General features: G+C 47.6%; 182 protein-coding genes, 4 tRNA genes, 1 other RNA gene and 1 riboswitch (1 of these 188 only partly in view). Of the genes, 100 read left to right on the top strand and 87 right to left on the bottom strand.

Annotated features, from left to right (window positions below; translation table 11 throughout):
* From NG792_RS00170 to NG792_RS00205, 8 genes are all read left to right on the top strand, one after another.
* The coding region (locus NG792_RS00170) for a C2 family cysteine protease (RefSeq protein WP_261234032.1) at positions 1 to 2760 on the top strand (2760 nt) is incomplete at its 5' end.
* Between the two features lie 50 nt (positions 2761 to 2810).
* The gene (locus tag NG792_RS00175; RefSeq protein WP_261234033.1) at positions 2811 to 3638 is read left to right on the top strand and encodes a peptidylprolyl isomerase; all 828 of its coding nucleotides are present in this window, start codon (positions 2811 to 2813) and stop codon (positions 3636 to 3638) included.
* Positions 3639 to 3899: 261 nt separating this feature from the next.
* Positions 3900 to 4649, top strand: coding sequence for a THxN family PEP-CTERM protein (locus NG792_RS00180; protein ID WP_261234034.1), 750 nt, complete (start codon positions 3900 to 3902; stop codon positions 4647 to 4649).
* Positions 4650 to 4716: 67 nt separating this feature from the next.
* Positions 4717 to 4887: a hypothetical protein gene (locus NG792_RS00185; protein WP_261200652.1), complete on the top strand. Its 171-nt coding sequence runs from the start codon at positions 4717 to 4719 to the stop codon at positions 4885 to 4887.
* Complete coding sequence (locus NG792_RS00190) at positions 4884 to 5117, top strand: hypothetical protein (protein WP_261234036.1); 234 nt, start codon at positions 4884 to 4886, stop codon at positions 5115 to 5117. The genes NG792_RS00185 and NG792_RS00190 overlap by 4 nt, the downstream gene beginning before the upstream one ends.
* Complete coding sequence (locus NG792_RS00195) at positions 5104 to 5325, top strand: hypothetical protein (RefSeq protein WP_261234037.1); 222 nt, start codon at positions 5104 to 5106, stop codon at positions 5323 to 5325. Before NG792_RS00190 ends, NG792_RS00195 begins: the two co-directional genes overlap by 14 nt.
* A gap of 364 nt (positions 5326 to 5689) precedes the next feature.
* Positions 5690 to 7432 carry a zinc metalloprotease gene (locus tag NG792_RS00200; RefSeq protein WP_261234039.1) on the top strand — a complete coding sequence of 581 codons (1743 nt, stop codon included), beginning with the start codon at positions 5690 to 5692 and terminating at the stop codon, positions 7430 to 7432.
* A 33-nt stretch (positions 7433 to 7465) separates the two neighbouring features.
* Positions 7466 to 9046, top strand: a complete 1581-nt coding sequence (locus tag NG792_RS00205; protein ID WP_261200656.1) for an HlyD family efflux transporter periplasmic adaptor subunit — start codon at positions 7466 to 7468, stop codon at positions 9044 to 9046.
* Between the two features lie 186 nt (positions 9047 to 9232).
* On the opposite strand, the gene NG792_RS00210 is transcribed toward NG792_RS00205, so the two are convergent.
* Entirely contained in the window at positions 9233 to 10054 is an 822-nt protein-coding gene (locus NG792_RS00210; protein WP_261234041.1) for a DUF928 domain-containing protein, read from the bottom strand.
* 439 nt (positions 10055 to 10493) lie between these two features.
* Between NG792_RS00210 and NG792_RS00215 the strand changes: the two genes are divergently transcribed.
* The 3 genes from NG792_RS00215 (at position 10494) to NG792_RS00225 (ending at position 13584) form a co-directional block, all read left to right on the top strand.
* Positions 10494 to 12188: a transglutaminase domain-containing protein gene (locus NG792_RS00215; RefSeq protein WP_261200658.1), complete on the top strand. Its 1695-nt coding sequence runs from the start codon at positions 10494 to 10496 to the stop codon at positions 12186 to 12188.
* Between the two features lie 109 nt (positions 12189 to 12297).
* Complete coding sequence (locus NG792_RS00220) at positions 12298 to 12435, top strand: hypothetical protein (RefSeq protein ID WP_261200659.1); 138 nt, start codon at positions 12298 to 12300, stop codon at positions 12433 to 12435.
* A 309-nt stretch (positions 12436 to 12744) separates the two neighbouring features.
* A complete protein-coding gene (locus tag NG792_RS00225) occupies positions 12745 to 13584 on the top strand; it encodes an ion transporter (RefSeq protein ID WP_263012699.1) in 840 nt (279 codons plus the stop codon).
* A gap of 414 nt (positions 13585 to 13998) precedes the next feature.
* Here the strand turns inward: NG792_RS00225 and NG792_RS00230 are convergent, their stop codons facing one another.
* Positions 13999 to 14151 carry a hypothetical protein gene (locus NG792_RS00230; RefSeq protein ID WP_261200661.1) on the bottom strand — a complete coding sequence of 51 codons (153 nt, stop codon included), beginning with the start codon at positions 14149 to 14151 and terminating at the stop codon, positions 13999 to 14001.
* Between the two features lie 51 nt (positions 14152 to 14202).
* Here NG792_RS00230 and NG792_RS00235 point away from each other — a divergent pair, with 51 nt between their 5' ends.
* The 8 genes from NG792_RS00235 (at position 14203) to NG792_RS00270 (ending at position 27082) form a co-directional block, all read left to right on the top strand.
* Positions 14203 to 16698 (top strand): PAS domain-containing sensor histidine kinase, encoded by a 2496-nt coding sequence (locus tag NG792_RS00235; RefSeq protein ID WP_261200662.1) that lies wholly within the window; start codon positions 14203 to 14205, stop codon positions 16696 to 16698.
* Positions 16699 to 17132: 434 nt separating this feature from the next.
* On the top strand, positions 17133 to 20342 hold the full coding sequence (locus NG792_RS00240; protein ID WP_261234043.1) for an EAL domain-containing protein: 3210 nt from the start codon (positions 17133 to 17135) through the stop codon (positions 20340 to 20342).
* A 263-nt stretch (positions 20343 to 20605) separates the two neighbouring features.
* Positions 20606 to 22066: a CHAT domain-containing protein gene (locus NG792_RS00245; RefSeq protein WP_261234045.1), complete on the top strand. Its 1461-nt coding sequence runs from the start codon at positions 20606 to 20608 to the stop codon at positions 22064 to 22066.
* A gap of 505 nt (positions 22067 to 22571) precedes the next feature.
* Positions 22572 to 23648 (top strand): mevalonate kinase family protein, encoded by a 1077-nt coding sequence (locus NG792_RS00250; protein WP_261234047.1) that lies wholly within the window; start codon positions 22572 to 22574, stop codon positions 23646 to 23648.
* 25 nt (positions 23649 to 23673) lie between these two features.
* Positions 23674 to 24567, top strand: a complete 894-nt coding sequence (locus NG792_RS00255; RefSeq protein WP_261234048.1) for a sugar phosphate nucleotidyltransferase — start codon at positions 23674 to 23676, stop codon at positions 24565 to 24567.
* A 79-nt stretch (positions 24568 to 24646) separates the two neighbouring features.
* The gene (locus NG792_RS00260) at positions 24647 to 25324 is read left to right on the top strand and encodes a DUF2834 domain-containing protein (RefSeq protein WP_261200667.1); all 678 of its coding nucleotides are present in this window, start codon (positions 24647 to 24649) and stop codon (positions 25322 to 25324) included.
* A 167-nt stretch (positions 25325 to 25491) separates the two neighbouring features.
* On the top strand, positions 25492 to 26592 hold the full coding sequence (locus NG792_RS00265; RefSeq protein ID WP_261234049.1) for an XRE family transcriptional regulator: 1101 nt from the start codon (positions 25492 to 25494) through the stop codon (positions 26590 to 26592).
* On the top strand, positions 26579 to 27082 hold the full coding sequence (locus tag NG792_RS00270) for a PIN domain-containing protein (RefSeq protein WP_261234050.1): 504 nt from the start codon (positions 26579 to 26581) through the stop codon (positions 27080 to 27082). The genes NG792_RS00265 and NG792_RS00270 overlap by 14 nt, the downstream gene beginning before the upstream one ends.
* Before the next feature lie 108 nt (positions 27083 to 27190).
* On the opposite strand, the gene NG792_RS00275 is transcribed toward NG792_RS00270, so the two are convergent.
* Complete coding sequence (locus NG792_RS00275) at positions 27191 to 28177, bottom strand: DUF1848 domain-containing protein (protein WP_261234051.1); 987 nt, start codon at positions 28175 to 28177, stop codon at positions 27191 to 27193.
* Positions 28178 to 28422: 245 nt separating this feature from the next.
* Between NG792_RS00275 and NG792_RS00280 the strand changes: the two genes are divergently transcribed.
* Positions 28423 to 30051 (top strand): hypothetical protein, encoded by a 1629-nt coding sequence (locus NG792_RS00280; RefSeq protein WP_261234052.1) that lies wholly within the window; start codon positions 28423 to 28425, stop codon positions 30049 to 30051.
* On the top strand, positions 30048 to 31451 hold the full coding sequence (locus NG792_RS00285) for a reverse transcriptase domain-containing protein (RefSeq protein WP_261234053.1): 1404 nt from the start codon (positions 30048 to 30050) through the stop codon (positions 31449 to 31451). Before NG792_RS00280 ends, NG792_RS00285 begins: the two co-directional genes overlap by 4 nt.
* 159 nt (positions 31452 to 31610) lie before the next feature.
* Here the strand turns inward: NG792_RS00285 and NG792_RS00290 are convergent, their stop codons facing one another.
* The 9 genes from NG792_RS00290 to NG792_RS00330 all read right to left on the bottom strand — a co-directional run bounded on the left by NG792_RS00290 (position 31611) and on the right by NG792_RS00330 (position 39347).
* Positions 31611 to 32036, bottom strand: a complete 426-nt coding sequence (locus NG792_RS00290) for a hypothetical protein (protein ID WP_261234054.1) — start codon at positions 32034 to 32036, stop codon at positions 31611 to 31613.
* Positions 32037 to 32069: 33 nt separating this feature from the next.
* On the bottom strand, positions 32070 to 32441 hold the full coding sequence (locus NG792_RS00295; protein ID WP_261234055.1) for a phasin family protein: 372 nt from the start codon (positions 32439 to 32441) through the stop codon (positions 32070 to 32072).
* 91 nt (positions 32442 to 32532) lie between these two features.
* Positions 32533 to 32629, bottom strand: an RNA gene (ffs, locus tag NG792_RS00300) — signal recognition particle sRNA small type.
* 78 nt (positions 32630 to 32707) lie between these two features.
* Positions 32708 to 32974, bottom strand: a complete 267-nt coding sequence (locus NG792_RS00305) for a YciI family protein (RefSeq protein ID WP_261234056.1) — start codon at positions 32972 to 32974, stop codon at positions 32708 to 32710.
* Positions 32975 to 33083: 109 nt separating this feature from the next.
* Positions 33084 to 35762, bottom strand: a complete 2679-nt coding sequence (locus NG792_RS00310) for an AAA-like domain-containing protein (protein WP_261234058.1) — start codon at positions 35760 to 35762, stop codon at positions 33084 to 33086.
* Positions 35763 to 35975: 213 nt separating this feature from the next.
* Positions 35976 to 36911 carry an SPFH domain-containing protein gene (locus NG792_RS00315; protein WP_261234059.1) on the bottom strand — a complete coding sequence of 312 codons (936 nt, stop codon included), beginning with the start codon at positions 36909 to 36911 and terminating at the stop codon, positions 35976 to 35978.
* Positions 36912 to 36966: 55 nt separating this feature from the next.
* A complete protein-coding gene (locus tag NG792_RS00320; RefSeq protein WP_261201923.1) occupies positions 36967 to 37524 on the bottom strand; it encodes an NfeD family protein in 558 nt (185 codons plus the stop codon).
* Between the two features lie 109 nt (positions 37525 to 37633).
* Entirely contained in the window at positions 37634 to 38644 is a 1011-nt protein-coding gene (locus tag NG792_RS00325; RefSeq protein ID WP_261234060.1) for a PstS family phosphate ABC transporter substrate-binding protein, read from the bottom strand.
* A gap of 178 nt (positions 38645 to 38822) precedes the next feature.
* Positions 38823 to 39347, bottom strand: a complete 525-nt coding sequence (locus NG792_RS00330) for a hypothetical protein (RefSeq protein ID WP_261234061.1) — start codon at positions 39345 to 39347, stop codon at positions 38823 to 38825.
* A 159-nt stretch (positions 39348 to 39506) separates the two neighbouring features.
* Here NG792_RS00330 and NG792_RS00335 point away from each other — a divergent pair, with 159 nt between their 5' ends.
* The 3 genes from NG792_RS00335 to NG792_RS00345 all read left to right on the top strand — a co-directional run bounded on the left by NG792_RS00335 (position 39507) and on the right by NG792_RS00345 (position 42279).
* Positions 39507 to 41303, top strand: a complete 1797-nt coding sequence (locus NG792_RS00335; RefSeq protein ID WP_261234062.1) for an AAA-like domain-containing protein — start codon at positions 39507 to 39509, stop codon at positions 41301 to 41303.
* A gap of 75 nt (positions 41304 to 41378) precedes the next feature.
* Positions 41379 to 41795, top strand: a complete 417-nt coding sequence (locus tag NG792_RS00340) for an acyl-CoA thioesterase (RefSeq protein WP_261234227.1) — start codon at positions 41379 to 41381, stop codon at positions 41793 to 41795.
* A 145-nt stretch (positions 41796 to 41940) separates the two neighbouring features.
* A complete protein-coding gene (locus tag NG792_RS00345; RefSeq protein WP_261200212.1) occupies positions 41941 to 42279 on the top strand; it encodes a hypothetical protein in 339 nt (112 codons plus the stop codon).
* 75 nt (positions 42280 to 42354) lie between these two features.
* Here NG792_RS00345 and NG792_RS00350 read toward each other — a convergent pair whose 3' ends face one another.
* The 5 genes from NG792_RS00350 to NG792_RS00370 form a co-directional block, all read right to left on the bottom strand.
* Positions 42355 to 43794 carry a 2-succinylbenzoate--CoA ligase gene (locus NG792_RS00350; protein WP_261234063.1) on the bottom strand — a complete coding sequence of 480 codons (1440 nt, stop codon included), beginning with the start codon at positions 43792 to 43794 and terminating at the stop codon, positions 42355 to 42357.
* Positions 43788 to 44774 (bottom strand): o-succinylbenzoate synthase, encoded by a 987-nt coding sequence (locus tag NG792_RS00355; protein ID WP_261200210.1) that lies wholly within the window; start codon positions 44772 to 44774, stop codon positions 43788 to 43790. The genes NG792_RS00350 and NG792_RS00355 overlap by 7 nt, the downstream gene beginning before the upstream one ends.
* Positions 44775 to 44877: 103 nt before the next feature.
* A complete protein-coding gene (menH, locus tag NG792_RS00360; RefSeq protein WP_261234064.1) occupies positions 44878 to 45687 on the bottom strand; it encodes a 2-succinyl-6-hydroxy-2,4-cyclohexadiene-1-carboxylate synthase in 810 nt (269 codons plus the stop codon).
* A gap of 61 nt (positions 45688 to 45748) precedes the next feature.
* Positions 45749 to 46645: a 2-carboxy-1,4-naphthoquinone phytyltransferase gene (gene menA, locus NG792_RS00365; protein WP_261234065.1), complete on the bottom strand. Its 897-nt coding sequence runs from the start codon at positions 46643 to 46645 to the stop codon at positions 45749 to 45751.
* Positions 46646 to 46837: 192 nt separating this feature from the next.
* Entirely contained in the window at positions 46838 to 48205 is a 1368-nt protein-coding gene (locus NG792_RS00370; protein WP_261234066.1) for a cytochrome P450, read from the bottom strand.
* 197 nt (positions 48206 to 48402) lie between these two features.
* Between NG792_RS00370 and NG792_RS00375 the strand changes: the two genes are divergently transcribed.
* Complete coding sequence (locus tag NG792_RS00375; RefSeq protein ID WP_261200207.1) at positions 48403 to 49827, top strand: isochorismate synthase; 1425 nt, start codon at positions 48403 to 48405, stop codon at positions 49825 to 49827.
* Between the two features lie 42 nt (positions 49828 to 49869).
* On the top strand, positions 49870 to 51630 hold the full coding sequence (gene menD / locus NG792_RS00380) for a 2-succinyl-5-enolpyruvyl-6-hydroxy-3-cyclohexene-1-carboxylic-acid synthase (RefSeq protein WP_261234067.1): 1761 nt from the start codon (positions 49870 to 49872) through the stop codon (positions 51628 to 51630).
* Positions 51631 to 51645: 15 nt separating this feature from the next.
* On the opposite strand, the gene NG792_RS00385 is transcribed toward menD, so the two are convergent.
* The 5 genes from NG792_RS00385 to NG792_RS00405 all read right to left on the bottom strand — a co-directional run bounded on the left by NG792_RS00385 (position 51646) and on the right by NG792_RS00405 (position 54873).
* Positions 51646 to 52833 carry an aminotransferase class V-fold PLP-dependent enzyme gene (locus tag NG792_RS00385; RefSeq protein WP_261234069.1) on the bottom strand — a complete coding sequence of 396 codons (1188 nt, stop codon included), beginning with the start codon at positions 52831 to 52833 and terminating at the stop codon, positions 51646 to 51648.
* An 88-nt stretch (positions 52834 to 52921) separates the two neighbouring features.
* Positions 52922 to 52993: transfer RNA gene (locus tag NG792_RS00390), tRNA-Asn, on the bottom strand.
* Between the two features lie 169 nt (positions 52994 to 53162).
* Positions 53163 to 53708: an NYN domain-containing protein gene (locus tag NG792_RS00395; protein WP_261200204.1), complete on the bottom strand. Its 546-nt coding sequence runs from the start codon at positions 53706 to 53708 to the stop codon at positions 53163 to 53165.
* Positions 53709 to 53899: 191 nt separating this feature from the next.
* On the bottom strand, positions 53900 to 54598 hold the full coding sequence (locus NG792_RS00400; RefSeq protein WP_261200203.1) for an energy-coupling factor ABC transporter ATP-binding protein: 699 nt from the start codon (positions 54596 to 54598) through the stop codon (positions 53900 to 53902).
* Positions 54595 to 54873 (bottom strand): UPF0367 protein family, encoded by a 279-nt coding sequence (locus NG792_RS00405; RefSeq protein WP_261200202.1) that lies wholly within the window; start codon positions 54871 to 54873, stop codon positions 54595 to 54597. Before NG792_RS00405 ends, NG792_RS00400 begins: the two co-directional genes overlap by 4 nt.
* Before the next feature lie 434 nt (positions 54874 to 55307).
* Between NG792_RS00405 and psbD the strand changes: the two genes are divergently transcribed.
* The 3 genes from psbD (at position 55308) to NG792_RS00420 (ending at position 58248) form a co-directional block, all read left to right on the top strand.
* On the top strand, positions 55308 to 56366 hold the full coding sequence (psbD, locus tag NG792_RS00410) for a photosystem II D2 protein (photosystem q(a) protein) (protein ID WP_261200201.1): 1059 nt from the start codon (positions 55308 to 55310) through the stop codon (positions 56364 to 56366).
* Positions 56367 to 56501: 135 nt separating this feature from the next.
* The gene (psbC, locus tag NG792_RS00415; protein ID WP_261201797.1) at positions 56502 to 57863 is read left to right on the top strand and encodes a photosystem II reaction center protein CP43; all 1362 of its coding nucleotides are present in this window, start codon (positions 56502 to 56504) and stop codon (positions 57861 to 57863) included.
* 199 nt (positions 57864 to 58062) lie between these two features.
* On the top strand, positions 58063 to 58248 hold the full coding sequence (locus tag NG792_RS00420; protein ID WP_261207836.1) for a PCP reductase family protein: 186 nt from the start codon (positions 58063 to 58065) through the stop codon (positions 58246 to 58248).
* On the opposite strand, the gene NG792_RS00425 is transcribed toward NG792_RS00420, so the two are convergent.
* Together NG792_RS00425 and NG792_RS00430 are read right to left on the bottom strand one after the other, a co-directional pair.
* Positions 58242 to 61394, bottom strand: coding sequence for an efflux RND transporter permease subunit (locus NG792_RS00425; RefSeq protein ID WP_261234070.1), 3153 nt, complete (start codon positions 61392 to 61394; stop codon positions 58242 to 58244). The genes NG792_RS00420 and NG792_RS00425 overlap by 7 nt on opposite strands.
* An 8-nt stretch (positions 61395 to 61402) precedes the next feature.
* Entirely contained in the window at positions 61403 to 62062 is a 660-nt protein-coding gene (locus NG792_RS00430) for a permuted SH3 domain-containing protein (protein ID WP_261234072.1), read from the bottom strand.
* Between the two features lie 117 nt (positions 62063 to 62179).
* On the opposite strand from NG792_RS00430, the gene rppA reads away from it, so the two are divergent.
* Complete coding sequence (gene rppA, locus NG792_RS00435; protein WP_261234073.1) at positions 62180 to 62881, top strand: two-component system response regulator RppA; 702 nt, start codon at positions 62180 to 62182, stop codon at positions 62879 to 62881.
* A gap of 89 nt (positions 62882 to 62970) precedes the next feature.
* Positions 62971 to 64380 carry a two-component system sensor histidine kinase RppB gene (gene rppB / locus NG792_RS00440; protein WP_261234075.1) on the top strand — a complete coding sequence of 470 codons (1410 nt, stop codon included), beginning with the start codon at positions 62971 to 62973 and terminating at the stop codon, positions 64378 to 64380.
* A 218-nt stretch (positions 64381 to 64598) separates the two neighbouring features.
* Here rppB and NG792_RS00445 read toward each other — a convergent pair whose 3' ends face one another.
* Both NG792_RS00445 and NG792_RS00450 read right to left on the bottom strand, forming a co-directional pair.
* Positions 64599 to 65399, bottom strand: coding sequence for an SWIM zinc finger family protein (locus tag NG792_RS00445; protein ID WP_261234076.1), 801 nt, complete (start codon positions 65397 to 65399; stop codon positions 64599 to 64601).
* 37 nt (positions 65400 to 65436) lie between these two features.
* Entirely contained in the window at positions 65437 to 68658 is a 3222-nt protein-coding gene (locus tag NG792_RS00450; RefSeq protein ID WP_261234081.1) for a sll1366 family intein-prone helicase, read from the bottom strand.
* A 99-nt stretch (positions 68659 to 68757) separates the two neighbouring features.
* Between NG792_RS00450 and NG792_RS00455 the strand changes: the two genes are divergently transcribed.
* Together NG792_RS00455 and NG792_RS00460 are read left to right on the top strand one after the other, a co-directional pair.
* Entirely contained in the window at positions 68758 to 68910 is a 153-nt protein-coding gene (locus tag NG792_RS00455; protein ID WP_261234082.1) for a hypothetical protein, read from the top strand.
* 401 nt (positions 68911 to 69311) lie between these two features.
* Positions 69312 to 71462: a polyribonucleotide nucleotidyltransferase gene (locus tag NG792_RS00460; RefSeq protein WP_261199868.1), complete on the top strand. Its 2151-nt coding sequence runs from the start codon at positions 69312 to 69314 to the stop codon at positions 71460 to 71462.
* Positions 71463 to 71707: 245 nt separating this feature from the next.
* On the opposite strand, the gene NG792_RS00465 is transcribed toward NG792_RS00460, so the two are convergent.
* On the bottom strand, positions 71708 to 71938 hold the full coding sequence (locus NG792_RS00465; RefSeq protein ID WP_261199869.1) for a DUF4327 family protein: 231 nt from the start codon (positions 71936 to 71938) through the stop codon (positions 71708 to 71710).
* 542 nt (positions 71939 to 72480) lie between these two features.
* Here NG792_RS00465 and tpiA point away from each other — a divergent pair.
* Positions 72481 to 73209 (top strand): triose-phosphate isomerase, encoded by a 729-nt coding sequence (gene tpiA, locus NG792_RS00470; protein WP_261234083.1) that lies wholly within the window; start codon positions 72481 to 72483, stop codon positions 73207 to 73209.
* A 421-nt stretch (positions 73210 to 73630) separates the two neighbouring features.
* The gene (folP, locus tag NG792_RS00475) at positions 73631 to 74500 is read left to right on the top strand and encodes a dihydropteroate synthase (protein ID WP_261199872.1); all 870 of its coding nucleotides are present in this window, start codon (positions 73631 to 73633) and stop codon (positions 74498 to 74500) included.
* Here folP and NG792_RS00480 read toward each other — a convergent pair.
* Positions 74497 to 75366, bottom strand: coding sequence for an SPFH domain-containing protein (locus NG792_RS00480; RefSeq protein WP_261199873.1), 870 nt, complete (start codon positions 75364 to 75366; stop codon positions 74497 to 74499). The two genes, folP and NG792_RS00480, sit on opposite strands and share 4 nt — an antisense overlap.
* Positions 75367 to 75602: 236 nt before the next feature.
* Positions 75603 to 77312, bottom strand: coding sequence for an alpha/beta hydrolase (locus NG792_RS00485; protein WP_261234084.1), 1710 nt, complete (start codon positions 77310 to 77312; stop codon positions 75603 to 75605).
* Positions 77313 to 77671: 359 nt separating this feature from the next.
* On the opposite strand from NG792_RS00485, the gene NG792_RS00490 reads away from it, so the two are divergent.
* Positions 77672 to 78469 carry an Rpn family recombination-promoting nuclease/putative transposase gene (locus NG792_RS00490; RefSeq protein ID WP_261234085.1) on the top strand — a complete coding sequence of 266 codons (798 nt, stop codon included), beginning with the start codon at positions 77672 to 77674 and terminating at the stop codon, positions 78467 to 78469.
* Positions 78470 to 78584: 115 nt separating this feature from the next.
* Complete coding sequence (locus NG792_RS00495; protein ID WP_261199876.1) at positions 78585 to 78806, top strand: hypothetical protein; 222 nt, start codon at positions 78585 to 78587, stop codon at positions 78804 to 78806.
* Between the two features lie 76 nt (positions 78807 to 78882).
* Here the strand turns inward: NG792_RS00495 and NG792_RS00500 are convergent, their stop codons facing one another.
* The 4 genes from NG792_RS00500 to NG792_RS00515 all read right to left on the bottom strand — a co-directional run bounded on the left by NG792_RS00500 (position 78883) and on the right by NG792_RS00515 (position 83755).
* Positions 78883 to 81729: a serine/threonine-protein kinase gene (locus NG792_RS00500; protein ID WP_261234086.1), complete on the bottom strand. Its 2847-nt coding sequence runs from the start codon at positions 81727 to 81729 to the stop codon at positions 78883 to 78885.
* 198 nt (positions 81730 to 81927) lie between these two features.
* Entirely contained in the window at positions 81928 to 82407 is a 480-nt protein-coding gene (locus NG792_RS00505; RefSeq protein ID WP_261234087.1) for a hypothetical protein, read from the bottom strand.
* Between the two features lie 253 nt (positions 82408 to 82660).
* Positions 82661 to 82747 (bottom strand) — tRNA-Ser (locus tag NG792_RS00510).
* 75 nt (positions 82748 to 82822) lie between these two features.
* The gene (locus NG792_RS00515) at positions 82823 to 83755 is read right to left on the bottom strand and encodes a TIGR04168 family protein (protein ID WP_261234088.1); all 933 of its coding nucleotides are present in this window, start codon (positions 83753 to 83755) and stop codon (positions 82823 to 82825) included.
* A gap of 546 nt (positions 83756 to 84301) precedes the next feature.
* On the opposite strand from NG792_RS00515, the gene smpB reads away from it, so the two are divergent.
* Positions 84302 to 84769 (top strand): SsrA-binding protein SmpB, encoded by a 468-nt coding sequence (gene smpB, locus NG792_RS00520; protein ID WP_261199880.1) that lies wholly within the window; start codon positions 84302 to 84304, stop codon positions 84767 to 84769.
* Between the two features lie 88 nt (positions 84770 to 84857).
* Here the strand turns inward: smpB and rpsU are convergent, their stop codons facing one another.
* A complete protein-coding gene (gene rpsU, locus NG792_RS00525; RefSeq protein ID WP_015149204.1) occupies positions 84858 to 85040 on the bottom strand; it encodes a 30S ribosomal protein S21 in 183 nt (60 codons plus the stop codon).
* A gap of 243 nt (positions 85041 to 85283) precedes the next feature.
* On the opposite strand from rpsU, the gene NG792_RS00530 reads away from it, so the two are divergent.
* From NG792_RS00530 to NG792_RS00540, 3 genes are all read left to right on the top strand, one after another.
* Positions 85284 to 85415 (top strand): hypothetical protein, encoded by a 132-nt coding sequence (locus tag NG792_RS00530; RefSeq protein ID WP_261234090.1) that lies wholly within the window; start codon positions 85284 to 85286, stop codon positions 85413 to 85415.
* Positions 85416 to 85998: 583 nt separating this feature from the next.
* Positions 85999 to 88686 carry an EAL domain-containing protein gene (locus tag NG792_RS00535; protein WP_261234091.1) on the top strand — a complete coding sequence of 896 codons (2688 nt, stop codon included), beginning with the start codon at positions 85999 to 86001 and terminating at the stop codon, positions 88684 to 88686.
* A gap of 367 nt (positions 88687 to 89053) precedes the next feature.
* Entirely contained in the window at positions 89054 to 90100 is a 1047-nt protein-coding gene (locus NG792_RS00540) for an acyltransferase family protein (RefSeq protein WP_261234093.1), read from the top strand.
* 37 nt (positions 90101 to 90137) lie between these two features.
* Here NG792_RS00540 and NG792_RS00545 read toward each other — a convergent pair whose 3' ends face one another.
* On the bottom strand, positions 90138 to 91286 hold the full coding sequence (locus NG792_RS00545; protein ID WP_261234094.1) for a glycoside hydrolase family 10-like protein: 1149 nt from the start codon (positions 91284 to 91286) through the stop codon (positions 90138 to 90140).
* An 808-nt stretch (positions 91287 to 92094) separates the two neighbouring features.
* Here NG792_RS00545 and NG792_RS00550 point away from each other — a divergent pair.
* Positions 92095 to 92183 (top strand) — tRNA-Ser (locus tag NG792_RS00550).
* 174 nt (positions 92184 to 92357) lie between these two features.
* On the opposite strand, the gene NG792_RS00555 is transcribed toward NG792_RS00550, so the two are convergent.
* The 3 genes from NG792_RS00555 to NG792_RS00565 form a co-directional block, all read right to left on the bottom strand.
* Positions 92358 to 93158, bottom strand: a complete 801-nt coding sequence (locus NG792_RS00555) for a hypothetical protein (RefSeq protein WP_261234096.1) — start codon at positions 93156 to 93158, stop codon at positions 92358 to 92360.
* A gap of 481 nt (positions 93159 to 93639) precedes the next feature.
* Positions 93640 to 94353, bottom strand: coding sequence for a hypothetical protein (locus NG792_RS00560; RefSeq protein ID WP_261234097.1), 714 nt, complete (start codon positions 94351 to 94353; stop codon positions 93640 to 93642).
* Positions 94354 to 94626: 273 nt separating this feature from the next.
* Positions 94627 to 95562: a serine hydrolase gene (locus NG792_RS00565; RefSeq protein WP_261199886.1), complete on the bottom strand. Its 936-nt coding sequence runs from the start codon at positions 95560 to 95562 to the stop codon at positions 94627 to 94629.
* Positions 95563 to 95711: 149 nt separating this feature from the next.
* Here NG792_RS00565 and NG792_RS00570 point away from each other — a divergent pair, with 149 nt between their 5' ends.
* Together NG792_RS00570 and NG792_RS00575 are read left to right on the top strand one after the other, a co-directional pair.
* Positions 95712 to 96437 (top strand): C40 family peptidase, encoded by a 726-nt coding sequence (locus tag NG792_RS00570; protein ID WP_261234099.1) that lies wholly within the window; start codon positions 95712 to 95714, stop codon positions 96435 to 96437.
* Between the two features lie 250 nt (positions 96438 to 96687).
* Positions 96688 to 97950 (top strand): MFS transporter, encoded by a 1263-nt coding sequence (locus NG792_RS00575; RefSeq protein ID WP_261199888.1) that lies wholly within the window; start codon positions 96688 to 96690, stop codon positions 97948 to 97950.
* Between the two features lie 76 nt (positions 97951 to 98026).
* Here NG792_RS00575 and NG792_RS00580 read toward each other — a convergent pair.
* A tRNA-Arg gene (locus tag NG792_RS00580) sits at positions 98027 to 98100 on the bottom strand.
* A 36-nt stretch (positions 98101 to 98136) separates the two neighbouring features.
* Here NG792_RS00580 and moaC point away from each other — a divergent pair.
* The gene (moaC, locus tag NG792_RS00585; RefSeq protein ID WP_261199889.1) at positions 98137 to 98655 is read left to right on the top strand and encodes a cyclic pyranopterin monophosphate synthase MoaC; all 519 of its coding nucleotides are present in this window, start codon (positions 98137 to 98139) and stop codon (positions 98653 to 98655) included.
* Here the strand turns inward: moaC and NG792_RS00590 are convergent.
* Positions 98652 to 99182 (bottom strand): hypothetical protein, encoded by a 531-nt coding sequence (locus NG792_RS00590; RefSeq protein ID WP_261199890.1) that lies wholly within the window; start codon positions 99180 to 99182, stop codon positions 98652 to 98654. The two genes, moaC and NG792_RS00590, sit on opposite strands and share 4 nt — an antisense overlap.
* A gap of 312 nt (positions 99183 to 99494) precedes the next feature.
* Here NG792_RS00590 and NG792_RS00595 point away from each other — a divergent pair, with 312 nt between their 5' ends.
* The 9 genes from NG792_RS00595 to NG792_RS00635 all read left to right on the top strand — a co-directional run bounded on the left by NG792_RS00595 (position 99495) and on the right by NG792_RS00635 (position 106894).
* Positions 99495 to 99746: a 2TM domain-containing protein gene (locus NG792_RS00595; RefSeq protein ID WP_261199891.1), complete on the top strand. Its 252-nt coding sequence runs from the start codon at positions 99495 to 99497 to the stop codon at positions 99744 to 99746.
* Positions 99739 to 100050, top strand: a complete 312-nt coding sequence (locus NG792_RS00600; RefSeq protein ID WP_261199892.1) for a DUF3181 family protein — start codon at positions 99739 to 99741, stop codon at positions 100048 to 100050. Before NG792_RS00595 ends, NG792_RS00600 begins: the two co-directional genes overlap by 8 nt.
* Before the next feature lie 190 nt (positions 100051 to 100240).
* Positions 100241 to 100744: a phosphohistidine phosphatase SixA gene (sixA, locus tag NG792_RS00605; protein ID WP_261199893.1), complete on the top strand. Its 504-nt coding sequence runs from the start codon at positions 100241 to 100243 to the stop codon at positions 100742 to 100744.
* A 250-nt stretch (positions 100745 to 100994) separates the two neighbouring features.
* Complete coding sequence (locus NG792_RS00610; protein WP_261199894.1) at positions 100995 to 102152, top strand: citrate synthase; 1158 nt, start codon at positions 100995 to 100997, stop codon at positions 102150 to 102152.
* Between the two features lie 455 nt (positions 102153 to 102607).
* Complete coding sequence (nuoH, locus tag NG792_RS00615) at positions 102608 to 103726, top strand: NADH-quinone oxidoreductase subunit NuoH (RefSeq protein WP_261234100.1); 1119 nt, start codon at positions 102608 to 102610, stop codon at positions 103724 to 103726.
* A 110-nt stretch (positions 103727 to 103836) separates the two neighbouring features.
* The gene (gene ndhI, locus NG792_RS00620; RefSeq protein WP_015149225.1) at positions 103837 to 104439 is read left to right on the top strand and encodes an NAD(P)H-quinone oxidoreductase subunit I; all 603 of its coding nucleotides are present in this window, start codon (positions 103837 to 103839) and stop codon (positions 104437 to 104439) included.
* Between the two features lie 124 nt (positions 104440 to 104563).
* The gene (locus NG792_RS00625) at positions 104564 to 105190 is read left to right on the top strand and encodes an NADH-quinone oxidoreductase subunit J (RefSeq protein ID WP_261199896.1); all 627 of its coding nucleotides are present in this window, start codon (positions 104564 to 104566) and stop codon (positions 105188 to 105190) included.
* Between the two features lie 124 nt (positions 105191 to 105314).
* Positions 105315 to 105620, top strand: coding sequence for an NADH-quinone oxidoreductase subunit NuoK (nuoK, locus tag NG792_RS00630; RefSeq protein ID WP_198017903.1), 306 nt, complete (start codon positions 105315 to 105317; stop codon positions 105618 to 105620).
* Positions 105621 to 105973: 353 nt separating this feature from the next.
* Positions 105974 to 106894, top strand: a complete 921-nt coding sequence (locus NG792_RS00635; RefSeq protein WP_261234102.1) for an NAD(+) kinase — start codon at positions 105974 to 105976, stop codon at positions 106892 to 106894.
* Between the two features lie 406 nt (positions 106895 to 107300).
* On the opposite strand, the gene NG792_RS00640 is transcribed toward NG792_RS00635, so the two are convergent.
* Entirely contained in the window at positions 107301 to 107492 is a 192-nt protein-coding gene (locus tag NG792_RS00640) for a hypothetical protein (RefSeq protein WP_261199898.1), read from the bottom strand.
* Positions 107493 to 108647: 1155 nt separating this feature from the next.
* Here NG792_RS00640 and NG792_RS00645 point away from each other — a divergent pair.
* On the top strand, positions 108648 to 109229 hold the full coding sequence (locus tag NG792_RS00645) for a slr1658 family protein (RefSeq protein ID WP_261234103.1): 582 nt from the start codon (positions 108648 to 108650) through the stop codon (positions 109227 to 109229).
* Positions 109230 to 109749: 520 nt separating this feature from the next.
* Here NG792_RS00645 and NG792_RS00650 read toward each other — a convergent pair.
* Both NG792_RS00650 and psb27 read right to left on the bottom strand, forming a co-directional pair.
* A complete protein-coding gene (locus tag NG792_RS00650) occupies positions 109750 to 111264 on the bottom strand; it encodes a glycoside hydrolase family protein (protein WP_261234105.1) in 1515 nt (504 codons plus the stop codon).
* 318 nt (positions 111265 to 111582) lie between these two features.
* Positions 111583 to 111987 (bottom strand): photosystem II protein Psb27, encoded by a 405-nt coding sequence (gene psb27 / locus NG792_RS00655; protein WP_261199901.1) that lies wholly within the window; start codon positions 111985 to 111987, stop codon positions 111583 to 111585.
* A 629-nt stretch (positions 111988 to 112616) separates the two neighbouring features.
* Here psb27 and gpmI point away from each other — a divergent pair.
* From gpmI to NG792_RS00675, 4 genes are all read left to right on the top strand, one after another.
* On the top strand, positions 112617 to 114215 hold the full coding sequence (gene gpmI, locus NG792_RS00660; protein ID WP_261234228.1) for a 2,3-bisphosphoglycerate-independent phosphoglycerate mutase: 1599 nt from the start codon (positions 112617 to 112619) through the stop codon (positions 114213 to 114215).
* A 131-nt stretch (positions 114216 to 114346) separates the two neighbouring features.
* Positions 114347 to 114580: a preprotein translocase subunit SecG gene (secG, locus tag NG792_RS00665; RefSeq protein WP_261199903.1), complete on the top strand. Its 234-nt coding sequence runs from the start codon at positions 114347 to 114349 to the stop codon at positions 114578 to 114580.
* A gap of 196 nt (positions 114581 to 114776) precedes the next feature.
* Positions 114777 to 116147 carry an MATE family efflux transporter gene (locus tag NG792_RS00670; RefSeq protein WP_261234107.1) on the top strand — a complete coding sequence of 457 codons (1371 nt, stop codon included), beginning with the start codon at positions 114777 to 114779 and terminating at the stop codon, positions 116145 to 116147.
* 119 nt (positions 116148 to 116266) lie between these two features.
* Positions 116267 to 116737, top strand: a complete 471-nt coding sequence (locus NG792_RS00675) for a tetratricopeptide repeat protein (protein WP_261199905.1) — start codon at positions 116267 to 116269, stop codon at positions 116735 to 116737.
* 304 nt (positions 116738 to 117041) lie between these two features.
* Here NG792_RS00675 and NG792_RS00680 read toward each other — a convergent pair whose 3' ends face one another.
* Complete coding sequence (locus NG792_RS00680; protein WP_261199906.1) at positions 117042 to 117242, bottom strand: hypothetical protein; 201 nt, start codon at positions 117240 to 117242, stop codon at positions 117042 to 117044.
* 312 nt (positions 117243 to 117554) lie between these two features.
* On the opposite strand from NG792_RS00680, the gene NG792_RS00685 reads away from it, so the two are divergent.
* From NG792_RS00685 to NG792_RS00695, 3 genes are all read left to right on the top strand, one after another.
* Positions 117555 to 117701 carry a hypothetical protein gene (locus NG792_RS00685; RefSeq protein ID WP_261234108.1) on the top strand — a complete coding sequence of 49 codons (147 nt, stop codon included), beginning with the start codon at positions 117555 to 117557 and terminating at the stop codon, positions 117699 to 117701.
* 96 nt (positions 117702 to 117797) lie between these two features.
* Positions 117798 to 119522: a glycoside hydrolase family 10-like protein gene (locus NG792_RS00690; RefSeq protein WP_261234109.1), complete on the top strand. Its 1725-nt coding sequence runs from the start codon at positions 117798 to 117800 to the stop codon at positions 119520 to 119522.
* A 196-nt stretch (positions 119523 to 119718) separates the two neighbouring features.
* On the top strand, positions 119719 to 120276 hold the full coding sequence (locus NG792_RS00695) for a Uma2 family endonuclease (RefSeq protein WP_261199909.1): 558 nt from the start codon (positions 119719 to 119721) through the stop codon (positions 120274 to 120276).
* 22 nt (positions 120277 to 120298) lie between these two features.
* Here the strand turns inward: NG792_RS00695 and NG792_RS00700 are convergent, their stop codons facing one another.
* Positions 120299 to 121747, bottom strand: coding sequence for a DUF3370 domain-containing protein (locus NG792_RS00700; RefSeq protein WP_261234111.1), 1449 nt, complete (start codon positions 121745 to 121747; stop codon positions 120299 to 120301).
* A 436-nt stretch (positions 121748 to 122183) separates the two neighbouring features.
* Complete coding sequence (locus NG792_RS00705; RefSeq protein ID WP_261199911.1) at positions 122184 to 122552, bottom strand: hypothetical protein; 369 nt, start codon at positions 122550 to 122552, stop codon at positions 122184 to 122186.
* A 552-nt stretch (positions 122553 to 123104) separates the two neighbouring features.
* On the opposite strand from NG792_RS00705, the gene NG792_RS00710 reads away from it, so the two are divergent.
* The 3 genes from NG792_RS00710 (at position 123105) to ftsZ (ending at position 127974) form a co-directional block, all read left to right on the top strand.
* Positions 123105 to 123725 (top strand): HAD-IA family hydrolase, encoded by a 621-nt coding sequence (locus NG792_RS00710; RefSeq protein WP_317619210.1) that lies wholly within the window; start codon positions 123105 to 123107, stop codon positions 123723 to 123725.
* A 568-nt stretch (positions 123726 to 124293) separates the two neighbouring features.
* Positions 124294 to 126813, top strand: a complete 2520-nt coding sequence (locus tag NG792_RS00715; protein WP_261234114.1) for an AAA-type ATPase lid domain-containing protein — start codon at positions 124294 to 124296, stop codon at positions 126811 to 126813.
* A 60-nt stretch (positions 126814 to 126873) separates the two neighbouring features.
* Positions 126874 to 127974, top strand: coding sequence for a cell division protein FtsZ (gene ftsZ / locus NG792_RS00720; RefSeq protein ID WP_261199940.1), 1101 nt, complete (start codon positions 126874 to 126876; stop codon positions 127972 to 127974).
* 489 nt (positions 127975 to 128463) lie between these two features.
* On the opposite strand, the gene NG792_RS00725 is transcribed toward ftsZ, so the two are convergent.
* From NG792_RS00725 to NG792_RS00750, 6 genes are all read right to left on the bottom strand, one after another.
* On the bottom strand, positions 128464 to 129294 hold the full coding sequence (locus NG792_RS00725; RefSeq protein ID WP_261234118.1) for a nitrate ABC transporter ATP-binding protein: 831 nt from the start codon (positions 129292 to 129294) through the stop codon (positions 128464 to 128466).
* Positions 129295 to 129398: 104 nt separating this feature from the next.
* Positions 129399 to 131432, bottom strand: coding sequence for an ABC transporter ATP-binding/substrate-binding protein (locus NG792_RS00730; RefSeq protein ID WP_261199915.1), 2034 nt, complete (start codon positions 131430 to 131432; stop codon positions 129399 to 129401).
* A gap of 60 nt (positions 131433 to 131492) precedes the next feature.
* The gene (ntrB, locus tag NG792_RS00735; protein WP_261234119.1) at positions 131493 to 132329 is read right to left on the bottom strand and encodes a nitrate ABC transporter permease; all 837 of its coding nucleotides are present in this window, start codon (positions 132327 to 132329) and stop codon (positions 131493 to 131495) included.
* 111 nt (positions 132330 to 132440) lie between these two features.
* The gene (locus NG792_RS00740; RefSeq protein ID WP_261234120.1) at positions 132441 to 133739 is read right to left on the bottom strand and encodes a CmpA/NrtA family ABC transporter substrate-binding protein; all 1299 of its coding nucleotides are present in this window, start codon (positions 133737 to 133739) and stop codon (positions 132441 to 132443) included.
* A gap of 454 nt (positions 133740 to 134193) precedes the next feature.
* Positions 134194 to 134403 (bottom strand): histidine kinase dimerization/phospho-acceptor domain-containing protein, encoded by a 210-nt coding sequence (locus NG792_RS00745; protein WP_261234121.1) that lies wholly within the window; start codon positions 134401 to 134403, stop codon positions 134194 to 134196.
* A gap of 244 nt (positions 134404 to 134647) precedes the next feature.
* Positions 134648 to 135463, bottom strand: coding sequence for a DUF928 domain-containing protein (locus NG792_RS00750; protein ID WP_261234122.1), 816 nt, complete (start codon positions 135461 to 135463; stop codon positions 134648 to 134650).
* A gap of 303 nt (positions 135464 to 135766) precedes the next feature.
* On the opposite strand from NG792_RS00750, the gene NG792_RS00755 reads away from it, so the two are divergent.
* Both NG792_RS00755 and NG792_RS00760 read left to right on the top strand, forming a co-directional pair.
* On the top strand, positions 135767 to 137122 hold the full coding sequence (locus tag NG792_RS00755; protein ID WP_261234123.1) for an efflux RND transporter periplasmic adaptor subunit: 1356 nt from the start codon (positions 135767 to 135769) through the stop codon (positions 137120 to 137122).
* A 304-nt stretch (positions 137123 to 137426) separates the two neighbouring features.
* Positions 137427 to 140669: an efflux RND transporter permease subunit gene (locus tag NG792_RS00760; RefSeq protein WP_261234125.1), complete on the top strand. Its 3243-nt coding sequence runs from the start codon at positions 137427 to 137429 to the stop codon at positions 140667 to 140669.
* A 158-nt stretch (positions 140670 to 140827) separates the two neighbouring features.
* Here the strand turns inward: NG792_RS00760 and NG792_RS00765 are convergent, their stop codons facing one another.
* Positions 140828 to 141526, bottom strand: a complete 699-nt coding sequence (locus NG792_RS00765) for a pirin family protein (protein ID WP_261199922.1) — start codon at positions 141524 to 141526, stop codon at positions 140828 to 140830.
* Between the two features lie 129 nt (positions 141527 to 141655).
* On the opposite strand from NG792_RS00765, the gene NG792_RS00770 reads away from it, so the two are divergent.
* Complete coding sequence (locus NG792_RS00770; RefSeq protein ID WP_261199923.1) at positions 141656 to 141991, top strand: winged helix-turn-helix transcriptional regulator; 336 nt, start codon at positions 141656 to 141658, stop codon at positions 141989 to 141991.
* On the opposite strand, the gene NG792_RS00775 is transcribed toward NG792_RS00770, so the two are convergent.
* On the bottom strand, positions 141992 to 144454 hold the full coding sequence (locus NG792_RS00775; RefSeq protein ID WP_261199924.1) for a diguanylate cyclase domain-containing protein: 2463 nt from the start codon (positions 144452 to 144454) through the stop codon (positions 141992 to 141994).
* A gap of 388 nt (positions 144455 to 144842) precedes the next feature.
* Here NG792_RS00775 and NG792_RS00780 point away from each other — a divergent pair, with 388 nt between their 5' ends.
* The 3 genes from NG792_RS00780 (at position 144843) to NG792_RS00790 (ending at position 148766) form a co-directional block, all read left to right on the top strand.
* The gene (locus tag NG792_RS00780) at positions 144843 to 145760 is read left to right on the top strand and encodes a hypothetical protein (protein ID WP_261199925.1); all 918 of its coding nucleotides are present in this window, start codon (positions 144843 to 144845) and stop codon (positions 145758 to 145760) included.
* An 88-nt stretch (positions 145761 to 145848) separates the two neighbouring features.
* Entirely contained in the window at positions 145849 to 146307 is a 459-nt protein-coding gene (locus NG792_RS00785; protein ID WP_261199926.1) for a hypothetical protein, read from the top strand.
* Positions 146308 to 146543: 236 nt separating this feature from the next.
* On the top strand, positions 146544 to 148766 hold the full coding sequence (locus NG792_RS00790) for an AAA family ATPase (RefSeq protein WP_261234126.1): 2223 nt from the start codon (positions 146544 to 146546) through the stop codon (positions 148764 to 148766).
* A gap of 133 nt (positions 148767 to 148899) precedes the next feature.
* Here the strand turns inward: NG792_RS00790 and NG792_RS00795 are convergent, their stop codons facing one another.
* The 10 genes from NG792_RS00795 to NG792_RS00840 all read right to left on the bottom strand — a co-directional run bounded on the left by NG792_RS00795 (position 148900) and on the right by NG792_RS00840 (position 163724).
* On the bottom strand, positions 148900 to 150405 hold the full coding sequence (locus NG792_RS00795) for a hypothetical protein (RefSeq protein WP_261234128.1): 1506 nt from the start codon (positions 150403 to 150405) through the stop codon (positions 148900 to 148902).
* Positions 150406 to 150424: 19 nt separating this feature from the next.
* Positions 150425 to 151696 carry a lipopolysaccharide biosynthesis protein gene (locus NG792_RS00800; RefSeq protein ID WP_261234130.1) on the bottom strand — a complete coding sequence of 424 codons (1272 nt, stop codon included), beginning with the start codon at positions 151694 to 151696 and terminating at the stop codon, positions 150425 to 150427.
* A gap of 71 nt (positions 151697 to 151767) precedes the next feature.
* Positions 151768 to 152769 carry a glycosyltransferase family 2 protein gene (locus NG792_RS00805; RefSeq protein WP_261234132.1) on the bottom strand — a complete coding sequence of 334 codons (1002 nt, stop codon included), beginning with the start codon at positions 152767 to 152769 and terminating at the stop codon, positions 151768 to 151770.
* Positions 152770 to 152895: 126 nt separating this feature from the next.
* A complete protein-coding gene (locus NG792_RS28915; RefSeq protein WP_261234133.1) occupies positions 152896 to 154323 on the bottom strand; it encodes a glycosyltransferase family 4 protein in 1428 nt (475 codons plus the stop codon).
* A 68-nt stretch (positions 154324 to 154391) separates the two neighbouring features.
* Positions 154392 to 155519, bottom strand: a complete 1128-nt coding sequence (locus NG792_RS00815) for a hypothetical protein (protein WP_261234134.1) — start codon at positions 155517 to 155519, stop codon at positions 154392 to 154394.
* A gap of 257 nt (positions 155520 to 155776) precedes the next feature.
* A complete protein-coding gene (locus NG792_RS00820) occupies positions 155777 to 156742 on the bottom strand; it encodes a glycosyltransferase family 2 protein (protein WP_261199932.1) in 966 nt (321 codons plus the stop codon).
* 12 nt (positions 156743 to 156754) lie between these two features.
* Positions 156755 to 158242, bottom strand: a complete 1488-nt coding sequence (locus NG792_RS00825) for an O-antigen ligase family protein (RefSeq protein WP_261234135.1) — start codon at positions 158240 to 158242, stop codon at positions 156755 to 156757.
* The gene (locus NG792_RS00830; protein ID WP_261234136.1) at positions 158229 to 160427 is read right to left on the bottom strand and encodes a GumC family protein; all 2199 of its coding nucleotides are present in this window, start codon (positions 160425 to 160427) and stop codon (positions 158229 to 158231) included. Before NG792_RS00830 ends, NG792_RS00825 begins: the two co-directional genes overlap by 14 nt.
* Before the next feature lie 615 nt (positions 160428 to 161042).
* Positions 161043 to 162350 (bottom strand): glycosyltransferase family 4 protein, encoded by a 1308-nt coding sequence (locus tag NG792_RS00835; protein ID WP_261234137.1) that lies wholly within the window; start codon positions 162348 to 162350, stop codon positions 161043 to 161045.
* A gap of 147 nt (positions 162351 to 162497) precedes the next feature.
* Positions 162498 to 163724, bottom strand: coding sequence for a glycosyltransferase family 4 protein (locus tag NG792_RS00840; protein WP_261234138.1), 1227 nt, complete (start codon positions 163722 to 163724; stop codon positions 162498 to 162500).
* Between the two features lie 2147 nt (positions 163725 to 165871).
* Between NG792_RS00840 and NG792_RS00845 the strand changes: the two genes are divergently transcribed.
* Positions 165872 to 167437, top strand: a complete 1566-nt coding sequence (locus tag NG792_RS00845) for a metallophosphoesterase family protein (protein WP_261199937.1) — start codon at positions 165872 to 165874, stop codon at positions 167435 to 167437.
* On the opposite strand, the gene NG792_RS00850 is transcribed toward NG792_RS00845, so the two are convergent.
* The 3 genes from NG792_RS00850 to NG792_RS00860 form a co-directional block, all read right to left on the bottom strand.
* The gene (locus NG792_RS00850; RefSeq protein WP_261234139.1) at positions 167434 to 168342 is read right to left on the bottom strand and encodes a DsbA family protein; all 909 of its coding nucleotides are present in this window, start codon (positions 168340 to 168342) and stop codon (positions 167434 to 167436) included. The two genes, NG792_RS00845 and NG792_RS00850, sit on opposite strands and share 4 nt — an antisense overlap.
* A gap of 298 nt (positions 168343 to 168640) precedes the next feature.
* Positions 168641 to 169621, bottom strand: coding sequence for a manganese catalase family protein (locus NG792_RS00855; RefSeq protein WP_261234142.1), 981 nt, complete (start codon positions 169619 to 169621; stop codon positions 168641 to 168643).
* Positions 169622 to 170535: 914 nt separating this feature from the next.
* Positions 170536 to 170703 (bottom strand): hypothetical protein, encoded by a 168-nt coding sequence (locus tag NG792_RS00860; RefSeq protein WP_261200938.1) that lies wholly within the window; start codon positions 170701 to 170703, stop codon positions 170536 to 170538.
* 207 nt (positions 170704 to 170910) lie between these two features.
* Between NG792_RS00860 and NG792_RS00865 the strand changes: the two genes are divergently transcribed.
* Together NG792_RS00865 and NG792_RS00870 are read left to right on the top strand one after the other, a co-directional pair.
* Positions 170911 to 171594: a Crp/Fnr family transcriptional regulator gene (locus tag NG792_RS00865; RefSeq protein ID WP_207087724.1), complete on the top strand. Its 684-nt coding sequence runs from the start codon at positions 170911 to 170913 to the stop codon at positions 171592 to 171594.
* A 174-nt stretch (positions 171595 to 171768) separates the two neighbouring features.
* On the top strand, positions 171769 to 173562 hold the full coding sequence (locus tag NG792_RS00870; RefSeq protein WP_261234144.1) for a M61 family metallopeptidase: 1794 nt from the start codon (positions 171769 to 171771) through the stop codon (positions 173560 to 173562).
* Here NG792_RS00870 and NG792_RS00875 read toward each other — a convergent pair.
* Positions 173530 to 173679 (bottom strand): hypothetical protein, encoded by a 150-nt coding sequence (locus tag NG792_RS00875; protein ID WP_261234145.1) that lies wholly within the window; start codon positions 173677 to 173679, stop codon positions 173530 to 173532. The two genes, NG792_RS00870 and NG792_RS00875, sit on opposite strands and share 33 nt — an antisense overlap.
* Before the next feature lie 27 nt (positions 173680 to 173706).
* On the opposite strand from NG792_RS00875, the gene NG792_RS00880 reads away from it, so the two are divergent.
* A complete protein-coding gene (locus NG792_RS00880; protein WP_261200935.1) occupies positions 173707 to 174192 on the top strand; it encodes a tellurite resistance TerB family protein in 486 nt (161 codons plus the stop codon).
* A 325-nt stretch (positions 174193 to 174517) separates the two neighbouring features.
* Here the strand turns inward: NG792_RS00880 and nadA are convergent, their stop codons facing one another.
* Positions 174518 to 175492: a quinolinate synthase NadA gene (nadA, locus tag NG792_RS00885; protein WP_261200934.1), complete on the bottom strand. Its 975-nt coding sequence runs from the start codon at positions 175490 to 175492 to the stop codon at positions 174518 to 174520.
* 349 nt (positions 175493 to 175841) lie between these two features.
* Complete coding sequence (locus NG792_RS00890; protein WP_261234146.1) at positions 175842 to 176609, bottom strand: hypothetical protein; 768 nt, start codon at positions 176607 to 176609, stop codon at positions 175842 to 175844.
* Between the two features lie 313 nt (positions 176610 to 176922).
* Positions 176923 to 177015, top strand: a riboswitch (Glutamine riboswitch).
* Positions 177016 to 177054: 39 nt separating this feature from the next.
* Here NG792_RS00890 and NG792_RS00895 point away from each other — a divergent pair.
* From NG792_RS00895 to codA, 6 genes are all read left to right on the top strand, one after another.
* Entirely contained in the window at positions 177055 to 177378 is a 324-nt protein-coding gene (locus NG792_RS00895; RefSeq protein WP_261234147.1) for a DUF4278 domain-containing protein, read from the top strand.
* A gap of 240 nt (positions 177379 to 177618) precedes the next feature.
* Positions 177619 to 177768, top strand: coding sequence for a hypothetical protein (locus NG792_RS00900; RefSeq protein WP_261234148.1), 150 nt, complete (start codon positions 177619 to 177621; stop codon positions 177766 to 177768).
* Positions 177769 to 177780: 12 nt separating this feature from the next.
* A complete protein-coding gene (locus NG792_RS00905; protein WP_261234150.1) occupies positions 177781 to 179523 on the top strand; it encodes a tetratricopeptide repeat protein in 1743 nt (580 codons plus the stop codon).
* A gap of 42 nt (positions 179524 to 179565) precedes the next feature.
* The gene (locus NG792_RS00910) at positions 179566 to 180000 is read left to right on the top strand and encodes a pentapeptide repeat-containing protein (protein WP_261200929.1); all 435 of its coding nucleotides are present in this window, start codon (positions 179566 to 179568) and stop codon (positions 179998 to 180000) included.
* Between the two features lie 351 nt (positions 180001 to 180351).
* Positions 180352 to 181344 carry an EamA family transporter gene (locus NG792_RS00915; RefSeq protein ID WP_261234151.1) on the top strand — a complete coding sequence of 331 codons (993 nt, stop codon included), beginning with the start codon at positions 180352 to 180354 and terminating at the stop codon, positions 181342 to 181344.
* Positions 181345 to 181441: 97 nt separating this feature from the next.
* Positions 181442 to 182734 (top strand): cytosine deaminase, encoded by a 1293-nt coding sequence (codA, locus tag NG792_RS00920; RefSeq protein ID WP_261234153.1) that lies wholly within the window; start codon positions 181442 to 181444, stop codon positions 182732 to 182734.
* 128 nt (positions 182735 to 182862) lie between these two features.
* On the opposite strand, the gene NG792_RS00925 is transcribed toward codA, so the two are convergent.
* Together NG792_RS00925 and NG792_RS00930 are read right to left on the bottom strand one after the other, a co-directional pair.
* On the bottom strand, positions 182863 to 184965 hold the full coding sequence (locus NG792_RS00925) for a response regulator (protein ID WP_261234154.1): 2103 nt from the start codon (positions 184963 to 184965) through the stop codon (positions 182863 to 182865).
* Between the two features lie 252 nt (positions 184966 to 185217).
* Complete coding sequence (locus tag NG792_RS00930; protein ID WP_261234155.1) at positions 185218 to 192387, bottom strand: PAS domain S-box protein; 7170 nt, start codon at positions 192385 to 192387, stop codon at positions 185218 to 185220.
* A gap of 369 nt (positions 192388 to 192756) precedes the next feature.
* On the opposite strand from NG792_RS00930, the gene NG792_RS00935 reads away from it, so the two are divergent.
* On the top strand, positions 192757 to 192918 hold the full coding sequence (locus NG792_RS00935) for a hypothetical protein (protein ID WP_261200924.1): 162 nt from the start codon (positions 192757 to 192759) through the stop codon (positions 192916 to 192918).
* A 194-nt stretch (positions 192919 to 193112) separates the two neighbouring features.
* Here NG792_RS00935 and NG792_RS00940 read toward each other — a convergent pair whose 3' ends face one another.
* From NG792_RS00940 to NG792_RS00950, 3 genes are all read right to left on the bottom strand, one after another.
* Positions 193113 to 193754, bottom strand: a complete 642-nt coding sequence (locus tag NG792_RS00940; RefSeq protein WP_261234156.1) for a ThiF family adenylyltransferase — start codon at positions 193752 to 193754, stop codon at positions 193113 to 193115.
* Between the two features lie 37 nt (positions 193755 to 193791).
* The gene (locus NG792_RS00945) at positions 193792 to 194646 is read right to left on the bottom strand and encodes a hypothetical protein (RefSeq protein WP_261234157.1); all 855 of its coding nucleotides are present in this window, start codon (positions 194644 to 194646) and stop codon (positions 193792 to 193794) included.
* A 113-nt stretch (positions 194647 to 194759) separates the two neighbouring features.
* Positions 194760 to 195308, bottom strand: a complete 549-nt coding sequence (locus tag NG792_RS00950) for an RNA 2'-phosphotransferase (RefSeq protein WP_261200921.1) — start codon at positions 195306 to 195308, stop codon at positions 194760 to 194762.
* Between the two features lie 301 nt (positions 195309 to 195609).
* On the opposite strand from NG792_RS00950, the gene NG792_RS00955 reads away from it, so the two are divergent.
* On the top strand, positions 195610 to 196038 hold the full coding sequence (locus tag NG792_RS00955; protein WP_261200920.1) for a hypothetical protein: 429 nt from the start codon (positions 195610 to 195612) through the stop codon (positions 196036 to 196038).
* 104 nt (positions 196039 to 196142) lie between these two features.
* Here the strand turns inward: NG792_RS00955 and NG792_RS00960 are convergent, their stop codons facing one another.
* Entirely contained in the window at positions 196143 to 197369 is a 1227-nt protein-coding gene (locus NG792_RS00960; RefSeq protein WP_261234158.1) for an ATP-binding protein, read from the bottom strand.
* A 242-nt stretch (positions 197370 to 197611) separates the two neighbouring features.
* On the opposite strand from NG792_RS00960, the gene NG792_RS00965 reads away from it, so the two are divergent.
* Positions 197612 to 197851 carry a hypothetical protein gene (locus NG792_RS00965; protein WP_261234160.1) on the top strand — a complete coding sequence of 80 codons (240 nt, stop codon included), beginning with the start codon at positions 197612 to 197614 and terminating at the stop codon, positions 197849 to 197851.
* A gap of 81 nt (positions 197852 to 197932) precedes the next feature.
* On the opposite strand, the gene NG792_RS00970 is transcribed toward NG792_RS00965, so the two are convergent.
* Positions 197933 to 198112 carry a hypothetical protein gene (locus NG792_RS00970; RefSeq protein WP_261234161.1) on the bottom strand — a complete coding sequence of 60 codons (180 nt, stop codon included), beginning with the start codon at positions 198110 to 198112 and terminating at the stop codon, positions 197933 to 197935.
* 116 nt (positions 198113 to 198228) lie between these two features.
* Between NG792_RS00970 and NG792_RS00975 the strand changes: the two genes are divergently transcribed.
* The 4 genes from NG792_RS00975 (at position 198229) to NG792_RS00990 (ending at position 202816) form a co-directional block, all read left to right on the top strand.
* On the top strand, positions 198229 to 199158 hold the full coding sequence (locus tag NG792_RS00975; protein WP_261234162.1) for a hypothetical protein: 930 nt from the start codon (positions 198229 to 198231) through the stop codon (positions 199156 to 199158).
* A 182-nt stretch (positions 199159 to 199340) separates the two neighbouring features.
* Positions 199341 to 200363, top strand: a complete 1023-nt coding sequence (locus NG792_RS00980) for a pentapeptide repeat-containing protein (RefSeq protein WP_261234163.1) — start codon at positions 199341 to 199343, stop codon at positions 200361 to 200363.
* A 1291-nt stretch (positions 200364 to 201654) separates the two neighbouring features.
* A complete protein-coding gene (locus NG792_RS00985; RefSeq protein ID WP_261234165.1) occupies positions 201655 to 202314 on the top strand; it encodes a DUF4157 domain-containing protein in 660 nt (219 codons plus the stop codon).
* Positions 202315 to 202483: 169 nt separating this feature from the next.
* The gene (locus NG792_RS00990) at positions 202484 to 202816 is read left to right on the top strand and encodes a hypothetical protein (protein WP_261234167.1); all 333 of its coding nucleotides are present in this window, start codon (positions 202484 to 202486) and stop codon (positions 202814 to 202816) included.
* A 65-nt stretch (positions 202817 to 202881) separates the two neighbouring features.
* On the opposite strand, the gene NG792_RS00995 is transcribed toward NG792_RS00990, so the two are convergent.
* Entirely contained in the window at positions 202882 to 204285 is a 1404-nt protein-coding gene (locus NG792_RS00995) for a sensor histidine kinase (protein WP_261200912.1), read from the bottom strand.
* A gap of 280 nt (positions 204286 to 204565) precedes the next feature.
* On the opposite strand from NG792_RS00995, the gene NG792_RS01000 reads away from it, so the two are divergent.
* Both NG792_RS01000 and NG792_RS01005 read left to right on the top strand, forming a co-directional pair.
* Entirely contained in the window at positions 204566 to 205711 is a 1146-nt protein-coding gene (locus NG792_RS01000) for an AAA family ATPase (RefSeq protein ID WP_261234169.1), read from the top strand.
* Positions 205708 to 206316 (top strand): DUF4276 family protein, encoded by a 609-nt coding sequence (locus NG792_RS01005; protein ID WP_261234170.1) that lies wholly within the window; start codon positions 205708 to 205710, stop codon positions 206314 to 206316. The genes NG792_RS01000 and NG792_RS01005 overlap by 4 nt, the downstream gene beginning before the upstream one ends.
* Before the next feature lie 137 nt (positions 206317 to 206453).
* On the opposite strand, the gene NG792_RS01010 is transcribed toward NG792_RS01005, so the two are convergent.
* The 3 genes from NG792_RS01010 to NG792_RS01020 all read right to left on the bottom strand — a co-directional run bounded on the left by NG792_RS01010 (position 206454) and on the right by NG792_RS01020 (position 210854).
* The gene (locus NG792_RS01010; RefSeq protein WP_261234172.1) at positions 206454 to 208625 is read right to left on the bottom strand and encodes an amylo-alpha-1,6-glucosidase; all 2172 of its coding nucleotides are present in this window, start codon (positions 208623 to 208625) and stop codon (positions 206454 to 206456) included.
* Between the two features lie 167 nt (positions 208626 to 208792).
* Positions 208793 to 209560, bottom strand: coding sequence for a superoxide dismutase (locus NG792_RS01015; protein ID WP_261234173.1), 768 nt, complete (start codon positions 209558 to 209560; stop codon positions 208793 to 208795).
* Between the two features lie 37 nt (positions 209561 to 209597).
* Positions 209598 to 210854: a PQQ-dependent sugar dehydrogenase gene (locus NG792_RS01020; protein ID WP_261234174.1), complete on the bottom strand. Its 1257-nt coding sequence runs from the start codon at positions 210852 to 210854 to the stop codon at positions 209598 to 209600.
* A 374-nt stretch (positions 210855 to 211228) separates the two neighbouring features.
* On the opposite strand from NG792_RS01020, the gene NG792_RS01025 reads away from it, so the two are divergent.
* The 6 genes from NG792_RS01025 to rbsK all read left to right on the top strand — a co-directional run bounded on the left by NG792_RS01025 (position 211229) and on the right by rbsK (position 218693).
* Entirely contained in the window at positions 211229 to 213907 is a 2679-nt protein-coding gene (locus NG792_RS01025) for a two-partner secretion domain-containing protein (protein ID WP_261234175.1), read from the top strand.
* Between the two features lie 168 nt (positions 213908 to 214075).
* Positions 214076 to 215857 carry an SWIM zinc finger family protein gene (locus NG792_RS01030; RefSeq protein WP_261234177.1) on the top strand — a complete coding sequence of 594 codons (1782 nt, stop codon included), beginning with the start codon at positions 214076 to 214078 and terminating at the stop codon, positions 215855 to 215857.
* 139 nt (positions 215858 to 215996) lie between these two features.
* Positions 215997 to 216458 carry a hypothetical protein gene (locus NG792_RS01035; RefSeq protein ID WP_261234182.1) on the top strand — a complete coding sequence of 154 codons (462 nt, stop codon included), beginning with the start codon at positions 215997 to 215999 and terminating at the stop codon, positions 216456 to 216458.
* Between the two features lie 86 nt (positions 216459 to 216544).
* The gene (locus tag NG792_RS01040) at positions 216545 to 217027 is read left to right on the top strand and encodes a hypothetical protein (RefSeq protein WP_261234183.1); all 483 of its coding nucleotides are present in this window, start codon (positions 216545 to 216547) and stop codon (positions 217025 to 217027) included.
* A 199-nt stretch (positions 217028 to 217226) separates the two neighbouring features.
* Positions 217227 to 217700, top strand: coding sequence for a hypothetical protein (locus NG792_RS01045; protein ID WP_261234185.1), 474 nt, complete (start codon positions 217227 to 217229; stop codon positions 217698 to 217700).
* 60 nt (positions 217701 to 217760) lie between these two features.
* Entirely contained in the window at positions 217761 to 218693 is a 933-nt protein-coding gene (rbsK, locus tag NG792_RS01050) for a ribokinase (RefSeq protein ID WP_261234186.1), read from the top strand.
* Position 218694: 1 nt separating this feature from the next.
* Here the strand turns inward: rbsK and NG792_RS01055 are convergent, their stop codons facing one another.
* Positions 218695 to 219372, bottom strand: coding sequence for a ComF family protein (locus NG792_RS01055; protein ID WP_261200901.1), 678 nt, complete (start codon positions 219370 to 219372; stop codon positions 218695 to 218697).
* A gap of 134 nt (positions 219373 to 219506) precedes the next feature.
* Here NG792_RS01055 and NG792_RS01060 point away from each other — a divergent pair, with 134 nt between their 5' ends.
* Positions 219507 to 221978 carry a putative PEP-binding protein gene (locus NG792_RS01060; protein WP_261200900.1) on the top strand — a complete coding sequence of 824 codons (2472 nt, stop codon included), beginning with the start codon at positions 219507 to 219509 and terminating at the stop codon, positions 221976 to 221978.
* 6 nt (positions 221979 to 221984) lie between these two features.
* On the opposite strand, the gene NG792_RS01065 is transcribed toward NG792_RS01060, so the two are convergent.
* The 5 genes from NG792_RS01065 to NG792_RS01085 all read right to left on the bottom strand — a co-directional run bounded on the left by NG792_RS01065 (position 221985) and on the right by NG792_RS01085 (position 226940).
* Positions 221985 to 222863 carry a DUF1361 domain-containing protein gene (locus tag NG792_RS01065; RefSeq protein WP_261234187.1) on the bottom strand — a complete coding sequence of 293 codons (879 nt, stop codon included), beginning with the start codon at positions 222861 to 222863 and terminating at the stop codon, positions 221985 to 221987.
* Between the two features lie 303 nt (positions 222864 to 223166).
* The gene (locus NG792_RS01070; protein WP_261234188.1) at positions 223167 to 223583 is read right to left on the bottom strand and encodes a type II toxin-antitoxin system VapC family toxin; all 417 of its coding nucleotides are present in this window, start codon (positions 223581 to 223583) and stop codon (positions 223167 to 223169) included.
* Positions 223580 to 223834 (bottom strand): hypothetical protein, encoded by a 255-nt coding sequence (locus NG792_RS01075; protein WP_261234189.1) that lies wholly within the window; start codon positions 223832 to 223834, stop codon positions 223580 to 223582. Before NG792_RS01075 ends, NG792_RS01070 begins: the two co-directional genes overlap by 4 nt.
* A gap of 238 nt (positions 223835 to 224072) precedes the next feature.
* Positions 224073 to 226721 (bottom strand): colicin uptake protein, encoded by a 2649-nt coding sequence (locus tag NG792_RS01080; protein WP_261234190.1) that lies wholly within the window; start codon positions 226719 to 226721, stop codon positions 224073 to 224075.
* Between the two features lie 93 nt (positions 226722 to 226814).
* Positions 226815 to 226940, bottom strand: coding sequence for a hypothetical protein (locus NG792_RS01085; RefSeq protein WP_261200889.1), 126 nt, complete (start codon positions 226938 to 226940; stop codon positions 226815 to 226817).
* A 120-nt stretch (positions 226941 to 227060) separates the two neighbouring features.
* Between NG792_RS01085 and NG792_RS01090 the strand changes: the two genes are divergently transcribed.
* The 3 genes from NG792_RS01090 to ureC form a co-directional block, all read left to right on the top strand.
* Complete coding sequence (locus NG792_RS01090) at positions 227061 to 228110, top strand: hypothetical protein (protein WP_261200888.1); 1050 nt, start codon at positions 227061 to 227063, stop codon at positions 228108 to 228110.
* 30 nt (positions 228111 to 228140) lie between these two features.
* Entirely contained in the window at positions 228141 to 230177 is a 2037-nt protein-coding gene (locus NG792_RS01095; protein WP_261234191.1) for a CHAT domain-containing protein, read from the top strand.
* A gap of 259 nt (positions 230178 to 230436) precedes the next feature.
* Positions 230437 to 230686, top strand: partial view of an urease subunit alpha gene (gene ureC, locus NG792_RS01100; RefSeq protein ID WP_261201605.1) — the beginning only. The gene runs 1484 nt beyond the window's last position; the window shows 250 of its 1734 coding nt (coding positions 1-250); the start codon lies at positions 230437 to 230439; its stop codon lies beyond the right edge, outside the window.

Genomic DNA, 230686 nt, shown 5'->3' on the forward strand with positions numbered 1-230686 from the left:
GCTCCAGTGGTCACCACTTATAACAACACCCTGAACACAGGCACAAGTCTGAGTGCCTCCAACTTCTTCACCGTGTACGACGCTGACGGGGATGCGATGCAGCGCTACTACTTCTACGATGCCAACAGCACCAGCACGAGCGGTTACTTCACCGTCAATGGGGTCAAACAGAATAGCTCCTTCTACGTGGATGCCAGCCAACTGGGTAATGTCCGCTTCGTCGGTGGTAGTCAAGCAGGGACGGATACGGTCTACGTCCAATCCTCTGATGGCAAAACCTGGAGTAATTACCCCTCCGTGACCCTGACAACCCAGCAAGTCAACCGTGCTCCAGTGGTCACCACTTATAACAACACCCTGAACACAGGCACAAGTCTGAGTGCCTCCAACTTCTTCACCGTGTACGACGCTGACGGGGATGCGATGCAGCGGTACTACTTCTACGATGCCAACAGCAACAGCACGAGCGGTTACTTCACCGTCAATGGGGTTAAACAGAATAGCTCCTTCTACGTGGATGCCAGCCAACTGGGTAATGTCCGCTTCGTCGGTGGTAGCCAAGGTGGGACGGATACGGTCTACGTCCAATCCTATGATGGCAAGGCATGGAGTAATTACCCCTCAGTTACGCTGACAACCCAGCAAGTCAACCGTACTCCGGTGGTCACCACTTATAACCGCACCCTGAACACAGGCACAAGTCTGAGTGCCTCCAACTTCTTCACCGTGTACGACGCTGACGGGGATGCGATGCAGCGGTACTACTTCTACGATGCCAACAGCAACAGCACGAGCGGTTACTTCACCGTCAATGGGGTTAAACAGAATAGCTCCTTCTACGTGGATGCCAGCCAACTGGGTAATGTCCGCTTCGTCGGTGGTAGCCAAGGTGGGACGGATACGGTCTACGTCCAATCCTATGATGGCAAGGCATGGAGTAATTACCCCTCAGTTACGCTGACAACCCAGCAAGTCAACCGTACTCCGGTGGTCACCACTTATAATCAAACAGTCAAACGTGCTCAGAGCATCACACCAAGCTTTACCGTAACGGATGCTGATGGTGATACCATTACACAGTATGCAATTTACGATGGCAACACTAATAGTAACAGTGGTTACTTCACGCTGAATGGAGTTAAGCAATCTGCGGGTCAGACTCTTTATCTCAATGCTAATCAGTTGAATGGTCTGAAGTTTGTCGGTGGCTCGACAGCTACCAGCGATAATCTCCAAATCGCTGCCTATGATGGCAAGACCTGGAGTAATTGGTCACAGTACCAGGTGACTACTGAGGCAGGGTCAGCCCCAATAGTGAGCATCCAAAACGCTACTGTGAACGCAAACACTGCCATGTCGCTCAACTTCACGACCAGTGACAAGGATAGTGATAAAGTCACTCGCTATGAGTTCTTCGACAGTAATGCCCAAGCAACCAGTGGTTATTTTACGGTTAATGGTGTCCGGCAGACCGCAGGTCAGAGCTTCTTTGTAGATGCCGATAAGCTCCACACTGTCAAGTTTGTTGGTGGTGGTGCTACTAATACTGATCCCATCTCAGTGCGGGCCACTGATGGGATCGATGGTTGGGGAGCATGGAGCTACGCAAACTTCACGACTCAAGCACCTGTTACTAATGACTGGTTTGATCTGAATATCAAGGACACAACAATTCGCGCTCTTGCACGCAAACATTTTCAAGATGGAATATTTTCTCGCCAGGAGATGATTGAAATCTTTGACTCTGCTAAAGATGGTGGGGTGGTTGATGCGAATGAGTTGGCAGACCTGAAGCTACTCTCCAGTGATGTAACTTACATCAAGATGGCAGATCATGTCCGAGTCTTGAGCCAGAAGATCGCCCACGGCAACAAGGCTAATGAAAAGTATCTTGGTCAATCCTCGGGTAATCTTTATGCGGGAAGCAGTCAGGCTCATCTTCAGAAGCTGATTGATGAACACTTCTTCGGCAAAGATTTGCCTCTTGCAAAGGGTGAATATGCCTATGGAGAAGCGAATCAAGCCACCTATCAATATGTCCAGGGTCAACTATTCCAAAACGGTATCCAATATACCGATGTTCGTCAAGGAGCTTTGGGTGATTGTTACTATCTTGCTGCATTAGCTGGTATTGCTCTAGCGGATCCCAACAAAATCAAGGAAATGTTCATCGACAATTATGATGGAACTTACACAGTTCGCTTCTTCAACAATGGTCGAACAGACTATGTAACAGTCAATCGTTTACTGCCAACGAATCCTGGTGGGACATTATCTTTTGCTAAAGTAGGCAATTCGTGGAATACTTACACTAACTCCAGCAATGAGCTTTGGGTCGCACTAGCCGAGAAAGCCTATGCTCAAATCAATGAGGCGGGTTGGATTGGTCAGGATGGTACAAACAGTTATAAAGGTATTGAAGGCGGTTGGATGCATCATCCAGTAACTCAAGTGTCAAATTGGTCAGGAGGTATTTACTACCTTCAAAGCGCTAGTCAGATTCTTCAGGACTTTAACAATGGAAAAGTAGTGACTTTTGGATCTTATGGCCAAGACTCTACAAAAGGTTCTCCTGTTGCTTCTAGCCATGCTTACACAATGGTGGGTTACAATCAATCTACTGGAAAGTTCAAACTATTTAATCCTTGGGGATCTGAAGGCGGATACGAGTATGGCGACTCTGCTTTTAAACCGGGCATATTAGAAATGACTTGGAACGAGATTAAAACATACTTTAGCCGTTGGACAGTCAATGGCTAGGGTAACTAGAACTACTTCTGACTTCTAGTGAGGTTGCAAGAGACAAGAAAATGTTTTTCCTGTCTCTTGCGGAGATCAATCCAAGCCGCTCCCCTATTTGTTTCTACCAAAAAATAATGTATTTCATGAATAACTTTGACTTTTTGCGTATTGGCGATGATGTTCTATCCATCCAAGAGGTGATGACTTACCTCAAGGATTCGGGGAACTTTGGTCAGTTGATGTCCACTGTATTACGAGAGTACCTCGTAGATCGAGAACTTCAATCCCGTGACTTTCAAGTGTCAGACTCTGAAATCGAGCAATTTATTCTTGATTTTCGCCTACAGAATAATGCTGTAGAGCGTCCGGCATTTGAGCAATGGCTTTCTGAGCATCAGTTAAGTTATGAGAGTTTCCGGGAGAAGGCAATCAAGGGGATTAAGTTTCAAAAACTGCGCGAACAGGTTGCTGGGGTTGAAGTAGACCAGTTTTTTGAAGCGAACCACAGTCTTTTTGACCGTCTTGCTCTTTCCCGGATAGTCGTTCAGGAGGCTGGTCTTGCCCAGAAAGTGAGTGAAACGCTACAGCAGGATCCTGGAGAATTTAATTACTTGGTGGCAGAGTATTCTATATCTGAAGACCGACATTTAGATGGCCGGATGGGTGTGTTTCCCCGTGAGGAAATGCCGCCACAATTGCAAGCAGGTTTTAACGACAAATCTCCCGGAAGTATTATTGGCCCTATTGTTGTCGAAGATCTTCACTGCTTTTTCCGGCTTGATCAGTTAATCGAAGCTAATCTAAATGATAGCCTCCGACGAACAATTGAAGATCGGCTTTTTGAGGAGTGGCTCAGAAGTAAAATGCAAGGGATAAATCTTCAGATTTTGGTTTAGGGCAATGTGCTAAAAATTTTAGTACAAGCTAATCAAGTTTAGTGTTATTAATAGGATAGTTTAGGCCGTCAGAATATTTTTGATTACCCGAAAAATTAAAATTTTCCGCCTAGATGTCCCCACCTTCCCAAAAACCACGCCAGTTTTGGTGCGTTACGCGGTCAACCTAATTCCTTCCAATGTGACGGAATTGAGTCCCCATCTAGCGCACCCTCCGATCGCCAAACTTTTCTTTTTCCTTAAACATACAGGAGCATCAAAATGTTGAAATCTACTGAACTCGTAAAATCCCTAGGAATCATCGGTGCAACCGCAGGAATTGCCCTCACTTCAACCCTTCCGGCTCATGCTGCTTCCTTCACCCTGAGCAACATTACAGGTACTTGGGATAACGTCGAAGGAACTTCTGTATTCAATGGCACTGATACTAATCAAGTGCGTTGGGGAAGTCCCGCCACCCTTGCGGGTCAAAGTGGTTTGAACTTTAACAGTTCTTCTTCGTTAGTTTCTGTTTCTAGTGGGAGCAACTTTGTCCTTGGACAATTGACTCATTTGAACTTCCCGTTGTGGGCAGGAACGGCAGCATCAGGAGCTGATTTAGACCTCTCAATGGCAATCGATGGAGTCCTTCATTCATTTAACTACAGTTTTTTGATTAATGAGACTTCAAATACTGCTGGAACCTGTCCGTTTTTTCAAGTTAGCAACACTCCCTGTGATGATAAGATTGACTTTACCAGTCCGTTTAGCAGCACGACTTTCCAGAAAAATGGCTTTAACTATAGCTTAGAACTGTTAGGGTTTAGCCGCACTCTTGATGGACTCTCTCCCGTTTCCTCATTTATTACGGAGGAGCATAAAGCTTCTTCTGCCTTCCTCGTAGCGCGGGTTGTAAAAGATGGCAATAATGATGTTTCGGTTCCTGAACCGGCATCAGCGTTGGCTGTTGTTTTAATCGGACTGGCAACCACTCGGATGCGACGGAGTAAAAACTATAAATTGGTAAGATAATTATCTCAGCAATTTGTAACAATTACTAAGGCATCTTTTTTAAAGCCTTTGTATCTCAGCAGATATTTTGGCTTTTAACCCGGTTTCTAAGCTCCCAGGGGCGATCGCGCAGCGTCCCGGAGGGAATCGCTTTTTTGGAGGCGATCGCTGTTTAGATGGGCGATCGCTTTTTTTGGGGATGCGATATCCAAGCTATAATGTCCTCAGAGTAATCATCGAAAATTCATCTGAGCCATGAAAGTTATTTCTTTATCAGCATATTTTGATGGTCAGTCTATTCAGCTAGACGAACCCTATCAGCTAGAACCCAACACCAAACTGATTGTGACAGTAATTCCCGAACAACCCTCCGAACGAGAAACGTGGTTATCCTGGTCAAGTCATCAACTGAACAGAGCTTACAATGCGGAAGATGAATACCCACTGGATAGCATCAAAGTAACGAACCCTGATTATGAAAGAAGCTGATGTTGCTCTGACTCCCATTCCCCAAGCAGATGGGACACTAAAAAATCGTCCAGTGGTTCTGCTCAGGGAATTTCCCCCTTATCAAGACTTCTTAGTTTGTGGCATTAGTACCCAACTTCACCAAGAAGTGGTGGATTTTGATGATGTCATTTCTCCAGACGATTCAGACTTTATTGCTAGTGGGTTGAGAGTAAAATCTCTAATTTGATTGGGTTTTCTTGCTGTAGTTCCTCGTAATAGAGTGATTGGTTCTATCGGGTCAGTCTCATCAGCAAGACATGAGCGTTTGCGCACTACCTTGAGTAATTATCTGGTCAGTAATTGATCGGCATCTAGAACATTGATCGTCGATCGCTTTTTACCCAAGCAAAGAAACCGGGTTTCTAAGTCATCTGAGAGGGCGATCGCTCTTTACCAGGACCCAAAAACTTGCCGATCGCCCCCTGTGTTTGTAAAGTTTTGCAACAAAATTGTTCAGGCTGCATAATTCAGGGGGATTACTCCTAATAAAGAAATAGAACCGTAACCCACTGGATGAACCCCTAGACCCTCTCACCCCTGATGCGATCGCTATGAACCCTCAACCCCTTAACTCTCAAAACCACTATGATCACTGGATTTGTCCGAATCTCGGCACTTACTGGCAACTGGCTAAAGTCCGAGATTCGGATAGGGTGGTGCTAAAGTCGCGCCAAGGGGAGGGTCAATTTACGTTTTCCCCGATGGAAGGATTTGTTTTACAGCATTTCACCGGGAAGTTGCCGATCGCCCAAATTCAGCGGCGTTGTCACCAGCAATTTGGCGACTCCCTTTCTCCCTCTTTTGTTTGGGAACTCCTCCAAAAATTGATTGAATTGGGGATTTTAGCGGCTGAGGATGAGACGGCTATGGATTGGATTTGTCCAGATTTAACTCCTTACTGGACTCTATCTCCTCTCCCTGATTCTGACCAAATTCTGCTCAAAGCTATTGAAGGCAATCTCCGGGTAATTTTTTCGGCGGTTGAAGGATATGCTTTAAACTATTTTACGGGTAAATATAGCGCTTTTGAGATTCAAACTCGCTGTGAACAGCAGTTTCCTGGGGAAATTTCTGCTGATTTTATCCCGGATTTGCTACAAAAGTTGATTGATTTACAGATTTTAGCACGGGATGATTCAGGGCAAGAGCAATCTGATGCCGAAAAACCTGCGGGCGATCGCCCTCCAAATTCTCCAGGTCTGAAAGCGTCTGTTCAGTGGATTAACCATCCCGATGGCTATTGGATTCTTCGCAATCCGGAGGATTTTACTTTTTTACAATTGAGTGATTCAGATAAAGTAATTATCGACCAACTGGGACGGCGATCGCCGTCCTCAATTATTGCAGAATTCTGTATTACTCCCCAAGAGTTGAAAAATCTCCTGCGACTGTTGACGACATCCGCAATGTTAGAAGGAACGACGTTGCCAACTCCTCCTCGGGGTAAATTTAACCCGATGCAGTTGCTTTATTTTCGGATTCCTTTATTCAATCCCGACCCTTGGCTGACTCGGCATATTGAGGGAATTCGCTGGATTTGGACGAAGCCATTTGCGGTGATTTTATTCCTGTGTTTATTTGCTGCTGCTGTCTTGGGAATTCGTCAGCGGGAAATTATTTTTTATACGGGACAGAAACTCATGGAAGCCAATGGTCCCGCTTTAATTATTCCTTTTGCTCTGCTGTCAATGCTGGTGGTTGCTTTTCATGAATTGGGTCATGCGTTTACGTTAAAAAACTTTGGGGGTGTGGTTCCAAATATGGGATTGCTGCTGATGATGTTTATGCCTGCGGCTTATACGAATACGACGGATTCTTACTGTTTACCTCGATTTAAACGGGTGTTGGTTGTAGGGGCGGGTTTGTTGGTTCAATTTGCCATTTGGGCCGGTGCTTTGTGGTTTTGGAATTGGACTAATCCCGGTAGTTGGCTACATACGGCGAGTTATTTACTGATGGTGGCGGCTTTAGTCACGGTGGCGATTAATTTTAATCCAATGGCTAAGTTTGATGGCTATTATCTGGCAGTGGCATTGACGGGAATTAATAATCTCAGAACGCGATCGTTTGCTTTATATGGTAATTTCCTGCGCGGGAAACCGTTACGAGAAAAAGCAGGGGATATTTTAATTTTAACCATTTATGCGCCTTTAAGTTTGGCATACATTTATTTTGTTTTCGGATTCTTGTTTGCAAAAATTGCCGATTGGAGTTTAACAAATATTCCAACAACGGCTATTTTACTTTTAATAGTGTGGTTGATTTACTTTTTATATCCAAATAATAGGCATTGATTTGTTAACTTTGTAGTCAGGGCATTTACTGTTATGAGTTCTAATCCGAATCAGCCCCAAAAGTCTCCGCTGAAAGTGGTGCCGCCGAAATCGGTGGTTCAACCACCTATCCCACCTACGATGCCCGCTTCGCCGACTCCTGAAGTGGTTTCCCCGGCAAAAGCACCGGCTGCCTCTCCCTTTTACAAGAAGGGGTTAATGCTGCTATTTTTATTGGGGTGTGGGGTGGCGATCGCCCGAATTCCCATCGCGAATCATGTCACAGGGGCAGGAAAAATTACCTCCCGCAGCTATGAACGTCACCATGTTACGACTTCAGTAGCCGGTACGGTTAATCTGAAAGTTAAGAGTAATGGATTGGTGACAGAAGGGGATATTGTTGCGGAGGTTTATAGTGCCGAAATAGAACAGCAAATTGCTCAGGCACAACAGAGTTTGCAGCAAGCCAATTCAGCACTTGATGATGCCAAAAGTCGGCTAAAAATGGGCGAGATGCAACTATTGAAGGCTAAACAGGATGTGGCGATCGCCCGCAGTCGTGCTGAAAAAGAACAAGGGGAGTTTGAAGCAATTATCGCCGGAAACAACTCACCGCAAATTCGGCAGCTAGAAAAAGAAATTAACAGTATTGAAAGTGAAATAGCTGGGGCTAAAAATAATCAGCTTGGCATTGAAGAGCAAATTACTGGAATTCAGTATGAAATTGCGGGTTTAGAAGGAGATACGACAAATTATCAGAAAAATTTACAAATTTTACAAGCGGAAATCGAACAATATCAAGCAGTTCTTCTGGAAGGGGCATTAGCCCAGAATGAGTTTAATAAATCTCAGAAGGAAGAAAATATCCTGAAAGCTCAGATTAATCAACAAATGAGCCAAATAGATGTGAAGCGCCAGCAAATCCGCCAATATGAAAGCGAAATCCGTCAACGAGAAAATTTGATTGAGCAAAAACAGGGATTAATTGCTGCTAAATATGAACAGATTGCAGAACTTAAAAATAAAGCAGAAGAGTTGCGCGATGAGCGAGCCAATGAGCTGGAGCAACAGTTAGCATTACAGCGTTCTGTGGAAACCGAAGTGGAAGGGGCAGTAATACAGATCCAGAATGAATCGGAAAGGGTGGCTAAGGCAGAAGCGGAACTCGCCCGATTGCGCGATCGCCAACAGGATCTGATTTTAAAGTCTAAAATCACCGGAACAGTCGTGACGGCTGATTTAGACTTAGTAGATCAAGCCCCGGTACAAATGGGTCAAGAACTGATGGAAATTGTTAATTTATCCGAGCTTACTGCAACGGTAGAAGTCTCCCAGGAAGATGGAAATTTGGTCAAACGCAATCAACCCGTAATTTTTAAGGTTCGTGACCCTTATAGTCCGAGTTACCGGGCCACGGTTCAAGAGATTTTACCGAAGATTGCTTCGGATCAATCCGGGACTAATCCGATGTTGACTTTGACTATTTTAATTGAAAATCACGACCAGAGTTTACGCCCTGGAAGTGAAGGATTTGCCCATATTGCAACGGGACAGATGCGAATTTATCAAAAAGCTCAACATGAATTAAATAAGTTGTTTAATTTGGATAAATATTTTGTGGGATTTGATAAATAAATAGGCGAAACTTTATGAGGGACTATAACAGTCCTGGCGTGCTTTTGTGTCGGGGTTCGACCTTTTTTACGCTTGAAAACCCAATTTACGGTGAAATAGGGGTCTATAGAAGAGAGGTTAGGGGCAATCCGATCGCGGGTGGTTGCCCCTAGGGTCTGAGGTTGACCTGAAAGGGTGGGTCCTAAATCATCGCCGATCGCGGGTTGAGGTTTGCTCCGGCTCCAGAGTGAGGAAAGGGGCCTGAGCAACTTCTGAGAGGTTGACGGATTCTAGGAGCGCATTCCATTTTTGCCGTAACAGGGAGTCGTTGGGGTTTTCCTGGAGAAGCTGCGCCAGGGTACCGATCGCATCAAACCACAGCAGTTCCCGCTCGTAGACAGCAATGCGATCGCGGGATGGTAGGGGTTCGAGTTCCTGAGTCAACGTCGGTGAGGGTTCGATCCGTTCTATCCAACCTCCGATGGCTAAAATCGAGGGGTCTGATGCTTTCGGATTGCAAATCAGTGAGAAGTACCAACTATAAAATTGATTGACTTGCAACGGGGGGAGATTCTCATCATCGGGTAGAGTGAGAGCAATGGTTCCCCCTCCTTTAGGTAAAGGCGCTCTATGGTGATAAATTTCTTGGGCGTTTTCGGGGTCCGATTCATCCACCAGGATAAATTCCATCTCAATTTGCCCCGGATTGGCGTCATCAATTTTAGGGACGTAAAACAAAAAGGTAGGGGTATTCGAGAGGGTCAATCCCAGATTATTCTCAGGGACTAGAGCAATCATGCCGGATGCACTCTTCGGACAGGTCCCCCGAGTTCCGCCGCCAATCCGTCGTCCAGGTGCACCTTCGGGGGTCTCAAATACGTTCCAATTTGTGGGCAACTCGTTTTGGGCGATCGCGCCAGAGACAGAAGCAGAGTTCGCGGGGTTGGTAAAAGCGGCACTCCCACCGAATGCCACCGCGAATGCCATCGATAGAGCAATTAAGGAGAAAGAAGACTTTCTTAAAATCATAATAGAGGGGCCTTGTGGTGAATTTAGATAGTAAGAGCACGCGGGATAAATCAAGATGGACCCGTCCTGCCGAGAGTGAAACGCTCTCTCTGAACACATTGAATCCCACTAAAATTGCTAAATTAGCAACCGTGCACCCCAAACCATAGCGATCTCGGGGTTCTTTACCCCCACTCGTGCGGTTTGCCAAGGATTTGCACCCTTCAAGAGACATCACCCTGCTCTTAGATGGGATGGCGATCGCGGATTCACACCGATCACCAGTTTAAACCCTTTGATAAGTGTTTAAATCCATCATAACCGCTCTCCACCCAAGGACAAACTTTCCGTCTCTTGCGGGAGACAAGTTAACGAAGACTTGAGAAAGCCACTGCCATGACTCTACCCCCAGTTATCCGTTGATCTCCTATCCCTTTTAGCACCCTTAGATTAGTTTTCTATGAGCTTTGATTCACCTGTCCTCTCCCATCAAATTAACCCCTGGTTACGCACGATTAGACCTTATGGCGTCTATGAGCTGCACTCTATGGCCTTTGTTGACGATGCACTGATTGCCATTGATTCCGCCCGGGGCTATCTCCTAGAAATTGACTGTACCAACGACAACACAAAAATTCTTAATCCCTATCATGCTTCTGAATTTGTCGATACCACTGGTCTTTGCTTCTGGGAAGATACCCTCTGGCTCACCCGGGAAAACAGTGTTTATTTTTGTGAAAATGCTCGCTCGGGTTTGGAAACCCAAGAACTCAATCCCCAACATTTCGTAACCTTGCCATATCCCGCCAATGGGGTAGCGGTTTGGGGTTCTACGGTTTATGTCAGTTCTCAAAAAACTGGCTATATTTTGATTTTTAATCGCAAAACTGGGGAGGAAATTACCCGATTTTACGCCCCGGGAATTGGGGTAGAAAGTTTGACAGTCCAGGCGGAATATCTCTGGGTTTCCGATTCGGAGGAACAAACGGTTTACTGTCTCGATCGCGCCACGGGTACTCTAGTTTTTAGTGTGCTTACTCCCTTTGAACGTCCCTCCGGTTTGGCCTTCCATCGCCATCCAGAAACTGGGGAAGAAATTCTCTACGTTGCCTATGCTTCGGAAGAAATCTATATTCGGGATGACCCGAATTCCGCCGATCCGCACCAATTGGCCTTTCGCGATCGCACGTTTATTCATCCGTTGCATTTTCATTACCATGAAGATGAATATTTTGCCTTATCCAACGGCTATCTCATGGAAATTTCCTACGTTGAGGAACTCTCTCCCCTGGATGAATTGGATCTGGCTCATTTGGAATGGCGGATTGCCTTTCCCGCTGAAACTCCCCGGCAAAAATTGAAGAAAATTGAGGCGATCGGACTGCCCTTTGAGGAAGAAGTTCTGGATGGACAACGGATTGCCGTCTTTAAGTTCGACAGTCTCAAACCCCACGAGGCGCGGGTCTTTGGTTGGAAAGCGCTTTTAGAGGTCCGCAGTATCAAGTACCGTCTTTCCCCTCGGGATGTGGAAAATCTGCCGGAACTGCCGCCGGAATTTGCCGATCGCTATTTAGTCGATAATGACAATCTGGCAATGGATACGGACATCGTTCAGAAAGCAGCCGTTGAGGCGATCGGGACTGAAACCAATCTCCTCCGAAAGGTCCTAAGTATTCGCGATTATGTTTATGAAAAGCTGGACTACGGCATCAAACCCCACATTGATACCCCAGATATCGTGCTCGAACGCGGTATCGGTTCCTGTGGCGAATATGTGGGTTTAATGCTGGCGCTATTGCGTTTAAATGGGATTGCCTGCCGCACCGTGGGACGTTACAAATGCCCACCCCACCCCGATCGCCAAGGGGTTCCCATGCAACCGGACTACAATCATGTCTGGTTGGAGTTCTACATTCCCGGATTAGGTTGGATCCCCATGGAATCCAATCCCGATGATAATCAAGATAGCGGCCCTAACCCGATGCGGTTTTTTATGGGATTAGCTTGGTATCATGTGGAATTGGGCAAAGGGATCCGGTTTGAAAGTCTCAAACTCAAGGGAGTACCCTTACATAAAAGCGAGATCCGTCTGGGGGATTTGGCAATCAATCACGTCCGATTCACGATTTTAGGTGAACTGCCACCACCTAGCTAAAATAGCCCACCCTCAGCGGTCCTCTGTTCAGGTGACTTCCTCCGAGTGGATGACTGCCGTCCCTTAAACTCTGACTCTGTGAACACTGATTTTTGATTGGGGAGGACTTGTGGAGACGACTATCTATACTGTTCTAGCAACTGGAACCCTAGGATTGATGGTCCTGGTAACGGGAGGAATTATCTATCTCACTGCAGCGGAATGGCGCGATCGCCGCCGTCAGGAAAAGGAAAAACGCTCTCGTTAAGTTCTCAGGAACTAGGGCCTCGGTCCAGCATTTAGATATAAGGGGACTGTTACCGGGTTTTTGGCCCTTGGATCTCATCGGCTACCGATGTTCTAGGGATTCCTCCAGGAGTCATACCAAATCCGGTTGTCAAAAGTCGGTTTTTCTTCAGCCCGCGCTTCTCGGGCTAATTCCGTGTAGACCCACCCTTGAGTCGCGCTTCTTTTTATAGACCTGGAGCCACCGAATTCGGTATCACCCTCTGATTCCGGACTTTAGAAGGAAGCGGGGAATTAAACCCCCCGCCTCCAACTGGAAGTCTCAATACGGTTGAATCTATACTACTTTATCCCTAAAGACTTGGCCGAAAAACTCGCTTTTTATTTAGACGATACCCAAACCCGGGCTGGAAAATGGATTAACCTTATTTTGACCAGTCTGGTTTTATTATCTTCGGCAATATTTGTTATTGAAACCTATGAAATACCGATTCAGGTTGTCTTAATTTTAGATAAACTGAATACTTTGATTTTGCTGGTATTTTTCCTGGAATATGTTTTACGCTTCTGGGCTGCACCCCATAAAATAACTTACTTTTTTAGCCTTTATTCGCTTATAGATTTAATCGTAATTCTCCCCTTATTTATCGGAAATTTCGGCATTAGCTACTTGCGCCTCTTGCGATGGTTTAGAATTTTGCGATTGCTGCGCTTTGTAGAAAGTCAAGTGTTTTTTGACAGTACCGAGGGTGAAGATCAATTAATTATTCGCCGGATTATCTTTACTCTGTTTACCATTGTTTTTGTTTATTCCGGGTTAATTTATCAAGTCGAACATCCCATAAATCCCCAGGCATTTCGCACCTTTATCGATGCGGTCTATTTTTGCGTAGTTACCATGACAACCGTGGGATTTGGGGATGTGACGCCGTTATCTCAGGGCGGGCGATTACTGACAATTTTGATGATTATTTCAGGGATTGCGCTGATTCCAGGACAACTGGGGGCGTTAATTAAAGAATTGGTGAAAAATGCTAACCGGGTGGAAACCCCTTGTGAAGGATGTGGGTTGTCTCGTCACGATCGCGATGCTCAGTTTTGCAAAGTTTGTGGCACTGCGTTAAATTCTTCCCCCTTGAATCCGGCGCGATCGCCAGATGCGGAAAGTTAAAACGGTGGGTGGATAGGTTACTCAGTTGCGGTGAAGAAATGGGGCAATTTTTAGGCACAGCAGGGAGGATTGATGGAACCCCTTTCCGGGCAATTTGCTACGCGAACGACAGCGGCGATCGCAGATAGACTTTATCGCTTCTGATGCCTCACTGATGAGAACATAGTTTGTCTTAATTGTCAAGTTTTTACAAAAGTTAAAATTTAGATGAAAATATGCTACAAATTGTTAAGGATTTTGGCTAAAATGCCAAAAAAATCACGTCGCCAGAAACTACCGCTGAACCAAAATAGACTAACAACTCATCAGGAAGGCTAGAAGGGAGTATCTCGATCTGGAGATCCGAGGGCCATGCTCTCGACTTGCATCTATATCTCAATTTTGAAGGGGTTCGGCGAATGGTCGGGGTTTGCATCACTCTTTCCAGGCGGCACTATCATTCGGATGCGTGGGATCCGAGGACCGCAGTCCAAATCGGTCTTCAGTGCGATCGCGATGCGGAACTTTTGAACCTGGAAGAAGACCAGTCAAAAGCCGGAACTCGGCGATCGCATGAGGGAACTCCACTCCACAACTCCGGAAACCCTATCTGCATTCCATACCAGGAGGATTCCCACCATGCAACAGATTTCCGTTAATCACTCCCTCAAGGTGCAACCCAACCCCAACCTCAATAGCAACAATCCCAAAACCACCCGATCCGCACCCGCAAAAATCCCCACCGCTTTCCAGCAAAGCGAAGGGGTGTTATCCCAATTTGTGGAATATGTTCCGGCAGCGGTGGCAATGGTTGATCGCCAGATGCGCTATTTGGCCTGGTCGCGACGTTGGTACAGTGAATATGGTTCCGGCGATCGAATCTGTGCCATTGGGCGATCGCATTATGAACTCTTTCCCCATCTGGGCGAATCCTGGCAACAGCGCTATCAACATTGTATAGAAACCGGAGAACCCTTGTGCCATGAGGATTGTCTCCTTAAACCCAATGGCAAACAGGAATGGGTTAAATGGGATATTCAACCCTGGCTCGCCGCTGATGGCGAAATTGGTGGGTTGATCATGTCCGCCGAACTCGTCACCGAGTGCAAACAACTCGCCGACGCCTTACAACTCACCCAGTTTGCAATGGATAAAGCGGCAGATGCCGTCCTCTGGATGACCCCAGACGCCCGCTTTAGCTATGTCAATGAAGCCGCCTGTCAGTTACTCGGCTATACCCCAGAAGAGTTACGCACCCTCACGGTTTCTCAAATTGACCCCGCCTTTTCTCCCCCAATTTGGGCCGAACATTGGCGAGCGATCAAACAGTTTCAAACCTTTACCTTTGAATCCCATTTCCTCACCCAACAAAATCACGCCATTCCCGTGGAAGTCCGGGTCAATTATTTAACCTTTAATGGTCAAGAATATCACTGTGCCTTCGTGCGGGATATTAGTGAACGCAAACAAGCAGAAGCTGACTTGCACAATGCCAATGAGCAACTCCAAGCCGTTTTGGATGCGGTTCCCGGTTTAGTATCTTGGGTCAGTTCCGATTTACGCTATTTGGGGGTAAATCGTCATTTAGCCGCCGCCTTCCAAATGCCTGCCGATAGCTTTGCCGATCGCCCAGTGGGGTTTTTGCAAACCAGTCCCAAATTCTCTGAGATGGTTCAGGACTTTTTTGCCCGTCCTGAACTCACCCAATCCACGGAAATTACCCTAGAATCCAAGGGGGGAACCCGCAGCTATTTAGTAGTTTCTCAGAAATATCAAAAAGGGACAAAAGCCGTTTTTATCGGCATTGATATTAGCGATCGCAAACAAATGGAGGTCGCTTTACGCCGGAGTGAAACCCTCTATCGTACCCTGGCAAAAAACTTTCCCAATGGGACAGTTTGCCTCTTCGATCCGGAACTACGTCATACCTTAGCCGAAGGAACCGAACTCCCCAAAGTCGGCTTATCTAAAGAATTAATCGAAGGTAAAACCCTAGCAGAAGCCTTTCCCTCAGACATTGCGGCCCTCTACGAACCCCTCTACCGCGATGCCTTAGCGGGCCAGGAAAGCGTTACTGAAGTTCCCTTTGGAAGTCGTCTCTATCTCACCCATACCTTACCCCTGAAAAATGAACAGGGAGAAGCCATTGCGGGAATGATTATGACCCAAAATATTACCGAACGCAAACAAGCCGAGGATGCCTTGCGCCGTTCGGAAGAACGATTTCGACAAAAAGCTGAAGAACTCAAACAAACCTTACAGGAATTAAAACAAACTCAAACCCAACTGATTCAAACGGAAAAAATGTCCAGTCTCGGTCAACTGGTTGCGGGAGTCGCTCACGAAATTAACAATCCCGTCAGCTTTATTTATGGAAATATCGCTCATGCTCGTCAATATGTTCGAGACCTTTTAGCGCTTCTGGAATTGTATGGAGAAGAATATCCCGAACCCACTCCAAAGATTCAACAGCAGATTGAAGGAATTGGCCTGAATTTTTTAATGGAAGATTTTCCAAAACTGATGTCTTCCATGCAAGTAGGCGCCGATCGCATTCGGGAAGTGGTGCTGTCTTTGCGAAACTTTTCCCGCCTGGATCAAGCTCAGAAAAAGTCGGTGAATATTCATGAAGGGATTGATAGCACCTTACTGATTTTACAAAATCGTCTCAAGGCAAAAGCCGGAATGTCCAGCATTGAGGTGATTAAAGAGTATGGGGAACTTCCTCCCATTGAATGTTATGCGGGACAACTGAATCAGGTGTTTATGAATTTACTGGGCAATGCGATCGATGTTTTAGAGGAAGAGGGGAAAGAACAAATCCAAAAGCGCGGAAAGGGACAGATCCTGAGTGGTAGTTCTACCGGAAACTTTACCCCCAGAATTTGCATTAGGACCGAACGGGTAGGGGACCGCGCAGTGATCCGAATTTCTGATAATGGTCGAGGAATGACAGCCGAGACTAAAAAACATATTTTTGAGCCGTTTTTTACCACCAAAAACCCGGGTAAAGGCACGGGATTAGGTTTATCGATTAGCTATCAAATTGTTGTAGAAAAACACCGGGGCCAAATTGACTGTAAGTCCGGGCCGGGATTGGGAACGGAATTTATTATGACCTTACCCATTCCCTAAGCTCGATGGAGAGATTGGATAGGGCGGCGAAATTGAATCAGTAAGGGACACTGGATTTCCGTGTCCCTACGGTTGACAAGGTATTCTGAGTTGAGTTAATCAATGGAGAAAAGTTTGACAACTGGGGTTTAGCGGGAACAAAAAGGCTCTCCCTGTCACCTTAAGACTGGGGGTTTTTAAATTTCTTTAAATTTTATTAAAAAAAATTAAAGGGGGTCATTCTTCTGATATCTTTTAATCAAACGCTGGCAACAGCGATGATTGAAGGAGTTACAAATATTCACAATAACTCAGAACTACCTCAACCAGAAGTTAGACGAATTTTCGGGAACTTTTGTGTCGGAGCAAACAACGGTTAATCGGAAAGAAGTCCTAAACTATAAACGTGATGGGTGGGGAATGGGGTAAAAATGAAGAGTCAGAGGGGGCAAAGAATGAGCAGGGCAGGAGTGGCCCTGGGATTAGTGGCGATCGCCGTGGCTGTGCTTGGACTGGAGCACCCGGGGGGAGGATGGGCCTGGGAACGTCCACCGGCCCTGACCGGAGGGTCCGACGCAGTGGCGGCGATCGCAGCAACTCCTGCGGGCTTCTCCCCCGTTTCGAGTCATCCTGATTTTTTCCCCAGTCGTTCCAGGAGGGTGGCGGAACAAGCCTTAGAAAAAGTTAGGGATATCCCCTGCGGGGATATCCGGCCCCATCCGGTTCACTTAATAAAAAATCGCTTATGCATCGACCTGGAATTTATCATAAATTTGAGCCAATTTATCCGGCTTCCCCGCTGCTATTTTGTTCCAGAAAATGCCTCACTCCCGGGAAAAATCAGAGCGCCGATCGCCAACTCTAGCACCGCGTTAAAACCTCAGTCTTCTCAAGATGTTTCCAAATCATCCTTCCTGGTGGTACTCAACCCCTGGGAAACGGTCCAAAAGCCCTATCAAATTGCCCTGTTGATCTTCCTAAGTACCACCGGAACCTTCCTGATGCTGCATCATATTAGCCTGAGAATGCAAAACCAGTTCCAAGGGCATCTCACTGAGGAGGAGGAAGCACTGCCTGTCGCCTCAGACGGGTTGTTGAGTCTACTCGATACCAACCCAGCCTTTAACTGTGTCATCAAACCCAATGGCACAGTTTTCTTTATGAATCAAGCCATGTTGGAGCGCGTCGGTTATACTCGTCCGGAAGCAGTGGGGATGAATTATATTCATACATTTATCCCCGAACCTGACCGGCCATTGGTCTGTGCAAGCTTTGAACAACTCACCCAGCACACTCAACCTCAACGAATTCAAAACCGCCTTCTCACAAAAAAGGGAGAAGAAATCTGGGTGGAGTGGTGTGTTCGGGCCGTGTTCAGGGGCGATCGCCAGACCTTAGACTATTGGATCGCGACCGGAATCGAGATTGAAGACCCCAGTCGAGTCGATGCTCACATTCGTCTGTGGGAAAACATGACCCAGGCCGTGAGTGCAGCGCCCGATTTTGAATCTGCTTTAAAAATCGCACTTTGTAGCCTCGGAGAAACCCTGGGATATTCTGCAGGGGAAGTTTGGGTGGCCAACCCCGAGGGAACGGCTTTAGACTGTTCCTCGGTGGGGTACGCGGCACCGGGAACCGCTTACGCCGCCAGGAGCAGTGGCTGGCGGTTAGAACTCAATCAGGGGTTACCCGGACGAGTCCTGGCATCGGCAGAACCGGAATGGATTGAGGATCTCGCCGCCGAACCCGAGAAAGGGTTTTCTAGCCATCACAGGGCGATCGCCTGTGGACTCACCAGTGCCTTGGGGATTCCAATTCTGGCCGATCGCCGGGTCCTGGCGGTGTTGGTCTTTTTTCTGTCAACCCCCGGGAAACTGGATCGGCGAATGCTGCCGCGCATCTCCTCGATGGCGATCCAAGTGGGGTCAGTCTTACATCGGTTACAGACTTTAAAGGCACTCCAGCAAGCAGAAGCTAACTATCGCAGTATTGTGGAGAATGCGGTAGAAGGAATTTTTCAGACTACGCCGGATGGACGGTATATGAGCGCGAATCCAGCTTTGGCGGCGATCTATGGTTATGCTTCCTTGCCAGAATTGATGGCGGCATTGTGCGATCGCTCCCTTCAACTCTATGTTGATCCTCGCTGTCCACAGGAGTTTATTCGCCTGTTACAGGAACAAGATGTGGTTTCAGGATTTGAGGCTCAGGTTTATCGGGCTGATGGTAGTATGATTTGGATTTCTCAAAATGCTCGTGCGGTGCGTGATGTTAGTGATCAATTGATGTATTATGAAGGGTCTGTGGTGAATATTACCGATCGAAAATGGACAGAGGCGCAACTCCGATACAATGCCTCTCACGATGCACTCACGGGGTTATGGAACCGAGGCTTTTTTATGGATCGGTTGGTCAAAGCAGTCTCCCGCGCTCAGAGTGAAGCGGATTATGAATTTGCGGTTTTGTTCATGGATTTGGATGAGTTCAAGTTGGTGAATGATAGTTTAGGTCATTCCGTGGGCGATCGCTTGTTGATGGCGATCGCCGGACGACTGGAACAATGTTTAGGTCCTAATGATACCCTAGCCCGTTTTGGCGGGGATGAATTTACCTTGTTGTTGGAAGATATTCCCCGGGTTGAGGATGCGATCGCCGTCGCGCACCAAGTCCACGAAACCTTGCGTCAGCCTTTTAATGTGGGAAATCACGAGGTGTTTGCCGGGATTAGCATTGGCATCGTTCATAGTACCGCAGGCGATCGGCGTCAGCCCGATTTTCTGCGGGATGCCGATATTGCCATGTATCGCGCCAAGGCTCGGGAAAAAGGCGGATACGTGGTCTTTGATACAACCATGCGTGAGGAAGCCATCCTGCGCTTGGAGTTAGAGACGGATCTGCGCTGGGCGGTCGAACGCGGCGAGTTTCAGATGTTTTATCAGCCCATTGTGAGACTGTCCACGGGAGAAATTAGTGGATTTGAAGCCTTGATCCGATGGTATCATCCCCGCAAAGGGTGGATTTCTCCTAATGTATTTATCCCGGTGGCTGAGGAAACTGGCGCGATCGAACAAATCGGCGAATGGGCGCTGGTTCAATCCTGTAGTCAGTTAAGAAGCTGGAAAAAGCAATTTCCCACCTACCCTTCCCTGAAAATGAGTGTGAATCTTTCCGGGAAGCAATTGACTCAGAATTTGAGCGATCGCGTTGAGGAAATTCTCCAAGAAACCGGGGTTGATGGCTGGGATTTGAAATTAGAAATTACGGAAACGGCCCTAGTGGAAGACCCGGAAGGGGCGATCGCCATCCTGGATCGCCTCAAAGCCCTGGATATTCAGTTATGCATTGATGATTTTGGCACAGGTTACTCGTCTTTGAGTTATCTCCACCGCTTTCCCGTGGATGTATTAAAAATCGACCGCTCTTTTATTAGCCAAATGTCCGCGCTCAATGACGATTCAGAAATTGTAAGAACTATTGTGACCCTGGCGCATACCCTAGGATTGGATGTGATTGCAGAAGGCATTGAAACCCTAGATTCTATGCACGAACTCCAAATCCTCCGCTGTAAATATGGTCAGGGCTACTTCTTTTCCGCACCCGTTAACGGTGAAGCGGCTGCACTCTTATTAAGACGGGGCCAGTTGAGTGACCTAGAGGTAAGTTAAACACCAGGCGGGGGTTTGTACCCTCGCCGGATCTGGCTCCAAGTGCGTTCGCTGTAGCTTCAACCCGATCCCTATCTCTACTTCACAATTCAACTTTTTGCCCTTGAGCTTTTCAGAATTGCGACAAGTCGGAAGTTTTTTCGTTACAATAAAAACCAGCCTTTAGGGGAAATCTACTCAAGCGCGATCGCGCTTTTACTGGGTGACATTCAATTTCATCACCGCCTCAAAAAAAAGCGAATTTAGCGAATAGTAACTTTTCCATGAAATTAACATTTTTCAATTCCAGCTCAAAACTGCCTTTTTTCATTTCTAGCAAACACTTTTGGTATATTCTTCCTTTTTTATGTTCTTTGGGAATCGCCTTATTTCCCTCCCGGACTGCCGCTAGTGATGCTCCGTTTTCTGCGGTTCCCCCCGGCATATCCCTATCTCATCAAATTGCTCAATTACAGGACCGGAAACCTCAGAGCAGCCCAGGTATTGTTTCAGGTGATTTTGCCCCCGCTGTCACGGCAATTGAGGGACAATGGGAAACTGTATTTGAAGATTATTTTGGCCGCAATTTATCGGAAGTTACCCTTCAGGGGGAAGAGATTGGCGAAGCGTTGGCCCTTGTTGAACAAAAAACGGGTCAAAAGTCGGCGGTGATTTACATGATTCCCGGTGAGGACCAACTGGAACTGTTGTTAGTCACTGCTGATGGAGGAGTCACGGGTCGCACGATCGCGGAAACTAATCAGGAGATGCTGAAAGAAACGGCACAACAATTACGGCAGCGCATGACTAGCCCCAGCCGAAGAAGTACCCAATCCTATCTACCTCAAGCCCAACAGCTTTATACTTGGATGATCGCCCCCTTGCGCGATGAATTGCAGTCCCGGGGAATCGAAAATCTGTTGTTATGTGTCGGTCCAGGGTTGCGATCGGTCCCCTTTGCCGCCTTACATGATGGGGAAAAATTTCTGGTGGAAGAATACAGTCTAGCACTGATTCCCGCCTTTAACATGATTGATTTGAACCCCAGTGAACTGGCAAATACAGAAGTTTTAGCAATGGGGGCTTCCCTGTTTAAAACCCTCTCTCCCCTGCCTGCGGTCCCCGTGGAACTCTCTCAAATTGCCCGTTATTTGTGGCCGGGAGAGGTGTTTCTTAATCAAGATTTTACCCAGGAAAACTTGCAGTCGCAATTGCAAGAATCCCGCTATGGAATCGTTCACCTCGCCACTCACGCAGATTTTAAGGAGGGAAACCCGGCTCAATCTTATATTCAATTGTGGGATAGTCAACTCACTTTGGATAATATGCACCAGTTGAAACTCGATGAATCGGCGATCGGATTGTTGGTGTTGAGTGCTTGTAAGACAGCAGTCGGCAGCCAAGATGCAGAAAAGGGATTTGCCGGATTAGCGATTCAAAGCGGTGTTCCCTCTGCCTTAGCGAGTTTATGGTATGTGAGCGACCTCGGGACTCTGGCGCTAATGTCTGAGTTTTACGATATGTTCAAAACCAACGACGACAACTCGCGATCGCTCCTCAAGGCGGAAGCACTGCGCGAGGCACAATTGGCTATGCTACGAGGAGAAGTGCGCCTAGAAGAAGGGAACCTAGTCAGCGATCGCGGGGTAGTTCCTCTCCCGGAAGAATTAGGGGAATTGACTGGGGAAAATTTAGCTCACCCTTACTTTTGGGCAGGGTTTACCCTAATCGGCAGTCCCTGGTAAGAAGTTGTTGCCGCGATCGCTTTTCTGGGTCAGGGTAAAACTCAAGAAAGGCGATCGCTGCATAAGGTTATCTCACTTTTCCGGCAGTAGGTTCCCGAGTTGGCTCACTTACTGTAAAAATTTCTAATAGAACCTATCCAGTTTTATAGCATTGTTTCCGAGTTGTTATTTTAGCAAACCCCCACCCCAGAAATACGGTACAAGTGTTAGAGCGATCGTCAGCTATTTTAAAGGTGGACCGATGGAATTGCTCACTCTAACCCTTGTAAAGTTCCCCTCTCCTATCAGCGATCGTCGTGATTTTATGTGATTACCATAACGCAATCAATCGGCGTTAATGGTATGCTTAGACTGATCCATTGAAAATCATTCACCGGCCCTGACTTAAGTGCGGTTTATTCCATCAGGGTCCGTCCGTTTTCCCGAACCCTATTCCAACATCCTACAATTATCCCAGTGCCGGGGATTTTTATAAATCGGGTTTTCCACCCCATCCCAAAAATCGATGAAAATGTTTGTTCCAGGTCGTCTTTGTTTATTTGGAGAACACAGTGATTGGTCCGGGGGATACCGAAGTATCAATCCTGCTCTCCACAAAGGATACACCCTCAGCGTCGGTACTAATCAAGGGATTTATGCTGAAGTCAAACCCCATCCGACCCACCTGATTCTTCACTCTTGTCTCACCGATGGTACTCGTAAAGAATTGTTACAAATTCCGATGGAACGAGAGGTATTACTGGCCGAAGCAAAAAAGGGTGGTTTTTTTAGTTATGCCGCCGGAGTCGCCTATCAAGCATTGACTCTTTATCACGTCCAAGGGATAGAAATTGATAACTATAAAACTGATTTACCCATTCAGAAAGGGTTAGCCTCCAGTGCAGCTATCTCCGTTCTCGTCGCCCGTGCATTCAATCAGTTGTACGAGTTAAAATTAACCCTTCGTGGTGAAATGGAATTAGCTTATTCCGGTGAAATCACCACTCCATCTCGCTGTGGCCGCCTCGACCAAAGTTGTGCTTACGGCAACCGCCCGGTGATGATGGTGTTTGATGGACAGCATATTAATATTATAGAACTCCACAGTCTAAAAAATTTATTTTTTGTAATTGTTGATTTAGCCGCTTCTAAAAACACCCATGAAATTCTCAGCATTCTCAATCAATGCTATCCCTTTGCCACCAATGAAATTAAGCAAAACGTTCATAAATATTTAGGAGAAATTAGCGCCCGAATTACCCAGGAAGCTGCCACTGCCCTAGAACAGGGGAACGCCGAATCCCTCGGGGCCTTAATGAAGCAAGCCCAAACCGAATTTGACCGCCATTTAATTCGGGCCTGCCCCTCCCAATTAACTGCCCCCGTCCTGCACTCGCTTCTCAAACATCCGCCGCTGCAAAGCTTAATTTTGGGCGGAAAAGGCGTCGGTTCTCAAGGAGACGGTACAGCACAGTTCCTCGTGAAAAATCAGGAGAATCAACAGCGCGTGATTGAACTGATTAAACGAGATTTCCCGCAAATGCAGTGTTTGAAGCTGGTGATTTCCGCCTCTGCGGCTGAAGTCACACCAGAAGAAATCTGATGGCCTTTTTTTTTACATTTTTAATATGAAAAAATCAACTTATCCAATTCGCAAAGCAATTATTCCCGCCGCCGGATTTGGCACGCGCTTGTTTCCCGCCACGAAAGCTGTAAAGAAAGAATTATTACCGATTATTGACGGCCAGGGTCGAGTGAAACCCACGATTTTAGCTATTGTGGAAGAGGCCATCAGTGCCGGAATCGAAGAGGTGGCAATTATCGTCCAACCCAGTGACTGTCACCTGTTTGAAAGTTTCTTAAAAGCCCCGCTAAACCCTCATCATTATAACAAACTTTCCCCGGAAAATAAAGCTTATAGCGAGTATTTACAAGAATTAGGGGAAAAAATTACCCTGTTAATTCAGGAGGTTCAGGAGGGGTATGGTCATGCGGTGTTTTGTGCGAAAGACTGGGTAAGTGATGAACCGTTCCTGCTGTTTTTAGGGGATCATGTTTATTTGTCAGATACGGAACTCTCTTGTGCCAGCCAACTGGTGGAGGTTTATAACCGGGTGGGAAAAAGTACCGTTGCCCTCACGGTAACCCCTGGGGAGGAAATTTATCACTGTGGTTGCGTGACGGGGAATTGGCAAGATAACGACAAAATTTTATCCCTCACCCAAGTCTGCGAAAAGCCGGATTTAGACTATGCCCGAAAACACTTAAAAGTGGAAGGATTAAGGGGCGATCGCTTCTTAACCGTCTTTGGAATTTACGCCCTGACTCCCACAATATTTGACTTTCTCGAAGCCAATATCCGCAATAATCTCCGAGAGAAAGGAGAATTTCAGCTCACCACTTCCCTAGAACAAGTCCGGCAAGCTGAAGGGATGTATGGCTATCAAATCAAAGGACGGTGTTTCGATACAGGAATGCCCGATGCCTATTATCAGACCTTCATCGAGTTTCGCCAGGGGTGAAAATTGGGCTGGCTCCAACTCAGCCGGATTGACATTTGATACCATAGATTAGAAACTTAGCAAAATTGACAAAACTCCGATGAGAAAACTTGGCTTTGGATTGATATGGATTGGACTAATCATTTATGCTTTTGGATTTGCACCCCCGGATAACCCCACCGCCACCTTTAACTTAATTAAAAACCTAGTAACTGGAGAATGGGAGGGAATCAACCCCCTGATTATTGCCCTGTTTAATATCATGGGAGTATGGCCGTTAATCTATAGCGGAGTCCTATTTTTAGATGGAAAAGGTCAAAAAGTTCCGGCATGGCCGTTTGTCACCCTGTCCTTTGGAGTCGGTGCATTTGCCTTGTTACCCTATCTCGCTCTGCGCCAGCCTAATCCCAACTTTTCGGGGGAGAAAAATTGGTTTTTAAAAGCAGTAGACTCGCGAATTTTCGGTGCGATCGCCGCCTTATCAGCCCTCATTTTAGTGGGATATGGCATTACCCAAGGAAATTGGACGGATTACTTCTACCAGTGGCAAACCAGCCGATTTATTCACGTCATGACGTTAGACTTTTGCCTGCTTTGCCTCCTCTTTCCCACCATCCTCGGGGATGACATGGCACGACGCGGGTTAAACAGTCCCGGGATATTTTGGCTAGTCGCCTTAATTCCCCTATTAGGACCGGCATTTTATTTAGCCTTACGTCCCCCCGTCCAAGTTAGCGAGGAAGCAATACAGATGAAAACTGCTGTCACTCAGGAATAGTACAGTAGCGGCAGAAGAAGGGCAAACCCATCATCTGCTGGGTTTGCTCTTTATTTTCAGAAAACTCAGTTTTTGTCAAAATCCTTTGACAAGTTTTCCCTATAATAGCGATAGATTAAAAAATCAACTTTTACAAAAGCTGACCCCCAACCCTGGAGAATCAAACCATGAAGGAGACGATCGCAGGCAACCTAACCCGCTACCGCAAAGCTATAGACTTATCTCAAGAACAACTCGCCAACCTCGTCAGCGTCACTCGCCAAAGCATCAATAACTACGAAAACGCCAAAACCTTACCCGATAGCAAAACCCTCTCAGCCCTTGCCCGCACCTTGGGCGTCACCCTGGATGACTTGCTGCGCCCAGAATCTAGACCAGTCACCCCCTTTCGATTTCGCGCCCATGCGGGCATTGACAAACAACCGCAATTTGCCACGCAAGTGCGACGGATGCTGGAGATTTATCAAGCCTTAGAAGCCGCCGCAGGCATCCCCGCTTATGCCCCAGAAACCCATTCCTGTCACCAATTACCCGGCAACGAAGCACTTATTCAGGCAACAGCCGCCCGGTTTCGCCGGACCTTGGGATTAGGGGAAACGCCCATTCTCAATTTATTTGCCGCAGTAGAGGAATTGGGGTTAAAAGTCCTCCGCCAACCCATTGCAACTAAAGGCTTTTTTGGGTTAAGTGCCTGTAGCTTTGCTCAAGGTGCTTTTGTTTTAATTAATACCCATAATATTTCTATTGAACAGCAAATTTTTACTCTAGCTCAGGAAATTGGTCATTTAATTTTCCATCGAGACGACTATCAAGATAACCTAATAAAACTGGAGAATCAAGGGGAAGAAGGAGCCCGGGAAGCCGTTGCCAATTATTTTGCCCAACATTTACTGGTTCCCCAAACCGAATTTGAGCGGTTTTATCAAATTAGCCCGAACTTGATTCAACTCAAACAGCATTTTAGAGTCAGCTATCAAGTGATTTTAAAGCGGTTATCGGATATGGGTCGCATCGACTATGGGCGTGAAATCGCAAAGATTCGCAAGATTTATAAACAGCGAAATGGCTTATCTTTGAGCAACTGCATCGAGTTACCTCCCACCTTAAAGGCAGAAGATTTTCCAGAAAACGAACGGTATCAACAACTCATCTGGCAAGCCTTAAATCGGGGGAATATCTCAGAACTGAAAGCAGCCGAACTGCTGAATATCACCCTGGAAGAACTGGGGGTTCGTCGTCGAGAGGCGGAGGTCTATGCTATCCCGTAACGGCACGATTCTCGATGCCACTGCCTTGATTGACTTTCGCTATCTTGACGAGTGGGAGTGGCTGCAACGACACTATCAGCCCTTGTACATTGCCCAAGAAGTTTTAGACTCAGATCATCTCGAACAGAGTACGCGAGAGACTGCGAAAAAATACTTAATTCCGCTTCCGTTAGAGACTGAAGAAATGTTTGCTAGTTTTCTGGAGCTTGGCAATAAAGCGCCGCTGCTGAGTGAAGCCGATCGCTCAACTCTAGTTCTTGCTCGTCATCAATTATTATTATGTGCCAGTGATGATAATTTAGTGGTGAAAATCTGCAAAGAATATGGAATCGCTTACATCAGAACTCTGCGTCTCCTGACAGAGATGGTGCAGACGGGACATAAAAGTAAGATTGAAGTCAAGAGGATGGCCGAGTTGTTAATTCAAGAGAGAGGTAAACATATTCGGTCATCCATTTTAACCAATTGGTATAATGAGTTGGGGAAGTAGGACGAATTAAGCAATCTATTTTTCCAGGTTGTAAGATTAATTCCTTTGAGGTCAAATTTCAGGCGATCGCCCCTGGTTTTTGGCGAGAGGCGATCGCTTTGAGGGCTGTTAATCAAATAGGGTAGGTTGAATAAATACAGGCGATGGAGTTACAGGCTTTTTCTGCTTTTTCCCCCCCTCCTTAGTCGCCAAATCAACGCCGCGTAGGGTTTGTGGTCTCCAGAGTACAGTATCTTCAAGATCGTGGTCTTGCGATCGCTTTAAAGCGGTATCACGCCTATTCGTGGCATAGCAATAGGTACAGCCAAACATACAGGTTTCATAAGCCCCGATATCCACAGCTTCTACACAGCCACAATCTTGCCGGGTAGGGGCGGCTTTGAGTCCCAAATCAGAATCAGATCTGAGCATTTTAATAATATCCATATCGATACAGTGAGCTTTCTCCACCCCCATACCGAGTAAAGCATCTTCGCAGCAGGAATACAACTTAATCCCTCGGGGTTCAGCAATATCATGCAGTTGCTGAAGCAGTCTACTTTTTTCCTCTAAAGAAGGGCGCTGAAACTTGATGCCATGAGTTTGGGAAACTTTACCCAGGTTACGTTCAGTTTTGCCGTAAAAATCCACAAAGGAAAAATAACAGCGTCTGGTATAGCCTTCTAGTTGGCGAGTTAGCAAGTCAAACCGTTCCAAATGATAGGAAGCAGGGGTCACATCACTGAGTACAATGGGGTCATACCGCCACTGCACGAGATCGGGAGAAAGACGCCGTGACAGTTTTTGGAAGGTTTCGATAGATACTTCAATCGGAGGATTATGGCTTTCTATCGCTTTCGGATAACCGATAATTGTAAAGTGAAAATAAAAGTAGTAACCCTGCTGTTCCAGGAAATCCAGATGCGGCAGTAGTGGCTTCGGGTTGCGAGTCCAAAAGGCGATCGCCAAGCAGTCCTCTGGTAAAAGCGAGACCCGGTACACCTTGCTGCTGATGGGGTTAAGCCAGTGACAGAACCCAGCCTGGATTCGGTTGAGAAACCACTTGGAATAGAACCCCGGAATATCCGTCCGACGACTGGCGCTAATAATCTTCATAAAGCTGACGGAGTTGAGACATACTGGTATTCTATCAAAAATTGACTAAAAAATCAACTTAAAAATCAACTTTAATCCATAACTGCTGTTTTCTTCCATACTCCTTGTAGTATCCTAAGAATGTGGCAAATTGAGTGCATAAATTTTTCTCTATATGCCCCTGCTGTTCTGGCTGATGGACTTTCTCAACCAGCTATGCTGTTGATCGGGTTACATCAACCGCGTCCTACAACTCGGGGAGCCTGATGACAAACAATTCTCCATTGAACCTTTACTCTTTTCATCCTCACACGGCAGAAGTCTATACGGCTGTCCATAAATGGCTGGCTACCCAAAAAGATGCCGAAAAATACAAGAGTGTTCGTTATCCTGGGGGAGATCAACGTAAACAACAAATGGAGGATTTGCTAAATGAACCTACCCTTAAAATGGCGGCAGCCCAATACAATATTTTCTTTCCTACCCATTATTTTAAGGTGCTTTACACTTTAGAAAATATCGTAACCTTAGAAAAAATTTGTAATTGGTTTACGTGCAATCCTCACCTATATTTTATCGATATTGGATGTGGTGCCGGAGCAGCATCTGCTGCATTTTTGCAAACCACTCTAAGTCTTGTTGAAAATCAAGATATTTGCTTAATTCATCCTTTGTATATTTCCTGCGTGGGGATAGATGTTAATAAAGGTGCATTACCCCTTTATAACCAATTGATGCTTGAATTTCAAAAAAAATTAATCCCTTGGAACATTAATTTAGAATTTACTCTGGGACTAGGAGGAATTAGAGAAAATATTTTAACAATAAGAAACCATTTAATTAAAAAGCGCGAAAAATGGAATCAGCCTTGCTTGTCAAATATTTTAATGTTCCAATCAAACGTAATTGATATGTTGGAACAGGAGCATAGTAAACGGCGACAGGAAGATAAAAGTTTAATAGGATATAACGTCAACTCCAACGTTATTTTAAGCGACGATAAATGGTTTGCCGATGATTATGCAATGGTTTATAAGCAGTTATTTGAAGAAATTCCTGGTGACCTAATGCATACGATTACGATAGGAACTTCAAACAGTGACAATCATCGGGTAAAACAAATGGGCGCTGCAATTGATAGAATTTTTGGAAGCAGTCGTCATCAGTTTGAATCTGTGGGAAAAGGGACAAAATCATTAACTTTTAAAAACCCTCAAAACTCTTACTGGGAGAATAACCCAAAAGATACGCATATCTATTTTCATGTTGATGTTAGTAAAATTACTAGCGTTAAGTTAGAAGAAGACCAAGACTGGCATAATGTAACTAGCAGAGACAATTTAGAAGTAGCCTGGGTACGTGCAAGAAAACACCTTTTGAAGGAGTCTCTTTGTGATGAAGTAGAAATCCGGCTATTTGAGAAAAATCTTGAAAGAAACCTAAATCGGCTGCAAGTGTTTTTAGTAGCTTATGTTAAAGAAGTCGATCATGAAGAGGACTATATTTCCTACCCTTTTCCAAAAAAAATCTCCCAAGCTCGTTGGAGAGGCTTATCTGGCTTAGAAGAAGAAATATTATCCGTGGCAATTATTCAAAAATTAGGCAATAAAGTGGCCGAATTACGAGGCAGCAGCTATGCGTATCGAATGACCCGGGAACCCGGAAATAAAACTACAGAATATTTATATTCCTCTTGGTTTGGGGCCTATAAAAATTTTGTTAAAGATGCTTGTTTGGCCGCAGAAAAATTTCAAGCTTGTTTAATTATTCGCGCTGATATTAAATCTTTTTATACCCATATAATTCAGGATAAATTAATAAGTTTAGTTTCTCAAGAATTAATTGAAAGTAAACGCATCCGCTGGTTGCTGAGATTATTACTTTCAAAAAATTGAACGAACATGATTTGGGTTCGGGGGTTACTCAAGGACACATTGGTTCAGGTTTTTATGCCAATGTTTATCTAACTTCCATAGATATGAGATTCGGCTCTAATAATGAGTGGGGTCTTAAATTCTTCCGGTATGTTGATGATATGATTATCGTTATTCCAGATCCAGAAGATGAAAAAGATGTTTTAGAACAGCTTAAGAAAGAACTACAAGAAATTGGACTGGAACTAAATGAGGATAAAACAGAAATTTTTCACTCAGTATCCGATTTTTTAGAAATATGTAGTGAAGATGAAGATTTAACGAATTTGGGCAATGAATTTCAAGGTATTATTAATCTTTTGTGGATAATGAACTCGGATTATCGAACTGCATTTAAATCAGCCTACCGAAAAGAAGATGATAAACTGTGGTGGCACTTAGTAGAACAATATCAATATTACCTTCAATCACTAAAAATTTACATTCACACACCGGATCTTAGCCGTCGAATACATTCTTATATTTTTAACAGTAAAAAACGCCTGAAAGATTTAAAGGAAAAACAAGAGTTAAATTTGCCCAGCCTACCTGATGAGCATCAAGATATAATAAATTGGAAAGAAAATTTTGAAAATGCCAATCTAAATTGGAAAAACTCCAAAGACAGCTTAAGAGCCAAACTTGTAAGTATGTTTTGCGAAAGCTGGGAAAACTTACAAGCACTTGCTCCAAATGATGTAAAGACAGCTAGAAACCTCCAAACACGGATTCGTTTTGCCTTGAACAAGCTCTCTTTATTGGGTATAACAGAGATTTCTAAATATTTGGCAGATATTTTGTGTCAAAGCCCCTGGACGGTCCGCGAGCCTTTACAAGCTGTAGAAAGTTTGGCACGCCAAGGATGTTTATCTGAAGTCATTGGGATACTTGCCTACTATCAACATACCTCATATCCCATGAGTGAATATATGAGATCTGTTACTTTAAGAGCCCTCAGATTTTTACCTGAAATGGAGGTATTTATCTGGGAAAAAATTGTAGAATTTGCAACTATTGGGACTCTGGTAGAACGACTCATGGCAACTGAAACCTGGATAGCTTTGGGGTATATATCGGAGCAGTTCGTAGAGCCACATCATATTGATGCTGTATTAGTTGCTTTACATGGCGAACCCAAGCCCACACCCAGACTCAAGAAAAATTATCTGCTTATTTTGGGACTGCATGATAGCCAACTTATTAAGAACGAGCCTATAAACACTCAAGATTATTTGTTAGATGAAGCCCGTAATCTTGTATTAGAAGAAAGTGTTGGTGATTTATTTAGCTACCAGGAGCCTCAAATAATTCGAGAAAAATACTATAGTGGAAAGGGTCAATCCGAGATAGGCGATGAAGTCGATTATCCCGTCCTGAGATAAACAAGGAAACTGATTATGACGCTTCAATTTATTAACTTTTAAGAAAGGTTGGCTTCAGCTTGCTAACTGGAAGTTGTGCCGATCGCCCCCTAAACGTCCTCAAACCTCCGAAAAAAACACAAAAGGCGCGATCGCCGCGCCTCCTGTTACTTATCCAAATTACGACTCCCAGTCGGGACAGTCGCCATCGGCTTCCCAGCCATAGGGATGCATCCCACAAACCAGTAAATTGCCCCCGTAAACCTGTCCGTGATAGTTTTTACAACCGATACAGGCTGAATATTTTTCCGCTGTGGGTTCCACAGATGACACAAACCCATCCATGTCCGTCGGGAATTCATCTAGTCCTAAATACAGGTCAAAAAAGGGATCAACTAACTCTTCAAAATATTGGTCGAGTTCGGTAAAAATTGTGGTTTGCAATTCTTCCGTGAATTCTTCAGACAGTTCCATGATATCTGAAGAAAACCTTCCCAAAATATCAACGAATTCCTCGACCTCTTCCGTCACTTCTTGAACAAAGCGATCCACTTCTTGTCCCGCTGTTTCTAACATCTTGAAAAATTCTTTCGGCCAATCTTCCATAACCCTTTGCCTAATGATTTCCGGAAGCAATCTTTATTCGTTCTGGAGTCGCCGTAGTTCATCCTGTAACGATTGTACCTGATCGCGCAGGTTATTCACCTCCGGAGGTTTCTCCGGGGCGGGTTCTTCATCGTCTTCTAAGATTTCAATGCGACGGGGCTCTCGTGGCGTTGTGGGTTCAGATGGGGGCTGCTTGATCTGCTGCTGGCCCTGTTTCATCATGTCTTCCACGAAGCGACGCGCTTCTTCGGTGCTCATTTCGCCCCGTTCGACCATTTCATCGGCAAGTTTTTGGGCTTGGTCCCGCACTTCGGCTAATTTTCCGGTTGCTTTTTCGCCCGCGTAAGACGCGATTCCCACTCCCAGATAGAAGGCCTTTTGTACCATATCACCGAAACCAGGCATAGGCAGTATTGCTCCTTAGTCGCTGAGGTTACTGCTTCTAGGATAAGGCCAATAGAGGCGGAGTGACCACCAAAAAGCGGCAGTAAAAAAAAGTGACCCGGATACCACGCCTGTCACAAGCATCCCGTATTGCTGCTACCTTCCGGTCCTGACAAGATTTGGGCGTTATGACCGCATGGGTCCAGGTCATTTACAACTATATCATTGTTGTCCGACTCTTGTCTAGGGGGTTGCGGAATATTTTTTAAAGTTGTGATTTCAGCCCGTTATTCAACGACGATACACCACTCATAGAGGTCGTAGTTGACGCAGCCATGCTTGACGAGAGGGTCCTCAGCGACGATCTGCTGGGCTTCTTCCATTGACTCCGCCTCAAATAGCAGCATTCCGCCTCCGCGTCGTTGCCAATAGCCAGTTTTGGCGTTATGTCCTTTGGCAATTAAATCTTCAACGTAGGCTTTATGGGCAGGAACGTGGCGATCGAAGGTAGGTTTATCGACGATTCCTTTTTCTATCTTGACAAACCAGGGCATTTGAGGGTGCACTCAGGGGGTAGGGGTTAAAGAGGATTGGCCTGGGACTCGCAAGAGTGCAGGTCATCGCAAATTTTAGCATCAAATGCGCTAAGGGTTGGGGTTGCCCTTAAAAACAGGCTTTGAGGCGGGTGGGGGGGATGGAATGGGGGATGGACCGATCGCCCAATAACTGGCAACCCTGACGCACTAAATCATCCAGTTCCAGGTTCCAAACGATCGCCGTTCCATCGTCACTGGTGGAGGCTAATTCTCCCCCTTCTGGAGACCAGGATACATGAGTGATGGCTTGTTGATGTCCGCGTAAGGGAGTGAGGAAACTGCCGTCTCGGTTCCAGAGGTTAACGGTCCCCTCAGCAGTTCCGGTGGCAAGGATTTGGGAATCGGGGTGGAAATTGAGGCTAGTGACGGGGCTAGAATGTGGGAGAATACTTAATAATTTACCATCGGTTTCTCGCCAGAGTCGGACGGTGCCATCATCACTGGCGGAGGCTAATAATTGACCATCGGGACTGAAGCGAATGGCAACGACGCGATCGCCATGTCCTTCGAGGAGATGAATCAATTTACCATCGCTGGTTCTGCGAAGGAATATCCGGCGATCGCTACTGGCAGAAGCGAGGGTTTTGCCGTTGGGTGAAAACCTCACGGATAAGACTTGATCCTGATGTTCTGTCCAGGTTTGCAGCAATTTTCCATCTTTGATCCGCCAAATTTTCACGGTTTTTTCTTCTGCGGTGGCGATCGCCTCTGTTTTGGGACTAAAACTCACATCGGTGATGGGACTTGAATGAGGGATTGTCAGGGGTAATTTTTTTCCGGTGGTTGTCCAGAATTGCAGGGGATGATCCGGGGTTGCGACTGCGAGGATTTGGCGGTTAAAACTGATAGCAATGCGGTGGATTGGACTGGGAATATTGTCTAAATTCTGGGCAACGGTGCGATCGCCATTCCACAGGGTAACAGTATGAGGGGTAGCCGTGACGATTCCCTGACCGTTGGGGGTAAATTCCAGGGCGATCGCTGGGTGAGGATGGAGGAGGCGATCGGGTTCGATGAAACCATAGATCGCCTGATGTAACCCTAGGGCCACGCGGAACTGAGTGGCGGAGTTGACCCCAATAAATGCCTTGAGTTCTTGGGCGGCTTCCAGGCTTTCTATCAGGGCCAGTTCTGCTTTATTTTCCGCAATTAAAACTTGAGAAAGCAAGGCAATGGCATTAAGTTTTGTATGGGTTCTATCAATGGATTTATTAACCCAAAATACGCCAATTAGGAATGACAAAATAGCAATAATTGCACCGCTTAAGGCGATTATACGTTGGGAGAGATGGTCCCGATATTCTTGAAGTTTGGCGTCGCTGATTTCCCGGAGATTTTGTTCCTGAGTGAGTTTTTCTAATAATTCTTTTTCTCGATAAAGTTGCTGAATTTTGAACTCAGTTTGTTCCGCATCTTTGCGAAATTCGCTTAATTCGGCTTCTTGACTGGCGGCTAAAAATTGATAATCGCGATCGCTCAAATTTTTCCCTTTGGCCCATTCACCGGCATCTTGTAAGGCTTTTCCTCTCAGTAAGCGGGAAGTATCCTGGCAGTTGGATTGCAACCAGGCTGCTAATGCTTCGGCATAAGGACGCAAATCAAATAAGGATTTTTCCACCCATTTGGGGTTAAAAATTGCAGCATAAATGGGATTGCTAAGGGTTAAGTTTACGTCTACAACTCGGACTAAACCAGATAGGCGTAATTCGGTTTGTTCCGGACTATCATCGGCGGGGATTGCTTTAAATTGTAAGATTTTTTGATAGCATCCTAGTAAACGTCCCGCCCGTTGTGGGTTTCTCAAGAGGCGATCGCGAACAGTTCGCAGATGTGCCGGTTCGTCCCGAGATTCCCAATTGTCAATGATTTGGGTTTTAATGAATCCTTCGACCCATTCTGCTTCATTGCCGGATTGGGGTAAAAATTCGGGGCTAACTTTTCCCGTTTCAAGAACCAATTGACATAATTTTTGGGTTAAAAAAGGTTGTCCCCCAGTCCAATGGAGAATCTGGTGGATGACTTCTTGGGGATTAGCCACGATAGCAGCTAATCCAGCGACTAGCGGTTGGACTTCATTGAGTTGAAAGCCCGATAAATCAATCGCATGGCCGATATTAAAGGGGGTACGAGTGCGATCGCTAATTAAATCCGAGGGGGTGGCAACTCCCAAGAGGGCAAAAGTCAGGCGATCGTAATGGGAATTTTGCGATCGCTTATTGTAGCAAGACCGAATTAAGGCAAAAAAGTCTTCCAAAGATTCATTCACGCTTAACACGCTATCAATTTCATCAATAAAAATCACAATTCGCTGAAAAACCTGTTGCAACAACACCGTTTCAATCAGTTCCCCCAAACGATGAACTGGAGAAATTGACTCCCGGTCCTGCCACCAGTTCATAAACTCCAAAGCATCTAATAAATTAAAATTGCTGGTGAGTTTATAGGCAACGCCTCCATACCATTGTTCGAGAGAAATTTGTTTACTACCAATATCAGAAATATCAATCGTAGCACAGGCAACTCCCTCAGCAGTTAGACGCTGCACTGTTCGCACCAGCAAGCTAGATTTTCCCATCTGCCGAGAATTAAGAATGTAACAAAACTCGCCAATTTTTAACTTTTCATAGAAATTAGAATCAGCTTTTCGCATCACATAGGTAGGAGAAGTTTCCGGCAAACTTCCTCCCGCTTGATAATAAGTTCCTTTTTGCATAGTGAGGGCTAAATTAAAAACAAAATATCTCAATTTAGATAGACCTGAGATTTTGCACCCGTTGCAACAACCGGCGGAGGTTAAAACGAGTGGCGGCCTCATAGCTTGCATTCGGTTAAAAACCGACTAAAAACAACATACTATAAGACGTTTAGTCGGTTGAAACTGACTTGATTCTGGTAAGCCGCCAATTGTTTTATCCCCTGCCAGGTATTGTCACTAATTCTAACCCAGGGTTTAAAGAGGTCAAGACAACTGCTTGACTTTGCCATTATTCTGCTGAGAAACGAGCGATCGCACGCCGTCTAAGGTAGCTGGGATCTGACGTGGATCGGGGATAGTTCCTTTTCCCTCTCCACCCATTTTTAGGGATATATCCAGATAAGTTTGAGCCAATAAAAATTGCATCGCTTCCGTAGCGTAGGGGTCAGATTCTAGGGTTTTGGCGAGGGTGGAAACGGCTTCGGCTGTGCCTTTAGCATTCAGCACTTGTTGCTGTTGTTGCGCTTCAGCTTGCAAAAGTGCCGCTTGCTGCCTTGCTTTCGCTTGTAAAATCCGGGCCTCTGCTTCCCCTTTCGCATTATTAATCGCGGCTTCTCGTTGTCCTTCTGAAGTGAGAATTGCGGCTTGTTTTTTCCGTTCCGATGACATTTGCAATTCCATCGCTTCTCGGACAAATAGAGACGGAATAATATCTCGTAATTCGACTCGGGTTACTTTAATTCCCCAAGGTTCGGTCGCGATATCGAGTTGCTGTAAGAGTAATTCATTCACATCACTACGGGCCATGAAAGTTTGTTCTAGTTTTAATTTGCTCATTTCTGAGCGAATTAAGGTGGTTACCAAAGTGACCATTGCAGACTGAAGGTTTTTAACTTTATAATAAGCTTTTTCAATGTTTAAAATCCGCCAATAAACAACGGCATCCACGCTAATCGAAACGTTATCCCGGGTCATGCAGGTTTGAGGAGGAATATCGAGAAATTGCTCGCGAGTGGTTTCTTGATAGGCGACTTGTTCCAGGAAAGGAATCATAAAATTGAGTCCGGGTTGGAGTTTCTTGCCGTCATATTTGCCGAGGGTTTCCACTAAAGCTTCATCCCCTTGTTTGATGATTTTGACGCTACCGGCGAGGGAGGTTCCAGTTACGGCGAGAAAGATTAAAAATAAGGATTCGTACATGATAAAACTCCTGATGGGGTGGGTGAACTGAATGGAGTAATGGAATGTATAGGGCCTAAGAATGAAAAAGCTGTTGAGGAATGACAATGAGGGTGTTGCCTTCGCAGCGTAAGACGTACACTTTTTGGTTAGCGGCGATCGCCAAGTCACGAACATCACATTGTGCGAGCCAGGAACTGCCTTCATAGAGGACTCGCCCGACTTCCCCGGGTAAGATCGAGGATAGGGTTTTAGCTTCGGTTGCATCCGGGACGGCGATCGCCCTTTTGCTTTGGATAAACATTGGACGTAACCAAATCACCGAAACCGTAGACAATCCCATCCAATAGAGAACTTGCCACTTAAACCGAACCACCATCAGTACCCAGGAGAACCCGAGGACCATAATCAGGGCTGTAATTCCCATACTTAAGGCGATCGCCTTATATTTATGACCGAAATATTTTCGGACCACTAACTCAATCGCACAAAAGCTCACACCCGTTAGCCCCCAGAATAGGGGCCTTAACCAGCTAGGCGGACTTACAGGCATCGGCAACAAAGCATATACACTCATCGTTGCACTTTGTATCGGCATGGTTAGTAGGGCGATCGCAGAAAAATCAGTTACCATTGGAACTTCCTCCAAACTCGATTCGCTGTTTTTCTCATTACATCCTGGGACTGACTGAGATCCACACTGAGTTCTTTGAGTTCCCTTCGAGTTTCTATCGATTTGAGTTTTAGCGTAAACTCACAAATCCCGCTTTCCGAATTAATTCTTGCCCCTGTTCAGTTAACAAAAATTTGGCATAAGTCTCCCCCGCTTGTTGGTCAAGTTGCCCATTTTCTTTAACAACCACCACCAATCGCCGACTCCAAGGATATTCTCCGCTTCTAAACACATCTAAATTCACTTCATTGCGCCGCTGAGGACATTCCGACAGCGGAACAAAGGGCAATTTATAAGGCGGGACAAAGTTATTAGAAGTCCGTCCCACAGCTAAGGGTTTTACCATGCATTGAGACACCAGCAAGGGTGCAGAAGCCCAATAAATTCCCCCGAGATTTGAAGCCACTCCCCTTAAGGCTTCGGTGGTTGTGGAGGTTAAAATAACACTCGGGTTAGAATCTCGGTCAATTTTGCCATAGGGTTGAATTTTTAAATCCGGTCCGCCCACTTGATTCCAATTGGTAATTTCTCCCGCATAAATTGCATCAAATTGCTCTATCGTGATCCGGGAAATGGGTAAAGAGGGATGGACCACGATCGCAATCCCATCAATGGCAACGGGAATTTCTTTCAGCGTAAACCCTCTATCCCTCGCTTTTTGATATTCCGCATCGGAAATTGGTCTAGCCGACATCGCAAAGGTGAGTTGATTATCTAATAACATTTGAATGCCCGTTCCTGAACTCGGTGCACCTCTGACTGGATCAGTATAACGGAGTTGAAACTGCGGCCAAACTGTTTGAATGGCGGGGTCTACGGCGACCCGTATTGACACCCAAGTGCTACTCCCCCCGTGACTAAATAATCCTCTAGGAACGTTCTGCACCTCGGCTAAAGTTTCCGGGTAAGTTTCTCCCCCGGGATTAACGATTTCTTCGGACGGGGTGGGATTTTCTGAGTCCGTCAATAATCGTCGTCCCCAGTCTAATTCTTTCGTCAGCCACCAGACTGAGGCACCCATCAACCCTAGGGCGATTACTAGGGCTATAATTAGCGTAGTTGTTTCTTTTTTGGCAGACATAGATTCCTCATCTATCCAGTTTTTTGGGTTTATTATATCAGAACATCCAGGCTTTAATTATTTCTGGATATTTAACTTTCATTAAGCTACTAGGCGACGAGGGAGGAATCGCTATCAAGCATCAAACCGGATTTCGACTAAAGTTAGGACGTTGAATACCGGATCACCCCCGATGTTTTTATCCCTTGAATAAATTGGGCTGGGGTAAACCTATAAAAGCGCGAATGATATTGGCGGTTTCTTGATGAGTTTGCCAACTGGAACTCACCCCCTCTAAAGGGATAAATCCTCCATTCTTTAAAAATAAAACAATCTGAAAGTCTTGGGGAATATCTCCCTCCCAAGTACGAGATTCTATTAAAATCTCTCGGATTTCGGCGAGGGAATATTCAATCCGTTTAGAAGCGATCGCCCGATCATACTTCAAAATCAGGCGATCGCACTGTTTATCCAGGGTACAAGTTACCACAGGGCCCCAGCAAACTAAGGTAAAATTTCCCATCCCAAGGGTCAACAATAACAGTAAAGGTATCCACCACAGATGAACAATCCAGGTTAAAAAAGAACCGACTGCCAGCAACAAAAACGGCAGTCCCAGAACCAAACCCCCAGAAATCAGCCAGACGAAATAAGGGCGATGTCGGAGTTGGAGTTGCGTCGGGGTTTTTTTAATAACAATCATCTCATGTACCTGTTCTTTCATCTCACAGAGGACAACCCTCCTCCCGGGGTTTACATTCTTCCATCCTAGAGATTCCCCCGGCGAGTACCCCCCTGAGTTATTTTAAACTTCATCGACTTCTCATCGACTTTGGGAACGCTGCCGTTTAAAATCAGGGTGGTGTCTTCCGGTTTCGCCATTATGCCCCGATCCCTAAAGGTGCGTCCTTCCTGTATTTCTACCCTCAAATCCTCATTATTACGTCATGGGTTTCCCAGTCAAAAAATCCTTGCGGAAGAGTTGGGTTTTGCCCAATCTACGGTGAGTAATTTCCTGAATGGTAAACCTGTAGATTTTGCCAATTTTATCGAACTCTGTCGAGTTTTGGCGCGAGAATGGCGGGATATTGCAGATTTTGAGGATAATTCTTTACCTCTCCCCGAATCTCCCCACTCTTGGAAAATTTTAATTAGCGATCGCGCGCCTTCTTCCCTCTCGCTGCAATTTTACCAGGGGTTAAGTACAGCGGGGCATGAGGTAATTTTACCCCAAGCAACCCTGAACAAAACTTCATCCCTACAAGACTATACCCTTGCCCTAGAATCGTTTGATTATCTACTCTTACTCTTATCTCCTAACAGCTTAGAAAGCGAATTAGTGTGGGAACAAGTCCGACAAGGGCGAGAGTTGCAGAGAATGAATCCGCAAAAACTGGCGATATTACCGATTTATCAAAACCTAGGACAGCCCCCAGGGATTCCTTTTGAATTACAGCATTTATTAGAAGGAATTCAACCCTGGCAATGGCGGCATGACGGGGATACAAATGCGATGATTTCTGACTTAATTAGCCTCTTAGGCGAAGGACGTATTGCGTTAGGTTCGGGTTATCCTTGGGCAGTTCAAGGCTTACCTCGGACTCTGAATCATTCATCCGGGGCAATTGCCGAAGTTCCCCTTCCCCTTGCCCCTCCAGAATTGCCCGAGGGACAGGTAGAAATTGCTTCTACCTTTTATATCAATCGCCCTCCGATTGAATCCCGCTGTTATGAAACTATCACCCAACCGGGGGCATTAATCCGCATTAAAGCCCCGCGACAGATGGGCAAAACGTCATTAATGGCGCGAATTCTCCATCATGCCGAACAAGAGGGTTCGCAAACCGTGGCGGTGAGTTTGCAACTGGCCGATCGCCGGGTATTTAGCAGTTTAAATACCTTTTTACAGTGGTTTTATGCCAGCGTTAGCTTGGAGTTGGACCGATTAGATTTAGAACGATTGGCGAAGTATTCCCAATTAGCAGAGGCGATCGGCAGTAACCAAAGTTGCAAAGCCTATTTTGAGCAATATTTACTCCCGGAACTCAACGGTCCGTTGACCCTAGGATTAGATGAAGTCGATCGCCTGTTTGAATTTCCTGAGATTGCCGATGATTTTTTTGGCTTATTGCGATCGCTACATGAAGAAGCGAAACGGCGAGATATTTGGAAACAGTTCCGCTTGATTGTCGTGTATTCCAGCGAAGTTTACATCCCCTTAGATGTCAACAAATCCCCCTTTAATGTGGGATTGCCCATAGAATTACCTGAATTTACTCCCGCCCAAGTCACGGAATTAGCCCAACGGCATGATCTCCAGTGGCATAGCAATCAGGTGGAAACATTAATGGAATTAGTCGGGGGACATCCCTATTTAGTGCGATTAGCCCTCTATCATATTGCCCGAAAAGATGTAACTCTCACTCAATTGGTGCAAGAATCACCGACAGAAACAGGATTATATGGGGATCACTTGCGTCGGCATTTGTGGAATTTAGAAAAATATCCCCCTCTAACTCAAGCCATGAAAGCGGTAGTTGCCCAGGTAGATCCAGTCCGCTTGCCTGGGGAACAAGGGTTTAAATTGCAGAGTATGGGATTAGTCAAAATGAGGGGCAATGATTGCACTCCCAGATGTCGGTTATATGCCGAGTATTTTGGCGATCGCCTTAAAGATTAGAATCCCTTGGGGATGGGGGAAAACGGGGACGGCGATCGGCTATTCTGGATGCCAATGCGTTCCGTAAAACCGCCCATGTCCTTTTCTTACTCTCGCACAATTCGCTTTGCAGATACTGATGCTGCTGGGGTCGTCTATTTTGCCAATCTTCTCTCCATCTGCCATGAAGCATACGAGGCATCCCTGATGGCAACGGGGATAGAGTTGCGAACTTTTTTTAATAACCCCAAGGCTGCCATTCCGATTGTTCATGCCGATATTGACTTTTTTCAGCCCCTGTTTTGTGGGGACGAAGTGGCGATCGCCCTGACCCCTCACGCCCTTACTGGCGATCGCTTTGAAATTACCTACGTGATCCAGGCTGCCTCAAAGCCTAAAGAACGCCCCCTGGCAAAAGGGCGAACTGAACACGTTTCCATTGATCCCCAACTGCGAACCCGCCAACCCCTGCCTCGGGCAATGATTCACTGGATCGAGAGTTGGTCCGAGTGAGGGTAAAATTTTAAAAAATTCACAAAAATTTGTAAATCTTAATACGGTTTTAATCAAAGTTTAATATTATAACTATATCTCAATAAGAACACCGTGGACTCGACAGAGCGCCCACGATACTTTCCTTGTAGAACACTTAGCAATAATGAAAATCGAACAAGAACTTTACGAACAGATTCGGCAATTAGGCTATTGGGACCGGACCGATCGGATTAATGAGAGTAACGAGAGTCAGCCCTTAGCAAGGGCCTGGTCAAATCCAAATACCACTGCTGCCCCAGAAACCATGTTTCAAATTGTCTGGTTACTCAGTTCGAGTAAAAGACGGCAACGACTCAACCCGATTGATGTACGAATTTTAGATCGGGCGGCGGCGGATTTGGCCTACGATCGCCGAATTGTGCCGTCTAATCAGTCCTATGTAAAATATCTTTGGGAACAGGTTTATCACATGGAATTTCCCCATGTGATGCGGGAAAATTAAGACCATTCCATTACTTAAAGTGACCCTTTAATCTCCTTTTGAAACCCGAATATTGCCTTTCAAATGGGTTTTTGTTTACGGTGTCACCTGATGGGAGAGTTGAATTAAAACCATTTCTTGAACGAAACTTCTGGATATTTTCCCCCGATTATTCCGAGGCAAACTGTCTATTTGTACCCAATATTTAGGACGCTTAAAGGGTGATAAGGTAGCGGTGAGTAACGAGGCGATCGCCTCCGACTCCACTACGCCCTTGGGAACATAAACCGCTGTCACCACTTGGCCCCAATCGCGATCCGGTACAGCGATCGCACAGACATCTTCAACCAAACCAGTCCCCAGAATCGCCGCCTCCACTTCTGCCGGGTAAATATTTTCACCCCCACTAATAATTTTATCGCTGTGGCGTCCCACCACAGTTAAATACCCCGCTTCATCCATAAACCCCAAATCATCGGATTGAAACGAATTCAAATCCGAGGAAAATGAGGCTAAATTTTCCCTAGGATAATACCCCTTTGCTAGAGAATCAGCTTGGATGGTAATCATCCCCGTTTTACCCACTTCTAACGCTTCCCCTTCAAGATTCGTAATCGTAATTTTGGCATGAGGCAACAATCGCCCACAACTCGGATTTCCTGCCAGAAACTCCGCCGGTTTGAGGGTAACAATTTGGGAAGCAGTTTCCGTCATGCCGTAGGTGGGAGAAAGGGAAATATTGTACTGTCTCGCCCGTTCCATTAATTCCGGCCATGCCGGTGCACCTCCTAACAAAACTGTCTGAAATCGTGACAAATAATTGATAGATTCGGGAGTATTTAAAAGTCTATTTAATTGAGTCGGAACTAGGGAAATAAAAAACTCTTCCGGATTGATTTTAGAAGCCGTTTGCTCTACAATGCTTTTATAATCAAAAATATTTATAAACCTTCCTCCGGTGGTGAAAGACCGGAGAAATTGCATCAAACCGCTGACATGAAATAGGGGTAAAACACAGCAGGAATTAACCTCAGTGAGTTGGAAATACTGGGTAAATCCAGCCACCGATGCCATCAAAGTGTCCCAAGTATGAATCGCAAAGCGCAATTGACCCGAAGAACCCCCGGTGGGAATCATAATTCCCGAGGGGACAGTATCCGGGGGATTTTGACAAGCCTTTCCGGGAAAGTCCTGCCCCTGATGCCATATTCGGTCCGGTTGAATCTGTTGGATAGCCGACTGCCATTCCTGATCAACCCAGTTAGGATTGCCTAAAAACAGGGGACACTCAGCGGCAACCGCTGCAATAAAACCCGCTAAAAATCTGACTGGATCTCGTTCTGCTAGTAACAGAGTCTGGGGAATTTTACCCTGGGTTAATTGGGAAAAGAACTCCCAGGCAGTCGTCCCTAAAGGTCCTGGTTCTTCCTCCATCCAGGGGATTAAATCTGATTTTGACCAACCCAGCCCCCCTGCCTGAGTTGGGATAGCACCTGGTTTAATTGTGGGGAAGGTTCCCCAGAAAAACTCTACCATAAGTCTTCTAAAAATTTCTCCGATTCCAATAAATGATCCACCCCGAACCCGAGGGCCCGTTGGCTAGAATGTTGAATTTCTCCCGCTAATTTCAAAGCTACTTTTCTGCCAACTTCTGTCTCAAATACCGAAGAGAAAACCGCATCAATTTTGTTTAAATGGCAAAACTGCCGCAATTCCGAGGGAGAACCGGCGATACAGGGTTTAATCACATAAATTCCCCGCCAACCTTGGCGATAGACGGATTGCATTTGGGGCAAAGTAGCGATGGATTCATCTAAAGCGATCGGCGTTGAAAACCGATCAAGCAACCCCACCATCGCCTCCAACTCCGTCACCGGCAGAGGTTGTTCCAAATATTCCAGGATTCCGCCGAGTTGATCGCAGATTTGCAGCCATGCTTCAGCCTCCGCCAAACTGAGTCCCCCATTGGCATCGAGGCGGAGGGAAACCGGGTGATCGCCAGTGGCTTGCTGCAAGGCGATCGCCAGTTCCTGCAAAATGCGTACTTCTCGCTGAAATGGCAAGACACCAATTTTCCATTTAAAAGTGCGATATCCTTGCATCCAGAGGATTTGACGCCCGAGTAAAGCCCCTTCTCCCCCGGGTAATAATCCGCTATAGTTTGATCGGGAGGAGGGAGTTTGGTCTTCCGAAAAAGCCGATTTGAAGTCAGTTTTTAAGGTAGCAGATTCCCAGGCTGATTCTAAGCCAAATTGACAAGCGGGTAAGTTTGGGGGAAGGGAAAAAATAGTGCGATCGCTAATCACATCCGGCAGGTTACGACAATAGTCTAAAGCTTCTAAGAACGTTTCCGAACCAAACCAGCCAATGGGTGCAATTTCACCCAAACCGATCTTCCCGTTATCAGCAGTTAGGCGCAGAATAATTCCCTCCCGAATTTCCCAAGTCCCATGACTGGTTTGTAGAGGGCGTTTAAACTTGCGTTGATAGGGACGAAACTCGAATTTATAATTCATAATATGATGCGGTTGCCATGAAAGAGGGAGGAAAGTATCAGCCAGTGGGGGACAGCTATCCCATCCGTTTCACCGAACCCCTCCTCATGAAGGGGTGATCACCCTAACCTGAAAAGAATTTTATCACTGATTTGAGATAGGCAGAGGGATTTTCCAAATGGATAGTATGCCCGCTATCGGGGATAATTTCCATTTGGGCAAGGGAACAGACTTGGGTAATTTTATGATTAATTTCTTGAAATTTCTTATCCCATTCTCCCACAAGTAACAGCAGGGGAACGGGTTCAGACGCCAGCATTTCCCAGAGGGAGGGTTGCCTGCCGCTTCCCATCTGTCGCAGCGAAATTGCTAAGGTTTTGGGCTGATTTTGCAACCGATTCTGGAAGAGGCGATCGAAGGAAGGGTGATGGCGAAGTGACTCAAACAAGGGTTGCTGATACCACTGACTTAAAAATGAGTAAAAATCGCCCGTTTCCAGTTGGTGGGCGAGAATTTCATCCCGATGACGACGTTGCGATCGCCCCTCGGCAGACTGCAAACCTGGTGAAGCGGATTCTAAAATCACTTTTTCAAAGCGTTCCGGGAAATGTAGGGTTAAATACAATGCCAATCGCCCTCCCATTGAATATCCCAGTAAATAACACCGTCCAATTCCTAACTCATCTAATAACTCAATTAACCCTTGGGCTGTCTGAGACATTTGATAACATTCATCTCCGCCAAAAATTCGAGTTTTCCCATGCCCAGGCAAATCTACGGTCACACAGCAAAATTTATCGGATAGATGCTGAATTACTTCAAAAAAATTATCACCCTTACCCATAAAGCCATGCAAAAATAAAATTAAAGGGTTTTGGGTGTTTCCGAAAATTTCATAATTAAACTGATACAAACTGGGCATTTTTATCAACATGAGGGGGACAGAAAAACCGTCCCCCACCCCTATTTTAAAATTTGATGACCGGCAAATATCCTTACAGAATAAATCCCAGACCTAACAATAACCCACTCCAAAAATGAACGGCGATCGCAATAAATTTGCAGTTACTCACTTGGTCAGGACTGTCATGATAAGTAGCAACATGACGGCAAAGTTTCAGACTCGAAGGCAACCCCGCAAAACAGAGTAATGTCCAAACTGGGAAGCTACCCATCGTCACCAAAACCCCTGTAATCGCGAAAATACTCCCACAAAACCAGGGCAAGAGTTGAGCACCTCGCAGAGTCCCCATGCGAACCAAAGGCGATCGCTTCCCGGCGGCTAAATCATCCTCCACCTGGTGAAAATGGGAACAGAATAACACCAAAGTGGTCGCAATTCCCACCACAAGGGAAGCCAATATACTCAGGCTGGACCAACTTTGGACTTGACTATAATAAGCCGCCGAAACCCCCAGAGGACCAAAGGCAAAAAAACAGAGAAATTCCCCCAATCCTTGATACCCCAATCGAAACGGGGGACCCTGATACATATAGCCCAAGACACAACAAAGCAGAATTAACCCCAGGACTGTTAAATCTTGTTGCCACCAACAAATTGCGCCAATTCCTAAAATACCCAGGGCTAAGCACAAGTTTCCGGCCCAAAAAATCAAAGATTTATTTCCCGTTAAATTAACTAAAGAGTGCTGCTTTTTTTTGTCAATTCCCGTGTCGGAATCAAATACATCATTGCTAATATTTTCCCAAGCCAAAATTAAAATGGCCGAACTAATAAAGGTGGAAAATATCGACCAGTTCAGGGAATGATGCTCATACCAAGCCACCGCAGTTCCCACCCAAATTGGCATAATTGCCACACTATACATGGGAGGTTTAATAGCAGCTAACCATAATTTGTAATTCGAGGGCTGAATGGTCTGAGTTGTCATTGATTATTCCTATTATTCTTCCAACCAGCCCCATCATTTTACGATGGAGGATAGAAAAGTCTGAGAGGATGAAATAAAAATTAAGAATTAATACGCAATCCGGTGGTCTCCTACGGAATCCGGTTGTCAAAGGTCTGTAAAAACCCCCACCCTTGAGGGTGTGGGTTTTTACGATAACTACCGGATGGGACCCTATCCCATCGCTGCGGACAAAACAGCCGATCGCCGCTGTGTCACCACCAATTGAAAATTAGCCGAGGGGACAAAGGTAATCCCCCGACGGTGAGGGCGAATCGGACCTTTATCGCACAGGGCCAATTCATAGCGAGAGAGGACCGTTGCCAGGACCAACTTCATCTCATACATCGCTAGGGCCATACCGATACAACTGCGACTCCCACCGCCAAAAGGAAAATATTGATAGGGTGAAAACTTGCGATCGCAAAACCGCTGAGGCTTAAATGCCAACGGTTCCGGATAGACATCCGGACGCCGATGGGCTAAATAAATGCAAGGAACCAACACCGTCCCCGGGGCAAATTCATACCCCTGGATTTCCACCGATTCCTTTACCACCCGAGGTTGAGAAATTAAGGCGATGGGATACAGACGGAGGGCCTCTTGACAAACCGCTTGCAGAAAGGGCAATTGCGCCACTGCCATCGGGTTGGGGTGACTTCCCAGACTATCCAGTTCCGCCACCAACTGCGATCGCACCTCGGAATCCTGATGAATCCAATAAAACGCCCAAGTCAGGGCCGATGCTGTCGTATCATGACCCAACAACAGCAGGGTAATCAACTGATCGCGTAATTCCGCCTCCCCCATTCCCTCTCCCGCCTGATCTTGCGCCGACATCAGCATGGAAAGGACATCACTGCCATCAGTTTGACCCCGGCGATCGCGGATTTCTGCATAAATTAACTCATCAATTTGCTGCTGTTGGCGCAGAAATTTCCCCCAAGGACTCCAGGGACCCAAATCTTGCTGTAACGGATTCCAAAAAAATTGCACCGAGTTGAGGGTAGAGTTCACCGACTCTAAAAACGGTTCAATCAGGAGTTCGAGTTGGTGGGCACGTTCCCCTGGGTTCATGCCAAACACCACCCGCAAAATCGTTTTGAGAGAAATCGACGACAGGGCCTGACGCAGATTCAGATTAGAACCCGGTTGCCAATGGGCGATCGCCTCCGCTGTAATATCACAAATCTGGTTGCCATAACTTTGCAACCGTTCCCCATGTAAAGGCGGCATCAAAAGCTGGCGCGTTCCTTGATGCTTGGCCCCATCCTGCATAATCAGGGATTGAGACCCAGTGAGGGGGCGAAAGGGGTCGGTGATTTTGCCTAACTCAAACGCCCCTGCCGCCGAGGTAAAAATCTGTTGAATCCCCTCTGGATGACTCAAAAACACCACCGGAGGAGAGTTTCCCCCCAATAAATGCAGGGTGAAAGGGTCACCATAGCGACTGGCATTCCGTTCCAGATAAGCCACTGGATTGGCAATCATTTGTAGCGCTTGCAGAAAAAACGGTATCCTAGGGCCTGCTGGCAACTTCATTGAACCCCCTGTAAATCCCTCAGTGACATACAATGCTGAGAATGCGGGATCTATTTTACCGGGTAGATGTCCCCATCAAGTGCGCGTGTACGATTCAACCGTGCGATGGTTAGATAGATAGGAGGTACTTTTGAGGGTACCCTCCGCAAACCGGGGGCTATTTCCCCCAACCAGCCCAAGAAGCCATCCTTTTCTCCATGCTAGTTGTACCGTCTGATACCAACATGAAGCCAGACCGCAAGGATCTTTATCAGTTCCTTGTCGCTTGTCAGCAGGTATCCGTTGAGAAAGAATGCCCCCAGATTGCCACCCTATCCCTGGAACTTCCCCCTCTGGACCCCCTAGCGGTATGCCAAGCGATCGCCCAACCGGAGGACCCACATTTTTATTTTGAAAATGGCAATAAAGGGGAAGCGATCGCGGCGATCGGGGCGGCGATCACCTTTCATGTCCCCTCGGGTTCCTCGCGATTTGTTAAAGCGCAAACCTTTATCCAATCCTGTCTGGCCAATACCATTACCACCGGGGCCACCGACCTCCCGTTTGCCGGACCCCACTTTTTTTGTAACTTTACCTTTTTTGACGACCTGCGCCCCCCAGAATCAGCCTTTCCTTGCGCCACGGTGTTATTACCCCGTTGGCAAGTCGCCCGATGTCACAACCGTTCTGTGTTCGTCGCCAACTTTTCCCTATCGGCCCGAGATAATATTAAAGCCTTACATCAAGATTTATGTAATAAACTCACCCAAATTCGGTGGGCCAATTCTCGCTGGCTAGATCCGGTAAATTTTCCCAACCAATCTTTACAGAAACACGATTTTAAACCCACGGACAATTTTAGAAAATCTGTTTATTCCGCCCTAAACCGGATTAACAACAAAACTTTAAATAAAATCGTTTTAGCCGATGCCATTGATTTAAACTTTCCCCTTCCCATCAATTTGGTTAAATCTCTCAATAATTTACGCCGACTTTACCCCGATTGCTACACCTTTGCCACGGGAAACGGTGGCGGCACCAATTTTATCGGGGCCAGTCCAGAACGCCTACTTGCCATTTATAATCACCAATTAATCACCGATGCCTTAGCCGGTTCTGCCCCGCGAGGTAAAACATCCGGAGAAGATGCAGAATTAGCCAAACTGCTGTTATCCAGCAAGAAAGAAATTCATGAACATCGAGTGGTGATTGATTTTATCTGCGATCGCCTAACCCATTTAGGGCTAACTCCCAACATCCCCCCACAATTGTTGTTATTACAACTGTCCAATATTCAACATTTATGGACACCCATCCAAGCCACCTTACCCCCCGGCATTCATCCCTTAGACATTTTAGCTGACCTCCATCCCACTCCCGCCGTTGCTGGCGTTCCTCGGGATACCGCTTGTCAAGAAATTCGCCGGTATGAAGCCTTCGATCGCGGCTTATATGCCGCCCCATTAGGCTGGATTGATGGCTATGGTAACTGTGAATTTATTGTCGGCATTCGGTCGGCTTTAATTGAAGGCGATCGCGCCCGATTATATGCCGGGGCCGGAATTGTTGCCGGGTCGGACCCAGACAAAGAATTAGCCGAAGTGCAACTGAAGCTCAAAACTCTGTTAAAAGCCTTAGTTTAACCTTAATCACCGGGACCATCAGGATTCCTTTTCCCCTTAAGAATGCCAATAGATTTCCGCAATACTAACACCGTTTGGGCTTCTATTTTAGCCGAAACATTCCAACGCCTCGGATTAACTACCGCTATCGTCTGTCCCGGTTCCCGTTCCACCCCTTTAACCGTAGCCTTTGCCACTCATCCGCACATTGAAGCCATCCCCATTTTAGATGAGCGATCGGCCAGTTTTTTGGCATTAGGACAAGCCAAACAAACCGGCAAACCCGTTGTCCTAGTTTGCACCTCCGGAACCGCTGGAGCAAATTTTTATCCTGCAATTATAGAAGCAAAAGAAAGCCGCGTTCCCTTATTAATTTTAACCGCAGACCGGCCCCCAGAACTGCGCGATTGCCATTCCGGTCAAACCATTGACCAAATTAAACTGTATGGACATTATCCCAACTGGCAAACGGAATTAGCCACGCCCTCTTTAGAACTAAAACAACTGCGCTATCTCCGCCAAACCCTAATTCATGCTTGGGAAAAAACCTTATTTCCCGTTCCCGGTCCCGTCCATTTGAATCTCCCGTTTCGCGATCCATTAGCCCCTTTCCCGGAACCCCAAGCCGCCGATTTAGCAGCAACCTTCCAACCCGAAGAATTCTTTACCCATCTCCCCCCATCTCCCCCATCCCCCCTATCTCCCCCATCCCCCCCATCCCCTCTCCAACAATGGCAAAACTGCCAACGGGGAATCATCATTGCTGGCATCGCCCAACCCCAAAATCCTAGAGACTATTGTCAGGCGATCGCCCATCTTTCTAAAACCTTAAATTGGCCGGTACTTGCCGAAGGATTATCCCCCCTCCGCAATTATGCCGACCTCAACCCCTATTTAATTTCTACTTATGATTTTATCCTCAGAAATCCCATAATTGCCGAAAAACTCACCCCAGAAATGGCGATTCAAATTGGTGAATTACCCACCAGCAAAACCCTTCGCAGTTGGCTAGAAACCACTCAACCTTTAACCTTTTTAGTCACCGAGAGCGATCGCAACCTTGACCCCCTACATGGCCACACGATTCCCTTACGAATGGCGATCGACTCCCTTGCCGCCAGCTTAAATCCCATCCCCCCAAATCCTTCCCCCACCCTCTATCTACAACAATGGTGTAATTCAGAACGCCAAACCCGAGAGAAAATCGATACCACCCTATCATCCATTCCCCACCTAATTGAACCCAAAGTCGCATGGCTGATTTCTCAACATTTACCCCCAGAAACTCCCCTGTTTATTGCCAATAGTATGCCCGTCCGAGATATCGAATATTTCTGGAAACCGGGTAACCGCCATATCCGACCCTTTGTCAACCGAGGCGCAAACGGCATTGACGGAACATTATCTACCGCCTTAGGCATCGCCCATCGCCATCAAAGTAGCGTCATGTTAACGGGAGATTTAGCCCTTTTACATGACACCAATGGATTTTTAATCCGTCAGTATTTTCAAGGACATTTAACAATAATTTTAATAAATAATAACGGCGGTGGCATTTTTGGAATGTTACCTATTGCTAAATTTGACCCCCCCTTCACCGAATTTTTTGCCACCCCCCAAAACATCAATTTTGGCCGGTTATGTGCCTGCTATGATATTGAATATCAGAGGATTGAGTCTTGGCAGCAATTACAATCCCTGTTAAATCCTTTACCAAGTTCGGGTATTCGAGTCCTAGAGGTAAAAAGCGATCGCAACCTCGATGTTAAATGGCGACAAGACCAATTTCAACGCTTTGCAGAAGCGATTTCATCACCCTTATAGAAGCTGTAGGTTGAATCACCCTAGCACCTGCTCCAACACTGCCGCCAACTGTTGATATTGCTCAAAAATATTATAAATCTGAGCTGAAATTCGTATGACTCGTTGGGGCGATTTCGGCCAAGGCATCACCTGTAATTCAATCTGATGGCGATCGAACAGTTGATCATGTAATTCGTCGGCGGATCCATCAGGAATTGGAATACAAGCCATCGATCCAATTAAGTCTGAGGGGGCCGGTATTTCGACTCCCAGAGTTTCGCAAAGCATCTGCCTTGCGGACAAAACGAGCTGATGGTTTCTTAACATTAATTCGGCCCACCCCCCAGGCAGGAGGGACCCCATAAACTGAATAGCCGCAGGAACGGCTAAATAAGCCGAGGGGTCCCCAGTTCCGGTCCAATCAAATTCCAGTTGGAAGCGAGATTTATCAGTCCGGGGGGAATTGGCCCCATGACTGATGGTAAGGGGTCGAATTTGCTGCTGGCGATCGCCCCGAACGTACAAAAAGGCTGCCCCTTTTGGTGCAGACAACCATTTATGACAGTTGCCGCTATAGTAGGTCGCCCCAATTTCTGATAAGTTCAGAGGTAGCATCCCGGGTGCGTGTGCGCCATCAATCAGAGTATCAATCCCATATTGAGAAAGCTGCTGAATGAGTTCCTCAATGGGAAAAATTAATCCAGTTTGGCTACTAATATGGTCTAAGAGAACGAGTTTGGTTTTTTCGGTGACCCGTCCCATGACCGCATCGACAATCTCCTGCTGGTCCGCGAGGGGGAAGGGAACTGGGGCCACCACAATTCGGGCATCAGCGCGATCGGCAACAAATTCTAAGGCGTTGCGACTGGCGTTGTACTCATGGTCCGTAGTCAGTAACTCGTCTCCGGGGTTAAACTGGAGCGATCGCAGCACAGAATTCACACCCGTTGTTGCATTGGGCACAAAAACCAAGTCCCGCCCATCTACCCCGACAAATTGGGCTAACTGTTCCCGCGCTTGATCCAGAAGTGGCTCAAATTCGCGCACGAAAAACCTTACAGGTTCCCGTTCTAGCTGCTGCCGCACCTGTTCCTGGGCTTCTAACACCGGAAAGGGACAGGCCCCAAAAGAACCGTGATTCAAAAAAGTGATCTGCGGGTCTAGGGACCAATACGCCGAAAATTCGGTGGGTCTCGGCCCTTCTAAATTCGTGTTTTCCAACATAATCTTCTATATTTTTAAACCTTGAATCTGAAGAGATTAGATTGGAATTCAATCTAATCTCTTCAGTCCAAAGTCTAAAATTAATAAACTCCCCGGGTAGGATTCGAACCTACGACCAATCGGTTAACAGCCGACCGCTCTACCACTGAGCTACCGAGGAACGTTTCGGTTTGCTTGGCTCACCGTTATTAATAATACACATACCTTTCGGATTTTGGCAACCCCTTTTCCAAAAATTTTTGATTTTTTTTTGAACGTGGGGATTTATTCTGATTGGGTATAGGTGGCGATCGCCTCTCAAGTCAACGGGCCATAGAGTTTTGACCCCCCTACAAACCCCGTCGCAACTGAGCGAGTCGCTGTTGGGCTTCCGCATCCAGTCCCGAGACCAGAAACCGGCTAGAGGGTTGGTTGCGGGTTTTCTGTTTACTCCGGCAACGGCGTTCCGTCGCTTCTATCGATTGGGCGAACTGAAGCGCTGACATCCATTCGGCCCCATATCCTAAAACCGTTTGCTGTTGAGCCCGATCAGAGGTCGCCACAATTAACCGGCGATGGAGGTTTCCCAAATTTCGCCGAAAGGTGGCACAGGTTTTTTCAATATAGGTATCTGCGGTTTGCCCAAAGTCGGTGTAGCAGACGGATAAACTTTTCGATATGACTTCGGTATAGCTTGGCTCATGCCGAGAATGAGCATCAAAAACCACCAGAGTATCTAATCCTTCAAAGGCGCTGTAGTTGATCAGCGACTCGATTAGTTCTCGGCGGGATGCTTCTAACCCGTCCAAGTCTCGCTTGGTTTTGAGCTTCGACCATAGTCCTATGATGTTGTATCCATCCACGAGCAATAAAGGTCGCGCTGAGGAGCGTGGCATGGCGTTATCTTTACATTTGTTTACTATTTACTCAGAATCAGACTAGGTGCTTCGCATTTTATCATTTTTTGTCCTAATCCAAACTTAAATTTAGTTTAAAATTTTAAAACTAAACTAACGCCAAGCATAACAATATCTTTCCAAGGGGAAAGGACCGCGACTCCTAAAAGTAGCAGTCACGGCCCTCGGTATCACTCTAAGTCCTCAGATTCCATCAACCGTTGGATCAGAGGCTGTGGATTTCCCTGCGCGACCATCCGACCCCGCTCCAGCAGGAAAGCCCCATCGCAATAGGCTAATTCCTCAAAACGATGGGTGACCCACAGCGCCGTTAAACCTCGGCTTTTGACCAACCGTTGGACTTGAGCCACCAGGTCTAACTGACTGTCTGGGTCTAGTAAAGCGGTTGGCTCATCTAACAGCAGAACCTCGCAATGGCGGGCGATCGCCCCAGCAATAGCCACCCGCTGCTTTTGACCTCCACTCAGAGCATAGATCGGACGTCGTTGCAGAGCGAGTAAGTTGACCGCTGTGAGGGCTTCTTCCACGCGATGGCGAGTTTGAGCCAGGGTGAGATTTTCCTCCACCAACCCAAAGGCGACATCGGCTCCGACTGTGGGCATCACTAACTGATGATCCGGGTTTTGGAACACGAACCCCACCGGACGAGAAATGGAAATTTGACCATCCCGAGGGGTGAGCAAACCAGCCAGTAACCGGAGTAACGTGGATTTTCCACTGCCATTGGTCCCCAAGAGCATCCAAAATTCGCCCTGGGGAACTGCCAAGGAGCAGGATTTTAAAACCTCTGTTCCAGAGGGCCAGTTAAAGCAGAGGTCCTGCACAACGATCGCCCCAGGGCGATCGTCACTGGGAGACTGGGGGTTCATTGACTCAGGGATTCCACCAACGCTGCAAATCCAGGCGCTTTGCCTGCCGCCGCCGCACCAGACTTTTCAGAGATTTGCACCGCTGTGAGCTGATTAATAAAGACGGCGATTTTTTTCTCGGGCATTTTCTCGCAGGTGAGTTCCAAAATCTCAGAACTCCCTGAGCGCATCGCTCCGACCACCTGCTGGTAGAGGGTCTCGGCATCTTCGATAGTCTTCCGTTGCACCGATAGAGGTAAAGGGGTGTGTTTCAGGGTTAAGTCAATCGTAAACATGATTTGTGGCAAAGTTCATTGGACCGCACCTTTCTAGTATCCCAAAATCTCAGCATTCCGGGGATGTCTGGAAATGAACGACCCAAATTAACTGGCGATCGCCCCCCTATCCCTGCCCGGTTTCTGCTCACTGTGGCCCTCCCCAAGGCCAAACCCAGGGAATCAAGTGGGCTGCTGGCATCACCCGTTCTAGAGAAAAGTCCCCTCCGTGAGCCCCACCCCCACCTCCAAACCCATAGCGTCACTCTTCATAAAATTTTTAGATGAAAGGGTTTAAAAATTTTCAGGTTTCCCCCTATAATGAGAAACATAGTAAAGAAACGTAAACTCTTGAACCGCGATCGCCCATTTTCTGCTATGGCTGGCAGAAACCCAGGACGAAAACGCTCATAAAGAGTTAAGCGTAGTCATATTTAATTTGGAGATTTTGCGTTATGACGATTGCAGTCGGACGCGCACAGGCAGAGCGGGGATGGTTTGACGTCCTCGACGACTGGCTAAAACGCGATCGCTTCGTCTTTATCGGTTGGTCTGGCCTATTACTCTTCCCCTGCGCCTACCTCGCAGTGGGAGGCTGGCTGACCGGCACCACCTTCGTCACCTCTTGGTACACCCACGGATTGGCCTCCTCCTACTTAGAAGGTTGCAACTTCCTCACCGTGGCTGTTTCTACTCCCCCCAACAGTCTGGGACATTCCCTACTGTTCCTCTGGGGTCCTGAAGCTCAAGGGGACTTCACCCGGTGGTGTCAACTTGGCGGTCTGTGGACCTTCGTCGCCCTACATGGGGCCTTTGGTCTGATTGGCTTCTGCCTGCGTCAGTTGGAAATTGCCCGCTTGCTCGGGATCCGTCCCTACAACGGACTCGCCTTTACCGGACCCATTGCGGTGTTCGTCAGCGTGTTCTTGATTTACCCCTTGGGTCAATCTGGCTGGTTCTTTGCTCCGAGCTTTGGCGTCGCGGCTATCTTCCGCTTCCTGTTGTTTTTCCAAGGGTTCCATAACTGGACCCTCAACCCCTTCCACATGATGGGAGTGGCTGGTATCCTCGGTGGTGCACTGCTGTGCGCCATTCACGGAGCCACCGTGGAAAACACCCTGTTTGAAGATGGCGAAGGTTCTAACACCTTCCGCGCCTTTGAACCGACTCAGGCGGAAGAAACCTACTCGATGGTTACCGCTAACCGTTTTTGGTCCCAAATTTTTGGGGTCGCTTTCTCCAACAAGCGCTGGTTACACTTCTTTATGTTGTTCGTCCCAGTCACCGGCTTGTGGATGAGCGCGATCGGGGTCGTTGGCTTAGGTTTAAACCTACGTGCCTATGACTTTGTTTCTCAAGAACTGCGGGCTGCTGAAGACCCGGAATTTGAAACCTTCTACACCAAGAATATTCTTCTGAATGAAGGGATTCGGGCTTGGATGGCTCCCGTGGACCAGCCTCACGAAAACTTCGAGTTCCCTGAAGAAGTTCTACCTCGCGGTAACGCTCTGTAGAAAATTTAATTGCAGATTTTTGATTTTGGATTGGATTTAATTCCCCTCTAAAACCTAAAATCTAAACAAGCGATATCATCTGTTGTCGATCGCAAAAAGAGGTTCTCATCCGTGCAAACATCTTTCAATAGTTCGATGGTCATGGGCGGACGTGACCAAGAAACCTCCGGGTTTGCCTGGTGGTCTGGAAACGCCCGTCTGATCAACTTATCCGGGAAACTGCTGGGCGCTCACGTTGCTCACGCTGGATTGATTGTCTTCTGGGCTGGAGCGATGACTTTATTTGAAGTCGGTCACTTCATTCCTGAAAAGCCCATGTATGAGCAAGGCTTAATCCTTCTGCCTCACCTGGGTACCCTGGGCTGGGGTGTAGGTCCGGGCGGAGAAGTCATCGATACTTTCCCCTACTTTGTTATTGGTGTTCTGCACCTGATTTCTTCTGCCGTTCTCGGTCTCGGTGGTATCTACCACGCCGTTCGCGGACCGGAAACCCTGGAAGAATACTCTTCTTTCTTCGGGTATGACTGGCGCGACAAGAACAAGATGACCACCATCTTGGGCTTCCACCTGATCGTTCTGGGATTGGGTGCCCTGTTGCTAGTGCTCAAAGCCATGTTCTTTGGTGGGGTGTATGACACCTGGGCACCCGGTGGCGGTGACGTGCGGGTGATTACGAACCCAACTCTGAACCCCGCTGTGATCTTCGGTTATCTAGCCCGGTCTCCCTTCGGTGGCGAAGGCTGGCTGATCGGTGTCGATAACATGGAAGACATCATCGGCGGTCATATTTGGGTTGGCTTTACGTGCATTATTGGCGGTGTTTGGCACATCCTCACCAAGCCTTTTGGTTGGGTGCGTCGCGCCTTCATCTGGTCTGGAGAAGCTTATCTGTCCTACAGCTTAGGTGCTCTGTCCTTAATGGGCTTTGTAGCTGCTTCCTTCGTTTGGTTTAACAACACTGCTTATCCCAGCGAATTTTACGGCCCCACCAACGCTGAATCTTCTCAGGCTCAAGCCTTCACTTTCTTGGTTCGTGACCAACGCTTAGGTGCCAACATCGGTACTGCTCAAGGCCCCACGGGTCTGGGTAAATACCTGATGCGCTCTCCTACTGGGGAAATCATCTTCGGTGGTGAAACCATGCGCTTCTGGGATTTCCGTGGCCCCTGGTTGGAACCCCTCCGTGGACCGAATGGCTTGGATCTGCGTAAGCTGAAAAATGACATTCAACCCTGGCAAATCCGTCGGGCTGCTGAGTATATGACTCACGCTCCTAACGGTTCCATCAACTCTGTGGGTGGGATTATCACTGAAGCTAACGGCTTCAACTATGTGAATCCCCGCGCTTGGTTGGCTGGTTCTCACTTCATCTTGGCCTTCTTCTTCTTAGTGGGTCACCTGTGGCACGCTGGACGCGCTCGCGCCGCTGCTGCTGGATTTGAACGCGGTATCGACCGTGAAGATGAGCCAGTGTTGGCCATGACTGAACTCGATTAATTTCTTCTGAATTGAAGGAATGAATTTCGAGTAATCAGTTCATCATTAAAGGCTCCTGCATAAAGCAGGAGCTTTTTTGTTAGGAAGATAGTTTTAAAGTGTTAGAGAAGTGGGATTTGCTATTACAATAAAATAAATGGCACTGCTGTAGATTTACAGATTGCCATTTAAAAATTTAACATTTAACCGGATATTATTTATGTCTAATTCTGATTTATTTGATGACCTGGAATGGACGGAAGAAGCGAAAGTTAAGCTCAAGAATATTCCCTATTTCGTGCGATCGCAGGCAAGACAGCGAATCATCCAGTTGGCGCGAGAAGCCGAACTGGATGTCGTGACGCCGGAGATTGTGGAAAAGGCGCGGGTGGAATTTGGTCAATGAAGGATGGTGTTAGGGTTTTTCCATCCGGACTCGATATCCACCATTGCTGGTTTGGTTTGACGCATTAATCGTTTCCCAAATTGGGCATAAAGCGCCGGAATTACTAACAGCGTTAAGGCGGTAGAGGTGAATAAGCCCCCTAAAACCACAATGGCTAAGGGTTGTAAAATTTCATTCCCTGCGCCGGTGGCGATCGCCAAGGGAAACATTCCCAAGGCAGAGGTTAAAGCGGTCATCAAAATGGCATTCACTCGGTCGAGGGAACCGTTGATAATCACCTCTTTCAAAGGCATTCCCTCAGCAAATTTTGTGTTGTAATTATCCACCAGTAACAACCCATTGCGGACTGCTACTCCAAATAGGGTAATAAATCCAATCAGGGAGGCAATGGAAATTACGCCGCCGGTTAAGGCAATGGAGATGATTCCCCCGACTAAGGCTAAGGGTAAATTCAGCATAATTGCGATGGTTGCCGGGAGCGATTTAACGGAGAAAAACATCAGGATAGCAATCGCGACTGCTGCTAAAAGGCTAAACCACAATAAGCTATTACTCGCCCGTTGTTCTGATTCAAATTGTCCGCCATATTGGATAAAATATCCCTGGGGTAAGGTCACTTTTTCCCGAATTTGCTCTTGAATATCGCCGACGACACTGCCTAAATCTCGATTTGCCACATTCGCCGAAACTACAATTAGCCGAGAGACATTTTCCCGATTGACTACATTTGCTCCCATGCCATAACTTAAACGGGCAACATTTCGGAGGGGAATTGTCTCTCCCGTTGGGGTAGAAATGGGAATTGCGCCCATTGCATCTAAGCTGTTGCGCCCCGTCTCAGTCAGGGTGATAAAAATATCAATCAGTTGTTGATTTTCTGGCACTTGAGAAACAACTCGACCATTGAGGGCAGTTTCCACAACTTCTGACAATTGTTCCATTGTTAAACCATAAGTTGCGGCAGCTTGCCGGTTGTATTCAATTTGGACTTGGCGAATGGGAAGTTGCGGTTCTAGTTGCAAATCAACTACCCCAGAAATCGGGGCGATCGCATCTCGAACTTGTTCACCAATGCGGCGCAGTTCCTTTAAATCTGGACCAAAAATTTTGACGGCGATCGCACTTCTGACTCCCGAGAGGACTTCATCCATGCGGTGAGAAATAAATCCGCCAATATTAGGCGCAACACCCGGTAATTTTAAAAAACTTTCGCGCAGTTGTTGAACACTGGTTTCTCGGTCTTTTAACGCTAAATCACTGAGTTCTACATCGACATGAGCCATGCTTACCCCCGCGCCATCGGCATCCCCGGGAGTCCGTCCGGCGCGAACTTGTACCCAGTCATAAAGGGGATTGTTTTGCAGGGATTTGGATAGGGCGATACCGGCGCGATGGGTCATATCTAGGGAAACTCCGGGATATAAAACCATTGAGTTAACCATTGATTTTTCCCGAAATTCCGGTAGGAAAACTTGTCCCAAGGAGGGGACAATCGCCAGGGTTGCTACTAAACTCGCGAGGGCGATCGCTAGAATAATTTGGGGGGCGCGTAAGGATAGATTCAGCAACGGGCGATACAATCTTTCCGCTAATCGGGAAACAAAAGTCCCTTCCTGGGGAAGGGTTTGATTCGCTAACAGAATGGCGCAAAGGGCCGGGGAAAGGGTCATGGCGACCAGGGTTGAGGCGGCGATCGAGAGTAAATAAGCCAACCCCATTGGCACAAAAATCCGTCCTTCCACCCCCGTTAAACTAAAAATAGGCGCAAAGACAACAATGATAATCACTGTGGAGAAAACCACCGCCAGTCGGACTTCAACGGAGGTATCATAAACCACTTGAAAGGGATGTTTCGGATTACCTTGCGCTTGATTCGTGCGGAGTCCCCGATAGCAGTTTTCCATATCAACAATGGAATCATCTACGACGGAACCAATGGCAACGACTAATCCTCCCAACGTCATGGTATTAATGCCCAAGCCCAAGGCTTTCATGAACAATAAGCCAATGACTAATGAGAGGGGAATGGCACTTAAGGTAATCACTGCCGTGCGCCAATTCATCAAAAATAGCAGCATAATCACGGAGACAATGATAATGCCTTGAATCAGAGAACCGCTAACATTACTAATCGCGGAATCAATAAAATTCGATTGGCGAAAAGTGCGGGCAATTTGGATATCGGCGGGAAAGGTTTCCTGGAGCGATCGCATCCGGGATTCTACTGCTTTGGTGACCGTGGGAGTATCGACATTAGGCTGTTTATTAATCATCATCACCACAGCCGATTCTCCGTTAAAACTAGCATCGCCCCGTTTTAGGGCTGCTCCAGTTTTCACCTCTGCCACATCTTTAAGTAAAATCGGGGAGCCTTCTTGGACTTTGACTACCGATTGCTGTAAGTCTTCGATGGATTTAATCTGACCGATTCCTCGGACTAATAATTCTTGACCTCCACCAATCAAAAACCCACCCGGGGCATTGGAATTAGCGCCTCTAGCCGCTTGAGCAACTTCCGTTAAAGACACATTCAGCGATCGCAATTTTGCCGGATCAACGAGCACTTGTTCCTGCCGTTCGTCACCGCCATACACCGTAATTTGGGTTACCCCGGGAACCGATAAAAGTTGCTGGGTGAGGGTAGTATCCACGAAATGCCGGAGGTCCATTAAGGAAGTTTCCCCTCCTTCCGTGACGGTAAATGCATATTGCAAAATCGTCGCTAAGGGGGAAGCTAGGGGGGAAATTTCAGGGGGATGTGCCCCTGCCGGAAGTTGATTGGTAATCTGTTGAATTCGTTCAGTAACCGCTTGCCTTGCCTTATAAATATCGGCTTGGGAGTCAAATACCACTTGAACCATTGAGAGTCCAACTTTGGAGGACGATCGCACCGTGGTGACTCCCGGTAAACCATTAACCGCGCTTTCAATGGGAACCGTAATTTGCGATTCCACCTCCTCTGGTGCCAATCCCGCTGCTTGAGTTTGAATATCAACTTGAGGCGGTGCAAATTCGGGAAAAACATCCAAAGGCATTTGGGTAATGCTGAAGATTCCCCAAATGGTAATACAGATAGCACTAACAACGATTAACCACCGTTGAGCAATGGAGTTTTTGAGGGTAAGATTGAGAAGTGAATTTAACATCTGCCTACTTAACGATCTCCTTGGTTATCGGAAAGGCTGCTGTTTTTTTTGCGGGAACTGACTAAGGCGATCGGGGTTGCCACGAGAAGGATAGCGATCGCAATGCCGACGAACCAACCCATCGGAAATGTGCTTTCGGTTGGGGTAGTTTCTAGGGGTTGTTGGGCGATTTCCAGGGGTTGGGGTGTCGAATCCTCAATCAGGGATGTACTCTGGGTGGCGACGGGTTGTGGAGTGGCGGCAGTCTCCGGGGATTGGGTTTTGCGAGATTCAGCATAAAGAGACAAACTGCCTTGGGTGACGAGATTTTCCCCTACGGATAACCCCTCCATGACTTCAATCAGTTCCCCTTGGGTTGCGCCGGTGGTAACGGGAACAGGTTCATAGAAGTTTTCATATTGGACAAAAACGAGTTGCTGATCGTCAGCATTGACTAAGGCGGTGATGGGGATTAAGGTGCTGGCACTACCATCTGCCGCTGGGGCGATCGGGGTAACCACAATACCTAACATTTGGTCGGTTTCCGGGTTCACTGCTACCCGTTCAATCCCGCCACTGGATTGGAATTCATCCCCATGTCCCACATGAGATAAAGCTGGTTTGGGGAAGGAGAAAAGAACCGTTGTGATTAAAACAGCGCGAATTAGATATTGATGTGAGTAACCCATGATTCACTCCTGTAGGGGATAACAATCTTCCATAGTTTGGCAAAGGGTAGATGAAATTGAGATGAAATGGAACTACCTTGGCTAAAATCAAGCCTGTAGTGACTTTCCTAAACACAGATGAGAATTTTGCTGGTGGAAGATGAGGCGGATTTAGGACAGGCAATTAAGCAGGTGTTAGTGAATGAAAAGTATGTGGTAGATTGGGTTCAAGATGGGTTACAGGCTTGGGATTGTCTGGAAAGTCAGTGGACGGATTATACAGTGGCGATCGTGGATTGGTTGCTACCGAAGTTATCTGGGGTCGGGTTATGTCAGCGATTGAGATCGCATCAAAATCCGTTACCTGTGTTGATGTTAACAGCGTTGGGACAGCCGGAAAATCGGGTGGCGGGACTGGATGCTGGGGCGGATGATTATTTGGTGAAACCGTTTGTGATGGAAGAATTATTGGCGCGTTTGCGTGCATTACAGCGGCGATCGCCTCAACTTCAACCCCAAACTCTGACGGTGGGTGGATTTACTTTGGATTATGGGAATAATGCCTTATATTTCGCCTTGACTCAACCGCCTCAACTGATTCCGTTAACGGTGAAAGAATTTCAACTGTTTGCCTATTTGATGCAAAATTGCGATCGCATTATTTCCGGGAGTAAGATTCGCTATCAACTCTGGGATTTGGATGAAGAACCGATTAGCAATGTAGTAGCGGCACAAATGCGATTATTGCGGCGCAAGTTATCGACTTATGGTTGTCCTTGTCCCATTGAAACCATTCCAGGTCAAGGATATCGCTTTAATAGTTCTCTTGCAAAATTCTAAAAAGCCCCCCTTAAAACCGCCAATCGGTTGGGGGGATCAATCCTTTTTTTTGCAAGAGGTATAATACATCTGTGTAAATCTCTTCGACCATGAATAGTCATCAATTATTTCGCCGCAGTCGCATCCGTCTTGCTTTTTGGTATGCCGGGGTAATGGCGGTGATTTTGAGTTTGTCCGGTGTGAGTTTGTATCGATCGCTGATTCAGTCAAATTGGGAAGCAATGGAACGGGAAATGGAGTCAATCGCCGGGACGTTGCATGATAGTTTGGAACCGATGTTACCGCCTTCCGGAGAAGCGACAACGGTTTTAAAGCGGATTTTGCCGGAACTCTGTGTAGCGGGAGAATCTTGTAATATCAGTCCGACATTAATTGAACGTCATACCATCGGAATTAGCGATCGCAATACTTACTATATTCGCCTATTTAATCAGCAAGGAAAACTTCTCGCTTTTTCTCCTAGTCAACCCCTAGGCATTTCCCGAACATTCCATCCTGAACCCTGGCAAACGTTTCAGAGTCTCCAGGGGATTCGCTATCACCAATTTACGATTATTTTACACAATCACCATCCCAGTGAATCTTCCTCTTTCCATCATTCTCATCCTTCTTGGGGATACTTACAAATTGGCCGAACGTTAGAAGCCTTTGACGGAGAAGTGCAGCGAATGCAATGGATTTTAGGGATGGGGTTTTCCATTGCATTAGGGTTGGTGATGATTTCCAGTTGGTGGCTATCAGGATTAGCCATGCAGCCGATTTATCAGTCCTATCAGCAACAGCAACAGTTTACGGCAAATGCTGCCCATGAATTGCGATCGCCTCTAGCCAGTCTGTTAGCAACAGTAGAGGCTATGTTACGATTACCCCCCGCCCATCAGTCGGAAATTCCCATCATGCTGCAAACGGTGGAAAGGCAGGGACGGCGGTTGAGTCATTTAATTTCTGATTTACTCTTGTTAACCAGTTTGGAGCAAAATTCATCCCCAATCCCCTTTAAACCTTGCTGTTTAAATGATATAATCAATGATTTAACAGAGGAATTTTTAGAGTTAGCCATCGGGGGCGAACTGCATCTCATTAGTCATGTTACCGATGCTCAAATTTATGTTTTAGGATATGAATCCCAGTTGTATCGATTGGTATCTAATTTAATTGCTAATGCGATTCACTATACACCGATTGGGGGTCAAGTTGTGCTTGAGTTAACGCGACGCGATCGCCTTGCCGTAATTACCGTGAAAGATACCGGAATTGGCATTGCATTGGAAGAACAAACCCGAATTTTTGAACGGTTCTATCGTGTGGATAGCGATCGCAGCCGTCAAACTGGGGGGACGGGATTGGGTTTAGCCATTGTCCAGGCGATCGCCCAGAAACATCAAGCTAATCTTTCCGTGGAAAGTCAGTTAGGATATGGTAGCATTTTTAGGGTGGAATTAGCAATTTCTTCGGTTATAAATGAAGGGGAAAAAGCCGATATCCTAACTCTATTATAGTTGCAAAATCCCGGAGAGATCCCCCCAACCCCCCTTAAGAAGGGGGGCTTTTTAGAACAACCCTGCACCCCCAAGGGTGAGGCTATACGGACACAGCCAGCGGGCGCGGGCTAAAACAGAAACCCAACTTTTTCCAACCAGATTTAATCTAAAAAAAGCCGATTGGCGTTCTTAAGGGGGGTTGGGGGGATCCTCCGGAATAAAAGCAACAATTCTATTCATCCATCGCGACTTAATGCTGATAAAATTGCCTGCTGACTCACAGTTTGATAAATGCTTGTTAATGACTGCATCACCGCTTGTCCCGTTGCTGCCGGTTTAATGGGAATTGGTCCTAAAACATCTAACACGGTTTCACTACTGGGCGCAGGGGCAATTACCACTAATCCCGATTCTAACTGGTCATCATACTGCCAAAATTTTTCGACTTTTAGAGGAGATTTATGCAGTTTTGATTTATGTTCTTTGACTTTAGATTCCCCTAGTTCGACATTCGTATCCGTACCCCGAATCTGTCGGAGTGAAGCAAGAATTTGGGCTTGAGTGCGTCCCCGTAATTGAAATAATACAAACGGGTCATCACTAAAGCGATCGCCTAACAAGTAATACACTGCTGCAATATGTTTACAGGGATTAGCTTTATCCGGACAGCTACAGCGGGAATTGACTTGTTCTAGGGTAAATGGAAACAATCTCACCCCATTGGCAGCAAACACTTCTTCGATATTTTGTGGCATTTCCCCCGCTAGAAGTTTAGCGGAAAAAATTGCCCGTTCTGCCATCGTTTGAATGACATAGGTCCAATCTTCATCGGTTAATGGATCTAACCAGAGAGAAACTTTGTAGGGTTCTGGGTCCGTTCCTTGGACTTGTGCTAATACCTTTTGTCCTTCAAAATCGATACTTAAAACATTTCCCTCTCTCGCATAAACTCTAGCCCGTTCTAACCGCTTTTTAAAGCGATAGGAATTAAGTAAGTCTAGCCATTGTTGTGTCCACCATTCTTTGTCTTGGGTCATTGGTCCTGGGTCATTTGTCATTTGTCCTTTGTCCTTATTATGAGTCGTCTTCATCGATGACGGCATTGCGATCGAGGATGAGTAAGTTGCGTAAATTATCGCTATCTAAGTCGGCTAACCATTGTTCACCTGCGCCTACGACTTGTTCGGCTAACTCTTTCTTACTCTCAATTAAATCGTGGATTTTCTCCTCTAAAGTGCCGGTACTGATGAATTTATGCACTTGCACATTTTGGGTTTGTCCAATTCTAAATACGCGGTCCGTGGCTTGATTTTCCACGGCGGGATTCCACCAGCGATCGTAGTGGAAGACATGATTGGCGCGGGTTAAGTTTAAACCCACCCCACCGGCTTTGATGGATAGTATCATTATCGGCGGTCCTTGGGGGTCTTGTTGGAAGCGATCGACCATTTCCTCCCGTTGATTTTTGCGGGTTCCTCCATACAAAAATAGAACTTCTCGGCCTAATTTTTCGGACAGATAGGGTTGCAGCAGTTTCCCCCATTCTGCAAATTGAGTAAAGATTAAACCCCGATCGCCTTCTGCCAGCATCTCTTCTAGCATTTCCTCTAAGCGCAGCAATTTGCCCGATCGCAGCGGTTGATTCAGGGTTTTTTCTTTTAAAAACTGCGCCGGATGATTACAAATTTGTTTCAATCTAACCAGCAATGCCAAAATCAACCCATGCCGCTGAATCCCTTCTGCTGCATCAATGTCAGCCAAGGTACTATCCACGATTTCTTGATACAATTTTGCCTGTTCCGCAGACAATCCACAAAATACCGGATTCTCCTGTTTTTCCGGCAAATCCTGAATGATGGTTTTATCACTTTTGAGGCGACGCAGGACAAAAGGACGAACCAGCGATCGCAATGCCTCCAATGAATCCGTATCCCCATATTTCTCAATCGGGGTAGCAAATCGCCGTTGGAAAAATTGTCGCGCACCTAAATAACCCGGATTCAAAAAGTCCATAATTGACCACAGTTCTTGCAGTCGGTTTTCCACCGGCGTTCCCGTTAATGCAATCCGAAACGGTTGGGTTTCTTCATCAATCAAATCTCGGACAGCTTTGGACTGTTTCGCCTGGGGATTCTTAATATTTTGCGCTTCATCTAAAATAATACCTTCCCAAGAAACACTCTGTAGTTCTTTTTGATCCCGATAAACCAGGGGATAACTGGTAATGGCTAAGTTTTTGCCCTGAATGGCTTGTGCAAAGGCTTTCCCCTTGGCCCGTTTATCGCCATGATGAACCATGACTTTAAGCTTGGGTCCAAATTTTTTAATTTCTCGTTCCCAGTTGCCTAAAACTGAGGTGGGACAAACTAACAATACGGGATTATTTAATTCTTTTTGGTCTTGCAAATACAGCAAAAATGCAATAGTTTCAATGGATTTCCCTAATCCCATATCATCGGCTAAACAAGCGCCTAAACCCCATTTTTGTAAGAAAGCCAACCAACTGACACCGCGTAATTGATAGGGCCGCAATTCCCCTTTGAAGTTGGTAGAAACTTCTAAATCTTCTAGCGATCGCTTGTTAGTGATAGTATTCAGCAACTCCTCCAGATGTCCCCCAGCTTCAAATTTAACCACGGGGAGTTTTTCCATGACCTGAGTATCTCCCGTCGCCAAGCGCAAAGCATCTTCTAAGGTCAAAGACATCTGATTTTTGCGAGATTTAAAGAAGTCCGTGGCGGCGCGAATATCTTGGTCCCGCAGTTCCACCCATTCTCCATTAATTTCTACTAAAGGAGAATTCAAGGCAATTAAACGGTCAAATTCTTTCTTGGAAATGGTTTGTCCACCAATGGTTAATTCCCATTTAAAATTCAGGAGATTTTGTAATCCTAATCCGCCTTTGGGAAGAGTTGGACTATCGGCGCGAATGGATAATCCTAAGCGAGTGGCCCATCCATCGCGAGGGGAAAGACTTTCAGGTAAAATGACGCCTAATCCACTATCTTCAAAACGCCAAGTGACAGATTTAATAAAGTGATAGGCTTGCAGAGGTGCGATCGCACAGGATTGGGGACATTGCGTATCTAAACTCGCTTCCAAGGGCGGAAATAGGCGGGAAGCTAATCCTAATCCCCGCAACAAAGTTTCCTGGGGGTGTTCAATGGTGCGACCTTGATATACAAACTGTTCCACTGGATTATTCCAGATGGTTTTGGCATCGACTAAACAGTAAGCATCATCAATGGATTGCAAGAAATATTGCAACGTCCAACGATTATCGCCATATTCCGGGGGGACGAGTTCAAAGGCGGCGCGAAACGGTTGCTGTCCGGCGAGATGAGGGGCAACTGGGGCCGTCCAGGTGGCGATCGCCGATTCAATTTTGGCGATCGCATCGGGTTCCCCAGAAATCATCCCCGGTTCAGAAACTAACCCTTGCAGCCATTCTTTCACCGGAGAGACCAAATTTGGCATGGACTCCTGCCCAGCCGCCTTGCGGATGCGAATATCCAGGGCTTGAGAGAGAAATCCTTGTAACAACTCCTGGGGTTCTGGGGGGAATTGGACTGCTAATTCTTCTGGGTTGCCGAGTTGATAGGTCCGGCAAGCCGTGGGCATTTGCTGGGTGAAGCGGTTGAGGCGTTTGCGATCGGTGTCGCTATCCAGGAGGGGTTGCCAATGGGCGATCGCGCCTCCGGTGAGAGGGCGTTGGATTTGGGGGAGAAACTTACATCGCGCCTGGAGGTCCAGACTCCACCGGGCAATGTGGGACCAGAAGCGCAAGTCAGACCCGATAAAATTATCCGCAGGGTCGAGGGTCCCCAAGGGCAATGCGGATAAAAAGTCAATGGTATCTGCGGCATTCAGGCAGAGTCCCTCAACTTGCCAAGGATACAGCACAATGTCTTCTTCTGAAGGTTGACTCCCGGAATGGAGGGGAATCGGACCCTGAGAGGAACTGAGATCCGTTGGCAGGGCGATCGCCACCTTCTGCCAAGGTTCAATCCCTAGCTTTTTGTCAGTCTTCTTTTGTTTTTTGCCTTTTGTAGCAGTCGGATCCGCCCAGTCGGGTAATTTCCAGGACAAGCGATTTTCTGTGTTTAAGCGGGTGATAAACTCGCTTAATTCACTGGCATTCATGGCTAAAGGATGGACGAGGGCCTTCCCTAAATTTGGCGTTTCATCGGGATTGAATCGCCGCCAAGTTTCTCCCCAAATTAATAAATATTCACCGATTTGTTTGCCTTCGGTTGAATCCCCTGATTGAATCCAACTGCCATGTAAAATTGCCATGCCTGTGAAAAATCCTCTAACTGACGACTTATTATGAAATGGGTCTGTTTAAAACGCTTGGGTTCAATTTTAGATTAAAAAAGAGGGAATTCATAACAGTTGACCCCGCCGGATTGGATGGAACGGATGGTAATTTTCCGGCTGAATTCCAATGCCCTGGAATGCGACTGGCCTCAATTTAACATTTTTCCGGCAACCCAAACCTCGGATTCAGGGCGATCGCACCAGGGGATAGGAATAGGGCAGGGATAAGGGTCACCCAGGAGGAATCCCGAGAACCGCTTAAGGCTCAGGGGCGTCCAAACCGAACGACTCCTGTCCCTGATTCGCTGAAGATTTTGCCGGATTGCGGGGATGATGTCTGGCGTGTAAAGCTGCGATCGTGGGCTAAAATGGATCAAAAGGCTTGAAACATGGGGACGAGTACCCAAAGAAAGCATCCGCGCAGGGGCGGCGGACCCAAAGAAGGAGAGATGCACTCAAGCCAAAACCGCTCCGTAAAGACCGGGCGAGATCATCAGGGATCGTGGCCAAGAGATTGCTGTTGCCTGATCAGTCCGAACCCCTGGTTGCGTCTAAAGCGATCGCACTTTAGAAGTGTTACGATTGCCACAGAAAAGAAAAGAGAGCGAATTAGAAGGAAAAAGGACTGCATGAAAGAAATTGAAAAGTCAATATCCTTTGATGGACGGGATATTCGACTCACTATTGGGTTGTTTGCACCCCAGGCGGGTGGTGCAGTATTAATTCAGTCGGGAGATACGGCTGTATTCGTGACGGCGACCCGTTCCCAGGGCAGAGAGGGCATTGATTTTCTCCCCTTATTGGTTGATTACGAAGAACGCCTCTATGCAGGGGGGAAAATTCCTGGAGGCTTCTTACGACGGGAAGGAAGACCACCGGAAAAGGTAACCTTAACCTGTCGATTAATTGACCGTCCCTTGCGGCCTTTGATTCCCCAGTGGATTCGGGATGATATTCAAATTGTCGCTACAACCTGGTCAATGGACCCCCAAGTGCCCCCGGATGTCTTAGCAGTGACGGGTGCTTCGGTGGCGGTGCAGTTAGCCGGAATTCCCTTCTATGGTCCCATGGCAGCCGTGCGCGTCGGTTTGGTGGGTGATGATTTTATCATTAATCCCACCTATAAAGAAATCACCTCGGGAGATTTGGATCTGGTCGTCGCCGGGAGCCCCGATGGGGTAATCATGGTAGAAGCCGGTGCGAATCAGCTTCCCGAACAGGATATCATCGAAGCCATTGATTTCGGCTATGAAGCAACCTGCGATTTGATTCAAGCGCAGCGGGAAATCATGGAAGAGTTAGGAATTGAGCCAGTCATTGAGCCACCGCAAGAGGTGGATCAGACCCTGGAAACGTTCATTCAGGAACGGACAACCGATGATATTAAAGGGATTTTGTCTCAGTATTTAGACAAAACCCTCCGCGATACGCGCTTAGATGAGATTAAAGAAACCATCCAAGAGCAAATAGCTCAAATGCCCGAGGAAGAACCCGTGAGGGTTGCGGCAACGGCTGACAGCAAAGCGTTGGGGAAAGTCTTTAAAGAAGTCACCAAGAAACTGATGCGGCGGCAGATTGTCGAAGATGGCGTGCGCGTCGATGGTCGTAAACTGGACGAAGTACGGCCTGTTTCCTGCCGCGTGGGACTGTTGCCCAGACGGGTTCATGGTAGCGCTTTATTTAACCGGGGATTAACTCAGGTGTTATCGTTGGTGACCTTGGGAACTCCGGGAGATGCCCAAGATTTAGCCGATGACCTGCATCCGGAAGATGAAAAGCGGTATCTACACCATTACAACTTCCCGCCGTTTTCCGTGGGAGAAACCCGACCGATGCGATCGCCTGGACGTCGGGAAATCGGTCACGGCGCTTTAGCAGAACGCGCCTTACTGCCGGTGTTACCGGATTATGACAAATTCCCTTATGTGATTCGCGTCGTCTCTGAGGTGCTCTCGTCCAACGGTTCCACCTCAATGGGTTCGGTGTGCGGTTCGACCCTGGGTCTAATGGATGCCGGTGTTCCTATCAAGAAACCCGTTTCCGGTGCCGCAATGGGTCTGATCAAAGAAGGGGATGAAGTTCGGATTTTGACCGATATCCAAGGAATTGAAGATTTCCTCGGGGATATGGACTTCAAAGTAGCAGGAACCGACACGGGAATCACTGCCTTGCAGATGGATATGAAAATCTCCGGGTTGTCTATGGAGACGATCGCCCAGGCGATTCAGCAAGCGAAACCGGCGCGACTGCATATCCTGGAAAAAATGCTGGGGACAATTGATACAGCGCGCGCAGAACTCTCACCCTATGCGCCACGCCTGTTGACGATCAAGATTGACCCCGAATTCATTGGCATGGTGATTGGACCGGGCGGTAAGATGATTAAGAGCATTACCGAGGAAACTGGTGCCAAGATTGATATCCAGGATGATGGAACCGTCACCGTTTCGGCGATCGAAAGTGAAAAGGCACAGCGTGCAGTAACGATTATTCAAAACATGACTCGCAAGTTATCGGCGGGGGATGTTTATCTGGGGACCGTCACGCGGATTATTCCGATTGGTGCGTTTGTGGAATTCCTCCCTGGTAAGGAAGGAATGGTACACATTTCTCAGATTGCCGATTATCGAGTCGGCAAGGTTGAGGATGAACTCGCCGTGGGTGATCAAGTCGTGATTAAAGTGCGCGATATTGATAACAAAGGCCGAATCAATCTCACTCGTCTGAACATTCATCCTGATGAGGCACAAGCGGCCCGGGAAGCAGCGGGACTGGTGTAGAAAAGTCTAGCTTTATCCCTCCAATTTGACCTGGAGGGGTTGCTTATGGCCTGCCTACAAGGATTAATGATCCGTGATAAGTGAGAATGGGTGATAGAAAGCTTCTGAAATCAGAAGCTTTTTGCATTTCAAGTAGGCGATCGCCCCTGTGAGGGTAAGACAGAAACCCCACCCAGGATTCCCCCGGGTGGTGGGGTTTATGCTAAGAAAGCAAATCAAAGCACAACGGTGAGGGTGGACCTAATCTAACATGACTCGTCGAACCAATCTTCCCGACCTAACAAATCACAGATGCGATCGCGCAGCAAAAAGTCATTTTGTTCTAACTCTCGCTCGATGTTTCCCCATTCACGAGCGGGAATGTACTTGCAAAGGGTATAAATCGGCTGCTGACGGCTGAGAATGCCTTTTTTGACGAGTTGACGAGCTTCTTGTTTGATAAAGCCTATGCTATATGAGATCGTCGCTTGAACCATATTGAAAATCGCTATCCCCTTCAGGGCGGTAGGAGAGTCACTTAATTTTATATTTAAAATGGCAGTTTCGGCTACAATTGACGCCGATATCGTTCCCGAACCATAACAATTTCTATAGCCTTTTATCAATTTGAATCAGCACTTAAGCTCCCTAGCTTCCTGAGAAAGTAAGGTTTAGGTTGGGTCATGCTCGTTCTCTTTTCAAGACAGAAGAACGACTGAAGTCGTTACTACAAATGGAGGCTAACCGGGGAGGACAACTTCCTGAGTTTTTTAAATTCACCGGAATGACTTTAGCAGTTCGGCGGGTTTTTGTAGTAAGCACTTCACTGCTGTCTTCATTAAAATTAATATGAATCATTAAGGATGAGCAACAGAAAACTCCCGACCCAGAGTCGCGAGTCACCCCCGAGGCCCTAAACAGCCTACGGCCCCACCGAGAGGTTTGGCGACTTTTTCGCCAGATTGGCGTGAAACGATCCCAATTCGCTTTACACTCATATTCAGTATTTTGTCGAATTCTGTATCTGACTGAGCTAACCGTGCGAAAAATCATTCTGGCCGGTAATTGGAAAATGTACAAAACCCAGGCAGAAGCCCTGGAGTTTTTAGAGGGGTTCAAACCCAACGCAGAGGACGCCCCGGAGAATCGGGAAGTGGTTCTGTGCGTGCCATTCACTGCTTTAAGCGATCTGTCCAAGAATTTGCACGGGAGTCGCATTCGCCTAGGTGCTCAGAATATTCACTGGGAAGAAGCGGGTGCCTATACGGGAGAAATTTCTGGCCCGATGCTGACGGAAATCGGCGTGCGGTATGTCATTATCGGGCATAGCGAGCGTCGGCAATATTTTGGGGAAACCGATGAAACGGTGAACCTGCGCCTAAAAGCAGCCCAGAAATATGGACTGATTCCCATCCTCTGTGTAGGTGAAACGAAGGAACAACGCGCCGCTAACGAGACGGAATCTCACATTTTAGGTCAACTGGAAAAAGACCTGGTAGATATCGACCAAACCCAGTTGGTGATTGCCTACGAACCAATTTGGGCGATCGGGACTGGGGAAACCTGTGAACCTGACGAGGCAAACCGAGTGATCGGGTTGATTCGCTCAAAATTGGACAATAAAGAGGTCACGATTCAGTATGGTGGATCGGTCAAACCGGATAATATCGATGAATTGATGGCACAGCCGGAAATTGATGGAGTATTGGTCGGTGGAGCCAGTCTCACCCCGGATAGCTGGGGCAAAATTGTCAACTATCGCGCTTAGGTTGAAGGGATAACGGTTCATTTCCGAACCGGAATCCATTCTCCGAATCATGCAGGAGGGGCGCTCTGCGGTGCGCCCTGGACTGTCTAGGGAAGAAACCCGCAAGAAACCCGCACCCTGGAAGCGGGCTAAAACCATCCAGAAACCCGCACCCTGGAAGGGTGGGGCTATATGAACAAAGCCCGAGAAGCGCGGGCTAAAGAGAAAATTTTAAAAACTAAATGGGGTATGAATCGTTATCCCCCGTTCACAGCAAATCATGCCCAATTCGGTTATTAAAAGTCGATTTTCTGTATTAGCCTGCGTAGGCAGGCTTTGTCCGTAGAGCCCCACCCTTGAGGGTGCGGGTTTTGATAAACCTTTCAAAACCGAATTCCGTATCACTCGTTAACCCCTATCTCTCAAAAGTCATTAATCCTGGATGAATCATCAACCCTTGCCGCTGAGGATTCGCGATCGCCCGTTTGTGTGGGGTCAGCGGACCTATTTGATGGCGGTCCTCAACGTTACCCCGGATAGTTTTAGTGATGGGGGCGAATTTAACACCCTGGAGACTGCGGTTACTCATGCCAAGGCGTTAATTAACGCCGGTGCCGATATTTTGGACATTGGGGGCCAGTCCACGCGACCGGGGGCCTTGGAAGTCTCCTTAACAGAGGAACTGAATCGTGTGGTTCCGGTGGTGCGATCGCTTCGAGAAGACCCCGGTTTCGCCACCTGTCCCATTTCTATCGATACCTCGCGATCGGCTGTAGCAAAAGCTGCCATAGAAGCGGGTGCAGATATTGTCAACGATGTGACTGGGGGAACCGGGGACCCAGAAATGTTCTCGGTAGTGGCAGCATTAGGCGTCCCCTTCGTCCTCATGCATAGTCGAGGCACTCCGGAAACCATGCAAAAACTCACCCATTATCAGGATTTAATCGGGGACATCACAGAATTTTTCACCGTTCAAATTCAGAAGGCAACTGCTGCCGGAATTCAACCCTCTCAAATTATTCTCGATCCGGGGATTGGGTTTGCTAAAACCTGGGAGCAGAACCTGGACCTGATTAGAAACTTATCCCAGTTTCAAACATTAGGCTATCCCCTGTTAGTCGGCCCTTCTCGTAAAAGTTTTATCGGACATCTGGTCAACCAACCCGACCCCAAACAGCGAGTCTGGGGAACCGCTGCCGCTTGTTGTGCGGCGATCGCCACTGGCAGTACCGATATCCTCCGCATCCATGATGTTGCTGAAATGCACGACGTTTGTCGGGTGGCTGATGCCATTTATCGACCCAAAACCTAAGTAGGATTCGAGCCATTTCCCGGCGGACTGGGGGGAGGATTTCCTCCTGGGGGGGTAGGATTATTCGGATTAGTCAGGTGTTGGCCAATTTCCGGCGTATAAATCAGCTCTGATAGGGTATCATTTAACGCCTTGGGATCCATAAAAATTACCTTAGAATTAGGACTTTTACTCAGTTCTTGATTCGCATCCACATAGCGTTTAGCCAGCAAATATCTCATCACTTCTGTGGTTGTCATCTGAGGTTGTAGCAAGTCTAAAATCAGTTGCACAGACTCGGCAGTTGCTTCAGCATCAACAATAGTTGCCCGTTTGCGAATTTCCGAAGCGCGTTGCATTTCCATTGATTCTAAAACCGTTTTCGGCGGGTCAAGGTCTTGAACTTCCACGCGCAAAACTTTAATTCCCCAACTAAATGTTGCTTCATCTAAACTTTTTAGCACCCGCTTATTAATCTCCTCCGTGGAATAAAAAGTTTCCTCCAATTCCATGTGACCAATGGTCGAACGCAGGGTGGTTAAAACCAGGTTTTTAATCGCTAAATTGATGTTATTGATCTCATAATAGGCTTTTTGCAAATCCATGATTTTCCAATAGACTACCGCATCTAATTTAATAGCGACGTTATCTTTGGTAATGGCATTTTGAGGCGGGACATCTAAAACTTGTTCCCGAGTAGTATCTACTACCACGATACTTTCGACATAAGGAAATACCAAATTAGGACCGGGACTCAGTTTGCGATTAAATCGGCCTAACCGTTCAACTAAGGCTTCGTTTCCTTCATTAATAACTTTAACGGCGCTCACGGTATAACCGAGAATGCCAAAAATTAAGGGAACTACAAAAGCAAAAAATGTATTCATAATGCAGGATATCAGCCCAAAATAATCTCAAAAAATGCTGAAATTTTAGGCCCAACTTAGAGAAATAGGGCGAGAGTTTAATTCCTGAAGCAATCCCGATGTTTTTGGTTCAGGAATAGGGGGAAAAAATCTCTAAGACAGGTATTGTCTCTAGTTTAATCGGTTTGTGAAGGTTAAGCATCCGTACAAGGGCGATCGCATCTTAAACACAGGATGCGATCGCCCTTGTCAATGCCTCAATCCAACCGCCCGAGGGCCGCTTCACTGGTTGCCAACCACCGCGCCAAGCGCGTGGGGAGGGTTTCATTCAGGCGCAAAGCTGTTTCTTCAGTTCCCAGGGATTGGGCGTAGGCAGCGCTTAAAAATGGGGCGTAGGTACTCGCTTCCGGTGTCTGCTGTTTGACAAATGCCAAGGTGACCCCGCGCAATAATTGCCGCAGGTTTTCCGTCTGTTCCCGAGTGGGGTCATCGGGTAAGACGGTTTGACGTTCTAACAGACTGGGATAGTCGGGGTCAGTGACGCTGAAATGTGTCCCCCCGATCGCCGTGAGGAGATATTTCGGATCTTCCAGTTGAGTAAAGGGCCGCAATTGATGGGTGACTGCCGGGGCCCAAGCATCATCACTGGCGGCGACTAACAGGATAGGAATTTCAATTTCACTCAGTCCTTTTTCCCCAAATAAACTGCCAATATTCGGATTTAGGGCGACTGCCTGCTTAATCCGCCGATCGCGCAAGGTAATCTGATTTCCCGATAATTCTGTGGCAGAACATTGCAATAAATCCGCAGGCGATCGGCCTAATTTACGGCCCTCACTACAAAAGTCTCGTAATTCGTCTAAATTTAACTCGCCCCCCGCTACAGCTAATGCGGCATAACCGCCTAAAGAATGACCAATGACTACTGTTTCTGCTGTGTTCAATTTCCCGGCAAGAGAACCGGGTTGGCGGTTCATTTCGGTGAGTTCATCCAGGACGAAACTAATATCTTTGGGAAGTTCTAAAAAGACGGAAGCGGGGATGAGATTGGTGGGGTCTAAGGTGACGGGGAGATTTTCAACGGATGCCTCATTAATATCAGGATGTTCAATAGCAACGACGGTGATGCCGTGGGAGGCAAGATGTTGAGATAAATAGTTCAATAAGAAGCGATCGGACCCTAATCCCTGGGAGAGAACCGCTAGAGGTCCTTGGGGATTGGTGCCGGAATACAGTTCAGCAATAATATCTCGATTGCGCTGGCGATCGCGAAAGGTGAGGGTTTGCTGAGAAACCTGTTGGGAACCGGGTAAGGCGGGGTCGAAACTGGCGAAAAAGGGTTCGGTTTCTACTTCGAGGTCACTTTCTAAGCGAGATCTCAAAATCTGCCCTTCTAAATAGGGTAGATTCAAACGTGATGCAACGCCGATCGCCGAAGTTGCATCAAAAACAATATTATCCCCGGGCAAGGCTTTTAAAATGCCTAATAAACTCAGCCCATTACCTTCGGTGGCAACGAGTTTAATAGCATCTTTAATTTGCTCAATGGTGCTATCAGGAACGAGTAAGAAAATAGCACGAATAAAGCGGTTTCCTTGGGGGGATTTGATGAGACGATCCAGGGCGCGATCGCCAATATCGGGGTCAATTTCCACCCGTTGCGCCAACACCTCTTGCAATCCGTCCGGTAAAAAGGGACCTAGGGGGGCAAGATTGCCGGGAAGTTCGCCAGTTCTAGCATACTCTTCTAAATCAGAAATGGCGATCGAGCCTTGCCAGGGACCGAGACGAAAGGTCAAACTTTCAGCGGCAAGAGTGGCGACATTTGCACCAGAGGCGACTGCCACCATAGCAGCAATCAGGGGTGCGATCGCCCGATGATGCCAGCGCCTAAACCGGCGATTAAAGCCAAAAATTCCCGAGAATTTTCCTGATGAATCCCAACCGATTATTTGAGTGCGTTTCACAACTTTTATCCTCTCCATTACGCGCGATCGACAATGAGATTGAACCCCCCCAATCCACAGGTGTTCCCGACTCCATAACCCCAGTCTAACGTACAACACCCGATTCCCAAAAGGGTCACCCAGTTGTAGCAGGCAATTCCTAACTTTTCAATAGACTTATTGTAAAACCCTAAAAAGCCCCCCTTCTTAAGGGGGGTTGGGGGGATCACTCCGTTATTTGGCACAAGCTAAAATCCAGATTAAACAAACAAATAAAAACTGTTATTTATTGTTGCTTTTAAGAACCAATCGCGGTAAAATAAGAACAAATCAAAACAACTAATACGAGATATCCCCAACTCACCTTCATCTCAGCGCCCATGAGAACTGACACAATTTTTTATACCATATTCCAAAAATATCCGACTATCTTCTTTGAATTACTCCACCGTCCGATTCAAGAAGCCAGTGCCTATCAGTTCACCTCCATCGAAGTCAAACAATTGGCTTTTCGGATTGATGGGATATTCATACCCACCGACGAGGAACCCAACCGACCCTTTTACCTCACCGAAGTACAATTCCAACCCGATGATGAGCTTTACTATCGGATTTTTGCCGAACTCTTTATCTACCTACGCCAATACAAACCGGCAAATCCCTGGCAAGTCGTCATCATTTACCCCTATCGTCATATCGAACCCAAAGACCAGTTACAATTTCAGGAACTGCTCAACTGCGATCGGGTCACCCGCATCTACTTGGATGAACTGGAACCGGAAGGGGAAAGCACATTAGGTCTGGGAGTTGTTAAACTAATCATAGAACCGGAAACGGCTGCGGTAGAAACAGCCAAACGCCTAATCGCCCAAGCCACCACTGAACTCCCCAATCCCAACCACCAACGGGACCTCATCGAACTCATTGAAACCATCATTATTTACAAGTTAACCACAAAAACTCGAAAGGAGATAGCCGCCATGTTAGAACTAGGAAGTTGGAAAGACAATCGCTTCTATCAAGAAACCCTTGCCGAAGGTGAAATGCGGGCCAAAATTAAGGCTGTTAAACCTTTAATGCGTCAGGGATTAAGTTTAGAAGCTATTGCTGAATCGTTGGAGTTGCCACTATATTTAGTTCGGGAAGCTGCCGAAGATAGCAATAGTCAGGAAGATTAACCCCACTCAATGCCGATAAAAATCCGTAGGTTGACATAAACCAATCGACCCCCTCTAATCCAGGTGAATCGAGGGGGTTTTATCCCAAATTTTAGGTTAAGAGGAGATAGCCACCATGTTTGAACTAGGAAGTTGGAAAGACAATCGCTCCTATCAAGAATGTTTTGCCGAAGGCTGGATTGAAGGTTGGTTTGACGGGTGGAAGCAAGGCCAGATTGTGTTGATCAAACACTTGATTTGGAAAGGGGTCAGTTTAGAAGAAATTGCCCAGACGGTGGAATTGCCGTTAGAGTTAGTTGAGAAAGTAGCCCTGTTGACGAAGGGGAAGGAAGATTAAATCTATTGTTTCATCACCGGCTAATGTTTGAATTTAAGCCAGTGATGGGGTGACTAAATCCGAATTTTTTTCAACTCTAGATATCTGCCACATCCCACAACCGGACTACCCCCTCATGACTTGCAGAGACGAGATATTTGCGATCGGGACTGAAGGCAACGCAAGAAACCGACCTTGTATGTCCCTGAAATGTACGCAGTTGTCTGGCCGTTATTGAATCCCACAGCCTCACCGTATTATCCTGACTCCCAGAAGCGAGGAATTTACCATTGGGACTGAAGGCCACGCTTTCCACTGGGGCGGTATGTCCAGAGAGTTGGCGCAGTTCCCTTCCTGTAGCAACATCCCACAGCCTCACAATATTATCAAAACACCCCGCAGAAGCGAGGAATTTGCCATTTGGGCTGAAGGCGACGCTTTTCATTGGGCCAGTAGGTCTCCAGAATTGGCGCAGTTCCCTTCCCGTAACCACATCCCACAGCCTCACCGTATTATCCTCACTCCCAGAAGCGAGGAACTTGCCATCGGGACTGAAGGCTACGCTAAACACTACGGGGCTCGTATGTCCACAGAGTTGGCGCAGTTCCCTTCCCGTAACCACATCCCACAGCCTTACCGTATAATCCCCACTCCCAGAAGCGAGTAATTTGCCATTGGGACTGAAGGCGACGCTAAAAACCCAGTGAGTATGACCAGAGAGTTGGCGCAGTTCCCTTCCCTTAGCCATATCCCACAGCCGCACAGTTTTATCGTCACTCCCAGAAGCGAGATATTTGCCATCGGGACTGAAGGCGACACTTTCTACCCACAAACTATGACCAGAGAGTTGGCGCAGTTCCTGTCCCTTAGCTACATCCCACAGCCGCACGATCTGATCCCAATTGCCAGCAACAGCGAGGTATTTGCCATCGGGACTGAAGGCGACACTGTTCACAGATTCGGTATGACCAGAGAGTTGGCCCAGATCCCTTCCCGTAGCCGTATCCCACAACCGCACCGTATTATCTAAACTCCCAGAAGCGAGGACTTTGCCATCGGGACTGAAGGCCAAGTTAACCACGGATTTGTAGGTATGACCAGAGAGTTGACGCAGTTCCCTTCCGGTAGCGGCATCCCACAGCACCACAGTATTATCTAAACTCCCAGAAGCGAGGTATTTGCCATCGGGACTGAAGGCTACGCTCTTGACGGTCCTCATATGTGCACTAAGTTCACACAATTCCTTTCCTGTAAACGTATTCCACAACCACAAGGTATGAGGCCCACTCCCAGAAGCGAGGACTTCGCCATCGGGACTGAAGGCCACACTGTTCACGATACAGGTATGTTCACAGAGTTGGTAGAGTTCCCTTCCCGTAACCACATCCCACAGCCGCATGGTCTCATCCTCACTCCCAGAAGCAAGGACTTTGCCATCGGGACTGAAGGCCAAACTAACCACGGATTTTGTATGTCCACAGAGTTGGTGCAGTTCCATTCCTGTAACGGTATCCCACAGCCGCAGGGTCTTATCCTTACTTCCAGACGCGAGTAATTTGCCATCGGGACTGAAGACTACGCTATTCACCCCGTCGGTATGTCCCTGAATTTGACGCAGGAATTGCCCCGTCATTAAATCGCAGAAGTAAATAGTTTGTCCCCTCGCTAAAGCTAACAGTTTTCCGTCCAGACTTACGGCTCCAGAATTAGCAGGGCAGTCGATTTCCCAGAGTGCTTCACCACTGCTTAGGTTAAACAATGCCGCGCCACCTGTGGCACAGACAATCGCTAATTCCTGATTCAGCAGGAACACATTTCGGATGGCTCCACGTCCAAAGCGTCGTACCATTCCCTGAGCTTGTAGTTCGGGCAAGATAAAATAGCCGCGCAGATCTATTACGCTTTTGCCGGGACCGGACGCAGTTGTTGGCCGGGGCTTTAAAACCGGGGGTGAAACCTGGGGTTTGGGTCGAGGGAGTGTTGCCGATCGCATATTCCCAGAGCTATTTACCTCAGATGCTGCCGTGTTCCACCACTCACTGATATTGTTAGGGCGCTGATTTTTCTGTAGCGGTAAGGCGGAGGCGACTAAACCCTGCCAGGGTTCCTCTAATTGGGGTTCCCAGGGTTCTCCGATGAGGCGACTCAGGGCTGGAGGTGGTAGGGTCCCGGTGAGCATTTGATGTAAGAGCATCCCCAGTTCAAAAATATCGCTTTCTGGCCCGATCGCCTGGTTGCCAATCAGTTCCGGTGGGGCGTAATCTGGTGTAAATGCTCGGGTACTCCGGGTGGGACCAATGGTGGCGCTTTCTTGTTTGGCTGCCCCAAAATCGATTAAGACGATTCGCCCTTCCGGTGTCAGGAGAATATTGTCGGGTTTGAGGTCGAGATGATAGACTCCGGCTTGATGAGTTGCCGCTAAAGCACTGACTAAAGATGTGATGATTTCCCTAACTCGTTGCGGGTCTAATTTTTTCCCAGGCTGCTCGTCTAACTCTTGTCCTAATGTTTTCCCGGAGAGCAGTTCCATCACCAGATAGGCGGTGTTTCTTTCTTCAAATAAGTCTTGCACTCGCACTAAACTGGGATGATTCAGTTTGGCTAAAATCCGCCCTTCTCGCAAAAATCGGGTTAACCAACGCTGATACATTTCCGTCTTGTTTTGGGGAACGGTTAATCCCCCATTATTGCTGTGGCGATGGGCGAGTTCTTGGGGATAGTATTCTTTGATGGCGACAGGTTGTTCCAGGCCAATATGATGCGCTCGATAGGTAATCCCAAATCCCCCTCGTCCTAAAGCATATTCGATTTCGTAGGTGTCGGCTTTTAAGCGAGTTTGTTCCGGCAGGAGGTTTTGCTGGAGTGCGGGTAAATGAGCGCCGCATTTGGGGCAGTATTGATTCGTTGACGAGATGCCTTCTGCATGACAGTTTAAACAACGCATGAGCCTATATGTCTACACCTACTCCGATTGTAATAATTTATCATGAACGGGTGAGGAATTTAATAAATTTTTGTAACAGTTTGGAAGGAGGGTGCAATCCATCTGTTTTTAATGGAATGTCTACAGTTATTCGCGTCCATTCTTGGGAGTGCGTCAGCGTTTTACGCACTCCTGATAGCCTTTGACTGTTAAACGATGTTAACTTTCCTCGATGACAGCGGAGATTTCTGTTGCCATATTGATTAAAAATGCGGCAGAATCTGGCTTGCCATTTTCAGTCAACATTTGAGCAATTTGGGCGAGGACTTGGACGAAACCTCGGTCTACTAAATCGGAGTTGTTATCTAAAAGAAGTGCCACATCTTCCCCTCGATCGCAAGCTAAAATACCTTCAATGAGTTTAATATAGGCCCCGGTCCGATCGCTGCGATCGGGGTTCATCATTTCCGTCGATTGTCCAAAGGCGAGTTGTAATTGTTGGGCTAAATCCCCTAAAAAACTAGCGGCTTCTGTTTCCCCTTCGGTTTCGGCTTTGGCGGCTGCTTGTTCCAAAATGTAGATAAATTCAACATCGACTAAATCTTCATTCTGTCGAAGTATATTTATTTCTTCTCCTTCGGGACAATCTAATAATTTTTGAATGAGTTGGATATAAGCCCTGATCCGGTTATCAGTCATCGGGTTTTTTTAGGATTTTACTGTTTTTATGATACGTCAAACTTTACCGCAATTTCGGAGGGATATTGCTTAGAGGTTAACGAGGCGATCGCAGGGTTGGGGTTGAATGGGGGGAACGATTGAAGTCGTTACTACGAACGAATAAAGAGAACGAGTGAAGTCATTTCCCATAAGACTTTCAGTCGGTTTTAACCGACTTAAGCTATGAGGCGGGGGTTTTAACCCCTGCCGGGTTTTTTTTGGATTGAATCAACGGAGAGGGGGAGATTCGAACTCCCGGAACCCTTGCGGATTCATCTGATTTCAAGTCAGACGCAATCGACCACTCTGCCACCTCTCCAGTGCGGCTCTGTTTTATCTTACCCCGAGTTGTCTGGAATTGAAAGAGGCAAGGGGGGAAAAAATCCAGTCGCCCCTAGGCGAGGGTGGCAACGGATTCCGGGTGTTGTTGATAGAGTACCTCTTCGGAGGCGATCGCGAAATCTTGATCCACCCAAACCAGGGAGGCGCGAGTCACGGTGTTCCCTTGTAATTCAACCAGGGAGAAGTTCCGCAATTGACCCGTTTCTGTAGGAACAATCCGGGGAACGCGGGCTGCATTCAGGTAAACAGTGCCATCGCTGGTGGTATGCAGGGATTTCCGCAAGCGGGTTTGAGTGTGGCGCAGACGGTGGTGCATATGTCCGAAAGTGACGAGGGGGATGGTTTTGCCCATTTTGCGGGTTTGGGCGATCGCATCGGCAAAATCCGGGTCCCCAAAGTCGCCTCCCAGAGGTTTCCAGTCCTTGCCGCAGGGGTCTTCTGGGCGATCGCCTAACCCTTTGGGTCCATTATGTCCCAGAAAAATAATCGTATCGAAGCTGGCGCGTTTGACTGCTGCCATAATGCGATCGGTAGACTCCACAAAACTGCTAACATCGCAGCGATCGCTATAAAAATCCGCATATTTCCATTCCGACCCTCCCCAGCTAAAAGGACGGGACCCCACCACCGTCAGTCCAAACTGGGGAAAATCTAACTTGCCATACCCCACATGAGTCTCGCCGAGGATATCCAGTTGAGACTGGACCCAATCCTCACTGCGGCGATTGTAGGGACAGGTTTTGCGACCCCAGTCCGTCGCCGTGAACCAAGCGTCATGGTTTCCAAACGTCACCGCTTTGGGAATGTCCAAGGAGGCGATCGCCCGAACAATCGGTACCGACTCATTCCCAAAATCCCCTACAAATAGCGCTAAATCAACCCCAAGACGGGTTAGCGCTTCCCCATCTGCCGCTTCCCATTGTTCATGTACATCTCCAACAATGGCAATTTTAATCTGACTTTTCTGATAATTGTGTCCGAACATCCCTGTTTCTCTCGCTGCTCTTTATCTAGGATAGGCAATAGAGCGCCTGAATGTGAAGAAACTCCAGCCTTTAGCGGGTTCAAAATTAGGGATGAACCGTAAATCCCTTCTGCCGGTTCCTCTGGCAATTTCCCCTGACTCGGGTATTTTTATTCAGAACAAGGAACAAATATCTTTGTGGGGAGAGGCTTTCCGGCTTCCCCTTCCCGACTCTTGGCATTACTCCCCTCTTTCTTAGCAATCTTATCTGCCCAGTCCCTGTCTGGGTTAGCTGGATAATTCCCGATTTGCAGGTGCAGCCCCCCTTCCCCTAAGTGGGAAACCGGAGTGAAGCTCCCACGTTCTAAAATAGAAAGGGAGCCTCCAAACTTTCCATGTGTCCTGACACGACCCTGAAGCCAAGAAGAGGTAGGGGCGATCGGGTTACAGTGATGTAAGCAGTCTATTAAAAACGATAGGCTAGAAATAAGACAAAGGCGTTCAGGCTAGTTTTTAGCTGAATCGCCTTTCGTTGATCATAGAATGAGTAGAAACTAAGAGATACAGATGGCGCAACAAAGCGAAGGGATCAAGATAGTCAGTGATAATCGCCAAGCCCGTTTTTTATATGAAATTCTGGAAACATACGAAGCGGGGATTGCATTAAAGGGGACCGAGGTCAAATCCATCCGGGGAGGGAAGGTGAATATCCGAGATGGGTATGTCTTGTTTCGGGATGCCGAGGCGTGGCTGCTTAATGTGAATGTTTCGCCGTATGAGACGGCCAGCCTCTATTTTAACCATGAGCCGACCCGGAGTCGAAAGCTTTTGCTACACCGCGATCAAATCCGCAAGTTGATTGGTAAGGTGGAACAGAAAGGCTTGACAATGGTACCGACAAAGATGTATTTCAAGCGTGGGTTAGTTAAGGTAGAGATTGCTCTAGTCCGAGGCAAGCAACTCCACGATAAGCGAGCGGCGGTGAAAGAACGGGACCACAAGCGGGAGATAGAACGGGCGTTAAAGCAGTATTAGCGCTTCTAGCCGACTGCTTCCCACTCCCGGACTATCTAGGGCAAAGGCAAATGATGACCCCCGCTCCGATGAGCGGGTTGAGGGTCTTCTATCTGGAATATCTGCGTTTGCGTCTGCGTGCGATTTCTTTGCGCTTACGCTTTTCTAAGGGAGTTTCAAAGTGACGCTGACGCTTCATGTCTGCATAAATTCCCTCTTTTGCAACTTGACGCTTAAAGCGGCGCAGTGCAGATTCGATCGCTTCATTTTCGCCTACAACGACTTGAGTCATCCGGTATCCTCCTGAGTATCAACAATAAGATGGGCGGGTGAAAAGTGCTCTACCCCAACTCGGGTAAGCTTAATATCCCAGTTACGGAAATAGCTGATGGAGGCGATGGTCCTCTGTCGAGCCGTTGGCGAGGGTGGGGTTCACAATCGAAGGCTCGCAGATAGGAGTAAAAAGCCCTCAAATCGCGCTTTGTCCGAAACTGGCTATCTGTTATGAATTGGCTTTAAAACCCGATAGTGTTTGTTGGCTTGTCTGTATCGCAACAAACACGACAATCAAACTTTATCTGCGAAATATATTTTAACACAGAATGCCTCGGGTTCAGGAAAAATCCCTGATTGCCAGTCATTAGCTCATGCGATCGCCGCCCATTAAATTGTGCTCTCCCCTTAAGGTGAGTGCAAGCGGGCGATCGCCTCACGCATTCAGAGAAATCGGATTGTAGCATGAGAAGGGGGATTACGTTTCCCTGGGTGTTTCTCTAATCCGGGAGAACCTTGGGGTTCTGTACAGCCCAAAGCCCGATGAGCAGTCTCCCCGTCCAGTTCCCCTCCAGGGTGGGAATGGGGAGTCTTGCTCGCCCTTGCGGTAGGGGCCGCACCTGGTCATAATCCGATCGCCCTGGTCCCGGGTTGCTGGTCCTGGGTGGCTAGTCCCTGGTCCCTTTTCCCTTGTGCCTTTACTAAAAAATATTAAAACACTGGCCCCATTTTAATATTTTCTGCTTAAAACTCCTAAAATTAATATAAATACTTTGGGGTTGGGTAATCCCTAAGCAAATTAACCTGTAGAACCTAGGATAACCGCCCCAAGGCACCGGGCTGATGTTCGGGCTTCGTGACTAAAAATTTTTCGGTGCAGTAGTTCGCTCATGCCTGGGAGCAGGGGTTTAGTCTCCCCCCACAATCCGGGTAGCCCCGATTAAAATTACCATCCTACTGAAGGGTAGAACTCAGCAATGATTCGTAGAAAAATAAAGCGTAGTGCAGTGACTATATTAGACCGAGAAAATTTATTAAACCGGATTGCCAGTCGGATTCGGCAATCTTTAGAATTAAATGAAATTTTAGAAACTACTGCCCGAGAAATTCGGGCTTTTTTAAATACCCATCGGGTCAAAATTTATCGATTTGAAGAAGATGGCAGTGGAGAGGTGATTGCGGAATCGATTCACAGCGATCGCTTACCCTCTATGTTAGGGCTGCGGTTTCCCGCTACAGATATTCCCCTGAAGGCACGAGAGTTATTTCTAAGTGCCCGTCAACGGGTGCTGGTAGATGTGGCATCGGGACGCAAAACGACTGAAGAGCTTGATTGCTCAGACAATGGAGAAAGTATCAGCCGAGGAGGTACGCGCTATTGGCCCGTAGACCCCTGTCATGCAGAATATCTGACTAATATGGGGGTATCTTCTTCTTTAGCAATTCCGATTCTCCATCAGCACCATCTGTGGGGATTGTTGGTTTCCCATCATGCTAAACCCAGAAGATATTCAGAGCGAGAAATTGAGATCGTTCAATTGCTGGTGGATCAAATGTCGATTGCGATCGCCCAATCAGATTTGTTAAATCGCACTCGTCACCAAGCGCGGGATGAATCGGTGCTTAATAAAATCAGCGGATTGCTGCACTCGCCTTTAGACCTGAAAAAAATTCGCCAAACTGTTCTGAAAGAAACTGTACTCGCCTTACGGGCAGATGCAGGCCGACTCTATATCAATCCTGACATGATTGGGGGAGTGGCTCAAATCTATACTTATGGCGTTCAACCGAGTATTGCTTGGATTGAAGAAACAGACTGTTGGCAACAGTTGATTAACGGCAGTGAGCGCAATGCGCCTCCCGAGACCAAGCCCGGGACTCATTATAAGGACAATATTTCTCCCCCCGAACCGGCGATCGGTGATGGCTCTGGATTCGATTTACCCTCTCATTTAAAGGGGAATAAAGAATCCCTATCTTCCACCCACTCTACCGTTTATCTACACAGTGTCAGTATTGGTAATTTTTATCAAAGTCCCGCTTTCAGCCCCTTATTGCCTGCTTTTAAAGGGACTAACCTGCGCTCGGTTTTGATTGTCCCCTTAAAATACAATAAACAATATTTAGGATGCTTAACCTTGTTCCGAAATGAAATTGAAACGGAAACTTTATGGGCGGGACAAAATGATTTAGACGACCGGAACCGGAAACCTCGGGCCTCGTTTGAAGCGTGGCGAGAAATTAAAAAAGGACAGACGCAAATCTGGAAGGTTGAAGAAATTAAACTAGCCGAATCGGTGGGGACTCATCTCTATATGGCTGTCATGCAACGGCGAGTGGAAAATTTGATTCGTCATGAAGCCTCTCACGATCGCCTGACAGGTTTAGCCAATCGTCTGCTCTTTAACGAGCGCCTTTCTTTGGCACTCGCAGATACCCAACACCGGGCAGAAATGCTAGGGGTGATTTTCTTGGATTTAGATGGATTTAAAACCATTAATGATACCCTCGGTCATGCTCTGGGAGATTTGCTCCTCAAAATTGTCGCCGAACGGTTAAGTCATTCTTTGCCCGAAGAAGATATGCTGGCGCGTTGGGGTGGGGATGAGTTTACATTTTTAATCAATCATTTGAGTTCCGCTGAGGATGTTGCAGAAATTAGCAATAAAATTTTAAAGTGTTTTAACGAGCCATTTCGGTTAGATGGTCAAGATTTTTATGTCAAAGCCAGCTTAGGAATTGCCCTCGCTCCTTATGATGGAGAAGATGTAGAAACCCTGTTGAAAAATGCGGATGCTGCCATGTATCGCGCCAAGCAACAAGGAAGGAACAACTATCAGCTCTACACCCCAGCGATCGGCACCAAAGCCTTTGAAAGACTCGTCTTGGAAACGAGTTTGCACAAGGCTTTAGAACGGGACGAGTTCCGGATTTATTATCAACCTCAAATTGATTTAAAAACGGGACGAATTATTAGTATGGAAGCGCTGCTCCGCTGGCAGCATCCAGAACTGGGGTTAGTTCCCCCCGGTGAATTTATTCCCTTGGCAGAAGAAACGGGTTTGATATGTCCCATCGGGAAATGGGCGATCGAAGCGGCAACCAGGCAAAATTACCAGTGGCAGTTAGCCGGACTTCCTCCCATTAGGATGGCGGTAAATTTATCGGCGCGTCAGTTTCACCAGCAAAATTTACTGCAAGAAATCGCCCAAGTTTTATGTCAAACACAACTCCATCCTAGCTATTTAGAGTTAGAAATCACCGAAAGTATTGCCATGCAGGATGTTGACTTAACGATTTCTCTCTTGCAGGGGTTCCAAGAAATGGGAATTGGTATTGCTTTAGATGATTTCGGCACGGGCTATTCATCTTTATCCTCCCTGAAATATTTCCCGTTAGATCAATTAAAAATTGATCGCTCGTTTATTCAAGAAGTCACCAGTGAGCCTCATGATGCCGCTATTATTGAAGCAATCGTCACCCTGGGGCATGGTTTGAATTTAGAGGTGATTGCGGAAGGAGTGGAAACCCCCGAACAATTGGAATTTTTGCGGTCCGTGAATTGCGATGCGGCCCAAGGCTATTTATTTAGTAAGCCAGTTCCCGTGGAAATTGCCACGGAACTATACCGGCAGTCTACATTTTCCTTCCATCTGAGTTCATAGTTTACTCATAGAAAATTACCGGCACTAATATCGGGAGCTCGTCCGGTTGGGTCCGGCTGTCTCCGGAACTGACCCGTCGAGTTTAACCTTCCCTTTTTATTGCAAGGTGATGTTTGTACCCTATAATATAAAATCACTAGACCCCCAAAGGGAATAGTTCGTCTTCTACTGCTTGCTGCATAGCCCAGTTGAATCGGTTTTAGCTCGTTACAGATTCACGGCACTACCCCCGGGTCAACCCGCATTATGCCGCTTTAAATAATTCTTTCAAACGCAGATGCTAGGGGATGTTAAAGTGATGCAGCTAAGGCATTTTTCTTCGCCCTAAATTGTCACCGAATACTTTATCCTATAGGATTGAACGAAAATGGGTGAAAAATTTTATTTTCCAAAGCTTGATGCCATTCGGGGAGCCGCTTGTTTTTATATTTTAATTCATAATTTCATTTACGGATTATATAGTTTAGACCTCGTTCCTGAGTTTGTAAAATTAATATTTGCGGCTGGACAAGAAGCCGTAATAGTATTTTTTATTTTAAGTGGATTTTTAGTCAGAATCTCTATTTTTCGTCATCCGGAGTTATCTTTTCGGAAATATTTAATTAAGCGATTTAGAAGAATCTATTTTCCCTTAATCATTTCCATGTTGCTTTCGGTTCTAATTCTTGCCGGGAAGGGAACGCTGCTTCAGAGGCTATCCGGGGTGGACATTATTGGTAATTTTCTGTTACTCCAGGATTTTGGAAGCGTTAAACCCGGGACTTGGTTTTACCCCTTTTTAGGTAACCTCCCCCTCTGGTCATTATCCTATGAATGGTGGTTCTACATCATGTATTATCCCCTCATTCATTGGGTTATAAATCCAACCCAGCGAATTTACTATATTCTCTTATTTTCGGCAGTGTCTTATGGAATTTATGTAGGTTTTCCTAATCAAATCTCTTTGATTTGTTCTTATTTTATTGTAGGTTGGGTGGGGGTGGAAATGGCAAATTTGTTTTTAAAAGACAGGAAATTTACCTTTACAAATATGCGACCTATCTTAATTTCCTTGTTAGTAATGGCGTTTATTTCAGCAATTCCTTTGTTAGGTGAATCAGAATTTAAGGCCGGTCACTATCCGTTTTTAATGTTTCGGCACTTCTTCGCGGCTTTTTTACTCCTGAGTGGCGGACTGTATTGGTATGGTCATAAACTGATTTATTTTAATCAGATTTTAGGGGGTTTTTCCATCTTTGCTCCTATTTCTTATGGAATTTATGTATTTAGTTATCCGATTTTAGTTCAATGGGGACTCAATGCTAATTTCCCGAAAAATTGGGCGTTTTATGGATTAAATTTCCTGATACTAATCGGCCTTGCTTATCTAACTGAGCGCAAGTGGCAACCGGCGATCAACCGTTGGATTAAATAGACCGATCGCCCATCTAGTTACCCCTCCCCAATCTCCCCTAAAACCGACTTTTCAGCCAATCTAACCAACGGGAACCTTGGCGGTTTGTCTGGGAATGTGGCTGATTGGCTACCCATTGATTTAACTCTAGGGCAGTGGGAAATGGCACCGGGCTACTGTAGCGTGATCGCAGCGGTTTCGCCAAAGCATTATTATCTTCCCGTAACCCTTCATAGAAAAATAACACCTGTCCCGGAAGCCCACAAGCCCGATTGTAATCGATCGCGCTTAACAAATATTCCGGACTGATCCGATATTTGCCTAACTTAATCAATATCCCCGGAGAAATTCGCGGTAACTGTTCTGAGAAACCAGGGCTTTTCACCATTTGATTAACCACCCGTTGATAACTCTGAAAATCCCGGCGATAAATCTGAGGATGCATCAAATCCGTCAGTCCTCGGTTCAGCCAGGTTTGCGAGTCTTGCAGGTACTCATTCAAACACCAGGGATAAATATTCGGAGAAAGGGAAACCAACAAATTGGGATTAATCCCCTTAACTTGTTGATAGAGTTGCGATAAAAATTCCGTGAGTAAATCCGCACGCCACTGCAACCAATGGGAGTCTTGACAATTGGACGGGGGATCGCACTGAAAGCTTTGCCGGTAAAGGTTTCGCGTAAACTCATCATAGCCGCCTTCCCTGGGGAATGCCGGGAGGCGATCGTCACCTTGGATGCCTGCGATCGGGTAATTTTGCACCACTTCTAGGATTAACTTTGACAAGAAATCTTGAACCTCTGGGTGCAAAGCATTCATCCACTCAAACCCATTTTTGTTGAGGAGATTTCCTGATAGGTCCTTGGCTGCCCATTCTGGTTTTTTTTGCAGCAACATTCCCCCATTGGACTGATAGGAACTGGCGAATCCATATTCAAACCAGGGAATCACAGCAATCCCACAGGAATTGGCCGCTTCGATGAGTTCAGCCAAGGGGTCTCGACCTTGATAAAGGGGATCAATTTCCATGCCAAAAGTCTCCCTTAAAACCCGACTGGGATAAAGGGTTAATCCTTTGGTCCAAACAACGGGAAAAACCACATTAAATCCCGTCTCGGAGAGAAAGGCGACTGCCTCATTGATTCTTTCTTTGGATCGGAAGACTTGACTATCAGTAGTCGTCATCCAAACGCCGCGTATTTCCATGATATTTTGGGTCAGGGGTGAGGAATCAGGGGCTATCGAAAAACCCCGTAGGCCGGTTTAAACCTACGGGATCGGAAGGAATGCAGCAGGTTAATGCCGGGAAAATAGTTTCTCCAAAAACCGATTTTAAGCGATCGCTTTTTTTAGGTGCGGTTCGATGAAGGTCTCTGTCAGGAATTCCTGATAAAGTCGGCTTATACTTAAGAGCGCCCCAGGAGTGGTAAACGTGGACTTACTTCATCCGCGATCGCGCCCATTAGTTTGAACACACTTGGTTAAGCAGCAACACCGCTTCTTACCTGATTCCCTCTCACTTTACTCCCTTCCGGAGTTAACGTGAGAGAAAATTCTCTACTATATAGGGTTGCTATTCATCATCCAACCGGCTTGAGGGCTTGGGTGAGTTGAGTCAGGTAGCTCACTTTGGATTGAAAGTTTCAAGAGTTTATCATCTTTTAATCTTTTGGGAAAATCTCCCCCAGAAGTCTTGCTAGGTTTGACTGTAAGGGAAAATAAACCGGCAAAAATGAACCCATTTCACCCTAATTTACCCACTCCTGCCTGATCCGGGGTACAGCATCGGGAAGAGCAACGGACTTTCTGGACACCATTTTTACTACCTGGCTCACAAAGCAAGGGCCAGAAAACCCATGTCAGGTTCCCTGGCGGTGATTTAGAAACCGGGTTTATTTCCTGAATCGCGCAGTGGGGTTCAGTTTCATGGAGTTTTTTTAAAAAATTTGCAAAATTCCTCGCCAAAGGTCTTTTCAGACCGAAAAAAACCTGCTATGATGTCTCAAGACAGCTTGGAGAGGTGGCTGAGTGGTTGAAAGCGGCAGATTGCTAATCTGTTTTACGGTTTTAATCGTAACGAGGGTTCGAATCCCTCCCTCTCCGTTCTAAATCAACAAGACTCACGGGATTTAACTCTCGGCAAATCTGAGCAGATATCAGCCAACTCTGGATTTGAATGAGTCAGTGTAGAGCAATTTATTTTGAATAATCCCCCACTACTTTTGCAAGGCGTGGGGGATTTTTGATTAGGGGTGGCTCTGGTGGAGCGATCGCGCGTTACCAACGATAGCCCACGCCGATATAACCAACCGGGAAGGGAATTACATCGTCAAAGAAGTACAACCCTGCACCGATATTGCCCCCAGCATACCAGCCATTATCCCACTGATAATCCCCACCAATCGTGGCATAGGGTAATACCACCGCAAGGGTTCCCACCCCCCAGGAGCCCGTAAACTGCCCGGGAACCGCAGGCTGAAAGTATTTTTTGTAAGAGACGCCGAGTCCAACGTTAATACCCAGAACGCTATCTACTCCGCGTTCGTCCATCCGGACCCATCCAAAGTTGGGTAAATCAAAACCGGCGCTGTAGCGATAACTGGTAAAACGCGCCTGAGCAAGATCCGATTCCGGGGGGGATTGCGCTTCGGTGTTTTCCGGAAGGATAGCCGCCTCCCTTACAAAGTCGTCTTTATTAAAGTCAATCGACAGTTCTAAATCCTCAAGAACGGCGGGGTCAGTTGCCGTGAATGGCGCGATCGCCCTTTCGCGATCGTCCTGAGTCGGTTGTGCTTCGAGATCCATTTGCGCAGGGGATTGCGCTTCGGTGTTTTCCGGAAGGATAGCGGCATCCTTTAGGAAGTCCCCTTGATTAAAGTCAATCGCAAGTCCCAAATCCTCAAGACTGGCGCGGTTAGTTTCCGTGAGTTGCGGTATCCAAGTCTCACCAGCTTTCTGCATCGGTTGTGCCTCTAGGTCCAGCAGTCCCGGCATCTCCACACTGAGTTGCGCTGGGAAACTCGGCTCTTGCGCTGTAGCCGGTAGCACCTGTTGCATCGCTAAGCAGGGTAATACCATCAAAGCACTATATCCTGCCCATTTTTTCCTCACACCCATAATATCCCTCCAAATACATCAATAAACGTGAATTATTTCGCTTTGTTTTTGCATGAGTTCGGGTTCAGGGAAATGAAATTGACTCGAAAGGAATTGGCGATTGAACCCAATGGATTCTTGAGAACAAAGCACGGAGATATTCCCCCTGAATCCGACTGTTCCATAAACCGCGAAATCCGCAAACTAAAAGCAAAAACTTCTAGCAATCTGCCATTCCACAACCAAATTGGGATAATCCAGAAGGGCAGATGCTAAAACATTGCTAATCTAATCCATCCTCGCCTCAGATGCGCTCTTCCCGGAGATGTATTTTGGGGGTTGTGTGAACAAAACTTAACAAATAGTAGAGGGAGGAATCCTGCACTTTTAGTGAATAGGGAGGGAAAGGGGGAGCGCTGCTTAAGATAAAGAAGCTAACCTAAAGGGGTTACAGCAAAGCCATTTAGAACCGATACCCTCCCCCCACAAATATCCCAACTTCAACCTCCTCGACATACCCAACATTTAAGGCAGCATTGGCGACAAATCGGTCAAATAAGACGCGATCAATTCCCACAGTGCCAAAAAATCCAATGAAATTATCCTCATCCGTAGAAAGAGCAATGCCACTGCCGATATAAGGAGCAACATCGGCTTGTAAAGTATCTTCCGTATCCGCCAAGGGAAAGTCAATGGTGAGCGGAACCATCACCATCAAGTGTTCGGCAAACAAGACGGAAGGACGCAAAGACACTTGCTCGGCGAGGCCAATTTTACTCGTTAAGGCAAAACTGCCTCCTCCTAAAGGACTAGCATCATCACTCAACCCAATATTAATGGCAGCACCGATATAGTTACCCACTCCCCGACTGGTTCGACCGAGTTCGATGTCGTTATCTCGTTGAGCCAAAACCGGATTGTTGTCCGCTTCAGGAGCAAGGTTTTGGGGAACTGTTGGCTGCCTGGGGATCATGAAATAATGGGGGGAGGCGATCGCGGTAGTGCCGGTCAATAATTCCGCAAAATTCCCCGATTTAGCCGCCAGTACCGGGGGTGGATTAATCCCCTCAGACTGGACATCCCAGGAGAGTGGTGCAGAATAGGTATCCTCCGGCAACTTCGCCATCGCCCTTAACCCCAATTCCCTAGCAACATCCCCCGAGAATGGCTCGGCCATCGCTTTTTTTACACCACCCTCACCACCGAGAGCAATCAGACCGAATAGAAAAACACCAGTTGCGATCGATAGAAACTTCACAGTTACTCCTAATAGATAGTTCAATGTTAAATCGGGGAATTTTTTATTTTGAAAAGGAGAATTCAGCCTTAACGGATTAATCGCCAGCGGCAGATCTATCCAGAAACCGAACCCACGCCAAACCCAGGCGATCGGCTGGAGCTTTCACCCAGAAAATCCTCATCCCCAAAGAAGGCCAAAACCAGCCCAGTTTTACAGCGAACCCACCGCCTGAGCGACTTGTTGGGAAACAAAGGGCAAAATAGCTTCATTTTTGCTGTGCGCCTTCCCTTCGGTAAAGACCACCAATAAATAAGGGCGATGTTCCGGTAATTCAATATAAGCCGCATCATGGCGGACTGTACTGGTTAAACCCGCCTTAGACCAAATCCGAGTTTGGCGATCGAGACCCGCACCCAAAAACCCCGTGACCTGATTTTCTGGGTCCTCCGCCAGGTCCTCGGGTTCGAGCGATCGCTTCATTAACTTCATCATCGCCGTAGTTGCCTTCGCCGAGACCGCTACCCCACCGACAATACTATGCAAGAGGCGTGCCGTCGCATTCGTGGTCAGCATATTCCGATTTTCCATTAACTCTCCCAGGAAAACCCGCTCCCGACCATAGGCTCCATCACACCAGGTTTTGTGATTGACATTAATCGATTCCAATTCCGGCCAACCCAGAGACTGAAAGTAGCGATTCACTAAATTACGCTGGTGCTTCCAAGTTTCAAACGGTCCAGAAGACAATTCCGGACCACTGGTGGTCCCGGTTAACATATCTACCACTAGACTTGTGGCATCATTGCTAGAGTCCACAATCATATCTCGGATGGCCCGTTCTAACTCCGGGGAAGTCTGAATCATCTCTTTTTCCATCCATTCATAGACAGCGACGAGATAAAACAGCTTGACCACACTGGCGGGATAAATCCGTTCTACACCGCGATAGTTAAATCCGCGCACGGGATGGTCCCAAAATGCATCGGGACTCAGGGCACCGCCAGTATTCACCGATACGGGAGGGTCGTAAACCACCCAAGTCATCGCCAGTTGATTGCGGTTTAATTGAGGGAATTGCTCCCAGGTTGCCGCTAAAATGCGATCGCCAAAGTTTTCCAGTTGTTCGTCTTTGCGGAAAAATGTCATAGTTTTCTCTGAGGTTGTTCAAGTCAACGGGTAGGGGTTAAACATTCAAAATTTAGAAGTCAGAATCAAGTATTCTCTCTTCTAGCCACTTCAGTCCGGCTGCTGTAGCCTTACTGTGCTTTCTTCTATTGCTGCATTTATTTCTAACTATGGTCTTGGTGAGTCAGCTTCAATTTAATCTAGCTTCTAAAGGGTTCGATGCACCGCAATATCGCTGCCAAGTCGATCTCAATCTGTATGATTCCCCGCAGTGCGAGGCCCTGGCAACCCAGGCATCTGAGGGTCGTCTGCTGAAAATTGTGCTCCCTCCGACCGATGGGGCCGTGGGGGTGAAATTATGTGAAGATGACTATCCCGGATGGGTGGCACTCCCGGATTTGGAAAATCTGGAATTAGCCGAGTCCCCTTACCAGGCGATCGCCCTGGACCGCACCCAGATAGAACCGCAGATTCCCACCATCATTGCCTTTACCCATCAGGCCATGAGCGTCCCCAATCAGTATTTCTGGGGAGGGACCGTCGCCCCGAACTATGACTGTTCTGGATTAATGCAGGCAGCCTTCCGGACGGCTCAAGTTTGGTTACCTCGGGATGCCTATCAACAGGAAGCCTTTACCCAATCCATTCCCCTGAACGAATTACAGGCGGGGGATCTCATCTTTTTTGGAACCCCAGAAAAAGCCACTCATGTTGGCCTTTATCTCGGGGAGGGTCGTTATATCCACAGTTCCGGGAAAAAAGTGGGGCGCAACGGCATCGGCATCGATGTCCTTTCAGAAAATAGCGATGATCCCGTCAGTCGTTGCTATTATCAACAACTCCGGGGTGCAGGGCGAGTTTTAAGCAGTTATTTGCCTCAAGACTCGGAAACCTGAAGCGTCGAAATATTAACATTCTTTAACAAACTGCAGAAAAATCATTAGCATGAAAGAAGGGGGCAGCAGATTGCGGCCTCCTCGGGCATCGGGAGCAGATGAGTCCCCGAGACAAGCAACCGGGTTTTTGGCTCTTTCTTTGTGGCGTTCTGGGCAGAAATGTTGTCAAAAGACCCAGTTTGTCTTGCCGTTAGGAGACCGATGCCCTAGCTCACTCATTTGTTGCAGTGGAAGAAAAGGAAGCAAGGTTTTGAAGGTATTTTTAGAGATAGAGCCGCAGCGTCGCCATAGCCTGTTGGGATTATTTGCGGCAGGCTTATTGTTTTGGGCTTCTCTGGCTTCATTGCTGCCCACACTGCCGCTCTATGTCGAGCATATCGGGGGGACGAAAGGACAAATCGGTCTGGTTATGGGGGCATTTGCCCTGGGCTTACTGCCTTCCCGGGCTTGGTTAGGACCCCTGAGCGATCGCCGGGGTCGCAAAATCGTGTTACGGTTGGGGACGGCTGTGGCCACCATCGCCCCGTTAGGATATCTCTTCGTTGATTCTATTCCCCTGTTGATGGCATTACGGGCGTTTCACGGCATTAGTGTCGCTGCTTTTACCACCGCTTACAGCGCCTTAATCACCGATTTAGCCCCCGATCGCAATCGCGGCGAATTAATTGGATATATGAGTTTGGTCAATCCTTTAGGGGTTGCCATTGGACCCGCCCTGGGAGGGTTTTTACTAGAAGCTGCTGGTTACCCACCCCTCTTTGTCATGGGATTTGGATTGGCACTACTGAGTTTCCTGTTGCTCTATTTCGTCAGTGAACCTCTGCGGGAGGATTTTACCTCCCCAGCACTGGGCAAAGACTCGGAAAATGCCAAAGCCCCAGCGGATTCATTTTGGCGGCTGTTATGGAGTCCTCGCATCCGAATTCCCTCCCTAGTGATGCTGCAAATCGGGCTAGTCTTTGGCGCAGTGGCGACCTTTATCCCCTTGTTTATTAAGGAGACAGTCAGTGATTTTAATCCGGGATGGTTTTATACCGCAGCAGCTATTGTGAGTTTTAGTATGCGTCTGCTCACGGGTCGCGCCTCGGACCGTTACGGACGCGGATTATTTATCTCCGGGGGTTTGCTGGCCTACTTTGTGGCAATGGTTTTGCTGTGGACGGCCCAGGATAGCCGAGGTTTTTTACTCGCTGGGGCGGTAGAAGGATGTGCTGCCGGAACGTTTTTGCCGATGATGGTGGCCCTGGTTGCAGACCGTTGTGAACCTCGGGAACGGGGGCGGTTGTTTGCCCTGTCTATTGGGGGTTTTGATTTGGGCATCGCTCTGGCTGGGCCAATTTTGGGGATTATGGCGGAAGATATAGGGTATCGAAGTATTTTTGCGATCGCCTCGGTGATGGCCTTTTTAGCATTGGGGATTTTTCTCACCCAGTCCAATATGAATTTACGTCAATCGCTGAAGTTTGCCCTGGGTCGCGATCGCGACCTGTATGCCCTGGAAAAATCATCCTAAGCGAGGGCATAAAAAGTTTGGGTGCTGAATTAGCACAAGCCAACTCAACACCCAAATTTTGTTTAGATTTTAAAAACGGGCTAGGAGGGATTCGAACCCCCGACACCGTGGTCCGTAGCCACGTGCTCTAGTCCACTGAGCTACAAGCCCTTACCGCTTAATCATATTAACACAGGCTTTTGGAAAATGAAACCCCCTTTTCAAAAAAATTCTGAAAATTCCCCAAACCCTTATCAGTTAAGCCATTTGGATGCTGAAGGCCAAGCCAGAATGGTCGATGTGTCGGAAAAAGCCGTCACCCATCGACAGGCGATCGCCTCGGGACAGGTGCGGATGGATCGGGCAACTTTTGACCAAATTCAAGCCGGGAATGCACCCAAAGGAGATGTTTTGGGGACGGCGAGACTGGCGGGAATTTTAGGAGCCAAACAAACATCGGGGTTAATTCCCTTATGTCATCCTTTACCCTTGCACAAAATTGATGTAGAAATTTTGCCTGACGAGGAACTTCCCGGGTATCGGATTCTCGCCGAAGTCAGGACCAAAGCAGAAACCGGAGTAGAAATGGAAGCATTAACGGCAGTCTCCGTGGCCGCACTGACCCTCTATGACATGGCCAAAGCGTTATCGAAGGCGATCGCCATTGAAAGCATTCGCCTAGAGAGCAAGACTGGGGGCAAATCGGGAGACTATCACGCGGATTAAAACGCTTTGGGGGTGGCATAAGGTTTGAGCACCTGCTCACCCAGGGTGACTAACTCCTGGGACCCCTCAATCATCAACAAATACCCGCCCTGGCGTAGATGATGATGATAGACTCCCACCGTGGAACCCTCGCCCAAAAAGCCAATTAACCCTCCCACCACCCCTCCCAAAACAGCGGCGATCGCCACCACACCTGGAATGAGCAACAGAGAGTTAAAACCCAGGGGGTTAATTAGCCCAAGATGGTAGGCCAAAACCAATGCCGAACCCACTAGGAATCCCATTGTGGCAAACCCTATCAAAAAACGGCGAGCTTGGTCCACCGCAATTTGCGTAGGTTCTAATAAACCCACGCGAGCTGGAGAACTATACCCTTGACCCACAATCGCCAGATGCTCCGGGGAAATCCCGTGATACTGTAAAAGTCGATAAGCGTCAAAAGTTGCTGCTTCATTAGCTAAGGGAATGATTGCCAGAGCGGTCTGGCGATTGCGAGAATGTTGCCGGAATAATCGCGAAGGAATCACAAAGCTGCTGGGGTGGGTGGGGTGGTGAAGGTTGATACTTGCATTTTATCCTTTGTTTTTTGAACTAAGACTGTCCAGTAAATCTTCCTTCTGCCTTTTAAGGGGCGAATCAGTCCGGTCATCCCCTGGGGAACGGGATTGAAGAGCGCCCTATTTCTGAAGCTCGTTAACAAATCGGGGTTAAAAACCCATGATGCCCAACCGCAATCAGGGGCGATCGCTCCTTCATCCGAGGTAGCGAAGACTTACAATTTTAAAAGTACAAGCCCGGGCCAAAACCCGAGCAACTTCCTTAGAAAAGAAAGGAGATCTATGCCACCTCGTTGGCCTCGTCAACCCGATCGCAGCGAACCCGCTTACCGGAAACTCGATGATCGCATGAATTTCGCCGTCCATGTCGCCCTTTTTGCGGCCAGCAATTCCGGCCTCTGGTTTTTCCGGGCATGGCAATCTCCCCCCTGGCAGTGGACCCCTTGGCTCACCGCCGCTTGGCTACTGCTGTTAATCGCTCATGGGGTTTATATTTTCGCAATTGCAAACTATTCCGAAGAATCTAATGGCTAATTCCAGTAACACTGAAAAAATAGAAGCCCTGGCTGCTCAGATTGCCGATCGCGTTTATATCGATGTCGCCAAATGGCGTCTGCGCTTAGATGACGCTCATCTGCACACCCTCCTGGCTGAACAACTCTATCCGTTAGTCAGCACAAATGCCGCCGTCAATGAATCCGACGTGAGCAAAGTGCTTGCGGGAATCAACGTTAATCTCGGCGGAGGACGCCGACAAATTCCTCTAAGTGATCTGATTCCCACCGGAGAACAAATGGACCTCCTCCGCATTTTAGAAGAGTTTCAGCGCGACCTTTAGTCCTGGGGCATCCACAAACACCAGTATAATTCAACTCCACAAGAGCTTTACCCCAACTGGAGCGCTTGAGGAAAACATCCCTCGGGGGCATTTTTGGCCCCTGGGTCAGTTTCTGACCGGGGCAGTATTTTGCAGGTCCAAATCACGGTTTCGCGATCGGGAAGCCAGCCTCACCAGGAAAAGGATATTCATGAAAACACCCTCTATAGTTTATTTGATCCGGCACGGGATCGCCGAAAACCGCGTAGATAATGTCTCCGATGAGAAGCGCCAGCTAACCAAGGAGGGAGTTCAAAAAACCCGGAAAGTAGCGAACCGTCTGCATCAGTTGAATATTCATTTCGATCTGATTTTGACCAGTCCTCTGCTTAGAGCAAGGCAAACGGCTGATATTCTCCAAACCGCTGGTCTCGGCCAGAAAATTAAAGAGTCTACTTCCCTGGTCCCGAATGGGGATATCAATAACTGGCTGAACTGGTATCAGCAATGGCGTCAAAGTGGAGGGCATTGTTTGGCCCTCGTCGGACATCAGCCGGATCAGGGCAACTGGGCAGAAATTTTGGTTTGGGGAGAGTCCAGAGAAGGACTGATCCTCAAAAAAGCTGGGGTGATTGGTTTGGTCCTCCCCGAAACTGGGGATCCCGTGGGAAATAGTTCCCTATTTTGGCTGACCTGCCCCAAATTATTGCTATAAATTGATTGGGGATTGGTGATAAGTTATGGGTGAGCTAAATCAACAATTCATAACGAATCCGTCCTCAGTCCTCGGACTGCATTGCTGCACTGAAAGCCCTGAAAGCATTGAAATCCAAACCTTTTATCCCCTTAAGAGCATCGGATTTTCCGAGGGTTGCTCCATAAAGGATTTTTCTAAAAGCAGGAACAGTCCAAGCAGATCTGATAAGTTAGCTTGAAGATATTTAATTAAAGCGAAGGCTAAACCTATGACTGTCGCGGACGAACTAAAGACCGGTTTTGAATTTAAGCCCGGGTTAGAAGGCGTTCCGGTCACCCTATCCAGTATCAGTTTCGTGGATGGGAAGAAAGGAATTTTGGAATATCGCAATATTCCGATTGAAGAACTGGCCCTCAAAAGCACCTTTCTGGAAACCTCCTATTTATTGATCTGGGGCGAACTCCCGACCCAGGAAGAACTCGATGCATTTGAAAAGGAAATTCGCTACCACCGCCGCATTAAATATCGCATTCGGGACATGATGAAATGCTTTCCCGAAAGCGGTCATCCGATGGACGCCCTCCAAGCCTCCGCTGCGGCCCTCGGCTTATTCTATTCCCGTCGGGCTTTAGACGATCCAGCCTATATTCGTGCTGCTGCGGTCCGGTTGTTGGCCAAAATTCCCACAATGGTGGCGGCATTCCAAATGATGCGGAAAGGGAATGACCCGATTCAACCCCGGGACGATCTGGACTATTCGGCCAACTTTCTGTATATGCTGACGGAAGAAGAGCCAGATCCCCTAGAGGCTCGGGTGTTCGATGTTTGCCTGACGCTTCATGCAGAACATACCATCAATGCTTCTACATTTTCAGCCAGGGTCACAGCTTCTACCCTGACAGACCCTTACGCCGTGGTGGCTTCAGCGGTGGGAACCCTGGCCGGTCCTTTACATGGGGGGGCCAATGAAGAGGTGATTGATATGCTGGAGGAAATTGGCTCGGTTGAAAATGTCCGACCCTACATTGAAAACTGTCTGAAGACTAAATCTAAGATTATGGGGTTCGGTCACCGGGTCTACAAAGTTAAGGATCCCCGGGCGATTATCCTGCAAAACCTCGCTGAACAATTGTTTGAGAAGTTTGGCCGGGATAATTATTATGACATTGCCGTAGAACTGGAGCGAGTGGTGGAGGAAAAACTGGCTTACAAAGGCATTTATGCCAATGTGGACTTTTATTCGGGTCTGGTTTATCGGAAGTTGGGGATTCCTACGGATTTGTTTACGCCGATCTTTGCGATTTCCCGGGTGGCGGGTTGGTTGGCTCACTGGAAAGAGCAACTGGGGGAAAACCGGATTTATCGTCCGACCCAAATTTATACGGGAACTCATAACGCACCTTATATTCCCATCTCAGAACGTTAATGCGATCGCGACGGAATTAGGTCGAGTCTGGGCTGGAGGGACCTCTACTCACGGATTGGGTCTGGGTCCCGGTTTTTCTTTTAAGGGGAATCATCCATCTAGCCGCGATCGCCATAATTGCCCTTAGATTGTCCTAATCTGAGGGTTTTTTGTTGGGTAAGTTCCTCCGAAATCACGGACCCACCCGATTCTGCCCTTGAGGACCTGCGCCGATATCCTCCGCTCAAGATTGGCGATCGCCTCAAATCGCCCCAAACCCTATAATCATCTGCCCCCTTGTCATAGGTCCCTCGGGCGATCGCCTCCCGACCCTTTCCCGGCTATCCCCCGAGGGCCATCCTCTTGCTTAAAGACTGAAACTCAAGCCTCTCGCAGAGTTCTGGCGTCCATCGAGCGTTATACTATTAGTGCATTTAACCGAGTCGTAAGTAATCTTCACACTCTCAATAGGAAGCATGAACCCAGGTATAGACCTACAAGGAAGTTTTATAAAAGCGCTCGCAGATTTGGGCCTTCCGGCGGGAGCAGCAAAAGCCATCTGGATGCCAGTTCCTATGGTCCTCATGCTAGTTGTCGCAACAATTGGCGTACTGGTGACCGTCTGGCTAGAGCGAAAAATTTCTGCTGCGGTCCAACAGCGCATCGGCCCAGAATACATCGGCCCTTTGGGGATTTTAGCCCCCGCCGCCGATGGGCTCAAACTCTTGTTCAAAGAGGATATCCTTCCGGCTAAAGCCGACCCCATCCTCTTTACCCTCGGGCCAGTCCTGGTGGTAGTCCCCGTGTTCGCCTCCTTCCTGATCGTCCCCTTCGGACAAAATCTCATCATTAGCGATGTCGGGGTTGCCATCTTTTTATGGATTTCCCTTTCCAGCATTCAGCCGATCGGCTTGCTGATGGCAGGCTATGCCTCCAATAACAAATACTCTCTCATCGGTGGATTGCGCGCAGCAGCCCAGTCGATCAGTTATGAAATTCCCCTAGCCCTCAGTGTGTTGGCAGTCGTCATGATGTCCAACAGCCTGAGCACCCTCGACATTGTGGAACAGCAATCCAGCTATGGCATCCTCAGTTGGAACGTCTGGCGTCAACCCCTCGGCTTTGTCATCTTCTGGATTGCAGCCCTGGCGGAATGCGAACGCTTACCCTTTGACCTTCCTGAAGCTGAAGAAGAAATCGTCGCCGGATATCAAACCGAATATTCTGGCATGAAATTCGCCCTGTTCTACTTAGGTTCCTACGTCAACCTAGTCCTCTCGGCACTCCTAATCGCCGTGCTCTATCTGGGGGGCTGGGAATCTCCGATCCCTGTAGAACTCCTAGGACAGTGGCTGGGTGTCAGCGAAACCACCCCTTGGCTGCAAGTGATTACCGGAACCCTGGGCATCACCATGACCCTGCTCAAGGCTTACTTTTTTGTTTTCCTCGCCATTCTGATGCGCTGGACTTTACCCCGCGTTCGGATCGACCAACTCCTCGATTTAGGCTGGAAATTCCTGCTACCCGTTTCTCTGGTCAATCTGCTCTTAACTGCGGCCTTAAAGTTGGCATTTCCCTTTGCCTTTGGTGGGTAAAGCGGGGTTTCTTTCGTTCAAAAACTGCCCAGTTATTGAGCGATCGCTTAATTTCATCTTGACTTCAGGTCACCACTCCCTATCACCTAGCAGTCATCGCCGAGAACACTATGCTCAAATTCCTCAATCAAGTTAGCAACTACGCCAAAGAAACCGTTCAAGCGGCCAAATATATCGGTCAAGGACTGTCGGTGACGTTCGACCATATGCGCCGTCGTCCGGTTACGGTGCAATATCCCTACGAAAAACTCATTCCTTCCGAACGCTATCGGGGTCGGATTCACTTTGAATTTGATAAGTGCATTTCCTGCGAAGTGTGCGTCCGCGTTTGTCCGATTAACCTGCCCGTGGTGGATTGGGAATTCAACAAAGAAACCAAAAAGAAACAGCTCAAACACTACAGTATTGATTTTGGCGTTTGTATTTTCTGCGCCAACTGTGTAGAATACTGCCCGACCAATTGTCTCTCAGCGACGGAAGAATACGAACTTTCAACTTACGATCGCCACGAATTGAATTTTGATAACGTGGCAATGGGCCGCTTACCTTACAAGGTCACCGACGACCCAATGGTGACCCCCTTAAGAGAACTTGCCTATCTACCCAAAGGCGTGATCTCTCCCCATGATTTGCCCCCGAACTCTCGTCGTGCGGGTCTGCGTCCTGAAGAAATTCGGGAACAGATGGAACAAGAACAATCCACGGAAAAATAGGGGAAATTTGTCAAAAAATTGCTGGGGATGATTTAATTCCCAATTAAGGATCACCCCAAACAAATGACCCCGGACAAATGACCCCCGACAAAGCACAAAGGACAAAGAACAAAGGACAAATACAGTGAATTTAGCGGAAGGCGTTCAGATAGTTTCGTTTGGCCTGCTGGCCGTGATGATGATAGGAGCAGCTTTGGGTGTAGTGCTCCTGTCTCAGGTCGTTTATTCGGCCTTTTTATTAGGCGGCGTGTTTATCAGCATGGCCGGTTTGTATCTGTTGCTCAATGCTGATTTTGTAGCAGCGGCCCAGATTTTGATTTATGTCGGTGCCGTTAACGTTCTGATTTTGTTTGCCATCATGCTGGTTAACAAACAGGAGGATTTTACGAACCTTCCCAATTACTGGATCCGTCGCGGAGCAACTGCCCTCGTTGCGTTAGGATTATTCGCGCTATTAAGCACAATGGTCCTCTCAACTCCTTGGGCCGTGACCCCAACTGCAGCAACCGCAGAAAATACGGTGGTGCAGATTGGAGAACATTTATTCAGCGATTTTTTACTGCCGTTTGAATTAGCCTCTGTACTGTTGTTGATGGCAATGGTCGGCGCGATTATTTTGGCCCGTCGGGAGTTGATTCCGGCGGAGCGAAAAGCCCAACTCGATTCAGCCGAACTGGATTTGAAGTTGCCGGAACGTCCCCGTGCACCTGTCCCCGCTCTCCGGGGAAATCAGGTAAAAACCCAAGAATGAAAAGGGTAATAAGGACATCAAACGTTGTGAACTAACGTTGTGAACTTTTACCGTTTTAAGGGGTGAATTTCACCGCCCCTTAATCATTCAAAAGCTAGTAAGATAGTGATGAGGATTAATGGAACTGCAACTCGAATACTTTTTAGTTTTGGCAGCGGCCTTGTTCTGCATTGGCATTTATGGCTTGATTACCAGTCGCAACGCCGTCCGGGTGTTGATGTCGATTGAGCTATTGTTAAATGCAGTGAATTTGAATTTAATCGCCTTTTCTAATTTCCTAGACTCCGCTACAATTAAGGGTCAGGTTTTTGGGGTGTTTGTGATTACTGTGGCGGCAGCAGAAGCGGCAGTAGGTTTGGCGATCGTCCTGGCTATCTATCGGAACCGGGATACGGTGGATATGGAGCAGTTCAATCTCCTGAAATGGTAAGAAGAGTCTGAGTCGCGAGGCTAGGACTCTATTAAACCGGGTTTTTTAAAAGAGACCCGGTTTCTAATTTTTTAGGTGTCGAGAGAAAATTTTCAACAGCGATCGCCAAGATGTCGAGGCGAAACACCTTAAGAGAATAGGCGGCAAAAATGTAGAGACGCCCAATTCCACAGATTTTTGAAGAGGGGAGGGGCTACTACAACAAGAGTTAGAAATAAATCACCGGGCTGAACGAACAATCGTTAGCTGAAGGATAATAAACCGTAGGAATTCGTACAATAACTCATGGGCCGACTGGATAAACTGATGAATGCCCAGAAAAGAACATAAAACGGTTAGGGGGTTAGTCTCAAGTGCAGCTTAAAAATGCAATTATTGCTCATAAAGCCGGAGATGACCTATCTCGGCGGTGGGCTGATCGATGCGCTCGGGAGTTGGAAAATCGCGGGTGTCATGTTTTGGTTGGACCCAGTGGGTCTAAAGATAATCCCTATCCCGTTTTTTTGGCTTCCTCAACCAGTCCAATTGATTTGGCGGTGGTGTTTGGGGGGGATGGGACGGCCCTTGCAGCGGCTCGACAACTTGCGCCGGAGGGAATTCCGATGTTAGCGGTCAATGTGGGCGGGCATCTGGGGTTTATTACGGAACATTTTGAGGAATTTAAAGATACTGAACGAGTTTGGGATCGCTTGTTAGAGGACCGCTATGCGATTCAACGCCGGATGATGCTGCAAGGACGGGTTTATGAGGGGCATCATACGAATATGAAACCGGCGAGCGATCGCTTTTTGGCCTTAAATGAAATGTGTGTCAAACCTGCCGCAGCGGACCGGATGATCACCTCGATTCTGGAAATGGAAATTGATGGGGAGGTGGTGGATCAGTATCAAGGGGATGGTCTGATTGTGGCAACCCCTACGGGATCAACCTGCTATACGGTTTCGGCGAATGGCCCGATTATGCATGATGGGATGGAGGCGATCGCCGTGACTCCGATTTGTCCCCTGAGTTTGTCCAGTCGTCCGATTGTGTTACCACCAGGAGCCGTGGTCAGTATTTGGCCTTTAGCAGACCCGGATTTAAGTACAAAGTTGTGGATGGATGGGGTAATGGCTACCTCAATTTGGCCGGGACATCGGGTGGATGTCCGGATGGCAGACTGTCGGGCTAAGTTTATTATTTTACAGGAAAATTATTCCTATTATCAGACCTTACGGGAAAAGTTACAATGGGCAGGAGCAAGAATTAAATATAATAATAATCACCGCATTTAAAGGCGGCAAAAAACCATGCGATCTCCTGAATAACCCTGGCAATTTAGGGGGAATAAAAAAGGCGATCGCCTGGGTTTTTGATTAATTTAGCCTCATTTTTTCCAAAAGTTTACACCGCCGGGAAATCTCATCCCCGAATCTTCAAAATGACTCAGGTTTATGGCCCCGGCGGTTTCAACAGTTTTCAAGCAGAATGTAGGGTCAAACTTGCAACATTAAGGATGAAGAATAACCCGAGATTTCCCTGTAAGTGGGAGTCATTGTACCCAATTTATCGCTCATGCTTTTGACGCGCTTTTGCCGATGTAGAGGAGACCCCCCACTGGGGCGATCGCATCGGCGGATTGTTCTTTCGGGCCCGACCCCGGAGACCTTTGTCAAATCTGGACCCTGGCCTTCCCTCCTCCTAATTTTTTTGTCCCGAGGCGATCGCAGAGGACAAGGGTGAGCAGACGAGTTCGGGGTAGCATCCGCTGGACTCACTACAGACGGGAGGCACCTCATAATCACATAAAACCAAGGGTTCAGATTTAATTTGTACCGCCGCTATTAGGGTGGCAGATAAACCCATAATGCTAATCCAAAACAGCCGGTTCATAAACGTTTCACTCCACAGCAGATGACTGCCTGATTATTCGGCTGCTGTAGAGCCATTTCCGAAGGAAGCGATCGCCTTAATTTCAACAATCTGCTCAGACTGTCCTCACAGTGGATCCAAAGCGGGCTGTGCTAACAAAATGGGATTCTGTATTTTAAGCTACAGCACCTCTGGGCAAGGGTGATTATATTGGATTTCTAACATACTTAATAAAATTACATAGACCTGTAGGTCTTTTTAGTAAAGGGATATAAAAGGCAATCCCGCCAGACTTGTTCTGGCGGGATTGTCGTTTTTGGCAGGAGCGTTAAACTTAGGAACCCAGTTTTTGCAAAAATCGTGGAGTCACAGATGTTTTGTCATGGACTTTAACCGAATTGTTCCCCATTATCTCTAAAAAAGGAACCCCTGCAGCAAAAAGTGACTGGGGGTTAGCAAAATCTCCTTAAACCTCTTCCTTGCGGGGTAAAACACGAGCGATCGCTGAATTTTTAGCAACCAATCCCACTCGGTGATATTGGAAGGACTCACAGGTATTTTATAGAGCCGACACCTCGGCAGTCCAGACTTGAATGAGATTTCTCCGGCGGCCCCCTCATCAGCATCAGCCTCACCTGTTGAACTCTATCAGAGATTAGCCTCTATAGTAAGCCTCAATCCTTCTGATAATACCATTAATCCCTAGGACCATCTTGCTGGCGAGCAGCAGTAGGGAGCAAGCTGCTACCCCAGATAAAAATTGTCCAATTCCTGCAAGAGTCGCTATCTCCTAGGTGAGAGCCCCAACCGAGGAGCTTCAGGAACCTGTTATAACAAAAGGAACTTGCAGGAGACAAACTGTAGCAATCATTAGCTTCTAAGCGAGAATAATCTCAAAGTGAAAGGATTGAGATCCCATCAGGATGTAGATAGTAAAATGTAGGGAATCAATATATCCTAAAATATAAAGGGGAAACCACTTGAACGGGAGGATCAAGGGAGATGTAAGTCTCCGGGGTCCCAGGAAACCCAGAACCTACCCATTCACCTTTAGGGCAGTGGATGAATGATCGCCTCCCTTACTTGGGTAATGTAGAGGTTAGAGTTGTGGAGTAGCAATGGGTAATTGGTTGTCTATATTTCCCCCAACCCTCAATGAACACAGACCCCAAAACTATGATTGAGATATTCGGAGATTTCATTCAAAATCCGCCTTTGGGCACCGAGTATTTAATTCTGGGATTCTCCCCGAGTTCGGCCTCTATTAAAACTCGCTGGCGAAATAATGGCTTATCAGCGGACTTTGTAGCCAACTACTTATCCACTTTTTTTGGTGATAGTGAAAATCAGCAGAATCCCGGGCATAAAAAAGCGGAAAGCGCTGAGATTGTCAACTATATCGCCAATGAGTTATTAGAAAATGCTATGAAATTCAGTGATTCTACATTGCCGGATCCCACGACCCTGGAAATTCATTTATATGAAGATTCTATTATCTTAATGACTAAAAATGGTATAAATGCCAAACAGGATGCGGAGTTGCGGGCCTTCATTGAGCGCTTAACGGTTTCTGAACCGGAAGAGTTGTACCTAGAACAGTTGGAAAAGAATGCAGAAACCGACAACCACAGCAATTCAAGAGTAGGTTATTTGACTATTATTAATGATTATCAAGGTAAAATAGGGTGGCAATTTGAACGGACTCCCGAAGAATCTCCAGGCATTTCTTTGACGACGATGGTTACTTTATTATTGTAATTAAAGTTATTCAGTAAAAAACTTGGATAAAAAAGTAGTAAATAAAGGGCGAGGTTTGGTTTATTTATAACGGATATTACCAGGGTTTAATCGGAACAAGCGGATTTTAGGGAGGCAGGGGGAAGGGGGATAAATTTCCGGGAGATTCCTACTCCAAAACCACTTTGCCGTTTAAAGTTTAGGAACTCCAAGGAGAGCAGTTGCTTTTAAAAAAGGGGGTCAAGGTGAAGTCGCTTTAGTCGCTTTATTGGATGGACTTGATGTCACTTCACCCCCTTAGAACATAAAAACCCGGGGTAAAAAACCCGGGTTTTTATGTTCTAATATCAAGTCTGTTGGATTAAACTAAAAAAACAGTTTTTCCTCTTCTCCCCCGGACAGGAATAAAAAATTGGATTCTTTTCTCTCTCCTTTGAGGAGAGGGCGTTAAGAGAGGGGGTTCGGGGGGAAAGGGGGTTAGGTCAGTATGGGTGAGGCAGCCAACATGATATAAGGGGTTCATGTGGGAATTGGGGACAACCTAGTTCAGTTGACAGAACTTGCGATCGCGGTCCGAATCCGGTTCTTGCCAAGAATAGGCAAAGTGACTGACGGAGTTAATCCGGGAAGAATAGCGCCGTAAGGCATACATTTGGTCTTCTAAAGGCGGTCGATTGGTGACTGCAACGCCCCAATCTCCAGCTAAAGCCGGGATGACCTCGGTGCCTTCAGGAGCCATGCTTAAAACCCGCTCAACTTCTTCCATAATACAATCAGGTTTTTGGCAATTGGCATAAGACATTGGATGCCATTCCATCTCCGGCAAAAAGCGATCCCAAGCTTGTAACCTCGAATCAAATCCCCCTTGACCAACGGGACGATTACCCCCGGGAAAAAAGACGGCCCCGGAAGGGATTCCTTGAGGTCGAACTTGGTCTACAGCCAGGTGGACAAAATCAATAATTCCTTGCACGGCATGAGCGACACTGAGATACCAGAGTTGCCATTGTAGGAGGGGCAGACGTTCCCCAGGGGTTCCCATTGTTTTAGCTCCAGGGGGGACATTCCGCCCTTGCCACATCGGTTCTGCTTCATTGGGATAGAGTGCATCGACCGCAGCAATATCATTCGCGGTAATGGAGCCTTGGGTAACGTAGCGCCGGATTAATTCCTGACCTTTCTGGTTGAGACCCCGTTGCACGAGGGTTTGCTGGGATGCTTCACTGTAGATCCAGAGGTCCGATGGCTTGGTGACGACGGAAGCAGGGCCGACGCCCCGTAGATAGCGGACATAATCAAATAACATCCCGTCCGGTTTGCGCTTGAGGATTTCCCGGATCACCCCCGCATAGTCTTGACGCGCTTGAGGACTGTAGGGGTCGATAAAGGCATGATTGGCATGACTTTGACCGACCTGTTCATGCAAGCTGGGGTCCTGCATGACGGTGAGGGTGGTGTGTCCTTGCCCATTCCGAGCGAGGGCTCCTTGGCGGTCGGGGAGTTGGGAGTAGCTATAGCCAAAGTTGATGGTGAACAACCAGGCGTAGACCTTGAGGCCGCGTTCTTGGCCTTTTTTGATACCTTCAGCCAGGAGATCGGCATTTTCATAGCCAGGGACTCGAACGACGGAAGGCCAAGGGGTGTTATTTTCGGCCTGGGGTAGGAGGGCTTGGCCGTCATAAAAGGCTTCGAGATAGACTTTGTTGTAGCCCTTGTTAACGATTCTATCCATGAGAGCATCTAGGGCTCCGGGTTGGAGATCGCAAGGATACAGGCGTAACCAGAGGGCTTGATTTTGGGGCCAAGTTTGCTGACGACATTCCTGTAAGCGTTCGGCTTCTTTGACCAGAAAGGCTTGATAGCGATCGCGAGCAGCCTGATCACCTTCGAGGGAGGCTTGGCGCAGTTGTTCTTTTTCGGCGATATCTGCTGGAGAAGCCAGACAGGACCCTTGAACTTGGGAATGGGCCGGTTGGCTCCAGAATGTAGGACTCACGATCGCGGTTAGAACCGTTGCCAGTAAACCGCGATAAAAATGCTGCCAGTCAAGCGTCATCGCTGTTTTAGGTTTAAAAGATTTTTTGAGACGATTAGACATCAGATACCCGTACAGAATCCACGCAGAAGTTTCTCAGCACTGTTCAGTTCTATCTTAGTTTTTCAGCATGATTGCGAGCCTTTGATTAGATTTAGGTTGGCAACGAGCTCTAAGCGCCAAGCGTGGCAAGTCATACCCTTACCCCTCAACTGGGGGACTAATAGATGGACTCATTTTTTTGGGCGAGGGCAATGTTGCGATCGCCCAAATAAAGACCCGCACAAGAGGAGTTGATTGTAAACTGAGCAACTCCATCCCGGATGGGAATTGGGGGAGTTAAGTTCCTCGACTCAGAGCCGATTCTACCTGTTTTAACTCCTGTTCAAGACGGTCTTTCAACTTTTTGGGAACCGGACGGTTGGGATAGGAATTATAATGTCCTGCTAACCCATTCAATGCAGTTTGCATGGTGGTGAATGAGGCCAGCTTCGCCACGGATTCATCCCGACGATAGCGGGCAAAAAATTCGTTGATTCTTAGACGGGCATCGGCCTGGGCAGAGGATTTCTCAGGGGAATCCTCGGGCAGTTCGATCGCCGTTCTCATACTATTAACCAATGACAAGGTATCTTGGCGATAATCGCCAGTGAGCAGTCCATTACCCGAACAGCCCACCAAGGCGATCGTCATCACCAAAACTAGGGCCAGGAGGCGGGACCAATATTGTTTTAGGAGGATCATACAAATCAATCGTGCTATCAAAATTAACGTCTATCGTATCTTGAATTGAGGAGTGGCGATCCCATCGAGGATTGGAATTTTTTGGGGGATTCATCAACTCAGCCTCGGTCAACTGGCTCCACCCGCTATGCGATCGCCAGCCAGAACAGTCCCCTCAATTCTTCTGGCTTCATCCTTCCCACCCGTAAGCGTTTGAGAAAGTTGTCCTCGATTGTAACAGATTGTTAAGAACAGTCCTCACCGGACTCCCGATGAGCTGGGAAGGAACATTCGGAGCAGACGGCGAGGGGAATGCCCTAAGCGCCCACTCAAAAGTTGCCCTCCAGATTAAGCGTTACAATAGAACCATTAACTGAATGTGGCTCACCCAAATCCACCAGACATTGCCAAAGTTCCCCTCAAAAGGTGATCTGCGATCGCGGAATTTTTAGTACCCTGGGGTACAGGGGAATAGAAAATACCTGTAGAGTCGAAGCGACAAGGATGCCGGTAACGGAATCGAGTCAACAGACTATTAAGCCGGAACTCCGGATAAGAAATGCGGGGAATCTCCATCTCCATTGCGTGGCACGGGGAAGGAGAAAAGTCAAATGATTAAACAGAAATCACGAATCAAAGGGTCAATGAATATGGCACAAGAGCCTGTTTCTCCAGTGGTGCTAGTAATTTTAGATGGTTGGGGAGTCAGCGAATTAACCACAGGAAATGCTATTGCTGCTGCCAAAACACCCGTGATGGACAGCCTTCAGGCCGCCTATCCGAATACAACAATTCGCACATCGGGGAAAGCAGTGGGACTGCCCGAAGGTCAAATGGGCAATTCCGAAGTCGGTCACATGAATATCGGGGCCGGTCGAATTGTCAAACAAGAACTCCTGCGGATCACCGATGCGGTGGAAGATGGCTCCATCTTACACAACCAGGCACTGGTTACAGTTTGCCAAGATATTAAAGAAAGAGGCGGAAAGCTCCACCTCATGGGGCTTTGCTCCGAGGGAGGGGTCCACTCCCACCAAAATCATTTAATGGGACTACTCCGCCTCGCCAAAGGCCAAGGTGTGACCAACGTTTGTATCCACGCCATCACCGATGGCCGGGATACCTCTCCCAGAGATGGAGCAGAAGCCCTGGGAAAAATAGAAGCAGCCGCCCAGGAAATTGGCGTGGGTCGCATCGTTACCCTCAGTGGTCGATATTATGCGATGGATCGAGATAACCGCTGGAATCGGGTAGAAATGGCCTATAAAGTCATGACCACCGATGGACCCGGTGACGGTCGTTCGGTCATCGAACACTTAAAACAGTCTTACCTCCAGGACCTCACCGATGAATTTGTCCTGCCGGTTCGGATTGCACCGGGAGCCGTAGAACCCGGAGACGGTGTAATCTTCTTTAACTTCCGTCCCGATCGCTCCAGACAACTCACCAGCGCCTTTGTAGACCCGAATTTCCGAGGATTTGAGCGGGAGAAAATTGAACCCCTCTCCTTTGCCACCTTCACCCAGTACGATTCTGAACTACCCGTTCTGGTGGCCTTTGAACCTCAAAACCTCAGCAATATTTTCGGAGAAGTCGTCTCTAATCACGGGTTGCGGCAGTTGAGAGCAGCAGAAACGGAAAAGTATGCTCACGTCACCTATTTCTTTAACGGCGGTTTAGAGGAACCCTTCGAGGGCGAGGACCGGGAATTAGTGCAGTCGCCGATGGTGGCAACCTACGACAAAGCCCCAGAAATGTCTGCTGAGGCTGTAACCGATGTGGTGGTTGCCGGTGTGAAAAAAGGGATTTACTCCTTAGTGGTGGTTAATTACGCTAACCCGGATATGGTGGGTCATACGGGAAATATTGAGGCCACCATTACCGCAATTGAAACCGTAGACCGTTGTTTGGGGCGCTTGCTGGATGCGATCGGTCGCGCCGGAGGCACTACCTTAATCATCGCCGATCACGGCAATGCCGAATATATGATCGATGAAGACGGCAACCCCTGGACTGCTCACACCACCAATCCAGTCCCGTTAATCCTCGTAGAAGGAGAAGGGCGCAAAATTCCGGGACATGGGACCGAAGTCAAACTGCGGACTGATGCCTGTTTAGCGGATATCGCTCCCACGCTGCTGGAAATTTTACAACTGCCTCAACCCCCGGAAATGACGGGACGTTCTGCCCTTGAGTCTCCCGTTTTTAACCTCCAGTCCTCTCTGGAACCCCTGCGAATTCCGGTCTAAAAAGCTCAGGGGGGGGGACCCTGCGGTTTGTTCAAAGTCATTTTTTAATTTGAAATTGACAAATGACCTTGAACAAATCAGAGTAAATAAAGAAGCACTCAATTTTACCGATTTACCCAGGTATCGCTCTGATGAATATCTCAACGCTCGTCGAACTCATTTGGCTATTTTCGGCCATCAGTTTAATTATTTTAGTCTTACTCCACAGCCCGAAAGGAGATGGAATTGGCGGGATTGGAGGACAAGCTCAACTGTTTACCAGTGCTAAAAGTGCAGAAACAACTCTCAATCGGATCACTTGGGCATTGACGATTATTTTTATGGGCCTAACCGTGATTTTAAGTGCCGGATGGCTTGCTCCGTAAAAGGCGATCGCCCCTGGTACAATTCACTCCACTTTAACCCGGTTTCCCCTCAGAAGCCGGGTAATTTTTCACGGATTTTCCACAAGACTACAGTCATGAGCTTTCTTCTTTTGTAGTAACGATTTCAGTCCTTATCCCCCACCCCAACATTCCTAATAACAACATCTTTTACCTGTTGTTACTCCTCATCCAATCCATGAAATTCTTTAAACCGAGTCTAGCCAATGCTGAGACTGTAACAGAGTCGATCGCCATCGGACGTGCCGTACTCCAATTAGCCACCCCGGCGATCGCCCAACTGCTGCTACAAGCCTTGGTTTTCCTCGCCGATCGCGCCATGTTGGGTCACTATAGCAGCACCGCCTTAGCCTCCATGCGAATTAGTGGACCCCTGCATTGGTGTCTCTATAGCACCGTTTCCGCCTTTTCCGTAGGCACGATCGCCCTCGTTGGACGCGCTGTGGGTGCCCAAGACAAATCCCTCAGTAACGCCACCCTGCGCGCCAGTCTGCTGCTGGCATTAGGGACGGGACTGGCGATCGCCCTTGGTAGCATCCTGGGTTTAAATCCCCTCCTGGCGCATCTTCCCTTCGGAAGCCCCGAAGTCCAACAAGCTGCCCAAGATTACCTCCAGATTATCTTCCTGGGAATGCCTCTGCAATTGCTCTCAATTGTTGCAGCCGCAGCATTACAAGCATCCGGCAATACTCAAATCCCCTTGTTTGTGGGACTCATTGCCAATGGGGTCAATATTTTCCTCAACTACTGCCTAATTTTCGGCAATTGGGGCGCACCCCACCTGGGAATAGCTGGTGCAGCGATCGCCAGTGTGACGGCAATGGCAATTAATACCCTAATTTTAGGGATAGTTTTGTATCGAGGGACTGCGCGCTTAACCTTGCGACATCGCGGAGGGGAATTGCCAGCCTTGCGGCGATTATTCCGCGTCTCAGTGCCAACTTTCAACGAACGCTTGTTCCGGAGTTTAGGCTATCTCGGGTTTAGTGCAGCGATCGCCACCTTGGGGACCGAGGCAATGGCAGCTTACGAGATTACCTTGGGAATTGAGGAAATTTGCTACTACATCGCCGAAGGATTTGGCATTGCCACAGCGGCGATCGTTGCCCAACAATTAGGGGCAAATCGCGCAGATCAAGCCACCAGCAGCAGTATCATTGCCACCGGATTAGCGGTTTGCTGTTTGAGTCTGGGTAGCCTGTTATTTTTGGGGATTCCCGAGGTATTGTTGGGGATTTTTTCCAAAGATACCCAGATTATTGCAGCGGCAGTACCTTGTTTATATGTAGCAGCAGTCGCGCAGCCGTTTATGGCGATGAGTATGGCGATCGAGCAAGCACTCCGAGGTGCTGGAAATACGAAAACGGCTTTTTATGTCTCGGCGATCGGTTGGTTTGGGGTGCGATTGTTGGCTACCTATATTTTTGCATTTATGTTGAATTGGGGATTAGTGGGAGTGTGGATCGGTTCTACCTGTGATTGGATGATCCGGGCGATGATCTTGGCGATCGTGTTTTGGCGCGGCAACTGGCGGGAGGTTATAGTCTAGGGGAATGACCCTGGGCGATCGCCGCGATCGATTGGTGGTATCCAAAGGAGGTAACCCGAGGCGGCATAATAGAAAAGAGCCTCTGCTCGTCCACCTTCAGTGCTTTGAGCGCAGCTTTTATGGATAGATCCTCGATAGAACCGTTACTGGAAGACTTGAAAAACCCGACGGAGAGAATCCGCGATCGCGCTACTCAAGAGCTTTGGCGAATCTGGTTCCACCAAAAAGGCGTCTATGGGTTGGACTTCCTCCAGCGTGCTCAAGTGCTGCTCGATCGCGGCAATTTGAAAGAGGCAGAGGCGGTCCTAACGGAACTAATAGAAGATCAGCCGGATTTTGCTGAAGCTTGGAATCGGCGAGCGGTTCTGTATTACAGTATGGGCGACTATTACAAAGCGATCGAGGACTGCCGCGTGGCGATCGAACTTAATCCGGTTCATTTTGGAGCGCTACACGGACTGGGATTATGTTATGCCACCCTAGGCAAGTATCGAGAAGCAATTCAAGCATTCCAACAAGCTCTCGCCATTCAGCCTTTTGCTCTGATTAATCAACGCTTAATCCTGGAATGCACGGCTCGATTGAGCTAGGGTCAATTGATAATGGATAATTGATAATTGACAAGTGACAAGTGACAAGTGACAAGTGACAAGTGACAAGTGATAAAGAGCCATTGTCAATTGATAATGGAACCCGGAACTCTAAAAAAAAACTACACGATGTTCGTGTAGTTAGAACCCAAATATCTCACTAAATTGTTAATTTAAGAAGTAATTTAAAGTGGAATTGATGAGGGAATTTAATGTTTGAATCCAGAGATAAAGACGGTCAGAGTTTAAATTTTGAATTGTTTTGAGAAAGCATCAGGGGAGCAAAGGTTAAGGGTTCGGTTGATTACTCGGTGACTTTAATCCATCCCCGGCGCACGGCGTGCTGTAGACGGTCGATCGCCGCATAGTCTTCAGAATTGAGGGTATTTTCCACAAGGGCAGCCATCAGACCTTCCCGTTGATTGAGCGTTAGGGAACCGGCATTCCAGGCTTGACCGAAGACTTCAGCAATCAGGGAGGTGGAGTAAAGGGTGGGTACTTGCATGGCGAGGTGTGGTTGAACTCTACCCTTTTAATATCTCCTGAAATTCCAGCTTTTACAGCGATCGCAAGGGTGGGTAGCTCGTGATAATCGTCAAAGTGGGCGGTGATTTAAAGCCCAGGGCAACAGGGGATCGGATCAGATATCACTTGTGATCTGCATCACCGAAAACCGAAAAGCAGCCCCCGAATCAGACCCCGTTATCATCCCCCAGAGGCCAAAAAGTGGGAAACGGTTTAAATTTTCAAGGGAGTCAATTCTCCGAAAAGATCTGGATAGACCGACTGCTCTAATGTATTGCTAACCCAGACGAGAATGCCACCCAACTTGGAAAAGCGCGATTCCCTGAGCGAAGCACTGGATTCTTTCTGGCGATCGCTTGCCCGACTGGGAAACGGTAAGCAACGCCTGGAACTGCTGCCTAATCGGGTCGGTCAGCATCTCGAATCCCTCAGAATTTAGAGTAGATACCGGGATGATGGAATTCCCAATCTACGCTAACGTTATTAAGATTGTTGATGCAACGCGGGGTATCCAGCGGGATAGATGATGAAATTGATGCGCTTAGTATTCCGAATTTTCCAGCAAAGACAACCGAAGCGCCGCATGGGTGCCACAGGTCAGTTATCAACAAACCTGTGGTCCCTATGTCACCGCATCGTGCGTACTTTTTTCACGGGAAATCCACTCAAAATCCAGTTTGCAGTCTGGGGTTGTTTACTCTTGTTATTGCTCAACGTTCCACCGGGGACCGCGCAGTATCCCCGCCCAGTGATGCCGCCTGCGGTTGCTCCCCCCACGGCAGTCCCTGCACCCATCAACAACCCGGGAGGTGAGCGGAACTCCCCTGAAATGACACAACTCCAATTTCCACTCCAAGGCGATGATCGGGTTCAAAAGCTCGTCAGTGTCGGCCATCAGCACGAATTTAGAGGGGTCTGGGTGGCCTCGGTGGCCAACATTGACTGGCCCTCCGCGAGCAATTTGTCCGTAGACGAGCAAAAAGCGGAACTGCTGGAAATCCTGGACCAGATACAATCATTAAATTTGAATGCTCTGGTACTCCAAATTCGGCCCAATGGAGATGCCTTCTATGCGTCGCAAATTGAGCCTTGGAGTGGATGGCTAACGGGAACTCAGGGACAAGCGCCCCAACCTTTTTATGACCCCCTGGAGTTTGCGATCGCCGAAAGTCACAAGCGCAATATCGAGCTTCATGCTTGGTTTAATCCTTACCGCGCTAAAATGCCGGGAGAAAAATATGGCCTGACTCCTAATCACATGGCCTCTATGTTTCCCCAATATGCCTATCAATATGGGGATTTACTCTGGATGGACCCCGGGGCAAAAGAAGTCCAAGACCGGGCTTATAACGTGATTATGGATGTGGTCCGTCGCTATGATATCGATGGCATTCATATTGATGACTATTTCTACCCCTATCCACAAGAAGGGGTGCGCTTCCCCGATACCGCCACTTATGGCGCCTATCAAAACAGTGGCGGAACGCTTTCTCTGGCCGATTGGCGCAGAAAAAACGTCAATGATGCGATCGAACGGATTTGGAACGGGATCAAAACCGAAAAACCCTACGTTAAATTTGGAATTAGCCCCTTTGGAATTTATCGTCCGGGCAAAGCTGAGGGAATTGTCGGATTTGACCAATTTGATGGACTCTATGCCGACGTTAAAAAATGGCTAGATGAAGGGTGGCTAGATTATCTGGCTCCTCAACTCTATTGGCGGATTGACCCCCCCCAACAAAGCTATCCCGTCTTATTAAACTGGTGGAGTCAAAATAATCCCCTGCGCCGTCATATTTATGCCGGAAACTATCTGAGCAAACTTGATGGCAGTGGGTGGCCAATTTCTGAGTTTGAAAGACAGGTGGAAATTTCTCGCCGCGAAGTGGATAAACTTTCCCTGGGCAATATTTTCTTTAGCATGAAAGTGTTTAAGGAAAATTGGTTCGGAATCAACGAGCGTTTTAGAGCAGCAGTCTATCCGTCTCAAGCGCTGCCTCCTACCATGCCTTGGTTAGATGCAGTTCCTCCAGCCGCCCCAACGGGTGTTCGTGCGGGTGATAATGCGATCGCCTGGGATTCTGGTAATAATGATGTTCGCTACTGGAGCGTTTATCGTCGCAACGGGAATGAATGGCAACTGGTCAAAGTTCTGAATTCCGCCACCAATTCCCTCACCGGATTACAACCGGGAAGTTATGCCGTTTGTAGCGTAGACCGCATGGCAAATGAAAGCCCTGGAGTTGTGGTTTCTTTATAACTTTAAATTGGATTAAATTAGCCCCCCACCCTCAAAGGCGGGGCTATCAGAAAAAAGCCCTCCTGAGCGGGCTTTTTTTATTGCTCATAGTCACAACTGCCGTCGTTTCTTCCATACCGCAGTAAAATAGGGGGTAAAAATTGTTATATTAAATTAAAGAATATCCCATTGAATGGGAGTGTTTCGAGGTAAAATAATGGTCCAAAAGTTTTATACCTTAACCGATGAAGAACTGATGCAAATCAGTTCACAAAACCCTGAATTGAGATTTGAGCGGAATGCAGATGGAACGTTAGAGACTATGCCACCCACTGGAGGAATTTCTAGTAATCGAGAACTGAAAGCAGGGGCCTATCTTTTGTATTGGGTAGAACAGCACGATTTGGGGGAAGTCTTTAGTTCAAGTTGTGGGTTTAAATTAGCCAATGGTGCAGTGCGATCGCCTGATGCTGCGTTTGTGGCAAAAGGACGTTTACCCGAAGGATGGGATCAGGGAACCGATGAATTTTTAAATCTCCCTCCCGATTTTGTCATAGAAATTCGCTCCAAAACTGACGGGCTAGAAAAACTTAAGGATAAAATGCAAGAATATATTGAAAATGGGGTGCAGTTGGGATGGTTAATCGATCGCCAAAATCAACAGGGGTTCGTTTATCGCGCTGACGGTTCCATTACCCCATATCCCGCAACCGCAATCTTAAATGGTGAAAATATTGTCCCGGGGTTTACCTTAGCACTCAAATCCCTACTTTAAGGCTGGGGTAAATTAGACCTCTTTATTCTAACGTCTTAACTGTCAAGACTTGAGGCGGGACGGAATCCGGAGGATAAAGGAAATCAACCTGGACCGATCGCACCTCATTCGGGGCTAAATTTAAGGTTACTAATGGATCGAGAATCTGTCCCCGACGATGCCATAAATGTAGATAACGGGTGATGTTTTCTCCATTATCATCGGTGTAACGTAAGCGGACCGTTGAGCGGAAAAAGGGATAATCCCAAGGGGGTTGACGAAAGATTAATCCACCTTTAGATAACCGTTCTTCTTTCATCGGGGTTTCTAAGGTAACTGCCACTTTTTGCGGGCGATCGCTCTCGTTTCGTAGGGGGAGGGTTAAATCATAATGCACCCCATAGTTCGCATGGGATTCATAAGCCGTATCTGGATATCGAACTAACAGCTTGGCCGCTTGAATTTGACCTGTTCCTAATGTCCCAGCGCGTAAGGTACTAATTACATAAGAAACGGCTTTTTCCGGTTCAGGAAGCGCTAAATACTCACTTCCTTCATCCACTAAATTAGCCTGCCATTTTGACCCTTCCTGAACTCCTGCAACCCGGCTATAAATCAGTTGACCGCTGACTTGTTCCGGTGGACTAGGGGTTTTATCTCGGGGTAAAGCTAGATTTCCCCTAGTTAAAAGTTGCTGCCATTCTTCAAGATTAGGTGCGCGTTCAGTTCCCTTAGAATCCGTTTTAGCATATAGTGCTAAGGATGCTAAATATACCGGCCCATCACTCTGTAAGCGCAGAAAAGTAGAACGACCATTAATCGGTTTTTCTAAGCCTTTGACTGGAATCGGATGATTCATCAACATCCGACTTTCTCCCGGGGGAATAACTAAGGTTTCTGGTAAATCCCCTTGTCTAATTCCCCGCAATACGTTATCAACAGCACGAATTCCTGGACCTGAATAAATCTCCCCATTAGGATTATCACTCATGGCGGGTTTCTCTTGAAAGGGAGCATCGGGTTCTAGTAAATAACTAGCACCTTCCGGTACAGTTACCGTAACAGGTTCCGGGCCTGGATTGTTAACTATAATCCCGATATAGAGGGTTTGTAAATTGGGGGGAGTATGGGTAAAGTGATGAGCAAATAGCTCAAATTTATCGTTAAAGGCAAAGTTAAGATGGGCAGCGGGGACTTGTTTGCCTTCTGGGGGAAAGGTGGAGAGTAAAATGCCTTCAACTTTGACCCATTCGGGGCTGTTACTATTAAACATGGGGACTTGATCTAATCCACCGGGAAGCGATCGCACCACGTTGGATTGCACAATTTCTTGAGGGGATGCCGCTTGTGCAGAGTTGGGCGGTTTACCATCAGGAATTCCCGCATCAATTCCTGGCTGGTTGGGGTCAACCTTCGTAATACAGCCGCCTGTAAATAGCGCTAACAGCCCACAGAAACCTATAGCAATAAACCGACTGACCGAAATCTGCATAAAATTTCACTCGCAGTAATTCTGGTTTCTATGTTCTGACTCCGTGGACCTGCCGCAGAACCGCCCATGTCCTCTCGGTAAACCCGACGCCCGGTTGAATCGATCAGAATGGCGATCGCCACAGAAAAAAGGATATAGGGGAAGCAAGAGGAATAAATATTTAATTCTTAGGGGGCCTGTTAGAATTTTGCCCGCCGTCTTATAACGTGAGGCTGGATCTGAAGACTCATCGATTGAGTCAACCTGGAGGAAAGTCACCCCTTCAAAGGGTTAAAAAATAGCTGACTGTCTCGACTCAGCCTCTTGATAAATAGATTAACCGCAATTTAGGGGTTTAATGTTATTGATGATGCAGTTTTAACCGGGTTGACTCCTCAAACTTATGAGGAATCCAAATGGATGGATAAGTTTTAAGGACAACCCGGCTAGGATGGCATTAGCGCACTAAAGTTAGCTCTTTTTCTTCCACAACCGATGCCTGGGGTTCGGTGACTTCCGTGGGGAACACTTCTGATGAGGGAATCAACTCATCCGTTGAGGAAAATTCTGGATGTTCGGGACTGCGATCGCCTGCCAGACGACGGATTGCCAAAATACTAGCACCGGCTGCCAATACTGCACCGCCTAGAAAAGCAGCTTTCGTCGTTCCGTTATGAAATCCTGTAGCATTGGATAGGTTTTGAGTGGATTGATTTAGTCCTTTCGCAAAGGGACAGCCTGATGCCTGGGCCTCGGAGGTGATTAAAATTCCTGTGGCAACAGCGGCAGTAGAAAGAATTCCCGCTAAAACGTGCTTAGGTTTCATCAGCAATTTTTTAAAAGAAATGACAACGCTTTTCCCTATTATGTACAAAATTTTTAAAATGGCAAGGGTTCTGAAGAAAAGCCCCAATGTCTGAAATTTACACAGGGGACTAACTCAGGTTTTGGGCGGCAGGGCTCACCCCCAATTGAGTTACGGAGGGCAGAGGTAACGGGATTTAACTCCTGAAGTCTAGATCGGCGTCTGTCTCCAGGTTGATTTTTGGACAAGTTTCCCCGATGGCTAGGTGGGGACATTATCTAACGTAAAATTAAAAGCAAGGGAGAAAACCCGCTGGTGTTCCATGCCGGTTGCGATACGACTCCTGATAATTTTATTGAGTCGGGGTGGGGAATGTTTCGGAATTGGATAGACGGGGGTTGAATCTTGGTGATTCGAGGAGGGGCGACTTAAAAGGTGAAAATTTCTTAATCTTGACTTTTTTATCTCTTCAGTCGCCCAACTGTTGCCCGAGGGGAGGGTCTTGCCGGGTCCATTGGGGTTCTATAAATTGTAGAAAAATGATAGAGGAAGTCGATGACGGTGAGAATAATTTTGTTTGATTTTGATGGGACAATTGCGGATACCCTAGATTCTATTGTAAAAATTACCAATCGCTTGGCTGGAGAGTTTGGATATAAAAAAACAACTCAAGAAGATGTGGAGTATTTGAGGAATATGAATTCAATGCAAATTATTAAAACCTCGGGTATTCCTATTTTTAAAGTTCCTTTTTTATTGCAGATGGTTAAGCTAGAATTAAATCATGAGATTCAAAACTTAAAACCTATTCCCGGTATTGTAGAAGCCTTGCAAATTTTAAACCATAAAGAATATAAGCTGGGCATTGTAACTTCTAACTCTCTGGAAAATGTTAAAGGATTTTTAGAAAGAAATGAAATGACTAAACTTTTCAGCTTTATTCATGCGGGTTCCACCTTGTTTGGGAAAAACAAAGTCATTAAAAACTTTTTGAAAAAAGAAGGAATTCCCCCGGAAAATGTAATTTATATTGGAGATGAAACCCGAGATATAGAGGCGGCTAAGAAAGCTAAAATTAAAGTAATCGCGGTGAGTTGGGGATTTAATTCTAAAACGGTTTTATCTAAACATAACCCTGATATAGCGATTAATAACCCCCAAGACTTGATTGAGGCGATCGCCCGCTTACAGTAATCTAGCAGACCTCGATTATCCCGAGGATTCGAGGATACTTTTTCAAGGTCAAATTTTGAGTCAGTTTGCGACTCAAAACGACCCCAATGATTTAGACTAGAAATCACGGTCTGGCCTGGGTCGGAAAATCCCCCGAGGATGCGACTCCCCTATTCCCTCAAAAAGACGGAATCTGGTTTACCTGGGTCGGCTAAATCTGCCCCATCAAGAGTCTGGGGTTTGCTGACAAAGCCTGCCCCAGCTACGGCTGTCAACATCAAGCAGGTCTTTGACAATGGGATTTAGTCGGAGACAGTTACCCAGATTATGGCCCTTTCCTTGGTGGTGAGGGCTACAAATTTTGTCAAGAAAGCCGGTAACCATTCCTGGGATGTAAGGCTGTAAGGCTGCCCTGGTAAGATGGAGGCAAAAGAGGTAATTCCTGTTTCAGAATACTCTACTCTGAAAAACCCCAATTTATGAAGGATTATTTAATCCAAATTGAGATTTTTTTCAGCAAGAGAGATAAAACTAGCAGGAATGAGGGAGATAAATAATCTAAAAAAAGGGTGCATAAATAGGAAAAGTTATGGCAGAGATCAATCCAGTAGCTTGGTTGCAGGAACGAACGGCATTAAATCGTTTATCGGAACCTGTATTAACAGCGATCGCCCAAGTCCTCCAGGAGCAAATTTTACCCGCAAATCAGGCGATCGCCGAACCGGAGAAATTCCCCACCGGATTCTACATCCTCCGGGAAGGAGAGTTACAAACTTCCCTGAAAAATGCCCCCCCTTCCTCGGATGAATTGAGCCCCGGTTGCACGATTAACTTACGGGCATTACTCTTAGACCAACCTCCAGAACAGACGATTTCTACCGTCACCGAATCTAAATTCTGGTTTGTCCCAGCGGACCGAGTTCGGGAATTAGTCCGGCAATACCCAGAAATCACCCAAACCTTGACCCGACAACTCGCCCAAGAACTTGCCGAGGTGTCGAGTGCGCTGACTTATGAACAACAACGACAAGATGCTTTACGGCCTTATTTTGTCACCAAAGCAAAACGGGGAATTGTGGGCAGAAGTCGCTATGCTCAACGTCTCAGACAGCAGATTAGAGAGGCGGGGTCGGATAGGCGATCGGTCTATATTTTCGGGGAACCGGGATTAGAAAAAGATAATATTGCTGCCCTGATTCACTATGGTTCCCCCCACCGTCAGCAACCGATCGTCAAAATCAACTGTGGGATTCTCCAAAAAGGGGGGGCAGAACTCTTTGGACGGGCGGGAGGGAAACCAGGACTGATCGAATGGTTGGGAGAAGGGACCCTGATTCTCAACAACATTGATGAACTGCCCGAGGAACTGGTTGAGGCAGTCGCCACCCTATGCAAAACCGCCACTTATAGACCCGTCACCCGAGAAGGGGATGATCCCGCAGCCCCTAAATCCACTCCTGCCAAAATTCTAGCCATCTCAGAAAAACATCTTCCGGCGATCGCCCCGCATCTGGACCAAACCCTCAAAGTTCCTCCCCTGCGAGTCCGAAAAGCCGACATTAGCGCTCAAGTCGAGTATTATATTAGCTTGTACTGTCGCGCCAAAGCGCTGAGCAAACCCCAACTCACCCCAGAAGCTCTCCGTCGGCTACAATCTTATGATTTTCCCGGCAATATTCGGGAATTGCAAAACTTAGTAGAACGGGCGATCGTCCAGTCAGATTGCGCCCGAGAATTAACGGAAGAAATTTTTTGGGCAGCCCAAGGGAAGAAAAAACGATTCCGCTTGAATTTACTGAATGCTTATCCCCAATTGCGCCATTTTCTTCGCAGTCCTTGGTGGCCCGATCGCATTAACTATGGTTTTACCGTCGTTGCCTTCGCCCTAGTCGTTGCCATCTTATTTCTGGGTCCGCAAACTCGCGATCGCAACTTTGCCCTCAACTTCTTTTGGGCCTGGTGGTGGCCGTTAATTCTATTCGCCTTTCCCTTTGTCGGTCGCTTGTGGTGTGCCGTTTGTCCCTTTATGATTTATGGAGAAATTACCCAAAAAATCTCCGAAAAATTATTAAAACACAACCTCAAACCCTGGCCGCGACAGCAAGCCGAAAAATGGGGCGGCTGGTTTCTGTTCGGCTTATTTACCCTAATTTTCCTGTGGGAAGAACTCTGGGATTTACAGAATACGGCCTATCTCTCCGCCTGGTTACTCCTCTTAATCACCGCCGGGGCGATGATTTGTTCCGCCATCTTTGAACGGCGGTTTTGGTGTCGCTACCTCTGTCCCATTGGCGGCATGAATGGACTGTTTGCCAAACTTTCCATGACCGAATTAAGAGCACAACAAGGAACCTGTTCCGCCGAATGCAGCACCTATCAATGTTATAAAGGCGGTCCGCAAAAAGGGGAAGGGATGGAAACCAATGGCTGTCCGCTCTATTCTCATCCCGCCCAGTTAGAAGATAACCGGGATTGTGTTTTATGCATGACCTGTTTAAAAGCCTGTCCCCATCGGTCCGTTGAATTCAATCTACGACCTCCGGGAATTGATTTGTGGACCACTCATCAGCCTCGTAGCTATGAAGTCGCCTTGTTGCTGTTACTTTTAGGGGGAATATTTTTGCATCGATTGCCCGAGATTAATACAGTCCTGGGATTAGGCATTGATTTAAGCCAATTTTGGCCGCATTTGGGATTGTCATTGGCCGCATTAGGGATTCCTGCCGCCTGGGTATTACTTGCCGGGGTGGCCATTGTTGGACTAAACCGCACCTTCAAATCTAAACCCTTTGTCCAATTAGCATACGGATATTTGCCCTTAGTTTTAGGGGGAAGTTTAGCTCATTATTTGCGCTTGGGATTAGGAGAAGCGGGACGCATTTTACCCGTCACCTTTGCCACCTTTGGGTTGAGTGGGGAAGGGTTGCCCGTGTGGATTGCACATCCAGCAGTGATTACCTTTTTGCAAGGAACCACCTTAATTGCTGGAGTGGGGTTGAGCATTCTGTTAACGCAAAAAATTGGCCGAGAGTCCCTGCGATCGCTGCTTCCCCAACATTTAGCCACCCTCGGATTAGCTTTGGGGATGTGGGTTATTATCGTGAGGTAAAAAAAGATGGAGATGCATTCGCAGCCCCTCTGGAATCAGAATTAACTCAGGAGTAACGAGATCGTGCTCGATAGTCTCATTAAAATTACCGTGATCGGCGTCGGGGGTGGCGGGTGCAATGCCATCAACCGGATGATTGCCAGTGATCTGTCTGGGGTTGAATTTGTAGGGATTAACACCGATGCTAGAGCTTTAGCCCAATGCCGTGCCGATCGCCGCATTCAAATCGGGCAGAAACTCACCCAGGGGTTAGGAACTGGGGGAAATCCCCTCATCGGACAAAAAGCGGCGGAAGATGCCAGAAGTCAAATTGCCGCAGCGATGGAAGGGAGTGATTTAGTCTTTATTACCGCAGGGATGGGAGGCGGAACCGGCACAGGGGCCACACCCATTGTCGCGGAAATTGCCAAACAACAAGGGGCACTCACGATTGGGGTCTTGACTCGTCCCTTTGCCTTCGAGGGGAAACGCCGCAGTCATCTTGCCGAGGAAGCGATTACGGCATTACAGAGTCGGTTGGATACAGCGATCGCCGTTCCTAATGAGAAATTGTTGTCCGTGATTTCTGACAATATGCCGGTTCAGGATGCCTTTGGCGTGGCGGATGATATCTTGCGCCAAGGGGTACAAGGGATTTCTGATTTAATTGTGATTCCCGGGGTAGTGAATGTGGATTTTGCCGACGTGCGATCGGTGATGAGTCGCGCCGGAACCGCTTTACTGGGGATAGGAATTGGTCAAGGACAATCTCGCGCTAGACAAGCTGCGATTTCGGCGATGTCTTCGCCCTTTTTAGAGTGTTCAATTAACGGGGCCAAAGGGGTTGTTTTTAATATTACCTGCGGCATGGATCTCACCTTACATGAAGTGAATGTAGCAGCAGCAGAAGTCTATAACGTAGTGGATCCGGATGCGAATATTATTTTCGGTGCAGTGATTGACGATCGCCTGCATGGAGAGATGAGAATGACCTTAATCGCTACTGGATTTTCCAATGAACCGCAGGTTTCTCTTCCTCAAACCCGGGTAGTCCCGACTCCCCCCCCTCAATATCGGGTTGCCAAACCTCCAACCCCCACACCTCAACCCGAGATACCGCCTCAAAGTTGGCCCGGATTGGACCTTCCTGATTTTTTTCCCCCTCGGCGATCGCCTAGGTAGTTGGTCATTGGTCCTTTGTCCTTAGTTGATGGGGAGGACTGGGAAGATTTTTCGTAGTAACGACTTCAGTCGTTTCCGCCTTACTGGCCTTTATACGGAATCCGGTTGTGATAGGTCTATAAAAACCTGCAGCGTCCAGCCCGGAGGCTACACAGACGTAGACGCGCTAGCGGCTTCGGTGAAGGGTAGCCCGAGAAGCGCGGGCTGAAGAGAAAACCGACTTTTAAAAACCGGATTTGGTATTACTCCAAGTAACGCGATCCTTAAAGAGGCGATCGCGCCAGTCCCCAAACAACAGGTACTTAATCCGCTCAGGGATAAGTGTCATGGCGTCCGCCATCACAAGAGAGCAACGACTGAAGTCGTTACTACGAACAATCTCCTCAATCCTCCCTATAGCAGTCTGACCTGCACCTGGGAACCGGGGGTGGGTATCAGTTTTTTGATTGAAATCCCCATTCATAAGACGGCCAAAGACTCTTCAATGGCTTAAGTGTCGTCATGGGCGTAACGACCATAGAGGAAGTCGAGGGCTTCGTTGCGTAAGTCGTAGTATTCCACCTGTTTCGTGAGTCGGGCGCGATCGCGGGGCCTGGGGAAGGGTAAGTCTAGGATTTCGCCAATGCGGGCGGCGGGGCCGTTGGTCATCATGACGAGGCGATCGCCCAGGAAGAGGGCTTCGTCGATATCATGGGTAATCATGAGGATGGTGACTTTGTGATCGGCCCAGATTCTTAAGAGTTCTTCTTGGAGTTCTTCCCGGGTGATGGGATCGAGGGCACCGAAGGGTTCGTCGAGAATGAGAACTTTGGGGCGCACGGCCAGGGCGCGGGCGATGGAGACTCGTTGTTTCATGCCTCCGGAGAGTTCTTTGGGTTTTTTGTCGGCAGCGTCACTCAATCCGACGAGTTCCAGATGTTCTCGCACGATCGCCGATTTCTCCCGTTGTTTGAGTTTGGGAAAGACGGAGTTGACGGCCAGCAAGATATTATCGTAGGCGCTTAGCCAGGGGAGGAGGGCGTAGTTTTGGAAGACCACCATGCGATCGGGACCGGGTTCCTCAATCCGTTGTCCTTCGAGGAACACTACTCCTTCACTGGGTTGACGGAAACCGGACACCATATCTAGGAGGGTCGATTTGCCACAGCCGGAGTGACCAATCAGGCAAATAAATTCTCCTTCGCGGATGGTGAGTTGGATGTTATCGAGAACGGGATAGGGACCTTCTGGGGTGGCATAGGTTTTACTGAGACCGTCAATGACGAGGTAGGAGTCATTGGTGCTGTGGGGATGGCCGCTGGAGGTTGTTAAGGTTTGCATGGGTTAAAGGGAAGGCAAAAGGCAAAAGGCAAAAGGCAAGAGGCAAGAGAAGGCAATAGGCAATAGCCTGAGCGCAACGCTTGCCGGAATGCATCGCTTCGGGGTTAGGCGGCGGACCTTTCTAGGGAAGCTAGGTTGAGATCGATTTCTTTGATGGTTAGGTTGGTTTTGATTTGAAGTTGTTCTAGGTAGTGGATGGGATCGTCGGGGTTGAAGATGGCCCCGTCGAAGAGAATGACGGGGTGGCGATCGCGGCCTAGGTCCATCATATTTAACCCCTGGGCGGCTTGGGAGAAGAGGTCTAGGCGACGAACTCGATCAAGGACCTCAATCCAGTTGCGGGGGAAGGGGGTAATGCCCCATCGGGCCATTTGGGTGAGAATCCAGAGGGCTTCGGTGCGATCGGGACAGTTGGTTTTGTCGAAGAAGAATTGGTGATAACGGGCAATGGGTTCGGGTTTACCAATGCCTTTGTTATAGGCGTCGATGAAGCCCGGACGGGTGTAGATGGGATCGGATCCGATGTACTTGGGACGACAGATGAGGTCTAAAACTTCCTCCCGATGACGCATATCGTCACAGTATTCGCAGGCTTCGAGAAGGGCCTGGATCAGGGCGAGATGGGTGTTGGGGTGGGCTTTAGCCCAGTCTTCCCGCACTCCCAGGACTTTTTCGCAATGACCGGGCCAGATTTCTGGGTCGGTGGCCATAACGAAGCCGATGCCTTCGTGGACGGCGCGGGAGTTCCAGGGTTCGCCGACACAGTAGCCATCGATGTTACCCGCTTTGAGGTTGGGGATCATTTGCGCGGGGGGGATCATCACTAGGTCCACATCGCGATCGGGGTCGATGTCCGCCGAGGCCAGCCAGTAGCGTAGGATCAGGTTGTGCATGGAGGTCGGATGCACGACCCCGAGGGTGATTCGTCGGTCGGAATCGCCAGCGATGAAGCCTTTGAGGTCGGCGAGGGTCCGGATGCCCTCGTCGTAGAAGTGACGATGGAAGGTGATGGCGTTGCCGTTGCGCGAGAGGGTCATACCCGTGACCACGGGTAGGGGGGAATGGTCTTGACGACCGAGGGTCATGCCCAGGGGCATTCCGGCGGTCATTTGGGCAGCGTCGAGGCGTTGTTCTCGAATGCCCGACTCGATCGCGCCCCAACTGGGTTCGCGACTGAGGTTAACTTGGGTTAGGCCATGTTTTTGGAAGAACCCTAGTTCTTTCGCCACCACGAGGGGGGCACAGTCGGTGAGGGGGATGAAGCCGAGGTTGAGGTTGACTTTTTCTAAGCCTTCTAAGCCGTTTTCGTGGACTTGGATGAGTTGGGGTTGGGGTTGGGGTTGGCTTTGGCGTTTCTTGGCCCGTCGCTGTTGGTTGAGGAAATAGACGATCTCGTTGCGCAGACTGTAGTAGTGGGGATCTTTGACGGCGGAGACATGGGTGCGGGGACGGTCTATGGGAACATCGAGAATTTGTCCCACGTAGGAGCCCGGCCCGTTGGTGAGGAGAACCACGCGATCGCTCAGGAGGAGGGCTTCATCGACATCATGGGTGACCATGATACAGGTGACTTCGCTTTCCTCACAGATATGCATCAGTTGTTCTTGCAGTCCCCCTCGGGTGAGGGCATCTAGGGCCCCAAAAGGTTCATCCAGGAGGAGGAGTTTAGGGCGGATGGCTAGGGCCCTAGCGATCGCCACCCGTTGTTTCATACCCCCAGACAGGTGGGCGGGGCGTTTATGGGCCGCATGACGCAGGCCCACTAGGTCGATGTGATGTTCAATGATACCCCGTTGTTCTCCTTTGGGGCGATCGCCCATAGCGGATTGCACGGCTAGGGCGATGTTTTCCCGCACGGTGAGCCAGGGCAGGAGAGAATAGTTTTGAAAGACCACCATGCGATCGGGTCCCGGTTCCGTGACCTGGCGACCTTCCAAGATAATGCCCCCTCGGGTGGGTTGATCCAGCCCTGCAATTAGGTTTAAGAGGGTTGATTTACCACAGCCCGAATGACCCACTAAGGAGATAAATTCACCTTTACGAATCTTGAGTTCAATGTTACTCAGAGCAACATAAGTGCCTCCATTGGGGAGATTAAAGACTCGTTCGATATGGTCAACTTCAGCAAAAATAGACATGGACGTTAAGCAGGAGTAGAGGACAACAAAAGAAGAAAAGAAGACCCCCCATTACTGAGCCTAGTCTTCAGACACGACCAAACTCGCCAAGAAACTAATCAACTTATCCAGAAGTAGTCCCACAATTCCTACACAAATTACGGCCAGGATAATGTCACTCATGCGGGAACTATTCCAGGCATCCCAGATAAAGAAGCCAATCCCCACACCGCCAATCAACATTTCTGCTGCAATAATTGCTAGCCAAGATAGACCAATGCCAATTTTTAGCCCGGTAAAGATATAGGGAACCGTTGCCGGAAAGAGGATTTTGAAGAAGTAGGTTTTGCGATCGAGTCGTAGCACTCGCGACACATTATTATAATCTTGAGGAATTTGCAGCACTCCCTCCGTAGTATTGATAATAATCGGCCAAATTGCTGTAATAAAAATTACAAAAATCGCAGAAGGATTCGCCCGTTCAAAACCCGCCAGGGAAATCGGCAGCCAAGCCAACGGGGGAATGGTTCTCAGGATTTGAAAAATGGGGTCTAATGCCCGATACATCAATCGGTTTGTCCCCACTAAAATTCCTAAAGAAACCCCTACAATGACCGCCAGGGAGAATCCTAATGCAACCCGTTGTAAACTGGTCAAAATTTGCCAAAATAGACCTTTGTCGATTCCACCATGATCAAAGAACGGGTTAATAATCAATTCCCAGGTTTCTGAGACCGTGCGAATCGGACCAGGCAGAGTCGAATCCGAAACCGATGTAAACGCCTGCCAAATGACTAGAAAAATCAGAATAGCAACCGTAGAAGGGATAAGCTCTTTCCCCTTCTTGAGAGCGGCTTTAAACCACTGTTGGGGTATAAATCGGAACTTTTTGCGTCGGGGATAGGTTGGTGAAGTCATGGTTTTTATGGGGGAGAAGGGAATAGGGAAGATGGGGGAGATGGGGAAGATGGGGAAGATGGGGAAGATGGGGAAGATGGGGAAGTGGCGCGCCCTCTTGTGGGGCTGAACCTAAATTCGGGTAATTTCTAAACTCTTGAGGTAATCTAGGGGTTTTTCTGGGTCAAAGACTTTGCCATCAAAGAAGGTTTCAGGTCCACGGGAAGAACTTTTAGGAATCATGCTTCCCTGACCAATAGCATCTGCCGCTTCTTGCCAGAGGTCGTCCCGATTGACTCGGTTCACCATGCCCTGAATATCTGCATCTGGTGGGAGATAACCCCACCGGATATTTTCCGTGAGGAACCAGAGTTCATGACTCTTGAAGGGATAGGAGGCATTATCCAGCCAATATTTCTGCATCAACTGCGGCTGTTCTTTCGGCTCACGGATGCCATCGTTGTAGATGCCCCGAGAGCGATCGATAATGTCCTCAAAGGGGACATTAAACCAAGACCTGCGGGAGAGAATCTGACACATCTCCTCCACATTCTCCGGTTGGCTACACCAGATTTGTGCCTCTAGGGTTGCCATCAAAAGGGCCCGGGCCGCTTTGGGATTTTGGTCAACCCAATCTGCCCGCATTCCGAAAGACTTCTCGGGATGGTCTTGCCAGAGTTGCCCTGTGGTTAAGGCGTTGTAGCCAATCTCTTGGTTCACCAATTGTAGGGGCCAGGGTTCCCCGACACAGAAAGCATCCATGTTGCCAACCCGCATATTGGCTACCATCTGCGGGGGTGGGACGACAATCGTTGAGATCTCTTTGTCTGGGTCAATGCCTCCCGCTGCTAGCCAGTAGCGAATCCAGCAGTCATGGGTTCCCCCGGGAAAGGTCATGGCGGCCCGTAAGTCTGCACCGGCGGCCCGTCGTTCAGCAAATCGTTCTTTGAGGGGGCTACTGTCCACTCCCACCTCTAAATCGAGGTAGTCCTTGGAGAGACAAATCCCCTGACCGTTCACATTCAGACGCGCCAAAATATACATCGGCACCGGACGTCCATCGGTGACAATTCCTTCCGATAATAGGTAAGGCATGGGGGTGAGAATGTGGGCACCATCAATGCCTCCGCCCTTAGAACCGAGGACTAAATTGTCACGGGTTGTTCCCCAGGAGGCTTGTTTTTCAAGGGAGACCTCTGTCATCCCATACTTAGTAAAAAAGCCTTTTTCCTTGGCAATAATTAGGGGGGCGGAGTCCGTTAGGGCAATAAATCCTAGTCGTACTGTTGGGGTTTCTGGGGCATCAGCGGGGTCAATTTCAACCTCAACTTGGGCTTGGTCATTATTCTGTCCGCAGCTATGCAGGAACAAAGTTCCCGCCGTTGCTGCAACGGCTGTAATCAGGAATTGGCGACGGTTAAATCGGGGCATTTTTTAGTTAGGAATTAACAGTGGGGTTTGAGTATTTAATTGCGGGGGATAAGTGGTGAGAGAGAGCAGAGGGTTTGTTTGACGTTGTGCACACAAGTTAAGGAATATGACAAGGGGTTTATGTATCGGAAATTACAATTTTTAGACTTTTTTTTGATTTATGCATTTAAGTCATGCGTAACTTGCATCTGTGTGAAAAGGATGCATTAAATAGTAGAAAAAAAGTAGCCATTGATACGATTAGCCCAAGAGGGCGACCACAAGGGGACATCTCTCCCCCCTCTTGCCTTCTGTGATGTCCTAACACATAAATTTCAGCCTCGGGAATATGACTCACCCGATGCAGTTGAGCAATCAGCGCTAACTCTAAAAATTCCGTCAAATCACTGATTAAATTATTTAAACAGCAGGATTTAAAAGGGGTTGGGGATGAATTTTGCTTTAAACTGGTTAACTAGAGTAAATCAGAAATTAGATGACTCAAGCGACGTCCCTGCCTCTCCACGGTTTGCAGCAGCAGGAGAATGTCCCACTGATTTGAGGGGGGTAATCGTAAAATTATCTCTACCGTCGCTAACAGACTTGCTAGAGGCGATCGCAATTCATAGGCAGCATTTGCCGTAAACTTTTGCTGTTGCGGATACGACTGGGAAATTGGCTGCATATAGCAGTCCTGATACTCCATTCGGTTGTTAAAGGTCTATAAAAACCCATACCCTCAAGGGTGGAGCCTCACAGGACCGAGCCTCTCCTGCGCGGGCTAAAAGCGAAAACCGACTTTTACCAACCGGATTTGGTATGACGTGCCGTTGTGGAAGACGTCGGCGGCCCCTTTCTCGTTGGCGGCCCAGAAGGGGAGAGGGGACTGGGATGAGGTACAAATCATTTAGGATTGCTATCTATCTCCCCTATCTCGCTTGGCGGTCTCGATTGGCGGTCTCGATTGGCGGTCTCGATTGGCGGTCTCGATTGGCGGTCTCCCCTATCTCGATTGGCGGTCTCCCCCCCGATTCCAAGGCGTCCAAGGCTTCTAATCCCATCAATTGCAATAGGGTTTCCCATTCTTCTTGATTAGATGGATCATCAAGAGGGAGTTGACTCAGGTCGGCTAAGCTGCTGAAGGCATCCATCCATAGTCCCGCTTCCGCATAAATTTGAGGATGACTGCTGGGGAAGGCAGTTTGTAACTGAGTTGCCAGATTACCGGAGAGGGGGAGGCGCTGAACTGTTCCACTCAGGGTTAAATTCTGGGACACAAAGGCCGGATTACAAATAATTGAAAATGACCAGCTATAGATTTTTTGAATTTCCAGGGGTTCTAGGTTGATAAAAAGGGGGAGTTGTAGGCGAATTATCCCGGGATTTCCGCTTAGGGCAAATCGCAGCTTATAAAGGACGAGATCACTCTCATTTGATAAGATAAATTCAGCATTTTGAGCCGAAGTTTCGGGGAGGTAAAAGAAGAAAGAGGGAAGTCCTTTTAGGGTTGAAATCTGATTCTGATTGGGGGGTAGTAATGCCCTGAATGAGGTATCCGTTGCGATCGCCTCGGGGTTACAGCTATTCATTTCTGCCTCTGGGGGACTTTGAGTAACCCTTTGGGGGAAAATCCATCCACGCGATTCGGTGGCGATCGCTGGGGTGGCCAATTGAGAAGCCCCTAAGATTAAAAACGACACCAGATAAGTCACCCCGATCATTCTGCAAAGCGGTGTCTGCAACATAGTGGTTATGTAAGATAAAGCGGTACTACAACGGTAAATTGATTTATTTTAAGCCTTCAGTCGGATGACATGGAGCTGCCCCCCGGCTCAGACTATAACGGATTCTCGTTAAATTGGGAGTCCTCCTCTATAGTGTAGCAACATATAAGGTGGGGAGATTGAACCGTTTTTCGCTGAACCTTGTCAAAACTATAAGGAGTCCGTCATCCTTGTCGAAAGAGTAGATTTTTATCCATCTCCTTAATCCTTAAAATAGTGGAATTAACTTCTGCTTAAACAATTACGGTCTGCTAAGCGCTCATTATGCTGTCTCAATCTCCCCCCTCCATTCGCCAAGGGTCCCAGCAGCAGCGGGATAGTCCAATTCCCCATGACCCCCGATGCCGATGGCTGGGGAACTCCATGAAAACCGGGCGGTTGTTCTTCTGCATGGCGATCGCGGTGGGATTATTCGGGTGTCCCAGTATTTTTAACCGAGAGGCGGAAGGTCAACCCGCCACCCCGGGTGGGTCCAGAGAACGACAACGGGGACCCAGTACCCCCAGCGTCGAGGTGGCAGTCGCCCGCACAGAGACCTTAGGCGAACCTCTAGTTTATAGCGGCAATACAGAACCCTTTCGAGAGGTTTCTGTGCGCGCCCAAACCGAAGGACGCTTACTGGATATGACCGTAGACCTAGGCGATCGCGTTGAGGAAGGAGAAATCCTCGCCCAACTCGATGGCACTCTCCTAGAAATCTCCCTTGGAGAAGCCGAAGCCGAATTAGCCGCACGGGAATCCGATGTGGTCCGCGCCCGCAATGAGGTCAGAAATGCCCAAATTCAGGTAGATCAAGCCCTGGTGGAACTCCAACAAGCTCAAAAAGATGCAGAACGGTTCCTCAATTTAGCCGCTGAAGGGGCCGTTTCTCGTCAACAGGGAGAACTCGCCCAAACCGCAGCCGAAGTGGCAGCGCAAACCGTGCGATCGGCCCGAGAACAGATTCTGATTGAACAAGAATCGGTGCGTAGCGCTGAACAACTGGTGAAGGCCCAACGGTCGGTAGTGGCCCAAGCCCGGGAACGTCGGTCTTATGCCTTTATCCGGTCTCCCATTACCGGCGTTGTGCTCGATCGCCTGACGGAACCGGGAAATCTAGTGCAACCGGGGGGGGATGTTTTAAAACTTGGCGATTTTAGTCAGGTTAAGGCGATCGTTCCCGTGGCGGAACTGGCCTTAGCTGAGATTCGCGTAGGACAAGCCGTTACCGTTAGTTTAGATGCCTTGGGCGGGGAAGTGCTTGAAGGTCGAGTTAGCCGCATTTCTCCTGTCTCGAATGTGGAAACGCGCCAAATTCCGGTAGAGGTAACGATTCCTAACCCCGATGGTCGGATTGGGAGTGGGTTGCTTGCCAGGGTGACCTTTGACACCCAAACTACGGAACGAGTTGTTATCCCAGAAAACGCTTTACAAGGGGAAGATAAAAACACCGTGTTTGTGCTTCAGGAGGGAGAGGGGACCCCCACAGTGGAAGCACGAACGGTCCAAATTGGGGAACGCCTGAATAATCAAGTGGAAATTCTCTCGGGACTTGGACCGGGCGAACGTTATGTGACCCGCAGCAGTCGCCCCCTGTCCAGCGGGGATGAGGTGCGCTTGAGTGCCTTGTCAGAATCATAATTGGGGCTTTGGTTTCCTCATAATGCTGGGGAATTGAGGCGGAATTTGGTTTTGAAAGTCTATAAAAACCCGCAAAAAACCCGCAGGCTGTTCGCGTAGCGTTCCGTAAGGAAAGCCCGGAGGCTACACAGACGAAGCCCGCCTACGCGGGCTAAGAAAGAAAACTGACTTTTTGCAACGGGATTGGGTATGAGGCGATCGCCTGGAATTTGCTGCCATCAGGATTCATCCTACTTTTAAATCATCAATTGTCCGTGAATCCCTCCCCCACGGGCTAAATGTCCACCGTTAGAACCCGCAATATATGAATGGATTCAGCATCAGTGCAACCGCAATTCGCCAGCATATTGGCACCTTAGCCCTTACCACCACGGCGATCGTCCTGGGGGTATTCTTTCTCACTTCGATTCAAGTGGATCTGCTTCCCGCCATTACCTATCCTCGGATTGGACTGCGCCTGGATGCGCCGGGAATCTCCCCTGAAGTGGCGATCGAAGAAATTACTAAACCCTTAGAAGAGGCCCTGAGTACCACCGAAGGGGTGGTGCAGGTTTATTCCCAAACCCGGGAAGGTCGAGTCAGTGTCGATTTATTCTTTGAGCCCGGAGGAAATGTGGATCTCGCCTTGAATGAGGCCACTGCTGCCTTTAACCGCGCCCAAGGACGTCTCCCGGAGGTGGTGGACTCCCCCCGATTATTTAAGGTAGACCCCTCTCAGTCTCCGGTTTATGAGTTTGCGTTACAGTCGGCGTCCCTACAAGATGTGGATTTGCGGGTCTTTGCCGATGAGGAGTTAGCCCGAGAGTTAGGGGTGGTGCCCGGTGTGGCAGCGGTGGATGTTTCTGGGGGAATCACCGAAGAGATTCAGGTTCGCATTGATCCAGTGCGATTGCAATCATTCGGACTGGGGTTAACGCAGGTTTTAAATGAGTTGCGCGATCGCAATATTGATGTAGCTGGGGGTCGGTTATCCGGCGGGAGTGAAGAGCCCCTGACTCGCGCCCGGGGCCGATTTGAATCCGCTGAGGAAATTGCTAATCTTTCGTTTGAAATTCCCAATCAAGGCCGAGTCTATCTCCGGGACTTTGCCGATATCATCGATGGCACTGCCGAACGGCTGGTGCGGGTCACCCTGAATGGCGAACCCGCCGTCAAAGTGAGCATTCAAAAACAACCGGATGCCAATACGATTACGGCAGTAGAGGGGGTCAAACAACGACTAGAACAGTTGCGTCAGTCCGGGTTAATTCCCCCAGATATGGAAATTTATCCGACTTTAGATGAGTCGGTTTTTATTAGAAATTCCATTTCTAATGTGGTGGTCTCCGGGTTGACTGGGGCGGGACTCGCGGCCCTGGCAGTGTTCCTGTTTTTAGGTTCGATTCGCCAAACGGTGATTATTGTCTTATCCATTCCCTTGGCCACCCTAAGTTCCATTGCCTTAATGCAAATGTTTGGTCTCTCCCTGAATGTGTTTAGTTTAGGGGGATTGGCCCTGGGGGTCGGGATTGTGGTAGACAATGCGATCGTCATGTTGGAAACCATTGCCGAAGGGGTGGGGATGACACCGGGGAAAAGTCAGCAAAATCAACGGCTGACCTCTTCCAAGGCGATCGCCCAAGCGGAAGCCAGCAGTCGGTCTATCGAGTCTGCCTTACTCGCCTCAACCACCACTAACCTCGTCTCCGTCTTACCCTTCTTACTCATTGGTGGCCTATTTTCGCTCTTATTTAGCGAACTCATTTTAACCATTAGTTTTGCTGTTGCCTCCTCCTTACTGGTTGCCTTAACCGTGGTTCCGATGTTGACCTCGCGCTTATTAGCCATTCCCTATACCAGCGGATTAAGTCAATTTTTTCTACTCCGGGCATTTAATGCCGGATTTAATGGATTTACTCGCCTTTATCAATGGATTTTAAAATGGGTTTTACGGCTGCGAGTGATAGTGATTGCCCTGGCTATCATCGTTTTAGGAAGCGGGAGTTTTTGGTTAGCTGGAGGACTTCCCCAGGAAATTTTACCGGAGATTAATACGGGCCAAGCTCGCTTATTTGCCCAGTTCCCTCCGAATACGACATTGGCTCAAAACCTGAAAATTATGGCAAAGGTTGATGAGATTTTACTGGCTCAACCGGAAACTCTAAATGCCTTTACCACCGCTGGGGGCTTTCTTTTTGGTACCAGTGTCTCCCCGAATCCTCTGCGGGGTTCCAGTACCGTTACCTTGAAACCGGGTACAGATATTGACGCTTTTATTACCCGCGCCAGTGCGGAATTTGAAAAGCTGAATCTGGTGGATGCTCGCCTGCGAATGAGTCCCGAAAGTGTCCGGGGGATTATTCTGACAAATTCCCCAGTTCGTGCTGAGTTGGATGTTACGTTACAAGGTACGGATGTTCAGGCTTTGGAACAAGCGGGGAAAGAAGTTTTAGCGGCATTAGATGAACAAGCTACTTTAGCAAGTTTTCGTCCCGATGCGGACTCTCAACAAACTGAATTACAAATTCGTCCAGATTGGGTGCGGGCCTCCGAATATGGGTTGTCGGTAAATGACATTGGGGCAGCGATTCAAACGGCAATTCAAGGGGCAGTTCCCACTCAACTCCAACGGGGCGATCGCCTGGTTGATATTCGCGTTACCTTACCCGATAATATGGTCCAACGGGTCTCTCAGTTAGAACAATTACCCCTGTTAGTGGGCAATAATCGGTCAATTCGCTTGCAGGATATCGCCACGGTAGAACGCGGACAGGCACCGGGAGAAATTCAACGGATTAATCAGCGTCAGGTGTTTATTATTGGCGGTTCTTTGACCGAAGGTGCAACCCTAGGACAAGCAAATGCCGAGATTGCTGAAGTCCTAGCAGGCATCGATTTTCCTCCAGGGGTGAGTGTGGTTCCTTCTTCTTCGGCGCAAACCAATCAAGAGTTACAAGACTCTCTCAAGCTGTTAGGAGGATTAGCCTCCTTTCTAGTCTTTGTGGTGATGGCGGTCCAGTACAATTCCCTCATTGATCCATTAGTTATTATGCTAACGGTTCCCTTAGCATTAGCGGGGGGAATTGTCGGACTTTATGTCACCGAAACCCCGGTGGGGGCAACGGTATTAGTCGGGGCGATTCTGTTAGTGGGGATTGTGGTAAATAATGCCATTCTTATGGTAGAGTTTGCCAACCAAATATATAAAGAAGAAGGAATTAACCGACGGCAAGCTATCTTGAAAGCAGCCCCCCAACGCTTGCGACCGATTTTGATGACAACCATCACCACGGTGTTGGGAATGTTGCCTCTGGCGTTAGGCATGGGGGAAGGGGGGGAATTTTTACAACCCTTGGGGGTGGTGGTGTTCTCTGGGTTATCCTTAGCGACGGTTCTAACGTTGTTTATTATTCCCTGTTTTTATACCTTGCTTCATGACATCTTCGGGGGCCGACGTCCGCCTTTAAGTCCGGATCAACTGGAAACGGTGTTCCAGGAGTCTCCCGATTTGGACAATGTGCCATCTCCTTCTGGGGTGGACTGGCGCGGTCCTGAACCGGGGGTTTAATACCAAATCCGGTACTGATAGTAAAAACCCCCAGGCTCAAGCCTGGGGCTATACGGACAAAGCCTGCCTACGCAGGCTAAAACCCCCTTTCCTCGTGACTGGGTTCTACCCAGTCACGCTCTCCATGAGGCTCTGCCTCCAGTCTCTCACAGAGGCGCTTAAGCCAAGTCAAACAATAGCACTTCTGCTTCTTCAGACCCTACTAGGGTAAGGGTTTCTGGCGCGGAACAGGCGACCCCATCGCCAGTTTTCAAGGGGAGGTCATTGAGGGTCAGCGTACCCCGGGCGACTTGTACCCAAGCATGACGGTTGGGGGGAATGTCATACACCACGCGATCGCCTTTGTGCAGGATGGTGGCATACAGGTTCAAATCCTGATGAATGGTGACGGAACCCTCCCGACCATCTGAGGACCCGATTAACCGCAATTGGCCGCGTTTTTCTGCCTCGGAATAGTGTTTTTGTTCATAGGAGGGGACTCGTCCTTGTTGGCCCGGTAACATCCAAATTTGCAGCAGATGCACGGATTCGGTTCGGGAATGATTAAACTCACTATGTGCGACTCCGGTTCCCGCACTCATCCGTTGAACTTCCCCGGGAAGAATAACGGAAGTGTTTCCCATGCTATCTTTATGTTCTAACGCCCCTTCTAGTATATAGGTGACGATTTCCATATCCCGGTGAGAATGGGTGGGAAAGCCACCTCCGCCACTCACCCAGTCCTGGTTAATCACCCGCAGCGCACGAAATCCCATGTACTGAGGGTCGTAATAGTTGGCAAAGGAAAAGCTATAGTTGGTTTTGAGCCAGCCATAATTGCCTTGTCCCCGTTCTTCTGCTTTGCGTAGGGTTAACATGGGTTCCTCCAATGCGATCGCGACAGGTTTTATGGAATTTAGATGCTTTAGTTATTACTTACTTTAGAATGGGTAAAGTTGATTTGTAAAGTATGCACTTTTAAGTGGGTTAGTACCCAAAAAGTAACAATGGAAGCAAAAGCGGAAGGCAAAAAACAAGTGGGATGTCCGGTGGAAACCACTTTAGCGATTATTGGGGGACGATGGAAAGTCTTGATTTTGCAAGAGCTATTTTCGGGGGTAAAACGATTTGGAGAACTGCATCGGGCGTTAGATGGAATTACTCAAAAAATGCTGACTCAGCAATTGCGGGAACTAGAACGGGATGGGATGATTAACCGGATGGTTTATGCTCAGGTTCCGCCGAAAGTGGAGTATTCTTTAACAGAATTTGGGATGACTCTCAAACCGATTTTAGATACGATGCACGAGTGGGGGGTACGATTTGAGCAAGAACATCCCTGATTAAGCACAAACGACTCGATTTCGCCCGCCCGCTTTGGCGACATAGAGGGCTTCGTCGGCATTGGCAATCAGTTGAGCGGGAGTGGTTTCAGGAGTGGGAATCAGGGTAGCAACTCCTACACTCATGGTGATGTAAGGACTCACTGGGGATTTAGTATGGGGAATCTGTAAGGCAGCGACTTGAGTCCGAATTCGTTCGGCGAGTTCTAAGGCGTTTTTAAGGTCCGTATTGGGCAAAACAGCAGCAAATTCCTCTCCGCCATATCGGGCGATTAGTTCGATTTTGGGGTTGATACATTGACGCAGGGCTGCTGCCACTCGTTGGAGGCACTCATCACCGGCTTGATGTCCGTAGGTATCGTTATAGGGTTTGAAGTAGTCGATATCGCACAAAATGAGGGAGAGGGGATCTTGTGCCTCTCTTCGCCACTCGTGATTGAAAAATTCATCAAAACAACGGCGGTTGGCGACTTGAGTTAAGCCATCGAGAGAGGCAAGGCGGTGTAATTCTTGATTAGCGGCTTGCAATTGTTCAAAGAGGGTGGATTGTTGGATGGCGATCGCCACCTGGGTGGCTAATTGTTGAAGAAACTCCGTTTCCCAATTCTGCCACTGCCTTGGACCTTGGCAGTGATGAGCAATCAGCAATCCCCAGAGTTGGTTGTTATTCCCGGAGGAATTTTCTACCCAGTCCTCCTCAGAGTGGGCTTGAAGATCTTCATTTAATAAAATGGGGACGACTAAATTGGCTTTAACTTGAAACTGGGTGAGTAAATTCCGATGACAGGGACTGATGGGTTCGGTATAAATATCCGCAGTTGCTTTCAGCCGCCCTTTTTTATAGAGTTCGGCATGAGTTTCCCCAAAGCAAGGGTCGAGTATGGTGAGGTTGAGAATTTCTCGGACTCCATTGCTACAGGATTCTACGACAATTTTGCCACTCCAATCTGGGTAAAAGCGATAAATAATCACGCGATCGGTATTTAAAAATTGTCGCACTTCGGCAACAGTGGTGTTGAGAATTTCTTGCAGATTGAGAGAAGAACGAATGCGATCGCGCATGGCAGACATGACTTGTTCCCGTTCTAGCTGCAATTGCAAGGCTTCTTGGGCCTCAACTCGGCTAGTAATATCCCGTAAAATGACGGTAAACAGTCGTTCTGAACCGACTTCTAATTTGGAAATCGAGGCTTCTGCGGGAAATTGACTGCCATCTTTGCGGCGTCCGAAGACTTGCGATCTCGTCCCCATTGTCCGGGATACTTCCGGGGTGTAGCGGAAATTTTCAATATACTGGCGATGCTTCTGACGCAGATTTTCCGGTAACAGCAGATCTAGGGGTTGTCCCATCACCTCGGCTGCACTATAACCAAAGATTTTCTCGGCCCCTTGGTTAAATAGCTGTATCCGGTGAGTTTCGTCAATGGAAATAATCGCATCGTCGGCACTATCGAGAACCCCCGCCAAACGTGCTTGAGACAGGCGCAGGGCCGCCTCTGTATGTTGTCGTTCTAAAATTTCCCGTCGTAAGTGCTCATTGGCCTGTTGTAGTTCCGTTGTGCGTTCTTCGACTAATCCCTGCAATGCAGCGATCGCTGCATCGATTTCAATCGGTGTACATCCTTGCAGTAAACTGGTTTGGGTGATAATTCCCTGTAACCCCTCCCCCTGATCGGCAACAATCAATCGTCGGACTCGATACTCGCGCATTAACCGATGAGCAGTCCATAGACAATCTGTCGGTTGCACCAGCAACAGGGGCGAACTCATGACATCGGCAGCAGTCAGTTTTCTCAGATTGAGTTCTAATGCCTGTAGCTGGAGGATATCCCGTTCTGTGACGATTCCGATGGGGATAGGTAGGGGCGGTAGTTCTGAGGTTCGCTTTGCGTCGTCCCTGGGGCGATTCTGGGCGATCGCCACGCAACTGACCCGATGGATGTTCATTAAGGTGGCTAATTCAAACACCGATGCCGAGGGGGATGCTGTAATAACTTTGGGGTTCATCACTTCAACGACTCGCCTCAAGCGCATCCAATCGGCGGGTTGGATAATTTCCCGAATACTTTGGTAAGTAATCGTCCCGAGTAATTTCTCATCAGGATCCACGATGGGCAAATGGCGAATCTGTTTCTGACGCAACAAATCCAGGAGGTTGACGAGATTGGGAAGATGCTCCTCCTGTAGGATAAACGGCCTAGGGGTCATTAATGCAGAAATCGGTTGTTTACTAAACGCTTTGGTGAATGGCTCTATTTCGCGATCGCCACTCTGTGCCGTCAATTTCACCACATCCCGTTCCGTAAATATACCCAGTATTTTATCGGCTTCGACAATGATCGCGCAGCTCGATTTTATCTGGCTCATCAGCACGATCGCCGAGCTCACTGGAGTATCTGGCGTGACGGTTAACGGATTGCGGTCAATGGCTAAATGTACAGAAAAGGCGGTACTTTCAAGCATAAATTAAAGGCATTTAATAATTCGGCGCAGTGTCTTCCTCAATTGCAGGGTTTATCTTGACTTATCCTTGGTTGTTTGGGAAGGCTTACGAAAATTGAGGTCTAATCTCTTAATTCTCTAGTGATATTGTATTACTCCAGAGGTACCTTTCTGCCCTAGGGCTGTCCTATTGTTGCTTGTCCAATCCGAACTCTAGGTCTGTTTATAGAGTCTAGTCCCTGAAAGCTCAAGCGCTTGATAGGGTAAATTTCCCCCCGGATACTACTATCCCGGGTCGTTCATCCCACCCGGAAGAGCTCCAACTCTGGGATTTTCCTCGGGTGCAATCGGCGATCGCCTTCATCTTAACCACCCGTCACGGGAGATACTATCGTTGGAGAGGTCTCAAATGCGTAAAGTTCCACCCTTATTCCTCGCTGCTGCCACTACAGTTCTAATTTTTTTAATGGCACTGGTGTCCGCCTCGGCACAGTGGCGTCCCGTTAAAACGGGCATTCTTTTTGGTATTAGTGGCATCGCCTTAGTTGAACACTCTCTTGATGAGATGGGATGTCCCCCAGCCACTTGTTTTGTCATCGTCCATGACAATAAAAAAGAGGGAGACGGTCGTATTGCTATTTTATCGGTTCAGGGACAAAATTCTTTAAATTATTTACCCCTCCAGTGGCCTGATGGCGAAGAATGGCCTATCGATTTAGAGGCGATCGCCCTTGTCCCAGGTACTGAAGACTCGGCTTTTATGGCAGTCACCAGTTTAGGTCGCGTCTATTATTTCACCCTCGATTCTACCGGAACGATTCAACTGCGCCAAATCTTTTCTCTTCCCAATTTGCCCGACAATACTAATTTAGAAGGCTTTGATTTACACCTCATTGATGGAAAATTGCTAGGTGTTTGGGGTCATCGCGGTAGTCCCGATGATTCAGGGGTACTTTATTGGGGCTGGTTTGACTGGAACCGATACCAAATCTCGGGTCAAGGATCGGCAGTGATTACCGTTCCTTGGCCGCAGGAAGATGTTCGTCACATTAGTGATATAAAAATTAGCAATGCTGGCATTCTCTATATCACTTCCTCTCGCGACCCCGGAGATGATGGGCCTTTTGATTCGGCAGTTTATGCTGCTGGACTGTTCTCAATGAAGGGCGATCAGGTGGAATTTCGTCCGGCTTCTTCTCTGGTTCCTCTCTATCGGGTTAATGGTCATAAAATAGAAGCCTTAGAATTTTTACCTGGCCTTTCGGGAGGCCAAATTTTAGGGGCTGATGATGAAAATCAAGGGTCATCTATTTATCTCAAGCGCTAAGGCGGTTTAGGGGTGAGGATTGGGGATTTACCAGATTTTTATGCTAAAATAAGTACAGGGATAAGATGAAATCCACCCCTGAACTATTATGGCTATCACTCTGAACAAAGAACAGTTGCTCCACGAGATAGCACTCATCGATCGCCGTCAAAAAAGTACCGTATTTTCTCCGGGAATCATTGGGAAAATTTTGGGAACTCCCCAATCTTGGAGAAGCCTCAAAAAAGACGAACTCATCCAAGTTTTAGAGGCTTGGCATCATCTGTTAGAGTCCTGCCCTAAAACCAGTCATTGGGAAACCGTGGAGAGGGGCGATCGCCGGGTCTCTTTACTCGCTGACGGACAACCCTGGGTAGACTATTTTGGCTTCCCCTCTCTCAAGAGTGCGGAAACATTTTTAGAGCAAGTTTTACCCCATTGTGACTGGGCGATCGTGCGCAAAAGTGGAAAGCGCGTTAATGCCAGTTTTGAATGCAAAGTCTGGGGATTAACTCAGGATTACTTTGCGGCGATCGCCCCTCAACGGTTAGAAGTTTGTGCCCGATGAAGCATCAGGGTTTGAGTTGAAAATCTCCGTCTGATCACATCCGGTTCCCTCCTCTATGTCTTGGGGAGGGCGATCGGTTTCTACAACCTGACTTAAGGGGGTTGGGGTGAACAAACTGGTATTTTGCAAGAGAACGACAGCAAGTCGGGATGGTGAACTTAAGAAAAGGACGGAAATCGTTACTACCGACTTAAGAAAAAACTGAAATTTAGGTGTTATTAGTTGTAATCGGGATAATGAAATATAAGACAAAAACACAACCCAATCTTGCTAAAGATGCACCATTAGCAGCCCGGATGCGACCCCGGGTTTTGGAGGAATTTATAGGACAAGACCATATTTTAGGAGAGGGCCGGTTGTTGCGTCGGGCAATTCAGGCGGATCAACTCTCCTCTTTGATTTTTTATGGTCCTCCAGGGACCGGAAAAACGACCTTAGCGCGGGTAATTGCCAATAGTACCCAAGCCCAATTTATTGCTATTAATGCCGTGCTTTCTGGGGTGAAAGAGATTCGAGAGGCGATCGCCACTGCCCAACACCATCGCCAGGAATCGGCTCAACAGACGATTTTATTTGTAGATGAAGTGCATCGGTTTAATAAATCCCAACAGGATGCGCTTTTACCTTGGGTAGAAAATGGTACAGTTATTCTGATTGGGGCAACCACAGAAAACCCCTATTTTGAAGTGAATAAAGCCTTAGTCAGCCGATCGCGAATTTTTCAACTGACTCCGCTGACTCCCACGGATTTACAGCACATTTGTGAGCAAACCTTAACGGATAGCGATCGCGGATATGGACATCTCAAGGTCCATCTGGATGCCGAGGCAAGGGCTCATCTCGTTGATGTTGCCAATGGCGACGCGCGATCGCTCTTAAATGCCTTAGAATTAGCCGTGGAAACCACTCCCCCCGATGACACCAGCACAATTCACATCACCTTGCAGGTGGCGGAAGAATCCATCCAGAAACGGGCGGTTTTATATGACAAGGAAGGGGATGCTCACTTTGATACCATCAGTGCTTTTATTAAAAGTTTACGCGGTTCCGACCCGGATGCAGCCCTGTACTGGTTAGCTAAAATGGTCTATGCTGGGGAAGATCCGCGCTTTATCTTCCGGCGGATGTTGATTTTAGCCAGTGAGGATATTGGACTGGCGGATCCCTATGCCGTGGTAATTGTCAATGCTTGTGCAGAAAGCTTCGATCGCGTGGGAATGCCTGAAGGACGGTATCATTTAGCCCAAGCTGCATTATACTTAGCCACGGCTGCTAAATCTAACAGTATTATGGGCTTTTTTGATGCCTTAGCAACCTTGGAAAAGGAACGGGAGGCAGAGGTTCCCAGCCATTTAAAGGATGCCAACCGGGATAAAAAGGGGTTCGGACATGGTGCGGGATATTTGTATCCTCACGCCTATCGAGATCATTGGGTGGAACAACAATATTTACCCCAAAGTTTGCAGGGACAGGTATTTTATCAACCGTCTAATCAGGGAAAAGAGGCCGAAATTGCCACCCAGGTAGCGCGACGGCGGGAAGCGCAGTTGGCGGCAATGGTGGAAGGGGTGGGGGTGGCCCCGGCAGAAGTTCTCACTTATGGTCCTACCGATCGCACTGCCGATCGCTGGTTGCAGCGCACTTTAGGACAAGTCGGTGATCGCCTCGGAGAGGTGCGCGATCGCCTGTTCGAGATGGCGCAAACCCAGCGGCATCATCTGATTTTGGATTTGAACGCCCAAAGTGGGTTACTCACTTGGGAGGCAGTCCGACGAGTCCCAGAAGGGGGAGTGTATGCGATCGCCCGTCAGGGGTCAGAAGTGAGGGCTTTAATGGAACAATCAGCGTCCCTGCCAGAATTAATGCGTCCGAGGGTGATGGCATCCTCTTTATCTCAAATCCGGCAAACCCTGGACAAACAAGCCACTGGAGTCAAATTTGACAGAATTCTGGGCAGAAATGCCTTGGTTCGGGAAGCAGATAAAATGGCGATCGCCGGGAGTTTAGCGTCTCTGCTGTCAGAGTCGGGATGGTTAGTGTTAGGGGAAACCCTGCCGCGTTATACTCAGCGCTTGTATCGGTTGTTAGGAGAGAAAGGACTCTCGGGGAATTTAGGCGATCGCCTGATGGCAGCAGAAGAGGCGATTTATCAAGACTCTACAGATCCGCTGGTGAATTGGGATGGGGAGGATTTGCAACAGTGTTTAGAATCCGTGGGGTTTCGGGTAAAGTTGCAAATCGAGCGATCGCACCAGGAATTACAGATCACCTCCGCTATGCTCGATCGCTGGTTTACTCCCTCGAAATCGGAAAAACCCAGCTATGGGGACAGATTGGCACAGAGTCTCTCGCTGACGGAGGTTCAGGCAGTAGCGGAGGCATTCCAACGCCATCTCCTCCATCAAACAGTGCAATGGGAAAGTGCGATCGTCTTCATCTGTGCAACCCTGGAGTTTTAGCAGGCACGAAACCGATTCTTTGGCATTTTCCCCCTTGTAGCGATGCCCTAATGCGTCGTTGCTCTCCTGTGGTTCTTTCGGACTTAATTTAGGGTTAGGTTGACGATTCAAGGAAAACTAACACGCGCAATAGTTACCCGATCCGACTCTTTGGGTTCACTTTAGCCAACAGGGTTTGGGACCGCCAGAATAATGCTCTGCCGAGCCTTTTAAAGAAGAGAGTTCCATGCTTTTTGAGCCAATAAATGCCCCAAGGGCTGAAGGCGAGTTGGACTGCATAAGCTAACTGAGATTGCCTCAATTTTTGAGCGTTTAGAAAGGTCGAAATCGCTTGGAGGTCTTCTAGGTCCTGTGGGGTTTTGCGTGCTTGCTTGAGCGCAATTACCGTGTCTAGGGAAGCAAATTTTAAACCGGCGTAGTAGAAGTAATGTTCTGGATTGAAAATGATATCGTCTTTTTGTAGTCCATTGGCGGGAAGTTGGGAGTTGTGACTGGAGGCGATCGCTAGTTGAGTAATCTGATCAAATCCTTTGTGCAGAACATCTAACTGATCGCAATCTCGGATTCCGTATGCTGCAAGTACAGCGCGATCGCTCAAACAAACCCACTCCGAATCAATCTGATTTTCTTCTAACTCTTGGCGATACTTGCTTAATTGCTCGTGAAAGCGGGAAGAGGGATTCAATTGAGTCCTATTTAAAAACCTGATACTGTTTTCGTTTAACAACAGTTCAGCCAATTCTAGGGTCTGCTCATGGGTTTGGGTGAGGTACACCGACTCAGTTTTGTAATCCCATAAGGCATTGAGCTTCTGTTTTGCTGCGATCGCCTCCTCTAACGTTTCCGATTCAAACACATAAACTCGGGTAATTCCTGAACGCGGGGGTTTCTTTTTTTGTGACCCAGTGATGAGAGCCAAATGATGCTTGAAATGAGCCATTCCTGACTTCCATAAAAAAACATCTTTTTGATAATAAATTCGGCCCTGGGCCTTCAAAATATCTTCAACTTCTTGAGATTTGCCCAGGAATGAAGGTTCTATAATAACCAAATAAGTATTGGGCTTTAACCGACAATATTCTAAAGCCATTGCATCGGAAAATATTCCCTTAAATCCTCGGTCTTCAAAGTGGCGATAATCCAGGGGTATCGGAGGATTATTTTCGTCAATTTCTGTGGTTAATAAGGCTGCTATCTCGCAATTATATAACAGGCAAGCCACTGTGCGATGCCCGCCATCCACCAGATAATCATTCACCATAGGGACCAAACCATTTATGGTATCAAACCCGGACTCTTTAATCGAATCTAAAACCCGGTTAAACTCTTCAATAAATGCGGTTTTTCCTTCTTTACCTGATCCATCTGGTTCTTTATATCCATTCATGGTCTTAACATTGTTACAGTAGAGTTTCAAGGCCCAATCGGACTCTATGCCCAACTCGCGATATTTAGCATAGATATACTTAGCCATTAAATCAAACCGGTAATAATTAATGAGTTCTTTGGGGTCAACGATGGCTACGATATTTTCATCGTGAATTTTAGTATGTCTAAGTGCCAGTATAGTCAGCTTCTGAGTGACTTCTGGGCCGACAATTTTTTGGGACTTGGGCGAAAGAGAATAAGAGCGCTTCATCGTTCTATATGGGTAAGGATTATTTGAGGGCAACGGATAGGGAATCTTTTTTAAAGACTTTGGCGATCGCCCAGATTCCAAAGATTGGTAAAACCACCAACTGAGACAAAAGAACACCTGCCGCTACCGCCAGGATTCCCCAACGGACGCAAATCAATAACGTCAGACCAAAAATGCAGGTATAAATCAGATTAAAGTAAAGGGTAATTTTAGTTTTTCCGACGGTATTGAGGAGGTCATTGGTAAAGATAGAAAAAGAAAAAGGCAGGACCGACAGGCAAATCAAAATTAAGATGGGAATTCCTTCTGTCCATTTTTCCCCAAATACCAATGGGACGTAAAATGGTGCTAAACCGGCCTGCAATGCAATAAATGGGATGATAATCGAAAAGGTCTTTTTCAGGCTGCTGAAATATCTAACTTTTAGCTGCTGGATATCATGCTTAACTTGACACAAGTAGGGAAACAAGGCAGTGGTGAAGGCATTAATCACATTGCGACTAATTCCAAATCCGGCATTAAAAGCAAAATAATATAAGCCCAAGGCATCCATTCCCAACCCCCGGCCAATAATTAAGTAATCGATATTATTCCGGACCTGCTGTAATAAACTTACCCCCAGTAAGTTTCCGCCAAAATGAACAATTTCTTTCCATCGATGTAGGCTGAAGGCTTGCGGGGGCCGCCAGGGGTGATATCGCCAAAGAACGATAATCCAGATGGGAGTCGTTAGAATCATGGGCCAAACTACGGCCCAGACTCCCATACCTAATAGGGCTAATATGACAGTGATGGCGTTGGCAACCAGGGATTGTAAGACCTGACATAAGGCGGTAACTTTGAGGCGATTTTCTCGTTGAATTAATGCGCCATTAATCAGGTAAAAAGGCATCATCAAGTAAATTAAAGCTGAGGCACAAATTGGCCAAACCAGTTCGGGGCTTCCGTAAAATACGCTAATCGGAAACGCTAACATGAGTAGTAGAACAAAAATGCCAAAGCATAACATCCAGTTCAGCCAATAAGAGGTATTGCTAATTACCAAGAGTTCCCCCTCTTCTGCCTGAATGATTTTCGCCCCGATTCCCTTTCTCAGGGTGAATACATTGGCGAATTCAACAACCGTAAAAATCACGGCGGTCAGTCCGTACTCGGTGGCAGTAAAGGTACGGGCCAGGGTGACCGTGGTCGCTAATCGAAAGATGCGATTAAATAATTCTGCACCCCCCATCCAGCCAACATTTTGAATAAATTGGCCGGAAAAGATCTGCTTGATTTTCTGAGTTAACATAACAACATTAATTCCCTGGGTACGCTTTGACTGAGTTGGCAGCTAGAAAATCATCTCATTTTAATGCCGATTCATGAAGGTTTATTCCCAGGCTGTAACCGGGGATCTGGGATAGAGAGGCTTTTTCGGATGGAGTGAAACAGATAATTAGCCAGGGGTTTAGGCAAGAGTTTTTTAATCAATAATTTGACCAATATTTTTTGGAAAGTCCGATCGCCAATAATCAGGCTGGGTTGCAAGGCGATCGCAGCTTTCACGTGTTTTTGGGCTTTCACCATCGCATCCCTATCTTGACTGCGTTGTAAGTAAAGTTCAGCACAATATTTATGAAAATTGGTGAAAGTCAGCGTTTTGAGATGTTGCAATTCTGGCGGTGCAGCTTTATAAGCTTTCTCCATAGCAATTAACGCTTCTCGTTCCATCACTTCAACCTTAGATGACATCGATCCAGGCATCCGCCGATAAAAAATTTGGCATTTTTTAACAACCACAAAAGGCCATTTAGCGGCCAATCTGAGCCAATAGTCCCAATCGGCACAACCCGCACAGGTTTGGTCAAATTCACCCACCGATGCGATAGCTTCTCGCCGCATTAAGGTATTAGATCCACTATGAATAAAATCCTGAACTAATAAATTTTTATAAACGTTTCCCGTCCATTGATATTCCAAGGAAGGAAGAAAGGTGGGAGGGGTCTGGCTATCAGTTATATCCATAAAACAAGTCCAACTATAAGCAACTCCTGCCTCTGGATGCTCCTGGAGGGCAGTATATTGTTTCTCTAACTTATCTAATGTCCATAAATCATCCGCATCCAGAAACGCAATCAATTCTCCTTTTGCTAGGAAAATTCCCCGATTACGGGCAACACAAACTCCGCCGTTAGGATAGCTGATTACCCGGACCCGGGAATCAGAAATGCTCTCCACGACGGTTTGAGTATTATCCTGAGATCCATCATTAATGACTAACAGTTCAAAGTCTGTAAATGTTTGCTTTAAAACTGAATCAATTGTCTCTAAAATCGTGGCTTCGGCATTGTAGGCGGGGATAATTACAGAAATTTTAGGCATCAGTTAACCTCTCAATCGATAGAATAGGGACTTGGAATCTGGCTCCCCTTCTCTTCGGGGAAAAGGGGCAAAGGGGATGAGGGCTGCTAAACGGTCGGATGCACCGCCGTGTAGAGAAAGTTTCCCTCAGAACAAGAGAGAAGATTGCTCCGGTTGTCCGACTTTGATTTCTGGAACAGCCGGGGGGCTTACAACATTGGGTAGAAGAGCCTCTCGGAGTTGCTTGCCAATGACTTCCGGTGAAAAACAACGCTCTACGCGACGGCGAGCGCGATCGCCTAACTCTCGACTCCATGCGGGATCATCTAACAACCGTCCCAGGGCGATCGCCAATGCCGCAGCATCCCCGCGAGGCACAATTATGCCGCCGGAGTCTTCCCCTCCTTCCAAAATATCCGCAATCCCTGACGCATCCGCAGCAACGAGGGGAAGGCTACAAGCCATTGCCTCAATGGGAGCAACAGGAAAGCCTTCTTGACGGGAGGGGAAGGCATAAATATTCGCGGCAGACAGGTATCGTTGAATCACTGTGCGATCGCAGACAAACTGGTTTAACCACTGGATTCCCCGCAGTGACATCCCTTCAATCCGTTCCTGAAAAACGTCTGCCTCTGTACCCGTACCGACGATCAGCAGGCGTAAATCCCGATCCGGGCGATCGCTACAGATTTGTTGCCACGCCTCTAACAAAATATCTAATCCTTTGTCTTGTATGTCTATTCGTCCATGCCAGACGACTACCTCAGCATTCACCGGAATCCCCAAGCTATTTCGCGCTGCCGTTTGATCTTGGCGTTGCCATGCGGCGACATTTAAAGGGTTAAAAATTCGGGCAATTTTGGATGCAGAAATGCCATACTGATGACGAATCCGCGCCGCTTCCGTTTGGCTGGCAACAATCACACCGGCACAGCTATGTAACGCCAGATATCGTCCCGGAACTTCTATCAAACTCTTCGTGCGATCGCTCCCCTGGAAGGTGGCATAAGTCGGCAACCCCATCCACTTTCCTAACAACACCGAACTATCAAACCGGGCATACTCATACTCTTGGCATAAAATAGCTTGACAATTCTCCTTGCGTAATTCTTTCGCCAGCAAATCCAGGGGGGTAGATAGATAACTGCCTCCGCTTTGTACCAAATTTTTCAAAACGCTCACGAAGGACTTCCGCACAGAATTGCTATCCTGAAAATTTTTAAAGGTTTCCCCCTCTTGAACCCCATAGCCTCGCAACAATTTTAAGCGGATCCGGCGATAAACATTATAAATCGGCCAAGGGGGTAAGACACAGATTTGAGTCCCGGTGGGCTGGTGAATAAAGCGACAGGGTTTCTCAACTTGAGCGGAAATACAAAATAAGATAGTTCGGACTCCCACCCGGTTCAGGGCATCCACATAACCAAACATCCAACTTCCGACAAATTCTTGACAAAAGGTTTCTAAAGAAATATTGAGACTGTGTAAAAAGTCATCAATTAAGTCGGCGTAAGGAAGTAAGGCGATCGTAGGCTTTCCATGAGATTCTAAGGGTTCGGAGGATGGTATATTCACGATGGTTAGTTGAGTTTATTTTCTAATGGCTTGAGGCTTATTACCCAGGAGGAGTAATCATTGAGGGTTTAGGAGCCGCAAACCCTGCAAGCCGTCGGTTCCCCTAAAGGAGGGGCTAACGGACGACGCGGGGTTCCCCCACCCCCGATGCTACTGGGGGAATTATTTTTTACGATCGCCAGGGCTTGAAATAACTGATTTACATCATCGAAGAAATCCCCGGAAGTGCCGCCAAATGTATATCCATAGGTCGCCAGAAATTCTTCTTTAACACCGTTTTCGATGGCGATATTATGGGTATCAATCGCCGTATCGTCTACAATATAACCTCCATAATCTTGAAGGGCCTCGAACAATTTTTTCCCCGGAATAGTTTTTAGTCCCAGACTTTCTGCGGTAACATCTGGGGGAATGGCAAGCAATGCACCCATGACTAAATCGGGATTGGAACCCCCATACCGGGAACGGCTATCGGGATTAAAAGCATAAGCATCAGCCCGAATCGCAGGCCATCGATAGCCCGGGGGATTATTATAGAGATATTTATGAGCGTAAATTAATAACTTTAAGGCATGGCGAAGGGGAGGCGCTTCGGGTAGCAGTTCTCCCAGGCGAATGGTCCCGCCAATGCTTGATAATCCGGACCCCCCTTGTCCTCCAGTGATTCCCGGTCCATAAATATCCTCTTGGCCCGGGGTTGGATGTCCGAATACTGGGCCCCCGGCTTCGCACCGAGTGAGAGGATTCATTTGAATCAATGTTCGCCCATCTGGGGCTAAAAAGGCAGCAGCATTATTGGGGGTTTTGGTGGGGGTCGCGTCGGATAGAATTAAATTGTGCGGAACGTGAATTTCTCCGAGTAATTCTCCTCCCAGTTCGCAACGCCCCGGCCCCCAATTTAGGGGAAGATACCAAGGAACAACGGGGTCGCTATCGGTGGTGACAATGTAGTAGTTCACTTCGGCTGAAACCCAGGGTGATGGACCAATTTCCGCTGGAATATATTCCGCTTGGGACCCAATTGGCCGATTCCAAATGCTATCGCAGGAAAAGGGCCATTGATGTTTATTTCGGGGCCTACCGGGACCGCAGGCGTTACTATAGCCGTTACTATTTGCAAACAGGAGAGTTAGGCTCGTCACAGTTGCCCCCAGCAGCATGATTAATAAATAAATAATTTGCCTTTTTTGGTTCATCCCCACTTTTCGGAATCTTGTGATTAATTAAGATTAATATTTTCCATAATTGCAGTTTTGAGGAGTTCTTAGCTAACTTTTTTCTTTTTTGGGACCATCTCCTGAAAGGCCCGAAGACCTGACATCACCCCCCTGCCCTCCTCCCCAAGACACAGGGGAGGGGGGTGAACTATTCTAAATTGAGATGCTCCCACTTTTTTCAGCATTTCCTAAAAAAATAACCGCAGGATTGAAAAGCATAAAAAACTGATTTGTGGTTAGTTTAATTGTAGCTTGACGCGACGGCGCAGGGTATGAAAGAAGCGCAAAAATTTGTTGTAGTTTTCTGGTCCTAGTCCGGCCATTAAGGCGATCGCAATCCGCAGACGCAGATACTCTCGCTCCCAACGCACTTTAGGGTCGTGGGTAACCGCTTGAGTGGCAAAATCCAGGGCTTTTTTGTAATCTTTTTGAACGCTTTGTAAGGGTTTCCAGGCCAAACAAAGATGGGTTCGGGCATAGCTGCATCCCTTAAGATGTTGGTAACGGCTAGGGGCCGCAGCAAAGGCTTTTTCAATCACCAGGCTATAACTTTGTTCCATTGCGGCCCAATTTCGGGAAGCACTCTGGGAATGTTGCCGGTAATAAACTAGGGGTTCGGATATGGCTTTAAAAGGATAGTGTAAGGCAATTCGCAACCACATATCCCAGTCTTCTACAAATGAGCGTAAATTAACATCGAATACGCCACAGGTTTCAAAACACTGGCGACGCACCATTGCCCCACTGCCACTCTCCACAATATTCTGAAGGATTAGATGCTCCCAAACATTGCCTTCCTGGGAATTTTTAAACAGTCTTCCCGTGGGGATGCCATGTTCATTGATGAGTGCTACCCAGCTATAAACTAACCCCACATCTGGATTATTATCAAGACATTCTACCTGTTTTTGGAGTTTAGTAGGATGCCATAAATCATCCGCATCTAAAAAAGCTAAGTATTCTCCCGTTGCCGCTTCAATTCCGGTATTTCTGGCTCCGGACAAGCCTTTATTAACTTGAGAAATCAGTTTAATCCGAGGGTCAGTTTGTTGAGAAACCCATGCTTCCGTGTGGTCGGTACTGCCATCATTAATGATAATTGCCTCAAAATCGGAGTAGGTTTGAGCCAGCAGACTCTGGAGGGTTTCCGGCAGATAGGTCATGGAATTATAAGCGGGAATAATCACTGATACTTTAGGCATGAAAATAGTCTCCTAGGAAAAATAAACGGGATGAGGCTTGGGGGAAAGAGTCGGACTAGGAACTAAGGAATTTGGCGATCGCTTCTCGTCCCAATCCCAACCGGCAATGGCAACCATAGTCCACCAGTATAAAAATAGGCTGGTATGAGTCCAGATATTCTCGGTGATCATTCCCACCGGAATCGAGAGCCAAATTGCTAACAAAGTGAAGCAAAAATTGCGCTGAGCCGTCCCCGCAGGAGCAGCTCGAATGAGCCAAATGAGGCGGGCGATTGTGCTCAGCAACAACAACAAAAAGAAGACAAACCCCACCACTCCGCCTTCCACAAGAGCGCGAACGTAATCGTTATGAGGCTCCAGACCATTGGCACTAATATATTTGTTGGTCCCGAGCCCAAATCCCAATAAAGGATAATCCTGCCATTGTTTAATTAAATAAGTCCATTGGGCTAAACGCCAATTGAAGCTATTCCCATCTCCTTGGGCGAGGAGAATTGCCCGCCACAGCTCCATATCTGGATTTCCGAGGGGGGTTTCTCCCAGGGAACCCAGGCGTTCCTGGCCAAATTCGGTACTCCCAAATAAAGCAATAATTAATCCAAAGCCCACGATTCCACCCAGCAAACTCGGCAGACTCAATTTTGGGGCAATTAAGGCCAAAATTAAAGTAGCCAGCATCATTAAGCCGAATAGAGACTTGGTATTCACGAACAAAAACGCGATCACCGCCAGGGCGATCGCCCAGGGCCATCTAGGGTTAGACTCCTGCTGTTTCCAATAGGTTAATCCCAGGAATAGCACCAGGAAGGTGGTAAAGGTATTGGGATGACCTAGGGTCCCATTAATTCGAGAACCGGCTTCAAAGGGCAGACCATCAGTATTACCGGATCCATATACCAACATCGGAGGAAGGACGGAAGGGGGTAAGGCGAGTTGTAATATAGCCACAAAAGCAGGTATAACTAAGCCTAGAAACAGACAAGCGATCGCCTGTTGGGGAGTCACCCGGCCCTTAAGCTGCATCACTAACAAGTAAATCATCACCCAGGAAAAAAGCCGCACCCATTCCCGAATCGCTGAGGGTAAAAATGAGCCATCGAATCCCAAACCGCCCAGAGGGAGGAGGATGACCCATAGCCCTTGGATCACCAACCATGCCAGAAGGAACCACCAGAAACCATCCACCTGTAAGGGTTGGTGAATCAGTAGCCGGACCAGGACATAAAGTAACGTCAGGGCAATCATGGCAAGTGCCCAGAGTGCGGGCATTTGTTGTGCGGAAAATACATCCAGGGAGGTCCGCACAATCAATAAACCCAGAATGGATACCTCGAAATAGGTAAAAAAGCAATACAGGCCCCCGGCAGCAACAAAGGGTAAAGCCAGTAAAATGGGTTGAATGATGCCGATCGCCGTCCCCATTGCTCCAAGGACTACCCCCACCAGGGTTCCGAAAACCGTTAGATACAAACCAATCGGGGGGAATTTAGGACTTGCCATTTTTTAACCCTTTGGAGACAATTGCGGGGGTCTCTGGTTTCCAGGAGGTGAGATGGAGTTCCTTCGGGGCCTGATTTTTCACGGGGTAAGTGGGGCTTACAGATTGGGCAACCGCCTTTTGATAGGATTTTTCGGTTTTCGCACTCATCTGATCGATGGCAAATCCCAACAGGGGGATCCCATTGGTTTGTAAATAGGCGATGGATTTGACTAAGAGTGATTTTTGGGTAAATTCGGGTCGGACGATCGCCACCAATCCCTGACTATGTTGACTCAAAGCATGGGCATCGGCGCAGTCAATTAACGGCGGTGTATCTACAATTACCACGTCATACAGGGAGGCGGCTTCTAGCAACAGGGCTTGCATCCCCGGAGATTCTAAAAACCCTGCCGGACGCGCTTTCTGAAGCCCACAACTCAGGACCCACAGATTTTCAATCACTGTGGGTTGGACTATTTCTACTAAGCTTATGGCATGGGTGAGAGCATCGGTGAGCCCCGGTTGGGCTGCCACTCCACAAAGTTGGTGCTGACTCGGTTGATGGAGGTCCGCATCGATAATTAAAGTTCGCCGAGACAGCATGGCAGAAACTGCCCCTAAGTGGGCCGCTACTACCGATTTTCCTTCCCCAGCAACGGTGCTGCTGACGACTATCGGGCGTAGGTTATTTTGGGTCCGAAACTCTAAGGTTTTCAGGAGGAGGCGGTAGGGCTCCACTAACTTGGGGTTGTCTAAAAACTGGTCCGGGTTCGTTAGGGCGATCGCCTCCGGTGAGATGTCGGGCAGAATGCCCAACAGGGGGAGATTTAGCAGTCCTTCGACTTCCCAGCTTTCGTTCACCCGGGGGTCAATCAGTTCTAGCAGCAGCATCACGGAGATTCCCAGGACGGTTCCAGCGGCGATCGCGAGGACTAAAATAACTTTCTTTTGAGGAGCACTGGGCAAAAGCGGGATCGTTCCTTTTTCCATGATCCGCAGGTTGCTCACCAGTTGCGCTTCTGCCATCCGCGCTTCTGCCAGCTTGTTTTGTAAAAATTTTAAAGACTCGATCGCCTCGTCTCGCTCTCGCATCAGGGCCGAAAGTTGTTGTTCTTTGATGGGAAGGCGATCCAGTTCCATTTGCAGGCCGATCCGCTGCGATCGCAACCCCTGTAGCCTTTTTTCCAGTCCCCCTCGGTCCGTTTCAGCCATGATTAATTGGCCGGTGATCTCTTGGCTGAGGGGGTCGTTGGATTCTGTGGCGACTGCCCCCGGGCTGCCTTGAGCATTGGGAATTTTTGCTTTCTGGGTTTCGTACTGCGCTCGCACTTTGTCCTGTTCTTGCCGCAGCAATTGTACCGCTGGATGTTGCTCTGTAAATCGAGCGCCTGTCTGAATCAGTTCCGCTTCAATTTCACTGAGGCGATCGCGTAACTTTTGCAGACTTTCATCTTGTCCAATTCTTCCTTGGGCATAAGCCTGGGGAATATTCTCAAAGCTTCCGATTTCCTGGATACTTTCCAGTCGTTTTTGTGCTTCTTCCAGTTCAGCAACTGCCACACTTTCTTGCTCTTGAATGCTCCCAATCGTATCCAGCAGACTTTTGGTCTGTGCCTCCACTGCCACTAAACCACTCTCTTCGCGATACTGGTTTAAGGCCATCTCTGCCGCTTCTGCGATCGCCCGCTGTTCTGGAAGCGCTGACTCTAAAAAGTCTCGAATCGCTTTGGCCTCTACTTGAATCGCTTCCCGGCTTTTTTCAACCGTAATCTCTAATAAACTATTAACCAGATTCATCGCGATTTCCGGGTCCTCATCTTGATAGCTGAGTTCCAGGATATTCGTTGCTGGAATTAGTTTAATTTTTAAGCCTTTTTTAAATAGGGTTAAGGGGGGTAACGCTTCGACATTTTCCAGATTATGTTCTAATTTGACCCGCTCTAGGGCAGCCGTAAGCAATCCCGGAGATTTAATCAGTTCCGATTGAGTGGCTAGGGGGCTTGATCCTCCAGGAGTATGACTGGAAAGCTGGGAAAGGTTACGGCCTAGTTCGGAAAGACTCACCTGTTTTTCATCTAAAATCAAGCGTCCTTTGACTTCATAAACCGGGGGGGTCAACACTAAATAAGCGATCGCCACGGCGATCGCCGACACCAAGGTTGCTAATGCCGGTACACTCCGTCGCCGCAAAACTGACAGTAACATTGTAAGGCTTTTGTCCATGACACCCAAATTTACCGAGTCATTATTTCCAGTCATTCTATCGAGTCATTATAATTATTTCCCTCGACCTTGCTGTCGAGCTGGGCACTCTGTGACTCTATCTGCTTTACCTATCCATCTAATCATTAAACACTCTATTGACTGCTAGTATTTGACCCCGGACACCGGCCCCTCCTGTAGTGAGCAAACCTGATCCAGAAAACTCACGCCAAGGCTTAAACAAATCATCGGGCAAAAACTAAGTTTACCTCAAAATAGACCCGGTTCATTTGAGGACTGAATTCTCCTCATTATAAGCTTTATGTTTTGTTTTTTTAGTTCTTTATTAAAAATTCATACAGTGAGTCTAATCTCCTGACCTAGGGGTACTCAACCCTGGGACATAATCAGGGTTTACCGATGGTGTTCCCTCCCCGGGGCGTTTGACCCTAGATTGTCGGGTTTTTTCCGTCCCTGGGCCAATCCACCCTTATAAAAAGGCCCAATTTTTATAGACTTTACCTACAATATCCGTGATTGAGGGTTATGGAGGGGCAATCCTCTGGCTGTACCCCATGAGCTTGCCAAAGGGTTACCCCTGCTTCCAGTCTCCGGGGGTCAGTCCGGATATGATACAAGCACTCCCTCTTCACGACGGGTAGACAGGGGAGGCACTTCGGCGGTTACGTTCGTTAAAGGCAGCTCCCTGAGCAGCTCAACTCCATTCCATTTGGGCTTCTGAGCCAGTTGCTCTGTTCCGTTTGCGACCGGCACTCTCTTTAACGGCTCCATTGTTCTGAGTTTCTTGCTAATCTTCGCATACAGGGATAAATTCTCGAAGCCAATCCGATCCCAGCTATGGTTCTGTTTAACGTAGTCATGCGCCCGCGAAGCCATTTCGGTGAGTTGTTCCCGTTGGGAGAGGGCCTGATTGAGCCTTTGGATGCAGGATTCCAGATCGCCCGCTTCAAACAGTAATCCCCGGTCCTCTCCAATCAGTTGCCGATGGGGGGGGATGTTACTCGCTAGGACGGGAATTTTTTCCCGCATGGCTTCTAGCATCACCAGGGGCAAGCCTTCCACATCGGAGGGGAGTACAAACAGTCCGGCACCGCGAACAATCTGAGCTACAGACTCACCGTGAATTTCCCCGGTAAAGGTAATCTGGGGATTTCCCTGGCTAATTTGGACTAACTCCTCCCGAAAGCCAGGGGTATCGCTGACTCCCCCGGCTAAGACGAGCTTCCATCCCGGGGGTTGCAGTTTGGTAAAGGCTTTGAGGAGGAGATCCGGACGCTTTTCCGGAACCAACCGGCCTAGGAACAAAATGTAACGCTGGGGTTCTAAGCCCAAGGTGGTCAAATAGGGTAAGGTGGGGTCAGATTCGTGATAGGTGGCCGGAGCCGTGGGAATGTAGCTGGTTTCGATGCCATAGGTTTTCCAAAAGTAAGTTTGCAGTTCTTTGGAAACCACCACGATTTCATCAGCAAAACTGACGGCGGCTCTTTCCCCGCGATAGATAATCTCACTAGAAAGTTTGCCCCACTTCCTGCGCTGCCAGTCCAGTCCGTGACAGGTGACTACAACTTTTGCCGATCGGGTCAGTTTGGGCAGCCAGCAAAAGATGGCAGGGCCGAGGGCGTGAAAATGCACTACATCATAAGTGTTCAGGATGGAGGCGATCGCCCCCAATCCAGAAGCAAAGAAGGCATCCACTCCTTTTAAGGGAATGGAAGGCAAGGAGATCACGCGCACTCCCTTATAGTGATAGGTTTCAAAGTTAGAACCTTGGGTATAGCTCTGGCGAGCGAACAAATCTACTGTATGACCTTGCTCAACCATTCCCGGATACATTTCTTCGCAGTAACGCTCAATGCCACCTTGAAGAGCTGGTAAACCTTTGGCACCAACAACAGCTATTTTCATGGGTTTCAATCGTTGAGGAGTAAATGAAGTGAGTTGGAGGCTGAAAAATTTTGCGTAAATTGCACCGAGCTTTAGCACTGAAATAAAATGCAGTGCTAATCCCTTAGAATTACGCTGACAATTGCCGTTTGGGAGTTGGTTTTGATATCAACTGGGGTAGGGGGAAGAGATGGCGATCGCCTTGCGGTACTGCCAACGGTGCAGCATTTGGCGATAGACTTCCTGGACTATACTGGGTGCGCTATAGGGTTGAACGGTTCGTACACAAGCTTCTGAAGAATACAGGTCCGGATTCGCCAGGACTCGCCGCAAGGCATCGGCGATCGCCTCTGCTGTTCTTTCTTTGCAGACTACCCCACTATCGGGTGAGAGCAGTTTAGGAGTTTCACCACAGTCTGTTGTCACCACAGGAGTGCCGCAGGCAAGGGCTTCGAGAACGGTGACGGGTAAGCCTTCATAAACACTACTGAGCAAAAAGGCACTGGCTGCGCGATACAGTTGAGCCAATCGGTCCGAGTTGACAGCACCGAGGAGGGTAACGCGATCGCCCAAGTTCAACGCTTGGATCTCACGTCGCACCTGTTCCTCTAACTCTCCGGCTCCAGCAATTAGCAAATGGACTTGGGGATCAGCCAAGGCGGCGATCGCCTGAATCCCTAATACCGGGTCTTTTTGCGGATGCAATCGTCCCGCAAATAATAGGAATCGCACCGTTTCGGGTAACCCCAGCTCTTGAGCCAGTTCCCGGCGTTTGATTTCCCGTTCTTCCCGCTTATCGGGATAGAAACTCTCGGGATCAAATCCATTTTTTAAGAAAGCCACCCTTGGCGCTAATTCCGGATAGGCTTCCCGATAATGCTGCGCGGACTCGCTATTACAGGAATACACCTGCTCGAATTGGCTAATCAGTAACTTTTCTAACGCAAAATATACTTTCGGAAACTGTTGCCATAGAATCGCTTTCCCCCCCAAGTTGCGATCCATTTGCTTGCGAATATCGTTGTGAATAAAAAGGGTTTTATCTCCCGCCCAATTTAGACTGGCTAAAGTGGGTTCTATTCTATGAAAGTGCATAAAATCTGAGGCAAAATTATGCCGCATTAAGGAGGCTCCGTAGGCAATAGTCGTCGGAATCAACTTCCGGACATTATCCTCGCCTACTGCAATCACCGGCATGAATTGAATCGCTTTTCCGGCATATTCCGTCCATTTCCATACCCCCAAGGCAGATCCCGGCGCTCCGGTCCCTACTACCCTTACCACAAATTCATCGGGAGCATATTTAATAAAAGAACGAATAACCGTCTGAATACCACCAATACTGCTATCCCACGGATTAAATTGATAAAAAATTGTCAGAACTGGCTTGCTCATGCCTTAGTCGAAACTCCCTCCTTTTTGGAATGCTGTAACTCATAGGATGATTACCCTCAGTTACCTGAAGATCTCGGTTCACTGTTTCCCTAGATCAATCTAGGGGTTGACAAGCATCATCCCTAAATGGTCAATCCCTTGAGGCATTCCCAGAAAATTCTGGAGAATCATCGCCTCAGGATGTACCACCCTAAGTGTTTATGACAGATTCCCTTTAACAGGAGAAAGCCCTTATTTCCCCCTCTCTCCTCGGTCCCTACGCGAGGAAAAAAAATTTGTTCAACTATTAAGCTTGATGAACACTAATCGCCGTTGTCTTTTCTGAGAACACAAGGAGCGTCATTTTTGGATTCAACAGCATTCACTGTAATAACACCTAAAGATAACTCGCCCCATATTTGTCACGTACTTTACAACCCTATCCGACTTACCAAGGAAACTTTATCAACAGTTCTTAAATTTTTGATAAAGTTTGCTCGTCTTGACATCTCTGGATGAATTCCGACACTTAAAGTGTAAACCTGAATTCTTTCCCTACCCTAGGACAGCTCCAATATCAATCTGACATTCAGAAACTGTACGCCCTAAAGTTGTTGAAACTCAAGCATTTTTGCCAAACTCACTTTCTAGGCCATCCGCCCCAGGCCAAGGCCCTTGCTCGGAAACCCTGTGGTAGGCAACCTACCTGGGAGTTACTCTTCCCTTATCTATTTTACGATCACCGGAGTTAGGCCCTTTATCCCTTCACTCTTCTGGGTCAAGCACTGCCCTTTAAAATTGTGCTTAATCCCTGCTGCTTCCCCGATATGGGGCGTTAGCTTTTATAAGAATCTGCGATAACTTTAACAGCAAGTAAAGAAAAAGTAAAGGGGGTAAAACACGCTTTGCTTCTCAGAGCAGTTATATTGGGTGAAAACCTTTACCCCCAAGGGTTTCAGCTCTCACCCTTATGAAAAAACCTACATCAATTTTCCATCCCAGGAGATGTGGGAGCCACTGGAACGCTATCCCGGTTGATGAGCGGTCTGATTTTCCTCCTAGAGTATATCATTTTGATACAAAAAGCAGATATACCGACCAGCCCTGTATTAGTTCTACACAGGTTGAAAGGCTAAAAATGTGGGTACAAATGGTAGGCCACCCTCCCTATATCGGGTTAGGATAGGCTGTTGATGGGTCGGGTCCGGAATTTAGGATCAAGTTGACGGTTGGGGAGGCGGGGAAATGGGAACCAAGCATCGGAGGAGCGATCGCCTATAGTCATTGAAAAAAGCCGGGGATGCAGGGGAATTGCTTTGGTTATTAATTTCTGGATTGTTTTATTGACATCGGTGCGATCGCCTACATATTACAAGCCTTTGTAAGCATAATACACCTCTTGCAAAAAAAAGGATTGATCTCCCTTTCCCCCCCTTATTAAGGGAGGCTTTAAAGAATTTTGCAAGAGGTCGATTGATACCCCGATGCTAAACTTTGAGGCTGGAGGCGATAATATTTCCCGGGAGAAATCGTGGTAAAATATGGATCAAACATCTTTAAGAGTTCCTGTTCGATATCATCTACTGGGGAAGAGATAGGCCCGGAAGAGGAGCAAGGGAACAATTGAAAGACAGATAATGGGCGTAGTCTGATCAGTGGGTAAAAGTGGAGTCCGACTCTCCCAGGGAGGCGATCGCTTCTCGGGTAATTAAGGGATTGGAACCAGTGGCCCAAAAATTAGTAAGTAACAAATCTGCACAAACATTTGCCGAAAAAAGGAAGAGAACACTCGGATATTTGCTTGCTCATTTTGGGTTAAAATAACTTTGTCATACGGGTATCCCGGACTTTCAAGTCCTGTCAAGCCTCTCAAGAAATAGAAAAGGGTACGGGCTCTCGGTCAGGACCGATGGCCCCCCAAGGCGGAGGGAGTCAGTTTGAGGGGTGTACTGACTTGCATCCTATCTTGCTCCCGGGTCTAGGTTACTAACACGGCTCATTGTGAGCCAGATTTATGCCCTCGTTAAGGGGGATTCGGGGTTGCTTGGGGAAAGGAGGAACGGAGGTCAGAGGATGCCTGCTTCTATATTTTGGTAGAGGTGCTTTGGGGGTTCCTGGGACTACGATCGAAACTGCAGAAAAATATAAATACACAGGAATAAGGAGTTATGAAATTCGTATCGGATCCACCGAGTGCGGTTAAAATCGAGAAAATGAAAACCCGATTACGATCGCAACATCCCCTGCTACGGTCTAAAGGGATCGATCGCACCCGCTTTGAGCTGGATGATGGGAAATCAGGCGATCGCGAGTTTTCCTTTTTGGTCATTGGGGATAGCGGATCCGGACGCCACATCAAAAACAACCCGCAACGCCAACTCGCCAAACAAATGCTCCAACACCAGGACAACTGCCGATTTATTCTGCATACCGGCGATGTCATTTATCTGGTAGGTTCTAGCGAATATTACACCCAAAACTTCATCGAACCCTATCGGGAATTTATCATGGGTGGAGAACATCCCCATCGCATTCCCTACAACAAAATGGTGTTCAAACTGCCGATTCTCCCCGTCCCGGGTAACCACGATTACTATGACATCCACCTGTTGTACGGGGCACTCGCCCAAGCTGCCCAACCCCTGCGCCATCTCTTACGGGGGCACTTCAATCTCGATGTAGGATGGCATGGTTCTGAGCAAGGGAAAGCATACGCCCGAGCCTTTCTCGACTACCTCAAGGACATTCCCGAGTTCCAACTCGGCGCTCATTTCGATCGCTATTACACTGCCCAGACGGACACCGGACGCTGTTTACGCTATCAACCCCGAAAGTTTACCCGATTACCGAATCGCTATTATACCTTTCGCTATGGTGGCATCGACTTTTTTGCCCTAGACTCTAATACCTTTAATGAACCACCCCCCCTTCCCGACACCAAAGAAGGGCACCAATACCGGCGCTGGCTGGAAAAACGTCGGGATGAGTTGGAACGTCAGGAGGTCGAACTTACCGAGAGATCCAAAGAATTCAACCCCGATAATCCCCATCATGCCGAGCAACTCGATGAGCTTGAAACTAAGTTAGAGCAGCTCGAAGAAATGCAACTGGATATTGAGAAACAACTGCAATCCGATGAAAACACCGTAACCGATATTGAACAACTGGATTGGTTCAAACAACGACTGATTCACTCTTGGAATACCCCGGAAGTCCGGGGACGAATCGTATATTTCCACCATCCCCCCTATGTGACTGAGGCAACGAAGTGGGATCAAGGTCAGACCCTTGCCATTCGCCGTCAACTCCGGTGGGTTTTAGATCAGGTGGCGCAGGAGGTGGGCGACCAAACCCAAGGGCGGCCCCTTTTGGACCTGGTTCTCACGGGTCACGCCCACTGTCTGGAGTATTTACAAACCGGAGATACCGGACACGCGGACTCCCATATCCATTGGATTGTCTGTGGCGGTAGCGGATATAGTTTGCGCCGTCAGCGAGAAGAGGGTCCGGACTTAAAGGAGATATTTCCTGAAAGTGAGGAGGAGCGCCTGGTGGCCCGCTCGAAATTGTTTGTCGGGCGCAAAGGTCGGGGTTTTGATAAGCAGCGCCCCTACTCCTTTTTGCGCGTTGATGTCCTCGATGGGTCTCCCCCCAAGTTGCGGATACAACCCCTGATTTCCGAACGAACTCACCATAAATGGCACGATCGCCAGGGGGAAGCGTTTGTAATTTAAGTCCCTCCCCCGGTTTTGCGATACAGGAACCCGGCTTTTTCCACTTGTCCCCGGTTGACTGCTTCATCCAGCAGGATGGTTGTTGCTTCTATATTGAGATTCAGAGCAACGGCAACCTCGGGCACTGTGATGGTTTCCCAGTGGGTGAGATATGCGATCGCATCGGTGATTGAGCGCTGAGGTTCGAGATCCGGCGCAATGTGGGTGATGGCCTCTCTTAGAACCGAATAGGGCCGATATCCCATCATCAGCAGCGATCGCCCCGAGTTCGGGCGCAGCATGATGCTGGGAAACCGCGCGATCCCGCAATAGCGCATTTCTTTGAGATCCTGGCGGAATGCCTCCATAGAATCGGGATGGTCCAAATCCCTCTCAAAGCGATCGCCATCAAAGCCGAGTTCCGGGTTCAATTCCGCCCCCAGTTCCAGCAGAACCTCCCTTTGGGCAATATTGCGGCCCTCCAACATCACCGCCTCGCGCAGTCGCCGCAAATAGGACTCTCCAATATCGGGGCCTTGTTGTGAGGCAGCTTTCACGGCAATACAGGCGGGATAAGAAGAGGTAGGAGGGTTTTTCACCCAGATTCCTTCGTTAATGGGCATTCCCGTGAGATGTCGCACCTGAATCCAAACTGGACCCATCTGCACGGGTCGGGAAATATCGTTGAGGGGGTCGCTAAACTGCTCCCAATCCCGAAGGAGTCCCCCCATTGAATAGCGATAGACCAGGCGATCGCCAAACTCGTAGCGCAAGCGTCGCCACTGGGGTTCTACCGCCCAACTCCAGGAACAGAGGGGGTCGGTATAGTAGATGATTTCAAGAGGTGCCCCAGGAGGCGAGTTTTGGCCCAGGGTTTGGGGGTCCGGTGATTTCTCCAAGGAGGCGATCGGGGGATAAGTTTGCATGATTAATGACCTTTATTATAAATAGGGGTGGAAGAGAGGATGGCGATCGGGATTTTGATAATTTTTAAACCAGGCGATCGCCCGGTTAGCTTATGTTGTCTTGAACCTGACACCATGATAATTCCCCTTTCTTCCGGGGAAAGGGGAATTTCATCTCGCTTGGGGTTAAGCCTTCCGGGTGGGATAAGATTCAACGGCGATCGCAGCGATCGCCTTGAATCCCGACTCCCCCCAGTTAATGAGCCCGCGCTTTTCTGGCTTCGTCCGTAGAACCCGACCCTTCAGGGTGCCGATTTTCTTATATCATCGGCGATTTCGGACTACTCAGCTCAGTTTGCGGGTAGGAAGACCACTGATTCGGCCCTGGAGGAGTAGCCGATTTCACCTCCGCAGAACGCTTCATACTCAGCTCTTGTTCCTTTTTGAATACCTGTTCTTCCGTCAGATTCGTCCCTTCACTCGTCTGATTGCGGGTCATCCCTTCCGTCTTGATGACATAATCGAGAGGATCCTCTACATACACCCAATTTTCCCCAGCAGGCCAAGTCCCTTGACCTTCATTCCAAGGTCCGCGAGCGCTGGTTCCATTGGACATATTAAAGTACAAATGACTGTAGCGCGGGTCAGCTTGTAGCACTCCCGGCGGGAAATTCGGTTCGATGGTTTCCAGGGCAGCGGCAAACATTTTGTAGTGAGAAACTTCCCGCGTCATTAAGAAGCGCAGAGTGTCTTTTACATCCGGATCATCGGTAAATTGCAGCAAATATTCATACACAATTTTCGCACGAGACTCGGCGGCGAGATCTGAGCGCAAATCAACGGTCAAATCCCCATTGGCATTGACGTAGGTTCCTGACCAAGGCACACCTTGACTATTAGTGACCGTTGGACCACCGCCAGATACTGCTAATAGTTGCGGTCCCGTCATCGCAATTTGATGGATGAGTTCTTCCTGGCCCGCTTTTTTTCCACTCAGAAACTGCATAATCTCGCTGTTTTCTGCGGCGTTCTTGAGATCCCCATTGATGCCATCTAACAACATGGTAATCAATGCACCAACGATTTCCAAATGGCTAAATTCTTCCGTAGCCACATCCATCAACAGGTCGTATTTTTCCGGGTAGGCTTGCCGCGCTCCAAACGCCTGGACAAAATACTGCATGGCTGCCTTCAGTTCTCCGTTAGGACCGCCAAACTGTTCTAGCAGTAAGGTTGCAAAGCGGGGATCGGGCTTGGACACACGGGCATTAAATTGTAATTCTTTGACGTGATAAAACATTTGATTTCCTTGGGATAAAATTCTACTTCTTTAGGAGGAGGGCAATTTTTGATTGGACCTTATGATTTAATGAAAAAATAACCCGCAGGTTAAGTTTTTAGGTCAATCCTCCTCACCTAAATAACCAGGTTAGCGACTGAGCTATCCTTCAGTTTCTACCCCAGGGATGAACCTGATTCATAAATTGTCTACTGGATCTACTCCAATCCAAATCTTTTGCCGTTAACTCACCATTATCTAATTAAGCCCATGAAGTTAGTTTCGACTCAAGGCTTAGGCATCCCATCGGTATCCCCAGATACGGGCGAGGAAGGGAATTCCCCTTCTCTTTCGGTTTGATGCTCTAAAAAAGAGGAATTGCGCAACAGAATTCCATCTACAGAGGGAGGAGATTAATTGAAAATTAGAGTATCCTAAGCCTGATGAAAAGGTTACAGAATCTTAATTGAGATTAAGGTGTAGATAACCTTTGAATTAACCTGTCTGAGAGATTGTTGGAAGGGGTCAACTCAGAGTAAACAGCAGGGTGAATGATTTCGGTGTAATGGCTCTTTAAACCAAAATAAAGCCTGGTTTCTCTTTTGCCTGGGTCCGGGGGTTCATCCGCAAAAGCTCCACCTTTGAGGGGGATGGGTTTTAGGAAAACTCAGGGAGGATAAAAGGGAACCCGCACCGCGAGAGGGGCCTGAAGGGGTGGAAAATTCCTGGGGAGGCGGCTACTCTTGGGCCCTCTAAGCCAAATGACTCCGGCCCCGAGCCTAGTCAGCAGTGGATCCTAGACTCTGGCTTTCCGGGCGATCGCAAATCTGTTTCAATCCGGCAAAGCCACCCCAAACATGAGAAAATATAATCCTAGGTCTATAGAATAACCACAACCCGCTTGAGTTGGCCTGTCCCTGAGTTCTCTAGGGGTTCTAATCCCGAGTCCAAATAAACCGGACAAATAGGGCAACAACAGGATTCAGTCCTTTTGAAAACACCGGAGGCGATCGCCCTTCCGGCTTTCCCAGGATTGCTGCCAAATCGTCTGATGGCAGGTACAATCGGTACAGTATCCATTCCCAGGAGCCAGACACTCCCATCGGAGAGTCTTTTTTGTAGTCATTGTTAATCCGGAGCAACAAAGAAGCGTGTTTAATTCAGAAGCCGACCCCAAATCAGCATTCCTCAAAGGATTTGCCCTCAAGGGTCAGCCCTGGAAAATAGGTCTCCTGTTGCCGGTTTTAACAATCTCAAATTCCCGACTCTGCGCTATTACTTATCCTCATTCCCTATCTTAAATATCTTTCATGCAGACCGAAGCCTTTAGTGAGCTTTTCCCGCTATTTAGTGCCGCCAATCCAGAAACCCTGGAATGGCTTTTGTCCGTTGCGGTTGAGCACGAATATCCCTCAGGCAGAGCAGTCTTAATGGAAGATGCCTGGGGCAATGCCGTTTACTTTATCGTCACGGGTTGGGTCAAAGTCCGACGCCTATATGGAGACAATGTAGTAACTCTGGCGATTCTCGGGCGAGGTGACTTCTTTGGGGAAATGGCAATTCTTGATGAATCACCCCGTTCCACTGATGTGATCGCCCTCTCAACCGTACAACTCCTGAGCGTTTCTGCCCAGCGGTTTATCCAAACCCTGTTTAAAGACGCTCAACTCCATCATCGGATGCTCCAACTCATGGTGCGACGACTCCGACAAACAAATCTACGCTTTCAACTGCGGAACCGTCCCCCAGCGGTCAAACTTGCCAATACCTTAGTTTCTCTGGCGGAAAACTATGGACAATCTACCGAAAAAGGGACAGAAATCTACAATATTCCCTATAAAGACTTAGCAGATGTCACCGATATTGGCGTCGAAGAAGCCAGCAAAATCATGGAAAAATTGAACGCCAAAGGCTGGATTAAAATTGATGAAGCTGCTGAATCTCTTTATTTGGTCAATCTCAAACAGTTGACTCACTTAGCGGGCCACGTTTGAGCCATCTTCAGCGACAATATCCAAGGTTAGGGGCATTCTAAACCGCAGGGAAGGGGATTAAGGCGATCGCGCCTGAAGCACTCACCGCCATACCATCAAACGTGGCGAATCGACAGTCTAAAATACTGCCCCTAACCGAGTCTAGATTAGCCGATAACCTAACAAAAAATACCCATGACTGAAGCAACGACAATTCCACCGAGTACCATGCCTCGAATTGCCCCCGATGTTTACTATCAGGTGGCCATGTATGAGCCAGAATCTCATCTGTTTGACGTGATGTTAAAAGTGCGGGGATGGCGGGCATCGGTCCTGGATTTGAAAATGCCCGTTTGGACTCCTGGTTCCTATTTAGTCCGGGAGTATGCCAAACATCTCCAGGAATTCTCTGCTGAAGACGCCAACGAAATCGCCCTACCTTGGCGTAAAGTGAGCAAAAATCACTGGCAAATCGAAACCCCAGGACTCTCTGAAATTATCGTTCGCTATCGCATCTATGCCAACGAACTTTCGGTCCGAACTAATCACTTAGATAGCACTCATGGCTATTTTAACGGGGCCGCCCTCTTCTTCTATATCCCCGGCTTTGAAAAAAGCCCGATTTCCCTTCAAATTATCCCCCCAAAACCGGAATGGCGGGTTACCACTTCACTCCCTTCCAAATCGGGACGTCCCCACACTTTTACCGCCCCGGATTTCGATACGTTGGTGGATAGCCCCTTTGAAATTGGTACGCACCAATCCTATTATTTTGAAGTGGAACATAAACCCCATGAATTAGCTATTTGGGGCCAAGGAAATATCCAAGCTGAACGGCTGATTTCTGATATTGAAAAAATCATTGAAACTGAAAGTCGGCTATTCGGAGGGTTACCTTACGATCGCTACTTATTTATTCTCCATCTCTCCTCCCAAGGCTATGGCGGATTGGAACATAAAAATAGCTGTTCTTTGAACTATCCCCGCTTTGGATTTAGAAATTCCGAAAAATACAACCGCTTCATTCAATTAGTCGCCCACGAGTTCTTCCACTTGTGGAATGTCAAGCGCATTCGTCCCAAACCCCTAGAAGTGTTTAACTATGAAGGGGAAACCTACACGAATTCTCTATGGTTTTGTGAAGGAACCACCAGTTATTATGATATCGTGCTGCCTCTGTGGGCGGGCATTTATGATGCAAAAATTGCCTTACAAGGGTTGAGTAAAGATATTACCCGCTTACAAACCCTTCCGGGACGTCGTTATCAACCCCTGAGTGAATCGAGTTGGGATGCTTGGATTAAACTGTATCGCCGAGATGCCAATAGCGATAATTCCCAAATTTCCTATTATTTGAAAGGAGAATTAGTCTCCCTGTTGTTAGATTTGCGAATTCGGGCAAACTCCGGCAACGCGCGATCGCTGGATCAGGTGATGCAGCAAATGTGGCAGCGGTTTGGACCCCAAGAAATTGGCTTTACCGATGAGGAACTCAAAGAGATTATTGAATCCGTTGCCGAAGAAGATTTAACGGACTTCTTTAACGACTACATCCACGGGACTGCCGAATTACCTCTGGATGAGTATCTGCAACCCTTTGGGTTAAAAGTGCAACCCGTGGAAAATAATGATGCAGCACCGTTTTTGGGCTTGACAGTTAAGACAGAAAATGGTAAAGCGGCGATTAAATTTGTAGAAATGGGTTCACCCGCGCAACGGGCGGGAATCGATGCCGATGATGAGTTACTGGCGATCGATGGAATGCGCGTTACTGCCGAAGATTTGGGCGATCGCCTGAAAGACTATCAAACCGGGTCCAAAATCCAAATTACGGTTTTCCATCAAGAACAATTACGAACGGTTGAGACGGTTCTCGCCCAACCCCGTCCCACCACTTACAATATCGTTCCCATTCAGAATCCTACCGCGACTCAACAGAATAATCTCAAAGGCTGGTTAGGGAGTTCGGTGAGTCAACTTAAAGGGTAAATAGGCGGAAGAGGAAGAGACGCCTGAAGGCGTCTCTTCCTCTTCTGGCAACCCATTCCCTAAGATAACCTTACGATAGAAGCCCAACCCGGCGATCGCATGATAAGGTTTGGCCACAACTTCCCATATTTTGAGGAAAAAACAATGGCAATCCAACCCCCACCCCCACCCTCCATCACCCCGCGTCAGATGAACCTGTTACGAGTTGTAACTGCAATGGCATGGGCAGATGGAGAACTCGGGGCAGAAGAAGTCGAGATCATGCTCGATCGCTTTAGTCGCTTATTTTCCGTCAGTCCCCAACAACAAGACAAACTCAAAGAAGAACTGCGGGACTATATGATGCAAAACATCCCGCTGGAAGAATTAATCCCTAAACTCGCCACCCAACCCGAACGGGAACTGGTTCTGCAAATCGGCTATGAAGTCATCGCCTCCAGTTCCCGAACCCCCGATGAGCCTAATATTAATGCCGAAGAAGCTCAAGCCTACAAAAAACTCGTTTCCCTCCTGAATTTGCCCGAGGATGTAGTCCCGCGCATCGAAGCCGAAGCTGAAAAAAGTTTACAAAATGAGGAAGGAATCATCGAGAAACTTGCATCCCACCTTCACGCCTTTTTAAATCAATAATACCAAATCCGGTTGTTAAAAGTCGATTTTCTCTTCAGCCCGCGCAGGCGGGCTTCGTCTGTGTAGACCCACCATGCATGGGTGCGGGTTTTTATGGATCTATTACAACCGGATTCCGTATAATATTCGGTTAGGCAATCATTCATTGCCTGATTCCCAAAATAAAAAAAGGGTACGGCATTGCCCTACCCTTTTCGATTGAAACTAGCAAAAACCAACACCCTCCAAAGAGGGCTATACGGATGACCTAACGACTTGCTGTCGTTAGGTGTTCATCTAAACAATCGCCGCCTACCTGAGCTTGAAACAGCGGGATTTACTATGATTATGCGCTCATTTCTAGCATTCGTTGCATCGGGCGCAATGCTGCCTTGCGCGTTTCCTCCGGTAAGGTAATCTCCGGGGCGCGATTTTTCATAGCCAAATATAATTTTTCTAAGGTATTCAGCCTCATGTGAGGGCATTCATTACAAGCACAACTATTCAGGGGTGGCGCGGGAATAAACTGTTTATCTCCCGCCTGTTTTTGCATTTGATGAATGATTCCCGGTTCCGTAGCCACGATAAACACCTGGCTGGCACTATTTTGAGCATAGTTTAACAGCGCACTGGTTGACCCAATATAATTAGCATGGCGCAACACCGTCGGTTCACATTCGGGATGAGCAATGATTTCAGCTTCAGGATGTTGAATTTTGAGCTGAACAATTTTCTTTTCTGAAAAAGTTTCATGCACCATGCAACTGCCTTGCCACAACACCATATCCCGGCCCGTTTGCTCCATCACATACCGACCTAAATTGCGATCGGGGGCAAAAATAATCGGCTGATTTTCGGGGATTTGCCGCACCAGTTTGACTGCATTAGAACTGGTGCAGATAATGTCGCTCATGGCTTTAATGGCCGCCGAGCAGTTAATGTAAGAGATGACAATATGATTCGGATGAGCGGCTTTAAATTCCCCAAAGGCATCGGGAGGACAACTATCGGCCAGGGAACAACCGGCATCCAAGTCTGGAAGCAAAACCAGTTTATTCGGATTCAGGATTTTAGCCGTTTCTGCCATGAAGTGAACTCCGGCAAAGACGATGACATCGGCGTTGGTATTGGCAGCTTTTCGGGCCAGTTCGAGAGAGTCACCGATATAGTCAGCAATATCCTGAATGTCGGGTTCTTGATAGTAGTGGGCGAGGAGCACTGCATTGAGTTCCTGTTTCAAGGATTCAATGGCTGCAAATAAATCGTCTGGAATCGCGGAGGTTTGGGCAGAATTGCGCGGTGATAAAGTCGCAGTAAACACAATTTTCAGGGGGTGAACTTGCAGTTCTTTAGGGTGTTATTCCTAATTATAGTATTTTTTACCAAAAAGAGGAGATCTGGGGGTGGCGATCGCCCAGAGGCGACTTTCCCGAACCCAGGGAGGATGGAGGATAATACGGAATTCGGTTCTCAAAGTCTATAAAAACCCGCACCCTCAAGGGTGGGTCTACACAGACAAAGCCCGCCTGCGCGGGCTCAAGAGTATTGTTAGGGCTGTCACAACCGGATGCAGTATCGGACCCGAACCTTCCCCTCAAAGGAAAGGGAGAATCAGGAAATTTTTGAGGGCTGGAGAAGACCCGGGATGGCTCCAGGACTTAGAGGGCCGCCTAATCTTCCAGGGAAATCTTTTCCATCCCCAGTTCCCGACTGCCGGTTCGGGCCCAACGTGCAGTCGCTTCGTTGCCCTTAAATTCATAATCCAACACGGCGAGGTTAGAGCTAGTCCCCCAGCCAACAACGAGCCAATCATCAACGCGCAAACCGATTCCGCGATAGGTTTGGTCATCGACGTTCCAGGTGACTTGATAGGTATCGCGGGATTGGGTAATGGTTAATTCTCCACTGAAGGCAGAATCCTCTTCTCCAGGGTCGGTACTGCTAATTTGATAGGACCCGGCTAACTCTCCCGATCGCCCTCCTGTAGCTAGTTCTGTGCCGACTTCACCCTCGGCGCTACTGAGAGTCCATTTCCCATCTAAAGTACCATCGTCCTGAATTCTATACAGGGCCACGCCATAAATCTCCTCATCCAGTCCGGCCCCTACCAGCAACCGCCCCTCTTCATAGAACCCCAACCCGGAATAATTGCCTTCGGAGGTTTCCCAAGAGACTTGATAGAGGTTGTCCGTATTCCCGATCGCGGTAATATCGAGGCTGCCGGTGTAAGCTTGTCCCCTGGGAGTTTTACCCTCCGTAATCCCCCAGACTCCTTCGAGGCGATCGGGGGCGGACTGTCGCCTCCAGAAAAATGCGGTTTGATGGGATTCTACTTCCTGAATAACAGGCTGTGCGATCGCCCCGATGGTGGGGGATGCAGCCCCGGCCAACACCATCAGAACACTCAAGAAATAACGGGCTGTATTGCCATAGGTCACGATCAGGTTTCTCCTCAGTTGAGTCATGTAAAGCCTTGAGATTAGCCGAAACAGGGGCTTGCCGTGCAACTCCCCTGCCCCGATGAAGGGAGATGACCCGGTTGTAGTCAAGAGGGTTTCGTGGGGGGCGGAGTCTCTGAAAAAATAACCGGGGCAGGTAAAGGCTCTCCCAAACCTCCCTAATTCCCACCCTGTAAAGGTTTTGGCTCATGGGGCCGGGGTTAACCTATACCTTAAGAGGTATTTTTGGAAAAAAAGTCCAAAAACCCTTGACATCTTCTTTTCAAACGGTAACAATGAATACAGAAAGTAAATCGTTCATCCCTCACAACAAGCCAGTTCATCTCTAAACGGCATGAACCGGGCAAGGGACGGAAGTAGGGAGTCACTCCCGAAGGAACGCGCCTCATCCTACAAACAAGACTCTATTTAGGAGGCGAAAAACATGAAACTTTCATATCGTGGCACCACTTACGAATATACTCCCGCAGAAGTTGAGGTTACCGAAGGCGAACTCGCCGGTAAATATCGCGGGTTAGATTGGAAATTCTGCAATCAGAAGAAAGCGCCGGTCCAACAAGCGACCGTGGAACTGAAGTATCGGGGAGTTGCGTTGACCACTGGTGAACCGCAGTCCGCAAAAACCTCGGCACCGGAACAAGCTCGTCGTCTGATGATGGATCGGCAAGTTCAAGGGGCAAAACGCCAGCGGTCCATGTTGAGCCGTTTGACTGCTGAACTCAAGAGCATTCCTGTTCTCGCCCATTAAGGGAAAGTGATTCCATACCTAGCCTTGTCCGCTAGAGGCTAGGTACAAATTCTCAACAACTTAACTAATTTCAATATCTCCCGTCTGGGGGGTATTTTTTTTAGGGGCTTTTACAGGGCGAAGGATGAAAACTAGAGCATGGGTACAGTAACGGGAAGACCCTAAAAATGAGTAATACCAAATCCGGTTTCTCTTCTGGCTACTGAGCGGGAATCCTAGAGCAGAGGAAGGGTTATTTATATGTCAAAATTAAGTACAGATCAGCAGTCGGTTAAGCTTTGGTCAGTGGTTCAAGCTCATCACCCTGGATTAATCGCCGATCGCCGGGAAAAAATATCTAGACCCGTCTGTGAGCGATCGCCCATCGCCTGTCCTGTTTTTAGAACCTAGCCCTCGTTGATTATGACCCAATTTGACGAATTGCAACCCCCGCAAGGGTTAACCCCACCTCCATCGCCCCCGGAAAGTTCACCTCCGGCGAGACCGATTGCCCCGGTGTGGTCCTGGGTCAACCACTTACTGGGGGCGGGTTCTGACTTTGAAAGAGGGAACCGTCTGTATGAACAAAAAAATTATGCCGGGGCAGTGGCGTTTTATGACAAAGCGATTCAAAAAAAGCCCACTATGCATCGGGCATTACTGAAACGCGGCACGGCCCTGATGAATTTACATCGCTATGAAGAGGCGATCGCCGGTTATGATGGGGCGATTCAAGTCAACCCCGATGACTATTGGGGCTGGACCTTCCGAGGGCGGTGTTTATTTCACTTAAACCGATATCAGGAAGCCTTGGCATCCTTTGATCAAAGCATTCAAATTAATAGCAATCAATATGAAGCCTGGTATTTCCGGGGGCGATCGCTTTTAGAACTCCAACAATACAAAGCCGCCGTTACTGCCTTTAATAAAGTTATCAAACTCAAACCCAAACTCTCTAGCGGATGGTATTACCGAGCTCTTACCTTCCTAGCCCTCGATCGCCCAGAACTTGCCTTAACATCCTTGGAACAAGCCGTCACCCTGGACCCCCAAAACCCAGCGGCTTGGTTCAATCAAGGGGTCGCCCTCGACCTCCTGCAACGCTACGCCGAAGCCGTCAGCGCTTACGATCGCACCCTACAACTGGTCCCGGAAAATGCCGCATCCTGGTTTAATCGCGGGGTCACTTTAGAAAAGTTGCAACGCTATACCGATGCCGTCGCCTCCTTTGATCGGGTGATTCAATTCGCCCCCAGCAATCCCTTAGTTTGGTTTTATAAAGGTCGCGCCCTCAAACATCAATGGGTAGAAGCGGCGATCGGCTGTTTTGATAAAGCCATTGAATTACATCCCAACTGGCCCGAAGCTTGGATGAATCGCGGCATTGCCCTCTCCGATGGGGGTCAGTATGAAGTCGCCTTAAGCTCCTTTGACCAAGCTACTAAAATTAATCCTAATTTATCCACCGCTTGGTTAGGTCGCGGTATGGCTTTGTACGGGCTAGGCCGCTATAAAGATGCGATTCAAGCCCTGAGCAATGCCATTCAAATTCAGCCGAATTTTCCCGAAGCTTGGTATCACAGAGGTCTGGCTTTAGAGCAACTTCAAAAATATGAAGAAGCCCTGACTGCTTATGAAAAAGTTGTACAAGTTACCCAAGAACCGATGTTTCTTTATCGGTCCTGGGTGAAGCGGTCCGAAGTGTTGGAAAAACTGGAACGCTATCCAGAAGCTCTCGATGCTTTTGCGAAAGTGCTGGAAGTTAAACCCAACGATGCTCAAGCCTGGATGAAACGGGGGGATTTACTCTCGTTAGCGCAACGGTATATTGATGCAATTGTGGCTTATGACCAGGCGATCGCCATCTGGCCTAACCATTATGAACCCTGGATGAAACGAGGGCGGGTTCTGAGTAAAATTGGTCAATATCTCCAGGCGATCGGGGCTTATGATACGGTGATCCAAATGAAACCCACCCATTCTCCGGCTTGGTTGCGACGCGGAGAATGCTTGGAGAAATTGCACCGCTATCCCGAAGCAGCGCGATCCTACGGTGTGGCCCTCGAAGTTGACCCCGCCTGTACCGAGGCGATCGAAAAGCGCAACCGCCTCCATGAAAAACTCGCACAAGAGCCGGTTTTTCCTAATGAAACCGATTTAATTTAGAGGGAAAAATCAGTTGGTTTTCCTCCTATTCAGGGTGCAGCAATGTTAAAAAAAATCACAGTAGCAACAGCAGTCGGATTGATTCAACTGGGGATATTCCCTCCTATTGCCTTTAGTGCTAATCCAGAGCATCTCTTGCAGTTACAAAGGGGTAATGAATGTCGAAATTGTGACCTCAGTGGGTTCGATCTCACCGGGTTAGATTTACGGGGAGCGGATTTAATGGGTGCAAATTTGCGAAATGCTATTCTTAGCAAAGCCAATCTTATGGCTGCCAATTTAACCGCCGCTGATCTTCAAAATGCCATTTTGATTGAAACGAATTTGTTTAGTAGTAATCTCAGTTATGCCAATCTCAGCGGGGCGAATTTGCAAGATGCGATTTTAGTTAGCGCTAATATCAAGGGCACCGACTTTACAGGTGCGCTTCTTCAGGGCAGCAGTGGCGTCCAAGTCGGGCGTCAAGGCTTAGAATAAACGCGTCAGGGGACTAGGTTATTGGGACAAAATTACATCAAGTACATCAAGGGGACAAGAAACGAGGTTGCTTTCCAACATCTCTAAGCCGGTGCAAGAAATGAGGGCGAGAGGGCCGGTACAATTTTTGCTCCAAAGGACAATAAACCGGGTTTCATCCCCCTGATGGATTGGGAATTGGCCGTATCTTATCAACAAACCCGTTTTCTGATCTTTACCGGAACGACGCTCCCCAACGCAAATTTAGGGTTGTTTAATTTAATCGTTAAACCGAGGTGATCACCCGCGCTAACCCTGGCTAAATCTCCCGGATTTAAGTCCTAAAAATTACTCAAATCGTGCCAATTGACTATGCGATTATCTTATATTCAGTCCGGTTTATGGTTGCTGATGCTGGCTGCGGTGCAGTTCGCTTTGTTTCCCCTTTTCGTCGGGATGATGTTTCAGGAAAAATTCATCTTGGGGGCGATTGAATGGGGCGGATTGCTTCCCCAAACCCCGGGGAATTGGCAGTTAATTTTCTGGATACAGGCCCTTGTCTGCGTAGCGGGTATCCCGATGCTGGCCAAATTTTATTATCCCCAAATGGGAGAAGATATCAAGAAGATATTCGCGGGAGAAAATCCCAAGGTATTAAAGATTGCCATGCTGAGTGGATTTTCCCTGTTTGTGGCGTGGGAGGCGATCGCAATCGGCTGTTGGCTAATTCCGGCTGGGGTAGTGGTGGGATTTTTCTTGATTTACCCCATTTTAACAACCCTCGGGGCTTGGAAATTTTGGGGATATCGTCCCCATCAAACCCGGATTACGGCGATGACAATTGTCACGATTGGCAGTTTATTCGCCTTAAAAGTTCCGGCTATTTTTGCCGCTACTGCGATCCAAGGTTTCTTGGGAATTTTGGCGGCAATTGTTGGGGGGATTGCTTTTTCCAGTTATTTGCTGTTGACTTATCGAGGGACACGATCGCTTCATCCACTCCCCTTTAGTGCGATCGCTTTGGGAACCCTGCTGGGATTCGCTTCCCTGAGTTTAATCCTCCCGTTACCGGGTATCGCGATCTCGATGCCACTGTGGGAGTTACCCCGTCTGATGGTGGGGAGTCTCATCTTAGGGATTTTAGCCTTGGTGGGTTATGCGTTCACCGCTTATGGAATTTTACTCGCTGGGGTGACTCGGGGAGCGACGGCGATCGCCTGTGTCCCAGCATTGTTTGTTCTATTTGGCTCCATCCTGATTCAGGATTTCTTGGATCTCAAACAAATCTTTGCTTTAGTGATTGTCATTTTAGGCTTATTAGTATTAATTACTGAACCGATGGTTCGGCAAGATTGGTATGATTAATCCTGGGGCATTTAGGGAGCAAGGATTTGTCGGCGGGAGAATGCTCACCGGAGTTAACGCATCATTAGAGAAAAATTAGCCAATCCAGGGATAAAACATGGTAGAGGTCGATCGCTTAATCTTGCGGGACTGTCGCTTACTGACGGGGGAACGGGTAGATATTCAGGTGGAACAGGGGAGAGTCGCGGCGATCGCCCCCCACCTGTCCGGGGAGGCTCCTCGGGAACTGAATGTTCAGGGCAACTTAGTGAGTCCCCCCTTTGTGGAATCTCACATTCATTTAGATTCCGCCTTAACTGCCGGAGAACCCCGGTTCAATCAAAGCGGCACGTTATTTGAGGGGATTCAAATTTGGGGGGAACGCAAGCCCAAATTGACCCGGGAGGATGTCAAGCAACGGGCGATCGCAACCTTGAAACAATTGGCATCCCAGGGGGTGTTATTCGTTCGCACCCATGTGGATGTGAGTACCCCGGACCTCACAGCGTTACAGGCTATGTTAGAAGTGAGAGAAAATTTCCAAGATTTTCTCACGTTGCAAGTGGTAGCGTTCCCCCAAGATGGCATTTATGGAGCGGTCCAGACCGAAGAATTGCTGGAAGAAGCATTAAAACAGGGTGCGGATGTGGTGGGTGGGATTCCCCACTATGAATTGACCCGGGAGGATGGGGTGCGATCGGTTCATCGCATCTTTGAACTGGCGGAACAATATGACCGCTTGATTGATATTCACTGCGATGAAATCGATGATGACCAATCGCGCTTTCTGGAAGTGGTGGCCGCTTGTGCGATTCGCAGTGGTCTGGGTGAGCGAGTTACTGCCTCTCATACGACGGCTTTTGGGTCTTATAATAATGCTTATGCCCATAAATTGATGGGATTTTTGCGGCGATCGCAGATTAACTTTGTGGCTAATCCCTTAATTAATATTACCCTCCAAGGACGCACCGATACCTATCCTAAACGGCGCGGTATCACCCGAGTCAAAGAGTTATGGGAAAACGGTTTAAATGTCTCTTTAGGACAGGATTGTATTCAGGACCCCTGGTACAGTTTGGGAACTGGAAATATGCTCGATGTGGCTTATATGGCGCTTCATGTTTGTCAGATGACTGGGTTGGATGAAATCAATGCCTGTTATGATATGGTGACAACTCACGGCGCAAAAACGCTCCAAATTGAACAGGATTATGGTATAGAGGTTGGCAAAGCGGCTAATTTAATCATTTGGGAAGCAGAAAATAAATTTGAGGTTTTGCGCCGTCGTCCTCCGGTGAGATATGTGATAGCACGAGGCAGATTACTGGCGCAAACTCAACCTTCACTCACCACCTGGGAACTAGAGAACTGGGGGGGAAGGAATTTAGTTGTAGAGCAATCCAACTGTTAAAATTTCCCGCTTAGGAGGCCCGAAAGGGTTCAAGTCTGGGGGGTGGGTGCTTGAAGAGTAAATTTTTTCCCAGATTCACGAAGGAATACGGGAGAGGAAAGAGGATGCTGGAAGCATCATGATAGGAATTAAGCTAGAGGTGGGGTTTCTTCAAGATCCGCGATCGCCCGCAGGATATTTTGATAATCTAAATTCGATAAATAATATTCTAACTGTTCCGCTACTTCCCGGTTTTCGGGTTCGAGTTGAGCAATTAAATATTTAATCTCCCTGGCATCAGCACTGTAGATAGCCTGAGTCATCTGCACAATCCATTCACCCGTGAGATGGGAGTGAGCAAACCGTTCCTTTTTAGCTGTTTTAATGGCTTCTAAAATAGTATAATAATCAAAATTTTCCAGGCATTCTCGAATAATTTGTTCCAGTTCGCCACATTCGGAGGGAATTGCTGAAACCAGGCGATTGAGTCGTTCATCATCAAGGGCTAAAGTCGCGTATTCCAGATCACAAATCAGGGAAGTAGATAAATTTTTTAAATTTTTCCATTGGTTTTCCCTTGAGCGCACCTGGTCACTTAAAATAGAGGTCATTTCTTCGTAAATGTAGGAAACACCCAAGTGCTTAGACATTTTTTCAAAAACTAGGGATTCTTGAATGGGTTTAAGCAGAAAATCATCGTATCCAGCGGATAAAATAGCCCCTTTCTCTTCCTCAAAAACACTGGCCGTCACCGCGATAATGGTGGGGGGTAACCCTGTACAAGTGGCTTTAATTTGTTGGGTGGCTTCGCATCCATCCAGAACAGGCATTCGCACATCCATCCAGATTAAATGGGGTTCAAAACTGCGGGAAATTTCCAGGGCTTCTTGACCATTTATGGCTTCTCTAACCTCAAATCCTACCCCTGAGAGCATGGTGGTGAGTAGTTGCCGATTAGTGGCTTCGTCATCAGCCACCAAAATCCGATAGGGGGGTTGGTTGGGGGCGATCGCCACAACTCGCGGGGTCGAGGTTTGCCCTCCACAGTAGTCGGTTGATCCCACAGGCTTAATGGCAATTTGAAATTTAAAAGTTGTACCCACATTGGGTTCAGAACTCACCGTAATTTCGCCCCCTAAAAGACGCACATATTTACGGCAGATCACTAACCCAAGTCCCGTCCCTTCTGCCGCTGCCATGCCGGTTTCAGTCTGTACGAAAGGCTGGAATAGCTTGCTGAGCTCCTCGGGACTAATCCCTCTGCCGGTATCGGTTATTTCAAAACTTAAAAAGGTTTTTTCCGGGTCCCTGATGGCATTCACGCGCAGTTTAACTCCTCCCGATGGGGTGAATTTAATGGCATTGCTCAAAAGGTTGATTAAAATTTGCCGCAGTTTGAGGCGATCGCTCTCAATGGCGACGGGGACCCGATTTTCTAGGATAATGTCCAGCTTCAACCCTTTTTCTCGCAGTTTGAGGCGAAACATTTCTTCGAGTTCGATTAACATATCTTTTAAGATAAATTCCGTCGCATTAATCCCAATTTGATCCGCTTCAATTTTAGATAAATCTAAAATGTCATTAATTAAATTGAGGAGATGTTCACCACTGCGATGAATGATGCCTAAATTATTTTGTTGTTCGAGAGTTAGGTTAGAACTATGGGTCATCAACTGGGTGAACCCCAGAATCGCATTCAGAGGAGTCCGCAACTCATGGCTCATGTTAGCCAAAAAGCTACTTTTCGCTCGATTGGCCGCATTTGCTAACTCTATAGCCTGTTGCAGGGCTTCTTCCGTGCGTCGCCGCACCCCGATTTCTGTCTCAAGTTCCTGATTTTTTTCTTCTAGCTTTTTCTTGAGCTTTTTATTGGTTAACTGGGCTTCAACTCTGGCCAATATTTCCTCGGAGTGAAACGGTTTAGTAATATAATCATTAGCCCCATATTTAAACGCTTGCAATAAATTTCCAACATCATTACTAGCGGTTAAGAAAATAATGGGTATTTCGCTGAATCTGGGATCGTCCTTTAAAATTTTACAGACTTCTAGCCCGCTCATTTCCGGCATCATTAAATCCAGAAGGATTAGATCCGGCTGGGCTGTTTCTACCCGAGATAAAGCTTGTTGACCACTAGCCGCAAAGGTGGTTTCATAGCCTGCTATTTCTAATATTTCTCCAATGACTTGGAGATTTTGTCGGACGTCATCTACGACTAAAATTAAACAATCTTCGGGTTTAAATAGCAACATACAAGTTTAGAGTTGACGGGTAAGAATTAAACAGCGGCACAAGACCCTCATCCAATCGGTGCCATATCTATCGAAGAAAGTTACACAGAACTTTGCCCCTGAAGTCCCTTAAACAAGCGGAGTTCTGGTTTAGGTAGGACAAGGGGCTCGATGAGGTCTGGGTTGGGAGGACTAGAACTGGGGACGCTTGGGGAACTGCTTCCCTGGAGAAGATTTTCTCAACCCGAACCCTTCGCCTCAGTGAAGATTGAGTCATAATAACGAGCGTCTAACCTCGGGGAAATTTTCCAGGGTTTTAGGCAGGCGTTCCCAGTCAAAGGCGGCTATCTGGCTTTGGAGAGTCGTCGCATAGGCTAAGAGTGCCTGACACTGATATTCTAACGCCCAAGCGTGCAAGCGATCGCTAAAGTTTCTTAAGTCGCGCCGTTTCATGGTTTGAGACAACATGGGCCAAGTTGTTTCTTCTTCCTGACGCAGTTGCTCAAGTAATGCCGGTAATTTTCCTAACACTTCCACACTAACCGGATTTTCATTGTCCAAACGGGACTCAATCGGGGAACAAACCGTCAGGGTTTTCTCTCCTTCTTCCCGGGGTAAAATACTTTTTAACAGGGAAACCAGTTGCGATCGCCTCAGCGGTTTGCGCAGAAAACCCTCGCATAGCGATTTGACGAGGGCTTCATCACTCGATCGCGAAGAAGCGGTGAGGACCACAATCGGAATACTCTGGGTTTCTGGGTTGTTCTTGAGAAATTGGGCAACTTCAATGCCGTTGAGTTCAGGCATCCACAAATCCAATAAAATCAGATCAGGTTGGGAGGCGATCGCCTGTTCAATGGCTTCCCGGCCATCCCGCGCAAACAGCAGTTGGTGCTTTGTTTTGCCAAAATAGCCCGCAATTAAGTCCAAATTTGAGGGGACATCATCCACGATTAAAATCGTTCCGGGTTGGAACTGCTCTAAATTTTCATCCACAGGTGCAGACTCTATGTTGCCAATTTCGGTCCTGGCAATTTCTACATCAGGAAAGACAAAAGTAAAGGTACTTCCGTGATGGAGTTCACTTTTTAAATGTATTGTTCCTCCCAGCATTTCTGTGAGTCGTTTGGTAATGGCTAACCCCAACCCTGTGCCGCCATATTTCCGAGTTGTTTTACCATCGTTTTGGATAAACGCCTCAAAAATCTGCTCTTGGCGATGGGATGGTATCCCGATCCCGGTATCAGACACGGCCAACTCTAAACATACATGGAACGGCTCGCTAGTCCTGGATAAATTAGCATTCACATGAATCGTTACGGACCCCATTTCCGTGAATTTCAGGGCATTACCCACCACATTAAATAGGATTTGCCGCAAGCGGACTTCATCAAATACAATCCCCTCGGGGACCGTCTCACTAATATTAATAAATATCCCTAGACCCTTGGCTTCTGCCTTCTGGGAAAAAATTTGCTGAATATCCCCCACTAAAGGGCGAATTAATACAGGTTCATAGTTCAATTCTAGCTTCCCTGACTCAATTTTAGACAGATCCAGAATATCGTTAATTAAAGCCAGTAAGGTTTGTCCACTTGTAGCAATGGTCTGAAGATAAGACTGCTGTTGTGGCTCATTCATCATCCCTTTGAGTAGTTCGCAAAATCCTAAAATAGCATTCATTGGAGTCCGAATTTCATGGCTCATATTAGCCAAAAACTCGCTTTTTGCTTGGTTGGCCGCTTCTGCTTTCTCCTTGGCCTGTTGCAGTTCCTCTTCGATCTGCTTGAGCTCCGTGATATCCATTTCAATTCCATCCCAAATGGTGCGTCCATCCTGCATCCGGCGCGGCACTGAACGCAGTTGAGACCACTGAATTTTACCGTCCTGGTTGTACTTCCTCATCTGCATTTGGAAGGGAGACACATTTTTAAAAGATTCTTCCGTAAGCTGGGCATTCAACGGTTGATCTTCGGGGAAAACTCGGCTGTGCAATAAGCTGGAGTCCGCGATAATGGCTTCCGGGTCTATGCCAATTAACCGCTTAATTCCGGCGCTGATGTAAGTAAAATGATACCGGCCATCGGGTTCGCGGACCAACTGATAAATCAGCCCTTTATCAAGATTGTCCCCGAGGGTTCGGAGAATTCTTTCGCGCTCTTGGAGGGCGAATTCCGCTTGTTTGCGATCGGTAATATCCTCGACAATATAGGAAAATCTCGGGTGAGCGCTCATGATTCCGAAAATGGGACAAACGCTGGCCGAGAGCCATTTTTCACCTCCAGGTGTTAGATGGTTGTACTCAAATTTTACGGGCTTTCCTGTGCGTTCGGCTGTACGGTAGTGACTCAACCACATCTCCAGAGCCACTTTGGAAACACCCATCTCGGTGGCGAAGTGATTTTTCATGGCTTCGGTGGTTGTGCCAAAAAATTGGGCACTCGCTAAATTGTCAGCCAAATGCAGAATATCCTCGGGATAGAGTTCGATAATTCCCATCAGCATCGAGGCACTGTTAAAAAAGCTGCGGAGGGTAGATTCGCTCTCCTGTACTGCTTCTTCCGCCTGTTTGCGATCGGTGATATCTTCGGCAATTCCGACAAAGCGGTAGGACTCCCCAGAGGGATTCTGGATGGGAAAGGACCGCGCTCGAACCCAGCGAATTTCTCCCTGGGGTTGCACGATGCGGTAGATTTCCTCAAAATCAGTTCCTTCGCTAATTTGGCGCATTAACCTTCTTTGGATATGCTCACGCTCCTCTGGATGAACCGATTGTAACCAGTCCCGAGGATTTTGATATAAGCTCTGGCAAGTCCTACCCCAAATTTCTTCATAAGCGGGACTGATATAAATCATCTCACCGGATTGAGAGAGGATAAAGAAAACTTCTTGAATATTTTCAGCGAGTTGTCGGAATTTTTCTTCGCTTTCCCGTAATTCCTGTTCGGCCAATTTAGCCTGGGTGATGTCTTGGACTGTGCCAAAAAGTTCGACTCTTTCTCCCGATTCATTGAAAATGGGCTGCCCTTTACCGAGGATATAGCGGACAGTCCCATCGGGTAAAAGAACCCGAAATTCATGTTCCTGGGGGAACTCTTGGGCAAGCAATTCGTTAAAATTACCGGGAAATTTGGGTAAATCTTGGGGGTGAATTCGCTCTAAAAAGTCGCGATAAGTGGGTTCGATGAATGGGGATTCAAATCCGAAAATCCGAAAAGCTTCTTCCGAACCTAGGAGCTTTTTCGTGAGCAGGTTAAACGACCAGTTACCGAAATGAGCGATGCGTTGGGCTTCGAGTAAAGCATTTTGGCTATGGCGGAGTTTTTCTTCCACTAATTTGCGATCGCTAACATCTAAAATAATGCCATGCCAGACTATATCCCCATTTTCTCGTTGCTCGGGTTGCGAGTTTCCTTGCACCCATTTCAGTTGTCCCGAAGGTGTAATCACTCGCCATTCATATTTAAACACTTTTAAGGTTTCGAGGGAGGATTGAATTGCTTCAAAATATCCCGCCTTATCTTCCGGATGAATCGACTTAATAATAGCCGCTTCAACATTTTCAAAAACCTGCTTTAAGGGAATTTCTAAAATTTCTTCAATGGCCTGATTAATGTATTCAAATTCCAGGGACCCATCGGGGTGTTGAACCAGAGAATAAATGTTACCCGGTACAGCCCTTGCCAGGTTTTGGAGGCGATTTAAAGTAATTTTTAAGATTTCTTCAGACTGCTTGCGATCGGTCATATCAATGGACATTCCGATCATGCGATTGGAAGTTCCGGTGGCATCGGTGACCACCTTAGCATGGTCCTGAATCCACCGCCATCCCCGAGAAGTGGGGGGAAAACTAATTCGATATTCTGTTTTAAACCCTCCGCTTTGGCAAATTGCTGCTTTATTTAAACATTGCAATTCTTCTCGATCTTCAGGATGAACCAAGGCGAGGTATTCTTCATAGGACATCACTTGAGGAACTGAATCACTACTTGTAGCTGAGAAGACGATCTGATTGGTGGTGAGGTTTCGTTCCCAAGCAATGGTATTGGAAACTTCTAAAGCTAACCGTAATCGCGATTCACTGTCTCGGAAAGCCGCCTGAGCTTCTTGGCTTTGCTGATAGAGATTTGCTTGATGAATCGCGATGCCCAAGGGTTCCACGACTCGACGAGCCAGTTCGATTTCTTCCTTCTGCCAAGGGAGGTATTTTGGACTCCATAAACTCAGGGAACCCCAGATCGTGCCGTTCACGGCGAGGGGAACTAATAGCCAAGCCCCTTGGCGATCGCGGGCCACTTCTTCATTAATCGGGTCGTCAATGGTATTGGTATCCACCACCACCACTTGCAGTTGTTTGAGTTGTGCTGCAAACGGATTGCCTTCATCGGGGATATCTTCAGCGACTTCTTCCGGTAATTCCGACTCTGGATTATAGGAATATAAATGAGTCCAGACCCCCTGTTCCGGGAGATAACGCACGATAGAAGCGCGCTCAAAATCCACCAGTTTGGCAATCCCGGTGGTGGCGGTGGAGAAGATGGTACTTAAATCCAGGGATTGATGGATCGCTTGAATCACCTGGTTTAAGAGGTGTTCCTGCTGGGTTTTTCGTGCTAGGGCCTGTTCAGCTTGTTTGCGGGTGGTGATGTCAGTCACCATTGCCAAACTCCCCATATACTCTCCCCCTTCATTAAAAATGGGCGCTGCTGAGAGCAGGGTCCAAAGGGGTGAGCCATTTTTGCCGTAAAACAGGAAGTCATGCTGTTCGAGGATTCCTTGTTTACGCTGTTCTAATTTTTCTCGGGCCTCTTGTTTTCCGCCTTCATCCATAAAATCAAGGAGGGATTTTCCTAGCATTTCTTCCGGGGTATATCCGAGGAGCTCAGCCATTTTGGGGTTGACAAAATTCGTACAGTCTTGGGCATCAATGCTCCAAATTCCCTCATTGGCGGTTTCCACAATCCGGCGATATTGTTCTTCACTCTGTTTGAGGGCTGCTTCTGTTTGTTTGCGATCGGTAATATCAACGGTGACTTGAGTGACAAACCAGCAATTCTCATGGGGTGCAAACCGGGAGGTATATCGGGTAGATAAGTAGCGAATACTACCGCATTTGTGCTGGAATCGATACTCAAAACTGCTGGTTTTTTCTTGAAGAATCTGCCCAAATAAAGGTAAAATAACGTTTTCTAGATCCTCGGGGACGATTCGACCCATCCAAATGGATTTATCTTGCAAAAAGTCTTGGGGGGTATAGCCGAAGACGGTTTCACACCCGGCAGATAAATAATCAATATCCCAGTCTTGATTATTTAAGATTTTAGTTCGCACGATCGCGGCGATCGAACTATTGAGAATATCATTTAACTTTTGTTCAGAGGCGGCGAGTGCAAGTTCCAGCGCTTTGCGAGAGGTGATGTCTTCCCCAAACCCGATGAAGCGATCGGGCTTCCCCGCTTCATCCTTCAGAAGGTTAATTTGAGCAAAAATCCAGCGAATTTCCCCATCGGGTCGCCGAATCCGATATTCTCTTTGCAGCGGCTTTCCAGTAAATTGTTCAGCGACAGAGGCTTCCACCAAAGCACGGTCTTCTGGATAAATTGCTTCCATCCAGGAATTATAATCTTGATACAAACTTTCACGGCTTCGTCCCCAGATTTCTTCATAAGCCGGACTAATATAAATGAATTCTCCCGTAGTTGCCGATCGCACGAAAAACATCTGTCCAATCGTCTGGACAATCTCCCGAAATCGTTCTTCACTTTTCCTTAGGGCTATCTCAATCGCTTTGCGTTCACCAATATCTTTCAGCATAGAAAGAATAACTGGCTCTCCATCCAGTTGGATGACTTCACAAGAAACCAGGGAAATTTTAATCTCTCCAGATTTCGCCCGCCAGTGCAATTCCTGATTTTTAACTACCCCGGTTTCCTTCAGTTGTTGCCGGATGATATCAGCTTCCTCGGGCTTAACAATTAGATTGATGTCTTTCGTGGAACGATTGATAATTTCGTCATATTGATAGCCCGATAATTCTAAAAAAGCATTATTAACATCCAGGAAGTGTCTACTTTGGACATGGGTAATCATAATCATATCGGGACTATGACGAAAAATGGTGGCATATCGGGCTTCAGACTCCCGCAAATTGCTCTGGAGACGCGCAAAAGCTTCCCGCAATTGTGCCGACATTTGATTGAACGATCGCGCCATCCCTGCTAGTTCTTGAATGGGTAAATTTTCATCCAGATTTCGCTCTAAATCCCCATGTGCTAAGGCGGCAGCAGTTTGGCTGAGAATCACCAGGGGACGGACAATGCCCTGAGTCAACCAGGTCCCGAGGGCCACTGCCACCATGACCCCTAAGACTCCTAACCCCATGCTCTGTTTAAAGGATTCCTGCAACGGTCCCATTAAATCCACTTCCGGGACCACCGTTACAATCTGCCAATTCAGCCCATTTTCTGTATTTTTATAGGGCAGGCTATGAGCAAAATAACCTTGACCTCGCTGCCTAAAATGCCACTTGTGGAGAGAATTTTTTTGACTTTCTTTCGGAAAATTTGAAAGAAAAAAATCACTGCTAGAGCGCACCAAAGGATGAGAACTTTCCTTCGCCCATTTCCGATGAATACCTCCCGGATGACTTTTAATAAGAGGGGATTCCCCGGTGGAACTCGCAATTAATTTTCCATCGGGTTCTATGATGAAAATAACCCCCGACTCTCCTAATTTAATTTCTTGTAAAAACTGATTAACATGGCTCAGGGGTAAATTAATCCCAAAAACTCCCGCCACGGTTTGAGTAATCGGGTCCCTAATTGGCCAACTCGCATTAATCGCTAACTCTTGGTTATCCCATCGTTGAAAGGTAGGAGTCCAGATAGGCCCTTGTTGCTGTTTAGCAGCGAGATACCAGGGACGTTCTCGAACATTCCAATCCGATGGCAGAATTTTGGTGTCTTTCGGCTCTAGGCTAGGTTGTCCGTTAGAATCAATTCTGTATTGATTAAGAGTCTGACCCTGGCGATGATTAATCACCCCCAAAGTCCTCTCACCATCAATATTACTGGCAATTCTGAAATCCCCTTGTTCATTCGCATAGAGAATATAGGGAATCTGATTGAAGCTGAAAATTTCCCAAATTAACTGGCGTTCTATTTCATCTAAATTCTGCGGGTCTAGGCGGTCAAATTCAACAGCCTTAATATTACTGCGGTTAATCTGTTCGGCTAGAGAGATATAGTTATCCAGGTACAAATCCACCCGGGCCCCGGCTTTTGCCATTAACTGGTGGGCAATCAGACTGAGCGCCTGATCACTGCGATGCAAAAAAAGGGAATTGGTCAGTCCTACGGTAAAGACTAACAGCAGGACAAGCGGTACATTTAAGAGGACTTGCAGGGGAATTCTTAATTGATATCTTGAAAAGATAGCTCCCATAGCCAGTTAGAGAACACTAAAGAACTCAAGAAGAAACATGAACGGAGAAAATTTGCTCACCTGGTCAACCCACCGGGTTAATTTTTTTAGTCCTCAAGAAATCATCCCTGATTAAGCAGGGATTGGGCCCTTGATGAGCTTCACAGTTGCCCTACTGCACTGAAGCTGTCTAAATCCCTTTCCCCTGAACTGTTCATCGGCATGATCTTAGGATTCAATATGAACCCGTAGGTGGTTGATTTTTCTCTCACCCCCCTAGAAATCATGATTCCGATTCTACTTCTGTCATTTAGTTTACCCGATTTTTATTCGTAATAGTCTAAAATCGCCTAAGATAGTTAATAACTACATGGAGATAGGAGTCTAAAAGTGCCTAAAGAGCAGGATAAGGATACCCAAACTCAGAGCGTTCCGGATAGCACGAACCCGGGCAGCCAAATTACTAAATTAGCCCCGGGCCCTCAGGGTCGTCCGATCGCCGCAAATAATAACCCCACGAAGGAATCGGAGTTAATGGGTTATCTGGATTAGGCTATGAAAAATGCTCATCAATTGGTGAGTCAATGGGCATCATTCACCCTTTCACCGTGAGGATCGAGCAGGTCACGACGCCTATATTCCCGCCCTTGTGGGGGTGGGAACGGGGGCGTTCTTCCGGTTTTTCTGGGATTGGGTATCCCGACTATCCGATGGATGGAGGTGCAGTCTCTTTAACCGGCTTGAGTTCAAGCTTTAAAGGGTTTAATGGCAAAATCTCTTAGGGTCACTGTATAGCTAGAACGCGCCTGGGCGATCGCAAACTCAATGATCACCTCACAAGCGACTGCCACGGTAAGCATGACTAAATTTCTCGCCAAGGGATAATCACAAATATCATCGAGAACTGGGGAAGGAATCCGATACACTTCGTTCCAAATGATTTCTGCATAATCTGTCGCGAGTCCTACATGAAGACAGGGAATTGCCTGAGTGGCACAGCAATCCGCTACCGCTTTTCGAGACCCACTATTGTCAAAGGTATCGATAACTAAGCCAGTTTGACTCGCGATAAGTTTACTGGCATTTTCGGGAGTCAATTCTTTAGTTTGGATATCCAGTTTAATCCCGACGGCGCGATAGAGACTGTTGGCTAAAATTTTGGCTTTAAATGCGCCAATATCTGAACGATAGTAAGGCTGGGTGGAAAGATTGCGCTCCTCAATGCGATCGCGATCAATCACCGAGAGCCGTTGTAAGCCACTGCGAGCTAAACTTTCAGTCAGATTCGCACCCAAAGCACCCGCCCCACAAATTGTCACCGGAAATTCCTGAAGTTTCCCCATGACTTCCGGCGTTCTATAGAGTTGTTCATGAAAATAAATCGACATTTTTCTGATTAATTACAGCAAAAAACAAGTGAAAAAATCAATCAAACCATTCATCCTGATTTTCAATCACCCCGATCAGGGATTGTAAATCAAAATCGCGGTCCCGTCCGCTCAAGCAAATTCCAGAACTGAACACGGTTAGATCTTGTTTAGAAATCGCTGAAGTATGCTGTTCCCCAGTCCGGGTAGTCCAGTGAACAGTCCAATATTCATCACCACTTTCCTGAAAGCTCTGTAACTCGCCTCCGCCCATTTTCAGCGCCGCTTGTAACCGTTTTTCATCCTGGTAGTGCTGCCAATTGGGATTAAATTCTGCCATTTTGGTGGCGACTTGTTCGTAAACCGTGCGCATTTCTGGAGTCAGTCCTTTAAAACTCAAGTTTTTGGGGTGGGTTAAGCGCTTTAACTCGGTTCTAAGCTGTTCCGTAGGTAGTGGGTCGGCACGGCGATCGCAGGCTTCAAACCAGCCATTTTTGCCATCCCAACGCACCACAACGGGTTCAAACTTTCCCCCTTCTCCTACTAAATGAACGACTACGGGTTTGACCGTTCCCGTGCGCTGACGCCAGTCTGATTCATTCATGGGATAAGCTAACCAAGTTTGACCACGCAGCGGGTAAGTTAGCCACAACCGCGCCTGGGGAAATTGCTCTAAATATTGGGCAATTTGTAGGAACGCTGCGGGTTCCATTAGCTGGGCTTTTCCAGGGGCAGTCGCCTTAAAAATTCCCCAACCTTCAAACCCTCTGGGCTCAATCTCAAAGGTATAAATTATCCCCGACATTCGCAGTCTGACTCGTCCCCCCTGGACCGCTGGCGCGAGAAACTGTTTTCCCGGCAAATCGCACTCTTGAGCCGCCAATTCTTTAAGGAGATGACGAATATTTTTCATAGGCTTTTCTCCAAAACTAATTTCCCTAATTTTCCCCTGAATTCTGGCTAATTTCAGCAGATGTTAGGGAGCGAGACGCTCCCACTCCTCTATCTATTTCATTGAAGTTCGGTTTAGGCCAAAACCAGATATTCTGGCGGAACTTCATCCACCAGCCAAACTCCATTATCGGAACAGTAAAATAAATGCCCATTTTGGTACATTTCGGCAGCTTTAATGATGAATACCACAGGTTTACCGTGACGCATTCCCACCTGTCTGGCGGTGTCAATATCGGGAGATAAATGAACATGATGGCGGGCTTTTTTTTGTAATCCCTGGGCCAGAATTGACTCAACCGCTTGATCTCTCGTGCCATGATAGAGGATATCCGGCGGACAACGGGGTTTGAGTTGCAAATCTATCGGAATACTATGCCCTTGATTCGCCCGAATGCGAGTGCCGGTGGAATCGAAGGAAAAGCGCTGTTTATTGTTCGTTTCTACGACTAAATCCAGTTGCGATCGGGTGATGGGGTACTGGTGAGCTTGTGCTGCTGCTAATAAGGCTTCCACCGCAACCCAGCCCCCGGGTTCCAGTTCTAATCCGATTTCCTCGGGATGGTGTCGCAAGTGATAGCTGAGATATTTACTAATTTTAATTAATTGAGAATTTGGGCTCATTAATTTTTTTGAATTCCGTTAATAAGTAAAAACCTGAGAAAGGGATAAAAAAATTATTGAAGTTCTACAGAAATTATAGTTCCCCGATAGCCTCCTGGGTGTTCCTGGAATAATATTTCTGTGGAAAAGTATTGCGAAGCACACTTTGGGGCATTTCTGATTTTGGCTTTTAGCTGAGGGCAGGATCCAAATCCTTTCTTTCCAGCCTGACTGTTTTTTAGAAAAGGGGATTGACAAATGGAAAAGGAATGATAGAATGTCATTTAACACATTTTCAGTAGGCCCTCAAGGAGGGTGTATAATGAACTCAAACTTTATGGTTAATCTGTCCTTCCGTTCTCTGCTCATTGGGTTGGCATTATGCCTACCTCTGGTGACTACTACAGTCGTCCGCGCTGAGGAAGCTGAGGAGACTGAGGAGAGCAGTGCTCAAGAGGAGACTGAGGAGAGCAGCGCTCAATATCAATTTACGGTTACTAATAATACAGGTAGCCCGATTACCGAACTTTATGTCGATGATACTGACGAGACCGCATGGGGCGACAGTATCCTAGTCGAGCCCATCGAACCGGGGGGTAAGGATCAATTTGAGTGGGCCGATGAAGACTGGAAAGATGGAGACCCGTGTCTCTATGATGTCTTTACTCGCAGTGAAGATGGGACAGAAGGCATGGCGACTGCCATAGATTTTTGCACGAATCCTGATATCGAGGTTTCTCCCAAAGAATAAGTAACTCGATAAGACGTAACCGGAAACTGGTTTTTATTCTAAAAATGTAGAAGAAGTGGGGCCGATCGCCCCACTTTTTCATTTTATCATTCCCGTAAAATTCCTTAAACAAATTGAGTTACAAATTCATAGATTAAATCAATCCGTCCTTTGCGTAATACAGCCGGATCTAATCGTTCGGTGGTGTTACAAGTCATTAAAAACACCAGCTTTTGTTGAGCGTTAATCCCCTCGGGTTCTAAGACACTTTGATATAAAGTGCCATCGAGTAAGCTGAGGATATGTTCAGTTTTATTACTGTGTTGGGCGGCTTCGCTTCCCCGGTCTTGGGCGAGGTTATCTGCTTCATTAATAATGATGCAAATTTTTTCTAAATAACTGGGGGGAACGAAATTTTCTACGGCATCATGGTCCAGAATAAAAATCACATATCCCAAGGGAACTAGAATTTCTTTGGCAACGGCTTGGGTCCAAGCTGTTTTGCCTGTTCCTGGTGCGCCATGAACGAGGACGGCGAGTTGAGGTTGGGTAAAGATGGCCTCTTGGACGCGATCGCTAAAGCCTTGAATATCAGCAGGAAAGGTGCGAATCGGAAACTCGCTCTGAACTTGACCCACACGGCTTTGATAGCCACTGAGCATGACTGCTAGATTGTAGGTGGCTTTGTTAATCAGCGATCGCAAATCATCGGCAATCAGCGTATATTGAAATTGATTGCGGCCCGTATTTTGAATGCGCCCCAGGGGGTCGATTTGTAGCCAAATGTTCTGTTTTTTCCAATAGGCATAAACGATCCCCATTGTTTGAATGCGCTCCCAAGTGGAAAACCGCTCGATGGGATAATAAAAATACCGTTCTAGGTAATATTGGGTAATCAAATCGGGACGACCTAAAAGGTCCAGGACTTTGCAAACGGTAATCTCTTGGAGGCGTTTGAGGACGTAATCAATCGGGATGCTGTCCCGGCTGACGAATTGAACAACGGGGGTTTCTGCCGTGATCATATCTGCGCTGAGACAATTGGGTCCCGCCGGTGGGGGAGTAATGTAATCCCAAAACTCATTAAAATCGCCTCGGGTGTATTCCGAAAATACATTTAAAATATTCGCCCACCACGTAAAATTTTGACGCCCTAACGCATCGGCAATATCACTACTAAAATCTAAGGTTTTGTGGGCTAATTCCCAGGGGTCTTTAGAGGCGAGATGGAAAAAATAACTCCAATCAAAGTCCCGGGATAAGGGTCGCCAACCCGCTCCCAGCAATCCCCGATCTTGGGTGGGGTTGCGATCGCGAAGCTCGTTTCCGTGGTCAAAGTTACTGAATGCCATAATTTAAGTGAGTTTTGCTCGCCTAACTGAACTGAAAGTTTGCACTAAGGCTGTAATGCCTGGGAAAAATTAACGCTTTATTGAAAGCGGCCCTTAGAAAACATTTGGATTTATCACATAAATAACCGGGGACGCTTATTTTCTGTTGATTCAAGTAATTATTTCCTTACATTGGTACCAGATTGGTGAGGCCAAAGTTCTGAAATGAAGATGATTTTTTTCATAAAGTACCTACGAATAGGATGTTAACAAAAATAGGGGCGATCGCTGAGTCAATGACCTGGGTGAGCCGTTTGAGTGATTCTTCTCATTCCCTGGGTCTCCTCCTGAGAATTCTGATAGATTCCTTTGGTCCGAGTCATCCATTGACAGCATGGCGATCGCGTAGCTTTCGATGGAAACTGATGTCTGGAGCAAACACGGTCAGCGTAGACTTCTATAAGCAAGGCGATCGCCCCCATTTCAAATTTATGGCAATTTAAAAATTTACGCTTTTGCTACTCACATAATACATCCATGTTACACCCTTGTCAAGAGAGGGAAAAAATTTTCTGCGCCGCTGTCTATCGCCAGTCTTGTAGGAATTCTCCAATTCCACTCCGGTGGGGCAGCATCTTGCTGTAGTAGGGAGTAAAATGCTCCACCGGATTAATTTTAGGGTCAGAATGATTTAGACCTGCTATCTCCCGCGTCTGGGGGGAAGACCAGAGGTAGAGATCCGGTGTTGACGGGAAATTTAGCATTACAGGTTGTTCCTACTTCTGTGGGCCCTAATCCTCAACCGAGAGTTTCTGAAGCAGGATAGGCGGGCTATAGTAAAAGAAAGAAGCCACCCAGGATAAAATCGAGGGGTTCTATTATGCAATTAGCCGATTCAGATATTGATTTATTTTACCATCTATACTATTCCATCTTAATTTATGTTAATCAAAAATTTGGTCTTTTTGCCGGATGCTGTGGTTCAGAGGAAATGTCAGAACTGACGCCGTTACAGGTTAATGAACTCCGCCAGCAACTCTATACTCATCCCTACCTCTTTGATTTATTTGCCGAAGAAAACCCCCTGAAAATTGCTCCAGATTTACTGCAAATTGTTTCCAGTTGGCACAATTTTATTTCGGGAAGATTTTATATTTATAGTTATCACCAAAATTATGCGGTGTTAATTGCCGATCGCCCTCCCAGTAAAGCCTACGGCGTGTTAGCCCTGGATTGTCCCTTTCCCGAACTGGTGGGGAGTGTTTTGCCGGTGATGGTGGAAACGGTACTCTTACCCTTTAAAAACAAAATTATCTATGATGGAACCTTACAACCCTATCCCTTTTATTTAGGTTTAAGCATTAAAGGGAGTCTGAGTGAAACCTATCATCATGCCGTTGAAAAATTTGGAATTATCGCCTCCTTGACGGAAGTTGCAGCAGCGGAACCACCCCCAGCACCTCAGCCCGATCATCAACTCAGCCCTCTGAGCCACGGCGAACTCCTAAAATTTTATCTACAGAGTGAAGAGAATCGAAAAACTTATGAAGTTCAAATACAAGAATTAGTCCAAAAAAGTGTAGATTTAAAAGTTACCTATTACCAAGAAATGGGGCGGTTGTACGCCGAAATTTATCAGGCACGCTGGCGAGAAATAGGGATAAAAAAGGGCTGGATTGCCCTGTTTGAAGAAATGCCGATCGCCAGCGGTGGGACCAAAGCCGAAGTCGAGGGAATTTTAAAGAAAATTATCCCGGCAGATCGCCGAAAATTCGTCTATATTTTTCGACTTAAACCCGGCGATCGATAAAATCAGAGGGACTCTAGCGATTTTCCCCTCCCCTGGGACTGGAAAAATCTTCACCCACTGACCCCTTACATCCCAGGGGATAGACTAGGAGCAGATAGGGTGCTACAGGGTCAGACATCGATTAGAATCACCCTCTGGTGAGCATTAAGATTTTCTACGGGACTCCAGAGGTGGCCCCACGAATGGCAAATCCACGAATCATCAAAAACAACAAATTGAGTTTACGAATAGGGCAAATTTACCGATGGATGGGAGTTTTTATCATTGTGTTAGCTGTGGTTTGCCTAGCTATTCCGGGGCGATCGCAAGATTCTGCCGGGGTGATGCGCTTGATGCAAACCAATCAGTGCCAAGCCTGTATTCTGACCGATGCCAACCTGAGTAATACCGACCTCACCGGTGCCGATCTGAGCGGTTCTAACCTAACGAATGCCAATTTCCAAGGGTCCGATTTGAGAGGGGCCAATCTGACTGGGGCCAACCTCACGGGGGCCAACTTACACAAAGTCAATCTTCGAGGGGCCAATCTAACCGGAGTCAACCTCACTGAGGCGAATTTATCTCAGAGTCAGCTCGTGGGTGCAGTTTTATTTTTAATTAACCTAGCGAATGCAGACTTGTCCGAAGCCAATTTAAGCGGGACAGATCTCAGCCGCATCTACATTGAGCAAGCGAACCTCAATGGTGCTCAACTCCAGGGGAGCAATCTCACAGGTGCCGAACTCTTCGGGGTGACCCTCAACAATGCCAACCTCAGTGGGGCCATCCTCAATAGTGCCAATCTCAGTGGAGCCAGTGCGCGGCAAGCGTTCCTGCAAGGGGCACAGATGCAAGGCGCCAGTCTCAGAAATGCTAACCTCAGCACCAGTAACTTACGAGGGGCCTTGTTAACCCAGGCGGACCTCTCCGGTGCTGATTTATTAGATGCGGATATGCATGGGGTTATTCTCAATGAAGCGATTTTGATTAATACCCAGCTCAGAAATGTCCAGCTTCAGGGAGCCAGCTTAGAGGGGACGATTCTCTCGGGTGCGGACCTAGAGGGGGCAATCCTCACGGGTGCCACCTTCCGCAATGTCGAACTCACGGGCACTAATCTGCGAGGGGCGGATCTCACTCAGATTGGGATTGAGAATGTAGATTTTACCCAAGGGACAATTTGTGACGCTATTTTACCCGATGGCAAAACAGCGCGGTGTCGTTAACCCCAGCAGGAACTTATGGGAGAGATCAAGAATGCTCCGATTTCGGAGCAAGAACCCCGGAATCTGTACAAGTTTCAGTTGAGGAGTATGACTTGAGTCGTTTTTTCAGGTTGGTATAACGATGGGAGTCGTTATTGGGTGTTAGTTAAAGGCGCTGCTGGGTTTCTCTCCAGTCCCAAGCCAGCGCAAGGACCCCGGCCCTGACTCAAAAATGCCTGAGTCAGGGCAATCTTTGGGGTAGGAATTTGCTCGGTTGACTGTTAAAATAATCGGCTGTGAACATTTTTGAATTGACTTGAACCCCCAAAACCGAGAGCCAGGGATTAGACATGAAATATTAACTTTAGGGGACAGCGCCTGCATTGAAGGTTGATTGCAACCTACTGAGTTATGACCTCGATTGTAGACCTGTAGCCAATCCCTATCAACCGGGTTGGATGAGGTCCAAAGTTGTTCAAATTTGAGCCTTAACCGGCCGGTAAAGGCAGCTTTCTTAGACGAGATTCTCTGGGGAGGAAAGCAGGGGAGGTAACTTATAAGCCTACAGGGATTCCATGAACCGATTACCGTTCACCCTTGATTGCCTCGGGCGAGGGTTAGAATGCAGAGAATGTCGGGTAATCTAAATAGGGTAAATTTGCCTAGAAATATAGTTAAAAGAGGGGACAGTAAAAGCGATCGCCCGATGGAATTAACGGTCAATTGTAGCCAAAATTACTTTTTTGGAGCAGTGGGATGGGATATCTCTACGGGGTAAATCGATCAACAATGTCAACCCCCTGAGGATGTTATAACAGCCGAAGAGAGCAAGCTCTGAAAGCCCAAAAAATAGAAGCCCAGAGGCATTCCTTCCGGTGGGTGAGATTCAAACCCCACCCTTTAAGGGATCCGCTGCCCTCCGAGGAATTGAAGCGTCCAAACCGAGTCAATTCTTGGGCAAGAGCCGAGAAAATTTCCCGGCAACTGCATCGAACTGGGAAGTGGTAGGACTTGATCCTCGGTGAGATATCTGGAATTTCATTTGGGAAACCTGGGGGAACCCAGCCAAAAAACGGATCAATTTTCAATGAAAAACCGGGTAAACTATTTCCAAGGGCGATCGCTCCCCACGCATCCTAGACTATTCCCCCCTATTTAGGGAACTTTTACCCCAGCGATCTCGGCTTAAATATTCAAGACCGGCGCTTTTAATCTGGCAAATTTTAGAGGGGGTTAACCGTGATAAGAACCAGAGTTCCGGGAGCGTCAAAGTCCGCCAAGAATAACCCTAGAGAAGTTCAGTATTCAGGTTATGCTCACCTCCCGTAAAGTCAACTTAATTGGTGCTTGTCTGGGATTCGTAACCGTGGGTTTCGGAGCCTTCAGTAATCCCATGATTAATCCAGAAAGCCACACTTGCCCAAATGCCCAAACCCTCGGAGGCCAGATTTGCCGGGGACAAGTTCCTAAAGAAATGCCTGAAGAAGCTTGGGGTCAATTTGGAGCGGTGGCTTATCAAGCAGCCGCAGAAGTGATGAGTTCCAATAATGCTGAACCGCAAGCTTTAACTGAGACTCAAAAACAATATTTACGCCCCCATTTTGGCGATTTAGTGGATCGGGTGAAAGTGGTTTATAATGCTACTTTAATGGAAGATTGGGTAGCGGCAAGTTTCAAAATTAATGTGGGTGAATCCAACGCTCAAGTTTATGGAAACACCATTTATATTAAAAAGGAGATGAAAGAACAGGACTTCGAGCAACTGGTCCTGCTCTCCCACGAACTAATCCACTGCCAGCAGCACGAACAACTCGGCAGCTTAGGAAATTTTGGCTATCACTATTTTAAAGAATATAAAAAAGCCGGAGAAATCTACAGAAATAATAAATTAGAAGTAGAAGCCTTTGAGTTCGAGAAAGAATTTGCCCAAGGGTTGGCCAAAAAAATTCCTGGATCTTATCGTCCAAGATAACCGGGGTGGCAACGGCTAAATATTCAACGGGGCAAGGGGGATCCGGGCCACATAGAGAGGCAGGTACAGGGTAGTCACTCCGGAGGGTTTGATGCTATCGTGGAAGGAACAAATGGCCAGCTTAAACATCATCCCAACTCAAGACACTCCACTTGCACAAGCAGAACTTATGATTCGATTTAAACTTGCTCCGGCCCTCAGTTTAGCGTTAACGTTAGCGATTACTTCCATCCTCGCTGCGGCGCAACCTTTCTTGGGGATGGCTAATCTGAGCCAACCTGTGGCTCAGGTGACGCAAATTGCTCCATCCGGGGCGATCGCCACTCCCCTACATCCGAGTCTGCTGTCTCAAGTTTCCGGCAACTTAGCATCGGTATGGATGAGTCCGGAAATCCGCCATCAGGGGGCTTTAATTGCTCAGGGATCCGGAAGTGACCCGATCCGAGATGCACTGGGATGCTCCTGTGCAATCTGCACGGGGCAGTCACAAATCGAAGTTTAGCAAAGAAACATCGCAGGGGAATCAGAGCGATTATATCCTTCAGATTCGCTCTGTCCTTTGCTGTTTTATGCCTCGGGATGCGGTTTTTCTGGGTCGGGTTTGGAGAGCGGAAGGATAACGCTAACGGTAGTGCCGAGATTAAGCTGACTGTCTACCCGAATCCAACCGTGATGATTTTCCACGATCGCCCGGACGATCGCCAGTCCCAATCCAGACCCCGTAGAACCCCATTCCGGCGACTGGTGAGGTTCATGACTCCGCGCCGGGTCCACTCGATAAAAGCGATCAAAAATATGAGGCACCGACTCTGCCGGAATGCCGATTCCGCTATCTTTCACCGTAACTTGGACACCGCTATTGGCACTCGGGCGATTGCTCACCCCGCTACATTCTAAGGTGATGGCAATTTGGCCCCCTTTCGCGGTGTATTGCAATCCATTACTGACTAAATTCGTAAACAGTCGCGCCAGTTGGTCCCAATCTCCGGGGATGGTAAAATCCAGTCCCGGTTCAGTTTCTGGATCCATAAGGGGGGAGAGGGCGTGATTGCCGCTATCGGGCGGATCAATAATTTCTAATACTAATTCAATGCCTTTTTCGGCGGCGATCGCCTCTTGTTCCTCCATCACTTCCATCAATAAGGCATCCATTGGCACAGGTTGTTTCCTCACTTTCACTATGCCGCTATCTTGTCGCGCTAAAAAGAGCAAATCATCCACCAATCGTCCCATACGGCGCGTCAAGCGTTCGACTAACTGTAATTGCTGGCGATGGATGGGTGAATCTAATTCCGGGTCCGCCAGGGCTACTTGCACATTTGTTTGAATCGTGGCGATCGGGTTTCTGAGTTCATGGGAGGCATCGGAGGTAAACTGTTTGAGACGCTGGTAAGAATCCCGCACAGGTTTCATGGCTAATCCTGACAGTAACCAGGCGATCGCACTAATGGCAATTGCCATGAGGGAGGTTCCCAAACTTAAATCAATAATTAATTGCCGAATCGGTTTGGTCACTTCAAACCAGGGATGACTGACTCGCAAATATCCTACCACTTGCCGTCCAATTTCTACGCGATCGGTAAATTGCCTCAGCAGTTGTCCTCCCGAAAGTTGTACCGTTTCCCCATTCTTTTTCGGGTGCAGGGGAATTTCTAAGGGTTCCCAAAGGGTAGACCACAATAATTCCCCCGTGGGACTAAACCATTCTAAATCGATATGGTCATCTTCGACGGTTTTGGCATTGTTGCGGAAACTGGCGACAACATTTACAGTATATTGGCCGGTGTTGGGGTTTTCATCGATCGCCAGCGAGCGTTCCACCACTTCCACAACGTGCTTGAGGGTGTCATCAATGCGATCGATTAAGGTACTCCGCACATACACATAAAATCCCGTCGCAAACACCAGCAGCAACACTGCTGTGAGTGCCGCATACCAAATCGCTAACCGTCGGCGGGTGGCTTGAAACATTTCTGCGATCGTCCTATAGGTTTCTTATAATTGTAGAGTGAATTTTCACTAGAGAGGTACAGAGATTTGGTATTCAGTATGGGAGAATTGAGGAGATAGTAAGGGAGGGGGCGAGCGGGCCTAAATCAAGGGGTTAACCATCTAAATTAATCGGCCCAAATTTTGTCAACCTCCTGCCACTCTTTACAAAAAAATAAAAATTTTACAACAACCCGATGAATGTGGTATAATTTTACCAATGTAGAACTGATCTTAAACATGACCCAACAACAAACCTATTATGAATGGTTTTGAAAAAATAGAGATTTATGGATTCCGTCGCTTACGCACAGTCCAAGTCGAAATGAGACCTTTAACGGTCATCATCGGGGCCAACGGAGTCGGGAAGACATCTTTTTTGGAAATGTTCTCCCTGTTATCAGAATCTGCAAAAGGTCAGTTACAGTCAAAAATTTCTGAATTTGGGGGCTTGAGTGATATATTGACGCGAGATCAGGCTGATAATTTGCGCGTGGTCCGGTCAGCTTATTTAGAAAAATATGGACAGTTTAACTATTTTTTAAAATTAGACATTAAAGGCCAACAATTTTATGAAATAGAGCAGGAATCTCTTACTAGATCGCCTTTGTTGTTTACTTACATAAATTCCAGCGGTTTAGATGTTCAATATTTTGCTAATGACAATCAGGTTCCGGTCCGTCCAAATTGGGAACATAATCCGTTAGAAACCTCGCTTTCACAAGTTCCTAAAATGTACCAAGAAGCGGAAGCAGTGCGTAAGCAATTAGCCTCCTGTAGCTTTTATCGAGCTTGGGAATTGAATTTATCGCCTACCAGCCCCGTGCGATTACCGCAAGCGATGCGTCCGGCAACTTTACCCGGAAATCGGGGGGAAGATTTAGTTTCCTGCCTTTATAATTTACGGGAAACAGACCCGGATCGATTTGAACTGATAAGCGATACTTTGTCTGCTGCCTTTCCTAGTTTTGAACGCTTGAGTTTTCCCCCAGTAGCAGCAGGCACATTGGCATTGACTTGGAAGGAGAAAAATTTTTCGCATCCCCTTTATATGCATCAACTTTCCGAGGGGACGGTGCGGTTTTTGTGGTTAGTCACCCTACTGCAAAGTCCGAATTTAACTGCTGTAACGCTTATCGATGAACCGGAAGTCAGCTTGCATCCAGAATTGTTGCGATTGCTGGTGGATGTGATGCGAGAAGCATCGAAACGAACTCAACTGATTGTTGCCACCCATTCTGATCGCCTGATCCGATTTTTGCAACCAGACGAAGTGCTGGTATGCGATGCAGATGAAGAGGGTTCCACAACCATGACTTGGGCGGATTCTTTAGATTTAGAGAAATGGTTGGAAGAGTATAGTTTAGATGAACTGTGGGCGATGAATATCATCGGAGGGCGATCGTGAAAATTGCTATTTTAGTTGAAGGCGCAACTGAAAAAGCCTTGATACCGAGTTTGCGGCGCTTTCTGAATTCCCGTTTACCAGGAAAAATGCCTAAATTACAGCCAAAACCTTATCATGGACGGATTCCGAAAAAAGACAAACTTAAAAGTGACGTAGAAAAGCTGCTGAGTGGCAAGGATGCTTATGATGCAGTGATTGCCTTAACCGACGTTTATACTGGAACCGAGGATTTTAAAAATGCAGCCGATGCTAAACAAAAAATGAAAGAATGGGTAGGAAACAATCCTAACTTTTATCCCCACGCTGCACAACATGATTTTGAGGCATGGCTTTTACCGTTTTGGCCGACCATTCAAAAGTTAGCCAAACATAATAAATCTGTTCCTAGCGGCAATCCGGAGAAAGTGAATCATCATAAACCGCCCTCGAAACATATTCAAGAAATTTTTGAGCAAGGCAAATCCCCCAGAAGTTATAGTAAAATTCGGGATGGTTTAAAGATTTTAGAGGAAAACGATTTGATGGAGTCTATCGAGGTTTGTTCAGAACTCAAGGCGTTTATTAATACAATTTTGTTGTTATGTGGGGGTGAAGAAATTCTGTAAAGTGCGATTAATTGAGGATGAGCGCCCTTCAAAAGCAATATTTTATACTAAGTTTTAGAAGAATAGAGACGATTAAGATAGCTAATCAACCCACAGGTTTTTCTCCTGGGGTTGATCTAGCTTAGGAGTTGGGATGACTATACCGATACAGGTATCGCCCAAGGTTGCCATGCTTTTTGCTGGACCGAAATGGTGCCACTACGGACCGAGGCATCCCAGCAAGTGCGATCGCCTTCGCGCCAAAACCGTAAGTCTATGGAGGAATCCCCCACCTCTAAACCGTACAGGGTCAAGTCGGGTAACCAATTGGGCAAATAGGGATCAACATATAAGCACCCTTGGGGTGCATTCGCTTGTAATCCCAATAGGGCCTGGATTAGGTGGAAGACGGAACCGGCAGCCCAAGCTTGGGGTATATTTGCTTCAATATAGGGGACGGGAAATGCTCCTATCTGGCGTTTTGTCCCGGCATAGACTTCGGGAACCCGATAGCAGGCGAAATGGCTGGCTGTCTCGAAAATATCCGCTGCTACACTTGCAACGGCTTCATGGAAGCCATAGCGTTTGAAGCCGAGGGCAATGATGCCGTTATCATGGGGCCAGACGGACCCGAGATGATAGGAAAAGGGGTTAAAAGAGGGATGATTTGAGGACAAGGTGCGAATTCCCCAACCACTGGACATATCGGGTTCTAGCAGCCGTTTAACCACCCGTTGAGCGCGTTCTGGACTGACGATGCCACTCCAGAGGCAATGACCCGGATTTGAGGCGATCGAGCCTACCGGCTGTTTATCTGGATCTAGGGTTAAGGCATAAAATCCCAAGTCTTCACACCAAAAGCGTTCCTCAAATTGCACTCGCAGTTTTTCGGCTTTGCCTTGTAATTCGGTGGCGCTATCCTTCTCACCGAGTGCCGCAAAGACTTCCGCCATCCGCATCCAAGCATCAAAGACATAGCCTTGGAGTTCACACAGGGCTTTTGGGGATTTGACTTGTGATCCATCGGGATAGACGATTGAATCTCCGGAGTCTTTCCAGCATTGGTTTTCGATGCCTTTTTCTGAGCGCACTTGATATTCCTGGAAGCCATCCCCATCGAGATCACCATAGCGATCGATCCAGTCCAAACAGCGGAGGGCGACATCGCGGTAATCTTTCAAGAGAGAGTCATCTCCTAACCATTTCCAAGTTTCGTGAAGGACGATTGTATAGAGAGGGGTGGTATCCGCTGCACCGTAATAAGGCGATCGCGGACTTTTTTTCAAGTAAACCAACTCCCCATGACGCAGTTCATGGAGGATTTTCCCCGGTTGTGCATCATGCCAGTCACTATATTCCTTCGCCTGAAACTGTCCTAATTTTTGGAGTGCACCTCGGGCAAACCCGGGATGAATAATTTGATTTTGCAAGCTGGCGGTTAAGCTATCGCGACCAAATAGCGCCACAAATTTGGGAACTCCCGCTGCGGCAAGCCACACATCCGGAGCCATATCGTAATCATAGAGACGCATCGCGCTCATATCTTCGAGACTCTGGCAGTACAGTCGCTGGACATCTTCATTCGAGGTTTCCATCGTGGTGCAGGTATCTTGCCACTGTCGCTGCAATTTTTGGATGTTTGTATCAACATCGGGTTTAATCGCTTCTTCATAGCACAAATCGAGCGGTTCATGACAGTGTTCGTTATCAATCAGAAGGTAGTAGCAGCAAGCGTGCCAACTTGCACGGGCTTCTAATTCAACCTCAAAGGTGAGGCGACCATTGGCATAACGTGGGGGTGAGGTGAAGTGATTCCAATGGGCGATCATACATCGATAAAAATCCCCATTATTATAGGTATGGCGCAGTTTATACTCTTTTTTATCCCACTCGGTTTCAATTTGCCCCCGGCGCACGAATTCCCCCGATTCAACTTCAAAAATATCTGCAAAGTCTGAACTGATCTCCAAATCTAAATGAAAGTTGACCGATTCGAGGCTATGATTAGTAATATTTAGATCTTCATGAATCCCCTGTTCTACAGTCCGAGCAATGGTTAAGGATAGCGCCCCTTTGGGAATTTCTCCGTTTTTGCTAGAGACGCTGGGATTTGTTAAATAAATTTTTGTGGCATAATAGCGCGTGACGGACGAAGTGAGCCGAACCCAAGGTTTATTGTCTATAAAACAGGCATATTCACTTAAAAAGCGGGTATCATCGGCAAAAATTCCTTGAAACTTGTCGCCTTGAATTTGGCCATCCAGTTCAGAAACCATGAAGATGCTGCCGTTATTAATCGTGAGAAAAGACGGTTCTACAGGGATTTTCATGTTAAAATAGGTAAGTTATAAATTACGTTACAGGATGAGGGTTCAGAGCCTTAACGCTGAACCCCTTGAAGGGAGAAGGTTTGTTAAGTCTTAAAATTACCCTAGGACTCAATTTTTTCTAACACACCCGTTCAGCCCTGTAGAATTAAGAGAGTCGGTGTCAGGAATTAACTAGCTTCAGAAGCACGTTCTAGGCGTCGGTTCACTTCTTCCCAATTGACGACATTCCACCAATTCTTTAAATATTCCCCCCGCTGATTTTGGTAGTTGAGGTAATAGGCGTGTTCCCAAACATCATTGCCCATAATAGGATATTTTCCATCCATCAGGGGACTATCTTGATTGGGGGTACTGGTAATTTCTAGTTGCCCTTGAGCATTGCGAACTAACCAAACCCACCCACTGCCAAATTGACTGGTTCCAGCTTGATTAAATTGCTCTTGGAAAGTCTTAAAACTGCCAAAAGTTTCGTTAATGGCTTGGGCGATCGCCCCGGTGGGTTCTCCCCCGCCATTGGGACTCATAATTTCCCAAAACATGGAATGATTGACGTGACCTCCACCATTATTTCTAACGGCTGTGCGGATATTTTCTGGCACCTGATTTAAGTTGCGAATTAATGCCTCAACACTTTGGTTTTGCAGATTAGAATTATTTTCTAATGCCTTGTTTAAATTACTAACATAACTGGCATGATGCTTATCATGATGTAACTCCATCGTCTGAGCATCAATATGGGGTTCTAGAGCATTATAGGGGTAAGGCAATGGGGGTAATTCAGCCGGAGAAGCACTCAGTTCGGTTCCGGGACTGGTTGTGGTTGCTGGGGTTTGAGACAGGTTGGTTTGACCCATTCCTTGACAAGCAATCAGCAGGAAGACACCTATAAATCCCCCCACAATCGAACCCAAACGCCATTTTTTCTTATTTTTCATGGTAGTAGAATCTCCAATTGATGAATCTGATTAAACTTTAGCGAGTGATGCGAAGAATTTTATCACCATCCGGGGGACAACCGCCGCGACCATCACAATTGCTGGTGGTGACATAAAGTTCACCATCAGGTCCGATTATAGCCTCTCGGAGTCGTCCGTACTCCCCTTGCAAATACACTTCATGCTGTTGCACTTGTTGGGGAGATTGCGGGTCAAAAACCACGCGCTGTAAATGTTCCGATCGCAGAGAAGCGATGATTAAATTCCCTTGCCATTCAGGGATTGCCGTTCCTGTATAAATGGCCGCACCTCCCGGAGGTAATGCCTCTCGCCAGACCATAGAAGGGGTAACTAATCCCCCCCGGGATTCACAGCGTTCCAGGGTCGGCCACCCCAGATTATCCCCCGCTTGTGCGACACTCAGTTTATCATGGCCTTGTCTGCCTAATTCCCCACTGGGTCCATGATCTGTGACTTGCAAAGTTGTCTCATTCACCCAATCAAACCCTTGAGTATTGCGAATGCCCAGAATATAGACGGGATTACCCGGAAATGGATTATCTGGGGGTACATCGCCCTCGGGGGTGACCCGGAGAATTTTACCGGCGAGACTGCTGACATCTTGGGATAAGTCGGGTTCCCGGGCATCTCCCGTGCCAATATACAGCATTCCATCGGGCCCAAAGCGAATCCGTCCACCATTGTGGTATTGTGCGACGGGAATATTATCCAATATCACGCGATCGCGACTGGCATTTAATCCATCGGGGGCAAGTTGCCATCGTTCAACCCGGTTGACTGATGAGTCATTGGTCGTATCGACAGTATTATAAATATAAAAGAATCGATTAGTGGCAAAATCCGGATGCATGGCAATTCCCAGCAGTCCCCCCTCCCCCCGCGCCGTAACCGTAATATTGGCGACTGCTTCGGGCCGCAGTTGACCGTTTTGGACCAATCGCACCCGTCCGGGTCGTTCCGTTACCAGCATATCCCCATTGGGCAAAAACCCAATCCCCCAGGGAACATCGAGCCCATTCACCACCTCTTCTACCCGAACATTGACTTGACCTTGGGGACCAAACCCATTTTCTACGAGGATGCAAGCGGCCTCACGACTGGGAGTGGGAACCCCTTGGGCCTGTTCCTGGGGCCGGTTTCCGGGTCCGGTGGTGCTATTTTCTAGCAATGTGCCGGAGGGGGCGGTACAACTGGCGACCCCGATCAGACTCACGATGGATAGGAGGGTGAGAATATGGGTTAAGTTAATCATCAACTCTAAAACCTCAGTCAATTGGATTCTACCGATTTAAGCAGGTAGATCGACCCCTTAATATAAAAGAGTAAACCTCAAGAACTGCCCGGATTCCGTGATAACGGGTACGGCGGTTTTTGGAATACGCATTCCACGCTATAATACTAGAGTAAGAACTGACATCTGTCCTGGGGAAGAGTCGCGCCGGATACCCGACTGAGATAGGTGAGGGGAAATCCGAGTTCAAGGGAGAATGACAAAACCCTTACTCTAGGCGATCGCCATTATTCCCTTTAATTAATAGGACCGATCTCCCGCAGAAAATGCTCTACAACTCTGGGATAAATCATAGAAACGCCCCCTCTGCTTTCACCGAAGTGCCGCCTATCCGGGATTAACCTGGAGTTTCTGTAATGATCAAGAAAAATAGTAGAGTCAGGAGTTGCCAAACCGTGATGTATTGGGGTCATTATTATCTATCTATTTTTAGCTTGATGAGTGCCTTGCTATTTTTGGACGGAGGGTTAGGACACAAATCCCTCCAGGCGCAGGTTATACCGGATAATACCCTTCCGAATCCTTCGGGGGTTCAGATCAACGGCAATACCCTCACGATTGAGGGGGGAACTGCTGCCGGTAGTAATTTGTTCCATAGTTTCCAGGAATTTTCTATCCCGACGGGAACTGCTGCACTTTTTAATAATTCCACCACTATCGCTAATATTATTACTCGCATTACCGGAGGCAAACTGTCCCAAATTGATGGGGCGATCGCCGCTAATGGCAGCGCGAATTTATTTTTAATTAATCCCAGTGGCATTGCCTTCGGACCGAATGCCACCCTGAATCTAGGCGGTTCTTTTGTCGGGAGTACCGCCCACAGTGTGTTATTTCCTGACGATCGCGCTTTTAGCGCCACCAACCCTGATTCATCCCCACTTTTGAGCGTGAATGTCCCCATCGGGTTACAATATGGGCCCAATCCCGAGAGCATCTTTGTGAGGGATTCGGTTCTAACTGTGCTGCCGAATCAAACTTTAACCCTAGTTGGGGGTGAGATTACCCTGGAGGGGGGGCAATTACGGGTTCCCGGTGGAACTGTCACTTTGGGGGGAATCTCCGAGGCGGGAGTGGTGGAATTACCAGGGGGAAACGCACTCAAACTGCCGGAAACCGTCGAGCGATCGCCACTCCATCTCACGAATGGGGCGCGAGTGGATGTGGCCGGTGCAGGGGGTGGAAGTATCGCCATTCAAGTCGAGAATCTGCTGATTTCAGGGCAGTCTGAGATTCGCGGGGGGATTGCGCCAGGGTCAGGAGAACCCGGTGCACAAGCAGGAAATATCGAAATTGATACCACGGGAAACATTGTTTTAACGGAAGAGAGTGCGATCGCCAATGAAGTCCAACCCAACGGGGTTGGCGATGGCGGTAATATCACTTTGAATACTACCACCTTTTCCGCCACAAGTGCGATAATTTCTACTAGCACATCCGGGGAAGGGGATGGCGGTAAACTGCAAATTACCGCCCGCGAGTCGGTGGTATTCGATGGACAGGGGAGAGAAGATTTCATCACCATCGCCTCGGCAGATGTAGCACCCGAAGGGGTCGGAAATGCAGGCGGCATTGAGATTCAGGCGGGTTCTGTGTTGGTCAAAGATGGGGCAGGCATGATCACGGGAACCCGGGGTCAGGGGAATGGTGCACCCCTGGTAATTCGCGCCTTGGAGTCGGTGGTTTTTGATGGATTGAATTCCAGTAACGATGTGCTAAGGCCCACAGGGGCGGAAAGTACCGTAGACCCGGAGGCAATGGGAAATGCGGGAAGTTTAGAGATTGAGACGGCAGTATTACGGATTCTGAATGGGGCGAATGTGGGTAGTACCACCTTTGAGGCGGGGGATGGTGGTCCTGTGCTTTTGCAGGCAACGGAAGTGATGGAATTTGGGGGAGTCGATCGCGTTGGCAATCCGGTGATTGTTTTTAGTGATACTTTGGGAGAAGGGAATGGAGATAATTTACGGATTGAAACTCCGAGGTTGATTTTGCGGGATGGCGCACAGATTAGTGTGGGTACATTTGGCGCTGGAGATGGGGGAAATTTGGAGATTTTGGCAACTGAGGCGATTGTTTTATCCGGTGCAGTTCCGGCAATAGAGGGGGGATTTTTCTTCCCGGATGAGTCTGGAATCCTATTTCCTACAGGAATTTTTGCTGCTTCTACAGAGACGGGGAATGCGGGGACGATGCGCTTGCAGACGGGACAGTTAATTTTAGGCGATCGCGCCATCATTTCCGCCAGTAGTGAGAAGACGGGAATCGCCGGGAATATTGAAATTGTGGGGCGGCAGATTGTGGTTAACAATGCTGCGATCGCCGCAGAAACGGTGCAAGGGGATCAAGCGAATATCTTTATTGAATCGCGGGATATCCAGTTGTGGAACCAAGGGGGAATTACCACAAATGCCAGTGGGAGTGGGACGGGAGGGAATATTGCGATCGCTACAGATACGTTAGTTGCCGTAGAGAATAGTGATATTACAGCGAATTCCAGCGCCAGTTTTGGGGGTCGCGTGGCGATCGCCGCCCAAGGCATCTTGGGGACTAATTTTCGCACAGAACTCACGCCACAAAGTGATATTACCGCCACCTCCGAACTCGGGGCGGAGTTTAGCGGCAGTGTCACAATTAATACCCCTGATGTTAATCCCTCCACGGGATTAGTAGAATTACCCGAAATGCTGGGTCAAGCGAGGGATAATAACTTTGTGGGTTGTGCCTTATCCGATGAGAATTCTTTTACCATTTCGGGACGAGGAGGATTACCCACGGACCCGACTCAACCCCTCCAAACCCAACCGATTTGGCATGATTTACGCAACTTTTTCCAAGATTTAGAGGGGGAAACGGTTACCGTTGAACCTCCTCGCCGTCGCACCCCTTCCTCTACAAATCCGTCTTCCCCACTCCAGGAAGCGACTGCTTGGCGACGGAATGCGCAAGGAACAATTGAGTTAATGGCGGCGATACCCGAGGGAAGCGTTTCTTTTCCCGGGTTGCGATCGCCTGAGTGTCAACCCATTGAATAATAGTAGTTGTGAATATCTGTAAATGAGTCTTGCGAGTTAGAGCATCCCTGGATATGATAGGAATTAGAGAAAATGGCGATTCCTGTTTTGTAAACGGATGAGGATACGCTATCTTGATTCTTTAACAACCCGTCAATTTCTCTATTTTCTATCAGATTGGATTGCTTTATGTCTAAAACTCCTGACTTGACCGATCGCCTCATTCGCCAGAAATCTGCCCCTGCATTGTTTAGCAAAGGCCAGTCGGATTATGAAGCGGGCAATGTAACCTCCGTGACTCGGCGAGGCAATTTACTCAATGCCGAAGTGATGGATAATGCAGACCAACCCTATCGGGTTCGGGTGGGGTTTGAGCAGGGCTGTTTGACCTCGGTGACCTGTTCTTGTGCTGATGATAAATCTGAATGGTGTGAACATATTGTCGCTACCTTATTGGTGGTAATGCGGCAACCAGAAACTATTCAAGAGCGTCCGACTTTGGAGCAATTGCTCGCTCAGCTCAACCGGGCCCAAATCCAAGGTCTAGTGCAAGAGTTAGTTAAACAAAGACCCGAAATTATTGATGAAATTGACTATTACATTACCTTAAATAATGAAATAATCAGCCCAATACAATCACCCAATAATCAGCGTCCTTCCCCTATCAATCCGGCTCCTTTTCGGCAGCAGGCGCGGGATATTTTATATGAAGGGATGCGGTATTTTGAAAGCTTAGACGGTGAAGATGACCCGGTAACCGAGGAGTTGTTAGATTTAATTGATAATATTCAAGGATTAATAGAAATTGGGGAAAGTTATAATGCTTTAATCGTGTTAGAAGCCATTGCTTCAGCTTGTGCAGCCGATTGGGACCGGGTGGAACAGTATGGGATTGAGTCCGATGAAATTGTCACAGCAGTGGATGAGGCGATCGCCGAAGCGATTCTCAGCGAATCCCTTAGTTCCCGTGAAGTGGAACAGTGGCGATCGCGCTTAAAAATTCTCCAAGAGGAGTGGAGTACCGAATTTCCCCTCAGCTTAGAATCCCTCAGCGAAGGATGGGATGATCCGCATTTGGTACAAGCCCTCCAAGGAACTTTATCAGAACCGAGAATAGCGGAAAATTCTTCCCTCAATGCTTTCCCAGATTTGGTCTTAATTCGCTTAAAAATTCTGGATCGGCAAGAGCGATATCAAGAGTATTTGAACCTGGCTAAAGCCCAAGGCAAAATAAAACAATATCTTACCATGTTGGGCAGTTTAGGACGAACTACGGAAGCAATGGAAGCCGCCCGGAACCAAATGAAAACAATGGAAGAAGCGTTATCCCTGGGTCAAACCTTACGCAGTAATGGGAAAGTCAACCAAGCCCTGGAAGTCGGGGGAATGGGGTTGAAATTACGGGGAGATTCCCAATATAAACTTGCCAGTTGGACCGCTGATTTAGCTCAAGAATTAGGAAATACTGAGGTAGAACTGGAGGCGAGAAAATCCGCTTTTTACGATAACCCCACTTCGAGGGATTATTTTAAAATAAAAGAATTAGCCGGTGAAAATTGGTTCAAATACCAGCCCAATTTATTAAATTCTCTGAGGGAACATAAAATTTGGAACAAAACTGAGGTTAAAGTAGATATTTTCCTAAGTGAAGGGTTAATTGATGAGGCGATCGCCGCCGTAGAAGGCTTTGGTTCCTATGAGATAGAGTTGGTGCATCGGGTCATGGATGCGGCGATTAAACACCGTCCAGACTGGGTGATTGAAACGGCGCAACCCCTTGCCGAGTCGATTTTAGATCGCAAAAAATCTGAATTCTATAATCAGGCGATCGACTGGTTGAAAAAAGTGCGGGCAGCTTATATTCAAAAAGAGCAGTGGACCCGCTGGAAAACTTATCGTCAAGAATTGCTACAAATCCACGCCCGCAAACACAAATTCCGGGGGATGCTGGAAGATAGGGGCTTGGACTAAATAAATACCCGCACCCGATCGGGTGGGGTATTTATAGACCTATCACAACCGGATTGGGTATTAATGGCTCTAAGTTATGGCATAATTGTAGCACTAACCCACTAGAGGTGAACGTATGTTTCCCTTTCAAAGGTTTACAATGACCACTTATCTCAGTCCCCATGAAGTCCAGGAAAAATTAATAGCAGTTGTGGAACCTCCCCCTCAATGGGTCCCGGTGCGGTGGAAAAGGCCGGAAAAACCCTACCAGGGACAAATCGGTGAACATTCTTTCAAAATTTCTCGAATCATTTCCCATCGCAATTCTTTTTTACCCCAGATTGAGGGGCGAATTCACGCCCAAGCTAAAGGCAGTAAAATCGAAATTCAAATGAAACTGCACCGGGCTGTTTTGATTTTTATGTGCGTTTGGCTGGGTATAGTTGGACAAGCTGCCTTGATGTTTTTAGCGGTCCTGTTTGAAGAATTTCACCCTTTGTTCTTAATGCCTGTGGGAATGTTCATTTTTGGTTTAGTATTACCGTTGATTGGATTTATCCCGGAAGCTAAGAAGTCTAAACAGTTTTTGATGGAATTGTTTCAAGGGAGTGAAAATTTTTAATTTAAGAGTGATAGAGGCAAAATTTTATGCCTCTATGACTAAAAAAGCTGTAAATAATTTTACAACATAGGGGTGAAAATTAAAAAATGTTGACTTATCAAAAAGTTACTATTCAAAGCCCACTAAAACCCTACCAAGTTCGGGAAAAATTAATGGGAATTGTGGACACCGACTATCAGATAGGGGAGAAAAGTATCACTCCACTCTATCGCGGAAAAATCCATCAAGACTCTTTTCAAATTTCCAAAATTATCTACCATCTCAGTTCGGATCGCTATCGTGAGTCTTTTTTCCCGGTACTTGATGGCCAGATTAGGGAACATAATAGCGGGAGTCAAATCGATATCCAAATTAAAATTCATCCAGGGGTTATGATTTTTTTGGGAATATGGCTAATAACTGCGGGAAGAGCAACTTGGGTCTCTTTAATGATGCTTAAAAGCCCATCTTTTGCAGTAGTTTTCAGCCCGATTGCGATTTTCTTAGCGGGTTTAGCAATCCCGATGATTACTTTCGTTGTCATGGCTCACCATTCAAAAAATTTTTTAGTCAATTTTTTGAAAGAATGATAAACTATAAGGTGGAGATGATTTCTCCAATTTGACTTAAAAAGATTTTTTATTTTGTCCTTAAAATACCGAATATTGGAGTTCATAAATGAGTAAATTTAGTCGGAATTTAATCCCGCTTCAAATCCGATAAATTATGCGACAATTGTAAAAAATAACCCCTAATGGTGAGCAGATGTTTCCTTTTAAACGGTTTACAATGACGACTTATCTGAGTCCCGAAGAGGTTTTCAAAAAATTAAGTGAAGTGGTGACACCTACCTCCAACCCAATCCAGTTCCGTTGGCGTAGGTCGAAAAAACCGTACCAGGGACAAATTGCCGAACACTCTTTTAAGATTTCCCGAGTTATCTACAACCGCAATTCTTTTTTACCTGAAATTGAAGGTCAAATTCAGGCCCACGGTAGAGGCAGTCAAATCAAAATAGAAATAAAACTGCACCCTTTTGTGATTATTTTTATGTCTTTATGGCTGATTATGCTTGTAGTAGTAGCCTTGATGATTCTGGGAGAAGCCCTATTCAAGGAAATTTTTAATCTGGCATTTTTAATTCCGATGGGAATGTTAATTTTGGGTTTAGCGTTACCCAGAATTGCATTTTTTCCAGAGGCTAAGAAGTCTCAAAAGTTTTTATTAGAGTTGTTCCAAGGCCAAGAAGAGAATTCAATTTAAAATCAAGGGACAGGCTTAATGCTAAAATATTAGTGGTCTAGGTGAAGGGAAAGGGAAACGATGAATAATATTCTGGTGTTCGGTAGTATCAATCTGGATTTAGTCACCCGCACCCACCGTCTGCCGAAACCCGGTGAAACTTTAAGGGGAATTAGCTTTTTTACTGCATCCGGTGGGAAAGGTGCAAATCAAGCGGTTGCTGCTGCGAAATTGGGGATGACAACATTTATGATTGGACGGGTGGGGGGGGATAGTTTTGGACAGGAACTCCTGGAGAGTTTGCAACAATCCGGGGTGAAGTGCGATCGCATCTTCATTGATAAAAACACGGCTTCCGGAATTGCCACGATCGCCGTCGAAGATACGGGAGAAAATACCATTGTGATTGTCCCCGGGGCAAACGATCGCATCAATGAGTCAGACTGCGATCGCCTCACTGATTTATTACCCGATGCGGCAGCATTATTATTACAATTAGAAATTCCCCTATCCTCCGTTCTGGCAGCAGCTAAAAAAGCTCAAAATGCCGGAATTCCGGTTATTTTAGACCCAGCCCCTGCCCGAGAACTACCCCCAGAATTGTATTCCGTGATTGATATCATTACCCCCAATGAAACCGAACTGAGTATCCTCACCGGAATTGCCGTGAGAGATATAGAAACAGCCCGGGAAGCCCTCACCGAATTACAAAAACGCGGAGTCAAAACAGCGATCGCCAAGTTAGGAGCAAAAGGGGTGCTTTGTGCTAGGGGAGAAGAGCAGTTTTTTGTGCCTGCCTTTGAGGTGGAAGCCGTGGATACCGTAGCGGCAGGGGATGCCTTTAATGGCGCATTGGCAGTGGCGATCGCCCAGGGATTGCCCTTGCCCGAATCTGTCAGATGGGGGGCTGCCGCTGGTGCCTTAACAGTAACCAAACCCGGTGCTCAATCCGCCTTACCCAGTCGCCTCACCTTCGAGGAATTTCTCCGGGAGGGGAAAATCAAAGCAGGATAGGTTAATCCAAAGGCTGAGTCGTGGCGATCGCCGCAATCCCATATACCCGAATCCCGGCGGTGGACAAAGTTGTGATAGCTTCTTGACAAGTTGCCCCTGTGGTATAAATGTCATCGAGCAAAATCACCCCCTGTTTTGGCTGCCTGCGGCGCAACCCCTCCCCCACCGTCATGGAATTGGCGAGAGTTTGCCTGCGTTGTGCGGGGGATAATTGATTTAACGCCTCTGTATCTCGCACTCGTTCTAAACCCCGAGGTTCTAAACGATATCCCGTCAGTTCGCAAAAGCTTTTTGCCAGTAATTCCGCCTGATTAAATCCCCGTTTTCGTTGCTTTGCGGGGTGGAGGGGAATGGGAACCACCGTGAGTCCCTGCGCTTTTGCCAGGGGGGACTGTAACCAAGTTTCAGCCAGAGAGTACCCCAGGGGTTGAGCGAGTTCCGGGCAGTTTTGATACTTCATCACCGCGATCGCCCGTTTCATCACCCCGCCATAGCGACCCCAAATTAATACCGGAGGGGTTTCCTTTAATAACCGTTGCTGCAAAGAGAATTTTTGGCGCTGCAACTGGCGATCGCAAGCGGGACACAGAAGCGGTTTTCCCGGGCGATCGCACAAAGGACAGTTAGGTTTCAAAAACAAATTTACCCACCCTTTCATCCATGCCGCCCAATTTCCCATTCGGTCCTAACCTCCCTTTCCTACACTAAAATTTTATCTTAGCCCCCTTCCTCGGAGTTAACCAGGTTTTTGCAATCCATGCAAAAGGGAGACACCCAGACTATGATAGAGGATGTCCGAATGCTTACTTGATTGTGGATCACCTTTACTGGCTGGACCAAATTCACCCCTCACAACGGTATTTAGTAGGGGACAATCCATTTTATTTAAGTCAGATGGCGCAACAGGGTTATCCTGTGCTGCCCGGATTTGTGTTGGCGGCCCCTGCATTGCGAGAATTTCTAGAAACCTATCCTTGGGAAGAACCTCTGTTTGCCGAGCTCCTGAGTTCCTCGGTGCATCTGAATGTAGATGATACCCGACAGCTTAAGGCGATCGCCCAACATATCCGGGAAGAAATGATGGCAGCAGAGTTACCCAGGCAGTGGATCAACGAGTTGGCAATGGCAGCGGAACAACTGAGTTCCCCGGGGTTAATCCTGTCCCCTAGCGTCACCCTGCCCAAAAATACCCCCACTCCGGTCAAATTTTCCGGGTTAGTGGAAAGCTATGTTTGCCTGTGCGATCCCGAGGAAATTGCCCTGGGGGTACTACAAACTTGGGCAGAGTTGTTTAGAGCAAGAAGTTTATTATATTGGCAGCGATCGCGCATTGAACTGCGTTCACTGAATCTGGCGGTTTTGGTGCAACCCCTACACAGTGCCATTACCTCCGGAACCCTCACCTATACCCAAGCGCACTGTGAAATTCAAGCCACTTGGGGATTGGCCCTGGCGATTAAACTGGGACAGGCAATTCCCGATTGGTATCAAATCCAGTCTAACAATGGGGAGGCGATCGCCCAAATTCTGGGGAACAAACACCTCGGTTATGATCTTAGGTTAAACTCCACCCCATCCAATGATTTAACCTTGGAAACCAGCTTGCTGAGTCCCTACAGTTGTCTTCAACCCTATTTGGTGAGTGACGAACAACAACAGGAATTTTCCCTCAAACCCCCGGAAGTGGCCAAATTGGGAGCGATCGCCCGCAACCTCGGCAGTCACTTAGACCGGAATTTCATCCTAGAATGGACCCTTGCCAAAGCTACAGAACAGTCCCCAGAACAGATCTATATCACCGGAGTGGAAGTGGGAAATCCCTTCCCCTCATGGGAAATCCCACCCCCTTTAGACCCACCTCCTGCCCCAAAATCTGCCCCAGTAACGGCAACCGAGGGAGAAGAGATGCTACAGATTATCCTCGGAACAGGGGCTGCCAAAGGAGTCGCCGTGGGATTAGCCTATTGCATGACGTCGGTAACGGAAGTCTGGGAAAATATCCCCCCAGGACGGATCTTGATTGCCACAGAAATAGCCCCCCATTGGCTGCATATCGTCCGCCAAGCAGCGGCAGTCGTCACCGAATCCGGGGGAATGACCAGTCATGCGGCAATTCTCGCCCGAGAATTTGGCATTCCTGCCGTAGTGGGGGCTGCCAAAGTCACCCAAGCGATCGCCACCGCCACGGAAATTTGTGTTAATGGCGATACCGGCGAAATCTTTGTACTCCCTGGGGGAACCGTCCAACCCAGTCCGGCGCCATCGCCTCAACCTGTTGCCTCTGTTATCTTAGAACCTCATCCGATGCCTTTACCCGACTCTGACTCCCTAACCCCTTCCTTCACCCAACCCTTTCCCACCGCCACTCAGTTGATGGTGAATCTGTCTCATCCGAGTTCCTTAGATCGAATTGCTGAAACCTACTTAGATGGAGTGGGTTTATTGCGATCGGAAATGATGGCCCTGGAAATTTTCCAATCCGAAGACCCCTACCAATGGCGCGATCGCCACAAAAACCAGGAGTTTATCCACCGAATTTCCCACCCCTTAAAGCGCGTCGCCGAATTTTTCTTTCCCCGTCCGGTATTTTATCGGTCCTTAGATTTGCGCGGGTACGATCTTCCCGCAATGCGATCGCCCGGACAAACCAGCATCAACCCCAATCGTAGCGCCCAAACCTTGGGGGTACATGGCGCATTTAGCTACCTCCTCGATTCGGCATTATTTGATTTAGAACTAGAAACCCTAGCCAAACTACAACAGGAAGGATTAACCAACCTGCGCTTAATCATTCCCTTTGTGCGAACCGTCGAAGAATTTATATTTTGCCGGAATCGAGTCCAACAATTCAAACTCGACAGCGTTCGGGATTTCCAACTCTGGATTATGGCGGAAGTACCTTCTGCCTTATTTTTAATCTCCGATTATGTGCAAGCGGGAGTCCAGGGAATCTCCATCGGCACCAATGATTTAACCCAGTTACTCCTCGCCGCAGACCGCGAAAATCAACAAATGTCCCAGGTGTTTGACCCCCGTCACCCGGCAGTCATGAGTGCCATTCATCAACTGATACAGATGGCAAAAGCAGCGGGAATTCCTTGTGCGATTTGTGGAGGCGCACCCACCCGGTATCCGGAAACCATTGATACTTTGGTGCGCTGGGGAATTGATGGAATTTCCGTCGAACCCGAGGCGATCGTCCGTACCCATCAGGCGATCGCCCGGTCCGAACAGCGCATCCTGTTAGAAACTGCCCGCCGTGACTCAGGGGACTGCCCCTTTTAACCCGGACTATGCCTCCGAATCCGTTGCAGGAGACTCCCCTGGGGCGACTGGACCCCAGGCACTTTTCGGCTGACTATTCCGGTGCATCAAGGCCAAAGTCAACTGTTTAAATAACCAGTATAAAACCGTAATCACCACAAAAGTGACAATCATCACCAAAAACGGACGGCGACCTATCAAATCATTCATCACACTTCTGACTAAAATATCCGGGTCCGTCACAATATCCCAACTATTAAACCTTTGAAACCGACCCAGATAAATCCCCACTGCAGTCAACCCATGTATCACCAGTTCCGCCAACCCAGTCCACCGACGCAACCCACAGCGTTCCATATACCAACTTAAATAAATCAGGGACAGAACATAAGATTGAAACCCCACAATCATAAATATCAAATACTGGGGAATCAAAGCTAAAGTAATAATCCAGACCGAGTATCCCGCGCGAATATCATTGATTAAATGAATCACATCCGTTAAGACATAAGGCGCATTCGGTAAAAAGGCGATAAACGCCACAAATCCCACCCACCATAACAGGGAACGCGAGCCCGTGGGGCTATTTTGACTGCGCCGCAACTGCCAAATTTCCGAAGACATCAAAATCAGAGTCAGGATGAGAATCCAGATTAAGTAATCCGCACTGATGCGTTGCAGCAGGAAAATTCCCGTCCGCAAAACCCGGTGAGCAGTCGGCAGAAAAGTGGCCCCTAAAATGAGAAACACCCCCCACCGCAACCATTGCGATCGGGGTTTATGAAACAGCCAAAAACTCAACGCTAAGGGGACAACCGCTAAAAACGTATTCCACACCATAAAGCGATGATTGCCTTGCAGGATTCCCCATGCAGCAGTCATCCAGTCAATCAATTGAGCAGTCATAGGCTTTTTCTTTCAGGGATTATTTTAACAGAGCTTGTTTTCTCCCTTACTATGATATTCACTCCATTCTGGGAGTTGCCAAATTGCTGAAAGTCTTGACAATTTCGATATTTTGTGGTATGTAAAAGATTAATTCAGATAGGCGATCAATTCACTCCGCTATACATAACTCAATGTTAATGGGTTCAGATAGAGAAAGCGGGGGCGGAACTAGAAGCGGGAGAGGAGGGTGAGACCGAGGGGGTGTCTAGGGCCGATCGCAGTTGAAAAAGAAGACCATCGGGCGCGGGAGTCATTATTCCCCTAATCGACGGATATAATCTCAAAACTATCGCGGTTATGAATCCGATAAAATAAAAAATCAGAGTCCAGGGTTAAATTTTGGCGCTGTCCGGTCTCTTCTGCTACCAGTACAAGAGTTGCATCGGCAAAGTCCATTGGGCGATCGCGATATTGTTCCATCAATGCCAACAAACGGGTCATCTGTTGCTCTGTATCAATGGAATAGGTGATAAGTCCGCCATGAACAATTAGCTTCCCCAGTTGGTTTTGCATTGTCCAGCCGCCTAGCCGATGACTCAGATACATTGCTTCTGTGAGGCAAGCCCAAGTCGTCAGCAAGGGGCAGGCGTAACCGCTAATGGCTTGGCGGTAAGCGTGGTGTTTGGGCTGTCGGCGATCGACAATGGTAATCAAAATGCCAGTGTCACAGAGAATCACAGATTCAATCCTTGATCACGGTATTTTTCAACAAGGTAATCACTGTAGTTTGGTGGTGCGGTTTGTACGTTAGGAGGTGGGGAATCGAGGGGGAGTGTATCCACTTCAGCAAACCAGTTTTCCCAAAGGGTAGTGTAATCGGTTTGGGGTTGAAGGGAGCGGGCAAAAGCGAGAATTTGGGTTAAGGATTCGGGGGGAAGGCGATCGAGTTCGCGATCGAGTTGTTGTCGGATTGGGGGAGGGTTTGGCATGGGTGGAGTTGATGGGGTAGTGGGTTGCTTGGGCAGTTGAGAAACCGGGCTTCTTAGGAAACATTATGCCTTACAATTACGGTTATCGCCGAAACCCGGTTTCTGGGCTTTCTGGGATTAGAGGCGTGAGCGAATTTGGTCATGGCGGATTCATGTCACGAGGAACAAGAGAAAACAGGAATTTTGTGTCCCTCTTGCTCCCCCTTCCCTGCCAGGGAAGGGGGTTGGGGGGTTAGGTCTATTCTCTCCCATTTCCCCCTGGATTAGATGGCACTCCCCCAATTAAGCCATTAGCGGTATTGAACAAATTAATCGGGCTTTTACCGTCGGTAATTAACACACTTTGTAGACCTAATCCCGCTAAGAGTCGGGCTTGCATTTCGGGTCCGGCTTGGGCGATCGCCCGCAGGGTGTCAGGTCCTAGGGCGGCTACTTTTTCGGCAAATTCGGTACTGGTAATTTCTGCCATGCGTTGGGCTTTTTCTATTTCTAGGTTTGTGAGAGCTTGTTGATGGGCGAATTCGGCTTCTTGGCGCGATCGCAGTTGGGCGAGTTCGACTTCGGCGCGGATGCGGGTGGCTTCGGCTTCTTGGGTGGCTAAATTCACTTGTAATTGTCCTTGAATCTGCGCGGCTTCGGCTTTGGCGCGGGCTTCGGCGGTGGCTTGTCCGGTGGAGGAAATGGCGGCGTTTTCTGCTTCTAATTCCAGCAGGTTTCGCCGTTCTGCTTCGGCGGCACTCTTATCAACGATCGCCTGTCTTTCTAGTCTCGCTTTAGCTTGTTGGGCAATGCGTTCTGCATCATGGCGGGCGGCAGCTTCTTGGGCGTCTGTGGTGATTTGAATAGCAATTTGTACGGATTTTTGCAGACTTTTTAAGGTCTCTTCATCCACGGGCTCGACGGATTGAATGTCGATGTTAGTAATGACTAAATTATTGGAACGAAATCGGAAATCTTCCCGAATATGTCCCTCGTCATCGACTCCAAAGACGGCTTGGCGGATGATGCGGGCGGAGTTGCGGTGGAATTCATCAAATTGGACTCCGGCAACGGCACCGCGCACTCGGGAGGCGATCGCCTTACAAGCAGCGCCGACAAAATCGGGAACTTGAAATAATTTCTCGGTCTGTTCTTCGTTATTTTTATCGACTTCAAAATACCAATTATAGGATAATTGTAATTGCAGTCGCGCATGATCAGAAGTTTCTACGGTGAAAATATCCGTCATGAAATCCGGACCCAATAATAAGGCTAAGGATTTAATGGCATTGGGTCGTTTGGGTTTATCCCCCGATAAACTTAACACCGTAAAGGCTTCATCGGGACCAAGCATGACTAAATCAGGACCGAATACATTCCGTGCAGTTCGTTCTTTATAGTCGTGAATTTGCACTACGGCATTTTGAGGAATATGAAACACAACCGCACGAGTTTTATCCCGTTGTTTGCTCTGATTTCGGTTTCGTCCGAGGGTTTCCTCACTACTGCCGCTATATTCCCCGCGATCGCCTAATGGGTCACTTTTGCGTTGCAGCAACTCTTCCACCACCGGGGGTAACTCTTTTTCCCAAGATTCTTCATGGGGGGCTAACAGATAAGCTTGGGGTCCACTCACCAGTTTAAGTTCCCCACTTTGAATATCTCGCACATAGATTCCTTCATTTTTATCTAAGGGAATCGCTTTGCGCCTTTCAACCACATGGACTTGTACCGGCGGAATATAATCGCGGGGTCCATGAATCATCCACAAATCCCCGGGTTGATGATGAATCGGGTTTTCTGGAGTCCCTTCGGTAAACGCTTCACAAGCCCAGAGTAACAAGGCTTCTTGTTCCCCCAGCACATACAGGTTTTGGATGCCGTTGTGGAGGGATTCTCCGGGATGTAAAAAGAAGGTAAGTCGCCCTTGTCGGACTTCCTTCATCCCAAATTGGGGTTTACCTTGGCGATCGATGGGGTCTACGACAATACACCATTCTCGGTCATTCAGGGTAGTCACTTCGACTTCTCCCACGACTTGTTCATAGACGTCGGGAATATGAATTTCTGCATCTTCTAAGGTGACTAACCATTCATCTCCGGCTTTCCGTTGCCGTCCAAAAATATCAGTAAAACTGCGTAATGCTTTCAGATGTAAAGCCTTACGTTCGGTTAAGACATAAGCGTCAATTAGACCGAGGATTTCTTCATCAATGCCCGGTAAATAAGCTCCTTCTTCTCTTAATAACCATTCTTCTCCGGCGCGGCGGTGAATTCCTTGGCGATCGCTACAGTTTTGACGGGCAAATAATCGAAGGGCTTGATTAGTTTTAATAATAGTGGCTTGCACAGTTTTAACGATCGCCACTTCCACCCGAGGGATGTAGGTTCCGGGTCCTTCAAATAGCCATTCATCTCCGGCAACGCGCTCAATAATTTGGGTTTGAGCGGTTTCCCCGGGGACTGTCACAGTATCGCTAAAATCCCGTAAGGCGCGCAATCGCAAAGCTTGGTTAGTTTCCACGACTTGCAATTGGGTGACGCTTTCGGCGAGTTCTTCCCCTGGATAGAGGGGAAAGGGTTCTTGAGATAAACGAATTTCCCGATCGCCATAACGCAGTTTAATTTGTCCCCGAGGATCAGTCAGGGGTGCGCGATTTTCATCCCGCATGACTGGATTGGCAACGATGCAATAATGGCGCGGTGGGACAACAATTGCAGGTTGTGGTTTTAAGATGAGTCGTTCCCCATCTCGTAGGGTGATAGTTTGGGGTCCAACTTCTAGGCGAGTAATTCCCGTATTATTATCTAAAACATGAATAAATTCCTGGGGTTTAAGACGAATGACGCCACTGGCTAAATCCGATTCTAATGTGAGGTTTTCTGAGAGTTTATCCGGTTTAATCATGTTTTAAATATTCTCTCAAGAGAGAATAGGTAATAGGATAGTTCTACTATAAACAAGGATTGCCAGGATGGGGTGATTTGGATCGCCCGTTCTTTAGGTGATAAAACACCGCCAATGGATGACGGCGATCGCTTGACTGCGGAGTGCTACGATCGCTGTTACGCTTAAAACTGAGGTGAGAAAACAGCGGTAAGTATTTTCGACTAGAGTGATTGCCATCGATGAAGTTGAAAGGTCATAGTTCTCCCTGGGGGGAAAGGAAAATGTGATTTTGCAGAGCAGAAAGGGTACAATCCTCCCAGGGGTATTTATTGTTTAGCCTCGCCACTAATGAAATGTATGATCGTTGAATTACTGCTCCTCGGGATTTTATTCCCCCCTGATGTCGCCCAAGCGGGCGAGGTAGAACCCTGGCAAGCAGAAGGGTTCGGGGAAAAGCTGGAATTTGCTGCTAATGCTGCTAATCTGGAGCCTTTATTTTTCCAACCCCTTCCGGGCGATCGCACTGAGGTCCTTTTTCCTAAACCGGATGCCGGGGAGGGGACGGTTCACCCCCAAGGTGAGATCGCCCAAGGGGAACCCTCCACAACACCGGAGGGAACGACCCCCCGCCAAGGGACTCCCTTACATCGGGGGACCCCGGGGGAACAACCCTTCATTCCCGAACGCATCCCGTTTCGTCCTCGCATGGATCTTACCACTCAAAGCAAACCCTATTTGGCTTCTCCGGCGATTACGGTGATGACTCCCTCCGGTTATGGTGCGGGTTGGGGAAGTGCGGGATTTGGACTAGGTTTACAGGAACGAACTCGGTTTACGGATACTAGCGATGGGGTTGGTGGATTCGGCATCGGGTTTGGAAATCCTCGGGAAAATATTGGCTTAACTGTTGGTATAACGGTAACGGATTTATGGGGTGATGCCTTCGAGGATGGCAGTGTCAGCTTAAAATTGCACCGACAATTGCCCAATGATTTTGGCATTGCGGCAGGGGTACAAGGAGCGCTCACTTGGGGAGAAACCGATGGCGGGACCTCTGGGTATGGCGTGGTGACGAAACGGTTTGTTTTGGATGACCCCGAGAACCTTTGGAGCCAATTGTATCTGACCCTGGGGGTCGGGGGTGGACAATACCGCTCTGAGTCGGATATCCAGGCGGGAGAGGGGACTGTAGGGCTGTTTGGCTCAGTGGCAGTACGGGTTGCTCCTCCCGTGAGTGCGATCGCCGAATGGACGGGTCAGGACCTCACTTTGGGGGTTTCCCTGGTGCCGTTTCGGAATATTCCTTTGGTGATTTCTCCCGCGATTACGGACATCACCGGAAGTGCTGGAGATGGCACTCGGTTTATTCTGGGGATTGGTTATGGGTTTACATTTGATCGGTTGTAGTACAGGCTTATTTAGAGAAGGATTCTCACAATGAAAGTGTTTAAGGGATGGATGAAATTAGTTTTGGCTATGACATTGGTGGCGATCGCTGCTGATCCTGCCATCACCCAGACAAACCAGTCGGATATCACAGGACCCCTAACTCCAGAGCCGGTATTACCTGTAGAAGAACCCCCTGTAGAAGAACCCCCTGTAGAAGAGCCTCCTGTGGAAGAACCGCCAGTGGAAGAGCCTCCTGCAATTATACCAAGCGGAGATATACTCCCTTTAGAAACTCCCACAGAAACTCCCACAGAAACTCCCACAGAAACTCCCACAGAAACTCCCACAGAAACTCCCACAGAGACTCCCACAGAGACTCCCACAGAAACTCCCACAGAAACTCCCACAGAAACTCCCACAGAGACTCCCACAGAAACACCTGGGGATAGCCCAGTAATCCCTGTTAACAGCCCAGGGGAAGTGCCAGCACCGATTCCCATTCAAACCCTTGAACCAATTAACACTCAAGCGCCCGAACCCAGCGCCCCGGTTGTCATCCCGGAGAATCCCCAGGTTCCCCGTGAGGAGGAAGTTCCTCCAACGGTGGGTGAGAATAATCCAGAACCGGACCCCACCACAGAAAGTACCAATCCGATAGAGGGTCAGATTCTCGAAGGGGGTGATAGCACAACGGAAGAGGCACAACCCATGACTCCCCTATCGGACCAAGAAGTCGATCGCCCGGGTTATGAAACTCAGTTAGCCGTTGCTGATGTTGGGGTGGCGGTTCAAATGTTGGAAGAATTTCAGGCAATGGAGTTTAGCAATTATCTAGCGGTGGAGTTATTGGGGGAAACGGCGACTCCCGATGAAATTGCCCAAAAATTGTATGATTTGTGGCAAGAAACTGACAATAAGAGTGCATTTATTTATGTCTCAGCCTTAGCAGAGCAATTAGAACTGGTGATGATTTTCCCCCAGAATTTTAGAGTAGCCGGGGGCAGTTCAGACTTAGTGGTTTCAGCGGATTTAGCCCAAGGACTGATTGAGAGAACGAGTGAGGTAGCTGTTCGCCAAACCGTGCCAAATATCTCTCGGGAAGAGCTGATTGCACAGGTGCAAAACTTGCGAGCAGAACTGACTAATCCCAGAAGAATAAACAGCCAGAGTTACTTACCGATCGCCCAACAACTCTATCAGTCCTTGATTGCTCCAATGGAAGCACAATTGAAAGCTAATGGGATTGAAACCTTAGTTTTTTCGATGGATTCTGGGTTGAGAACCCTTCCCCTGGCGGCATTACATGATGGCGAACAGTTTTTAATAGAAAAATATGCCGTTGCTTTAGTCCCCAGTTTTGGCTTAACTGATGTCACCTATTCTGATATCCGCAACCGAGAAGTGTTAGCGATGGGTTCTGCTATTTTTGAAAACCTCAATCCTCTGCCTGCGGTACCTAGTGAGTTGCAAAATATTGTGAGCGAACCCTGGAAGGGAATTGTTTTCTTGAATGAACAATTCACTGCCGCTAATTTCCGACAAATTAACCAGGAAAAACAATTTGGAATTATCCATTTGGCAACTCATGCGGAATTTCAAGGGGGAAATTTGGATAACTCTTATATCACGTTTTACGATGGCCGAGTCGGACTCAACCGAATTCGAGAGTTAGCCACGGAACTCGGGTGGAATACCTCGCAAAATCCTCCCATTGAACTCTTAACCCTAAGTGCTTGTCGGACGGCAGTAGGAGATACCGAGGCGGAGTTAGGATTTGCGGGGTTAGCGGTGCTTTCTGGGGCTAAGGCATCCTTAGCCAGTTTCTGGTATGTTAGCGATGCAGGCACTCTGGGATTAATGAGTGAATTTTATTCCCAATTAGGGGAAAAACCACTGAAAGCCGAAGCTTTACGGCAAACCCAACTGGCGCTGTTAAGGGGAGAGGTGCGCCTAGAAAATGGGATGTTAGTTCTCTCTAATGGCAAAACCGTCCCCCTCCCACCGGAATTGGTAGAACAAAAAACGCCGAACCTATCTCACCCTTATTTTTGGTCGGCGTTTACTCTAATTGGGAACTGGAATTAACCCGATTAGGACGGATACCCATCAGATTTTCGGAGGTTGACCCACACCCCCACCTCAAGGGTGTGGGGTGTTTACTCTGAAATCTGCATCTCGATCGCCCGGTTGATGTCATCGATTCCTGGGAATTTGGGTAGCTTTATTCCCCTGTTTTACTCCAGGCTGTTATCAAGCGTACTAATGCCTGTTTAATTCTCCCTCAAATGGGATAAACTAATTGGAACCCTGAAATGATGGGCGAGAATGGAGTGAGGGAACATCAATGAGTTATAAAATGGACCGCCGCGCTTATGCGGAAACCTACGGCCCAACGGTGGGCGATCGCATCCGGTTAGCAGATACAGAATTATTTATTGAAGTTGAACAAGACTTTACCACCTACGGCGATGAAGTGAAATTTGGCGGGGGAAAAGTCATCCGCGATGGCATGGGACAATCCCCCATTGCTAATGATAGCGGGGCGGTAGATTTAGTAATTACCAATGCGGTGATTCTGGATTGGTGGGGAGTCG

Source organism: Laspinema olomoucense D3b (assembly GCF_025370785.1).
GTDB classification, from domain to species: domain Bacteria; phylum Cyanobacteriota; class Cyanobacteriia; order Cyanobacteriales; family Laspinemataceae; genus Laspinema; species Laspinema olomoucense.

Coding starts and splice junctions, on each gene's coding strand:
- NG792_RS00330 (WP_261234061.1), bottom strand. CDS start 39,347: ATGAAAGAACAGGTACATGAGATGATTGTTATTAAAAAAACCCCGACG.
- psb27 (WP_261199901.1), bottom strand. CDS start 111,987: ATGATCCTCCTAAAACAATATTGGTCCCGCCTCCTGGCCCTAGTTTTG.
- folP (WP_261199872.1), top strand. CDS start 73,631: ATGAATCATCAACCCTTGCCGCTGAGGATTCGCGATCGCCCGTTTGTG.
- NG792_RS00870 (WP_261234144.1), top strand. CDS start 171,769: ATGACTGAAGCAACGACAATTCCACCGAGTACCATGCCTCGAATTGCC.
- NG792_RS00400 (WP_261200203.1), bottom strand. CDS start 54,598: ATGAACCCCCAGTCTCCCAGTGACGATCGCCCTGGGGCGATCGTTGTG.
- NG792_RS00800 (WP_261234130.1), bottom strand. CDS start 151,696: ATGTTAACTCAGAAAATCAAGCAGATCTTTTCCGGCCAATTTATTCAA.
- NG792_RS00775 (WP_261199924.1), bottom strand. CDS start 144,454: ATGCTTGAAAGTACCGCCTTTTCTGTACATTTAGCCATTGACCGCAAT.
- NG792_RS00505 (WP_261234087.1), bottom strand. CDS start 82,407: ATGACTGATAACCGGATCAGGGCTTATATCCAACTCATTCAAAAATTA.
- NG792_RS00925 (WP_261234154.1), bottom strand. CDS start 184,965: ATGTTGCTATTTAAACCCGAAGATTGTTTAATTTTAGTCGTAGATGAC.
- NG792_RS00445 (WP_261234076.1), bottom strand. CDS start 65,399: ATGACCCAAGACAAAGAATGGTGGACACAACAATGGCTAGACTTACTT.
- NG792_RS00265 (WP_261234049.1), top strand. CDS start 25,492: ATGAAGGAGACGATCGCAGGCAACCTAACCCGCTACCGCAAAGCTATA.
- NG792_RS00290 (WP_261234054.1), bottom strand. CDS start 32,036: ATGGAAGATTGGCCGAAAGAATTTTTCAAGATGTTAGAAACAGCGGGA.
- NG792_RS00725 (WP_261234118.1), bottom strand. CDS start 129,294: ATGCAAACCTTAACAACCTCCAGCGGCCATCCCCACAGCACCAATGAC.
- ntrB (WP_261234119.1), bottom strand. CDS start 132,329: ATGACTTCACCAACCTATCCCCGACGCAAAAAGTTCCGATTTATACCC.
- NG792_RS00910 (WP_261200929.1), top strand. CDS start 179,566: ATGTTAAAAAAAATCACAGTAGCAACAGCAGTCGGATTGATTCAACTG.
- NG792_RS00705 (WP_261199911.1), bottom strand. CDS start 122,552: ATGAAACCTAAGCACGTTTTAGCGGGAATTCTTTCTACTGCCGCTGTT.
- NG792_RS00260 (WP_261200667.1), top strand. CDS start 24,647: ATGAGAAAACTTGGCTTTGGATTGATATGGATTGGACTAATCATTTAT.
- NG792_RS01055 (WP_261200901.1), bottom strand. CDS start 219,372: ATGGGAAATTGGGCGGCATGGATGAAAGGGTGGGTAAATTTGTTTTTG.
- NG792_RS00900 (WP_261234148.1), top strand. CDS start 177,619: ATGTCAAAATTAAGTACAGATCAGCAGTCGGTTAAGCTTTGGTCAGTG.
- NG792_RS00690 (WP_261234109.1), top strand. CDS start 117,798: ATGCGCTTAGTATTCCGAATTTTCCAGCAAAGACAACCGAAGCGCCGC.
- NG792_RS00840 (WP_261234138.1), bottom strand. CDS start 163,724: ATGAGCAAGCCAGTTCTGACAATTTTTTATCAATTTAATCCGTGGGAT.
- NG792_RS00235 (WP_261200662.1), top strand. CDS start 14,203: ATGCAACAGATTTCCGTTAATCACTCCCTCAAGGTGCAACCCAACCCC.
- NG792_RS00545 (WP_261234094.1), bottom strand. CDS start 91,286: ATGGAAATACGCGGCGTTTGGATGACGACTACTGATAGTCAAGTCTTC.
- NG792_RS01015 (WP_261234173.1), bottom strand. CDS start 209,560: ATGAAAAATAAGAAAAAATGGCGTTTGGGTTCGATTGTGGGGGGATTT.
- NG792_RS01065 (WP_261234187.1), bottom strand. CDS start 222,863: ATGACTGCTCAATTGATTGACTGGATGACTGCTGCATGGGGAATCCTG.
- smpB (WP_261199880.1), top strand. CDS start 84,302: ATGGCGCAACAAAGCGAAGGGATCAAGATAGTCAGTGATAATCGCCAA.
- NG792_RS00425 (WP_261234070.1), bottom strand. CDS start 61,394: ATGTTAAATTCACTTCTCAATCTTACCCTCAAAAACTCCATTGCTCAA.
- NG792_RS00515 (WP_261234088.1), bottom strand. CDS start 83,755: ATGTTCGGACACAATTATCAGAAAAGTCAGATTAAAATTGCCATTGTT.
- NG792_RS00340 (WP_261234227.1), top strand. CDS start 41,379: ATGTCCTTTTCTTACTCTCGCACAATTCGCTTTGCAGATACTGATGCT.
- NG792_RS01010 (WP_261234172.1), bottom strand. CDS start 208,625: ATGAAAATCCCTGTAGAACCGTCTTTTCTCACGATTAATAACGGCAGC.
- NG792_RS00905 (WP_261234150.1), top strand. CDS start 177,781: ATGACCCAATTTGACGAATTGCAACCCCCGCAAGGGTTAACCCCACCT.
- NG792_RS00915 (WP_261234151.1), top strand. CDS start 180,352: ATGCGATTATCTTATATTCAGTCCGGTTTATGGTTGCTGATGCTGGCT.
- NG792_RS00370 (WP_261234066.1), bottom strand. CDS start 48,205: ATGAAGTTGCCAGCAGGCCCTAGGATACCGTTTTTTCTGCAAGCGCTA.
- NG792_RS00480 (WP_261199873.1), bottom strand. CDS start 75,366: ATGAATACATTTTTTGCTTTTGTAGTTCCCTTAATTTTTGGCATTCTC.
- NG792_RS00940 (WP_261234156.1), bottom strand. CDS start 193,754: ATGTCGATTTATTTTCATGAACAACTCTATAGAACGCCGGAAGTCATG.
- NG792_RS01040 (WP_261234183.1), top strand. CDS start 216,545: ATGTTGACTTATCAAAAAGTTACTATTCAAAGCCCACTAAAACCCTAC.
- NG792_RS00205 (WP_261200656.1), top strand. CDS start 7,466: ATGAGTTCTAATCCGAATCAGCCCCAAAAGTCTCCGCTGAAAGTGGTG.
- NG792_RS00555 (WP_261234096.1), bottom strand. CDS start 93,158: ATGGTATTACCCTGCTTAGCGATGCAACAGGTGCTACCGGCTACAGCG.
- moaC (WP_261199889.1), top strand. CDS start 98,137: ATGAAACCCCCTTTTCAAAAAAATTCTGAAAATTCCCCAAACCCTTAT.
- NG792_RS01090 (WP_261200888.1), top strand. CDS start 227,061: ATGATCGTTGAATTACTGCTCCTCGGGATTTTATTCCCCCCTGATGTC.
- NG792_RS00930 (WP_261234155.1), bottom strand. CDS start 192,387: ATGGGAGCTATCTTTTCAAGATATCAATTAAGAATTCCCCTGCAAGTC.
- NG792_RS01075 (WP_261234189.1), bottom strand. CDS start 223,834: ATGCCAAACCCTCCCCCAATCCGACAACAACTCGATCGCGAACTCGAT.
- NG792_RS00395 (WP_261200204.1), bottom strand. CDS start 53,708: ATGCCACGCTCCTCAGCGCGACCTTTATTGCTCGTGGATGGATACAAC.
- NG792_RS00610 (WP_261199894.1), top strand. CDS start 100,995: ATGACTGTCGCGGACGAACTAAAGACCGGTTTTGAATTTAAGCCCGGG.
- NG792_RS00950 (WP_261200921.1), bottom strand. CDS start 195,308: ATGAGCCCAAATTCTCAATTAATTAAAATTAGTAAATATCTCAGCTAT.
- NG792_RS00970 (WP_261234161.1), bottom strand. CDS start 198,112: ATGCTAAATTTCCCGTCAACACCGGATCTCTACCTCTGGTCTTCCCCC.
- NG792_RS00700 (WP_261234111.1), bottom strand. CDS start 121,747: ATGCAGATTTCGGTCAGTCGGTTTATTGCTATAGGTTTCTGTGGGCTG.
- NG792_RS00250 (WP_261234047.1), top strand. CDS start 22,572: ATGAAAATGTTTGTTCCAGGTCGTCTTTGTTTATTTGGAGAACACAGT.
- NG792_RS01095 (WP_261234191.1), top strand. CDS start 228,141: ATGAAAGTGTTTAAGGGATGGATGAAATTAGTTTTGGCTATGACATTG.
- NG792_RS00355 (WP_261200210.1), bottom strand. CDS start 44,774: ATGAATTATAAATTCGAGTTTCGTCCCTATCAACGCAAGTTTAAACGC.
- NG792_RS00675 (WP_261199905.1), top strand. CDS start 116,267: ATGGATAGATCCTCGATAGAACCGTTACTGGAAGACTTGAAAAACCCG.
- NG792_RS00345 (WP_261200212.1), top strand. CDS start 41,941: ATGAAAATCGAACAAGAACTTTACGAACAGATTCGGCAATTAGGCTAT.
- NG792_RS00730 (WP_261199915.1), bottom strand. CDS start 131,432: ATGTCTATTTTTGCTGAAGTTGACCATATCGAACGAGTCTTTAATCTC.
- nuoH (WP_261234100.1), top strand. CDS start 102,608: ATGAACCCAGGTATAGACCTACAAGGAAGTTTTATAAAAGCGCTCGCA.
- rppB (WP_261234075.1), top strand. CDS start 62,971: ATGAATAGTCATCAATTATTTCGCCGCAGTCGCATCCGTCTTGCTTTT.
- NG792_RS00565 (WP_261199886.1), bottom strand. CDS start 95,562: ATGACATTTTTCCGCAAAGACGAACAACTGGAAAACTTTGGCGATCGC.
- NG792_RS00680 (WP_261199906.1), bottom strand. CDS start 117,242: ATGCAAGTACCCACCCTTTACTCCACCTCCCTGATTGCTGAAGTCTTC.
- NG792_RS00985 (WP_261234165.1), top strand. CDS start 201,655: ATGCTCACCTCCCGTAAAGTCAACTTAATTGGTGCTTGTCTGGGATTC.
- psbD (WP_261200201.1), top strand. CDS start 55,308: ATGACGATTGCAGTCGGACGCGCACAGGCAGAGCGGGGATGGTTTGAC.
- rpsU (WP_015149204.1), bottom strand. CDS start 85,040: ATGACTCAAGTCGTTGTAGGCGAAAATGAAGCGATCGAATCTGCACTG.
- NG792_RS00570 (WP_261234099.1), top strand. CDS start 95,712: ATGGTCTTGGTGAGTCAGCTTCAATTTAATCTAGCTTCTAAAGGGTTC.
- NG792_RS00945 (WP_261234157.1), bottom strand. CDS start 194,646: ATGAAAAATATTCGTCATCTCCTTAAAGAATTGGCGGCTCAAGAGTGC.
- NG792_RS00670 (WP_261234107.1), top strand. CDS start 114,777: ATGAAATTCTTTAAACCGAGTCTAGCCAATGCTGAGACTGTAACAGAG.
- NG792_RS00820 (WP_261199932.1), bottom strand. CDS start 156,742: ATGCCTAAAGTATCAGTGATTATTCCCGCTTATAATTCCATGACCTAT.
- secG (WP_261199903.1), top strand. CDS start 114,347: ATGAATATCTCAACGCTCGTCGAACTCATTTGGCTATTTTCGGCCATC.
- NG792_RS00560 (WP_261234097.1), bottom strand. CDS start 94,353: ATGGCCGAGCCATTCTCGGGGGATGTTGCTAGGGAATTGGGGTTAAGG.
- NG792_RS00880 (WP_261200935.1), top strand. CDS start 173,707: ATGGCAATCCAACCCCCACCCCCACCCTCCATCACCCCGCGTCAGATG.
- NG792_RS00500 (WP_261234086.1), bottom strand. CDS start 81,729: ATGCGTTGTTTAAACTGTCATGCAGAAGGCATCTCGTCAACGAATCAA.
- NG792_RS00860 (WP_261200938.1), bottom strand. CDS start 170,703: ATGGGAGTGTCTGGCTCCTGGGAATGGATACTGTACCGATTGTACCTG.
- NG792_RS00600 (WP_261199892.1), top strand. CDS start 99,739: ATGGCTAATTCCAGTAACACTGAAAAAATAGAAGCCCTGGCTGCTCAG.
- NG792_RS00830 (WP_261234136.1), bottom strand. CDS start 160,427: ATGTTACTGTCAGTTTTGCGGCGACGGAGTGTACCGGCATTAGCAACC.
- NG792_RS00965 (WP_261234160.1), top strand. CDS start 197,612: ATGTTAACAAAAATAGGGGCGATCGCTGAGTCAATGACCTGGGTGAGC.
- NG792_RS00795 (WP_261234128.1), bottom strand. CDS start 150,405: ATGAAGCGCTCTTATTCTCTTTCGCCCAAGTCCCAAAAAATTGTCGGC.
- gpmI (WP_261234228.1), top strand. CDS start 112,617: ATGGCACAAGAGCCTGTTTCTCCAGTGGTGCTAGTAATTTTAGATGGT.
- NG792_RS00195 (WP_261234037.1), top strand. CDS start 5,104: ATGAAAGAAGCTGATGTTGCTCTGACTCCCATTCCCCAAGCAGATGGG.
- NG792_RS00540 (WP_261234093.1), top strand. CDS start 89,054: ATGGGTGAAAAATTTTATTTTCCAAAGCTTGATGCCATTCGGGGAGCC.
- NG792_RS00420 (WP_261207836.1), top strand. CDS start 58,063: ATGTCTAATTCTGATTTATTTGATGACCTGGAATGGACGGAAGAAGCG.
- NG792_RS01030 (WP_261234177.1), top strand. CDS start 214,076: ATGTCTAAAACTCCTGACTTGACCGATCGCCTCATTCGCCAGAAATCT.
- NG792_RS00975 (WP_261234162.1), top strand. CDS start 198,229: ATGCAATTAGCCGATTCAGATATTGATTTATTTTACCATCTATACTAT.
- NG792_RS00280 (WP_261234052.1), top strand. CDS start 28,423: ATGACAAACAATTCTCCATTGAACCTTTACTCTTTTCATCCTCACACG.
- NG792_RS00845 (WP_261199937.1), top strand. CDS start 165,872: ATGAAATTCGTATCGGATCCACCGAGTGCGGTTAAAATCGAGAAAATG.
- NG792_RS00685 (WP_261234108.1), top strand. CDS start 117,555: ATGCCACCCAACTTGGAAAAGCGCGATTCCCTGAGCGAAGCACTGGAT.
- NG792_RS00955 (WP_261200920.1), top strand. CDS start 195,610: ATGAACTCAAACTTTATGGTTAATCTGTCCTTCCGTTCTCTGCTCATT.
- NG792_RS00790 (WP_261234126.1), top strand. CDS start 146,544: ATGAAATATAAGACAAAAACACAACCCAATCTTGCTAAAGATGCACCA.
- NG792_RS00745 (WP_261234121.1), bottom strand. CDS start 134,403: ATGCAGCCAATTTCCCAGTCGTATCCGCAACAGCAAAAGTTTACGGCA.
- NG792_RS00275 (WP_261234051.1), bottom strand. CDS start 28,177: ATGAAGATTATTAGCGCCAGTCGTCGGACGGATATTCCGGGGTTCTAT.
- NG792_RS00850 (WP_261234139.1), bottom strand. CDS start 168,342: ATGCAAACTTATCCCCCGATCGCCTCCTTGGAGAAATCACCGGACCCC.
- NG792_RS00535 (WP_261234091.1), top strand. CDS start 85,999: ATGATTCGTAGAAAAATAAAGCGTAGTGCAGTGACTATATTAGACCGA.
- NG792_RS00760 (WP_261234125.1), top strand. CDS start 137,427: ATGAATGGATTCAGCATCAGTGCAACCGCAATTCGCCAGCATATTGGC.
- NG792_RS00315 (WP_261234059.1), bottom strand. CDS start 36,911: ATGTACGAATCCTTATTTTTAATCTTTCTCGCCGTAACTGGAACCTCC.
- NG792_RS00785 (WP_261199926.1), top strand. CDS start 145,849: ATGGCTATCACTCTGAACAAAGAACAGTTGCTCCACGAGATAGCACTC.
- NG792_RS00245 (WP_261234045.1), top strand. CDS start 20,606: ATGAAATTAACATTTTTCAATTCCAGCTCAAAACTGCCTTTTTTCATT.
- NG792_RS00255 (WP_261234048.1), top strand. CDS start 23,674: ATGAAAAAATCAACTTATCCAATTCGCAAAGCAATTATTCCCGCCGCC.
- NG792_RS00320 (WP_261201923.1), bottom strand. CDS start 37,524: ATGGTAACTGATTTTTCTGCGATCGCCCTACTAACCATGCCGATACAA.
- NG792_RS00295 (WP_261234055.1), bottom strand. CDS start 32,441: ATGCCTGGTTTCGGTGATATGGTACAAAAGGCCTTCTATCTGGGAGTG.
- NG792_RS00805 (WP_261234132.1), bottom strand. CDS start 152,769: ATGCCTAAAATTTCTGTAATTATCCCCGCCTACAATGCCGAAGCCACG.
- NG792_RS00350 (WP_261234063.1), bottom strand. CDS start 43,794: ATGGTAGAGTTTTTCTGGGGAACCTTCCCCACAATTAAACCAGGTGCT.
- NG792_RS00180 (WP_261234034.1), top strand. CDS start 3,900: ATGTTGAAATCTACTGAACTCGTAAAATCCCTAGGAATCATCGGTGCA.
- codA (WP_261234153.1), top strand. CDS start 181,442: ATGGTAGAGGTCGATCGCTTAATCTTGCGGGACTGTCGCTTACTGACG.
- NG792_RS00210 (WP_261234041.1), bottom strand. CDS start 10,054: ATGATTTTAAGAAAGTCTTCTTTCTCCTTAATTGCTCTATCGATGGCA.
- NG792_RS00750 (WP_261234122.1), bottom strand. CDS start 135,463: ATGTTGCAGACACCGCTTTGCAGAATGATCGGGGTGACTTATCTGGTG.
- NG792_RS01025 (WP_261234175.1), top strand. CDS start 211,229: ATGATCAAGAAAAATAGTAGAGTCAGGAGTTGCCAAACCGTGATGTAT.
- NG792_RS00960 (WP_261234158.1), bottom strand. CDS start 197,369: ATGGCATTCAGTAACTTTGACCACGGAAACGAGCTTCGCGATCGCAAC.
- NG792_RS00645 (WP_261234103.1), top strand. CDS start 108,648: ATGATTGAGATATTCGGAGATTTCATTCAAAATCCGCCTTTGGGCACC.
- NG792_RS00825 (WP_261234135.1), bottom strand. CDS start 158,242: ATGGCAAGTCCTAAATTCCCCCCGATTGGTTTGTATCTAACGGTTTTC.
- NG792_RS00595 (WP_261199891.1), top strand. CDS start 99,495: ATGCCACCTCGTTGGCCTCGTCAACCCGATCGCAGCGAACCCGCTTAC.
- NG792_RS00765 (WP_261199922.1), bottom strand. CDS start 141,526: ATGTTAACCCTACGCAAAGCAGAAGAACGGGGACAAGGCAATTATGGC.
- NG792_RS00640 (WP_261199898.1), bottom strand. CDS start 107,492: ATGAACCGGCTGTTTTGGATTAGCATTATGGGTTTATCTGCCACCCTA.
- NG792_RS00465 (WP_261199869.1), bottom strand. CDS start 71,938: ATGGTTCAAGCGACGATCTCATATAGCATAGGCTTTATCAAACAAGAA.
- psbC (WP_261201797.1), top strand. CDS start 56,502: ATGGTCATGGGCGGACGTGACCAAGAAACCTCCGGGTTTGCCTGGTGG.
- NG792_RS00780 (WP_261199925.1), top strand. CDS start 144,843: ATGCGTAAAGTTCCACCCTTATTCCTCGCTGCTGCCACTACAGTTCTA.
- NG792_RS00325 (WP_261234060.1), bottom strand. CDS start 38,644: ATGTCTGCCAAAAAAGAAACAACTACGCTAATTATAGCCCTAGTAATC.
- NG792_RS00740 (WP_261234120.1), bottom strand. CDS start 133,739: ATGCCCCGATTTAACCGTCGCCAATTCCTGATTACAGCCGTTGCAGCA.
- NG792_RS01035 (WP_261234182.1), top strand. CDS start 215,997: ATGACCACTTATCTCAGTCCCCATGAAGTCCAGGAAAAATTAATAGCA.
- NG792_RS00385 (WP_261234069.1), bottom strand. CDS start 52,833: ATGTTGGAAAACACGAATTTAGAAGGGCCGAGACCCACCGAATTTTCG.
- NG792_RS01000 (WP_261234169.1), top strand. CDS start 204,566: ATGAATGGTTTTGAAAAAATAGAGATTTATGGATTCCGTCGCTTACGC.
- NG792_RS00865 (WP_207087724.1), top strand. CDS start 170,911: ATGCAGACCGAAGCCTTTAGTGAGCTTTTCCCGCTATTTAGTGCCGCC.
- NG792_RS00200 (WP_261234039.1), top strand. CDS start 5,690: ATGAACCCTCAACCCCTTAACTCTCAAAACCACTATGATCACTGGATT.
- NG792_RS00335 (WP_261234062.1), top strand. CDS start 39,507: ATGCCCCGATCCCTAAAGGTGCGTCCTTCCTGTATTTCTACCCTCAAA.
- NG792_RS01045 (WP_261234185.1), top strand. CDS start 217,227: ATGACGACTTATCTGAGTCCCGAAGAGGTTTTCAAAAAATTAAGTGAA.
- NG792_RS00430 (WP_261234072.1), bottom strand. CDS start 62,062: ATGGGTTACTCACATCAATATCTAATTCGCGCTGTTTTAATCACAACG.
- NG792_RS00495 (WP_261199876.1), top strand. CDS start 78,585: ATGTTTGAACTAGGAAGTTGGAAAGACAATCGCTCCTATCAAGAATGT.
- NG792_RS00755 (WP_261234123.1), top strand. CDS start 135,767: ATGCTGTCTCAATCTCCCCCCTCCATTCGCCAAGGGTCCCAGCAGCAG.
- menH (WP_261234064.1), bottom strand. CDS start 45,687: ATGTTGATAAAAATGCCCAGTTTGTATCAGTTTAATTATGAAATTTTC.
- menA (WP_261234065.1), bottom strand. CDS start 46,645: ATGACAACTCAGACCATTCAGCCCTCGAATTACAAATTATGGTTAGCT.
- NG792_RS00450 (WP_261234081.1), bottom strand. CDS start 68,658: ATGGCAATTTTACATGGCAGTTGGATTCAATCAGGGGATTCAACCGAA.
- menD (WP_261234067.1), top strand. CDS start 49,870: ATGCCAATAGATTTCCGCAATACTAACACCGTTTGGGCTTCTATTTTA.
- NG792_RS00270 (WP_261234050.1), top strand. CDS start 26,579: ATGCTATCCCGTAACGGCACGATTCTCGATGCCACTGCCTTGATTGAC.
- NG792_RS00190 (WP_261234036.1), top strand. CDS start 4,884: ATGAAAGTTATTTCTTTATCAGCATATTTTGATGGTCAGTCTATTCAG.
- NG792_RS00715 (WP_261234114.1), top strand. CDS start 124,294: ATGGCAGAGATCAATCCAGTAGCTTGGTTGCAGGAACGAACGGCATTA.
- NG792_RS00770 (WP_261199923.1), top strand. CDS start 141,656: ATGGAAGCAAAAGCGGAAGGCAAAAAACAAGTGGGATGTCCGGTGGAA.
- NG792_RS00240 (WP_261234043.1), top strand. CDS start 17,133: ATGAGCAGGGCAGGAGTGGCCCTGGGATTAGTGGCGATCGCCGTGGCT.
- NG792_RS01080 (WP_261234190.1), bottom strand. CDS start 226,721: ATGATTAAACCGGATAAACTCTCAGAAAACCTCACATTAGAATCGGAT.
- NG792_RS00490 (WP_261234085.1), top strand. CDS start 77,672: ATGAGAACTGACACAATTTTTTATACCATATTCCAAAAATATCCGACT.
- NG792_RS00990 (WP_261234167.1), top strand. CDS start 202,484: ATGATTCGATTTAAACTTGCTCCGGCCCTCAGTTTAGCGTTAACGTTA.
- NG792_RS00375 (WP_261200207.1), top strand. CDS start 48,403: ATGCTAGTTGTACCGTCTGATACCAACATGAAGCCAGACCGCAAGGAT.
- NG792_RS00175 (WP_261234033.1), top strand. CDS start 2,811: ATGTTTTTCCTGTCTCTTGCGGAGATCAATCCAAGCCGCTCCCCTATT.
- NG792_RS00460 (WP_261199868.1), top strand. CDS start 69,312: ATGAAAGAAATTGAAAAGTCAATATCCTTTGATGGACGGGATATTCGA.
- NG792_RS00895 (WP_261234147.1), top strand. CDS start 177,055: ATGAAACTTTCATATCGTGGCACCACTTACGAATATACTCCCGCAGAA.
- NG792_RS00405 (WP_261200202.1), bottom strand. CDS start 54,873: ATGTTTACGATTGACTTAACCCTGAAACACACCCCTTTACCTCTATCG.
- NG792_RS01085 (WP_261200889.1), bottom strand. CDS start 226,940: ATGGCAATCACTCTAGTCGAAAATACTTACCGCTGTTTTCTCACCTCA.
- NG792_RS00305 (WP_261234056.1), bottom strand. CDS start 32,974: ATGCCCTGGTTTGTCAAGATAGAAAAAGGAATCGTCGATAAACCTACC.
- NG792_RS00835 (WP_261234137.1), bottom strand. CDS start 162,350: ATGAAAATAGCTGTTGTTGGTGCCAAAGGTTTACCAGCTCTTCAAGGT.
- NG792_RS00995 (WP_261200912.1), bottom strand. CDS start 204,285: ATGTTTCAAGCCACCCGCCGACGGTTAGCGATTTGGTATGCGGCACTC.
- NG792_RS00650 (WP_261234105.1), bottom strand. CDS start 111,264: ATGACGCTTGACTGGCAGCATTTTTATCGCGGTTTACTGGCAACGGTT.
- ndhI (WP_015149225.1), top strand. CDS start 103,837: ATGCTCAAATTCCTCAATCAAGTTAGCAACTACGCCAAAGAAACCGTT.
- NG792_RS00855 (WP_261234142.1), bottom strand. CDS start 169,621: ATGTTTTATCACGTCAAAGAATTACAATTTAATGCCCGTGTGTCCAAG.
- sixA (WP_261199893.1), top strand. CDS start 100,241: ATGAAAACACCCTCTATAGTTTATTTGATCCGGCACGGGATCGCCGAA.
- rbsK (WP_261234186.1), top strand. CDS start 217,761: ATGAATAATATTCTGGTGTTCGGTAGTATCAATCTGGATTTAGTCACC.
- NG792_RS00215 (WP_261200658.1), top strand. CDS start 10,494: ATGAGCTTTGATTCACCTGTCCTCTCCCATCAAATTAACCCCTGGTTA.
- NG792_RS00980 (WP_261234163.1), top strand. CDS start 199,341: ATGGCAAATCCACGAATCATCAAAAACAACAAATTGAGTTTACGAATA.
- NG792_RS00815 (WP_261234134.1), bottom strand. CDS start 155,519: ATGAACCAAAAAAGGCAAATTATTTATTTATTAATCATGCTGCTGGGG.
- rppA (WP_261234073.1), top strand. CDS start 62,180: ATGAGAATTTTGCTGGTGGAAGATGAGGCGGATTTAGGACAGGCAATT.
- NG792_RS00695 (WP_261199909.1), top strand. CDS start 119,719: ATGGTCCAAAAGTTTTATACCTTAACCGATGAAGAACTGATGCAAATC.